This is a genomic window from Pseudomonas sp. PDM31, from assembly GCF_019218965.1.
In the GTDB taxonomy this organism is placed as follows: Bacteria; Pseudomonadota; Gammaproteobacteria; order Pseudomonadales; family Pseudomonadaceae; genus Aquipseudomonas.
This window is the reverse complement of record NZ_JAHUWS010000005.1, coordinates 1-228,385: the sequence shown is the minus strand read 5'-3', so window position 1 is coordinate 228,385 and position 228,385 is coordinate 1. Positions and strand designations below refer to the sequence as shown.

General features: G+C 57.4%; 216 protein-coding genes, 10 tRNA genes and 4 pseudogenes (1 of these 230 cut by a window edge). 143 read left to right on the top strand and 87 right to left on the bottom strand.

The window, feature by feature from the left end:
• Nucleotides 1-609, bottom strand: the 5' portion of a protein-coding gene (locus KW839_RS12100; protein ID WP_060540127.1) for a hypothetical protein. The gene continues 12 nt to the left of window position 1, outside the view; 609 of the gene's 621 nt are visible here — the first part of the coding sequence; it begins with the start codon at nucleotides 607-609; its stop codon lies off the left edge, out of view.
• 198 nt (nucleotides 610-807) lie between these two features.
• Here KW839_RS12100 and KW839_RS12095 point away from each other — a divergent pair, with 198 nt between their 5' ends.
• The 3 genes from KW839_RS12095 to rssC all read left to right on the top strand — a co-directional run bounded on the left by KW839_RS12095 (nucleotide 808) and on the right by rssC (nucleotide 3,541).
• Nucleotides 808-1,497: a VacJ family lipoprotein gene (locus KW839_RS12095; RefSeq protein WP_218424476.1), complete on the top strand. Its 690-nt coding sequence runs from the start codon at nucleotides 808-810 to the stop codon at nucleotides 1,495-1,497.
• A 380-nt stretch (nucleotides 1,498-1,877) separates the two neighbouring features.
• On the top strand, nucleotides 1,878-3,062 hold the full coding sequence (gene rssB, locus KW839_RS12090; RefSeq protein ID WP_060540125.1) for a two-component system response regulator RssB: 1,185 nt from the start codon (nucleotides 1,878-1,880) through the stop codon (nucleotides 3,060-3,062).
• Complete coding sequence (rssC, locus tag KW839_RS12085; protein WP_060540124.1) at nucleotides 3,059-3,541, top strand: anti-sigma factor antagonist RssC; 483 nt, start codon at nucleotides 3,059-3,061, stop codon at nucleotides 3,539-3,541. The genes rssB and rssC overlap by 4 nt, the downstream gene beginning before the upstream one ends.
• A gap of 230 nt (nucleotides 3,542-3,771) precedes the next feature.
• Here the strand turns inward: rssC and tal are convergent, their stop codons facing one another.
• Both tal and KW839_RS12075 read right to left on the bottom strand, forming a co-directional pair.
• The gene (gene tal / locus KW839_RS12080; protein WP_060540123.1) at nucleotides 3,772-4,698 is read right to left on the bottom strand and encodes a transaldolase; all 927 of its coding nucleotides are present in this window, start codon (nucleotides 4,696-4,698) and stop codon (nucleotides 3,772-3,774) included.
• A 253-nt stretch (nucleotides 4,699-4,951) separates the two neighbouring features.
• On the bottom strand, nucleotides 4,952-5,911 hold the full coding sequence (locus KW839_RS12075; protein ID WP_218424575.1) for a cellulase family glycosylhydrolase: 960 nt from the start codon (nucleotides 5,909-5,911) through the stop codon (nucleotides 4,952-4,954).
• Nucleotides 5,912-6,242: 331 nt separating this feature from the next.
• Between KW839_RS12075 and KW839_RS12070 the strand changes: the two genes are divergently transcribed.
• The 8 genes from KW839_RS12070 to KW839_RS12035 all read left to right on the top strand — a co-directional run bounded on the left by KW839_RS12070 (nucleotide 6,243) and on the right by KW839_RS12035 (nucleotide 15,780).
• On the top strand, nucleotides 6,243-6,680 hold the full coding sequence (locus KW839_RS12070) for a low molecular weight protein-tyrosine-phosphatase (RefSeq protein ID WP_218424475.1): 438 nt from the start codon (nucleotides 6,243-6,245) through the stop codon (nucleotides 6,678-6,680).
• Between the two features lie 44 nt (nucleotides 6,681-6,724).
• Nucleotides 6,725-8,953 carry a polysaccharide biosynthesis tyrosine autokinase gene (locus tag KW839_RS12065; protein ID WP_218424474.1) on the top strand — a complete coding sequence of 743 codons (2,229 nt, stop codon included), beginning with the start codon at nucleotides 6,725-6,727 and terminating at the stop codon, nucleotides 8,951-8,953.
• Between the two features lie 86 nt (nucleotides 8,954-9,039).
• Entirely contained in the window at nucleotides 9,040-10,122 is a 1,083-nt protein-coding gene (locus KW839_RS12060) for a glycosyltransferase (protein ID WP_218424574.1), read from the top strand.
• Nucleotides 10,123-10,136: 14 nt separating this feature from the next.
• Nucleotides 10,137-11,249 carry a polysaccharide pyruvyl transferase family protein gene (locus tag KW839_RS12055; protein WP_218424473.1) on the top strand — a complete coding sequence of 371 codons (1,113 nt, stop codon included), beginning with the start codon at nucleotides 10,137-10,139 and terminating at the stop codon, nucleotides 11,247-11,249.
• A complete protein-coding gene (locus KW839_RS12050) occupies nucleotides 11,246-12,466 on the top strand; it encodes a polysaccharide biosynthesis C-terminal domain-containing protein (protein WP_218424472.1) in 1,221 nt (406 codons plus the stop codon). Before KW839_RS12055 ends, KW839_RS12050 begins: the two co-directional genes overlap by 4 nt.
• Nucleotides 12,466-13,569 carry a hypothetical protein gene (locus KW839_RS12045; protein ID WP_218424471.1) on the top strand — a complete coding sequence of 368 codons (1,104 nt, stop codon included), beginning with the start codon at nucleotides 12,466-12,468 and terminating at the stop codon, nucleotides 13,567-13,569. Before KW839_RS12050 ends, KW839_RS12045 begins: the two co-directional genes overlap by 1 nt.
• A 12-nt stretch (nucleotides 13,570-13,581) precedes the next feature.
• Complete coding sequence (locus KW839_RS12040; protein WP_218424470.1) at nucleotides 13,582-14,625, top strand: acyltransferase family protein; 1,044 nt, start codon at nucleotides 13,582-13,584, stop codon at nucleotides 14,623-14,625.
• 3 nt (nucleotides 14,626-14,628) lie between these two features.
• Nucleotides 14,629-15,780, top strand: a complete 1,152-nt coding sequence (locus KW839_RS12035; protein ID WP_218424469.1) for an SGNH/GDSL hydrolase family protein — start codon at nucleotides 14,629-14,631, stop codon at nucleotides 15,778-15,780.
• Nucleotides 15,781-15,784: 4 nt separating this feature from the next.
• On the opposite strand, the gene KW839_RS12030 is transcribed toward KW839_RS12035, so the two are convergent.
• On the bottom strand, nucleotides 15,785-16,207 hold the full coding sequence (locus KW839_RS12030) for a mannose-1-phosphate guanylyltransferase (protein ID WP_218424468.1): 423 nt from the start codon (nucleotides 16,205-16,207) through the stop codon (nucleotides 15,785-15,787).
• A 72-nt stretch (nucleotides 16,208-16,279) separates the two neighbouring features.
• On the bottom strand, nucleotides 16,280-17,113 hold the full coding sequence (galU, locus tag KW839_RS12025) for a UTP--glucose-1-phosphate uridylyltransferase GalU (RefSeq protein ID WP_218424467.1): 834 nt from the start codon (nucleotides 17,111-17,113) through the stop codon (nucleotides 16,280-16,282).
• A gap of 389 nt (nucleotides 17,114-17,502) precedes the next feature.
• Here galU and galE point away from each other — a divergent pair, with 389 nt between their 5' ends.
• From galE to KW839_RS11995, 6 genes are all read left to right on the top strand, one after another.
• Nucleotides 17,503-18,519, top strand: a complete 1,017-nt coding sequence (gene galE / locus KW839_RS12020; RefSeq protein WP_218424466.1) for a UDP-glucose 4-epimerase GalE — start codon at nucleotides 17,503-17,505, stop codon at nucleotides 18,517-18,519.
• A gap of 250 nt (nucleotides 18,520-18,769) precedes the next feature.
• On the top strand, nucleotides 18,770-19,015 hold the full coding sequence (locus KW839_RS12015; RefSeq protein ID WP_218424465.1) for a hypothetical protein: 246 nt from the start codon (nucleotides 18,770-18,772) through the stop codon (nucleotides 19,013-19,015).
• Between the two features lie 136 nt (nucleotides 19,016-19,151).
• Entirely contained in the window at nucleotides 19,152-20,207 is a 1,056-nt protein-coding gene (locus tag KW839_RS12010) for a polysaccharide biosynthesis/export family protein (protein WP_060540172.1), read from the top strand.
• 14 nt (nucleotides 20,208-20,221) lie between these two features.
• Nucleotides 20,222-20,887, top strand: a complete 666-nt coding sequence (locus tag KW839_RS12005) for a YjbF family lipoprotein (protein ID WP_218424573.1) — start codon at nucleotides 20,222-20,224, stop codon at nucleotides 20,885-20,887.
• Complete coding sequence (locus KW839_RS12000; protein WP_218424464.1) at nucleotides 20,884-21,648, top strand: capsule biosynthesis GfcC family protein; 765 nt, start codon at nucleotides 20,884-20,886, stop codon at nucleotides 21,646-21,648. The genes KW839_RS12005 and KW839_RS12000 overlap by 4 nt, the downstream gene beginning before the upstream one ends.
• Complete coding sequence (locus KW839_RS11995; RefSeq protein ID WP_218424463.1) at nucleotides 21,645-23,723, top strand: YjbH domain-containing protein; 2,079 nt, start codon at nucleotides 21,645-21,647, stop codon at nucleotides 23,721-23,723. The genes KW839_RS12000 and KW839_RS11995 overlap by 4 nt, the downstream gene beginning before the upstream one ends.
• A gap of 364 nt (nucleotides 23,724-24,087) precedes the next feature.
• On the opposite strand, the gene KW839_RS11990 is transcribed toward KW839_RS11995, so the two are convergent.
• The 6 genes from KW839_RS11990 to dusA form a co-directional block, all read right to left on the bottom strand.
• Nucleotides 24,088-25,482: an undecaprenyl-phosphate glucose phosphotransferase gene (locus KW839_RS11990; protein WP_218424462.1), complete on the bottom strand. Its 1,395-nt coding sequence runs from the start codon at nucleotides 25,480-25,482 to the stop codon at nucleotides 24,088-24,090.
• Between the two features lie 338 nt (nucleotides 25,483-25,820).
• Nucleotides 25,821-26,507, bottom strand: a complete 687-nt coding sequence (locus tag KW839_RS11985) for a helix-turn-helix domain-containing protein (protein WP_218424461.1) — start codon at nucleotides 26,505-26,507, stop codon at nucleotides 25,821-25,823.
• 35 nt (nucleotides 26,508-26,542) lie between these two features.
• Complete coding sequence (locus KW839_RS11980; RefSeq protein WP_218424460.1) at nucleotides 26,543-27,298, bottom strand: EAL domain-containing protein; 756 nt, start codon at nucleotides 27,296-27,298, stop codon at nucleotides 26,543-26,545.
• A gap of 29 nt (nucleotides 27,299-27,327) precedes the next feature.
• Entirely contained in the window at nucleotides 27,328-28,065 is a 738-nt protein-coding gene (locus KW839_RS11975) for a winged helix-turn-helix domain-containing protein (RefSeq protein ID WP_218424459.1), read from the bottom strand.
• A 496-nt stretch (nucleotides 28,066-28,561) separates the two neighbouring features.
• Nucleotides 28,562-28,684 (bottom strand): hypothetical protein, encoded by a 123-nt coding sequence (locus KW839_RS27660; RefSeq protein ID WP_256352629.1) that lies wholly within the window; start codon nucleotides 28,682-28,684, stop codon nucleotides 28,562-28,564.
• Nucleotides 28,685-28,706: 22 nt separating this feature from the next.
• Entirely contained in the window at nucleotides 28,707-29,702 is a 996-nt protein-coding gene (dusA, locus tag KW839_RS11970; RefSeq protein WP_218424458.1) for a tRNA dihydrouridine(20/20a) synthase DusA, read from the bottom strand.
• Between the two features lie 573 nt (nucleotides 29,703-30,275).
• Here dusA and KW839_RS11965 point away from each other — a divergent pair.
• Complete coding sequence (locus tag KW839_RS11965; protein ID WP_218424457.1) at nucleotides 30,276-33,398, top strand: calcium-binding protein; 3,123 nt, start codon at nucleotides 30,276-30,278, stop codon at nucleotides 33,396-33,398.
• Between the two features lie 112 nt (nucleotides 33,399-33,510).
• On the opposite strand, the gene KW839_RS11960 is transcribed toward KW839_RS11965, so the two are convergent.
• The 9 genes from KW839_RS11960 to KW839_RS11920 all read right to left on the bottom strand — a co-directional run bounded on the left by KW839_RS11960 (nucleotide 33,511) and on the right by KW839_RS11920 (nucleotide 40,755).
• On the bottom strand, nucleotides 33,511-33,957 hold the full coding sequence (locus KW839_RS11960) for a hypothetical protein (protein WP_218424456.1): 447 nt from the start codon (nucleotides 33,955-33,957) through the stop codon (nucleotides 33,511-33,513).
• A 59-nt stretch (nucleotides 33,958-34,016) separates the two neighbouring features.
• A complete protein-coding gene (locus KW839_RS11955) occupies nucleotides 34,017-34,928 on the bottom strand; it encodes a hypothetical protein (protein WP_218424455.1) in 912 nt (303 codons plus the stop codon).
• Between the two features lie 171 nt (nucleotides 34,929-35,099).
• Nucleotides 35,100-35,435, bottom strand: coding sequence for a helix-turn-helix domain-containing protein (locus KW839_RS11950; RefSeq protein ID WP_162237378.1), 336 nt, complete (start codon nucleotides 35,433-35,435; stop codon nucleotides 35,100-35,102).
• Nucleotides 35,436-35,508: 73 nt separating this feature from the next.
• Nucleotides 35,509-35,760, bottom strand: a complete 252-nt coding sequence (locus tag KW839_RS11945) for a hypothetical protein (protein WP_218424454.1) — start codon at nucleotides 35,758-35,760, stop codon at nucleotides 35,509-35,511.
• A gap of 172 nt (nucleotides 35,761-35,932) precedes the next feature.
• Nucleotides 35,933-36,298: a hypothetical protein gene (locus KW839_RS11940; protein ID WP_218424453.1), complete on the bottom strand. Its 366-nt coding sequence runs from the start codon at nucleotides 36,296-36,298 to the stop codon at nucleotides 35,933-35,935.
• Nucleotides 36,295-37,266, bottom strand: coding sequence for a hypothetical protein (locus KW839_RS11935; RefSeq protein ID WP_218424452.1), 972 nt, complete (start codon nucleotides 37,264-37,266; stop codon nucleotides 36,295-36,297). Before KW839_RS11935 ends, KW839_RS11940 begins: the two co-directional genes overlap by 4 nt.
• A gap of 11 nt (nucleotides 37,267-37,277) precedes the next feature.
• On the bottom strand, nucleotides 37,278-37,766 hold the full coding sequence (locus tag KW839_RS11930) for a type VI secretion system tube protein Hcp (protein ID WP_218424451.1): 489 nt from the start codon (nucleotides 37,764-37,766) through the stop codon (nucleotides 37,278-37,280).
• Nucleotides 37,767-38,266: 500 nt separating this feature from the next.
• Nucleotides 38,267-39,163, bottom strand: coding sequence for a DUF2950 domain-containing protein (locus KW839_RS11925; protein ID WP_060540101.1), 897 nt, complete (start codon nucleotides 39,161-39,163; stop codon nucleotides 38,267-38,269).
• 26 nt (nucleotides 39,164-39,189) lie between these two features.
• Entirely contained in the window at nucleotides 39,190-40,755 is a 1,566-nt protein-coding gene (locus KW839_RS11920) for a DUF3300 domain-containing protein (RefSeq protein WP_218424450.1), read from the bottom strand.
• 341 nt (nucleotides 40,756-41,096) lie between these two features.
• Here KW839_RS11920 and KW839_RS11915 point away from each other — a divergent pair, with 341 nt between their 5' ends.
• On the top strand, nucleotides 41,097-52,151 hold the full coding sequence (locus tag KW839_RS11915) for an autotransporter-associated beta strand repeat-containing protein (protein ID WP_218424449.1): 11,055 nt from the start codon (nucleotides 41,097-41,099) through the stop codon (nucleotides 52,149-52,151).
• Between the two features lie 133 nt (nucleotides 52,152-52,284).
• Here KW839_RS11915 and KW839_RS11910 read toward each other — a convergent pair whose 3' ends face one another.
• From KW839_RS11910 to KW839_RS11900, 3 genes are all read right to left on the bottom strand, one after another.
• Nucleotides 52,285-52,710: a PaaI family thioesterase gene (locus KW839_RS11910; RefSeq protein ID WP_060540099.1), complete on the bottom strand. Its 426-nt coding sequence runs from the start codon at nucleotides 52,708-52,710 to the stop codon at nucleotides 52,285-52,287.
• Between the two features lie 35 nt (nucleotides 52,711-52,745).
• Complete coding sequence (locus KW839_RS11905; RefSeq protein WP_218424448.1) at nucleotides 52,746-53,189, bottom strand: hypothetical protein; 444 nt, start codon at nucleotides 53,187-53,189, stop codon at nucleotides 52,746-52,748.
• Between the two features lie 237 nt (nucleotides 53,190-53,426).
• Nucleotides 53,427-54,128 (bottom strand): murein L,D-transpeptidase catalytic domain family protein, encoded by a 702-nt coding sequence (locus KW839_RS11900; protein WP_218424447.1) that lies wholly within the window; start codon nucleotides 54,126-54,128, stop codon nucleotides 53,427-53,429.
• A gap of 81 nt (nucleotides 54,129-54,209) precedes the next feature.
• Here KW839_RS11900 and KW839_RS11895 point away from each other — a divergent pair, with 81 nt between their 5' ends.
• From KW839_RS11895 to KW839_RS11885, 4 genes are all read left to right on the top strand, one after another.
• Nucleotides 54,210-55,964: a murein L,D-transpeptidase gene (locus KW839_RS11895; protein WP_218424446.1), complete on the top strand. Its 1,755-nt coding sequence runs from the start codon at nucleotides 54,210-54,212 to the stop codon at nucleotides 55,962-55,964.
• Between the two features lie 176 nt (nucleotides 55,965-56,140).
• Nucleotides 56,141-56,263 (top strand): hypothetical protein, encoded by a 123-nt coding sequence (locus KW839_RS27655; RefSeq protein ID WP_256352651.1) that lies wholly within the window; start codon nucleotides 56,141-56,143, stop codon nucleotides 56,261-56,263.
• 136 nt (nucleotides 56,264-56,399) lie between these two features.
• Nucleotides 56,400-57,194, top strand: a complete 795-nt coding sequence (locus KW839_RS11890; RefSeq protein ID WP_218424445.1) for an exodeoxyribonuclease III — start codon at nucleotides 56,400-56,402, stop codon at nucleotides 57,192-57,194.
• A 112-nt stretch (nucleotides 57,195-57,306) separates the two neighbouring features.
• Nucleotides 57,307-58,140, top strand: coding sequence for an arylamine N-acetyltransferase (locus KW839_RS11885; protein ID WP_218424444.1), 834 nt, complete (start codon nucleotides 57,307-57,309; stop codon nucleotides 58,138-58,140).
• A gap of 53 nt (nucleotides 58,141-58,193) precedes the next feature.
• Here KW839_RS11885 and KW839_RS11880 read toward each other — a convergent pair whose 3' ends face one another.
• Both KW839_RS11880 and KW839_RS11875 read right to left on the bottom strand, forming a co-directional pair.
• The gene (locus KW839_RS11880; protein WP_218424443.1) at nucleotides 58,194-58,499 is read right to left on the bottom strand and encodes a BrnA antitoxin family protein; all 306 of its coding nucleotides are present in this window, start codon (nucleotides 58,497-58,499) and stop codon (nucleotides 58,194-58,196) included.
• A 3-nt stretch (nucleotides 58,500-58,502) separates the two neighbouring features.
• Nucleotides 58,503-58,784: a BrnT family toxin gene (locus KW839_RS11875; RefSeq protein WP_060540092.1), complete on the bottom strand. Its 282-nt coding sequence runs from the start codon at nucleotides 58,782-58,784 to the stop codon at nucleotides 58,503-58,505.
• 256 nt (nucleotides 58,785-59,040) lie between these two features.
• Between KW839_RS11875 and KW839_RS11870 the strand changes: the two genes are divergently transcribed.
• The 3 genes from KW839_RS11870 to KW839_RS11860 all read left to right on the top strand — a co-directional run bounded on the left by KW839_RS11870 (nucleotide 59,041) and on the right by KW839_RS11860 (nucleotide 62,728).
• Complete coding sequence (locus KW839_RS11870) at nucleotides 59,041-60,558, top strand: nucleobase:cation symporter-2 family protein (protein ID WP_218424442.1); 1,518 nt, start codon at nucleotides 59,041-59,043, stop codon at nucleotides 60,556-60,558.
• Between the two features lie 252 nt (nucleotides 60,559-60,810).
• Nucleotides 60,811-62,070, top strand: coding sequence for a molybdopterin-dependent oxidoreductase (locus KW839_RS11865; RefSeq protein ID WP_218424441.1), 1,260 nt, complete (start codon nucleotides 60,811-60,813; stop codon nucleotides 62,068-62,070).
• A 10-nt stretch (nucleotides 62,071-62,080) separates the two neighbouring features.
• Nucleotides 62,081-62,728 (top strand): c-type cytochrome, encoded by a 648-nt coding sequence (locus KW839_RS11860; protein WP_218424440.1) that lies wholly within the window; start codon nucleotides 62,081-62,083, stop codon nucleotides 62,726-62,728.
• Between the two features lie 210 nt (nucleotides 62,729-62,938).
• On the opposite strand, the gene KW839_RS11855 is transcribed toward KW839_RS11860, so the two are convergent.
• A tRNA-Asn gene (locus KW839_RS11855) sits at nucleotides 62,939-63,014 on the bottom strand.
• A gap of 226 nt (nucleotides 63,015-63,240) precedes the next feature.
• On the opposite strand from KW839_RS11855, the gene KW839_RS11850 reads away from it, so the two are divergent.
• Nucleotides 63,241-63,471: a hypothetical protein gene (locus KW839_RS11850; RefSeq protein ID WP_218424439.1), complete on the top strand. Its 231-nt coding sequence runs from the start codon at nucleotides 63,241-63,243 to the stop codon at nucleotides 63,469-63,471.
• On the opposite strand, the gene KW839_RS11845 is transcribed toward KW839_RS11850, so the two are convergent.
• Together KW839_RS11845 and KW839_RS11840 are read right to left on the bottom strand one after the other, a co-directional pair.
• The gene (locus KW839_RS11845; RefSeq protein WP_060540087.1) at nucleotides 63,468-63,677 is read right to left on the bottom strand and encodes a hypothetical protein; all 210 of its coding nucleotides are present in this window, start codon (nucleotides 63,675-63,677) and stop codon (nucleotides 63,468-63,470) included. The genes KW839_RS11850 and KW839_RS11845 overlap by 4 nt on opposite strands.
• A gap of 304 nt (nucleotides 63,678-63,981) precedes the next feature.
• Nucleotides 63,982-65,178, bottom strand: coding sequence for an amino acid aminotransferase (locus tag KW839_RS11840; protein ID WP_218424438.1), 1,197 nt, complete (start codon nucleotides 65,176-65,178; stop codon nucleotides 63,982-63,984).
• Nucleotides 65,179-65,513: 335 nt separating this feature from the next.
• On the opposite strand from KW839_RS11840, the gene uvrB reads away from it, so the two are divergent.
• Complete coding sequence (gene uvrB / locus KW839_RS11835) at nucleotides 65,514-67,529, top strand: excinuclease ABC subunit UvrB (protein ID WP_060540085.1); 2,016 nt, start codon at nucleotides 65,514-65,516, stop codon at nucleotides 67,527-67,529.
• Between the two features lie 133 nt (nucleotides 67,530-67,662).
• Here the strand turns inward: uvrB and KW839_RS11830 are convergent, their stop codons facing one another.
• The gene (locus tag KW839_RS11830; protein WP_177336946.1) at nucleotides 67,663-69,153 is read right to left on the bottom strand and encodes an MDR family MFS transporter; all 1,491 of its coding nucleotides are present in this window, start codon (nucleotides 69,151-69,153) and stop codon (nucleotides 67,663-67,665) included.
• A gap of 49 nt (nucleotides 69,154-69,202) precedes the next feature.
• Entirely contained in the window at nucleotides 69,203-70,252 is a 1,050-nt protein-coding gene (locus KW839_RS11825; protein ID WP_060540083.1) for an HlyD family secretion protein, read from the bottom strand.
• Between the two features lie 230 nt (nucleotides 70,253-70,482).
• On the opposite strand from KW839_RS11825, the gene gltX reads away from it, so the two are divergent.
• From gltX to KW839_RS11775, 10 genes are all read left to right on the top strand, one after another.
• Nucleotides 70,483-71,964: a glutamate--tRNA ligase gene (gene gltX, locus KW839_RS11820; RefSeq protein ID WP_060540082.1), complete on the top strand. Its 1,482-nt coding sequence runs from the start codon at nucleotides 70,483-70,485 to the stop codon at nucleotides 71,962-71,964.
• A gap of 203 nt (nucleotides 71,965-72,167) precedes the next feature.
• Nucleotides 72,168-72,243, top strand: a tRNA-Ala gene (locus KW839_RS11815).
• A gap of 79 nt (nucleotides 72,244-72,322) precedes the next feature.
• Nucleotides 72,323-72,398 (top strand) — tRNA-Glu (locus KW839_RS11810).
• 53 nt (nucleotides 72,399-72,451) lie between these two features.
• Nucleotides 72,452-72,527, top strand: a tRNA-Ala gene (locus tag KW839_RS11805).
• Between the two features lie 81 nt (nucleotides 72,528-72,608).
• Nucleotides 72,609-72,684, top strand: a tRNA-Glu gene (locus KW839_RS11800).
• Between the two features lie 184 nt (nucleotides 72,685-72,868).
• Nucleotides 72,869-73,408, top strand: coding sequence for a TetR/AcrR family transcriptional regulator (locus tag KW839_RS11795; RefSeq protein ID WP_060540081.1), 540 nt, complete (start codon nucleotides 72,869-72,871; stop codon nucleotides 73,406-73,408).
• A 29-nt stretch (nucleotides 73,409-73,437) separates the two neighbouring features.
• Nucleotides 73,438-74,271 (top strand): alpha/beta fold hydrolase, encoded by an 834-nt coding sequence (locus tag KW839_RS11790; protein ID WP_218424437.1) that lies wholly within the window; start codon nucleotides 73,438-73,440, stop codon nucleotides 74,269-74,271.
• 48 nt (nucleotides 74,272-74,319) lie between these two features.
• Nucleotides 74,320-74,763 (top strand): thioesterase family protein, encoded by a 444-nt coding sequence (locus KW839_RS11785; RefSeq protein ID WP_060540079.1) that lies wholly within the window; start codon nucleotides 74,320-74,322, stop codon nucleotides 74,761-74,763.
• A 173-nt stretch (nucleotides 74,764-74,936) separates the two neighbouring features.
• Nucleotides 74,937-75,896: a tRNA-dihydrouridine synthase gene (locus KW839_RS11780; RefSeq protein WP_060540078.1), complete on the top strand. Its 960-nt coding sequence runs from the start codon at nucleotides 74,937-74,939 to the stop codon at nucleotides 75,894-75,896.
• A gap of 121 nt (nucleotides 75,897-76,017) precedes the next feature.
• Nucleotides 76,018-76,464: an Hsp20 family protein gene (locus KW839_RS11775; RefSeq protein ID WP_218424436.1), complete on the top strand. Its 447-nt coding sequence runs from the start codon at nucleotides 76,018-76,020 to the stop codon at nucleotides 76,462-76,464.
• A 198-nt stretch (nucleotides 76,465-76,662) separates the two neighbouring features.
• On the opposite strand, the gene KW839_RS11770 is transcribed toward KW839_RS11775, so the two are convergent.
• The 8 genes from KW839_RS11770 to KW839_RS11735 all read right to left on the bottom strand — a co-directional run bounded on the left by KW839_RS11770 (nucleotide 76,663) and on the right by KW839_RS11735 (nucleotide 85,388).
• Entirely contained in the window at nucleotides 76,663-77,274 is a 612-nt protein-coding gene (locus tag KW839_RS11770; protein WP_218424435.1) for a hypothetical protein, read from the bottom strand.
• Nucleotides 77,271-77,882: a hypothetical protein gene (locus KW839_RS11765; RefSeq protein WP_218424434.1), complete on the bottom strand. Its 612-nt coding sequence runs from the start codon at nucleotides 77,880-77,882 to the stop codon at nucleotides 77,271-77,273. The genes KW839_RS11770 and KW839_RS11765 overlap by 4 nt, the downstream gene beginning before the upstream one ends.
• A complete protein-coding gene (locus KW839_RS11760; protein ID WP_256352628.1) occupies nucleotides 77,879-78,292 on the bottom strand; it encodes a DUF2515 family protein in 414 nt (137 codons plus the stop codon). The genes KW839_RS11765 and KW839_RS11760 overlap by 4 nt, the downstream gene beginning before the upstream one ends.
• A complete protein-coding gene (locus KW839_RS11755) occupies nucleotides 78,289-78,903 on the bottom strand; it encodes a hypothetical protein (protein ID WP_218424433.1) in 615 nt (204 codons plus the stop codon). Before KW839_RS11755 ends, KW839_RS11760 begins: the two co-directional genes overlap by 4 nt.
• A complete protein-coding gene (locus tag KW839_RS11750; protein WP_218424432.1) occupies nucleotides 78,900-79,514 on the bottom strand; it encodes a hypothetical protein in 615 nt (204 codons plus the stop codon). Before KW839_RS11750 ends, KW839_RS11755 begins: the two co-directional genes overlap by 4 nt.
• Nucleotides 79,511-80,992 (bottom strand): PAAR domain-containing protein, encoded by a 1,482-nt coding sequence (locus KW839_RS11745; protein WP_218424431.1) that lies wholly within the window; start codon nucleotides 80,990-80,992, stop codon nucleotides 79,511-79,513. The genes KW839_RS11750 and KW839_RS11745 overlap by 4 nt, the downstream gene beginning before the upstream one ends.
• Nucleotides 80,993-81,153: 161 nt before the next feature.
• Nucleotides 81,154-84,432: a PAS domain S-box protein gene (locus tag KW839_RS11740; protein ID WP_218424430.1), complete on the bottom strand. Its 3,279-nt coding sequence runs from the start codon at nucleotides 84,430-84,432 to the stop codon at nucleotides 81,154-81,156.
• Between the two features lie 65 nt (nucleotides 84,433-84,497).
• Nucleotides 84,498-85,388, bottom strand: coding sequence for a LysR family transcriptional regulator (locus KW839_RS11735; protein ID WP_218424429.1), 891 nt, complete (start codon nucleotides 85,386-85,388; stop codon nucleotides 84,498-84,500).
• 147 nt (nucleotides 85,389-85,535) lie between these two features.
• Here KW839_RS11735 and leuC point away from each other — a divergent pair, with 147 nt between their 5' ends.
• From leuC to KW839_RS11620, 23 genes are all read left to right on the top strand, one after another.
• Nucleotides 85,536-86,954: a 3-isopropylmalate dehydratase large subunit gene (leuC, locus tag KW839_RS11730; RefSeq protein ID WP_060540059.1), complete on the top strand. Its 1,419-nt coding sequence runs from the start codon at nucleotides 85,536-85,538 to the stop codon at nucleotides 86,952-86,954.
• A gap of 10 nt (nucleotides 86,955-86,964) precedes the next feature.
• Entirely contained in the window at nucleotides 86,965-87,609 is a 645-nt protein-coding gene (leuD, locus tag KW839_RS11725; RefSeq protein ID WP_218424428.1) for a 3-isopropylmalate dehydratase small subunit, read from the top strand.
• 156 nt (nucleotides 87,610-87,765) lie between these two features.
• Nucleotides 87,766-88,533, top strand: coding sequence for a class I SAM-dependent methyltransferase (locus KW839_RS11720; protein ID WP_218424427.1), 768 nt, complete (start codon nucleotides 87,766-87,768; stop codon nucleotides 88,531-88,533).
• A gap of 66 nt (nucleotides 88,534-88,599) precedes the next feature.
• Nucleotides 88,600-89,682 carry a 3-isopropylmalate dehydrogenase gene (gene leuB / locus KW839_RS11715; RefSeq protein WP_218424426.1) on the top strand — a complete coding sequence of 361 codons (1,083 nt, stop codon included), beginning with the start codon at nucleotides 88,600-88,602 and terminating at the stop codon, nucleotides 89,680-89,682.
• 68 nt (nucleotides 89,683-89,750) lie between these two features.
• Complete coding sequence (asd, locus tag KW839_RS11710) at nucleotides 89,751-90,863, top strand: aspartate-semialdehyde dehydrogenase (RefSeq protein WP_046026895.1); 1,113 nt, start codon at nucleotides 89,751-89,753, stop codon at nucleotides 90,861-90,863.
• A gap of 250 nt (nucleotides 90,864-91,113) precedes the next feature.
• On the top strand, nucleotides 91,114-92,124 hold the full coding sequence (locus KW839_RS11705; RefSeq protein ID WP_060540055.1) for an aspartate-semialdehyde dehydrogenase: 1,011 nt from the start codon (nucleotides 91,114-91,116) through the stop codon (nucleotides 92,122-92,124).
• Between the two features lie 205 nt (nucleotides 92,125-92,329).
• Complete coding sequence (locus KW839_RS11700; protein ID WP_060540054.1) at nucleotides 92,330-94,954, top strand: FimV/HubP family polar landmark protein; 2,625 nt, start codon at nucleotides 92,330-92,332, stop codon at nucleotides 94,952-94,954.
• A gap of 307 nt (nucleotides 94,955-95,261) precedes the next feature.
• On the top strand, nucleotides 95,262-96,086 hold the full coding sequence (truA, locus tag KW839_RS11695; protein WP_060540053.1) for a tRNA pseudouridine(38-40) synthase TruA: 825 nt from the start codon (nucleotides 95,262-95,264) through the stop codon (nucleotides 96,084-96,086).
• 63 nt (nucleotides 96,087-96,149) lie between these two features.
• Nucleotides 96,150-96,764: a phosphoribosylanthranilate isomerase gene (locus tag KW839_RS11690; RefSeq protein WP_218424425.1), complete on the top strand. Its 615-nt coding sequence runs from the start codon at nucleotides 96,150-96,152 to the stop codon at nucleotides 96,762-96,764.
• 190 nt (nucleotides 96,765-96,954) lie between these two features.
• Nucleotides 96,955-97,875: an acetyl-CoA carboxylase, carboxyltransferase subunit beta gene (accD, locus tag KW839_RS11685; RefSeq protein ID WP_060540051.1), complete on the top strand. Its 921-nt coding sequence runs from the start codon at nucleotides 96,955-96,957 to the stop codon at nucleotides 97,873-97,875.
• Nucleotides 97,872-99,179 carry a bifunctional tetrahydrofolate synthase/dihydrofolate synthase gene (gene folC / locus KW839_RS11680; RefSeq protein ID WP_218424424.1) on the top strand — a complete coding sequence of 436 codons (1,308 nt, stop codon included), beginning with the start codon at nucleotides 97,872-97,874 and terminating at the stop codon, nucleotides 99,177-99,179. The genes accD and folC overlap by 4 nt, the downstream gene beginning before the upstream one ends.
• Nucleotides 99,163-99,825: an SPOR domain-containing protein gene (locus tag KW839_RS11675; RefSeq protein WP_218424423.1), complete on the top strand. Its 663-nt coding sequence runs from the start codon at nucleotides 99,163-99,165 to the stop codon at nucleotides 99,823-99,825. The genes folC and KW839_RS11675 overlap by 17 nt, the downstream gene beginning before the upstream one ends.
• 98 nt (nucleotides 99,826-99,923) lie before the next feature.
• Complete coding sequence (locus KW839_RS11670; RefSeq protein ID WP_060540048.1) at nucleotides 99,924-100,484, top strand: CvpA family protein; 561 nt, start codon at nucleotides 99,924-99,926, stop codon at nucleotides 100,482-100,484.
• 41 nt (nucleotides 100,485-100,525) lie between these two features.
• A complete protein-coding gene (gene purF, locus KW839_RS11665; protein WP_060540047.1) occupies nucleotides 100,526-102,031 on the top strand; it encodes an amidophosphoribosyltransferase in 1,506 nt (501 codons plus the stop codon).
• 79 nt (nucleotides 102,032-102,110) lie between these two features.
• The gene (locus KW839_RS11660) at nucleotides 102,111-103,322 is read left to right on the top strand and encodes an O-succinylhomoserine sulfhydrylase (protein ID WP_060540046.1); all 1,212 of its coding nucleotides are present in this window, start codon (nucleotides 102,111-102,113) and stop codon (nucleotides 103,320-103,322) included.
• Nucleotides 103,319-104,095, top strand: coding sequence for an SDR family oxidoreductase (locus KW839_RS11655; protein ID WP_218424422.1), 777 nt, complete (start codon nucleotides 103,319-103,321; stop codon nucleotides 104,093-104,095). The genes KW839_RS11660 and KW839_RS11655 overlap by 4 nt, the downstream gene beginning before the upstream one ends.
• 218 nt (nucleotides 104,096-104,313) lie before the next feature.
• Nucleotides 104,314-104,389: transfer RNA gene (locus tag KW839_RS11650), tRNA-Val, on the top strand.
• Nucleotides 104,390-104,442: 53 nt separating this feature from the next.
• A tRNA-Asp gene (locus tag KW839_RS11645) sits at nucleotides 104,443-104,519 on the top strand.
• 93 nt (nucleotides 104,520-104,612) lie between these two features.
• Nucleotides 104,613-104,689: transfer RNA gene (locus KW839_RS11640), tRNA-Asp, on the top strand.
• Between the two features lie 463 nt (nucleotides 104,690-105,152).
• Nucleotides 105,153-107,984, top strand: a complete 2,832-nt coding sequence (locus KW839_RS11635) for a xanthine dehydrogenase family protein molybdopterin-binding subunit (protein WP_060540044.1) — start codon at nucleotides 105,153-105,155, stop codon at nucleotides 107,982-107,984.
• Entirely contained in the window at nucleotides 107,977-108,516 is a 540-nt protein-coding gene (locus tag KW839_RS11630) for a (2Fe-2S)-binding protein (protein WP_060540043.1), read from the top strand. Before KW839_RS11635 ends, KW839_RS11630 begins: the two co-directional genes overlap by 8 nt.
• 2 nt (nucleotides 108,517-108,518) lie before the next feature.
• Nucleotides 108,519-109,754: a cytochrome c gene (locus KW839_RS11625; RefSeq protein WP_218424421.1), complete on the top strand. Its 1,236-nt coding sequence runs from the start codon at nucleotides 108,519-108,521 to the stop codon at nucleotides 109,752-109,754.
• A gap of 1 nt (nucleotide 109,755) precedes the next feature.
• Nucleotides 109,756-110,727, top strand: coding sequence for an XdhC family protein (locus KW839_RS11620; RefSeq protein ID WP_218424420.1), 972 nt, complete (start codon nucleotides 109,756-109,758; stop codon nucleotides 110,725-110,727).
• A 57-nt stretch (nucleotides 110,728-110,784) separates the two neighbouring features.
• On the opposite strand, the gene KW839_RS11615 is transcribed toward KW839_RS11620, so the two are convergent.
• Nucleotides 110,785-112,068 (bottom strand): FAD-binding oxidoreductase, encoded by a 1,284-nt coding sequence (locus tag KW839_RS11615; RefSeq protein WP_218424419.1) that lies wholly within the window; start codon nucleotides 112,066-112,068, stop codon nucleotides 110,785-110,787.
• 184 nt (nucleotides 112,069-112,252) lie between these two features.
• Here KW839_RS11615 and KW839_RS11610 point away from each other — a divergent pair.
• Nucleotides 112,253-112,329 (top strand) — tRNA-Val (locus KW839_RS11610).
• A gap of 112 nt (nucleotides 112,330-112,441) precedes the next feature.
• Here the strand turns inward: KW839_RS11610 and KW839_RS11605 are convergent.
• The 3 genes from KW839_RS11605 to KW839_RS11595 are packed head-to-tail and all read right to left on the bottom strand — an operon-like array spanning nucleotide 112,442 to nucleotide 114,290.
• Nucleotides 112,442-113,581: a tyrosine-type recombinase/integrase gene (locus KW839_RS11605; RefSeq protein WP_218424418.1), complete on the bottom strand. Its 1,140-nt coding sequence runs from the start codon at nucleotides 113,579-113,581 to the stop codon at nucleotides 112,442-112,444.
• A complete protein-coding gene (locus tag KW839_RS11600) occupies nucleotides 113,581-113,814 on the bottom strand; it encodes a hypothetical protein (protein WP_212625116.1) in 234 nt (77 codons plus the stop codon). The genes KW839_RS11605 and KW839_RS11600 overlap by 1 nt, the downstream gene beginning before the upstream one ends.
• Before the next feature lie 44 nt (nucleotides 113,815-113,858).
• On the bottom strand, nucleotides 113,859-114,290 hold the full coding sequence (locus KW839_RS11595; RefSeq protein WP_218424417.1) for a hypothetical protein: 432 nt from the start codon (nucleotides 114,288-114,290) through the stop codon (nucleotides 113,859-113,861).
• 128 nt (nucleotides 114,291-114,418) lie between these two features.
• Here KW839_RS11595 and KW839_RS11590 point away from each other — a divergent pair, with 128 nt between their 5' ends.
• Together KW839_RS11590 and KW839_RS11585 are read left to right on the top strand one after the other, a co-directional pair.
• On the top strand, nucleotides 114,419-114,766 hold the full coding sequence (locus KW839_RS11590) for a DUF6864 domain-containing function (protein ID WP_218424416.1): 348 nt from the start codon (nucleotides 114,419-114,421) through the stop codon (nucleotides 114,764-114,766).
• On the top strand, nucleotides 114,766-115,131 hold the full coding sequence (locus KW839_RS11585; RefSeq protein ID WP_218424415.1) for a hypothetical protein: 366 nt from the start codon (nucleotides 114,766-114,768) through the stop codon (nucleotides 115,129-115,131). The genes KW839_RS11590 and KW839_RS11585 overlap by 1 nt, the downstream gene beginning before the upstream one ends.
• A gap of 111 nt (nucleotides 115,132-115,242) precedes the next feature.
• Here the strand turns inward: KW839_RS11585 and KW839_RS11580 are convergent, their stop codons facing one another.
• Both KW839_RS11580 and KW839_RS11575 read right to left on the bottom strand, forming a co-directional pair.
• A complete protein-coding gene (locus KW839_RS11580; protein ID WP_218424414.1) occupies nucleotides 115,243-115,539 on the bottom strand; it encodes a hypothetical protein in 297 nt (98 codons plus the stop codon).
• A complete protein-coding gene (locus tag KW839_RS11575; protein ID WP_218424413.1) occupies nucleotides 115,536-115,847 on the bottom strand; it encodes a phage scaffolding protein in 312 nt (103 codons plus the stop codon). The genes KW839_RS11580 and KW839_RS11575 overlap by 4 nt, the downstream gene beginning before the upstream one ends.
• A gap of 99 nt (nucleotides 115,848-115,946) precedes the next feature.
• Between KW839_RS11575 and KW839_RS11570 the strand changes: the two genes are divergently transcribed.
• Nucleotides 115,947-116,198: a hypothetical protein gene (locus tag KW839_RS11570; protein ID WP_218424412.1), complete on the top strand. Its 252-nt coding sequence runs from the start codon at nucleotides 115,947-115,949 to the stop codon at nucleotides 116,196-116,198.
• A 39-nt stretch (nucleotides 116,199-116,237) separates the two neighbouring features.
• On the opposite strand, the gene KW839_RS11565 is transcribed toward KW839_RS11570, so the two are convergent.
• Nucleotides 116,238-116,516 carry a hypothetical protein gene (locus tag KW839_RS11565; protein ID WP_218424411.1) on the bottom strand — a complete coding sequence of 93 codons (279 nt, stop codon included), beginning with the start codon at nucleotides 116,514-116,516 and terminating at the stop codon, nucleotides 116,238-116,240.
• A gap of 418 nt (nucleotides 116,517-116,934) precedes the next feature.
• Between KW839_RS11565 and KW839_RS11560 the strand changes: the two genes are divergently transcribed.
• Both KW839_RS11560 and KW839_RS11555 read left to right on the top strand, forming a co-directional pair.
• Complete coding sequence (locus KW839_RS11560; RefSeq protein WP_218424410.1) at nucleotides 116,935-118,095, top strand: HNH endonuclease; 1,161 nt, start codon at nucleotides 116,935-116,937, stop codon at nucleotides 118,093-118,095.
• A 147-nt stretch (nucleotides 118,096-118,242) separates the two neighbouring features.
• A complete protein-coding gene (locus KW839_RS11555) occupies nucleotides 118,243-118,920 on the top strand; it encodes a DUF4145 domain-containing protein (protein ID WP_256352627.1) in 678 nt (225 codons plus the stop codon).
• 3 nt (nucleotides 118,921-118,923) lie between these two features.
• Here KW839_RS11555 and KW839_RS11550 read toward each other — a convergent pair whose 3' ends face one another.
• The 10 genes from KW839_RS11550 to KW839_RS11510 all read right to left on the bottom strand — a co-directional run bounded on the left by KW839_RS11550 (nucleotide 118,924) and on the right by KW839_RS11510 (nucleotide 124,667).
• On the bottom strand, nucleotides 118,924-119,280 hold the full coding sequence (locus KW839_RS11550; protein WP_218424409.1) for a hypothetical protein: 357 nt from the start codon (nucleotides 119,278-119,280) through the stop codon (nucleotides 118,924-118,926).
• Between the two features lie 81 nt (nucleotides 119,281-119,361).
• A complete protein-coding gene (locus KW839_RS11545; protein WP_218424408.1) occupies nucleotides 119,362-119,823 on the bottom strand; it encodes a hypothetical protein in 462 nt (153 codons plus the stop codon).
• Nucleotides 119,820-120,062: a hypothetical protein gene (locus KW839_RS11540; RefSeq protein ID WP_218424407.1), complete on the bottom strand. Its 243-nt coding sequence runs from the start codon at nucleotides 120,060-120,062 to the stop codon at nucleotides 119,820-119,822. The genes KW839_RS11545 and KW839_RS11540 overlap by 4 nt, the downstream gene beginning before the upstream one ends.
• Nucleotides 120,063-120,082: 20 nt before the next feature.
• Nucleotides 120,083-120,745 carry a lambda exonuclease family protein gene (locus tag KW839_RS11535; protein ID WP_218424406.1) on the bottom strand — a complete coding sequence of 221 codons (663 nt, stop codon included), beginning with the start codon at nucleotides 120,743-120,745 and terminating at the stop codon, nucleotides 120,083-120,085.
• On the bottom strand, nucleotides 120,745-121,734 hold the full coding sequence (locus KW839_RS11530; protein WP_218424405.1) for a RecT family recombinase: 990 nt from the start codon (nucleotides 121,732-121,734) through the stop codon (nucleotides 120,745-120,747). Before KW839_RS11530 ends, KW839_RS11535 begins: the two co-directional genes overlap by 1 nt.
• 53 nt (nucleotides 121,735-121,787) lie before the next feature.
• Nucleotides 121,788-122,945 carry a hypothetical protein gene (locus KW839_RS11525; protein ID WP_218424404.1) on the bottom strand — a complete coding sequence of 386 codons (1,158 nt, stop codon included), beginning with the start codon at nucleotides 122,943-122,945 and terminating at the stop codon, nucleotides 121,788-121,790.
• A 155-nt stretch (nucleotides 122,946-123,100) separates the two neighbouring features.
• Nucleotides 123,101-123,235: a hypothetical protein gene (locus KW839_RS27650; RefSeq protein ID WP_256352626.1), complete on the bottom strand. Its 135-nt coding sequence runs from the start codon at nucleotides 123,233-123,235 to the stop codon at nucleotides 123,101-123,103.
• Nucleotides 123,232-123,465: a hypothetical protein gene (locus KW839_RS11520; protein ID WP_218424403.1), complete on the bottom strand. Its 234-nt coding sequence runs from the start codon at nucleotides 123,463-123,465 to the stop codon at nucleotides 123,232-123,234. Before KW839_RS11520 ends, KW839_RS27650 begins: the two co-directional genes overlap by 4 nt.
• Nucleotides 123,455-123,709, bottom strand: coding sequence for a hypothetical protein (locus tag KW839_RS11515; RefSeq protein ID WP_218424402.1), 255 nt, complete (start codon nucleotides 123,707-123,709; stop codon nucleotides 123,455-123,457). Before KW839_RS11515 ends, KW839_RS11520 begins: the two co-directional genes overlap by 11 nt.
• A 193-nt stretch (nucleotides 123,710-123,902) precedes the next feature.
• A complete protein-coding gene (locus KW839_RS11510) occupies nucleotides 123,903-124,667 on the bottom strand; it encodes a hypothetical protein (RefSeq protein ID WP_218424401.1) in 765 nt (254 codons plus the stop codon).
• 398 nt (nucleotides 124,668-125,065) lie between these two features.
• Here KW839_RS11510 and KW839_RS11505 point away from each other — a divergent pair, with 398 nt between their 5' ends.
• The gene (locus KW839_RS11505) at nucleotides 125,066-125,380 is read left to right on the top strand and encodes a DUF1654 domain-containing protein (protein WP_218424400.1); all 315 of its coding nucleotides are present in this window, start codon (nucleotides 125,066-125,068) and stop codon (nucleotides 125,378-125,380) included.
• Nucleotides 125,381-125,603: 223 nt separating this feature from the next.
• Here the strand turns inward: KW839_RS11505 and KW839_RS11500 are convergent, their stop codons facing one another.
• From KW839_RS11500 to KW839_RS11485, 4 genes are all read right to left on the bottom strand, one after another.
• A complete protein-coding gene (locus KW839_RS11500; RefSeq protein WP_218424399.1) occupies nucleotides 125,604-126,125 on the bottom strand; it encodes a hypothetical protein in 522 nt (173 codons plus the stop codon).
• Between the two features lie 90 nt (nucleotides 126,126-126,215).
• Nucleotides 126,216-127,130, bottom strand: a complete 915-nt coding sequence (locus tag KW839_RS11495; protein ID WP_218424398.1) for a hypothetical protein — start codon at nucleotides 127,128-127,130, stop codon at nucleotides 126,216-126,218.
• Nucleotides 127,127-127,588, bottom strand: a complete 462-nt coding sequence (locus KW839_RS11490; protein WP_218424397.1) for a hypothetical protein — start codon at nucleotides 127,586-127,588, stop codon at nucleotides 127,127-127,129. The genes KW839_RS11495 and KW839_RS11490 overlap by 4 nt, the downstream gene beginning before the upstream one ends.
• Nucleotides 127,589-127,709: 121 nt before the next feature.
• Complete coding sequence (locus tag KW839_RS11485) at nucleotides 127,710-128,597, bottom strand: LexA family transcriptional regulator (protein WP_218424396.1); 888 nt, start codon at nucleotides 128,595-128,597, stop codon at nucleotides 127,710-127,712.
• 65 nt (nucleotides 128,598-128,662) lie between these two features.
• Here KW839_RS11485 and KW839_RS11480 point away from each other — a divergent pair, with 65 nt between their 5' ends.
• Complete coding sequence (locus tag KW839_RS11480; RefSeq protein ID WP_371318070.1) at nucleotides 128,663-128,896, top strand: Cro/CI family transcriptional regulator; 234 nt, start codon at nucleotides 128,663-128,665, stop codon at nucleotides 128,894-128,896.
• Here the strand turns inward: KW839_RS11480 and KW839_RS11475 are convergent.
• The gene (locus tag KW839_RS11475; RefSeq protein WP_218424394.1) at nucleotides 128,893-129,108 is read right to left on the bottom strand and encodes a hypothetical protein; all 216 of its coding nucleotides are present in this window, start codon (nucleotides 129,106-129,108) and stop codon (nucleotides 128,893-128,895) included. The genes KW839_RS11480 and KW839_RS11475 overlap by 4 nt on opposite strands.
• Nucleotides 129,109-129,191: 83 nt before the next feature.
• Between KW839_RS11475 and KW839_RS11470 the strand changes: the two genes are divergently transcribed.
• The 8 genes from KW839_RS11470 (at nucleotide 129,192) to KW839_RS11435 (ending at nucleotide 134,263) form a co-directional block, all read left to right on the top strand.
• Nucleotides 129,192-129,614: a phage regulatory CII family protein gene (locus KW839_RS11470; protein WP_218424393.1), complete on the top strand. Its 423-nt coding sequence runs from the start codon at nucleotides 129,192-129,194 to the stop codon at nucleotides 129,612-129,614.
• A 66-nt stretch (nucleotides 129,615-129,680) separates the two neighbouring features.
• Nucleotides 129,681-130,541: a BRO family protein gene (locus tag KW839_RS11465; protein WP_218424392.1), complete on the top strand. Its 861-nt coding sequence runs from the start codon at nucleotides 129,681-129,683 to the stop codon at nucleotides 130,539-130,541.
• A 1-nt stretch (nucleotide 130,542) separates the two neighbouring features.
• Nucleotides 130,543-131,514, top strand: coding sequence for a phage replication protein (locus KW839_RS11460; protein WP_218424391.1), 972 nt, complete (start codon nucleotides 130,543-130,545; stop codon nucleotides 131,512-131,514).
• Nucleotides 131,501-132,298: a hypothetical protein gene (locus KW839_RS11455; RefSeq protein WP_218424390.1), complete on the top strand. Its 798-nt coding sequence runs from the start codon at nucleotides 131,501-131,503 to the stop codon at nucleotides 132,296-132,298. The genes KW839_RS11460 and KW839_RS11455 overlap by 14 nt, the downstream gene beginning before the upstream one ends.
• Nucleotides 132,295-132,765 (top strand): hypothetical protein, encoded by a 471-nt coding sequence (locus KW839_RS11450; protein WP_218424389.1) that lies wholly within the window; start codon nucleotides 132,295-132,297, stop codon nucleotides 132,763-132,765. The genes KW839_RS11455 and KW839_RS11450 overlap by 4 nt, the downstream gene beginning before the upstream one ends.
• Nucleotides 132,762-133,346: a recombination protein NinG gene (locus KW839_RS11445; RefSeq protein WP_218424388.1), complete on the top strand. Its 585-nt coding sequence runs from the start codon at nucleotides 132,762-132,764 to the stop codon at nucleotides 133,344-133,346. Before KW839_RS11450 ends, KW839_RS11445 begins: the two co-directional genes overlap by 4 nt.
• Nucleotides 133,343-133,888, top strand: a complete 546-nt coding sequence (locus KW839_RS11440; RefSeq protein ID WP_218424387.1) for a hypothetical protein — start codon at nucleotides 133,343-133,345, stop codon at nucleotides 133,886-133,888. The genes KW839_RS11445 and KW839_RS11440 overlap by 4 nt, the downstream gene beginning before the upstream one ends.
• Before the next feature lie 111 nt (nucleotides 133,889-133,999).
• Nucleotides 134,000-134,263 (top strand): hypothetical protein, encoded by a 264-nt coding sequence (locus KW839_RS11435; RefSeq protein ID WP_218424386.1) that lies wholly within the window; start codon nucleotides 134,000-134,002, stop codon nucleotides 134,261-134,263.
• A gap of 108 nt (nucleotides 134,264-134,371) precedes the next feature.
• Here KW839_RS11435 and KW839_RS11430 read toward each other — a convergent pair whose 3' ends face one another.
• Nucleotides 134,372-134,797 (bottom strand): type II toxin-antitoxin system HicB family antitoxin, encoded by a 426-nt coding sequence (locus KW839_RS11430; RefSeq protein ID WP_218424385.1) that lies wholly within the window; start codon nucleotides 134,795-134,797, stop codon nucleotides 134,372-134,374.
• A gap of 51 nt (nucleotides 134,798-134,848) precedes the next feature.
• Complete coding sequence (locus KW839_RS11425; protein ID WP_218424384.1) at nucleotides 134,849-135,028, bottom strand: type II toxin-antitoxin system HicA family toxin; 180 nt, start codon at nucleotides 135,026-135,028, stop codon at nucleotides 134,849-134,851.
• A 101-nt stretch (nucleotides 135,029-135,129) separates the two neighbouring features.
• Between KW839_RS11425 and KW839_RS11420 the strand changes: the two genes are divergently transcribed.
• The 24 genes from KW839_RS11420 (at nucleotide 135,130) to KW839_RS11310 (ending at nucleotide 152,936) form a co-directional block, all read left to right on the top strand.
• The gene (locus KW839_RS11420) at nucleotides 135,130-135,459 is read left to right on the top strand and encodes an MFS transporter (RefSeq protein WP_218424383.1); all 330 of its coding nucleotides are present in this window, start codon (nucleotides 135,130-135,132) and stop codon (nucleotides 135,457-135,459) included.
• The gene (locus KW839_RS11415; RefSeq protein WP_218424382.1) at nucleotides 135,456-135,800 is read left to right on the top strand and encodes a hypothetical protein; all 345 of its coding nucleotides are present in this window, start codon (nucleotides 135,456-135,458) and stop codon (nucleotides 135,798-135,800) included. Before KW839_RS11420 ends, KW839_RS11415 begins: the two co-directional genes overlap by 4 nt.
• A gap of 356 nt (nucleotides 135,801-136,156) precedes the next feature.
• Complete coding sequence (locus KW839_RS27645) at nucleotides 136,157-136,285, top strand: hypothetical protein (protein ID WP_256352625.1); 129 nt, start codon at nucleotides 136,157-136,159, stop codon at nucleotides 136,283-136,285.
• A 62-nt stretch (nucleotides 136,286-136,347) separates the two neighbouring features.
• Entirely contained in the window at nucleotides 136,348-136,971 is a 624-nt protein-coding gene (locus tag KW839_RS11410; RefSeq protein WP_218424381.1) for a putative metallopeptidase, read from the top strand.
• A 31-nt stretch (nucleotides 136,972-137,002) separates the two neighbouring features.
• A complete protein-coding gene (locus KW839_RS11405; protein WP_218424380.1) occupies nucleotides 137,003-137,464 on the top strand; it encodes a DUF2280 domain-containing protein in 462 nt (153 codons plus the stop codon).
• Nucleotides 137,451-138,752: a terminase large subunit domain-containing protein gene (locus KW839_RS11400; protein WP_218424379.1), complete on the top strand. Its 1,302-nt coding sequence runs from the start codon at nucleotides 137,451-137,453 to the stop codon at nucleotides 138,750-138,752. The genes KW839_RS11405 and KW839_RS11400 overlap by 14 nt, the downstream gene beginning before the upstream one ends.
• Nucleotides 138,749-140,209, top strand: coding sequence for a DUF4055 domain-containing protein (locus KW839_RS11395; protein ID WP_218424378.1), 1,461 nt, complete (start codon nucleotides 138,749-138,751; stop codon nucleotides 140,207-140,209). The genes KW839_RS11400 and KW839_RS11395 overlap by 4 nt, the downstream gene beginning before the upstream one ends.
• Entirely contained in the window at nucleotides 140,184-141,269 is a 1,086-nt protein-coding gene (locus tag KW839_RS11390; protein WP_218424377.1) for a minor capsid protein, read from the top strand. Before KW839_RS11395 ends, KW839_RS11390 begins: the two co-directional genes overlap by 26 nt.
• Before the next feature lie 37 nt (nucleotides 141,270-141,306).
• On the top strand, nucleotides 141,307-141,771 hold the full coding sequence (locus KW839_RS11385) for a hypothetical protein (protein ID WP_218424376.1): 465 nt from the start codon (nucleotides 141,307-141,309) through the stop codon (nucleotides 141,769-141,771).
• 77 nt (nucleotides 141,772-141,848) lie between these two features.
• On the top strand, nucleotides 141,849-142,559 hold the full coding sequence (locus KW839_RS11380) for a hypothetical protein (protein ID WP_218424375.1): 711 nt from the start codon (nucleotides 141,849-141,851) through the stop codon (nucleotides 142,557-142,559).
• An 11-nt stretch (nucleotides 142,560-142,570) separates the two neighbouring features.
• Complete coding sequence (locus KW839_RS11375; RefSeq protein ID WP_218424374.1) at nucleotides 142,571-143,539, top strand: major capsid protein; 969 nt, start codon at nucleotides 142,571-142,573, stop codon at nucleotides 143,537-143,539.
• 50 nt (nucleotides 143,540-143,589) lie between these two features.
• A complete protein-coding gene (locus KW839_RS11370) occupies nucleotides 143,590-144,174 on the top strand; it encodes a hypothetical protein (protein ID WP_218424373.1) in 585 nt (194 codons plus the stop codon).
• Nucleotides 144,175-144,231: 57 nt separating this feature from the next.
• Complete coding sequence (locus KW839_RS11365) at nucleotides 144,232-144,735, top strand: DnaT-like ssDNA-binding protein (protein WP_218424372.1); 504 nt, start codon at nucleotides 144,232-144,234, stop codon at nucleotides 144,733-144,735.
• Between the two features lie 114 nt (nucleotides 144,736-144,849).
• Nucleotides 144,850-145,098 (top strand): hypothetical protein, encoded by a 249-nt coding sequence (locus KW839_RS11360; protein WP_218424371.1) that lies wholly within the window; start codon nucleotides 144,850-144,852, stop codon nucleotides 145,096-145,098.
• Nucleotides 145,099-145,155: 57 nt separating this feature from the next.
• Nucleotides 145,156-145,524, top strand: coding sequence for a hypothetical protein (locus tag KW839_RS11355; protein WP_218424370.1), 369 nt, complete (start codon nucleotides 145,156-145,158; stop codon nucleotides 145,522-145,524).
• Nucleotides 145,521-146,177: a hypothetical protein gene (locus KW839_RS11350; protein ID WP_218424369.1), complete on the top strand. Its 657-nt coding sequence runs from the start codon at nucleotides 145,521-145,523 to the stop codon at nucleotides 146,175-146,177. Before KW839_RS11355 ends, KW839_RS11350 begins: the two co-directional genes overlap by 4 nt.
• A complete protein-coding gene (locus KW839_RS11345; protein WP_218424368.1) occupies nucleotides 146,174-146,590 on the top strand; it encodes a phage tail terminator-like protein in 417 nt (138 codons plus the stop codon). The genes KW839_RS11350 and KW839_RS11345 overlap by 4 nt, the downstream gene beginning before the upstream one ends.
• A 70-nt stretch (nucleotides 146,591-146,660) precedes the next feature.
• On the top strand, nucleotides 146,661-147,308 hold the full coding sequence (locus tag KW839_RS11340; RefSeq protein ID WP_218424367.1) for a phage tail protein: 648 nt from the start codon (nucleotides 146,661-146,663) through the stop codon (nucleotides 147,306-147,308).
• 9 nt (nucleotides 147,309-147,317) lie between these two features.
• The gene (locus tag KW839_RS11335; RefSeq protein WP_218424366.1) at nucleotides 147,318-147,701 is read left to right on the top strand and encodes a phage tail assembly chaperone; all 384 of its coding nucleotides are present in this window, start codon (nucleotides 147,318-147,320) and stop codon (nucleotides 147,699-147,701) included.
• A gap of 47 nt (nucleotides 147,702-147,748) precedes the next feature.
• Nucleotides 147,749-148,021 (top strand): DUF1799 domain-containing protein, encoded by a 273-nt coding sequence (locus KW839_RS11330; RefSeq protein WP_218424365.1) that lies wholly within the window; start codon nucleotides 147,749-147,751, stop codon nucleotides 148,019-148,021.
• A 27-nt stretch (nucleotides 148,022-148,048) separates the two neighbouring features.
• On the top strand, nucleotides 148,049-151,063 hold the full coding sequence (locus KW839_RS11325; protein ID WP_218424364.1) for a phage tail tape measure protein: 3,015 nt from the start codon (nucleotides 148,049-148,051) through the stop codon (nucleotides 151,061-151,063).
• Nucleotides 151,064-151,066: 3 nt separating this feature from the next.
• Entirely contained in the window at nucleotides 151,067-151,405 is a 339-nt protein-coding gene (locus KW839_RS11320) for a phage tail protein (protein ID WP_218424363.1), read from the top strand.
• A gap of 11 nt (nucleotides 151,406-151,416) precedes the next feature.
• Nucleotides 151,417-152,169, top strand: a complete 753-nt coding sequence (locus KW839_RS11315) for a phage minor tail protein L (RefSeq protein WP_218424362.1) — start codon at nucleotides 151,417-151,419, stop codon at nucleotides 152,167-152,169.
• Between the two features lie 2 nt (nucleotides 152,170-152,171).
• Nucleotides 152,172-152,936, top strand: coding sequence for a C40 family peptidase (locus KW839_RS11310; protein WP_218424361.1), 765 nt, complete (start codon nucleotides 152,172-152,174; stop codon nucleotides 152,934-152,936).
• 151 nt (nucleotides 152,937-153,087) lie between these two features.
• On the opposite strand, the gene KW839_RS11305 is transcribed toward KW839_RS11310, so the two are convergent.
• Both KW839_RS11305 and KW839_RS11300 read right to left on the bottom strand, forming a co-directional pair.
• On the bottom strand, nucleotides 153,088-153,675 hold the full coding sequence (locus KW839_RS11305; RefSeq protein WP_218424360.1) for a hypothetical protein: 588 nt from the start codon (nucleotides 153,673-153,675) through the stop codon (nucleotides 153,088-153,090).
• Nucleotides 153,676-153,767: 92 nt separating this feature from the next.
• On the bottom strand, nucleotides 153,768-154,019 hold the full coding sequence (locus tag KW839_RS11300; protein WP_218424359.1) for a protein L: 252 nt from the start codon (nucleotides 154,017-154,019) through the stop codon (nucleotides 153,768-153,770).
• A gap of 138 nt (nucleotides 154,020-154,157) precedes the next feature.
• Between KW839_RS11300 and KW839_RS11295 the strand changes: the two genes are divergently transcribed.
• The 9 genes and pseudogenes from KW839_RS11295 to KW839_RS27640 all read left to right on the top strand — a co-directional run.
• Nucleotides 154,158-154,496, top strand: a complete 339-nt coding sequence (locus KW839_RS11295) for a hypothetical protein (RefSeq protein ID WP_218424358.1) — start codon at nucleotides 154,158-154,160, stop codon at nucleotides 154,494-154,496.
• A 53-nt stretch (nucleotides 154,497-154,549) separates the two neighbouring features.
• Nucleotides 154,550-155,149: a tail assembly protein gene (locus KW839_RS11290; RefSeq protein ID WP_218424357.1), complete on the top strand. Its 600-nt coding sequence runs from the start codon at nucleotides 154,550-154,552 to the stop codon at nucleotides 155,147-155,149.
• A gap of 57 nt (nucleotides 155,150-155,206) precedes the next feature.
• Complete coding sequence (locus tag KW839_RS11285) at nucleotides 155,207-159,064, top strand: phage tail protein (RefSeq protein ID WP_218424356.1); 3,858 nt, start codon at nucleotides 155,207-155,209, stop codon at nucleotides 159,062-159,064.
• Nucleotides 159,065-159,066: 2 nt separating this feature from the next.
• A complete protein-coding gene (locus KW839_RS11280) occupies nucleotides 159,067-159,366 on the top strand; it encodes a hypothetical protein (RefSeq protein ID WP_218424355.1) in 300 nt (99 codons plus the stop codon).
• On the top strand, nucleotides 159,366-160,229 hold the full coding sequence (locus KW839_RS11275) for a hypothetical protein (protein ID WP_218424354.1): 864 nt from the start codon (nucleotides 159,366-159,368) through the stop codon (nucleotides 160,227-160,229). The genes KW839_RS11280 and KW839_RS11275 overlap by 1 nt, the downstream gene beginning before the upstream one ends.
• Before the next feature lie 9 nt (nucleotides 160,230-160,238).
• A complete protein-coding gene (locus KW839_RS11270) occupies nucleotides 160,239-161,018 on the top strand; it encodes a phage tail protein (RefSeq protein WP_218424353.1) in 780 nt (259 codons plus the stop codon).
• Nucleotides 161,018-161,308, top strand: coding sequence for a hypothetical protein (locus tag KW839_RS11265; RefSeq protein ID WP_218424352.1), 291 nt, complete (start codon nucleotides 161,018-161,020; stop codon nucleotides 161,306-161,308). Before KW839_RS11270 ends, KW839_RS11265 begins: the two co-directional genes overlap by 1 nt.
• Nucleotides 161,305-161,568 carry a hypothetical protein gene (locus tag KW839_RS11260; RefSeq protein WP_218424351.1) on the top strand — a complete coding sequence of 88 codons (264 nt, stop codon included), beginning with the start codon at nucleotides 161,305-161,307 and terminating at the stop codon, nucleotides 161,566-161,568. Before KW839_RS11265 ends, KW839_RS11260 begins: the two co-directional genes overlap by 4 nt.
• 59 nt (nucleotides 161,569-161,627) lie before the next feature.
• Nucleotides 161,628-161,735: pseudogene (locus tag KW839_RS27640) on the top strand (cell wall hydrolase); the annotation flags it as partial.
• Between the two features lie 98 nt (nucleotides 161,736-161,833).
• On the opposite strand, the gene KW839_RS11255 reads toward KW839_RS27640, so the two are convergent.
• The gene (locus KW839_RS11255; RefSeq protein WP_218424350.1) at nucleotides 161,834-162,934 is read right to left on the bottom strand and encodes an acyltransferase; all 1,101 of its coding nucleotides are present in this window, start codon (nucleotides 162,932-162,934) and stop codon (nucleotides 161,834-161,836) included.
• Nucleotides 162,935-163,136: 202 nt separating this feature from the next.
• On the opposite strand from KW839_RS11255, the gene KW839_RS11250 reads away from it, so the two are divergent.
• From KW839_RS11250 to KW839_RS11240, 3 genes are all read left to right on the top strand, one after another.
• Nucleotides 163,137-163,562 carry a cell wall hydrolase gene (locus KW839_RS11250; RefSeq protein WP_218424349.1) on the top strand — a complete coding sequence of 142 codons (426 nt, stop codon included), beginning with the start codon at nucleotides 163,137-163,139 and terminating at the stop codon, nucleotides 163,560-163,562.
• Complete coding sequence (locus KW839_RS11245) at nucleotides 163,559-164,053, top strand: lysis system i-spanin subunit Rz (protein ID WP_218424348.1); 495 nt, start codon at nucleotides 163,559-163,561, stop codon at nucleotides 164,051-164,053. The genes KW839_RS11250 and KW839_RS11245 overlap by 4 nt, the downstream gene beginning before the upstream one ends.
• A gap of 463 nt (nucleotides 164,054-164,516) precedes the next feature.
• Nucleotides 164,517-165,761: a PIN-like domain-containing protein gene (locus KW839_RS11240; protein ID WP_218424347.1), complete on the top strand. Its 1,245-nt coding sequence runs from the start codon at nucleotides 164,517-164,519 to the stop codon at nucleotides 165,759-165,761.
• A gap of 263 nt (nucleotides 165,762-166,024) precedes the next feature.
• Here KW839_RS11240 and KW839_RS11235 read toward each other — a convergent pair whose 3' ends face one another.
• From KW839_RS11235 to KW839_RS11230, 3 genes and pseudogenes are all read right to left on the bottom strand, one after another.
• On the bottom strand, nucleotides 166,025-166,234 hold the full coding sequence (locus KW839_RS11235; RefSeq protein WP_095079431.1) for a hypothetical protein: 210 nt from the start codon (nucleotides 166,232-166,234) through the stop codon (nucleotides 166,025-166,027).
• Nucleotides 166,235-167,765: 1,531 nt separating this feature from the next.
• Nucleotides 167,766-168,150 (bottom strand): annotated as a pseudogene (locus KW839_RS27635) (transposase); the annotation flags it as partial.
• A 140-nt stretch (nucleotides 168,151-168,290) separates the two neighbouring features.
• Nucleotides 168,291-170,342 carry an acyltransferase family protein gene (locus KW839_RS11230; RefSeq protein ID WP_218424346.1) on the bottom strand — a complete coding sequence of 684 codons (2,052 nt, stop codon included), beginning with the start codon at nucleotides 170,340-170,342 and terminating at the stop codon, nucleotides 168,291-168,293.
• A 906-nt stretch (nucleotides 170,343-171,248) separates the two neighbouring features.
• Here KW839_RS11230 and KW839_RS11225 point away from each other — a divergent pair.
• Complete coding sequence (locus KW839_RS11225) at nucleotides 171,249-172,313, top strand: hypothetical protein (RefSeq protein WP_218424345.1); 1,065 nt, start codon at nucleotides 171,249-171,251, stop codon at nucleotides 172,311-172,313.
• A gap of 489 nt (nucleotides 172,314-172,802) precedes the next feature.
• Here the strand turns inward: KW839_RS11225 and KW839_RS11220 are convergent, their stop codons facing one another.
• The 3 genes from KW839_RS11220 to KW839_RS11210 all read right to left on the bottom strand — a co-directional run bounded on the left by KW839_RS11220 (nucleotide 172,803) and on the right by KW839_RS11210 (nucleotide 175,979).
• The gene (locus tag KW839_RS11220) at nucleotides 172,803-173,873 is read right to left on the bottom strand and encodes an acyltransferase (protein ID WP_218424344.1); all 1,071 of its coding nucleotides are present in this window, start codon (nucleotides 173,871-173,873) and stop codon (nucleotides 172,803-172,805) included.
• A 1,118-nt stretch (nucleotides 173,874-174,991) separates the two neighbouring features.
• Complete coding sequence (locus KW839_RS11215; protein WP_218424343.1) at nucleotides 174,992-175,573, bottom strand: hypothetical protein; 582 nt, start codon at nucleotides 175,571-175,573, stop codon at nucleotides 174,992-174,994.
• A 202-nt stretch (nucleotides 175,574-175,775) separates the two neighbouring features.
• Nucleotides 175,776-175,979: a hypothetical protein gene (locus KW839_RS11210; RefSeq protein ID WP_218424342.1), complete on the bottom strand. Its 204-nt coding sequence runs from the start codon at nucleotides 175,977-175,979 to the stop codon at nucleotides 175,776-175,778.
• Nucleotides 175,980-176,295: 316 nt separating this feature from the next.
• Here KW839_RS11210 and KW839_RS11205 point away from each other — a divergent pair, with 316 nt between their 5' ends.
• Nucleotides 176,296-176,751, top strand: a complete 456-nt coding sequence (locus KW839_RS11205; protein ID WP_060540028.1) for a DUF2214 family protein — start codon at nucleotides 176,296-176,298, stop codon at nucleotides 176,749-176,751.
• A 91-nt stretch (nucleotides 176,752-176,842) separates the two neighbouring features.
• Here the strand turns inward: KW839_RS11205 and csrA are convergent, their stop codons facing one another.
• Entirely contained in the window at nucleotides 176,843-177,034 is a 192-nt protein-coding gene (gene csrA, locus KW839_RS11200) for a carbon storage regulator CsrA (protein ID WP_008057174.1), read from the bottom strand.
• Between the two features lie 249 nt (nucleotides 177,035-177,283).
• On the opposite strand from csrA, the gene KW839_RS11195 reads away from it, so the two are divergent.
• Entirely contained in the window at nucleotides 177,284-177,649 is a 366-nt protein-coding gene (locus KW839_RS11195; RefSeq protein ID WP_060540027.1) for an SPOR domain-containing protein, read from the top strand.
• Nucleotides 177,650-177,734: 85 nt separating this feature from the next.
• On the opposite strand, the gene KW839_RS11190 is transcribed toward KW839_RS11195, so the two are convergent.
• Nucleotides 177,735-178,424 carry an endonuclease gene (locus tag KW839_RS11190; RefSeq protein ID WP_060540026.1) on the bottom strand — a complete coding sequence of 230 codons (690 nt, stop codon included), beginning with the start codon at nucleotides 178,422-178,424 and terminating at the stop codon, nucleotides 177,735-177,737.
• A 4-nt stretch (nucleotides 178,425-178,428) separates the two neighbouring features.
• Nucleotides 178,429-178,698, bottom strand: a complete 270-nt coding sequence (locus KW839_RS11185; protein ID WP_371318069.1) for a DUF1654 domain-containing protein — start codon at nucleotides 178,696-178,698, stop codon at nucleotides 178,429-178,431.
• A 429-nt stretch (nucleotides 178,699-179,127) separates the two neighbouring features.
• On the opposite strand from KW839_RS11185, the gene KW839_RS11180 reads away from it, so the two are divergent.
• Genes KW839_RS11180 through KW839_RS11150 form a run of 7 tightly spaced genes read left to right on the top strand, consistent with a single transcriptional unit; the run spans nucleotide 179,128 to nucleotide 186,082 of the window.
• Nucleotides 179,128-180,084 (top strand): sugar ABC transporter substrate-binding protein, encoded by a 957-nt coding sequence (locus tag KW839_RS11180; RefSeq protein ID WP_218424340.1) that lies wholly within the window; start codon nucleotides 179,128-179,130, stop codon nucleotides 180,082-180,084.
• Nucleotides 180,085-180,141: 57 nt separating this feature from the next.
• The gene (locus KW839_RS11175; protein ID WP_218424339.1) at nucleotides 180,142-181,695 is read left to right on the top strand and encodes a sugar ABC transporter ATP-binding protein; all 1,554 of its coding nucleotides are present in this window, start codon (nucleotides 180,142-180,144) and stop codon (nucleotides 181,693-181,695) included.
• On the top strand, nucleotides 181,692-182,669 hold the full coding sequence (locus KW839_RS11170; protein ID WP_060540022.1) for an ABC transporter permease: 978 nt from the start codon (nucleotides 181,692-181,694) through the stop codon (nucleotides 182,667-182,669). The genes KW839_RS11175 and KW839_RS11170 overlap by 4 nt, the downstream gene beginning before the upstream one ends.
• A 3-nt stretch (nucleotides 182,670-182,672) precedes the next feature.
• A complete protein-coding gene (locus KW839_RS11165; RefSeq protein ID WP_060540021.1) occupies nucleotides 182,673-183,692 on the top strand; it encodes a LacI family DNA-binding transcriptional regulator in 1,020 nt (339 codons plus the stop codon).
• A gap of 41 nt (nucleotides 183,693-183,733) precedes the next feature.
• Complete coding sequence (rbsK, locus tag KW839_RS11160; RefSeq protein WP_218424338.1) at nucleotides 183,734-184,651, top strand: ribokinase; 918 nt, start codon at nucleotides 183,734-183,736, stop codon at nucleotides 184,649-184,651.
• Complete coding sequence (gene rbsD / locus KW839_RS11155; RefSeq protein WP_218424337.1) at nucleotides 184,648-185,052, top strand: D-ribose pyranase; 405 nt, start codon at nucleotides 184,648-184,650, stop codon at nucleotides 185,050-185,052. Before rbsK ends, rbsD begins: the two co-directional genes overlap by 4 nt.
• A gap of 22 nt (nucleotides 185,053-185,074) precedes the next feature.
• Nucleotides 185,075-186,082 carry a nucleoside hydrolase gene (locus tag KW839_RS11150; protein WP_060540018.1) on the top strand — a complete coding sequence of 336 codons (1,008 nt, stop codon included), beginning with the start codon at nucleotides 185,075-185,077 and terminating at the stop codon, nucleotides 186,080-186,082.
• A gap of 73 nt (nucleotides 186,083-186,155) precedes the next feature.
• Here the strand turns inward: KW839_RS11150 and KW839_RS11145 are convergent, their stop codons facing one another.
• Complete coding sequence (locus tag KW839_RS11145) at nucleotides 186,156-186,368, bottom strand: hypothetical protein (protein WP_060540017.1); 213 nt, start codon at nucleotides 186,366-186,368, stop codon at nucleotides 186,156-186,158.
• A gap of 132 nt (nucleotides 186,369-186,500) precedes the next feature.
• Between KW839_RS11145 and KW839_RS11140 the strand changes: the two genes are divergently transcribed.
• Nucleotides 186,501-186,806: a hypothetical protein gene (locus KW839_RS11140; RefSeq protein ID WP_060540169.1), complete on the top strand. Its 306-nt coding sequence runs from the start codon at nucleotides 186,501-186,503 to the stop codon at nucleotides 186,804-186,806.
• Nucleotides 186,807-186,966: 160 nt separating this feature from the next.
• A complete protein-coding gene (locus KW839_RS11135; protein ID WP_218424336.1) occupies nucleotides 186,967-187,287 on the top strand; it encodes an I78 family peptidase inhibitor in 321 nt (106 codons plus the stop codon).
• 61 nt (nucleotides 187,288-187,348) lie between these two features.
• Here KW839_RS11135 and KW839_RS11130 read toward each other — a convergent pair whose 3' ends face one another.
• Nucleotides 187,349-187,561, bottom strand: a complete 213-nt coding sequence (locus KW839_RS11130; RefSeq protein WP_003179963.1) for a cold-shock protein — start codon at nucleotides 187,559-187,561, stop codon at nucleotides 187,349-187,351.
• 291 nt (nucleotides 187,562-187,852) lie between these two features.
• Nucleotides 187,853-188,155, bottom strand: a complete 303-nt coding sequence (locus tag KW839_RS11125; protein WP_060540015.1) for a hypothetical protein — start codon at nucleotides 188,153-188,155, stop codon at nucleotides 187,853-187,855.
• 374 nt (nucleotides 188,156-188,529) lie between these two features.
• Between KW839_RS11125 and thrS the strand changes: the two genes are divergently transcribed.
• From thrS to KW839_RS11045, 16 genes are all read left to right on the top strand, one after another.
• Nucleotides 188,530-190,452: a threonine--tRNA ligase gene (gene thrS, locus KW839_RS11120; protein ID WP_060540014.1), complete on the top strand. Its 1,923-nt coding sequence runs from the start codon at nucleotides 188,530-188,532 to the stop codon at nucleotides 190,450-190,452.
• Nucleotides 190,452-191,003 carry a translation initiation factor IF-3 gene (infC, locus tag KW839_RS11115; protein WP_170947229.1) on the top strand — a complete coding sequence of 184 codons (552 nt, stop codon included), beginning with the start codon at nucleotides 190,452-190,454 and terminating at the stop codon, nucleotides 191,001-191,003. Before thrS ends, infC begins: the two co-directional genes overlap by 1 nt.
• A 60-nt stretch (nucleotides 191,004-191,063) precedes the next feature.
• Nucleotides 191,064-191,258 (top strand): 50S ribosomal protein L35, encoded by a 195-nt coding sequence (rpmI, locus tag KW839_RS11110; RefSeq protein WP_002553160.1) that lies wholly within the window; start codon nucleotides 191,064-191,066, stop codon nucleotides 191,256-191,258.
• Nucleotides 191,259-191,286: 28 nt separating this feature from the next.
• Complete coding sequence (gene rplT, locus KW839_RS11105; protein WP_007905879.1) at nucleotides 191,287-191,643, top strand: 50S ribosomal protein L20; 357 nt, start codon at nucleotides 191,287-191,289, stop codon at nucleotides 191,641-191,643.
• Nucleotides 191,644-191,752: 109 nt separating this feature from the next.
• Nucleotides 191,753-192,769 carry a phenylalanine--tRNA ligase subunit alpha gene (pheS, locus tag KW839_RS11100; protein ID WP_007905876.1) on the top strand — a complete coding sequence of 339 codons (1,017 nt, stop codon included), beginning with the start codon at nucleotides 191,753-191,755 and terminating at the stop codon, nucleotides 192,767-192,769.
• Nucleotides 192,770-192,795: 26 nt separating this feature from the next.
• Entirely contained in the window at nucleotides 192,796-195,177 is a 2,382-nt protein-coding gene (gene pheT, locus KW839_RS11095) for a phenylalanine--tRNA ligase subunit beta (RefSeq protein WP_218424335.1), read from the top strand.
• Between the two features lie 3 nt (nucleotides 195,178-195,180).
• The gene (ihfA, locus tag KW839_RS11090; RefSeq protein ID WP_002553164.1) at nucleotides 195,181-195,483 is read left to right on the top strand and encodes an integration host factor subunit alpha; all 303 of its coding nucleotides are present in this window, start codon (nucleotides 195,181-195,183) and stop codon (nucleotides 195,481-195,483) included.
• Nucleotides 195,464-195,820, top strand: coding sequence for a MerR family transcriptional regulator (locus tag KW839_RS11085; RefSeq protein WP_003179985.1), 357 nt, complete (start codon nucleotides 195,464-195,466; stop codon nucleotides 195,818-195,820). The genes ihfA and KW839_RS11085 overlap by 20 nt, the downstream gene beginning before the upstream one ends.
• 90 nt (nucleotides 195,821-195,910) lie before the next feature.
• Nucleotides 195,911-195,987, top strand: a tRNA-Pro gene (locus KW839_RS11080).
• Between the two features lie 153 nt (nucleotides 195,988-196,140).
• Nucleotides 196,141-196,623 (top strand): BREX-3 system P-loop-containing protein BrxF, encoded by a 483-nt coding sequence (brxF, locus tag KW839_RS11075; RefSeq protein WP_218424334.1) that lies wholly within the window; start codon nucleotides 196,141-196,143, stop codon nucleotides 196,621-196,623.
• 18 nt (nucleotides 196,624-196,641) lie between these two features.
• Entirely contained in the window at nucleotides 196,642-200,376 is a 3,735-nt protein-coding gene (locus KW839_RS11070) for a DUF6079 family protein (protein ID WP_218424333.1), read from the top strand.
• Nucleotides 200,377-200,433: 57 nt separating this feature from the next.
• Complete coding sequence (locus KW839_RS11065) at nucleotides 200,434-203,277, top strand: DNA methyltransferase (protein WP_218424332.1); 2,844 nt, start codon at nucleotides 200,434-200,436, stop codon at nucleotides 203,275-203,277.
• 25 nt (nucleotides 203,278-203,302) lie between these two features.
• Nucleotides 203,303-205,060 carry a Fic family protein gene (locus KW839_RS11060; protein WP_218424331.1) on the top strand — a complete coding sequence of 586 codons (1,758 nt, stop codon included), beginning with the start codon at nucleotides 203,303-203,305 and terminating at the stop codon, nucleotides 205,058-205,060.
• The gene (locus KW839_RS11055; RefSeq protein WP_218424330.1) at nucleotides 205,057-207,885 is read left to right on the top strand and encodes a DEAD/DEAH box helicase; all 2,829 of its coding nucleotides are present in this window, start codon (nucleotides 205,057-205,059) and stop codon (nucleotides 207,883-207,885) included. The genes KW839_RS11060 and KW839_RS11055 overlap by 4 nt, the downstream gene beginning before the upstream one ends.
• Nucleotides 207,886-207,901: 16 nt before the next feature.
• Nucleotides 207,902-209,893 (top strand): BREX-3 system phosphatase PglZ, encoded by a 1,992-nt coding sequence (gene pglZ / locus KW839_RS11050; RefSeq protein WP_218424329.1) that lies wholly within the window; start codon nucleotides 207,902-207,904, stop codon nucleotides 209,891-209,893.
• 5 nt (nucleotides 209,894-209,898) lie between these two features.
• On the top strand, nucleotides 209,899-210,621 hold the full coding sequence (locus tag KW839_RS11045) for a hypothetical protein (protein ID WP_218424328.1): 723 nt from the start codon (nucleotides 209,899-209,901) through the stop codon (nucleotides 210,619-210,621).
• 9 nt (nucleotides 210,622-210,630) lie between these two features.
• Here the strand turns inward: KW839_RS11045 and KW839_RS11040 are convergent, their stop codons facing one another.
• The 6 genes and pseudogenes from KW839_RS11040 to KW839_RS11015 all read right to left on the bottom strand — a co-directional run bounded on the left by KW839_RS11040 (nucleotide 210,631) and on the right by KW839_RS11015 (nucleotide 214,609).
• Entirely contained in the window at nucleotides 210,631-210,933 is a 303-nt protein-coding gene (locus tag KW839_RS11040) for a hypothetical protein (RefSeq protein WP_218424327.1), read from the bottom strand.
• Between the two features lie 313 nt (nucleotides 210,934-211,246).
• Nucleotides 211,247-211,744, bottom strand: a complete 498-nt coding sequence (radC, locus tag KW839_RS11035) for a DNA repair protein RadC (protein WP_218424326.1) — start codon at nucleotides 211,742-211,744, stop codon at nucleotides 211,247-211,249.
• Nucleotides 211,745-211,796: 52 nt separating this feature from the next.
• Entirely contained in the window at nucleotides 211,797-212,717 is a 921-nt protein-coding gene (locus tag KW839_RS11030; protein ID WP_218424325.1) for a hydrolase or metal-binding protein, read from the bottom strand.
• Nucleotides 212,718-212,824: 107 nt separating this feature from the next.
• Nucleotides 212,825-213,829 (bottom strand): YqaJ viral recombinase family protein, encoded by a 1,005-nt coding sequence (locus tag KW839_RS11025; RefSeq protein WP_218424324.1) that lies wholly within the window; start codon nucleotides 213,827-213,829, stop codon nucleotides 212,825-212,827.
• A gap of 83 nt (nucleotides 213,830-213,912) precedes the next feature.
• Nucleotides 213,913-214,326 (bottom strand): annotated as a pseudogene (locus KW839_RS11020) (DUF932 domain-containing protein); the annotation flags it as partial.
• Nucleotides 214,262-214,609, bottom strand: a complete 348-nt coding sequence (locus KW839_RS11015) for a hypothetical protein (protein ID WP_218424323.1) — start codon at nucleotides 214,607-214,609, stop codon at nucleotides 214,262-214,264. The pseudogene KW839_RS11020 and the gene KW839_RS11015, both read right to left, overlap by 65 nt.
• Before the next feature lie 240 nt (nucleotides 214,610-214,849).
• Between KW839_RS11015 and KW839_RS27630 the strand changes: the two are divergent.
• Nucleotides 214,850-214,982, top strand: a pseudogene (locus KW839_RS27630) (serine recombinase); the annotation flags it as partial.
• A 152-nt stretch (nucleotides 214,983-215,134) separates the two neighbouring features.
• Here the strand turns inward: KW839_RS27630 and KW839_RS11010 are convergent.
• The gene (locus tag KW839_RS11010; RefSeq protein WP_256352623.1) at nucleotides 215,135-218,959 is read right to left on the bottom strand and encodes an AAA family ATPase; all 3,825 of its coding nucleotides are present in this window, start codon (nucleotides 218,957-218,959) and stop codon (nucleotides 215,135-215,137) included.
• Nucleotides 218,960-219,260: 301 nt separating this feature from the next.
• A complete protein-coding gene (locus tag KW839_RS11005) occupies nucleotides 219,261-219,536 on the bottom strand; it encodes a transposase (protein WP_218424322.1) in 276 nt (91 codons plus the stop codon).
• A 438-nt stretch (nucleotides 219,537-219,974) separates the two neighbouring features.
• Between KW839_RS11005 and KW839_RS11000 the strand changes: the two genes are divergently transcribed.
• Nucleotides 219,975-220,631: an inovirus Gp2 family protein gene (locus KW839_RS11000; RefSeq protein WP_218424321.1), complete on the top strand. Its 657-nt coding sequence runs from the start codon at nucleotides 219,975-219,977 to the stop codon at nucleotides 220,629-220,631.
• Nucleotides 220,632-220,864: 233 nt separating this feature from the next.
• Here the strand turns inward: KW839_RS11000 and KW839_RS10995 are convergent, their stop codons facing one another.
• A complete protein-coding gene (locus KW839_RS10995) occupies nucleotides 220,865-223,516 on the bottom strand; it encodes a DEAD/DEAH box helicase (RefSeq protein ID WP_218424320.1) in 2,652 nt (883 codons plus the stop codon).
• A 20-nt stretch (nucleotides 223,517-223,536) separates the two neighbouring features.
• Complete coding sequence (locus KW839_RS10990) at nucleotides 223,537-228,066, bottom strand: hypothetical protein (RefSeq protein WP_256352622.1); 4,530 nt, start codon at nucleotides 228,064-228,066, stop codon at nucleotides 223,537-223,539.
• Nucleotides 228,067-228,385: the final 319 nt, after the last annotated feature.

Here is a 228,385-nt window from a genome sequence, read left to right as displayed (position 1 = left end):
GCCCTTGAGTCGACGCAGGTTGATATCGGCCAGGCAGGTGTCGAGTTCACCAAGGTGATCGATCACCGAGTGCACGCCCAGGCCAAACAGTTGCATGGTCGCCCTGGCGCGTTTGCTGTCGCGCTCCTGCGGGCTCAACGCCTGCCATTGCTCGGGGGGCAGGCCGCAAAGTGAGCCGCAGGATGCCAGGCCGATGGTCCATAGACCGGCATTGAGCGCCGATTGCAGCAATCGCGGCTCGCCACTGACCAGCACGCAGCCGTCCAGCCGTTCGACATTCAACGACATCAACGCTTGCCAGCAGGCGTTCGGTGCGGGCCATGGATTGAGTGATGCTGGATGTTGCGCAGGTTTCACCCATTGCGGCAGAGCGCAGGCCAGGGCATGGCTGACGGCGAGGGGGAGTTCATCGAGCCATGCGCAGGGAACTTGCTGGCGCTGCAGGCTGCTCAGGCTGTCCAGTGCTCCCGGTGTGACTTGCGCGTATTCGGCTAGAGGGTTGTCGTGGCGCTGTGCGCGTGCGCCGAAATCTACCAGGCAGCCACTGAGGCCAAACAATACGGCGGTCAGGCTGGGTGCGGTCTGGGGCAAGGCTTGGGCTTGTGGCATGTCAGCGTCCCTGAAATAGCCTCAACGCTAGCGGGGCACAGTGACAGTTGAGTTACAAAGATGCTAATCGGTCACATTTGGTGCCAATTTGTGCCAGTGTGGTCCGTTCATATGCCCGAAACGCTGTTTCCGTCTTATACTTGCCAGCTTGTTGTCCGGGCCAGGCGCCCGGGCCGGTACAGTCCAAGGAGTTTTTCTATGCGCTGGAGCAATCATCTAGCCAAGATATGTGTGTGTGCCAGCGTGTTGCTGGTTCCGTTCACTGCCCAGGCAGCAACGGAAGACGATCCTTGGGAAAGCGTCAACCGCCCGATCTTCGAGTTCAATGACTTCGTCGATACCTACGGCCTGAAACCGTTGGCGCAAGGCTATGAGTTTGTCACCCCGCAGTTCCTCGAAGACGGCATTCACAACATGTTCCGCAACGTCGGTGATGTCACCAACCTTGCCAACAACCTGCTGCAGGTCAAACCGGCTGCTGCCGGTGTCGATACCGCGCGCCTGCTCTTCAACACCACGTTCGGCCTGCTGGGCTTCTTTGATGTCGGCACGAAGATGGGCCTGCAACGAAATGACGAAGATTTCGGCCAGACCCTTGGTTATTGGGGGCTAGGCAGTGGTCCCTACGTGATGCTGCCGTTGCTCGGTCCTAGCACCTTGCGTGATGCGCCATCGAAGTACGTCGATGGTTATACCGGCCCGTATCGTTATATCAACGACGTGCCGGTGCGAAATTCGGTTTTCGGCCTGAACGTTGTCGACACCCGTGCCAGCCTGTTGTCGAGCGAGAAGCTGATCAGCGGCGACAAGTACACCTTCATCCGCAATGCGTACTTGCAGAACCGTGAGTTCAAGGTCAAGGACGGACAGGTTGAAGACGATTTCTGATTTCGGCCTGTAATACAGGAAAGGCGGCCATATGGCCGCCTTTTTGTTTTGCCGGGGCGAATGAAATCGCGCTTTTCACCGTAGTCCCGACGGGTTTTACCCATGGGTTTGATCCTTCCATTGGGTTACGGTTTTGATGGTTCTTATAACTCCCGGTGATTTGACAAGTGTTGACGTCAAGCGACCATCGGCGTGAGCTTGAAACGCTTCGCGGATGGGAGTACCGTCTGCGCCTTAGAAGGGCACCTCTGGTGTACATGTGAATAGGGCAAATGCTCGAAAGCGGTGCAGCAGAGAGGCTAGAAAGCGAATCCAGTAGTTCGAGCCGGGTAAAATGCCCCTCCTGCTACGCCAACCTAATTCTGGCGCCGTTTGCCCACATGCCAAAAACCAGTGCCACGCTGCTGATAATCGATGATGACGAAGTAGTGCGCGCGAGCCTCGCCGCCTATTTGGAAGACAGTGGTTTCAGCGTCTTGCAGGCCAGCAATGGCCAGCAGGGACTTCAGGTATTCGAGCAAGACAAGCCCGACTTGGTCATCTGCGATCTGCGCATGCCGCAGATGGGCGGACTCGAACTCATCCGTCAGGTCACCGAACGCTCGTCGCAAACGCCGGTGATCGTGGTATCGGGTGCCGGAGTGATGAACGACGCGGTCGAGGCCCTGCGCCTGGGCGCGGCCGACTACCTGATCAAGCCACTCGAAGATCTGGCCGTGCTTGAGCACTCGGTGCGCCGGGCCCTGGATCGTGCGCGCCTGCTGCTGGAGAACCAGCGCTACCGCGAGAAGCTGGAAAAGGCCAACCGCGAGCTCGAAGCCAGCCTCAATCTGCTCCAGGAAGACCAGAACGCCGGTCGCCAGGTGCAGATGAACATGCTGCCGGTCAGCCCCTGGACCATCGACGAGTTCAAGTTTGCTCACCAGATCATCCCGTCGCTGTACCTGTCGGGTGATTTCGTCGACTATTTTCGCGTCGACGAGCGCCGGGTTGCGTTCTACCTGGCGGACGTTTCCGGGCATGGCGCCTCTTCAGCCTTCGTCACCGTGCTGCTGAAGTTCATGACCACGCGCTTGCTGTTCGAATCCAGGCGCAGCGGCACCTTGCCGGAATTCAAGCCTTCAGAGGTTCTGGGTCATATCAACCGGGGCCTGATCAGCTGTAAGCTGGGTAAACACGTCACAATGGTCGGTGGAGTCATCGACGAGGAGACAGGTTTGTTGACCTATAGCATCGGCGGTCATCTGCCGTTGCCAGTGTTGTACACACCAGACAGTGTTCGTTATCTGGAAGGGCGCGGTCTGCCAGTGGGCCTCTTCAACGAAGCCACCTACGAAGATCACGTGCTGGAGCTGCCACCGACGTTCAGCCTGACGCTGATGTCTGATGGCATTCTGGACCTTTTGCCAGAACCGACACTCAAAGAGAAAGAGGCGGCGTTGCCCCAACGGGTCAAGGCTGCGGGCGGCACCCTGGATGGGCTGCGGCAGGTTTTTGGATTGGCCACGCTAGGGGAGATGCCGGATGATATCGCCCTGTTGGTGTTGAGCAGGAATCTTCAATGAGTACCGGTAGAATCCAGTTCGCCGAGCAGGACGGCACCTTCGTCCTGAAGTTCGTCGGTGAAGTTCGCCTGACCCTGTGTTCGGCGTTGGATGCGACTATTGAGCGGATCTTCACCGCGTTGAATTTCAACGCGATCGTGATCGACCTGACCGAAACCCGCAGCATCGACAGCACCACCCTTGGCTTGCTGGCCAAGTTGTCGATCCTGTCGCGGCAGAAGGTCGGCCTGTTGCCGACTGTCGTCACCACCCACGAAGACATCACCCGTCTGCTGCAGTCCATGGGCTTCGAGCAAGTGTTCAACATCGTTGACCAGCCCGTGCCGTGCCCTGAGTGCCTGGACGACCTTCCAGACCAGGATCAGTCGGAAGAAGTGGTGCGGATCAAGGTGCTCGAAGCGCACAAGATCCTCATGGGCCTGAACGACCACAATCGTGAAGCGTTCCATGACCTGGTGAATGCGCTGGAGCGTCACTGATCCTCTGAGAAAATGGGTGCCTGTCCGGACGCCTTCGCGGGCAAGCCCGCTCCCACAGGTTTGGCGTGCCCCACAAAATGTGAGTTCGACACGGACACTGTGGGAGCGGGCTTGCCCGCGAAGGCGGCAGCACAGTCACCGCTCATTTCCGCGAGATCAACCTGTCCTTCCAGACACAAAAAAGGGCGAACCCACCAGGGTTCGCCCTTTTTGCATTACACCAGCTCAGATCACAGCTTGGCCTGCAACAACGCCTCGAGTTTTTCCTGGTCGCGAGCGAACTGACGGATACCCTCAGCCAGTTTCTCGGTCGCCATCGCATCCTCGTTGGACAACCAGCGGAACTGCGCTTCATTGAGGCTCAGGCGGGCTTCACCAGCATGTCCAGGAGCGAGCTTGCGCTCCAGCTTGCCCGTATCCGCCGCCAGCTTGTCGATCAGGTCCGGGCTGATGGTCAGGCGGTCGCAGCCGGCCAGTTGCTCGATCTGGCCGAGGTTGCGGAAGCTCGCGCCCATGACCACGGTCTTGTAGTCATTGGCCTTGTAGTAGTTGTAGATACGGGTCACCGACTGCACGCCCGGGTCATCCGCGCCGGTGTAGTCGTTTCCATTGGCTTTCTTGTACCAGTCGTAGATGCGCCCCACGAACGGCGAAATCAGGAACACCCCGGCATCGGCACAGGCGGCGGCCTGGGCGAAGGAGAACAGCAGGGTCAGGTTGGTCTGGATGCCTTCCTTTTCGAGGATCTCGGCAGCGCGGATGCCTTCCCAGGTCGAAGCGATCTTGATCAGTACGCGGTCACGGCCAATGCCGGCCTGTTCGTACAGCTCGATCAGACGATGCGCACGGGTCAACACGGCGTCAGTGTCGAATGACAGGCGCGCATCCACTTCGGTGGAAATACGCCCCGGAATCACCTTGAGGATCTCTTGGCCCACCGCGACGCCGAAACGGTCGCTGGCCAGGCCGACATCGCCCTTGCAGTCACTGACGCAAGCGTTCAACAGCTCGGCATAAGCGGGAATGGCCGCAGCCTTGAGCAGCAGCGACGGGTTGGTGGTGGCGTCCACGGGTTTGACGCGAGCGATAGCTTCGAAGTCGCCGGTGTCGGCAACCACGGTCGTCATTTGTTTAAGTTGTTCCAGCTTGGAAGTCATGGGCGTGCTCTGTCCTATGGGTCTGGTGACATTACCCGAGCGCTGACAGCCACTCAAGGGCGCTTACGTGTATCGATAGCCCCTGCGGCAACAACTTGAAAACGGCTGCTGGAAAGGAGGGGCCTGGTATTGATCAATAAGATGCCGAATCGCCCGGCAGGTTCAAAGCAACTGACCGTTGACGCTTGGGCAGCCCCTCCCGCCTTGCGCCTGTCTGCCCAGGCGCAGAGTTCATATCCGTCTGAAACGCCGGTTATTTCAACAGCGCTTGTGCAGCAGTTGCCGCTGGCTTGGGCTTGCCATCCGATGTCATCAAACCAAAGTTCTTCTCGCGGTCGTTGCTTCCTGAATCGGTGTTTTTCCATTCGTAAATCGAGGTCAGCGGTACGTTCAGCTTTTTGATGCCTGCAATAAAGTCTGTGATCCTTGATGCCTGGCCGGTAGTTCCGCCGATGCGTGTGAGCGACGGCACGCCCCATTCGGAAATGACACCGGGTACATGGAAAGTATCCAGAATGTACGCCTGGGTCCGGCTGATTTCACTGTGCGACATCCCATAGGGGTGGTACGAGACCGCAGTCAGGCACTGTGGATGATCGTTGACAATCCTGGTCAGCGCGACGCTCGCCTTGGAGTTTGCGGTCGGCGCCTTTGCAAATCCAAAACCGATCATTGGCGTCGAGTAATCGCGCTTGCTCAACGAGTTGCATGCGGCACTCATGAAAGGGACAAACGTCTGCTCAAAATCGCCTGTGGGCCAATATTTCGACAAATCGGGTTCATTCCAGATTTCAATGGCCACAAGTTGACTGTGGTAGGTGTTTTCCAGATTGATGACGGAATGGGCGAACGACTCTCCAGCGCTGGCCAGATCCCGGCTGCCGCTGTTGGTGCTGTTGGTTAGAGCCACCGTAGATCGAACGGTCATCAACACCGGCAGGTCAGCCGACCCGGCGGCAGCAAAGGCTTCCTTGATCCGGGTTTGATACGCAGGGTTTGCCAGGCTGTTGGTCCATACGCCAAAACGCACGAAACCGAAACCGGCCTCTTTGATCTGCCGGGCGTCGGTGGCGGTGAAGTTTTGAATCTTTACTTGAATACCTATTGTGCTGTTTTCTTCTTTCAGCGCCGGAAAAGTGTCACTGGCATAAGCCTGATTGAGTATGCCGGATACGAAAACAAACGAGGCGGTAAACAGTTTGAAATTTGTCATTGTCTTGTTGGACGTTCCTGAGGTAATACTGTAGTCCTGCAATGAATCAGACTGGAGGGGCAAGGCGGAGTTCATTCAATCCATAAGACCGATTTGCCTGTAGGTGAGGGTGAGTGAAGTGAAATGTTATTTTTTGTCTGGTAATTATCAGTAGCGGCGCCGTCGTTATTTTTAGTCCGGCTATTCTGCTTGGGCGTTATTTGTGAGTCGTGGTATCTAATACACTTGCATCAACAACATTGATCCATCTCTGAATGCGGGACCGACCTGTCGGTTCACTCATATCCCCGCGATAGATTGGCCAAATCGACACACTACGGGGAAAGTAGCCTTGTTCAGAAATATTCTTATCGTTTGCGTTGGCAATATTTGTCGAAGCCCCACTGCCGAACTGTTGCTGCGCAACGCACTGGAACCTTCACCTATCGTCGTGACCTCCGCGGGCTTGCACGCGCGGGCAGGCGAGTCCATGGAAAGCAATGCCCGCCAGTTGCTGGAAGAGCAAGGGCTTTGCGCTCAAGCGTTTCGGGCGCGCCAGATTACTTCAGCCATTGTCGATGAATCCGATCTTATCCTTGTCATGGAAAAGGGCCATGTAGCGGATGTACTGAAAGTTGCACCGCACGCGCGGGGCAAAGTGTTTCTTCTGGGCAAGTGGCAGAGTGAGCGAGAAATCAAGGATCCGTATCGTCAAGGAAAAGCTGCTTTTGTCCATGCCCATGCATTGATTAAAGATGCCGTGTGCTCATGGGCACAGCGCCTCGGATGATGGATGAATTCCAGATTAGTGATAATGGTAAAAGAATAGACATTATGCAGTTACCGTCAGTACTCAGTACCCGGGCAAAAGATAGAGACGAGATTGATCTTCTCGGTCTGCTAGGCACGTTGATTGATCATAAATGGTTGATAGGCGCCATCACCGGAGCGTTCATGGTGAGCGGTGTCGCGTATTCGGTATTAGCCCCTCCGGTGTATCTGGCTAATGCGTTAGTGCAGGTCGAACCGAAAAAGAACGACATGCTGGGCTTCTCCGATATCAGCAGCATGCTCGGTGGGCAATCCCCGGCAGCTACCGAGATCGGCATTATCAAGTCCCGGGCGATCATCGGCAAAACAGTCGATGATCTGCACCTGGATATTCAGATAACACCCAATACATTCCCTGTGGTCGGTGGTTTCCTGGCCAGGCGCTACAAGGGAGCTACCGCTGACAGTGTGGCGCCTGCGCGTTTCGGCATGGACAGCTATGCATGGGGCGGCGAGCGTCTTGAAATCGTAAAGCTCAACCTGCCTGACGAACTGCTGGGTAAAAAACTCAAGCTGGTTGCCGCAGAACAGCAACGATTCAAACTGTTCAATGACGACGGTGTCTTGCTGGTGGATGGCGCCGCAGGAGAAGAAATCGCACAAAACGGGGTGACTGTTTGCGTCGCGACCCTGACGGCGAATCCGGGTACTGAATTCGAGGTCGTTCGCAATCCTCGAATCGTCACTATCCAGAATTACCAGGACGTCATTGAAGTCTCCGAGCAGGGTAAGGAGTCGGGCATCATCAACCTGGCCCTGGCCAGCACCGACTCCGCCCTGGCGGTCAAGATCCTGAACAAGGTGTCAGCGCTCTATGTGCAGCAGAACGTGCAACGCACCTCTGCCGAAGCAGCCCAGAGTCTTGATTTCCTGCAGGCGCAACTGCCGCAAGTCAAGCAAGACCTGGCCAAGGCCAGCAATGCGCTGAACAGCTATCAAACCGGCGGCAACACGGTAAATATCTCCCTCGAGACCAAGTCGGTGCTGGAACAGATTGTGGTCCTGGATACCCGTATCTCCGATTTGAAACTGCAGCAGGCGGAGATGGATCGCAAGTTCACCAGGGAGCACCCGACCTATCGTGCCTTGATGGCGCAAATGGCGGATTTGAACAGTCAGCGACGCGGTCTGGAGAAAAAGGTCCAAGGTCTTCCGGCTACCCAACAAGAGCTTTTGAACCTGACTCGGGATGTGGAGGTCGCCACGCAGATCTATACCCAGCTGCTGAATAAATCCCAGGAACTGGACATTGTCCGGGCCGGTGCGGTGGGTAATGCACGGTTGATCGATACCGCGGATGTCGACAGGACAAACCCGGTCAAGCCGCGCAAAGCCTTGATTGTCCTGATTGCGACTTTTCTCGGTGCATTCGTCGGTGTCGCTTTAGTACTGCTGCGCAAATCGCTCAGTAGAGGCATTGAGGGCCCCGAAGCCATTGAACAGCTCGGCCTGCCGGTCTATGCGTCCATTCCGTACAGCTCGCTGCAACAGGAAGAAGACAACAAGAAGCCCCGGGCGAACGATGACAAGAATCGCCAGGCGTTTCTGTTGGCGCAGAGCAACCCGACGGATTTGTCCATCGAGTCGATACGCAGCCTGCGAACCTGTCTGCATTTTGCCGGACTGGATGCAACCAACAACCGCATCATGATTTCCGGCCCGAGCCCGGAGGTCGGCAAAACGTTCGTTTCCTCGAACCTTGCCGCCGTCATTGCGCAAGGCGGGCAGAAAGTCGTGCTGGTCGACGCCGATATGCGTAAAGGTCATCTGCACAAAACCCTGGCAACGCCGGTCAGCAATGGCTTGTCGGATCTGCTGGCCAAGCGCTGCAGTGTCGAGCAGGCGATCCATAAACTCGAAGTCGAAAATCTGCACTTCATCAGTCGTGGGCAGGTGCCGCCCAACCCGTCAGAGCTGTTGATGCATGCCAATTTCAGAGAACTCATGACGCAGTTGAGTCAGATGTACGACGTGGTAATCATCGATACACCGCCGCTACTCGCTGTCACTGACGCCGCGATCGTTGGGCGTGAAGCAGCCATTAACTTGATCGTGACTCGCTTTGGTGTGAACCCTGCCAAGGAGATCGAATTGACTATTCGCCGCTTTGCGCAGAACGGAATCGAGTTGAAGGGCGCCATTTTCAACGGCGTCGAGAAGCGCGCGTCCAGTTATTACGGTAATGGCAGTTACGCCTATTACAACTACGAATACGCCTCTGACAAGTCCTGATGAAAGTGTGGCCGAGAGCGGGTTGGCGCAAGCCGGCCGCTCTCGGCTTCGTCTTGCTTACCGCTAAACATGGAGAAGGGTGGATTGTGAAGAAAATTCTACACGTGGCGGAAACGATAAAGGGTGGTGTTGCGACAGTCATTCGTTCGATATCGACACCTCCAGAGGGTCAAGACCGGCAATATGAACTGGTTTATTTGGTGCCGTTCGACCAGAAGCAAGAGTTGCACGGAATCGATGAACGCAACATCCGTACCTTTTCAAGGAACAACCGGGGTGTGCTGTCGCTCTTGCGATTTGCCTGGCAACTCATCCGCGTCATCTTCAAGGAAAAGCCTGATGTCGTGCACTTGCACAGCACTTTCTCCGGAGTGATAGGCCGATGCGTCTGTGTGCTGATGCGGCCTTGGCGCTCACCCAAAATCGTTTACTGCCCCCATGCCTTTTCGTTTCTGATGGAGAGCTCTCCGGCCAAGCAAAAAGCCTATTCGCTGATTGAGCGGCTTTTGCAGAAAGTCACCGACGTCATTATTTGCGTCAGCCAGTACGAACTGGATCAAGCCGCGGCTTTTGGTATTGATCGTCACCGCATGAAGCTGATTTACAACGGCATTCATTACAAAAAAGATGAGCTCAAGCCTGACACCGATTCGGACATACGTCTTTTGTTCGTAGGGCGACTGGATTATCAGAAGGGCTTTGACGTCTTGCTCAAGGCTTTTTCAACAGTCGAGCGAAATGACTTGCGGCTCACGGTGGTGGGCAGTGCGGTCAATTCGGACCCGGTTGAATGCCCGGCCATCGATTCCGTGGAGTACTTGCCCTGGGTGACTCCGAGTGAAGTGAACGATCTCTATAAAAAGGCCGATGCCTTGATTGTTCCGAGTCGCTGGGAAGGCTTTGCCATGGTTCCCCTGGAAGGCATGGCCATGGGGTTGCCGGTGATTGCCAGCGACTGCACATCACTCCCTGAGCTGGTCAAGCACGACACCACAGGCTACATATTCGGCACTGGTGATCACCAGGCGTTGGCCGGGATATTGAACGGCATCAAGAAACAGAGGTTGCTGGATCTCGGTATCGAAGGTCGCAAGATGGTGCGCGAGCGCTTCAGCGCAATGCTGATGATCCAGCAAACCTATGACGTGTATTCCGCTAAAACTCTTTAAGTGAAATCAAGACGATGAACGTAACTATTTTGCACGGCTACAGTGCGTCCAATTCGGGTGATGGCCTTCTTGTGGATTTGGCGATCGCCCTGGTGCATCGTAACTTTGGCCCGGAAACCACGATCAACGTCGTTGCGTCAGACCCTGAATCATTCAGTTATCTTCCCTATGAACGCTATGACGCGCCGGTTATGGCAGCGAAGGGATTGGGCAGGGTAAAACAAGCGGTTTTCCTCAATCAGTCCTATGCAGGTCTCGCGCAGCTCTTGAGCAAGAGTGATCTGATTGTGGGAGTGGGCGGTGGTTATATGCGTTCCAAAAGCGCGTTCGAGCACATCAAGTTGAAGCTCGGACACGCCAAGCAACTGGAAACGGCGATCCTGAGCAAGGTGCCGTCAGTTTATCTTCCCCAAAGCATCGGCCCTTTCCACGGTGAGAGCAGTGACATCGTCAAGCACTACGCCAGCGCCGATGCGGTGTTTGTCCGCGACAACAGGTCCTCGGCCATTTTCGAGTCCAACGAAAACGTTTATCGCGCGCCGGACCTCGCCGTCCAGGCGCTGGCGAGCAAAATACTGGCCCAGCCCAAGTTCACTCGTTGTGCGTCATCGCCCGCCGTGGTCTGCGTTGTTTTACGCAAGCCGCCGCAGTGGAGCAAAGAGAAGAAAGCCAGCTACGTGGCCAATTTGCAGCTGTTGTTGAGAAGACTGCGGGACAAGTGCAAGGTGGTCTGCGCGGTACAAAGCGCAGTGCGTGGCAACGATGATGGGGCGTTTTACCGGGAACTCGGTATTACCGAAGACCTGCTGCCTTTGAAGGCGACACTTGCCAAGTATCAGCCTGACCTGGTCATTTCCGTAAGGTTGCATGGAGCCATTGAGTCATTGCTGTCCGGCGTGCCTGCTTTCCATATCAGTTACGAGCGTAAAGGCTTCGGTGCTTATCAGGATATGGGCGTGGAAGACTGGGTCATCAATGGTGGCGATATCAATGTCGACGCCATAATCGATACGGTCTTCGCCCCGAATGCGTTATCCCGTTTCGGTAAGAAACTCACGGACACCTGTAAGGAAATCGAAGGCAAAGCCGTGCAGATGGACAATATCATCAAAGGTATTGTTCGATGATATTTCGCCTGTTGCTTCGGGGCGGTGCATTAGGCGCAAAGTTTTTGCTGGTGTTGGCCATCACCCATTATCTGGGTTATGACGCATTGGGTTTTTACGGTGTCGTCGTGGCTGCCTCGCTGATCGCCTCGAAGTTCTACAGCGTCGGCTTCAGTTCTGAAATCAATCGACTGATCAGTGTCGGCGGCAGTTCGCGGCTTGTCGTCGATAAAGTACTGCTCTTGTACCTGGCGGTCGGTGTGCTGCTGTCGACGCTGACGGTCGCGCTGTACTCGCTGGTCAGCCATGTCGAGGCGGGAACTGCGTTGATCGCATGCGTCACGCTGTTACTGCTGACCGAGCATCTGTCCTTCGAAATCAACTCGTTCGTGTTCTCGGCGCAGAAAGCCAACTGGGGCGCGATGCTGTTCTTCGTCAAGACCGGTCTATGGGCGCTGGTTGCCGTAGCCGGACTCATGCTGGGCGTGGTCGCCGACATCGCCAGTGTTCTGTGGTTGTGGGTAGCCACGAACATCCTGGTGATCGTCGCCGGGTACCTGATCGTCATTAACGTAAACAAGGGGCGCCCGGTCAGTACGGTCACCACGGCTTCCGTATGGAAAGCCGGGCTGCCGTTTTATCTGGGCGCAGGACTGATTGCATTAAGTCAGTACGCGGAACGTTTTCTGATTCTGGACCTGGAGCCCTACGCGAGCCTTGGCAAGTATGTGTACTCCTGGTCGGCCGCGAACACTTTGCAGGCGCTGTCATACGCTGTCGTTGCGGTGGTTGGCATTCCTGTCCTGGCCAAGCGTTACAAGGATAATCAACAGGCGCTGACGGTCCGGCAACTCTTCCTCAATCAGTGGGTGCTGCGCTCCCTGGTGGTTTCCTGCGTCGTTGCCGTGTTGATTTACGCCTTCTTCAATATCTTGCTCGACTACGTGGCGGTGGACGTTCCGCGCCCGGATAACAAGATCTTGAGCGTTCTGATTTTCTCCTTCGCCCTGCGCGCCATCGGCGACATCGTCTGGGGCGGGCTGATTGCCTCGAAGAACAGTCGGGTGTCGTTAATCAGTGCGGCGGTTTGCCTGGCGGTTTCACTGCCGGTCAGTTACGTGCTGATTAAACACTATTCAATTTACGGCGCAGCCTGGGGCAATGTCTTCTCGATTGCCGTGCAGTTGGCCGTTATTGCGTTGTTGAGCAGATTTATCCGGGCGAAGGGGCGCGTGTAATGGCTTTATCTTTACCTTCCATTGAGTTTCGCGCAAGCAAGCTGGACTCGTCGCTGTCATTCCTGATTTTGTTCTGTGGCCTTTTCCTGTCCATTGCAATGCCGCTGCTGATGCATCGCGACCCGGGTCCGGATGCAATGACACTGTGGTCATCCTACGCCCGTGCCGACAATTGCAATTTCTGGAATCCGTTTTCGCCAGACCGCTCTTCTTATGAGTGCTCCGCCTACCTGCTACGTCCCACGGGCATTAACCTGACCAATGCATGGGCCTACGGGATGCTGTGCAACCTGTTCCTGACCGCTATCCCGATCTTCATTTTCAGAAGAATACCGATAACGATTTTTTTTACCCTGTGTCTCTGGGGTGTGGTCAGGTCTTTTTTTCTCGATAACCTGACCAAGGAAATCATTGTCTCGGTGGCGGTGATCGCCATTCTGTTTTTTTCATTTTCGAAGCGCTACAGGGCCGGATTTTTTCTCTCCGCGCTGTTCTATGGCGTGCTGATTCGACCTTACTGGATCTTGTTCTCGCTGGTCTGGGTGGGCGTGACCATCATGAAGAAGCATGTTTCGCGTTGGAGCTTTTTCCTGATGCTGTTCATGTTTTACCTGGCCATTGCCACAGCGATTCAGTTGCTCGTCGGTTATTCGGTTTCGTCCATCCGAGCCAGCAACAATGAACAACGCACCTTGGGCGAGGAGGGGTCGAAGTCATTGATTGTGTCGTGGATAAACGGCGGCGACTTCGTTTCACAAGCGATTGACTCAATGAGCATCTTTTTCCGGCTGTCGTTCCCTGTAGAGCTGATCCTTCTGTCCGGCCTGGGTCAGATCATCTTTGTCGTGTTGATGATGATGACGTCATTGTTGATGTTCAAAATGATCACTTCAAGTCACTACAAGGGCTCCGTCATCGAACCGAAAGTCAAAGAGCTGATCGCAATACCCCTTTCGTTTTTGTTGGTGCAGGGCTTGTTCGAACCCGACTTCGGCTCCTTTGCCCGTCATTTTTCCATGGTGGTACCCGTTCTGTTTGTGGGGCTGGGATTGCAGCTGCGCTCAAGAAAACCTGAGTTGGTTGAAAACAGAATTTTGAACTGAGGTTTGTGTTCCATGCAAAGCAAGAAGAAGTCGCTGGAAATAGAAACGTTACGAGGCCTGGCGTGTCTTCTGCTGGTGCTTTATCACGTCATCGGGCCATTTGGCGGCGGGCTGAAAATCGACCTGGGATCGCCTTATCGGGTTATCGCCGACTCTATGGTCTACGTGCGGATGCCGTTGTTCACGTTTATCTCGGGCTACATCTATTCCATCTACAAAATCAGGGGTAATGATTTTTCGGCCTACTTCACTGGCAAAGTGAGACGGCTTATTCTGCCGCTGGCTTTTGTCGGGATTCCGTTTTCGCTGCTGCAGGCGGTCGGGCCGGGGGTCAACAAGGATCTCAGTGTGGTCGACGCCTTGTTGTCGTTCTACGTGCCGGTCAACCATTTCTGGTTCTTGCAGGCTGTATTCATCATTTTCATGTTTGTCGGGTTCCTGCAGTGGCGCGGTTTACTGCGCACGCCTTTGCACCTTTACCTGTTGTTTGCATTTTCGGCGGTCGTGTTTTTGTTGCCGCCTTTTGCGGTCGATGCGTTCGGCATCAACGGTGCCATCTATCTGCTGCCGTTTTTTGTGACCGGGATGATTTGCCAGGAAAACGTCAGTGCCTTGAAGCGTTCGCTCAAAGGTATTGGCCCGGTTGTATTCGTCCTGATTTCGATAGCTTTGCTCTACATAGCCACTGTGGACCGCGAGCTGATCGTCGATCGCCGAAGCCTTGTCGGCCTGCTGGTGGGGTGTATTTCCTGTGTTGCCTTGCTGTCGAGTGACATGCGCTCAAGATTTCTGATCTGGCTTGGAGGGTACTCCTACGCGATATTCCTGTTTCACGTGTTGTTTGCTGCCACGTCACGGTTCGCCCTGGGTCGATTGGGTGTCACGGATCAAAGCGCTCTGGTCTTTGCCGGGTTGTTCAGCGGCCTGTTGGGGCCGGTGCTGTTGGCGAATGTGTTCAGTCGATTCAGCGTGACCTCTGTCCTGTTCCTGGGCGAGCGCGCGCTCAGCAAAAAGCCCCGGGAATCAGGCCTGAAACACATGCCTGAGGCTGGCTGAAACATGGCCTATATCGATGAAATGCGTGAGGTAGCGGTGCCGGCGATCGAAGTGCAAGCCGCGCACCAGCGGCTGGCGCAATGGGGTGGGCACAAGGACAAGGTCCTGGCGATCTCGGTGATCGGCGACAGCTACAGCGCCGGGCAGGATTTTTATCTCAATCAGCTCACTCAACGATTGGCCAGAGAATTCGGTTTCGCCGGGCCTGGTTATGTCGGGTTCAATCACGGTGCCGCCCTTGGCGGTACCAACATCAAGTACACCCGCAGCAGTGAAAAATATTTCGGCGGTGACTGGGATGTTTCATCGCTCGGCCAGGCGAGTCCGGACAGTCGCACCATCACCGGGCACGCGGGTTCCTATCTCGAGGTCGATTCCAACGAAACAGCGGCCATCGATACTTCCATTTCCCAGGCCCGGTTGCTCTACCTTGGAAACGGCAAAGCCAATGAACTGCGTTATCGCTGGGGCTCTTCGGATCCGTGGCGCTCGTTGACGCTTGCCGGCCAGGGTGTCCAGGCAGTGCAGCTGGCCGACGTGCCGGCCGGTGCTGCCTGGGCGCTCAGGCTGGAAGTGGTCGAGGGGGCGCCAACGCTGTTCGGGCTGTGGATGAGCAATGACCGTGGCGGGATCAGGGTCTCCAAGCTCGCCGCCTCCGGTGCTGCGTCCGCCGATTTTTATAAAAGCGACGGTCAGTGGCAGGCCCAGTGGAAAGCAGTCGTTGCGAAGATACCGGCAGACGCTTACCTGATTATGCTGGGCGGCAATGATCAGGGGTTCGGGGTAAAGCCCAAGGACTATCTGGAGCGCATGAAAGGCTTGGCGCGGATGATTCGCGAGGTTCATCCGATGGCGAGCATCAATGTGATCATGCGGCAGGACACCACGCGTTCGAGTGCCTATCCGATGTCGGATTATGCGCAGGTCCTGGAGCCGTGGGCGCGCTCGCAGAACATCGCCTATGCGAGCCTGCAATGCACGTTCGGCCCGGACTTCAAGCGCTACGCCAGCAACGGGCCGACTCCGATGATCGGCCCCGATAACATTCACCCGATACCGGCTTCCGGCGGTCGGCTGATCGCGGATTTTTTCTATCGCTTGATCGTTGATGGGGCTTCCGGCGCCCGGGGTGAATGCGGTGCCGCGTTGAAGTAGTCATTCACCGCTCAAGGCGGGCGTTCTCGAAGTGTTGCAGATGGTTCAGCAGTTCTGCGGTTTTCAGCGGCATCAGCTCGGGATCCCGGCGTGATTCAATGTTGAGGACGATAGCCGGGACGCCACGCAGGGAGCGCACCCGGAAACGCCAATCGTTGAAGATCACTTTGAGGCCGTCGCGCTCGTCGACATCCAGCGCCTTGTGGGCGTAGAGGCTTTTCAAGTGGGCCAGAAGCGGACGCGGGTCTTCGATTTGGCGATGGATGTCGCCCGAAGAAGGGAACACGCCAATGCGCTCTACCAGCAGGGATGTGCCCGCGCCGGGAAGGGTAGAGGAGGGCAACGACGGGTTTTTCGACTGCCACGCCACCACTCCGGAGTTGCCCGCATTCAGTTCGATCTCAACCGAGCTTTGTACTGTGTTCATAGTGTTTTGCCGGAATGATGGAAGTTGACGACGGCTCCGGTGCGGGAGCGTTGAGTGCGCCAGGCCCTTTGGTTAGTGGCCCTTGAGATACAGCTGCTCATAACAGAAGTTGGTCGCGTCGATGTAGCCTTCTGCGCTGCCGCAATCAAAGCGCAGGCCATCGAATTTGTAGGCCAGTACGCAGCCATTTTGCGCCTGCTTCATGAGCGCGTCGGTGATCTGGATTTCGCCGCCCTTGCCAGGCTGGGTATCGGCGATCAGATCAAAGATGTCGGGGGTCAGAATGTACCGGCCAATGATGGCCATATTCGATGGCGCGTCTTCGGGGGCTGGTTTTTCAACCATGCTGTTGACCCGGTAGATGCCCTCGGAAATCTGTTCGCCGGCGATCACCCCGTATTTGTGAGTCTGGTCGCGGGGCACTTCCTGGATGGCCACGATCGAGCAGCGGAATTTTTTATAGAGCTCGATCATTTGCGCCAGCACGCCGTCGCCTTGCAGGTTCAGGCACAAGTCATCGGCCAGTACCACGGCAAAGGGTTCGTCACCGATCAAGGGGCGACCGCTGAGGATGGCGTGGCCCAGGCCTTTCATTTCGACCTGACGGGTGTAGGCGAATGTGCAGGTTTCTATCAGCTCCCGGGTGCTGGCCAGAAACTTTTCTTTCTCGGTACCGCGAATCTGGTGCTCGAGTTCGTAACTGATATCGAAGTGGTCTTCCAATGCGCGTTTGCCCCGACCGGTGACAATCGCCATGTGCTGCAGACCTGCGTCCCGAGCCTCTTCAACGGCGTATTGAATCAATGGCTTGTTGACGATCGGCAGCATTTCCTTGGGCATTGCTTTGGTAGCAGGCAGGAAACGCGTGCCGTAGCCAGCGGCGGGGAACAAGCATTTACGAATCATGGTTATATCCTGGTAAGTCGTTTTCCACAGTCAGCCGCAGACGCTATCAACGTTGGCTGTGAGTTTCGATGTGTTGCTGAACAATATGTCTTAATACATGAGGTGTGTTGTTAATAGCAATTATAAGGCTGTGTAAAACAGGCTCAATGTTATTAGTTGTCTGGTGGGATGGTATTTAGTTAGTTTTGGTCGGGGTGTTGTCGTGGAGTTGGGGTTTTTAAAGTGTTACTAAGTAAGTAGCGCTGACTCGTGCCCGGAAAAGAATATCGGGCTGCATGGGATGTGATTAAACGGCTGGACGCAATTGCATCTGCGGCCTGCGTTTGCGCGTGTTTTATCTGCAGTCACGCGCTATTTGGCACTTCCAATACCCGACTATGGACCGCTCTATGAAAATTCTGGTAACAGGTGGAACCGGTTATATCGGTTCGCACACAACACTTGCACTGCTTGAGGCGGGCTATGAAGTGGTTGTGCTGGACAACCTGTGCAACAGCTCTGAAGCCGCGTTGCATGCAGTGGAAGCCATCTGCGCAAAGTCCGCATTATTGATTCGTGGAGATGTGTGCGACCGGGCATTGCTCGACCGGATATTCCAGGAACATGCCATTGATGCGGTCCTGCATTTTGCCGGGCTCAAGGCGGTGGGCGAGAGCGTGCGCAAGCCCCTTGAATACTACCAGGCCAACGTTTGCGGCAGCATCACCCTGTGTCAGGCGATGGCCGCGGCCGGTGTGTTCCGTCTGGTATTCAGTTCCTCGGCCACGGTTTACGGCGCGCCGGAACACATGCCGATCCGCGAGGATTTTCCTACGGGCACTCCCACCAACCCTTATGGGCAATCCAAGCTGATCATCGAAAACGTATTGCATGATCTGTGCGCTGCTCAACCGCGCTGGAGCGTTGCGCTGTTGCGTTATTTCAATCCGGTCGGCGCTCACGCCAGTGGGCTCATGGGTGAGGATCCCCGGGGCATTCCGAATAACCTGGTGCCCTACATCAGTCAGGTAGCAGTAGGCAGCCTGAATGAGCTGTCGATTTTTGGTGACGATTACCCCACGGTCGATGGCACCGGCGTGCGCGATTACATTCACGTCGTGGACCTGGCGGACGGGCATCTCAAAGCACTGCAGACGATCTCTGGCGGCAGCGGAATCAATGTCTGGAACCTGGGTACGGGTGACGGCTACAGCGTTCGGCAAGTGGTGCACGCGTTCGAGCAGGCATCCGGTCGCCCGGTGCCTTATCGAGTGGAGCCGCGACGCGCGGGCGACATTGCCGAGTGTTGGGCCGATCCCTCCAAGGCTGAGCAGGAACTGGGCTGGACGGCCACTCGAAATCTGCAGGAGATGATGGCCGACACCTGGCGCTGGCAATCCAGTCATCCCAAGGGCTACCTCGAGTAAGGTTTCCTGGCGAGCCGGGGATCATCGATTTTCACTCAACTGTTATCTCTGGCGACGATGTTAAAGAACGTCGGGAAAATTGACTGTTCATGTGTCCGGCAACCCCGTAGATATGAACATTGCCGTTCGACATGTGGCAGTCATGCGGTGTTGGCGACGAATTCGAACACCTTGCGGCTTGATCATGTTCTGCAATTAACTGAACGCCTGGTATCAATCCGAAACGTCGAGCACCAGGGAGGAATTTGATATGAAAAGAATGCTGGTAATAGCCCTTTTGTCCATGACAAGCAGCTGGGCAATCGCCGTAGAAGCACCGCTGACCCTGGAGACGAAAGTCCTGGGTGACGTGACCGCTGCACAAGCCGCAATGGCGAGTACTGCATTGGTTGCGACGGCGGTTGCAGCTTCCAACAGTGGTGGCAGTTCCAACGGCGGAACCACTGGCACTACCGGAACCACTGGCACTACCGGGACCACCGGTACAAGTAACTGAGAACACCTGCAGCTGTAATACAAGATTGCCCGGTTAATGCCGGGTGATCTTGTTTTGCTTTGCCCCTGACTAGCGTGCTGTTATGAATCGTAGTTTTCCTTTTTTAATGCTGGCAAGTATTGCTTTGCAAGGTTGCATGTTTTCTCCGGGTCAACATCTGAGCAGCAGTGATATCACTCGCGAAGGTACCAGCGAAAGCAGTCGGGTCGAGCTTATCCCGATTACCCCCAAGCTCATCGCCATGGAAAGAGCCACCCCCGTACGTGATTCTCTGCCACCGGAGCTGTTGGTGGAGCCCGCCGAATACCTGATCGGGAATAACGATGTCTTGTACATCACGGTATGGGACCACCCCGAACTCACGGCCCCGTCGGGGGCGCAGCAACAAATCGATGCCAACGGCCGCCTGGTTCGCTCCGATGGCACGCTTTACTACCCCTACATCAAAGAAATCCAGGCCGCCGGAAAGACCATCCAGCAACTGCGCTCCGATATCGCCGAGAAGTTGTCGACGTTTATTTCGGACCCGCAAGTGGATGTCGCGGTCCTGCGGTTTGCCAGCCAGAAAATCGTGGTCTCGGGTGCCGTGTTGAAGGCTGGTCCGCAGCCGATATCCACCAACCCGCTCAGCGTCGTCGAGGCCCTGGGTTCGGCCGGCATCGATCCGCTCAATGCCGATCTGTCCGGGCTGCTGTTGACGCGAAACGGGCGGGTTTATCCGCTGAACCTCGATGCGCTCAATCAACAGGATTCGGCGTTGCAGAAGGTCTATCTGCGCGGCGGTGATCAGCTGTACCTGCCCTACAACGACAACAAAAAGATTTATGTGATGGGGGAGGTCAATCAGCCACGTGCGTTGACGTTCAAGACCCGCACCATGAACCTGTCCGACGTCATCGGTTCGGTCGGCGGGTTGAACCAGAACACCTCCAACGGCAACGCGGTGTACGTCATCAGGGGCGTTGAAAACCTCGATGTCGAACCGGCCAGGATCTATCAGCTGCAAGCCGAATCGCCTTCCGCCATGGCCCTGGCCACGCACTTCGATGTGCACCCCAAGGACATCGTTTACGTCGGCCCTGCCAACGTCACTCGCTGGAACCGCTTCATCAGCCAATTGGTGCCATCGGCTTCGATTCTGGGCATAGGCGCTGCCGCGCAAAACAACCTCAGTGAAGCCAACAACCGATAAGGCCCGTGCCGACTGTGAGAACGTTGAAAGTTAGCGTCTGCTTGATGGCGGCGTCGCTGTTGTGTGGCTGTAATCCCCTGATGACCGCCTCGTTGACCAACCTGAAAGCGGCGTTCAGCGGGCCCGATGAGCTGCAGGTGACGCCGGCCCAGGTGGCGGCGGTGCAGTTTCCCCAACTCAAGCTCAGCACGCCCTCCGGCGAGGGGGTGCTGGCGATGGTGCGCCAGCGGGGGGACCTGGAGTACTGGGTCGCGTCCGGCAAGCAGGTGCTGTTGCTGCGCGACGGGCTGGCGGTACGCAGTGTCGGACTCGGTGTCGATGGCGACCTCGACGGGACGCGCTTTGACGCCGTCTCGCCGTTCCGCCAAGGACTGCATCGGCTGCCCGACGGGTACAGCAGTCAACGCTGGATCGATCTTTATCAAGGCTACGAAGTGGGTGTCGAGTTGAGCAGTCGCTTCAATCGCCGGCCCATGGAAACCATCAGGATTCTGGACAAGGAATACGCCGTGCTGCGTGTCGACGAGCATATTGATGCACCGGCTATTGGGCTGCATGCGACCAATCATTATTGGGTCGATCCGGATAACGGTTTGATTCTGCAGAGTGAGCAGCAGCTGACGAAGCAACTGCGGGTGAAGATCGTTCAGTTGACGTCTGAGCGTGGGGTTGTCCGTTGAAGCTCGCCAGGATTTTATCGACGTGCGTACTGCTGACGGCGGGCAGCGTGAGTGTGGCGGCGGTGTCTGTCACTGGCGATGTTCGCCACCCGGGGCAGGTCGACTTGCAACCCGGCGCCCGCGTACTGGACGTGATTCGTTCCGCGCAACCCAACCCTGAAGGTTACTGGCTGGCGGCCGCCTGGTTGCGCCAGTCGCTGCTCGAGGAGCAGACCCGGCTGAAAGCCGGGGTCTTGTTCGATTTGAAGGTGCTGCAACGTACCGCCTTGCTCTTCGAGCAGACCGGGCGGGCGGCATTGGCGTCGCGCCTGTACGAGCAAGTCAGCCGTTTGCCGGTCACTGGCCGGCAGGTTGCCGTCCTCGACCCGGTCGCGGTCGAGGTCGGGTTCGCCCGCAACTTCCGTCTCGATGACGGCGACAGCCTGGTCTATCCGCAACGCCCCAAGGTTGTTGAAGTGCTGGGCGCTGTGGCCGTGCCGTGCCGGCTCGAGCACCGCGCCATGCAGCAGGCCAGTGACTACCTGCAAGGGTGTGCACCGCTTGCCGATGCCGAAACCGATTACCTCTGGCTCATTCAACCCGACGGTGTCACTCGGCGGGTCGGCATTGCGCCGTGGAATCGCGAGGGCGGGCAGGTGCCTGCCGCCGGCAGCAAAATTCTGGTGCCGGTCAGAACCGATGATCTGAATCCGCCCCTACCTGAACTGAATCAGCAGCTGGCTGAATTTTTTGCCACGCAACTGGCTGAGGTGGTTCCTTGAGTTTACGTTTTGCAGCTGTGTTGTTAATACCCTGTGGCCTGGCGTATGCAGAGCCACGCATAACCCAAAATGATTTCGGCGGTGTAGGCCTGTTGCAGACTCCGACGGCCCGCATGGCACCCGCCGGCGAGTTGAGTGTGAATGCCAACCGCACCAGTCCATATAGCCGCTACAGCGTTTCGTTACAGCCCTTTGAGTGGCTTGAAGGTTCATTCCGCTACACCGCGATCACCAACCGCAGATATGGCCCCGAGTCGTTGAGTGGCGATCAGAGTTATAAAGACAAGGCCGTGGACGTCAAGTTGCGGCTGTGGCAGGAAAGCCACTGGGCACCCGAGCTGGCCCTGGGCTTTCGCGACGTTGGTGGTACCGGTCTGTTCTCCAGTGAATACCTGGTTGCCAACAAGCGATACAACGACTTCGATTTCAGCGCCGGCGTTGCCTGGGGCTACCTGGGCAACCGCGGCGATTTCGATAACCCGTTAGGCGGGATCGATGACCGCTTCGATACCCGGCCTGAGGGCGATGGCACCGGTGACGTCAATACCAATGCGTATTTTCGTGGACGCCCCTCGTTGTTTGGTGGTGTGAGCTACCAGACACCTTGGGAGCCCCTCAGCCTGAAACTCGAATACGAAGGCAACGACTACAAGGACGAGCCCAAGGACAACCACATCAAGCAAGACTCGCCGATCAATCTCGGTGCGGTGTTCAAGCTGACCGACTCGGTGGATCTCAGCGCTGCCTGGGAACGCGGCAACACCGCCATGTTCGGCATTACCTTGCACACCAACTTCGTCAGCCGCAAGGCACCGGCCAAAACCTTCGACCCGCCGGCGGAGCGCCTGCCCGCGTACGCGCCGGTCACCGCACCGGACCAGGTCAATTGGGCCGACGTATCCCGACGCTTGCAGAAAAATGCGGGCTACGACGTCGAGCGTGTGGCCCAACGCGGTTCCGAGCTGCTGGTGTACGGCGAGCAGACCAATTACTTCCATTCGGCAAAAGCGGTCGGTCGCGCCAGCCGGATCCTGGATAACAGCGTCAATGACGACATCGACTGGTTTACCCTGGTCAACAAGCGTTACGACATGCCCCTGGAAGAAACCAGCGTGCCTCGTGAGACCTTCCGCGAAGTGGTCAACAATGAGGAACCGCTGCAAAGTCTGCATCGCACCACCGAGGTCAACGCGGCCATGCCGCACAGGGAGACGACGCTCTATACCCAGGCACGTGATCCACTCAAATATGGTGTCGGCCTGGGCTACAAACAGAACGTCGGCGGCCCGGATGGTTTGCTCTATCAGATAAGCGCCGATGCGGATGCCGAGTATCGCTTCACGCGCAACACCTGGTGGAGCGGTTTGCTCAGCGTCAATCTGCTGAACAACTACGATAATTTTACCTACGACGCACCGAGTGGGTTGCCGCGGGTTCGAACGGATCTGCGCCAGTATATGACCACCTCTGACGTCACCATGCCGACGTTCCAGTTCAACCACGCCAGGCAACTGGACCAGGACTGGTATGGCATGGTCTACGGTGGTTACCTGGAGTCGATGTTCGCCGGTGTCGGCGGTGAAGCGCTGTTCCGTCCGCAGGGGCAGCGCTGGTCCGTCGGCGCGGACCTGAACTACGTTCGCCAGCGTGACTTCGACCAGGGCTTTGGCCTGCGCGATTACTCGACTGTCACCGGTCACATCACCGGTTACACCGACTTGCCTTTCGACGCCCAGGCCGCCGTCAGCGTCGGACGCTACCTGGCGAAGGACTGGGGCGCCACGGTCGACCTGTCTCGGGAATTCGCCAACGGCGTGCGCTTCGGTGCCTGGGCCACGATGACCAGCGCCACCAGCGAGGAATACGGCGAGGGCAGTTTCGACAAGGGTATCTACGTGTCCATTCCGTTCGACGAGATGATGAGTGTGTCGACCATGCGTCGCGCCAACATCGTCTGGTCGCCATTGACCCGCGACGGTGGTGCACGACTTGGTCGCAGTTACTCGCTGCACGCCATGACCGATAGCCGCGACAGTGATCTGTTCTACCGTAACTTCGGCAAGATCACTGAGTAAATCTGTAGGCGCGCTTGCAGGCGATGCGGTCTTGAGGTTTGCGTTGGACGTTCGGACGTCATCGCTGGCAAGCCAGTTCCTACAAATTCGGTGTCGTGTGATGGAGCCGGTCTCTGTAGGAGCCGGCTTGCTGGCGATGGACTCAAGCGCGCCGCGTTTAACCAGCTTGCACGCGTTATCGTTAACGACCATCGCCAGCAGGCTGGCTCCTACAGCATCGCGCGCCCCCACCAAAAAAAACGTGCCATCCCTCTGCTGACATGACGGATGGTGGGGCGTTGGTGGTTCTCGGAAATTAATGATCACCCACGAAAAAGGGGACTTGCGTCCCCTTGTCGTGTTGCCGGTATCGCGTGGAAAACCGTCAATAGATGTCTTTTGATAGCAAGGTAAACGGGGTTTTCACGAGGATCTTCAGATCCAGCCACAGTGACCAGTTGTTGATGTACTTAAGGTCGATCTCGACACGCTTCTGCATCTTGTCAATGGTGTCGGTCTCGCCACGGCAACCATTGATTTGAGCCAGGCCGGTAATGCCCGGTTTGATTCGATGGCGAGCCATATAGGCAAGAATCTTCCCGGAGTAGTAGTCATTGTGGGCAACGGCATGGGGACGTGGTCCCACCAGTGCCATGTGGCCTTGCAATACGTTGAACAACTGCGGCAACTCATCGATCGAGGTGCGGCGGATAAAACGCCCGACCGGCGTGATTCGCGAATCGTTGCGGCTGGCCTGCTTCACCTCGAGGTCGTCGTGCACACGCATCGAGCGGAACTTCCAGACCTGAATGACCTTGCCGTTCCAGCCATGTCGGTCCTGCTTGAAGAATACCGGCCCATGGGAAGTCAACTTGACGGCCAGGCCAATCAGCAACAGCAGCGGGCTCAGTACGACAATGGCCATGAGCGCCACGCTTTTATCGAGCAGGCTTTTGCTCAATGCGGCGGTGGGTTGGCTGGTCAACGGGCTTTCGTTCAGATAGATCGCCGGCAGGCCATTCACGTCCCGGACCGAATGATTGAGCAGCGTCAGGCTGTTCAGGTCAGGAACCCAGACCACGTCCACATTGGCATCCAGCAGATCGACGTACATCGCTTCGATCCTGCTCGCTTCATTGAGCGGAAGCGTGATGTACAGGCGGCGGATTTCATGGGTCCTGATCAGCTCCAGGAGTTCATCCTGCGAGCCGACGACAGGTGGCGCGCTCGCTTCCAGCAAAGGTGTGGCGTCGGAACTCACCAGGCCTACCAACGGGAAGTGCTCGAGGGTACGCAGCTTGCCGGCCAATCCCAAGGCCAACTCGCCAGTCCCCACAATAAGGGTTCTGCGCTCACTTTGCAGTGAACGTTGGTAGTACCTGGAAAAACCATGCAACGGGACATACAACAGCGCCTGGCCGATGTAGCCGCAGATTGCCCATACCAGAATGATCTGGCGAGAAAACAGTTCATTGGCCTTGCAGAGGAAGGCGACGATGGCCAGCGCTGCCAGAGTCATTGACCAGCCCATCAGTAGCCTGAGCAAACCTTCCAGATAATTGTCTTTCTTTGCATAGACGCCACACCAGGTATAGGCGGGCACCGATGCAAGTACAGTCAGTGTTGCACACACTCGGTAATAGAACTCTACAGTGCCCGTCTGGTTGTAAACCAATAGGAGTAACAAGGCGACAGCAACGCCTTGACCCAGTACCCACTGCCCCCAGAAGGTCAATCCTTTGAACGAGGTATTTCGATTGATACGAAGATTGTTATCCATGCGTTATCCCCAAAGTACGTCCATTCACGTGCCGCCCACGCTAGAGCCAGGTTGATATTCAACGTTATTGTTTTTGTAGGATGGCAATGCATTGACGATCGAAACGCCAAGGGACGGCGCTATTGTCAGTCAATAGATTAAGTTATTGATGTGCGGGCTGTCTGACGACTTATAACGAGGAGGAGTTTGGTTTGGTGATATATAAGGTGGGGGTGTTAGAAATGGTCGGTAAATGTAACTTTGTTGGTGTGGTTGTATAAGAGGAGGGGCGGGGGCTATAGGCCGGGGTGCGTTATAATTATTGTTGTAGTGCACTACCAGTGAGGCTAATTACTTGCTCAGTTCAAGCTTTTTCCGCGTGTGATCTTCTGTATCAGGCAGTAGCCGCGATTCCTGACGGCGCGGAACAAGCGTTCGCCATTGCTGGCGCTCTTGAACTTCTCCTGTAGTCGGCTCAGGCACATCTCGAGACCCCGATAATGTTCAGGTTCCCGGCCGATGCTGCGGATCAGATCATCTTTGCTGACCACGCGATCATCGTGATGCAGCATGGTCTGCAGCAGTGTCGACTCCAGGCCGGTCAACTCGACCTTGATGTCATGCTTGATCAGCGCGCCGCTGCTTTTGCTCAGCCGCCAGGTTTCGCTCAATGGCGCAGGCGGTGCGGCCGAATAGGAGACGTCATCCCTGATGCTCTCCTTGGCTTTATCTGTGATAGCGGCAGTGTTATTAGGCCTGGCGTCAAACTGTGCCGATTGCCACTCGGTCTTGAACGTCGACACTATGCGCTGTGTGTCATGCTTGACAGCGGGTGGGGCAATTCTGTCCCCATGGGGGAAAATAAACTCCATTAGCTTCTGGGGCGGGGCGGGAGGGGCGGAGTTCTCGACAAACATTTTCGCTTGTGAAGTGCCCAGCGAGTTGTAGCGTTTGCTGGACAGTAATGTCTCCAGCTCCAGTTGTAGTGCGGGGCAATGAGTTACTACGACAAAATATTTTCTGGGGAGGTTCGTGCTGCTATCCATGTCTCTCTCCTGAATTGTGCACCTGGGTTGTGGGTTTAAAGGTTATCGATTGGGGAGTAGTGGCTCCCCTGGAAGTAATCAAAGGGCAGCGCTCGCGCCAGTACATGGCTGGCAGCGTTTTCGACCCGGTCCGCGATAAACGATACTTTGGTGGTGTGAGCCTGCTGGGTCATGCGTTCGTAGAGTCGATTGAAAAGTTCCGGGTTGTCGGTGAGTTTGAGGCTCAAATCCAGCGTTGAAATGGAGATCTTTATGTAGTCGAAGAGATTCAGGGTGGTCAGGATCTCGCTACTTTCATCGTAGATATTGAAGCCGTCGAAAGCGATTTCGATTCCGTGATCCTTCAATTGATACAGATTGCACAGGATTTTCTTTTTATCCGTGAAACTGACTGCCGGCAATGGCAGTTCGTTTAGTGCGATAACCAGAGTCTGCCCGAAGGCCTGCAAGGCTTCGTTGCACTGGATCAACTCTTTTGACAGTGCGCAGTCGATCAGGGCTGACTGTTCCAGACAAATAAACCGACGGCTCGGATACTGGTTTTCACTGACGGTACTGCTGTTTTTCAGCGAGAGGGCCACCCGCCGGGCCTGCATCAGTGCCTGGCTGTAGATGCCGCGCAGCTGAGGTGTTTGCGGGGCGAAAGATGCAAGCGCCGAGAGGACCTGATTGTCGTCGAATTTAATCCTGATTTCGCTGCCAAAAGGGCGGTCGTCGCGTGTGAGAATCAGCTGCCGAGACAGATAATAATTCGCGCGCTCGTATTGGGGCGCGCGCCCGGTTGCGTTCAAAATGCAATAACTCCCTTGCACGTAAATCATCAGGCGGTAAAGATCAGGCCCCTGATTAAGCGATATCCATGTCCACGAATGCTCTGAATGGCGTTGGTGCCATACGTGCCTTTTATTTTGCCGCGAAGACGGCTGATTGACTTTTCCAAGGCTCTTGGGTCATAAAAATTTACATTGAGACCCATGACTCTGGCGATTTCGTCATGGCTCAGTATATGGTTTTTTGTTAGAGCAAAAGCCTCGAGAATGCTCATTTCTGCAAACGATATATCCAGTTTTTTATAGCCCCCGACAAGGCACATGCGAGTGGGGTCTAGCAGCAGATTGTTTTCTTTTAACCATTCCGGGCTGTTGAAAAGCTCGGCCAGCACCTCGGCATTTTCGCCAGGGGTAGCGTTGAGTTTGATGCAGTGATCGGCCCCCGCGAGATAGTACTTCATCTTGTTGTAGGTGCCTGGGCCGGTGAAGACGGCAAATATTTCCAGCGCCAGATCGTCGCTGCGAATACCTTCAATCAAGGCAATGCTTTGATCAAGCGCCTGGGGTCTGTCAATGACAATAAACACCGCACGGTACAATCCGTGAGGCTTGTCTTCATTGATCGAATTGCTGTAGCAGGTGGTATCTATGGGCAAGTCATTGCCCAGGTGGCTGGTAACTAACTCCCTGAAATTCTCGGCTGACAAATGGGTCGGCCCAATGGTGAGAATCCCTGTCTGCTCCTGTGCGTGGTGGTGGCTTGAAGTGTAATTCCCTGTAAGCATCATGCTTTGACTCGGCTGGGTGCTGACGTTTGGATTTTAAAGCACCAATTCTCGTTTGTGACTGACAATTGGTAACATTTCGCTGAGATTTTAAGTCCCAGGCAAGTTTTTTAACATTACCGATAAGTCGGATGTGATCGTTTGCTCTCCTGAGGCAGATGTGCTGAATAATCCAGTTCAATATCGCGCGCAAATCGGCCATGGCGTTGTGCTATCTTTTGTCGCCATGTCCCGATTTTCCGGAGCAATTCGCCGTGTATGAGACTAAGGTGCCGGCTTCGATCAATTTTTGATCCGGCGTCATGTAATTCTGAATGTTACTGCTAGAAATTGGCCCCTGCGCCTGAATGTTCTTCCGTTATTAACTGATATATAACTCGCAAGCGTTAAGGCATAGTGGGCGACATTTGATAACAGGCTGTTTTAATGCGCGGTTCAATGAGTTTTAATTTCTCGTTTGCGTGGCTGATTTCAATAAAACTGCAGAATTCGCGCAATGTCAGGCGATGATCCCGGGCGCATTGCGTTCGGGATCGGCCAATAGCGGTGGGTTGTTCTTAAGATTGATCGGGTAGAGCGGAATGACGCGGCCTGGCAGGGAAAAACCAGCGCCAGGCTGCACGGCGTCGGCCTGGTGTTCAGTCCTACCGCCCCTCGAGCAACTGCGCCGCCTGATCCAGCAAAACCAATGGCTCTTTGGCCTTGTGAATATCCACCGACAATAACTGGCGGAACTTGCGCGCCCCCGGAAACCCGGTGCCCAGCCCCAGTACATGGCGAGTGATATGGTGCATCGAACCGCCCGCATCGATATGCGCGGCGATATAGGGTCGCAGTTGCGCCAGCGCCTCGGCGCGGCTGATCACCGGCGCCGGGCTGCCAAACAGTTGCTGATCGACCTCGGCCATCACATACGGGTTGTGATACGCCTCGCGACCGAGCATCACACCGTCGAAGGTCTGCAGATGTTCGTGGCAAGCCTCCAGCGTCTTGATCCCGCCGTTGAGAATGATCTCCAGCTCCGGAAAATCCGCCTTCAACCGCGCCGCCACGTCATAGCGCAGGGGTGGAATGTCACGGTTTTCCTTCGGCGACAACCCTTCCAGAATCGCAATCCGCGCATGCACGGTAAAACTGGTGCAGCCGGCATCACGCACCGTGCCGACGAAATCGCACAGTTCCTCGTAACTGTCCCGGCCGTTGATACCGATACGGTGCTTGACCGTCACCGGAATCGACACCGCATCACGCATCGCCTTCACGCAATCGGCCACCAACTGCGGATGCCCCATCAGGCACGCGCCGATCATATTGTTCTGCACCCGATCACTCGGGCAGCCGACATTCAGGTTCACCTCGTCGTAACCGTGCTCCTGGGCCATGCGCGCACACGCGGCCAGGTCCAGCGGAACACTGCCACCGAGCTGCAACGCCAGCGGGTGCTCGGCCTCGTTGTGACGCAGGAAACGCTCGTGATCGCCGTTGAGCAAGGCCCCGGTGGTGACCATTTCGGTGTAGAGCAGGGCGTTCTTCGACAGCAGGCGCAGGAAGAAGCGGCAGTGGCGGTCGGTCCAGTCCATCATCGGGGCGACGGAGAAGCGACGGGAAAGCGGGGCAGGTGTAGCGGTGGTTACGGACATGGGGGATCTGGAATCGGTGAGGCTGGGAGGTGGGGGAGTTTATCAGGATTGAGAGGGTGGGGGCGCGAGCCCCGATACGATTGATCGGCGGCGATAATAGATCTGTCTCCTTTGTTCCGGTCCCTTTGTTCCCCTTTGTTCCCTCGCTTGCTTTCTGTGGGTTCGAGTCTGTTTTTATCTAACACGTTGGTCTACGCGTCTTGGCCCATTTCTCGGGCATTTTCAGACGTTTTTCCGAGGTTAGTGCCGCTCATACGATGCCAATGATCCAAAACTCAAGAAAATGTCCATGTAACGGCCAGTTCCACCGGCCAAATCCCCATCAAAAACGAAAGGTGCCCTAATTCACCAAAAGCATCAGTCCTTCGCGCGCAAGCAGTCTGTCCATTCTCCCCATCAGTGCTCCGAAGCCAGTCGTCAGCGACTGTACTGACGACACACACAAACCTGAGTTTATGTCTGTAAATCAGCTACCTATCCGACGGACGTGCTAGCAAGGGTGATGGCACCCGGCTATCCTCTCGCTATCATTTTACCCCCACCCGCCCCGTCAACCTGCCGTTGGAGTCTCCCATGCCAAATCTCGGTGAAACCCGAATCAACACCACCACTGCAGGGGAACAGGAAGATCCCAATGTCTTCGGGTTGATCGACGGCGGTTATGTCATCGCCTGGAGGGGTAATGGTGTGGGCGACACGGTTGGCGTCTTCACCCAGCGCTATAACGCCAGCGGTGCCAAGGTGGGCGGCGAGACGCAGGTCAACACCACGGTTGCGGGCGATCAGACCCAACCCTCGGTGGTCGGGTTGCTTGGCGGCGGCTATGTGGTGACCTGGTACGGCCCCAATGCCGGGGGGGTGGAGAGCATCTTTGTCCAGCAGTACAACGCTAGCGGCGCCAAGGTGGGTGGCGAAATTGTTGTCAATACAACTGCGACCGGCCTGCGCGATTCTCCGGAAATTACCGGGCTGGCTGACGGTGGTTATGTGGTGGCATGGGAAGCCCAAGGCGCCGATGGCAGCTATGACTCCTACCTGCAGCGTTTCAATGCCAGCGGGGCCAAGGTGGGTGGGGAGGTCTTCATTAACACCAGCACCTTGGGGCCTCAGGATTATCCGCAGATTTTCGGTTTTCCCGACGGCGGTTATCTGGCGGTATGGGAGGGGGGTGGCCCGGGAGATGACTATGGCATCTTCGCCCAGCGCTTTAATTCGGCCGGCGTTAAAGTCGGTGGGCAACAACTGATTAATACAGCGTCTGTGGATACCCAGACCGAGCATATGGTGGCTGTCCAGGCGAACGGTAATTACCTGGTCGTCTGGGAGTCTTACCCTGAAACTGTCAACGGTCCGGGCCAGATAGACGTTATGGCCCAACTCTATAATTCCACTGGCGCCAAGGTCGGTGTACAGACCCGGCTCAACACCACGATCACCGGTGATCAGGGCGAGCCTCACGTCTCGGCCATGTTCGATGGCGGCTACCTGGTCACATGGGTGGGTAACGGACCAGGTGATGTCTACGGTGTCTACACCCAGCGTCTTAATGCCAGTGGTGCTCTGGTCGGCGGGGAAACCCTGGTCAACACGACCACAGCAGGCGATCAGGTCATCACGCGGGTGACCACCTTGGCTGATGGCGGTTATGTGGTGGTGTGGGAGTCCATCGGCCAGGACGCGGCCGGTTCCGCCGGAACCTACTTCCAGCGCTACGATGCCAGCGGCAAAAAACTCACCGGCCTGACGGGCGATGCCGCGGCCAACGTGCTGACCTGGGCGGGTGTTGGCAGCGTTGTCATCGATGCCGGTGCGGGGAACGACACGCTCACGGGCGGCAGTGGCAACGATCATCTCAACGGCGATGCCGGCAACGACGTACTCAATGGTGGTGCAGGCGCCGACAGGATGACCGGCGGCGACGGCTCTGATACCTACTTCGTCGATAACCTGCGCGATGTCGTCGTTGAAACCAATGCCGTTGCTGCGACCGGTGGCATCGATACGGTCAACAGTACCCTGACGATCCACGTCCTCGGTGCCAACGTAGAAAATCTGCGTCTGCTGGCCACCACTGCCGCCAACGGTACCGGCAATGCGTTGAACAACACGATCTTTGCCGGTGCCGGCAACAACGTTCTCAACGGTGGCGCGGGCATCGATACGGCGTCCTATGCCTTTGCCTCGGGTGCGGTGACGGCCAACCTGGCCCTGACCGCCGCTCAGGCTACCGGCGGCTCGGGCAGCGATACGCTGCTGGCCTTCGAAAACCTGACCGGCAGTAACTTCAACGACACCCTGACTGGCAATGCCGCCGCCAACGTCCTCAGCGGTGGCGCAGGTAATGATGTCCTCAATGGTGCTGCTGGCGCAGACTTGTTGGTGGGGGGCGACGGCTCGGACAGTTACGTTATCGATAACGTCGGCGATGTGGTCAGCGAAACCAATGCGGTGGTCACCAGCGGTGGAACCGATACGGTCAGTAGTTCTCTGGCGGCCTATACCCTGGGCGCCAACGTGGAAAACCTGCGCCTGCTGGCAACCACTGCCGCCAACGGTACCGGCAATGCATTGAACAACACGCTCTATGCCGGTGCCGGTAACAACATCCTCAACGGCGGCGATGGCATCGATACCGCGTCCTACGCCTTTGCCGCCAGTGCGGTGGTGGCCAGTCTGGCGGTCACCACCGGCCAGGCCACCGGTGGCTCAGGCAGCGATACTTTGTTGGCTTTCGAAAACCTGACCGGCAGCAACTTCAACGACACCCTGACCGGCAATGCCGCCGCCAACACCCTCAGTGGGGGCGTGGGCATTGATGTCCTCAATGGCGGTGCCAGCAATGACATTCTCGATGGTGGCGCCGGTGCAGACAGGTTGGTGGGTGGCGACGGTTCGGACACTTACGTTGTCGAAAACGTCGCTGATGTGGTCAGTGAAACCAATGCGGTCGCCATCACCGGCGGCACCGATACGGTCAATACCACCCTGGCCAGCTATACCCTGGGCGCCAACGTGGAAAACCTGCGCCTGATGGCAACCACTGCCGCCAACGGTACTGGCAATGCATTGGGCAATACACTCTTTGCCGGGGCCGGCAATAACATCCTCAATGGCGGCGACGGCATCGATACCGCGTCCTATGCCTTTGCCACCAGTGCGGTGACGGCCAACCTGGCCCTAACCACCGCCCAGGCCACCGGCGGCTCAGGTAGCGATACGCTGCTGGCCTTCGAAAACCTGACCGGTAGCAATTTCAACGACACCCTGACCGGCAATGCGGCCGCCAACACCCTCAGAGGGGGCATCGGCAACGATGTGCTTTCCGGTGGCGCCGGTAACGACCTGCTGATCGGCGGGGTGGGTGTTGACCGGCTCAACGGCGGTGTTGGAGCCGATCGCTTCGACTTCGATTTCTTGAGCGAAATGGGCCTGGGCATATTGCGCGATGTGGTGGGGGACTTCAAAACCAGCGAGGGTGACAAGATCGACCTGTCGACCCTGGACGCTAATGTCGCCACTGCCGTCAATGATGCTTTCAGCTTCATCGGGGCGAACGCCTTCAGCAGTAATGCGACCGGGCAGGTGCGTTTCGCTGGCGGCATCCTGTTTGGCAGCACCGATGCCGACACGGCTGCGGAGTTCGAGATTTCCCTGATCGGTGTGCCGACACTGGTTAGCGCGGACATTATTGCCTGATAAAGCGCTGCCGGGGCTCTATGGAACCCCGGCGTGTTACTGCACCGCAGAGCAAGGCCAGTCGCGTGAAGCAAGGGCAGCACGCAACCGGAGTTCTATCGCAAGCGCGTTTTCAACGACCTTGATAGATTTGCACCCAGCTCAAATTAGTGGGCGTTGGCGGCGGGACCGGTCCTGCGACCGGAGAATGGTGACCGAAGATCGCCGTGTTGGCCCACACCTTGTTGTTCTCGGCGCAGATACGTACTCCGGCGGCGAAACCTGCAATGTCCTTGCCGCAGGTGGAGATATAAACGGCGCCTGGTGCCTGTCCGGCCTGTATGTTGCCTTGCACGGAGGCCAGGAAGGTTTCCGCGTTGAGGGAAATCGCCGGGCCGGCATCCCCGATAACGTTGTTGTTACCGTGCGCCAGTACGACGATGACTGCACCCCCCGGGATGTTCAGGTTCATGTTCCTGACTGCTGCCCAGTCATGGCGTGCGGTTACCGCAGGCCAGGCGGGGTGGAGCGTGGTGTTTACGATGTCTGCATCGGTACTCATTTCAAAGACAATGGTCATGATCCATTCCTCATCAAGCGAAACTTGAATTTGGCAAAACCGTCACTGCCCGTGGCTGCTCAGAGTCTGGCCGCCAGTGCCGTATCGAAGCGTGCCTTGATACGCGCCACGATCGCACCGCCGTCGAGCGTCTCCGGTAGCGCTGCAAGCGCCGGCTGGGCCTCATTCACCGCTGGCCCTGCCAGCAGGCTGATGACCTGGAGCTTTTTGTCGATGGCTTCAAGACGAGTGTTCAGCGTGTCGCTGATGCCCGTGAACTTGGCCAGCATGGTCAGATAGTTGTCGGTGGAGGGGTCCAGCTTGTCGACCTCCTTGTCGACTTTCAGTAGCTGGTTGCGCATGGATTGCTTCTGGTTCTCGTACGCCTGCAGATCGTTCAACTTGGTCACGGCTTTGCCTTCCTTGATGGAGAAGCGCACGTCGAAGAGGAACAGCGTCTGGACAATCGACTCGTCGCTGAGGAAGTCTTTGCGGTGGTAGGAGTTCTCCATCACGGTAATGAACAAGGTCATGCCGGGCGCCAGCAGTTTTTCATCGGTCTTGACCGTAATGCTGGTTTCGGTTTTCGAGCCGACACTGGTCAACAGTCCTTGTATGGCGTCAAACGCTGCATTGGCGATCAGCAGGTCCAGGTTCGTCATCGCCTGAATGGCAGCGGTGACTTCTGCCGTCGGAGTGTCCTTTTTCGCGCCATCGGGCAACTTCCCTCCGAAGATGGCCTTGCGGCACGAGTCGATCATCACGTTAACCGAGGCCAGCGACCATTCGCTCACCGTGGTCAGGTGCTGGTAGCTGCTCGAAATCATTGAGGCGTCGTCGTTGTATTTACTGTAATGCGCCTTGATCTTGTCGTTCAAAGCAGCCGTTTGCGTGGTCAGGCTCTTGTCGAGGTCCGTACGCATCTGATCAACATAGGCCTGGAATTTGGCGTTCTGTTTTTGCTGTTCTTCGATCGTGTTTGACTGTCCCATGTCTGGCTCCAAGTGTTAGGTGGTATCGACCTTTCTTGTGCGCAATCACTATTTCCGTTTCCTTGGCGCATTGAAAAAGGCGACAACCAGAACATGAGCCTCGACGGCGCGTGACTCAACGCATTCAAATTGCGCGGCAGGCAAAATTTCCGGAATCTGCTTGCGCAGCGTTCAAGTGTCAGGAGAGTCGATGGCGGCCAGGAAGTTTTCCAGGTGTATGAGCGCCGCATCAGGGAGAGTGGACAGATGTTTTCGCACGTTTTGACGCAGTGGGGGCTGGACATTGCGGTGCATGTCCATTGTGCCGCGACCCAGCAGCAGCCAATCGGTGGAGACGTCCAGGAGTTCGCAGAGCGCGATTATGTTTTCCACCGTTATCCTGCCGTTCTTTCTCCAACGGCATACGGCACTTTCCGTGACGTCCAGTGCAACGGCGACGGCGTACAGTTTTGACAGGTTTCGTTGTTCCATCGCCTCACAGATTCGTACTCCGAGTGTCGATTGCATAATGTCATCCATTGAACGGGAAACTGGAAACCTGACTTTATGCATTGGAGCGTTTGACGCTGTGATCGCCCGCTCAATTGTGGGGGTGGGCATCAACAACAGGGGAGGGCACGATTAAAAATCGACGGGTTGCAAGTGGCTGGAAAGCAAGCAAAGCGTCAGATTGAGGGAGACAAGGCTGATCACCGTCTGATTTGAATTGTTCGAGTGCGCTTTCAGCCGTCCCCATCGCCTCATCCAAAATAACGACTGCGCCAACCGAGCTCCAAGCGTTGTGATTGTCTGTATAGGCGAACGATCCTGACTCGTCGATAAAAATGCGCATACTTTCTCTATGCTACGACAAGCACGCCAACGTGTGACGTGCATTAAATTTGGCGGGGTGATCCTGCTCATGATGATGAAGCATGGCGAAAAGGTCTTTGCTCCAGTGAGATGCTGGAGCTAGGCATTACGAAACATCCCATCTGGTTACCAATATAAACAACCGAAAAAAACTAGGCGACCAGAAGCCAATAGATAAATGCCACAGATAACGAGACACCACTAATGATCCAAGGCATCATTAACTTTCGTTTTAGGTGAGTCGGCAGATTCATCAACTCATCCTTTTCTATTAGTCCACGTTTTTCACAGAGTCGAGGAATCAAAAACATTAGTGCCATTGCACAATTCCTGATGAGCAGACCCATCAAGCCTGCATGGGAAAGCACCTTGCGATTACTCGCCACAAACTTACTTTTATCTAGATGGCTTTCTATCAGCTCAGTAAAACGATATGAAGACAAAATAACCCAACACGCTGATACGACTCCAAGAAAAAGAATCGATACAACGCTGATCGCCAGCGCAAAATCACTCATAATGGCAAAAATTCATAAATAATTTCTCCACCCGACTCTCCTATTTTTCCACCTATCTCACCTCCATAGTAGCCACCAACGCCACCCCCAATGACTGCGCAAGCTAACGCACCTGGCCCGCCGGTGACGGTGCCTAAGGCGACAGCGCATCCTAGCATTGCCACACCAGCTCCGACGGATCCCCCAATAGTTCCGAGGGCAAGACTTCCAGTCAATTTTCCACCTTCAACATATTTAGCTTTTCTGCACTGTATTTCGCGCCCAGTGGTACACGCGGCGTAGATAGAAGTTCCTGTTGCAGCCACATTCAGAGCAATCCCCAAGTAAGTGCCTTTTTTCATCAGATTCGAGGCTTTCGCCACGCCGTTGATAGTTGCGGCATAGCCTGCTATCACCCCTGAGTGCAAATAGCTTTTCGTGGATATTCCAAGCATGTTTTTAATAGAGCCTTGGTTGCGCAGGCCAGATCCATACTTGGCAATGCCTTTCAGTTGATCATTGAGTGTTTTAAATAGTACCTCGCGTTTTGCTAAAAAATCTTTCCTAGCCTGAGTCGTCCCATTTTTGAGATGATTGCGATGAGCCGCTTCAATGTCTTTCAGGGTTTGCTTGATACCATCAAGGTGTTTACTCCAGGCACCGCCAACGCTACCTACACCTATAGATGAATACCCAAGAACATTTGTTATGAGCGCATGATTCTCAACTAAAAACCCATCACTCTGCATTCCATTTGCCATCAGTGCTAAATGGACTTCAAAAGCCTTCTTCATGTAGAACGCCTCTTCGGCCGTACAGGACGGCGTCGAGCCATCACCTACAATTACAAGCTCGCCCGGCAGCACTACAGAATTCATAATGTGTGCATTTAACACATCGAATTTTGACATTGAGTTTTTACCAAGCTGCAATGTCGACTTCAGATATGAATAGGGCTGCATTCTTGGATTTACAAAGGTCGTTGACATTGATGACGACCTCAGGAGTATTTTTTATTGGTGATGCGATCCCAACCGCCCGCTACGTTGCCGCCGCCGGCACCATCCGTTCGTTTTTGCTGGGTGTAGATTGTTTTAATACGACCGTAGTTCAAGGTGAGACTTTCAGTAGGCACGCCATCATTTGCATTTTGTGCGTAGCTTGAAACGATGACCTCTTCCAGGACGATCTCAAAATACTTCTGTTTCTCGCCTCCGGCGCGGTGCAGTGTCAATACGACCTCCTTCAGATGATCACCTGCACAGCTGATTTCTATGAGCTTACAGCTGGATTTGTCCAGGTTCTTGGTGAACGTGAAGTCGCTAACGGTCGTGCGGCCTGATGAGGCGCCACCTGCCGAGCTGGCTGTAGCGGAAGTGCCTTGGTGAGTACCGAAGCTGTATCCGGTAATTTCTATCCAATCCTTATGTTGCTCATCAAGCGCTTCGCCTGGAATACCTTCGATTTTGATAAAAGCGTCGAACGCCATAAGACCACTCCTTGTCAGTAGTTGGTTTTTCTACGGGAGCAGAAAATCTACGCCGTTCGGGATCAGCGATGGCTCATTCAGCTATCGCCAAAAACCAGAATCAGATGCTTCCGACTCTGTTTCGGCATTTGGATGTAGGACGTTTCCACGCACCAGACATTGGAGTGGGTTTTGGGGGACTGTTTCAGTATTTGTGGCGGTTGGGCTGGTGCTATCGCCAGGAGGCTGGCTCCTACAGGGGGGTGTGGGGGGCTGGGATTTGGGGTTGGCCTCGGGGTTTTCGGGGCGTTCCAGTATTCGGGGTGGGGAATGGCTTTTGCTGTGAAGCGCAATTGATCAGCGCATCTGCTCCGTAGAATTGACAACCTGTCTAATAGCTACACCTATGACACACCTATCGCGAACGCGAGTTGATAGCCAAGGTCAGTTTGCCTGTCGAGGTGCTCTGTCGCTATCCGCGGTTTTTATCGAGCCCCGCTTGTGCGGGGCTGGTGCCTGAATTACTTGATCTCATCCTGATCCACGGTCACCTCTTTCCAACTGTCATCCGGATCAAAGCTCTTCATCGACAGCGCCAACTTCTCACTCTCGGGCCCCAGGTCCTTCTCGAACACCTGCCCTTCATGACTGATCATGAAGCTCATCACTCCCGTATCGTCGTACTTTGCTGGCCAGGCAATCAAGGCAAAGCCCCGGATCATCTTGTCGCCAACGAGATAGCTGTAGGCACCACCAGGTGCCGAAGGCCCCTGGCTTTCAAGGATGCGGAAGTAGTAGCCATGCCAGGCTTCGCCGGCGATGGTTTCGCCGAACAAGGGACCCAGGGGGCTGATCTGACCGCTATCGTCGTCCGGCCAATACAGCCCGTCGTGCTTGCCGGGGGCGCTGTAGATGTTCTGCGCATACTCCAGTGCGCCGTCACCGTCACGATCCATGGATGCATATTCCATTTGCGCGTCGTGATAACTCAGCGCCGATTGCACGGCGTCGATTTCGTTGCGGCCGATTCGACGAGCACGGACTTCGGCACTGCCGGACTTCATGTCGAAGCGCCAACCGGTGGCGGTTTTTACCATGGGTATGGGCAGTGTCCAATTGTCGTTGCCGACCGCCAGCATTGCCTTGCCGTCGCTGGTTTTTTCAATTTGGTGTCGCTCCTGGTATTGCTTGAGAAACGCCTCCACATCTTTGCGCTCGGTGCCTTCGCGAGGGATGAAACTGCGCCATTCCTTGCCCAGCAACTGAGTCAGGCGTTCGTGATCGGCGTGGTCGGTGCCCAGTGCTTCGACGAAGGCTTCAGCGGCCTTTTCTGGTGTTGGAAATTCCTGCTGTGCCATGGCGATGCACGACCAGGCCAGACCGGCAGTTATCGCCAGGGCACTGAGGCGCAAGCCCATGCGTGCCTTTACTCGAGGATTGTTATTCAACGACGGCCCCCTCTTGAACCTGAACGCGCTGGCGGATTGGATGGCCGACTGACCTGATGGCCAGCTGATCGCGAAGCGCTGGGGCGCTGAGCGGATGCCTGGCTGGCCCGGCCACGACTGGCTTGTGCGTTGACTTGAGAAGGTTTGCGTGCCCCGGCGAATGCGTTGTTGCGCGTACCGCTCTTGTTGGCGGCCGTCGCAGTTGGGCGTTTTTGCGTAGTCTGGCGCGCCTGTGCCTTGCCCTGTGCGCGTTGATTGGTCTGAGCGGTCTGCCGGCGGGGTTGCTGGGCTTCCCGGGTGTTTCTGGCTGTGCCCTGGCTTCTGTCGGTCGCGTTCGGTCTGTTGGTGCCTGCTTGCTGGCGATTGTTTGCCGCCGTTCTGGTCTGGGCTTCGCGCGCCCGATCACGGGCTTGTTGGTTGCTGGTGGCAGGGCGTTCGATGCCGGCCCTGTCCATCGAGGTGCGGGCATTTTCCCTGGCCTGGTTGCGCTGAGCACTCTCGCGCGCCTGGGCTCGTTGAGCGTTGTCGCCTCTATAGGCCTGGCGCTGATTGGCCCCGTCCAGTTGCCGGCCGTACTGCTCGCGGCTGCGATTGTCGCGATAGGGTACGCCGTTGCGGTGGGTGGAGTTGTGCTGCCACTTGTTCGAATTGTTGGTGATGCGGTTGTTGCCGTTGATGTTGTTGTAGCGGTCGACGTCGATTTCGACGTCGTTGTCGCCCCAGTCACACTCACCCCACAACGCACCGACGATTGCCACGCCGGTACCAAACGCCAGTCCGGCCATCAATGCCTGACCGGGGTAGTACGCAGGCGGCGGTGGATAGTACGCAGGCGGCGACGCCGGATAAGGCCAGGTGCCGTAGGTGGTGGTTGGATTATAAGTAGGGACGTATACGACCTGCGGATCAGCGGGCTCAATGATGATGGTGGAGCTGCTGCTGGCTGGCGCTGCGGGTGCGGATTCCTGCGCCGGTGCTGGCTCCGGTGTCGGGGGTGCGATGTTCTGGATCGTCACGTTCTGATACTGGTTGCTCTGCAGGTTGCCTGCTGCCTGCGCCTGATGACGCAAGCGTTGCACAGCGCCCATGACATCGTCGGGCTGGGCCAGGAAGGCATCACCTACCCGTTGTACCCAGACGGGATCCTGCCCCAGGGTAGCCAGAACCTGCGGGAAGGCGACCAGCGCCTGCACACTGGGGTCCCAGGGTTTGGTCGCTACCTGCCTGACGGCATCATCACCCTTGGCGTCGGGATTTCCCCTGGACCAGAACACCGCCTCGGCGACTTCCCCGGGATAAGTGCTGGCCATCAGCACCTGGGCCAGCAGCGGGTCCGGGTAAAGTGCAATGGGAGCCAGCATCTGATCCAGCTGTTCCTGGGTAAATACGGGATCTTTTGCCGGGACAGGTGCCGATGCCGACGCGGGTAGGGGGGCCGGGGCCGGTGTGGTACCGGGAGTGACTGCGGGTGGGGTTGCGGCCGCAACCACTGGCTGTGCCAGGCAGTTGGATCCGCTCAAAAAAAGGACAGCTGACAACACGTAATTAAATGGAATGCGCATTGCAGCTCCATGTGGTCAGGCACGTTTGAAATGAGTGGATCAGTGCCAGGGAAGTTAAAGCAGCCCTGGGCTTCGATGCCGTTCACTAATAGTAGCAAACAATTTTTTTTTGCCAGTTTTAAACGCGCAATCAAACCGCGCGGGTAACACGGGACCCGGTGGAATAAATCTCGCTCGCTTTAAAGAAGTGCCTGAATGCGGCCGATAATGGAAGAATGGAATCGTTTTGATATCATTTGAGGCGCGGGCCTCAGTCAGGACCAGGTATCAAAACTGCTCCGAAGCCCATTGAGCCGGCTCTCTAATAATAAAATTTCTTCATTCACCAAGGGATGGACTGTATGAATCACGTTTTTACGTTGGTGTGGAATGCAGCAATGGGTTGCTGGAACGTTACCCATGAACACAGTAAACGCCGTCGTAAAAACACCCGCCGAGTTCGCAAACTGGCGCTTTCATCCCTGTTGTTACCTTTGCTGTTCAGCTCTACCGCCCAGGCTACCTGCAGTACCGCCGGCTCGACCGTGACCTGTACCGGGGTGCCGTCGTTGCCGTTGTTTCTCAACAACTTTTCCAGCGCCACCACCGGCCTGACGGTCAACATCAACAGCGGAGCGCAGATGAATGCGACGCTCGGCGGCCACGTGCTGGACCTGACCGGGGTCAACATCTCCCTCAATAACTCCGGCACGATCGACCCGGCGCTGCTTGGCCTGGTGTCGGTGTTGAGTGGCGGCGCGTTCATTGGCACCGGGGCGACCAGTACGGTTAGCGTGCTCAACAATGCCAGCGGGATTATCCGCGGCACCGGCATGCTGCTCGGGCTTAATCTGACCAGCATCGATGGCCTGGGCATTGCGGTGAACAACGCCGCTGCCGGTACCACCAGCCTGACCAACAATGGCACCATCACCTCGACCGGGCTGTCGATAGGTGGCATCACCCTGGCCGACACTCCGGTGGTCGGCGTCTACGGCGGCTCGCAGGTCAACATGACTAACAGCAGCACCGGCGTCATCAATGGCCGGATTGCTTTCGAGACGTCAGCGGCAGGCAACACCTTTACCAACGCCGGGGCCATTACCGGCGGCGTGTCATTGGGGGCGGGCAGCACCAACACCTTCACCGCCATGACCGGTTCCACAGTCAACGTCGGCGATGGTGTCCAGGTCAGCGTCGGCCTCGGTGGCCTGATCGGCCTCAACCTGACCTTCGCCCCGACCGGGACTGTCGACGGTGGTGCTGGCGGCGTCAACAGTCTGATCCTGCAAAACCCTATCGGCGTCGGCGGCGGCACCACAGGTACCGGCACGGCATCGAGCGCCACCTACGTCAACTTCAGCAACCTGACCATCAACAGCGGCACCTGGACCTTGCAGGGGCCCTTGGTCAGCGGCGCGACCACGCTCAATGGCGGTGTCGCCCAATTCAACAACAACGCCACCTTCGGTTCCGGTGTACTGACCTCCAACGGCGGGATCCTTCAGGCGAGCAACGCCGGGTTGAACGTCAGCAACCTGATTGCGCTCGGCGCCGGTGGCGTGACCGTGCAAGGTAGCAACGCTACGACCTTGAGCGGCGTGATATCGGGCAGCGGTGGCCTGACCAAGATCGGCGCCGGCCAGTTGAACCTCAGCGCCGCCAACACCTATCTGGGCAATACCAACTTTAGCGGCGGCACCGTGCAGCTGGGTAACAACCAGGCGCTGAGCACCGGTACCATTTACGTATTCGGCGCGACCAGTCTGTTGGCGCCGGGCATCATCACCTTGAACAACGCCATCAACCTCAACGCCAACCTCACCGCCGGTGGCGCCAATGCACTGACCCTGGGCGGTGTGCTCAGCGGCGGCAACGGTTTGATCAAGACCGGCGCTTCGAGCCTGACCCTCAATGGCGCCAATACCTACACAGGCACCACGGCGCTCAATGCCGGCACGCTGATCGTCGGTTCCGATTCCGCGCTGGGTACCGGCTCGTTGAACGCATCGAACGGCACCACGCTGGATGCCAACACGGCGGTTGACCTGGCCAACAACGTCAACCTCGGTGGCAACCTGACCCTGGGCGGCACTAACGCGCTGACCCTCGACGGCATGGTTGCGGGCATCGGCGGCTTGATAAAGAACGGCGCCGCCGACTTGGCCCTCAATGGTGCCAACGTTTACCTGGGCAACACCACGCTCAATACCGGAAAATTAACGGTCGGCAGCAACACTGCGCTGGGTTCCGGCACGCTGAACGCAGCGGACAACACCACGCTGGATGCCAACAAGGCTGTAAGCCTGAATAACGCGGTGGCCCTGAACGGCGCGTTGAACGTCGGCGGAACTGCCGACCTTATCTTGACCGGCCTGGTCAGCGGTGCCGGCAGCCTGGTGAAAAACGGCGCCGCCAATCTGATTCTCAACGGGGCCAACAATTACCTCGACGGCACCACACTGAACGCGGGTACGCTGACCGTAGTCAACAGTTTGGCATTGGGCAGTGGTGCATTGACCGTCGGCGGCGCCGCGACCGTGGACAGCGAATCGCCGTCGGTCGCGCTGAACAACGCCATCGCCCTCAACGCTGCGCTCACTGTCGGCGGCACCCAGAACCTGACTCTCACCGGGGCCACCAGCGGCACCGGGCCGTTGATCAAGAACGGCGCAGCCAAGCTGACGCTCAACGGCAACAACACCTTCAGCGGCGGCACCACCCTCAACGCTGGCACCCTGACCCTGGGCAATGCCAACAGCATGGGCAGTGGTGCGTTGATCGTCGGGGGCGCCGCGACGCTGGACAACGGCGCCGCGTTCGGTAACGGCAACGCGATCACCCTCAACGCCGGATTATCCGTCGCGGGCAACAACGACCTGAGCCTCAATGGCGTGATCGATGGTGCCGGCAGCCTGACCAAGAACGGTCTGGCGGACCTGACCCTGGCCGGCAACAATAGCTTCACCGGCGCACTGAACATCGTCTCCGGCAGCGTCACCACGCTTAATACCCAGGCATTGGGCAACACCGCCGGGGTAAACATCAGTGCCGGTGCCGGGCTCAACCTTGGCAGCGATGCCAGTGCGGCAGCGTTGGCCGGCAGCGGCAGTGTGCAGCTTACCGGCAGCAACACCCTGACGGTGGGCGGCGTGAGCAGCACCAGCACCTTCGATGGCGATCTCGGCGGCAGCGGTGGCGTGACCAAGGTCGGCACCGGCACCCTGTATCTGACCGGGATCAACGGCGTCACTGGGAACACCACGATCAACGGTGGCACCCTCGATCTCAGCGGGTCGTTGGGCAGTGCGCAGATCAACGTCAATACCGGCGCATCCTTCACCGGTACCGGCGCGGCGCTCGGCACATTGAATATCAACAACGGCGGGCACCTGGCGCTGTCATCGGGCAATACTATGTCCGCTGGCGAGTTGGTACTGGGGGCTGGCAGCAACGTTGATATGTCGCTCGCTTCACCTTCCACCACTTCGTTGATGAACGTCGGTGGCAACCTCACTCTCAACGGTAACCTCAACGTCACCGATGCCGGCGGCTTTGGCGTCGGTGTGTACCGTATGTTCAACTACACCGGTGCCCTGACCAATCTGGGCCTCGATGTCGCCAGCGTGCCGGTTGGTTACGGGCTCGGCGATCTGGTGGTGCAGACCTCGATTGCCAACCAGGTCAACCTGCAAGTCTCGGCACCGAACGTCACCATCCGCTACTGGGACGGCAGCCAGACCATTCCCAACGGTACCGTGGATGGCGGCAGCGGTACCTGGAGCGCGGGCGGCACCAATTGGACCAATGCCAACGGTCTACTCAACCAGACCTGGGCCAGCGACTTCGCGGTGTTCCAGGGCAGCGCTGGCACGGTAGCGGTGAACGGCACGCAAGTGTTCACCGGCCTGCAATTCATCACCGACGGCTACAACCTGGTCAATGGCACGGCGGGGCAACTGACGGCTATCAACGGCACTGGCGGCACCACGGCAGTACGGGTCGACCCTGGCGTGACCGGCACGGTCGGCGTGAATATCGATGGCAGCGGCATTCTCCACAAACTCGACAGCGGTACCCTGGTGCTCAACGGTGCCAACACCTACACCGGCGGTACGCAACTGGATGGCGGCAAGATTGTCGTCGGCAGCAACACGGCGCTGGGCAGCGGTGTGCTGACGGCCAATGCCGGTACGCAACTGGATAGCAACAGCGCGGTGACCCTTGGCAATGCCGCGACGCTCAACGGTTACCTCACCGTGCTCGGCAGCAATGCACTGACCCTCAATGGCGGAATTGGCGGCACTGGTGGTTTGATCAAAAACGGCGCGGCGAACCTGACCCTCGGCGGCAACAATACCTTCCTCGGAGACGTGGCGTTGAATGCCGGTGGACTGACTTTGGCGTCGGACGCTGCGCTGGGCGCGGCCTCGCTGAACGCGGCGGGCGGCACCAACCTCGACGCCGCTACGGCGGTGGCCGTGAGCAACGCGGTCAATCTGGCCGGCAACCTGAGCGTGGGCGGCACGGCCGACCTGACCTTGAACGGTGCAGTCAACGGTGCCGGCAGCCTGACGAAAAACGGTGCGGGCGACCTGGCCATGAACGGTAGCAACAATTTCCTCGGCGGCGTTGCCCTGAATGCGGGCACCCTGACCGTCGGCAGCAACAGCGCCATCGGTCTGGGCAACCTCACTGTGGCCGGCGCGTCGACGCTGGACAGCAACAGTGCGCTGAATCTGGGCAACAACCTGTTGCTCAATGCCAGCCTCAGCAACGGTGGCAGCAATGACCTGACCCTGGGCGGGGTGCTCAGTGGCGCCGGCGCGCTGGTCAAAGACGGCGGGGCCAATCTGACCCTCAATGGTATCAACACCTATCAAGGCGGCACTGCCTTGAATGCCGGTACCCTGACCCTGGGTTCTGGTGCCGCGCTGGGCTCAGGAACATTGACCGCCGCTGGTAATGCAACGCTCGATACCGTTGCGCCTATGGTGCTGGCCAATAACATCAGCATCGACGCCAACCTGAATCTCGCCGGTGCTCACGACCTGACGCTGGGCGGCGTTATTGATGGGGCTGGTACGTTGAGCAAAAACGGTCTGGCCGACCTGACACTGGCTGGCAACAATACGTTCAGCGGCACCGTCGATGTGTTGAGCGGCAGTCTCATCACCCTTGGCAGCACCGCACTGGGCAACAATGCCAGCGTCCAGCTTGCCAGCGGCGCGGTGCTGAATCTCGGCGCCTCGACAAGTCTGGCCAGCCTGACCGGCAGCGGCGCAGCAAGCATTGGTACCGGCGACTCGCTGAGCATCGGTGGCAGCAACCTGGGCAGTACTTTTGATGGCGCCATTGTCGGCACTGGCGAACTGAACAAACTCGGTACAGGTACGCTGACGCTGTCCGGTAGCAACAGCCTGACCGGTGACACCACCGTCGAGGCGGGCACGTTGCGGGTCAACGGATCGCTTGGCAGCAGCCATTTGCAGGTCAACAGCGGCGCTACCCTGAGCGGTAACGGCAGTCTCGGTGGTGCAGTGACGGTGGCAGACGGCGGGCATCTCGCTCTGGCCACGGGCAACACGTTGTCGGCAGGCTCATTGGCGTTGGGCGCCGACAGTCAGCTGGATGTCGCTTTGGGTGCGCCATCGAACACCTCGTTGCTCAACGTCGGCGGCAACCTGACCCTCGACGGCAAGCTCAATATCAGTGACGCAGGCGGTTTCGGTACCGGCGTGTACCGTTTGATCAACTACACCGGCAACCTTACGGATCAGGGGCTCGACGTCGCCAGTGCGCCGCTCGGTTCCAGCCTCGGCGACCTGGTGCTGCAGACCGGAGTTGCCAATCAGATCAACCTGGTGTCGGCGCCGAACGACAGCATTCGTTTCTGGGACGGCAGCCAGACCGCGGGCAACGGCTCGGTGGATGGCGGCACAGGCACCTGGACGGCCGCGGGCACCAACTGGACCAGCCTCAATGGCACGATCAATCGCACCTGGGCCGGTGACTTCGCGGTGTTCCAGGGTAGCGCCGGCACGGTGACGGTGGACGGCACGCAGCTGTTCAGCGGTCTGCAATTTGTCACCGACGGCTACAATCTGGTCCATGGCGCGGCGGGGCAACTGACGGCCGTCAACGGCAGCAGTGGCACCACGGCAGTGCGGGTCGATCCGGGCGTAACCGCCACGGTCGGTGTGGATATCAATGGCAGCGGCACCCTCGACAAACTCGACAGCGGCACCCTGGTGCTCACCGGTGCCAACACCTACACCGGTGGCACGCAACTGCATGGCGGCAAGATTGTCGTCGGCAGCAACACGGCGCTGGGCAGCGGTGTGCTGACGGCCAGTGCCAGTACGCAACTGGACAGCAACAGCGCGCTTGCCCTGGGCAACGGGATCAGCCTCGATGGCGACCTGACCGTCGGTGGCAGCAATGCGCTGACCCTCAACGGTGCGATTGGTGGAACCGGCGGCCTGATCAAAACCGGTGCGACGGACTTGACCCTTGGCGGCAACAACGCCTTCCTCGGGGATGTGGCACTGAATGCCGGTGGGCTGATTCTGGCGTCGAACCCGGCGCTGGGCGCCGGCACACTGAACGCGGCGGGCGGCACCCGTCTCGACGCCAGTACGGCAGTGACCGTGAACAACGCGGTCAACCTGGCTGGCAACCTCGGCGTGGGCGGCACGGCCGACCTGACCTTGAACGGTGTAGTCAACGGTGCCGGCAGCCTGACGAAAAACGGCGCGGCCAATCTGACCCTCGATGGCCTCAACACCTATCAAGGCGGCACGGCCCTGAATGCCGGCACCCTGACCCTGGGTTCTGACGGTGCACTGGGCTCAGGTGCATTGACTGTCGCGGGTAACGCAACGCTCGATTCCGTTGCGCCGCTGGTGGTGGCCAATAACGTCAGCGTCGACGCCAACCTGAACCTCGCTGGTACTCACGACCTGACGCTGGCTGGCGTGATGAGTGGGGCCGGCGAACTGAACAAGCTCGGTACAGGTACGCTGACGCTGAACGGTAGCAACAGCCTGACCGGTGACACCACCGTCGAGGCAGGCACGTTGCGGGTCAACGGATCGCTTGGCAGCAGCCATTTGCAGGTGAACAGCGGCGCTACCCTGAGCGGTAACGGCAGTCTCGGTGGTGCAGTGACGGTGGCAGACGGCGGGCATCTCGCCCTGGCAACGGGCAACACGTTGTCGGCAGGCTCATTGGCGTTGGGCGCCGACAGTCAGCTGGATGTCGCTCTGGCCGCGCCATCGAACACCTCGTTGCTCAACGTCGGCGGCAACCTGACCCTCGACGGCAAGCTCAATATCAGTGACGCCGGCGGTTTCGGTACCGGCGTGTACCGTTTGATCAATTACACCGGCAATTTGACGGATCAGGGGCTCGACGTCGCCAGTGCGCCGCTCGGTTCCAGCCTCGGCGACCTGGCGGTGCAGACCGGGGTTGCCAATCAGATCAACCTGGTGTCGGCGCCGAACGACAGCATTCGTTTCTGGGACGGCAGCCAGACCGCGGGCAACGGTTCGGTGGATGGCGGCACAGGCACCTGGACGGCCGCGGGCACCAACTGGACCAGCCTCAATGGCACGATCAATCGCACCTGGGCCGGTGACTTCGCTGTGTTCCAGGGCAGCGCCGGCACGGTGACGGTGGACGGCACGCAGCTGTTCAGCGGTCTGCAATTCGTCACCGACGGCTACAACCTGATCGATGGCGCGGCGGGGCAACTGACGGCCGTCAACGGCAGCAGTGGCACCACGGCAGTGCGGGTCGATCCGGGCGTAACCGCCACGGTCGGTGTGGATATCAATGGCAGCGGCACTCTCGACAAACTCGACAGCGGCACCCTGGTGCTCACCGGTGCCAACACCTACAGCGGCGGCACGCAACTGCATGGCGGCCAGATCGTCGTCGGCAGCAATACGGCGCTGGGCAACGGTGTGCTGACAGCCAGTGCCGGTACGCAACTGGACAGCAACAGCGCGATCGCCCTGGGCAACGCAATCAGCCTCGATGGCGACCTGACCGTGGGTGGCAGCCATGCGCTGACCCTCAACGGTGCGATTGGCGGCAGCGGCGGCTTGATCAAAACCGGCGCGGCGGACCTGACGCTCGGCGGTACCAATACCTTGACGGGTGACATCGAGGTGCGGGGCGGTAGCCTGAGCGCGACAAGTTCCACGGCGCTGGGCAACAGCGCCGCGGTGAACATTGGCGGCGGGACCCGACTCAACCTCGGCGCGTCCATCAGTGTCGCCAGCCTCACAGGCAACGGCACGGCGCTGATCGGGGCCGGAAACACCCTGAGCGTCGGCGGCAGTAACCAGACCAGCACATTCGCCGGTGTCTTCGATGGCTTGGGTCATCTGAATAAACAGGGCTCGGGTAATTTAACCCTCAGCGGCGCCAATTCCCTGCGCGGCGACAGCAGCATCAATGGCGGCACACTGAAGGTCATCGGCTCGCTCGATAGCGCCAATATCGCGGTCAACAATGGCGGTACGCTCACAGGTAGTGGCAGCCTCACCGGTGCGGTCGCTGTCGCCGATGGTGGTCACCTGGTCGGCACCACGGGCAACACCTTGACGATGGACTCACTGGTGATGTCGGGTAACTCCAGCGTCGATGCCGGTCTTGGTAACCAGGGGTCTGCTGGCGCGAACCCGCTGTTCAGTGTCGGCACTGACCTGACCCTGGATGGCAAACTGAACATCACTGATGCCGGCGGCTTCGGTAGCGGCGTATATCGCCTCTTCAACTACGGTGGCAGCCTGACCGATAACGGCCTGCAGATCGGCAGCACGCCGATCGGGTTGACGCAGCAATTGCGTGTACAGACTGCGGTCGGCCATCAGATCAATCTGCTGGTCAGCGCTGCGGACACCCATGTGCAGTTCTGGAACGGCAGCCACCTGGCCGGCAACGGTACCATCAATGGCGGCGACGGCTCCTGGAGCCGTGGCACGAGCAACTGGACCGATGTCGACGGTATCGCCAATAACGCCTGGGCTGACAGCTTCGCTGTGTTCCAGGGGGCGGCGGGCACCGTCACGGTCAATGGTTCACAAAGCGCCACTGGCATGCAGTTTGTCACCGATGGCTACAGCCTGGTCAATGGCACCGCAGGATCGCTCACGGCCGTCAACGGTGCCACGGGCAACATGGCGGTTCGGGTCGATCCGAATGCCACTGCAACCATCGGCGTCGCCATCAACGGTAGCGGCGCGCTGGGCAAATATGACCAGGGCACGCTGGTACTCAATGCTGCGAACAGTTACACCGGGGGCACTCAACTGCACGGCGGTACCCTGGTGCTGGGCAATGGCAGCGCCTTGGGCACGGGCACTCTGACCGCGGCCGATGGCACTACCCTGGACAACAGCACCGAGATCGCCTTGAACAACGCCGTGGAACTGAACGGCAGCCTGACCCTCGCCGGTAGTCATGATCTCGCGCTTGCTGGTGTCATCAGCGGCGACGGTGACCTGATCAAGCAGGGCAGCAGCGACCTGGTCCTGAGCGCTGATAACGTGTTCAGTGGCGCGTTGAATATTCTCGGCGGCAACCTGGCACTGGAGGGCGCCAACGCGTTGGGCAGGGCGACCCTGAACATTGCTGACGCGGCCTCGGTCAGCCTGGGCGGGCAAACCACCCTCAGTGCCTTGAGCGGCACGGGTGATTTGAGCCTCGCCGCTGGCAGTCAACTCACTGTCGGTAGCAATAACGCCCCCAGCACCTATGACGGCAACCTGTCCGGCCCGGGCAGCCTGATCAAGACCGGGCTTGGAAAACTGGTACTCAATGGTCGTTCAATTGTCGGCGGTGGCACCTTCGTCGAAGCCGGCAGCCTGATCATCGGCGGTGCTGCCGGCAGTACTGCAAGCCTGGCCAGTAATGTCCAGGTCGACAGCGGCGCCATGCTCGGTGGGCATGGCAACATCTTCGGCAACGTCAACCTTGCCAATGGCGCGATACTCAATCCGGGTAACTCGATCGGTACGCTGCGTGTCAACGGCGACCTGAATCTGAATGCCGGCTCGACCCTGGTGATCGAAGCCAACCCTGACGGCAGTTCCGACAAAGTGCTCTCTACCGGGACCGTCAGCCTCAACGGCGCCCACCTCAGCGTGCTCGCCGGTGCGGGCACCTGGGCGCCAAGCAGCCGCTACGGGATCATTCAGGCCGCCGCGCTCAATGGCACCTTTGCCGATGTCACCAGCAACCTGGCGTTCCTGACGCCGCAAGTGGCGTATTCCACCACCGGGGCGGAGCTGGTATTGCAGCGTAACGACGTCAGCTTCGCTTCCTTGGGCGAAACCGGTAACCAACGCGCCGCCGCCGCGGCGGTCGAAGCCACCGGGGGCACTCTGGGCAATGCTGTTGCGGGTTTGAGTGCAGCACAGGCCAGGGCCGCCTACGACAGTCTGTCGGGCGAAATACATGCCAGCACCCACGGCGCGATGTTCGACGATAGCCGTTACGTGCGTGAAACTATCAGCCAGCGTCTGCGAGCGGCGCAGGACAAGTCGTCCGCCGAGGGCGTGCTGCACCGCGATGCCGAGTCGGACATCACGTTCTGGGTTCAGGGTTACGGTGGCTGGGGCGACAACAGTGGCAACAGCAATGCCGCCAGCATTGACCACAACAGCACTGGGACTTTGCTCGGCGTCGATTTGCCAGTAGGCGATGCCTGGCGGGTCGGTGTGGCTGCAGGCTACGGCTCCAACGATCTGGATGTTAATGCGCGCAACGCCTCAAGCGACATCGACAGCACCTCGCTGCAGCTGTACGCCGCCGGCCAGTGGGACGCTATCAATCTGCGCGTTGGAGCCTCGCACGTGTGGAACGATATCGACAGCCGCCGGCATGTCAACTTTGACGGGGTGGCCGATTACGATAAGGCCAGCTATGAGGCCAAGACCACGCAGGTCTTCGGTGAACTGGGGTACGACGTCAAGGTTTCTGACTTCATCCTGGAACCCTTCGTCGGGTTGGCCCGTGTGAACGTCGACAGCGACAGCTTCGGCGAGCATGGCGGAGTCAGTGCGCTGCAGGGCGCCAGTCAGGACGACAGCGTGACCTACAGTACCCTGGGCATGCATGCCTCGACACCTTTGGCGACGGTTGCCGGGGTGCCGCTGGCCCTGCAAGGCACCGTTGGCTGGCAGCATGCATTCGACGATCTCGATCCCTCGCGCCAGATGGCATTTGCCGGTGGCCAAGGCTTTACCGTCCAGGGTGCGCCGTTGGCACAGGACACTGGCGTCGCCCAACTCGGGCTGCAGGCGCTGGTCGCCCCAAGTACCACGGTAAGCCTGGGCTACTCCGGGCAGTTTGGCGATGGCTACAAGGACAGTGGAGTCCGCCTGGGCCTGAACGTCAGTTTCTGACGCCAACGCCGCTGCGCACGAATTGCGCAGCGGCGTCGATGGCATGGGCCATGTGCAGGGTTGGTAGTGGGCCAAAAGAGAAGGCACTCCTCGTGGAGTGCCTTTTCTTTTGATGCACAAAAAGCCATGTGCGCTATTTCAGGTTCTGAATCTTGAAAATGGCGGTCGCTCGTGCAAGCACCTCATTGGCGCCATTGCTGAGTTGGCCTGTCGTGAAGCACAGGTCTTTTGTCGCATGATCCACTCGCCCCCAACCGAAAATGCGTCCCGGTAATGCCGGGCGGAAAAATTGGGTCTTTGCTTCAATCGTCACAGCCACCTGATTGGTGGACAAGTCGGCGTAGACCGCTGGCCCCATAGAGTCATCCAGCATTGCCTTGAGCATGCCACCGGAAATGTTGCCCATCAGGTTAGTCAACTCGATGCCGGCCTGGAATTCGATGTAGGCTTTGCGTTCCTGTTTATCGTAGGAAATGAATGTCCAGCCCAGCAGATTTGAGGCATTGGGTAGTGGAAGTTCACCATTGGCGACTTTCCAGAAGACGGAATCGGGGTTCATGTTGATTTACCTCCCTGTGTGCGGGGTTATGCGTACTAAAGGGACAACAGTGCAAAGGTGAAGCCCAATAGCATCAGAAGCACAACCAGGGAACCGCTGCGAATCGGAGTAGGGGCCCGGGTTTTTCTTCGTACATCAATAGCAACGGCTATCGGTGGAATGGCCGCGACCAGGCAGAACAGCTGAAACACGAATAGCTGTTCAAGTTCCAGTCGTTCAAGTTGGCCGTTATGGGAAAACATCAAGTACAGCAGTAGAAAACCGGCAATGGTCAAGGCCAGCCATGCCCATCCAGTGACTTTGATCAATGCCAGAAGCAGTAACTGCATGCGCGGCTCTACCTCACTCCAGGGGCGGGCCACGGCGACACTGTGGTAGGGCATGAAATCGGAACGCCGCAGGTAAGCGAGTGAAAAGGCGGCGACAATCAGAAAAGCCACGGCATAGCTTGCGAGTGCAAGCCAAGAGAAGATGTTCATCTCCAGGATTCCATTCTGTATGGCAGGGCACTGCGTGGCTTGAACCGTCCTGGCCAAGGTTAATGAATATCAACAAAGCAGGCAGCACGCATACCGTTCAGTCTTTGAAAAGACTGTCGGGTATGCGTGGGATTTAAACTAGTTGTTTAAGTTGGCGGCTGTCTACTGTCAGAACTAACAGAGTGGCTATCCATACAGCGCTGTAATGGCTTGAGCCGGTTTGCCAGAATGGGTGCCTTACTGGCGCGAAGTGGACTTTTCTCTTGAGGCTACTGTATCGCTGCCACAGTTGATGTATGAAGAAGACTTCAACCAGCGTTGATCCGGGTAATAGGAAAACAGCAACTGTCCGTCTTTCATCGAGTCGATCAGCTTGTGCGCGATCGCGGGGCGCACTGCCGGGCAGCCCAGGCTTCTGCCGATTCTGCCGTTGGCGCGGGCCAGCACCGGGCTGACATAGGGGGCGCCATGTATGACGATGGCACGGTCGAAGGCGTTATCGTTGAAGCCTGGCTCCAGGCCTTCCATGCGCAGCGAGTAGCCGTTCTGCCCGCGATAGCTTTGTTGTGTGCGGAACAGGCCGAGGCTGGTGGCGAAACTTTCATTCTGGTTGGAGAACTGGGTCGCCATGTTTTCGCCGCTGTTGCGACCATGGGCAACCAGTTCGTGAAACAGTAACTTGCGCTTTTTAAGATCGAACACCCACAGGCGTTGTTCGGTCGACGGCATGGAATAATCGATGACTGCCAGTCTTTGTGCCGGGGCCGCACCTTGAGCGCGACTGCATTGGGTTGCACGAACGGCAAGGGCGATCACTCGGGAATTGGCGCCTGGGGCTGCTTTGGCTAGAGCAGCTTCCAGTGAATCGGCGTAGGCTGACGGTACTGACAGCCACGTCAGTATCAGGGCAAATAAAAGGCCAGAGCGGATTAGCGCCATAGTCGGGTCTCATCATGATAATTTCGAGTCTAGCAGCGAGCGCAATGCTAGCCGTTTAAAACGGGGGATTAAGGATTATCCATGGTGCAATTAACAAGGTTATTCGTCATAAGCCGCATATTTTTTATGGGCTTTCTGATCAGCGGTACAGCGTTTGGGCAAGATTCGCCGATTGAGCCGGTATCTGCAGCGAACAGCCCAATCTACGCCGCAGCGCCCGATGATGCGGTCGGCCAAGCGATTCAGGCGACGCTGGAGCCGCTGCGCTCGGCATTTCCTCCGGTGCTCACGTCCCGGCGTCATCAGCGCCTGGATGTCAGTCGCGTGGTGCTGGATTTTTACATGCACCGCAATTATCGCGCAGCCTGGACAGACGATGGTGACGTGGCGCAATTACTGCGAAGTCTTGATGACACCCGCATCGATGGCCTGAGCCCGGCGGACTTTCGCGTGACCGAGTTGGCCCAGGCCCACGAGTCACTGGTGGCTGCAATGCCATCGACGGCGCAGCGAGCAATGTTCGATATGGCGGCGACCCGGACGTTCATCACCGCGTTGCTGCAACTGCGCCGGGGCAAAGTCGATCCGTCGCGTCTGGACATTCACTGGAACTACGACCCTGCCGGTATTGATCCGCGCGAGGACATGAACAACCTGTTCGCCGCCCTCGATGCCCATGACGTGGCGCGGGCGTTCGCGGATGCGTCGCCGCAACAGGCGATCTACAAAAATTTGCGCGATGGCCTGGCGCAACTGCGCAAGGTTCGTGACGCTGGTGGTTGGCCGAAGGTCAGTGAAGGGCAGTCGCTCAAGCCTGGTATGGACGGGGTGGCGGTCGCGCAACTGCGCGCGCGCCTGGTGGCGGGCGGCTACCTGGCCCCGAACCAGGTGAAAAAAGCCGGCTACGACGACAAGGTCATCGCGGCGGTGAAGAGGTATCAGACCGAACAATACCTGGGGGCCGATGGCGTGGCCGGCGCGACGACATTGGCGGCGCTGAACGTGCCTGTCGAGGCGCGGATCGATCAGGTGCGGGTCAATATGGAGCGCGCTCGCTGGTTGCTATACAAGCTCCAGGGCACCTTCGTCATCGTTGATATCGCCGGCTACAAGGTCGCGATGTACCGGGATGGACTGCCAATCTGGCGTTCGCGGGTGCAGGTAGGCAAACCGGTGCGCAGCACGCCGGTATTCCAGGCCGAGATCACTTACATCACCTTCAACCCGACCTGGACCGTGCCGCCGACGATCCTCAAGCAGGACGTGATACCCAAGATCCAGAATGATCCGGGCTACCTGGCCGCCAACCGGATTCGCGTCATTGACCGCGAAGGCAATGTGCTCAATCCGTCGAGCGTCGACTGGAGCAATCCCCGGGGCATCAGCCTGCGCCAGGACGCCGGTCCCGACAGTTCGCTGGGTCAGGTGGTGATCCGCTTCCCTAATGATTATGCGATTTACTTGCACGACACACCCCATCGCGAATTGTTTTCCAAAACAGTCCGGGCAACCAGTTCGGGCTGCATCCGGGTCGAAAACCCGTTGCAATTGGTGGAGCTGTTGTTCAACGATCCGGTGCGCTGGAACAGTGAAGGCATTCAAAAGCAATTGGCCAACGGCCGGACGGAGAACATTCGACTGCCGGTGAAAGTGCCGGTGCTGTTGGCCTATTGGACAGTGGATTTGAGCAACGAGGGGCGAGTGACATTCAAACCGGATATCTACGACTACGATGCCCGCGTGCTCAAAGGGTTGAATGTGCCTGTGAAGTTGCCCCCGCTGGATCTGCGTCAGGCGCAAGCCGCCATGGCGGTGACGGGGCAGAACCCGCAGTAAGGTCAATCGGTGCGGAGGTGATTGCGGCGATCGAGGAGGGGCGACCACCCGGCAAGCGGTCGCCAATTATCCCGGATAACCCCATAAACTGCGCCCACCGAATTTGTGGGTTTGGGTCGTTGCCCGGGCCTTGTCCTCACAGGAAAAATGCCTTTGTGCCGACCGGGCGCGACAGCATGGATTTGTTCATCGAACGGGCGGATGCGGCTCTGTATCAGGCCAAGCACTTGGGGCGAAACCGTGCGGCAAACTTGTTGATGGACGGTGGCGTCGAGACGCTGATGCGTTCCGATCGTTGAAAGCTTCGAGCACCGCGTGTTTCATCGGTGTACAGCGTGTGTCGCCAGTCGTCCGTCGTCCCGGGGGCACCAACGCAACCACCCAAAGGCGCAGGTGTCACACCAGAAGACATTCGGCCCTCTGGAGCGCCCGCCCATGAAGAATCTGCGAATCGCGACGTTCAACGTCAACGGCATGCGCGCCCGATTGCCAAACCTGTTGGCCTGGCTTGAACACGAGAAACCGGACATCGCCTGTCTGCAGGGGCTCAAGTCGGTCGACAGTGCATTTCCCGCCACCGAACTTGAAGCTGCCGGCTACGGCGCCATCTGGCACGGTCAAGCGTCGTGGAATGGTGTGGCAATTCTGGCGCGGGATGCGCAACCGCTGGAGAGTCGCCGCGGTCTGCCGGGCGGTGCCGACGATACCCACAGCCGCTATCTGGAGGCTGCCGTGCACGGCATCCTGGTGGGCTGCCTGTACTTGCCCAACGGTAATCCGCAACCGGGGCCGAAGTTCGATTACAAGCTGGCGTGGTTCGAGCGCCTGATCAGTTATGCGCAAACCCTTCAGGGCAGCGAGCATCCGGTGGTGCTAGCCGGTGACTACAACGTGGTGCCAACCGACCTCGACATCTACAACCCGCGCTCCTGGCTCAAGGATGCGTTACTGCAACCGCAGAGTCGCGCGTGTTATCAGCGTATGCTGGACCAGGGCTGGACCGATTCCCTGCGTCATCTGTACCCCGAGGACCGGCTGTACACGTTCTGGGATTATTTCCGCCAGCACTGGCAGAAAAATTCCGGCTTGCGCATCGATCATCTGCTGCTCAATCCGGCCTTGAGTCCGTATCTGCAAGATGCCGGCGTGGATGCCTGGGTGCGCAACGAACCCCACGCGAGCGATCATGCGCCGACCTGGATTCAACTGGCTTCACGCAAGCGGCGTTGAAGTTTGCGGGCGGGCGATTGGCTAAATCAATTGTCGGCAATGCCGGCTCATCCTTTATACATAGCGCCCATTGGCGCAGTGATCCGCAGCTGCCGTGCAAAAGGATTGAGCAATGAGCGAGCCACGCCTGACAAACACCGCTTTGTATCTGCAACGTCTGGGCTTCGATGCCCCGCCGGCACCGACCCTGGAAAACCTGAGCCGTCTGCAACTGCGCCACACCGGCGCGTTCCCCTTTGAAAACCTCACCACACTGTCCGGCGAACCGGTACTGATCGACCTGCCGGCCATCGAGCAAAAGGTCCTGCACGACGGCCGCGGTGGTTATTGCTATGAACTCAACAAGCTGTTTTTGGCCTTGCTACAGGAGCTGGGTTTCGACGCCCATGCCATCAGCGGCCGGGTGGTCATGGGCCAGCCGGAAGGGGCGTGGACAGCTCGCACCCATCGCCTGAGTCTGGTCACCATCGATGATGTGCGCTACATCACCGACGTCGGTTTCGGTGGCATGGTGCCTACCGCTCCATTGTTGCTGGATTCTCGTGGCGAACAACTGACCCCGCACGAGCCCTATCGCATTGAACAGCACGTCGACGGCTATACCCTGCGCGCCAATGTCGACGGCGAGTGGCGAGCGATGTACATCTTCGACCTGCAACGCCAGGAAGACATCGATTTCACGGTCGGCAACTGGTACGTCTCGACGCACCCGGGGTCATCATTCGCCCAACGGCTGATGGTGGCGCGCACAGGGGAGGGGTGGCGGCGCACGCTCAATAACGGCAGCTTCGCGATTCATCGTATCGGCGAGGACAGTGAGCGCCGGCAGGTGGCGGATGTATCGGAGTTAATTGAGCTGCTGGAGCGCGAATTCGGCATTCGCGTGCCGGAGCATGCGCAGTTGAAGTGCACGCTAGAGCGGTTGATCGACTTAACAGACGGTTAATAGTGCGTGCGCCACCCCTCATCGGCTTTTCAGCACGCTAAGGGTTCTGCCAATCAAGGGCGAACTTCTGGCTCCATCACCCGCTGAATTTCGCGCAAGGCCTCGGACAGTTTCTGCTCCAGGCCCTTCAATTCTGCCGTGGTGATGCTTTTTCTCAGCTGCCCGGCCTTGCCGTCACCGAGCAGCGCCCGGCGCAGCGTGTGGTTTATAACAGTCTGATAGCCATGGCCCTCGCTTTCCGCGAGCGCCCGGGCCGCCTCAATAACGACGTCATCGAGCATGATGGTAATTCGGGTCTTGCCTTTGCTTGAGGCCACTGGCCCGCGCTTTGCATTGTTGAAATCGTATTGGTCTTTCATCGGTCATGCCTCCAGATACTGACGGCGCTCGCTTTTGGTGGCGATGCGCGCGGAAATAATTCGAACGAAATTCGGATCCCTGTAGGTGTACGCGACAACCAGCAACCGACCTTTTGCATCCAGTCCCATGGTGATCCACCGCTGTTCTTCGTGGTGATTGTCTTGAACCGTCAGGGCGCGTTCGTCATGGAACACTGGTTCGGTTTCGGCGAGGCTGATGCCCTGATGCTTAAGTTTGTTGGCCGCGTTCTTTGCCTTGTGATACTGAATTTCGAATGGCTTCATTATGCATACTTTATATGTATAAGAAAGGGGGGCGACGCAACCGATGGTCGCCAGGAACTGAAAAGACTAGTGGGCATGGACGAACGAGCGCGCGGGGATATATTTCAAGGTTTTTGGAAGGGGCCTAAGCCGTTGCAAAGGAGCGAAATGGCCGATCATCCATTTCGTGACTGGTAAGTTGTATACAACTCTATAGACATTTGTCCTATGTCTTGCATACAGTGTGCGCATAACAAAAACCAGGGAACCCCCTACCATGAAAACGCCCCATGTTTCACACCAACGGCCCGAAGACGAAAATCTTGGGATCGGCGCGAATATGGCTTACGGCCTGCAACATGTTCTGACCATGTACGGTGGCATCGTTGCGGTGCCGTTGATCATTGGTCAGGCTGCCGGGCTGTCGCCGGCGGACATCGGCTTGTTGATTGCTGCTTCACTGTTTGCAGGGGGGTTGGCGACGCTGTTGCAAACCCTTGGTTTACCGTTTTTTGGCTGTCAATTGCCGCTGGTACAGGGCGTTTCCTTCTCTGGCGTCGCGACCATGGTGGCGATTGTCAGCAGTGGCGGGGAGGGCGGATTTCAGTCGATTCTGGGGGCGGTGATTGCGGCGTCCCTGATCGGGTTGCTGATCACGCCGGTATTCTCGCGTATCACCAAGTTCTTTCCGCCCCTGGTCACCGGTATCGTCATCACCACCATCGGCTTGACGCTGATGCCGGTGGCGGCACGCTGGGCCATGGGCGGCAACAGTCATTCCCCGGAATTCGGCAGCGTGGCGAACATCGGCCTGGCAGCAGTCACCCTGGTGCTGGTGCTGTTTCTCAGCAAAATCGGCAGTGCGACTGTCTCGCGTCTGTCGATCCTGCTGGCCATGGTCATCGGTACGATCATTGCGGTGTTCCTGGGCATGGCCGATTTCTCGTCGGTCAGCGAAGGTCCGATGTTTGGCTTTCCGACACCGTTCCACTTCGGCATGCCGACCTTCCACTTTGCGGCGATCCTGTCGATGTGCATCGTGGTAATGGTGACGCTGGTGGAAACGTCCGCAGACATCCTGGCGGTTGGTGAGATCATCGACACCAAGGTCGACTCCAAACGCCTGGGTAATGGCCTGCGCGCCGACATGCTGTCGAGCATGATCGCGCCGATTTTCGGCTCCTTCACCCAGAGCGCCTTTGCCCAGAACGTCGGACTGGTGGCGGTCACCGGCATCAAAAGTCGTTATGTGGTAGCCACTGGCGGTCTGTTCCTGGTGATCCTCGGCCTGCTGCCCTTCATGGGTCGGGTCATTGCCGCCGTGCCGACGTCGGTGCTGGGTGGTGCTGGCATCGTGCTGTTTGGTACCGTGGCGGCCAGTGGCATTCGTACGCTGTCCAAGGTCGACTACCGCAACAACGTCAACCTGATCATCGTTGCGACTTCTATCGGTTTTGGCATGATCCCGATCGCCGCGCCGAGCTTCTATGACCACTTCCCAAGCTGGTTCTCGACGATTTTCCATTCCGGCATCAGCTCGTCGGCGATCATGGCCATTGTGCTGAACCTGACCTTCAACCACCTCACCGCCGGCAATTCGGATCAGCAGTCGGTGTTCGCGGCAGGTACCGAGCGGGTTCTGCGTTATCAGGACCTGGCGGCGTTGCGTGAAGGTGATTACTTCAGCGACGGCAAACTGCATGACTGCGACGGCAAGGAGATTCCGGTGGTGGAACTGGAGCATGGATCTGTGGAGCCTCGTTCGTTACATGCAAAAAGTAGCGAGCATGTCTGAAAAGAGGTTGCGGCCAGGTTTCTAGCGAGTTGAAAAGGCGTCCTTCGGGGCGCCTTTTTTGTTGCCAGTCGCTGTCATCAAATGTGAACTCATTGACGCCATATGAAAAGCGCTCTCCCGGTGCGTGGCGATACTGGTTTGCTCGTCGAAGGCGAGCCTTGAAACGAACCTGTTTCGCCAGTTGGCCGATGTCTCCGTGCCTTGCGGAAGGGCTTTGTTGCATCTCAGTAAAAAAATTATAGAGAGCGCAGAATGAAGTTCAGTTTTATAGATGACAGCAAACGCAGCCGCCGGCGTGTGCTGCGTGATGCCTTTACCCTGGCTTTGGCGGCCTCGCCATTGGCAAGCCTTGCCAAAGCCGCCGACACACCCCGCACTGCTGATGACACCGCCGAAGACGTGACCTTCGCGGCGGGCCCGCGGCCGCTGGTGCAATACCCGCAAAAACGTCCTTTGACGCTGGTGACCACGCGTCCGCCCCACCTTGAGACGCCATTCGCTGTTTTCAACGAAGGGCCAATCACGCCCAATGATGCGTTTTTCGTGCGTTATCACCTTGCCGATTTCCCCACCAGCATTGATCCGGACAGCTACCGTCTGACAATCAAGGGCTCGGTCGACACGCCGCTGTCGCTTTCCCTTGCAGAGCTCAAGGCCCTCGCCGAGCCGGTGGAAGTCGTGGCCGTCAATCAGTGTTCAGGCAACAGCCGGGGTTTCTCGATGCCGCGGGTATTCGGCGCTCAGTTGGGTAATGGCTCAATGGGCAATGCCCGCTGGGTGGGCGTGCCGCTCAAGGCAGTCCTGGAAAAGGCCGGCGTGAAAGCCGACGCCAGACAAGTGACCTTCCGTGGCCTCGACAAGCCAGTGCTGCCCAGCACGCCTGAGTTCATCAAAGCGCTGGACATCAGCCATGCCATGGACGGTGAGCCGATGATCGCCTGGTCCATGAACGGAACTGATCTGCCATTCCTCAACGGTTACCCGATCCGTCTGGTGGTACCCGGTTATTTCGGTACTTACTGGGTCAAGCACTTGAGTGAGATCGAAGTCGTCGACCATACCTTCGACGGTTTCTTCATGGCTAAAGGTTACCGCCTTCCAGACAACGAGTGTTTCTGCATCGCCCCCGGTACTACGGCGGCGCAAACCCGGCCGATTTCCAAATTGCCGGTGCGCAGTTTCATCACCAGCGTTAAACATGGCGACGTGTTGCCGCTAAAAAAAAGCGTGCTGCTCAAGGGCATTGCGTTCGATGGTGGTGCTGGCGTCAACAAGGTGGAGGTTTCGATCGACGGGGGCAAAAGCTGGCGCGAAGCCACGCTGGGGCAGGACCTTGGCCGTTTCTCCTTCCGCGAGTGGACATTACCGGTCACCTTCACCAGCAAGGGCGCCACACAGCTGATGGTGCGAGCCGCTAACAGTGCGGGCGAGATGCAACCTGTGAAAGCTGACTGGAACCCCAGTGGCTACCGTCGCCATGTCGTAGAAACCAGCCACGTGACCGTTGCCTGAGGGGGCCAGCATGAAAAGCATGAAACCCATGATGACCTTGCTGTGCGCGGCGCAGTTTTGTCTGGCTACCATGGCGAGCGCAGCGCCATTGTCGATCACCTTGCCGCCGGAAACCGCAGCGTTCAAGCCCAGCGCACTGCCTGGTTATCAATTGGCGCAGCAAAAATGTTCCATCTGCCATTCTGCCGATTACATCGCCTTCCAGCCTCCCGGCTTGAGCCTGGCGCAGTGGACGGCAGAGGCTGGCAAGATGCAGCACGTGTATGGCGCTCCGATCAGCGATCAGGACGTGAGCATGATTGGCGCCTACCTCGCGGTGACCTACGGTAGTGCCAAGGCGAGCGATGCCGAGGTGCAGGCGGCTTCGAACCCGGTGGCGGCCCAGCCCCCGGCGGTGCCTGCCGCGAAAGCCGATCCCATGGCCCTGCTGCAGAACAATGCCTGTTTGTCCTGTCATGCGATCGATCACAAGGTTGTAGGCCCGGCCTATCACGATGTGGCGGCCAGGTATGTCAATGATCCGCAGGCGTTGACCAAGGTTACGTCGAGCATTCAGCACGGGGGGAGCGGCAAATGGGGGGACATCCCGATGCCGCCTTTTGCACAGCTGAGCGCGGAGGATCTGCAAACCCTGACAACATTCATTCTCAGCCGGTAAGCCGTCCGGGCATGGCCTGCGGGCCGAGTCGGGGAGTGCGGTAGCGTTGTGACATGGAGGGGAGCTGCGTTTCAGCGGGCTCCCTTTTATTGAATCGACCTTCACTTGGAAGGCCGTTGAATTGGCAGGAGCCAGGCGGTACGCCTGAAACGAAAAAACCCGCCAGAAGGCGGGTTTTTTTATTTCAGAGAATCATCTCTGAACTGTGTCTGGCTCCACGACCTGGACTCGAACCAGGGACCCAGTGATTAACAGTCACTTGCTCTACCAACTGAGCTATCGCGGAATGGCGCCTATGTTACTGATTCAAAAAGAGAAGTCAAGCATCGGATAGCAAATTGACGGATTCGTCGGGACGGACGGTGGATTTGCAGCGATGGCGGTTACCAGAATCGGCTCAGGGGTCTACCATGACCGCCCGGAAGTGGTGACACGCGCTGCCGGCCATTCGCCGAAAAGGTACGCGCCATGAATCAATCCGTTCTCACGCCTCAACACAACGAGGTGTGCTTATGAGCATCGCTCAGATCAGCCTGCCCAAAGGCGTCGGCCCTCACGCCGAGAAATTGTTCGACGCAATCACCCAGGCCGGCTCGGCTGAGGAATTGAATCGCGCCGGTGGCAAGGCCGAAGGTTTTGTCCTGGGGCTGGAAAGCACCAAGGCGATCAAGAGTCAGATCGCCGAATCGCTCTATGTCGCCTATGACGATGCCGCCAGTCAGCGTGCCACCGAGTTGGCCTAACCGCCGAAGGTGAGGGTGCCGACCATCAGTTTGGCATACAGCATCGTAGCGCCCAGTTGCACCAGCCACAGGGCCAGGCCGCCGAGGAACACCCCGGTGGCTACTTGCATCACCAGGTTGTTGCCGCGCCTGGCCGGGGTGCGAGGGACGAAATGGTCCAGATCATCCAGGTCATCGCGGTCAGCGCGCAGGTCATCGTTTTTCATGTGGGTTCTCGTGAAATATCTCGGTGTATAAAAATCTGTGGGAGAGAGCCCTGTGGCGAGGGGACTTGCCTGTGGAGAGGGGGCTTGCCCCCGTTGGGCTGCGAAGCAGCCCCCCAAATATCTGTTAGCACCAAAGATATTGTGAGTGCTGCGCACTCAAACGGGGCCAAGCCCCCTCGCCACAGGGTTCTCTGACACATTCGATAGGTGCAGTTTAGAGTTCTCGGGCTCGCCATTGAGAATTATCTGAGCCAAATAAAAACGGGAAGCACCTTCGCTTCCCGTTTTTCGTTTCAGGGCGAAATCAGATCACCTGAACAATCGCATCCGTCACAACTTTGATGTTGCTCTGGTTCAGCGCGGCCACGCAGATGCGGCCGGTGTCCAGGGCGTAGATGCCGAACTCACTGCGCAGCCGGGTCACTTGCTCAACCGTCAGGCCGGAGTAGGAGAACATGCCGCGCTGGCGACCCACGAAGCTGAAGTCGCGCTGCGGAGCATTTTGCGCCAGCAGATCGACCATCTGCGTGCGCATGCCGCGAATGCGCAGGCGCATTTCGGCCAGTTCGGCTTCCCACTGGGCGCGCAGTTCCGGGCTGTTCAACACAGCGGCGACGATGCTTGCGCCGTGGGTCGGCGGGTTGGAGTAGTTGGTGCGGATCACGCGCTTGACTTGCGACAGCACGCGCGCGCTTTCTTCTTTCGATTCGCTGACGATCGACAGGGCGCCAACGCGCTCGCCGTACAACGAGAACGACTTGGAGAACGAGCTGGAAACGAAGAAGGTCAGGCCCGATTCAGCGAACAGGCGTACAGCGGCGGCGTCTTCGTCGATGCCATCGCCAAAGCCCTGGTAGGCCATGTCGAGGAACGGCACGTGACCTTTGGCTTTAACCACGTCCAGCACGTTGTTCCAGTCCGCCGGGCTCAAGTCCACGCCGGTCGGGTTGTGGCAGCAAGCGTGCAGCACAACGATCGAGCCGTTTGGCAATGCGTTCAGGTCTTCCAGCAGGCCGGCACGGTTCACGTCGTGGGTCGCGGCGTCGTAGTAGCGGTAGTTCTGCACCGGGAAGCCGGCGGTTTCGAACAGTGCGCGGTGGTTTTCCCAGCTTGGGTCGCTGATTGCCACGACGGCGTTCGGCAGCAGCTGCTTGAGGAAGTCGGCACCGATTTTCAGCGCGCCAGTGCCACCAACGGCTTGGGTGGTGATCACACGGCCTGCTGCGATCAGCGGCGAATCATTGCCGAACAGCAGTTTTTGCACGGCCTGGTCATAGGCGGCAATACCGTCGATGGGCAGGTAGCCGCGGGAAGCGTGTTGAGCGACGCGAATCGTTTCGGCTTCGACAACGGCGCGCAGGAGTGGAATTTTCCCCTCCTCGTTGCAATAAACACCGACTCCCAGATTGACCTTGTTGGTACGGGTATCGGCGTTGAATGCTTCGTTGAGGCCCAGGATTGGATCGCGTGGTGCCATTTCGACAGCGGAGAACAGGCTCATTATTGCGGCGGCTCTGAATGGAGAGTGGAGGGACGTGTCGCGCTCCAGCCGAATGCACTAGAGCGGTGCACAAACGGGGAGCTAGTATAGAGGCCATCAGTGTTCAATGGCGACAGGCGAATCAGGTTTTCCGGTATGTTTTTTCCATTATTTTTCGACCGCCAGTCGCTTGGTCGAGGCCAAGGCTTCACGGGATGTAAGACGTTTGCCTTGAAAGCGCCGGCAATCGGCTCCACATTGAGCATAATCCAGTTTTTTCCTCGGGCGACAGCGGTCGTTTGCGGTCTTTCTCGTTCGTGTCGGCGTCACCGGCAAGAGTGATCCAGAGGTACTTCATGTCTGAATTCCAGCTTGTCACCCGTTTCGAGCCCGCCGGCGATCAACCGGAGGCCATCCGCCTGATGGTCGAGGGTATCGATGCCGGGCTGTCGCACCAGACGCTGCTTGGGGTGACCGGGTCGGGCAAGACCTTCAGTATCGCCAACGTGATCGCCCAGGTGCAGCGCCCGACCCTGGTGCTGGCGCCGAACAAGACCCTGGCGGCGCAGCTGTACGGTGAGTTCAAGGCGTTCTTCCCGAACAATGCGGTGGAATACTTCGTCTCCTACTACGACTACTACCAGCCCGAAGCCTATGTGCCGTCCTCGGACACCTTCATCGAGAAGGACGCCTCGATCAACGATCACATCGAGCAGATGCGGTTGTCGGCGACCAAGGCGCTGCTGGAGCGCAAGGACGCGATCATCGTCACCACGGTGTCGTGCATCTACGGCCTGGGCAGCCCGGAAACCTATCTGAAGATGGTGCTGCACGTGGATCGCGGCGACAAACTCGATCAGCGTGAATTGCTGCGCCGTCTCGCCGACCTGCAATACACCCGCAATGACATGGATTTCGCCCGTGCGACTTTCCGCGTGCGTGGCGATGTGATTGATATCCACCCGGCGGAATCGGATTTCGAAGCGATCCGCATCGAACTGTTCGACGATGAAGTGGAGAGCCTGTCGGCGTTCGATCCGCTGACCGGCGAAGTCATCCGCAAATTACCGCGCTTTACCTTCTACCCGAAAAGCCACTACGTGACGCCCCGGGAAACCCTGATGGGCGCCGTAGAGGGGATCAAGGTCGAGTTGCAGGAGCGCCTGGAATACTTGCGTTCCAACAACAAACTGGTGGAGGCGCAACGCCTGGAGCAGCGCACCCGTTTCGACCTGGAGATGATCCTCGAGCTGGGTTACTGCAACGGCATCGAAAACTACTCGCGCTACCTGTCCGGCCGCGAAGCCGGTGCGCCGCCGCCGACGCTCTTCGACTATTTGCCGGCGGACGCCTTGCTGGTGATCGACGAGTCCCACGTCAGCGTGCCGCAGGTCGGCGCGATGTACAAAGGCGACCGCTCCCGTAAAGAAACGCTGGTGGAATATGGCTTCCGCTTGCCGTCGGCGCTGGACAACCGGCCGATGCGGTTCGACGAGTGGGAAAGCATCAGTCCGCAGACGATTTTTGTCTCGGCGACGCCGGGCAACTACGAAGCCGAACACGCCGGGCGCGTCATTGACATGGTGGTGCGTCCGACCGGGCTGGTGGACCCGCAAATCGAAATCCGCCCGGCACTGACCCAGGTCGACGACTTGCTGTCGGAAATCACCAAGCGCGTCGCCCTGGAAGAGCGAGTACTGGTCACTACGCTGACCAAGCGCATGGCCGAGGACTTGACCGACTACCTGGCCGACCACGGCGTGCGGGTGCGCTACCTGCACTCGGATATCGACACTGTGGAACGTGTAGAAATCATCCGCGATTTGCGCCTCGGTACCTTCGATGTGCTGGTGGGGATCAACCTGCTGCGTGAAGGCCTGGACATGCCGGAAGTGTCTCTGGTGGCGATCCTCGATGCCGACAAGGAAGGCTTCCTGCGTTCCGAGCGTTCGTTGATCCAGACCATCGGCCGGGCGGCCCGCAACCTCAACGGCCGGGCGATTCTGTATGCGGACCGCATCACCGGTTCCATGGAGCGCGCGATCGGCGAAACCGAGCGCCGTCGCGACAAGCAGATAGCGTTCAACCTGGCCAACGGCATCACGCCCAAAGGTGTATTCAAGGACGTGGCCGACATCATGGAAGGCGCCACCGTGCCGGGTTCGCGCAGCAAGAAGCGCAAAGGCATGGCCAAGGCCGCCGAGGAAAACGCCCGTTACGAAGCCGAACTGCGTTCACCGGGCGAGATCGCCAAGCGCATCAAGGCGCTGGAAGAGAAGATGTACCAACTGGCACGCGACCTGGAATTCGAAGCGGCGGCGCAGATGCGCGACGAGATTGCCAAGTTGCGTGAGCGGCTGATTGCCGTTTGATTGGTAGCGTCTGAACTGGCCTCATCGCGAGCAGGCTCGCTCCCACAGTTGATTGGGTCGTCTCGACGGACGCGGTCCAATGTGGGAGCGAGCCTGCTCGCGATGGGATCAGTAGTCTCAGTGCAGCAGTTGGTCAGTGCGCCTCACCAACCTTGATACCGACCGGCAACTTCCTGGTCAACAACACCGCCAGCATGCTGATCCCCAGCGCTATCCCGAGAAAATGAAACGCATCGTTGTAGGCCATGATCGCTGCCTGCTGGTGGGCGATTTCGCTGAGCTTGCCCAGCGCCGCCGTTTCACTGCCCAACCGGTCCGCCAACGACGCTATCCGCTCGGCCACCTGCGGATTGCTCGGCACGATGGACTCGCGCAAATAGTCAAAGTAGGTCTTGGTGCGCGCATCCAGCAACGTGGCGAGGAGGGCGATGCCGATGGCGCCGCCAAGATTGCGCAGAATGTTGAACAGACTCGATGCCGAACCCGCATCCTGAGGCAGGATGTACGCCGTGGCGATCAACGAGATGGTGACCATGATCAGCGGCTGGCCGAGTGCGCGCAGGAGCTGGATCTGATTGAACTGTGGCCCGGCGAAGTCCGGGTTCAGCACCCCGGAGTAGAAGCTCGCCATGCCGAACAGCCCGAAACCCAGGGTGCAAAGCCATTTCGGTGAAATGATCTTCATCAGCTTGGGCACCAGCGGAATCAGAAACAGCTGCGGCACACCCATCCACATGATCACTTCGCCGATCTGCAGGGCGTTGTAGTTCTGGATCTGCGCCAGATACAGCGGCAGCAGATAGATCGAGCCGTACAAACCGACCCCCATGCCGATACTGGAGATGCTCGATAAACCGAAGTTGCGATTGCCGAGGATGCCGAGGTTGATCAGCGGGTTGGGTCTGGAAAACTGCACGATCACAAAGGTAATCAGGCTGATCAGCGCAATGCTGCCCAGCGCCACGATCAGATTCGATTCCAGCCAGTCCTTGCGGTGGCCTTCTTCCAGGAACACCTGCAGGCAGCCGAGCCCGACGCCGAGGGTGACGATGCCGGCGTAATCGGTGCTTTTGAGCAGTTCCCAGTGGGCTTCTTTCTTCTCCAGGCCATACATCAGGCCGGCGATCATGATCAGTCCGGGCGGAATGTTGATGTAGAAGATGTATTCCCAGCCCCAGTTTTCCGTCAGCCAGCCGCCGAGCGTCGGGCCGATGGAAGGGGCGAAGGTCGCAGTCATGGCGAACATCGCCATGCCCTTGGCCCGGTGGTGTTCCGGCAGTTTGATCAGGGTCAGGGTGAAGGCCAGCGGGATCAGCGCGCCGCCGGTAAAACCCTGCAAGGCGCGGAACACGATCATGCTCTCCAGGCTCCAGGCCATGGAACACAGCAGCGAGGCGACCAGAAACCCGAGGGAAACCCATACCGCCAGGCGGCGGGCCGACAGCAGCTGGACCAGCCAGGCGGTGAGCGGGATCATGATGATTTCCGCCACCAGGTACGAGGTGGAAATCCACGAGCCTTCTTCCAGGGTGGCCGACAGTGCGCCCTGGATATCCTTGAGCGATGAGTTGGTGATCTGGATGTCCAGCACCGCCATGAAGGCGCCGAGCATCACGCTCATCACCGCGATCCAGTCCCGCCGGGTCGGTTCGCCGACCGGGCGGATCAGTTGATCACCGGCCATCTTCTGGGGCGTCTTTGATATTCACAGTAGCGGTGACCGACATGCCCGGACGAATCTTGCCGCGCAGCGGGTTGTCCGCGGCGAAGGTCAGTTTGACCGGGATCCGTTGTACGACCTTGGTGAAGTTGCCGGTGGCATTGTCCGGCGGTAACAGGCTGAACTGCGCGCCCGAGGCGGCGAACAGGCTGTCGACCCGCGCGTCGATTGGCGTGTCGCTGTAGGCATCGAAGGTCAGTTCGGCCTTCTGCCCGGGCTGCATGTGCCCGATCTGGGTTTCCTTGAAGTTGGCCTGAATCCAGATGTCTTCATCCGGGACGATCGACATCAGGTAGGCGCCGGCTTGCACCACTTGACCGTTGCGCGCGGCGCGCTGGCCGATCAGGCCGCTGATAGGCGCGTGGATTTCACTGCGGGTCAGGTTCAGTTCGGCCTGGGCCAGATCGGTACTGGCGTTGGCGATCTGCGCATCGAGGCGTTTAATTTCGGCGCTTAAAGCGTTGATCTGCTGGCGCTGACTCTGCGCATCGGCCTGGGCCTTGGCCACTTGCGAGCGGGCGATGTGGTTGTCGGCGGAGAGGGTGGTCACCCGCTCTTCGGAGACGTAACCGGGTTTGCGCAGGGTCTCGGCGCGAATCAGATCGATCTGCGAACGGCCCAGGCTCGCCTGGCTGGAGGCGACCTGTGCTTCGCTGGCGGCAATCAGGCTGGCCTGTTGGGTCAGTTTGCTCTGGGCTTGCAGGCGCTCGGCCTGACGGGTGGCGAGGGCAGCGTTGGCGCGATCGACGGCGAGACGGAAGTCATCGCCTTCGAGTTTGATCAACAGCTGGCCTTTCTCGACGTGCTGGTTGTCGTGCACCAGAACCTGGTCGATGCGGGCGGACAACTGGCTCGATACGCGGGTGATTTCGCCCTGGACATAGGCGTTGTCGGTGCTTTCGTAAAAGCGCCCCTTCAAGAACCAGTGGGCGAACAGACCGCCGGCAATCAGCAGGACAATCAGGAGGAAGGTGTACAGGCGACGCTTGAGTTGGGCAGGCATGGGGCAAACTGTAGTCATTAAAATGTAAGGGAATATATCAGCAGGCCAATCTGGCATACAGCCGATCAGCGGTAAATGCCGGTGGCTGATATTTGCTCATTCACTGCGTAATACGCATGTAACACCCGCAACCTTGGCTTAAATGCCCTGTTCACTGGAGCCGGGCGGGTGTCGCCTGTTACCATTCGCCTCTTGTTGGATATTCGCTTTTATTCTTTTTGAGACATGCCATGACCACCGTCCGCACTCGCATCGCGCCATCGCCTACCGGGGATCCCCACGTAGGTACCGCTTACATCGCATTGTTCAACTACTGCTTTGCCAAGCAGCATGGCGGTGAGTTCATCCTGCGGATCGAAGACACCGACCAAGTGCGTTCGACTCGCGAGTCCGAACAGCAGATTTTCGACGCCTTGCGCTGGCTGGGCATCGACTGGAGCGAAGGCCCGGATGTGGGCGGTCCGCACGGTCCCTATCGCCAGAGCGAACGCGGCGATATCTACCAGAAGTACTGCCAGCAACTGGTCGACATGGGCCACGCTTTCCCGTGCTTCTGCACCGCTGAAGAGCTGGACCAGATGCGTGCCGAGCAGCAGGCACGCGGCGAAACTCCGCGATACGACGGCCGCGCGCTGCTGTTGTCCAAGGAGGAAGTGGCCCGTCGCCTGGCGGCCGGCGAGCCCCACGTGATCCGTATGAAAGTGCCGAGCGAAGGTGTCTGCGTGGTGCCGGACATGTTGCGTGGCGACGTTGAAATCCCGTGGGATCGCATGGACATGCAGGTCCTGATGAAGACCGACGGCCTGCCGACCTACTTCCTGGCCAACGTGGTCGATGACCACCTGATGGGCATCACTCACGTGTTGCGTGGCGAGGAATGGCTGCCGTCGGCGCCTAAATTGATCCTGCTTTACGAGTACTTCGGCTGGGAACAACCGGAGCTGTGCTACATGCCGCTGCTGCGTAACCCGGACAAGAGCAAGCTGTCCAAGCGCAAGAACCCGACCTCGGTGACCTTCTACGAGCGCATGGGCTTCATGCCGGAAGCGATGCTCAACTACCTGGGGCGCATGGGCTGGTCGATGCCGGACGAGCGTGAAAAGTTCTCCCTGCAGGAAATGGTCGACAACTTCGACCTCAAGCGCGTGTCCCTCGGCGGGCCGATTTTCGACATCGAAAAGCTGTCGTGGCTCAATGGCCAATGGCTGCGTGACCTGCCGGTGGAAGAATTCGCCGCGCGGGTGCAGAAGTGGGCGCTCAACTCCGAGTACATGATGAAGATCGCGCCGCACGTGCAAGGCCGGGTTGAAACCTTCAGCCAGGTTGCACCGCTGGCCGGGTTCTTCTTTGCCGGTGGCGTGAATCCGGATGCGAAGCTGTTCGAATCGAAGAAGCTCTCGGGCGATCAGGTCCGTCAGTTGATGCAGTTGATCCTCTGGAAGCTGGAAAGCCTGCGCCAGTGGGAGAAGGACAGCATTACCGCAACCATCCAGACGGTGGTCGAATCCCTGGAGCTGAAGCTGCGTGATGCCATGCCGCTGATGTTCGCCGCGATCACGGGGCAGGCCAGCTCGGTATCGGTGCTGGACGCGATGGAGATCCTCGGTCCGGACCTGACCCGTTTCCGCTTGCGTCAGGCGCTCGACCTGCTGGGCGGCGTGTCGAAGAAAGAAAACAAAGAGTGGGAAAAGCTGTTGGGCGCTATTGCCTGACGCGCTTGGTGAAGGGCTGATGGCCATTGTGTGCCCCCGTCGTGGTGCGCGCGGTGGCCCTCAGACCCCCGAATTTTCGGGGGGAGGGCGGTAAGTGGTTGTTATGTCGGCAAAAAATTTTAAATTTTTTGCAAAATAAGTTTGACAGGCCTTCGATACGCCCTTAAGATTCGCCCCGTCCTCAGCGATGACATCAACGATGAGGGGCTATAGCTCAGCTGGGAGAGCGCTTGCATGGCATGCAAGAGGTCGACGGTTCGATCCCGTCTAGCTCCACCAATTTACACTTCAAGGTCTGGCCACACCGGCCTTGAAGCGATCAACACTCAGCGTTGATCAGTTGTATAGAAGGGTTTGCGTCCCCTTCGTCTAGTGGCCTAGGACACCGCCCTTTCACGGCGGTAACAGGGGTTCGAGTCCCCTAGGGGACGCCAGTTTTACAGAAGCGATGTTTCAAGATGTCGCTCCGCCGCGAGGCGAAAAATCCGGGGCTATAGCTCAGCTGGGAGAGCGCCTGCATGGCATGCAGGAGGTCAGCGGTTCGATCCCGCTTAGCTCCACCAATTTTACAAGTTCAAGGTCTGGCCACACCGGCCTTGAATCGATCAGCTCTCAGCACTGATCAGTTGTATAGAAGGGTTTGTGTCCCCTTCGTCTAGTGGCCTAGGACACCGCCCTTTCACGGCGGTAACAGGGGTTCGAGTCCCCTAGGGGACGCCACGATTACCCGCTCTGCGGGATTTTATAAGGGTCATTCAATTATTGAATGGCCCTTTTGTTTGTCTGGCGTTTGGCCAAATCCCCCATTTCTTATCAAACTGTTCTTCAGACCAGCGGTCACATCTACGGCTTGCAGAAAATTATTATGAGAATAATATTCTAGTCGTAATATTCGGAGGCATCGATGAACGATAAAAAAGCTCAAACCCGCGAACGTATCCTCAAGGCGGCCAGCTCGGCGCTAATTCAGCGTGGGCCGGCTGAGCCAAGCGTGGGTGAAGTGATGGGCGCGGCGGGCCTGACGGTCGGCGGCTTCTACGCGCACTTTGAAAGCAAGGACGCGATGATGCTGGAAGCGTTCAAGCAGCTGCTCGGTCACCGTCGCGACCTGATTGCCGACATGGACGCCCAATTGACCGGCGAAGAGCGCCGGGCGCTGGTGGCGGCGTTCTATCTGTCACGCAAGCACCGCGACTCCTCCGAATCGGCGTGCCCGATCCCGGCTTCGGTCGGCGAACTGGGGCGCCTGCCGGACGAATTTCGGGCGGCCCTGAATGAACACCTGGAGCTGATGATCGCGCAGTTGGCGGCCAGCCCCGAAGAAACCGACAAAGCTCTGGCCGATATGGCCTTGATGGTCGGCGGCCTGTCCCTGGCGCGCGCGCTGGGGCCGGGTGAGTTGTCCGATCGTTTACTGCGCGCCGCCAAGTCGGCTGTGCGTTGACCTGAAGGCTTCGGCCTGGGGAGAATGCGATGAGCACGTTGAAGTGGGTTCGTGGCGTTAATGGTACCTTGGGCTGGTTCGCACCGAAGCTGGTTGCAAGAAAAATGCGCCTGGCCTTCATGACCCCGCGGGACCTGCCACCCCGGGACTGGGAGCTGCCGCTGCTGGCGAAGTCCGAGCGCATCACCTTGCGTTTCGGCCTCTCGGTGTTGCGCTGGGGGCAAGGCCCGGCAGTACTGCTGATGCATGGCTGGGAAGGGCGGCCAACCCAGTTCGCCAGCCTGATCACGGCGCTGGTCGATGCCGGTTACTCGGTGGTGGCCCTGGACGGCCCCGCACACGGTCGTTCACCCGGTAGTGAAGCCAATGTCATGCTGTTCGCCCGCGCCATGCTCGAGGCCGCCGCCGAATTGCCACCGCTGCAAGCGGTGATCGGCCATTCCATGGGGGGTGCCAGTGCAATGCTCGCGGTGCAGTTGGGCTTGCGTACCGAAACCCTGGTGACCATTGCCGCCCCGGCACGCATCCTTGGCGTATTGCGCGGCTTTGCACGCTACGTGCGGCTGCCGCCCAAGGCCCGTTCGGCGTTCATTCGCCAGGTCGAGCAAGACGTCGGCATGCGCGCTGCGATGCTGGATGTCGCGCATTATCAACTCGACATGCCCGGCCTGATCGTCCATGCCGAAGATGACTGCCTTGTACCGGTCAAGGAGTCGCAACTAATCCACGAAGCCTGGTTCGACAGCCGTTTACTGCGCCTGCAAGAGGGTGGTCATCAGCGCGTACTGGCCGACCCTCGGGTAATTGATGGCGTGATATCACTGCTGGCCGGACGCAGCCTGCAATCACGCCAATCGGCCTGAGCATCCGTTACACTGCGCCGGTGGAAATTATCTGACCGGGAGTGGGGCATGGGCTGGGATCGGGAAACACCATTTGTCATTGATCTGCAGGTGGGCGCCGAGGACATCGACGGGCTTGGCCACGCAAACAACGCGGTGTACGTGACCTGGCTCGAACGCTGCGCCTGGCGTCACTCTCAGCGTCTGGGCCTGGATCTGGTCGAATATCGGCGCCTGGATCGGGCGATGGCAGTGGTGCGGCACGAGATCGATTACCTGGCGGCCGCCTATGAAGGCGATGAGTTGCAGTTGGCGACCTGGATCGTCGATTGGGATCAGCGCCTGAAAATGACCCGGCACTTCCAGTTGATTCGCCCCAGCGACAATTCGACGTTGCTGCGTGCGCAGACCACTTTCGTCTGCATCGAGCTGTCCAGCGGCAAGCCCAAGCGTATGCCGGCTGAGTTCATTGAAGGCTACGGCCCGGCGGTTCAGCAGCAGGCGTTGGTGTAACTAATGTGGGAGCGGGCATGCTCGGCAAAGCGGTGGGTCAGCCTGTATCACTGCTCAATGACACACCGCCTTCGCGAGCAAGCCCGCTCCCACATTGATGAATCTGCGATGTTCTGCAGATTTTTCGCGTAATCCAGTAAACTGCCGCACGTTTTTCGTTGAGTGTGTTTTTCATGCAAATTGCTTTGGCGCCCATGGAGGGGTTGGTCGACGACATCCTGCGCGACGTGCTGACCCGGGTGGGCGGCATTGACTGGTGTGTGACCGAGTTCATCCGGGTCAACGATCAGTTGCTCACGCCGGCCTATTTCCACAAGTTCGGCCCCGAACTGCTCAACGGCGCCCGCACCGCGTCCGGCGTGCCGCTGCGCGTGCAGCTATTGGGTTCGGATCCTGTGTGCCTGGCGGAAAACGCCGCGCTCGCCTGCGAGCTGGGTTCCGAGGTGATCGACCTGAACTTCGGCTGCCCGGCCAAGACCGTGAACAAATCCCGTGGTGGCGCAGTACTGCTCAAAGAGCCGGAACTGCTGAACCAGATCGTCGAGCACGTCCGTCGCGCCGTGCCTGCGCACATTCCGGTCACCGCCAAGATGCGCCTGGGTTTCGACAGCCCGGACGGTTCGCTGGTGTGCGCCACGGCTTTGGCCGAGGGCGGGGCGGAGCACATCGTAGTGCATGCGCGGACCAAGGTGGACGGCTACAAGCCGCCGGCCCACTGGGAATGGATTCCGCGGGTGCAGGATGTGGTCAAGGTGCCGGTGTTCGCCAACGGTGATATCTGGAGCGTCGACGACTGGCGCCGTTGCCGCGAGATCAGTGGCGTGGAGGACATCATGCTCGGTCGCGGCCTGGTTTCTCGTCCCGACCTGGCCCGGCAAATCGCCGCGGCACGGGCCGGCGAAGAAGTGGTCGAGATGACCTGGGCCGAGCTGCTGCCGCTGATCCAGGATTTCTGGCTGCAAGCCAAGGCGCAGATGACCGCTCGGCAATCGCCGGGTCGCCTGAAGCAGTGGCTGGCCATGCTGACCCGCAATTACCCTGAGGCGGTGGAGCTGTTTTCCCTCCTGCGTCGCGAGACTGAACTCGATCAGGTCTCACGTTTATTGGGTCTTCCGGTCGCTGAAGCAGCCTGAAAAAAATCTGCAAAAAAACTCTTGAAATGCAATCAGCGGTCCCTATCTAAGGGGTACGCGATGCCGAATTCGGGTCGCGGAGACAAAAAACCTTGCTGATTGTTTTCAGGAGATTTGATTCATGACTACTGCATTTTCCCTGGCACCACTGTTCCGTTCCTCGGTTGGTTTCGACCGTTTCAACGACCTGTTCGAAACCGCCCTGCGCAATGAGCCAGGCAGCACCTACCCGCCTTACAACGTGGAAAAACACGGCGACGACCAATACCGCATCGTCGTAGCGGCCGCCGGCTTCCAGGAAGAAGACCTGGAGCTGCAAGTCGAGAAGGGCGTGTTGACCATCAGTGGTGGCAAGCGCGACGCCAACGAAGACGTGACCTTCCTGCACCAGGGCATCGCCCAGCGTGCATTCAAACTGTCCTTCCGTTTGGCGGACCACATCGAAATCAAGGCTGCCGGTTTGAGCAACGGTCTGCTGAGCATCGACCTGCTGCGGGTGATTCCGGAAGAGGCGAAGGCCAAGCGCATCCCGATCAATGGGGCGCAGAAGCCGGCTTTGCAGCATTGAGTCGATGTAGAAAAATGCCGTTACAGGCTGTGTGAAAACCCGTCCTGTTACGGAAAAAACAAATGCCCCGACGTGTCGGGGCATTTGCTTTTCTGTGTGCTGAGAAGATTTTCGGCGCTATCGTGACGTCAGCGCAGGCTGATTTACAGTTGAGCATCGCAACTCTGGTACCGATGCGTCTATCGTCAGCGGGCCAAGTCAAGGATTGGTCCAAGGCGTGGCCAGTGACAGCGTGATCAGGTAGCGTTCTTCTGTGGGACGCTTTTTATCCTTGAAACGGCCGACTACCAGCATCACTTGATAGCGGTTACCGGCATGCCAATAGGAGGTGCCGCCCTTGTTCACGTCGCGCAATTGGGCCCGCCATTGGGGCGTATCGGCGAATGGTGGGTCTTCCTCAACCCGGATCGGAGTCCAGCCGGCTGAGCGCAATTGCTCCTGCAGATCCAGCACGACCTTGAGGGTCTCATCGAGCAGTAGTGGCTCGATTTGTGGGGACATACGGACACCATGGATCCGTTCATCATCGAACATCACCGTCAGAAAACGGGCAAGTGGGGTTACAAAACCGTACTGAGGATCAATAAAGCGCAGGCGCGCGTCGGATTCTGGAATTCTGAACCATGAGCGATCAGCTATAGCTGAGCCAATACTTGCGCTGGAGCGCTGACGCATATCCTCCCAAGGTTCGCCAATCATAAGCGCAATTTCTTTTTCAGATTTCGCCTCAATTCCCACGTATGCAACCAGTGTGGCGATTGCTAGTGCTAACCCGCAGCGTCGCCAGGCGAGGGGCGCCATTTGACTCATCGAGGACCTCTGGACTTGCTGATTCCCAGTGTTATCAAGTAACGTTCTTCGGTTGGGCGCTTCTCGTCTCTGAATCGGCTCACCACCAACATCGTTTGGTACTTCTCACCCGCAAGCCAGTAGGCGGTCCCGCCTCTGTTTACATCCTTCAACCGATCCCGCCATTCAGGAGAGTCGGCGAATGAAGGAAAGTCCTTGACCCGATTTGGCGTCCAACCGCCTTTGCGCCATTGCTCCTGCAAATCCAGAACTATCTTGAGCGTATCGTCGAGTAGTAACGGCTCGGTTTGTGGGGACATGCGGACACTGTTGATATGCTCATTTCGATAAATGACAGCGAAGAAACGGGCTAATGGAGTCACAAAACCGTATTGAGGATCTACGAAACGTAGCCGGGCATCTGACGTTGGGATGTTGAACGATACCTCCCCCGCAATGGTGGGTGCGATTGATGCAGTGGAGCGTTGACGCATAGCTTCGTACGGCTCTCCAATGACCAAAGCGATTTCCGGATCATCCGAAAGTGCCCGTATCGCCGCCAGCGTCAAGAGAATCGCTACGGCTAACGTCAGTGTGCGACGGCGCAATCCAACGGAACGCAAGTTCATCTGACTCCGCCGCCCAAAGCGATATCTCGAGTCGACCGCTCGATGTGCTTGCGCTGATCGCTGTGCAGCAAATCGTCAAACTGGGCCGCGGCTTTAAGCACGAAGGCCATACGGCTCTTGACGTCAGCCAGGTCGGCGAAGGGAAAGTTGCTAAATCCAATGGTGCGCTCGTCCTCGACAGGACGGCACTGACTGGCCCGGGTCAGCTCAACGGCCTGCGCAGCCCCGCAAGGAAAGTTGGTGACGTAGGAGAAATAGTTCCCGCGGAGCATACATTTCAGTCCAGTGTCATCGTACATAGCTGGCTGCAAGATGTTGATCTGTTCGTGCCTGGCGTAGCCGAAGTGGACAATCCACCCGTTATCCTCAGCCGGTGCGCCAATGAGCTCCAGCGTCAAAGGCTGGATCAAGGGTTAGTCCAGGGCGTGGCCAGTGACAGCTTGATGAGGTAGCGCTCCTCGGTGGGGTGCCTGTAATCCTTGAATCGATTGACCACCAGCATCACTTGATACTGGGTGCCCGCATGCCAGTATGCTTTGCCGCCCCTATTCACATCCCGCAATTGTGCTCGCCATTGCGGGGTGTCCGCGAACGGTGGGAAGTCCTTGACCCGGAGGGGAACCCACCCAGCTTTGCGCCATTGCTCTTGCAGGTCCAGCACGACCTTGAGGGTGTCGTCGAGCAATAGCGGCTCGATTTGCGGGGACATGCGGACACCTTGGATCAGTTCATCATCAAACATCACCGTAAAAAAACGTGCAACTGGCGTTACAAAACCGTACTGCGGATCAATGAAACGCAGGCGCGCATCTGATTTCGGAACGCTGAACCAAGAGCGCCCCGGAATGGCTGGATCGATTCTTGCGCTGGAGCGCTGGCGCATGGCCTCGTGCGGCTCGCCAATCACCAAGGCGATTTCCGGTTCATCGTATAGCAACTCAATTGCTGAAAGCGCCAGGAGCGATGCGATCGCCAGTACCAAAACGCCATGCTGCCAGTTCAGGCGGCGCACCAAACTCATTGCACGCCCCGAGATCGGTGGATTCCCAGTGTGATGAGGTAGCGTTCCTCGGTGGGACGTCTGTTGTCCTTGAAGCGGTGAGCCAGCAGCATCAGTTGATATTTATCGCCGGCTCGCCAATAGGCTGCACCGACTTTATTGACATCGCGAAGTTGGGCTCGCCATTGCGGCGTGTCGGCGAACGATGGGTAGTCGTTGAGCCGAATGGGTACCCAGCCGGCTTTACGCCACTGATCTTGCAGATCCAGTATGACCTTGAGGGTGTCGTCGAGTAGCAGTGGCTCGATTTGCGGGGACATGCGGACACTCCTCACCTTCTCATCCGTAAAACTCACGGTAAAGAATCGGGCCAAAGGCGTCACAAAGCCGAATTGGGGATCTGCGAAGCGAAGTCGGGCATCAGACTTGGGAATGTTGAACCAGGAGTGGTCCGGTATGGCTGAATCGATACTTGCGCTGGAACGCTGGCGCATTGCCTCGTATGGCTCGCCAATTACCAAGGCAATTTCCGGGTCGTCCGATAGCAACACAATTGCTGACAGCGTCAGGAGGCATGCGACCACCACTACCAAAATGCCACGCCGACAACGCAGATGGTGCATCAAACTCATCGCACGCCCCCACCCAAGGCGATTTCCCGAATCGACTGCGCAATCCGATCGCGCTGGTCGCTTTGCAGCAAATCGTCAAACTGGGCCGCGGCTTTAAGCACGAAGGCCATACGGCTCTTGGCGTCAGCCAGGTCGGCGAAGGGAAAGTTACTAAATCCAATGGTGCGCTCGTCCTCGACAGGACGGCACTGACTGGCCAGGGTCAGTTCAATGGCCTGAGCCGCCCCGGAAGGAACGTCGGTGACGTAGGATAAATGGTTACCGCGCATCATCCATTTCATTCCACTGTGATCGTACATCGCCGGTTGCAGGATGTTGACCTGCTCGTGCTCGGCAAGAAGTGCGACGCTTTCCGCGATATTGCCAGCGTCAATCGCCTCAAACGCCAAAAGGATTTCATCGTGGTCAATCCCAAACCTCAGCGTTTCCTGCCCCACTGGCCATAACACCGGATATTCGCCGGTGCCGTAGATGTTCTTCCGTGAGTCCAGACACGCCTTCAACGCCTCCAACCCCCGCTCCGCATAAAACACATGCAACGGATATACATCGAGAAACAGCGTGGTATTACCCATCGCCAGCATCTCATGCACAAACCGGTACATCTGTTGCGCAAGGGGCAGCGCGCTGTCGACACCCCAATGGGTAAACCCCCACACCGGGTTGTCACGGTTGGCCTGTTCGTAGTCCCGTTGGCGCTGTTCGAACTCCCTTATTGCTGCGCGCTTTTCGCGTTCACTGGGGCTGATCAAACCGGCCAGCCCTTTTCGTGAGCTGTCCCGCAACTGCTGCATAGCCTCTGATTCAGCCTGCATTTTCTCGACCGACTCCGCCGCATGCAGCAATCCGCAGCCAACCTGTTTCGAAGCAAAGGCTGCAAGGCCCGCCCACTGGAAACGTTGATCGTGTCGCCAAAGCTGGGCGTAGGCGGCATTGATCGCCTTGTTGCGCGCCTTGGGATCGGTAATCAACTTGCCACCCGGTGCCACGACGTTTTCCACCCGTTGTTGATAACCACGCCAGAGGTTCTCGCAGGCGTGCCCGGGCAGTTCGCTGTAGGACGACACCGGTCGGCTCGGCGTTGGGGTGAAATTGGCAGGACGCGCTTCGACGGCGGGCGGGTGCTGTGCAGCCGGCGTAGCGGGTGGTGCGGGTGGTGCGGCGGTGCGTTGAGGCGGGGCGACTTTTGGCGTCTCGATCTCCTGGCACACCAGGGTCTGGACGGCAATCAACCGGGGCGACGGGTCGCATTTGCAGTGGCACAGGTCGCCTTCCAGGGCGGCCCGGCGATCGTCCATATATTCCGAAAGGCGCGGGCCGTCGCAGAAGATGGTGCCGGTGCTGTCGCACTCCGGGCAATAGACGTCATCGCCCTCGCGGGCCATGAGCTGGCCGTTGATGTCGCGGTACGGGTAGCCGGTTTTCACGGTGCCGTCGACCGTGGTGGTGGCGCCGACGGTGATGTGATAACGCCTCATGGCAGGGTTGTCCTTGGTCTATTGGCAGGGACGAACACGCTAGTGAGGCGGTGCAGGGAGATAAATCAGAGGTTGCGTTGTTTTGTGTAGGACGGTTCTTGATGTTCTGTAGGATCTGCCGAAGGCTCGGGCCGCGTTCGGCAGTTCCTGCGGGGGTTGTGTTATTTCAGGAGTTTCTGGAATTCTGCGATCGGCAGTGGCGGGCTGTACAAATACCCCTGATAAAAATGGCACTCCAGCCCCTGCAGAAACTCCAGCTGTTCCGCTGTCTCCACGCCTTCGGCAATCACCTTAAGATCCAGGCTGTGGGCCATGGCGACGATTGCGCGGATGATCTCGGCGTCGTTCGGGTCACTGGTGGCGTCGCGGATGAACGACTGGTCGATTTTCAGGGTGTCGACGGGCAGGCGCTTGAGGTGGGTCAATGAGGAATAACCGGTGCCGAAGTCGTCCATGGCAAAACTGACGCCGAGCTTCTTCAGGCGGCGCATTTTGTTGATGGTGTCTTCCAGGTTCTGGATCACGATGCCTTCGGTGATTTCGAGTTTCAGTAGCGAGCAGGGCAGGCCACAGCTGGTCAGGCTGTTTTCGACGCGCTCGACAAAGTCGTTCTGGCGGAACTGGCGCGGGCTTATGTTCACGCAAAGGCTGAACCTGTGCGGGTCCACCAGGCCACTGGCGACCAGGTGCTTAAAGGCTTTACAGGCTTCGTCGAGGATCCAGTTGCCGACCTCCAGAATCAGTCCGCTGTCTTCCAGGACCTTGATGAACTCGCTGGGCGATTGCGCGCCGAGCGCCGGGTGGTTCCAGCGTACCAGCGCTTCGGCGCCGACGATGCGGTCGCCGCGGGCGTCGACCTGGGGTTGGTAGTGCACGTGAAATTCGCCCCGGGACAAGGCCTGGCGCAGGTCGGTTTCCATGCGCAGGCGCTCGCTCGCGGCCTTCTGCATGGTGTTGTGATACATCTGCGCGGTATTGCGCCCCGAATCCTTGGCGCGATAAAGCGCGATGTCGGCGCGCTTGAGCAGGTCGGTGGGCGTCGAGCCGTGGTCGGGAATCAGGGCGATGCCGATGCTCGGTGTCACTTGCAGGCGCTGGCCATCGAGGAACATCGGCTCCGACAGCAGTTCGCGAATGGTGTCGGCCAGCTCCAGTACCTGATCGTTGACCTCGTTGCGCGAACCTTCGAGGCCGCTGAGCAGCACCACGAATTCGTCACCACCGAGGCGGGCCACGGTGTCTTCCATGCGGACGCTGGCTTCAAGGCGGGCGGTGATGATCTTCAGCACGGTATCGCCGACCGGGTGGCCGAGAGAGTCGTTGATGTGCTTGAAGTGATCGAGGTCGAGGAACATCAGCGCACCGCGCAGGTTGTGGCGCTTGAGCAGGGCGATCTGCTGGCTCAGGCGGTCCATCAGCAGGGCGCGGTTGGGCAGGTTGGTCAGCGGATCGTGATAGGCCAGATGGCGGATCTGCGCTTCGGCATTTTTCAGCAGGCTGACGTCCCGCGCGGTGAGCAGCAGGCACGCGGTTTCATTGAGGGTGATGGGTTCCACCGAGACTTCGACGGTCAGCAGCTCGCCGCGCTTGTTACGCCCGAGCATCTCCTGGTGGTGAACCCGGCCCTTGAGTTGCAGCTCGGCCAGCAGCGCTGAGCGCTGCTTGTCTTCAGCCCAGATTCCGACCTGATACACCGTGCGGCCGATCACTTCGTCGGCCCGGTAGCCGGTCAGGCGGCAAAAACCATCGTTGACCTCCAGATAACGGCCGGTGTCGCGCTCGGTGATGGTGATGGCGTCGGGGCTGGAGTGGAACGCCTTGGCGAACTTCTCTTCGCTGGACTTGAGAGCGGCTTCCGAGCGCTGCTGCTGGCTGATGTCGCGCAAGGTGGTGACGATGCACGGCTGCTCCCCGACACTGATCTGGCGGCTGGATATCACACAGGTCAGGGATTGTCCGTCCTTGTGCCGGACGAGGATGGCCACATTGTCCAGGCCTTGTTCGCGGATGACTCGTTCGATCCGTTGCAGGCTTTTTGCCGAAGCGTCCCACAGGCCGATTTCGTCGGCGCTGCGGCCGATCACATCGGCGGCGCTCCAGCCGAAGATCTGGCTGAAGCTGGAGTTGATCTCGATGAACTGACCGGTGTCCTGGCGAGTCACGCAGATCGGGTCCGGGCTGACCTGGAACAGGGTGGCGAATTTCTCTTCGGAGGCCACCAGCCGTTGTTCGCGCTCGACCTGATCGGTGATGTCGAGCAGGGTGCCGGCCATGCGCAGGGGCACACCGTTTTCATCTCGGTAGAGGCGGGCGCGGCTTTCCAGGTAGCGTGAGCTGCCGTCGGGCAACTGTACGCGATAGGTCAGCTGATAATTGCCGGCCGGACCTTCGCGCAAGCTGCGATAGGCGTCGCGCATGGTGTCGCGTTCATCGCCGGGCACTCCTTCAAAAAACGCTTCGAAGGCTTCGTGGAAGGGTTTGGGCTCCAGCCCGTGCAGTTGGGCGGCGCGCGCCGAGCCATACAGCATGCCGCTGGGAATGTGCCAGTCCCAGGTGCCGAGCTGCGCCGAGTCCAGGGCCAGGTCGAGGCGTTCCTGACTGTCCTTGAGGGCCTGTTCGGCGACTTTGCGTTCGGTGGTGTCGAGGAAGGTGCTCAGCAGATAGGGTTGGCCTTCGAGTTCGACTTTCTGAGCGCTGAGAATTCCGTCGAGGATCCGCCCGTTACTGGCGCGAAATTGCACCTCCATGCTCACCAGGTCACCCTTGGCCTTGGTGGCCGCGACCAGTTCCGCTCGCTGTTGCGGATGCACCCACAGCCCAAGCTCCAGGGTGGTACGACCGATCGCGTGTTGCACCGGCCAGCCGAACAGGCTTTCGAAATGCTGGTTGGCTTCAGTGATCAGGCCGTCTTCCTGGCGGGTCAGCAGGACCATGTTCGGGCACAGGTGAAACAGTGTGGCAAAGCGCTTTTCCGAGCTGCTCAGCGCCTGCTCGCGCTGGCGCTGCTGGGTGATTTCGCGGATCACGCCAATCATTCGCGGGCGGCCTTTTTTATCTGGTACCAGGCTGCCGCTGATTTCCAGCCAGTGCAGGCTGCCGTCGGGCCAGCGGATGCGGTGGCGCATCACCTGTTCCAGCGGCGCGCCGGCAACGACTGCGTGGAAGGCGCGCACGGTTTTCGCCCGATCCTCCGGGGCCAGCAAGTCGAGGTATTCCAGATCGGCCGGCAGCGGTTGCCGGGGGTCGAAGCCGAACAGCGCCTGAGTGCCCCGGGACCAACTGATCTGCCCGCGTTCGATGTCCCAATACCAGGCACCCAGGCGCGCGCCATTGAGTGCGGCCAGCAATTGAGAGGCGCTTTCCCAGCTCTGTTCGGAGTTTTTGGGATCAAGCGCCTGAATACGTGGCATCGGTGGAATACGGTCAACAGATTTCGGCATTGGCAGGCCTTGAGCTGAATAGGCGTTTGTTGCAGGAATTCGCGGCCCTATAGGAGTAGCACAAGTCAGCCTTGAGTCCCTGGCAGTTCGATTTGAGCATCCAGCAAGGCCATGAAGGCCCGCGCAGCATTCGACAGCGTCCTTTCCGTGTGCAGGATATAGCCTAGCTGGCGAGTGAGCTGTATGCCCGGCAAAGGTATGCGCGCGACCTGTTCATCGAGCATCGTGCGCGGCAACACGCTCCAGGCCAGGCCGATCGAGACCATCATCTTGATGGTTTCCAGGTAGTTGGTGCTCATGGCGATGTTCGGCGTCAGGCCCTGGGCTTCAAAGAGGTGCTGGACGATGTGGTGGGTAAAGGTGTTGCCGCCGGGGAATACCGCCGGATGCCGGGCAATGTCGGCCAGGCTGACCTTGCCGTTGTTGATCAGCGAGTGCTCGGGGGCGACCACGAAGTCCAGCGGGTCGTCCCACACCGGTGTGGCTTTGACCAGTGTGTGGGGTTCCGGGGCCAGGGTGATGACCGCCAGCTCGGCGCGGCCGTGGAGGATCTCTTCATAGGCCACTTCCGAGTCGAGGAACTGAATATCCAGTGCTACTTGGGGATAGCGTCGGGTGAACTCCCTTAACAAAGGCGGCAGCCGATGCAGGCCGATGTGGTGGCTGGTGGCGAGGGTCAGGCGGCCGCTCACTTCGCCGGTGAGGTTGGTCAGGGCGCGGCGGGTATCATCGAGCACGTTCAGAATCTGATAGGCCCGCGGCAGCAGGGCGCGCCCGGCTTCGGTCAGGCTGACTTCGCGACCCAGGCGATCGAACAGGCGCACCTTCAATTGCTGCTCCAGCCCGGCGATGCGCTTGCTGATGGCCGGCTGGGTCAGGTGCAGGCGTTCACCGGCGCCGGAGAAGCTGCCGGTCTCGGCGATGGCAATAAAAGCATTGAGGTTGGCCAGGTCCATGGTTGTATTCCAGATGGTTATCCAAAGCATAAAAAATATGAATTTGAGTTATTTAATGTAACGCCATAGGATCAGCCTCACAAGCCAAGGGGTTATTGAATCGCTCAGACCCAAGGCATAGAAACAAGCTGATGAGGAAACCGTCTGATGGCCGGCAAAACGCTCTACGACAAGCTCTGGGATTCGCATTTGGTCAAGCAGCGCGACGATGGCTCTGCGTTGATCTACATCGATCGTCACATCATTCACGAAGTGACCTCGCCGCAAGCCTTCGAAGGCCTGCGTCTGGCCGGGCGCAAGCCTTGGCGCATCGATGCCAACATTGCGACCCCGGACCACAACGTACCGACCACGCCTGAGCGTAAGGGCGGCGTCGAGGCCATCGTTGACCAGGTCTCGCGTCTGCAGGTCCAGACCCTCGACGACAACTGCGACGAATACGGCATCGTCGAATTCAAGATGAACGACGTGCGCCAGGGCATCGTCCACGTCATCGGCCCGGAGCAGGGTGCGACCTTGCCGGGCATGACCGTGGTCTGCGGCGACTCCCACACCTCGACCCACGGCGCGTTTGGTGCCCTGGCTCACGGTATCGGCACTTCCGAGGTCGAGCACGTGCTCGCCACCCAGTGCCTGGTCGCCAAGAAAATGAAGAACATGCTGGTGTCTGTCGAAGGCAAGTTGCCGTTCGGTGTGACTGCCAAGGACATCGTTCTGGCCGTGATCGGCAAGATCGGCACCGCCGGCGGTAACGGTCACGCCATCGAGTTCGCCGGCAGCGCGATTCGTGACCTGTCCGTCGAAGGCCGCATGACCATCTGCAACATGTCCATCGAGGCCGGCGCTCGCGTAGGCCTGGTGGCGGCGGACGAGAAGACCGTGGCTTACGTCAAGGGCCGTCCATTCGCCCCGAAAGGCGCTGAGTGGGACTTGGCCGTCGAAGCCTGGAAGGACCTGGTGTCCGACGCCGATGCGGTATTCGACACTGTCGTCGAACTCGACGCGACCCAGATCAAGCCGCAAGTCAGCTGGGGCACTTCGCCCGAGATGGTGTTGGCCGTGGATCAGAACGTGCCGGACCCTGCGAAGGAAATGGACCTGGTCAAACGCGATTCGATCGTGCGTGCCTTGAAGTACATGGGTTTGACCGCCAATCAGGCGATCACTGACATTCAACTGGACCGCGTGTTCATCGGCTCCTGCACCAACTCGCGGATCGAAGATTTGCGCGCTGCGGCCGTGATCGCCAAGGGTCGTAAAGTGGCTTCGACCATCAAGCAGGCCATCGTGGTGCCGGGCTCGGGCCTGGTGAAAGCCCAGGCCGAATCGGAAGGCCTGGACAAGATCTTCCTCGAAGCCGGTTTCGAATGGCGTGAGCCGGGGTGCTCGATGTGCCTGGCGATGAATCCGGACCGTTTGGAGTCCGGCGAGCATTGCGCCTCGACCTCCAACCGCAACTTCGAAGGCCGTCAGGGCGCCGGTGGGCGCACCCACCTCGTCAGCCCGGCCATGGCCGCGGCCGCCGCTGTGAACGGTCGTTTCGTCGACGTCCGTGAATTGATCTAAGGAGCGCAGCATGAAAGCTTTTACCCAGCACACTGGACTTGTCGCGCCTTTGGACCGTGCCAACGTCGACACCGACCAGATCATCCCCAAGCAATTCTTGAAATCGATCAAGCGCACCGGCTTTGGCCCGAACCTGTTCGATGAATGGCGCTACCTGGATGTGGGGCAGCCGTATCAGGACAACTCCAAGCGCCCGCTGAACAAGGACTTCGTCCTCAATGCCGAGCGTTATCAGGGCGCCAGCGTGTTGCTGACCCGCGAAAACTTCGGTTGCGGCTCCAGCCGTGAGCACGCGCCATGGGCACTGGAAGAATACGGTTTTCGCAGCATCATCGCGCCGAGCTATGCCGACATCTTCTTCAACAACAGCTTCAAGAATGGCTTGCTGCCGATCATCTTGAGCGATGCCGAAGTCGACGAACTGTTCCAGCAGGTTGAAGCGAACCCTGGTTACCAGTTGCAGGTTGACCTGCAAGCCCAGACGGTGACCCGTCCGGATGGCAAGGTGTTGAACTTTGAAATCGACGCCTTCCGCAAGCATTGCCTGTTGAATGGCCTGGACGATATCGGCTTGACGTTGCAGGACCATGAGGCGATTGCGGCGTTTGAAGGCAAGCATCGGGCGAGCCAGCCTTGGTTGTTTCGTGATGCTTGATTGATTTGAAATTGATGTAAGCAGGGCCGGCCCCTTCGCGAGCAAGCCCGCTCCCACATTGGATTTGCGGCGTAAACAAAACCTCTGTGGGAGCGGGCTTGCTCGCGAAGACGGCAGCTCAGACGACACAAGACTCACGCCAAAAGGAAGCCCCTCATGACCAGCACCGCCCAGCACAGTCAGGTAGTCCAGAAGCAATTCGGTGAACAGGCCTCGGCCTACCTGAGCAGCGCCGTACACGCTCAAGGCACTGAATTCGCGCTGCTGCAGGCCGAGCTGGCGGGGCAGGGCGATGCCAGGGTTCTGGATCTGGGTTGCGGTGCCGGTCATGTGAGTTTTCACGTAGCCTCATTGGCGAAAGAAGTGGTGGCCTACGACCTGTCGCAGCAGATGCTCGATGTGGTCGCTGCCGCTGCTAAAGACCGTGGCTTGAGCAACGTGTCCACGGTCAACGGTGCCGCCGAGCGCCTGCCGTTCGCCGATGGCGAGTTCGATTTCGTCTTCAGCCGTTACTCTGCGCACCACTGGAGCGATCTCGGCCTGGCCCTGCGGGAAGTGCGTAGGGTGCTCAAGCCTGGTGGCGTGGCAGCGTTCATCGATGTGTTGTCACCGGGTAGCCCATTGTTCGACACTTACCTGCAAAGCGTCGAAGTGCTGCGCGACACCAGCCATGTGCGCGATTACTCTGCGGGCGAGTGGTTGCGCCAGGTGAGCGAAGCGGGGTTGCACACCCGCAGCACCACACGGCAGCGTCTGCGTCTGGAATACACCTCCTGGGTCGAGCGCATGCGCACACCCGAGGTGATGCGCGCCGCGATCCGCAAGTTGCAGCAGTCGATGGGCAACGAAGTGCGCGAATATTTCGAGATTGAGGCCGATGGTTCGTTCAGTACCGATGTGCTGGTGCTGTTTGTAGAAAGATAGCCACCGATCGATAGAATTTTTCCGGGTGTGCCCCTGGGGCGCACCGACTGATGACATGAGGAAAGCATGAGCAAGCAGATTCTGATTCTTCCAGGTGACGGTATTGGCCCGGAAATCATGGCCGAAGCGGTCAAGGTGCTGGAGTTGGCGAGCGACAGGTTCGGCCTCGGCTTCGAGCTGAGCCACGACGTGATCGGCGGCGCAGCCATCGACAAGCACGGCGTGCCCCTGGCCGATGAGACCCTGGAACGTGCCCGCGCTGCCGATGCCGTGCTGCTGGGCGCTGTTGGCGGCCCGAAATGGGACACCATCGAGCGTGACATCCGCCCTGAGCGCGGCCTGCTGAAAATCCGTGCGCAACTGGGCCTGTTCGGCAACCTGCGTCCGGCGATCCTGTACCCGCAACTCGCCGAAGCTTCGAGCCTGAAGCCGGAAGTCGTCGCCGGCCTGGACATCCTCATCGTTCGCGAACTGACCGGCGGCATCTACTTCGGCGCGCCACGCGGCACCCGTACCCTGGAAAATGGCGAGCGTCAGTCCTACGACACCCTGCCGTACAGCGAAAGCGAAATCCGCCGCATCGCCCGTGTCGGCTTCGACATGGCCATGGTCCGCGGCAAGAAGCTGTGCTCGGTGGACAAGGCCAACGTATTGGCATCCAGCCAGCTGTGGCGTGAAATCGTCGAGGAAGTGGCCAAGGATTACCCGCAAGTCGAGCTGAGCCACATGTACGTCGACAACGCTGCCATGCAACTGGTGCGTGCGCCTAAGCAGTTTGACGTGATCGTTACCGACAACATGTTCGGTGACATCCTGTCCGACCAGGCGTCGATGCTCACCGGCTCCATCGGCATGCTGCCATCGGCGTCCCTGGATACCAACAACAAGGGCATGTATGAGCCTTGCCACGGTTCCGCGCCGGACATCGCAGGCAAGGGCATCGCCAACCCGTTGGCGACCATTTTGTCGGTATCGATGATGCTGCGTTACAGCTTCAACCAGCAGGCCGCGGCCGATGCCATCGAACAAGCCGTCAGCCTGGTGCTGGATCAGGGCTTGCGCACAGGCGACATCTGGTCGGCAGGTTGCACTAAAGTCGGTACCCAGGAAATGGGCGACGCAGTAGTCGCCGCGCTCCGGAATCTGTAATCTCTCGGGCCCGCTGCCACTTTCAACTTCGAAAGCAGCGGCCCACTTTTTAAGAAGGTGTAGTTGCGATGAAACGTGTAGGTCTGATCGGTTGGCGCGGTATGGTCGGTTCCGTGCTCATGCAGCGGATGCTGGAAGAGCAGGATTTCGATCTCATCGAGCCGGTGTTTTTCACCACTTCGAATGTCGGTGGCCAAGGCCCGTCCGTGGGCAAGGATATTGCTCCGCTCAAGGACGCTTACAGCATTGAAGAGCTGAAAACCCTCGACGTGATTCTGACCTGCCAGGGTGGCGACTACACCAGTGAAGTCTTCCCGAAACTGCGCGAAGCCGGCTGGCAGGGTTACTGGATCGACGCCGCTTCCAGCCTGCGCATGCAGGATGACGCGGTCATCGTCCTGGACCCGGTCAACCGCAAGGTCATCGACCAGCAACTGGACGCGGGCACCAAGAACTACATCGGCGGCAACTGCACCGTCAGTCTGATGCTGATGGGCCTGGGTGGTCTGTTTGAAGCCGGCCTGGTGGAGTGGATGAGCGCAATGACCTATCAGGCGGCTAGCGGCGCCGGCGCGCAGAACATGCGTGAACTGATCAAGCAGATGGGTGCGACCCACGCCGCTGTCGCCGATCAACTGGCCGATCCGGCCAGCGCGATCCTCGACATCGACCGTCGTGTGGCCGAAGCCATGCGCAGTGACGCGTACCCGACCGAAAACTTCGGCGTGCCGCTGGCCGGCAGCCTGATCCCGTGGATCGACAAGGAACTGCCGAACGGTCAGAGCCGCGAAGAGTGGAAGGCCCAGGCCGAGACCAACAAGATCCTCGGTCGTTTCAAGAGCCCGATCCCGGTCGATGGCATCTGCGTGCGCATCGGTGCCATGCGTTGCCACAGCCAGGCGCTGACCATCAAGCTGAACAAAGACGTGCCGATCGCCGATATCGAAGGGCTGATCAGCCAGCACAACCCTTGGGTCAAGCTGGTACCGAACAACCGCGATATCAGCATGCAGGAGCTGAGCCCGACGAAGGTCACTGGCACCCTGAATGTTCCGGTTGGCCGTCTGCGCAAGCTGAACATGGGTTCTCAGTTCGTTGGCGCATTCACCGTCGGCGACCAGCTGCTGTGGGGCGCCGCCGAGCCGCTGCGTCGCATGCTGCGGATCCTGCTCGAGCGTTGATCGACTGACGTTATGAAAGAACCCGCGCCTTGCAAGAGGCGCGGGTTTTTTAATACCTGGCAGTGGGGGCGGTTGCCTGATAAGCCGCCTTCGCGAGCAAGCCCGCTCCCACAATGGAATATGTACCCCTGTGGGAGCGGGCTTGCTCGCGAAGGGGCCTTTACAGGCACTACAAATCCCCGTCAGAAATTGCCTGCATGCCAGTCACCCGGTAAAGTGCCGCTCCTCCCGTTTCGCCAGAGGTCAAACCATGAGCCAGCCCATAGATATCGCCGTGATCGGCGCCACCGGTACTGTCGGCGAAACCCTCGTGCAGATCCTCGAGGAACGCGATTTTCCGGTCGGCAACCTGCACCTGCTGGCCAGTAGCGAATCGGCTGGCCATTCGGTGCCGTTTCGTGGCAAGAACGTGCGGGTGCGTGAAGTCGACGAGTTCGACTTCAGCAAAGTGCAGCTGGTGTTCTTCGCCGCCGGCCCGGCAGTGACCCTGAGTTTCGCCTCGCGCGCCACGGCGGCCGGCTGCTCGCTGATCGATTTGTCTGGCGCCTTGCCAGCCGATCAGGCGCCGCAGGTCGTGCCGGAAGCCAACGCAGAACGGTTGGCCGGTTTGAAAAAACCTTTCCAGGTCAGCAGCCCGAGCCCTTCGGCCACGACATTGGCCGTGGTGTTGGCGCCATTGCTCGGTTTGCTCGACTTGCAGCGCGTCAGCCTGACCGCCAGCCTGGCCGTTTCGGCGCAAGGCCGCGAAGCCGTGACCGAACTGGCGCGACAGACCGCCGAGTTGTTGAATGTCCGCCCGCTGGAGCCAAGCTTCTTCGACCGGCAGATGGCGTTTAACCTGCTGGCACAGGTTGGCAAGCCGGATGAGCACGGTCATACACTGCTGGAAAAACGCCTGGTACGCGAACTGCGCCAGGTCATCGCGATGCCTTTGTTGAAAATTTCCGTCACTTGCATTCAAGCCCCGGTGTTTTTTGGCGATAGCTTTAACGTGACCCTTCAGTCGGCGAGCGATATTGACCTGGCAAAAGTCAACGCGGCCCTGGACGATGCGCCCGGTATCGAACTGGTGGAAGCCGGCGATTATCCGACCCCGGTGGGTGATGCGGTAGGGCAGGATGTGGTCTACGTTGGTCGGGTGCGCGGCGGTATAGATGACCCGGCGGAACTTAATCTGTGGATGACGTCAGATAACGTACGCAAAGGCGCCGCGCTCAATGCTGTGCAACTGGCTGAATTGTTGATAAAAGACCTGCTGTAAAAGATACTTGGCAACTATTTGTCTAATGATTCCGGGCAGGCCTATGCTTGCCGGAATGCCGAAGGCGAGCCGCTCTTCGGGGCTTTGCGTGGCATCAATGAAACGATCGCGCGCGACGCCCCCTCGCCGTCGTGCGCAATGCCTTGCGGCAGCGGCTATCAATACCTTCTCGCTGGCCGAGGAATGTTCAAACTAAGGATGAACCATGGTTCAAGTTCGCAAACTGGTGTTAGCAATAGCGGCCGCCTCGGCGCTGTCCTCCGGTATGGCGCATGCCCTCGGGCTCGGGGAGCTGACCCTGAAATCGACGCTCAACCAGCCATTGGTTGCGGAAATCGAGCTGCTCGATGTCAAGGAACTCACCGCTGCGGAAGTGGTGCCGAGCCTGGCTTCACCTGAAGATTTCGCCAAGGCCGGTGTCGACCGCCAGGCGTTTCTCAACGACTTGACCTTCACCCCGGTTCTCAATGCCGGCGGCAAAAGCATCCTGCGTGTGACCTCCAGCAAGCCACTTTCCGAACCAATGGTTAAATTCCTGGTTCAGGTGATGTGGCCGAACGGCCGTTTGTTGCGCGATTACAGCCTGCTGCTCGATCCCTCCAAGTTTTCGCCGCAAACCGCCGAGGCGGCTGCGCAGCCTGCAACGACGCCAGCCGTCGCCGCGCCGGTTACCGGTGCAAGCAAGCCGACCCAGCACATCACCACGCCGCGCGATACCCTCTGGGAAATCGCCGCCAAGGCGCGTAACGGCGGGTCGATCCAGCAAACCATGCTGGCTATTCAGGCGCTGAACCCGGATGCCTTCATCGATGGCAACATCAACCGCTTGAAAACCGGTCAGGTGCTGCGTTTGCCTGATCAGGTACAAAGCACCAACCTGGCGCAACCCAAGGCTATCGCTGAAGTGGCCGCGCAAAACACCGCGTGGCGCCAGGGTCGACGTTACGTGGCCAGGCCGGCGGCAGGGCAGCAGCAGCTCGACGCGACCAATCGTCCTGGCACCCAGGCTGCGCCCGCACAAAGCGCGGCGGACAAGTTGAGCCTGGTGTCTGCCGAATCCGGCAGCAGTCGGGGCAAAGGCGCCGCTGGCGATGCCAAGGCGCTGAACGACAAGCTGGCGCTGACGCAGGAAAGCCTCGACACCAGTCGTCGGGACAACGCCGAACTGAAAAGCCGAATGGCCGATCTGCAAAGCCAGATGGACAAGCTACAGCGGCTGATCGAACTGAAGAATAATCAACTGGCCAAGTTGCAGGTTGAAGGGGCGGCGGGGGCTGCTGCTCAGCCTTCGAAGACGATGCCTGCCGAACTGGTGGCCAATCCGGCGCCTGGTGCGGCTGCAACTGCGCCGGCGGCAACCGAGGCGACTCCAGCGCCGGCCGAGAAGCCTGTTGAGCCAGCGCCAGTGGCGACCGGCGATCAGAAGTTCAATGAGCTGCTGACCAATCCTGCGCTGCTCGGGCTGGTGGGTGGTGGCGCAGTGGTGCTGCTGCTCCTGTTGCTGTTGCTGGCCCGTCGCCGCAAAGCCCAGCAGGAAGCCGAAAAGCATATGCGCATGGCCCGGGCGCTCGCCGAAGAACAGCAGTTCCCGGCCGATCTCGACTTGCCGCACAGCAGCTTTGAGGGGCTCGATGTTCCACCTCCGAGTGTGAAGCTGGCAGCCACGCCGACGCCGACGCCACAACCTGCTCCGGTACCAACCCCGGCTCCGGTGGTCGCTTCTGCCGTAATGACCACGCCAATCGCCGCACCGCTGGTGTCTCCGGCGGCCGATCGCTCCGATGATGTATTGGGGCAGGCGCAGTCCCATATCAATGCCGGGCGCCTGAACCAGGCGGCGGCGTTGCTCGAAGACGGCGTCAAACGCGAGCCTCAGCGCAGCGCCTTGCGCCTGAAGCTGATGGAGGTCTACGCCCAGCAAGGCGATCGTGATGCGTTCGTCGCCCAGGAGCGTCAGCTGGTGGCCAACGGCGATAACTTCGCCCAGGTCGAGCAGCTGAAAAGCCGCTTCCCGGCCATGGCGCTGGTGGCTGCCGGCGGTATCGCCGCGGCGGCCGTCGCTGCCGAGCTGGATGCACAATACGTGAAGGAGCTGCTGCTGGATGAGCCGCAGGTACCTGAAGTTGCCGAGGACGATCTCGACAGTGCATTCGACCTGAGCCTGGATGATCTGGACACTGTTACGCCTGTTACGCCTGTTACGCCAGCGGCGCCGGAACGAGAAGTCACTACCCTGGCTGATCTGGACGACTTCCCGCTGGACGACGACCTGAGCTTTGGCTCGGTGTTGCAGCAGCAGACCGAGATCAAGGAAAACCTCGACGACCTGTCGGATTTCGATCTGGACCTGGATCTGGGTGCCGAGCCATCGCCGGCGATGCTCGCCGAAGATGACTTCCTGCTGGATCTGGACCTTGATGAAGGCGTGAAGGACTTGCCGCCCGTCGAAGCGCCGTCCGCTCCCGAGGTTGCGCTGGACGACCTGGAGTTGCCGGCGGATTTCGACCTGTCACTGGCCGATGAAATGGACGCGCAAGAGGCTCCGGATGCGTTCGCGGCAGAACTGGAGGACGTCAACGCCGAGCTGGAAAACCTGTCCCACAGCATCGGCGAGCCGACCTTCACCGAAGCCGATGCGGCCTTGGGTGATGATGAGGACTTCGACTTCCTCTCAGGAACCGACGAAGCCGCCACCAAGCTCGATCTGGCCCAGGCCTATATCGACATGGGTGATAGCGACGGCGCCCGTGACATCCTCAACGAGGTGGTGACCGAAGGCAGTGATGAGCAGAAGAGCGAAGCGAAGGAGATGCTGTCGCGTTTGGCTTGAGTGGAGTTTTGGGTGTAAACGAAGCGGCAGCCTGGTGAGGCTGCCGTTTTTGTTTTATCGGAAAATGATGTGGCAATACTGGCCCCATCCCGGGCAAGCCCGCTCCCACAGTGATCGGCATCGCGCATAAATTTTGTGCACACAGCTGAAACCTGTGGGAGCGGGCTTGCCCGCGAAGGGGCCCGCACATTCACCGCAGCTGCGACGGTTGTACTGGCATCCCCTACAGTCAGCCTTATAATGCCCGCCTTTGCGCACATCAGCAGGCTGTCACTCCTTGGCAAATATAGATAACCCGGCCGCCGAAATGGCAGCCGACGGCTTTTTCCGCATCGCCTTGGGCGTTGAATACAAAGGCTCGCGCTATCGCGGCTGGCAGCGCCAGGCATCGGGCGTACTCACCGTGCAGGAAACCCTGGAAAACGCCTTGTCGAAAGTGGCTGACTCACCCGTGTCGCTGCTCTGCGCCGGGCGCACCGACGCCGGGGTCCACGCATGTGGCCAAGTGGTGCATTTCGACACCCAGGTCGAGCGCTCGATGAAGGCCTGGGTCATGGGCGCCAACATCAACTTGCCCCATGACGTCAGTGTCAGCTGGGCCAAGGTCATGCCGGCGCATTTCCATGCGCGGTTCAAGGCCATTGCCCGACGCTACCGCTACGTGATCTACAACGATCAGATCCGCCCGGCGCACCTGAACGAAGAAATCACCTGGAATCACCGTCCGCTGGACGTCGAGCGCATGGCCGAGGCTGCCCGCTACCTGCTCGGCACTCACGACTTCAGCGCTTTCCGCGCCGGACAGTGCCAGGCCAAATCGCCGATCAAGGAGCTGCACCACCTGCGCGTCACCCGTCATGGCAAGATGATCGTGCTGGATATTCGCGCCAGTGCTTTCCTGCACCATATGGTGCGCAACATCGCCGGCGTGCTGATGACCATCGGTGCCGGTGAGCGTCCGGTTGAATGGATGAAGGAAGTGCTGGAGAGTCGCGTGCGCCGTACCGGCGGAGTCACCGCGCATCCGTTCGGCCTGTACCTGGTGCAGGTCGAGTACCGTGACGAGTTCCAATTACCGGAGCGTTACATCGGCCCACACTTCCTCACCGGCTTCTCGGAACTTGACGGCTGACGCCCTCGAACGCTTTTGTTACCATCCGGGACTTTCCCGGATTTGTCTTGGAGTTGTGTCGACATGTCAGCCGTTCGCAGCAAGATTTGTGGGATTACCCGCATAGAAGATGCGTTGGCAGCGGTCGAGGCCGGGGCTGATGCCATCGGGTTCGTGTTCTACGCCAAAAGCCCCCGGGCGGTGACGTTCCAGCAGGCGCGCGCAATCATCCAGGCGCTGCCGCCGTTCGTGACCACCGTGGGGCTGTTCGTCAACGCCAGTCGTTGCGAGCTGGGGGAAATCCTCGATGCGGTGCCGCTGGACCTGTTGCAGTTCCATGGCGATGAAGGCGTCGCCGATTGCGAAGGCTGGCACCGTCCCTACATCAAGGCGCTGCGGGTCAAGGCCGGTGATGACATCGCCGCCGCCTGCGATGCTTACCCAAGCGCCAGCGGCATACTGCTCGACGCCTATGTCGAAGGCATTCCCGGCGGAACCGGCGAAGCATTCGACTGGTCTTTGATACCGCAAGGCCTGAGCAAGCCGATCATCCTGGCCGGCGGCCTGACCCCGGATAATGTCGCCGGCGCGGTGGCGCGGGTCCGGCCCTATGCCGTGGATGTCAGTGGCGGGGTCGAAGCGAGCAAGGGCATCAAGGATCACGCGAAGATTCAAGCGTTCATCAAGGCTCTACGTTGATGTGACGGCTGGCAGACTGCCGCCGTCCACTGCACTGTACAAAACGGCTGAGGATTGATGGGTGGTACGCAGGTCACGCTTGACTGACCCGGCCCCCACCAGACATCGCCGCACACATGAATTTAGCTCAAGGGCATACGCGGGGCTGCGAACCAGAGCGTTCGGGCCGCCGGTACTGGAGAAAGAAAGCATGAGCAACTGGTTAGTAGACAAACTGATCCCTTCGATCATGCGTTCCGAGGTCAAGAAGAGCTCGGTGCCTGAAGGTCTTTGGCACAAATGCCCGTCTTGCGAGGCGGTGCTGTATCGTCCGGAGCTGGAAAAGACCCTGGACGTTTGCCCCAAGTGCAATCACCACATGCGTATTGGCGCGCGCGCGCGCATCGACATTTTCCTCGACGCTGAAGGGCGTACCGAGCTGGGCGCTGACCTGGAGCCGGTTGACCGTCTGAAATTCCGCGACGGCAAGAAGTACAAAGACCGCCTGACCGCTGCACAGAAGCAGACCGGCGAAAAAGACGCACTGGTGTCCATGAGCGGTACCCTGCTGGGTATGCCGGTTGTGGTCTCGGCGTTCGAGTTTTCCTTCATGGGTGGTTCGATGGGTGCCATCGTCGGCGAGCGTTTCGTTCGTGCCGCCAACTACGCCCTGGAAAAACGCTGCCCTATGATCTGCTTCGCCGCTTCCGGCGGTGCGCGGATGCAGGAAGCGCTGATCTCCCTGATGCAAATGGCCAAGACCTCCGCGGTGCTGGCGCGTCTGCGTGAAGAGGGTATCCCGTTCATCTCCGTGCTGACCGACCCGGTCTACGGCGGTGTTTCCGCCAGTCTGGCAATGCTGGGCGACGTGATCGTCGGCGAGCCGAAAGCCTTGATCGGTTTTGCCGGTCCGCGCGTTATCGAGCAGACCGTACGCGAAAAGCTGCCCGAAGGTTTCCAGCGCAGCGAGTTCCTGCTGGAACACGGCGCCATCGACATGATTGTTCACCGTCAGGAACTGCGTCCGCGCCTGGGTAACCTGCTGGCACAAATGATGGGCCTGCCGACGCCGAAGTTCGTCGCTGCACCAATCGAGCCGATCGTGGTTCCACCGGCACCTGCCAACATATGACCCAACGTACCCTTGGCGAATGGCTCGCCTACCTTGAACAGTTGCACCCTTCGGCCATCGACATGGGCCTGGAGCGTTCGCAGCAGGTAGCGTCCCGCATGGGGCTGGGCAAGCCGGCGCCTCGGGTGATCACGGTCACCGGCACCAACGGCAAGGGTTCCACCTGTGCGTTCGTGGCTTCGTTGCTGCGCGCCCAGGGCTTGAAAGTCGGCGTCTACAATTCTCCGCACCTGCTGCGTTACAACGAGCGGGTGCAGGTCAATGGCGTCGAAGCCAGTGATGCCGAGCTGTGTGAGGCCTTTGCTGCGGTAGAGGCGGGGCGTGGTGACACGTCCCTGACCTATTTCGAGATGGGTACGCTGGCTGCGTTCTGGCTGTTTCAGCGTTCGGCTCTTGATGCCGTGGTGCTGGAAGTAGGACTGGGCGGTCGTCTGGACACGGTCAACGTGGTGGACGCCGACATGGCGCTGGTCACCAGCATTGGCGTCGATCACGCGGATTACCTGGGCGATACCCGCGAGTCCGTGGCCTTCGAAAAGGCCGGCATCTTCCGCCCGGGCGCACCCGCGCTGTGCGGCGACCTGAATCCTCCGCAACCCCTGCTGGACAAGGCGCGCGAGCTCGATTGCCCGTTTTTCCTGCGCGGGCGCGATTTTGACCTCGGTGTCACTGATCACAACTGGCAATGGCGCGGCCTTGACGCACAAGGGCGAGCGGTCGAACTGCGTGACCTGCCGTTGCTCGATCTGCCGATGGAAAACGCCGCGCTGGCCTTGCAGGCGTACCTGCTGCTGGGCTTGCCCTGGGCAGAGGCGCAGATTGTTCAGGCGCTGCAGGCGACGCGAGTTGTAGGCCGTCTGGATCGCCGTCAGTTCGACTGGCAAGGCAAGCGCTTGAATCTGTTGCTGGATGTGGGGCATAACCCCCACGCGGCGGAGTATCTGGCCCGTCGCCTGGCGAGCCGACCGCTGGCTGGCAAGCGCCTGGCGGTGTTCGGGTTGCTCGTGGACAAGGATCTTGATGGTGTTGTCGGCGAATTGAATGCTAGTGTCCAGCATTGGGCCGTCGCCCCCCTGGATTCGCCACGGGCACGACCGGTTGCCGATTTGCACCAGGCATTGCAGAACCTTGGCGCTTCGGTAGCGTCTTATGACAGTGTGGCTGCAGCCCTGGAAGGGCAGTGCGCCAACGCTTCGAGCAACGACGAAATCCTGTTGTTCGGATCATTTTATTGTGTTGCCGAGGCCCTGGAATGGTTGGCCCGGCGCTCCACGGAGGAAGCGGCAAATGGCATTGCTGGATAAGGCCTACAAACAGCGCATGGTCGGCGCCCTGGTGCTGGTCGCACTGGCGGTTATTTTTCTGCCGATGCTGTTTTCCCGTCAGGATGAGCAGCGCCAGGTGATCGTCGAGGCCCCGGCTGCACCGCAGGCGCCGGCCTTGCCTCAGGTGCAGGTCGAGCCGGTGGTGGTTCCCGAACCTCAAGCCTTGCCGCAGGAGCCGGTGCCGAGCGATGAAGAAATTGCACAGCAGGAAGCGCCGGTGGTTCCCGCCACTCCTGTCGCTCCAGCGCCGACGGCCAAGGCAGTGACCCCGCCGCCTGCTCCTGCGCCGGCATTGGCAGCCAAGCCGGCAACAGCGCCGGTACAGCCAATCACCGCTGCGCCGGGCAAGCCCGATACCACTCAGAGCCGCGTCGACGCCAATGGGCTGTCGGTCAGCTGGTCGGTGCAACTGGCCAGTCTGGCGAGTCGTGACAGTGCCGAAAAACTGCAGAAATCCCTGCGCAGCCAGGGTTACAACGCCTATATCCGTACCGCCGACGGCAAGAATCGCGTGTTTGTCGGGCCGTTGATCGAACGCGCCGAAGCCGATCGCTTGCGTGACTTGCTCAGCCGCCAGCAGAACCTCAAGGGTTTTGTCGTGCGCTTTCAGCCAGAGCGCGGTTAAAACTATCGCCCCGATTTGAAATGCACAGGCAATCGCAGCTTACCGACAGGCACGGGCTCTGCTAAAATGCGCCGCCTTATCCGTCTGTAGGCTGCACTGTGCCATTTACCTGGGTTGACTGGGCGATCGTTGCAATCGTCGCCATCTCCGCATTGATCAGTCTGAGCCGCGGCTTCGTCAAAGAAGCACTGTCGCTGCTGACCTGGATCATCGCAGGAGTCGTTGCCTGGATGTTCGGTGGTTCATTGTCCGAGTACCTCGCCGGATACATCGAAACGCCATCGGCTCGCGTGATCGCGGGTTGTGCCATCATGTTTGTCGCCACTTTAATCGTAGGCGCAATGATCAATTATCTTATCGGCGAGTTGGTTCGTGTCACCGGGTTGTCCGGGACCGACCGATTCCTCGGCATGGCCTTCGGCGCCGCCCGTGGCGGGTTGCTGGTGGTCATTGCCGTCGGGCTGTTGAGCCTGGGGCCGGTACAGCAGGACGGGTGGTGGAAAGAATCACAGCTCGTACCAAGATTTCTATTGGTCGCAGACTGGTCCAAAAACCTGATTCTCGGGTGGAGCAGTCAGTGGCTTGCCAGCGGAATCAGCGTACCCGCTGATATACCGTTCAAGGAGCAACTCTTGCCGACGGCCAAAACGCCTCAGTAAGTAGTGCTCAGTTCAGATCCATTAAGTAGGGGTTGCGTCGCATGTGTGGCATCGTCGGTATCGTCGGTAAGTCGAACGTCAATCAGGCGCTGTATGACGCGCTAACCGTCCTCCAGCACCGCGGCCAGGACGCTGCCGGTATCGTGACCAGCCATGATGGCCGGTTGTTCCTGCGCAAGGACAATGGCCTGGTGCGTGACGTGTTCCAGCAGCGTCACATGCAGCGTCTGGTCGGCCACATGGGTATCGGCCACGTCCGTTACCCGACCGCGGGCAGCTCGACTTCGGCCGAGGCCCAACCGTTTTACGTCAACTCGCCTTACGGCATCACCCTGGCGCATAACGGTAACCTGACCAACGTTGAACAACTGGCCAAGGAGATTTACGAATCTGACCTGCGCCATGTCAACACCAGTTCCGATTCGGAAGTGCTGCTCAACGTGTTTGCTCACGAGCTGGCCCAGCGCGGCAAGCTGCAGCCGACCGAAGAAGACGTGTTCGCCGCCGTTACTGACGTGCACAACCGTTGCGTCGGTGGTTACGCGGTGGTGGCGATGATCACCGGCTACGGCATCGTCGGTTTCCGCGATCCGCACGGTATCCGCCCGATCGTCTTCGGTCAGCGTCACACCGACGAGGGCGTGGAGTACATGATCGCTTCCGAAAGCGTGTCCCTGGACGTGCTCGGCTTCACCCTGATCCGCGATCTGGCGCCGGGCGAAGCGGTCTACATCACCGAAGAGGGCAAGCTGCACACCCGTCAGTGCGCGACCAACCCGTCCCTGACCCCGTGCATCTTCGAACACGTGTACCTGGCGCGTCCGGACTCGATCATCGACGGCGTGTCGGTGTACAAGGCCCGTCTGCGCATGGGTGAGAAGCTCGCCGAGAAGATCCTGCGCGAGCGTCCCGAGCACGATATCGACGTGGTCATCCCGATCCCGGACACCAGCCGCACTGCGGCCCTGGAGCTGGCCAACCACCTGGGCGTGAAATTCCGCGAAGGCTTCGTGAAGAACCGCTACATCGGCCGGACCTTCATCATGCCGGGCCAGGCCGCGCGGAAAAAATCCGTACGCCAGAAACTCAACGCCATCGAACTGGAGTTCCGCGGCAAGAACGTGATGCTGGTGGACGACTCCATCGTTCGCGGTACCACCTGCAAGCAGATCATTCAGATGGCCCGTGAAGCCGGCGCCAAGAACGTCTACTTCTGCTCCGCGGCCCCGGCCGTTCGTTATCCGAACGTCTACGGTATCGACATGCCGAGCGCCCACGAACTGATCGCCCACAACCGTTCGACCCAGGACGTGGCCGAGCTGATCGGCGCCGACTGGCTGATCTATCAGGATTTGCCTGACTTGATCGAAGCGGTCGGTGGCGGCAAGATCAAGATCGACAAGTTCGATTGTGCGGTGTTCGACGGCCAGTACGTCACCGGTGACGTCGACGAGGCTTACCTGAACAAGATCGAGCAGGCACGTAACGATGCCTCCAAGGTCAAGACGCAGGCAGTCAGTGCGATCATCGATCTGTACAACAACTGAGTTTCTACCGGCCCCTAGGGGCCGGTTCTGTATCTACTGAAAAATTTTATTTATCGAGAGCAGGGCAAGGAGTGACAGCATGAGTCAGGAATGGGATGCCGGTCGGCTGGACAGCGACCTCGAAGGTGTAGCGTTCGATACCCTGGCCGTACGCGCCGGTCAGCACCGTACGCCGGAAGGCGAACACGGTGACCCGATGTTCTTCACCTCCAGCTATGTGTTCCGTACCGCCGCCGATGCGGCTGCACGCTTCGCCGGGGAAGTGCCGGGCAACGTCTATTCGCGCTACACCAACCCGACCGTTCGCGCCTTCGAGGAGCGCATCGCCGCACTGGAAAGCGCCGAGCAGGCTGTGGCAACGGCAACCGGCATGGCCGCGATCATGGCGGTGGTGATGAGCCTGTGCAGCGCCGGCGATCACGTGCTGGTGTCGCAAAGCGTCTTTGGTTCGACCATCAGCCTGTTCGAGAAGTACTTCAAGCGCTTTGGCATCGAAGTCGATTACGTGCCCCTGGCCAACTTGTCCGGTTGGGATGCAGCGATCAAGGCCAACACCAAGCTGCTCTTCGTCGAGTCGCCATCCAACCCGCTGGCGGAGCTGGTGGACATCGCTGAGCTGGCGAAAATCGCTCACGCCAAAGGTGCGATGCTGGTAGTCGACAACTGTTTCTGCACCCCGGCCTTGCAGCAGCCGCTGAAAATGGGCGCAGACATCGTCGTGCACTCGGCGACCAAGTTCATCGACGGCCAGGGCCGTTGCATGGGTGGTGTCGTGGCCGGTCGCGGCGAGCAGATGAAAGAGGTGGTGGGTTTCCTGCGTACCGCCGGGCCAACCCTGAGCCCGTTCAACGCCTGGATCTTCCTCAAGGGCCTGGAAACCCTGAACCTGCGGATGAAGGCGCATTGCGCCAACGCCCAGCAACTGGCTGAATGGCTGGAGCAGCAGGACGGCATCGAGAAAGTCCATTACGCCGGCCTCAAGAGCCATCCGCAGCATGAACTGGCCCTGCGTCAGCAGAAGGGTTTCGGCGCGGTTGTCAGTTTCGAGGTCAAGGGCGGCAAAGAGGGCGCCTGGCGCTTTATCGATGCGACGCGCCTGATTTCGATCACTGCCAACCTGGGCGACAGCAAAACCACCATTACGCACCCGAGCACCACCTCCCACGGCCGTCTGGCGCCGCAGGAGCGTGAAGCGGCAGGTATTCGCGACAGTCTGATCCGCGTTGCGGTCGGCCTGGAAGACGTGGCAGACCTGCAAGCCGATCTGGCGCGCGGCCTGGCTGCGCTGTGATCGAGTTGTCCACGCCGTCCACCGGCTCCCATGGCCGCGTAGCGCTGGTGACCGGTGCTGCGCGCGGCATCGGGCTGGGGATCGCCGCCTGGCTGATCAGCGAGGGTTGGCAAGTGGTGCTGACGGACCTGGATCGGGAGCGCGGTTCGAAAGTGGCGAAGGTGCTGGGCGACAATGCCTGGTTCATTGCCATGGATGTGTCCAATGAAGGGCAGGTCGCGCTGGGCGTTGCCGAGGTGCTGGGGCAGTTCGGCCGCCTCGATGCACTGGTGTGCAACGCCGCGGTGGCCGACCCGCACAACATCACTCTGGAAAGCCTCGATCTGGCGTACTGGAATCGTGTGCTGGCGGTGAATCTCAGCGGGCCGATGCTGCTGGCCAAGCATTGTGCGCCTTATCTGCGCGCGCACAGCGGGGCCATCGTCAATCTGGCCTCGACCCGCGCCGGGCAATCGGAACCCGACACCGAGGCTTATGCGGCGAGCAAGGGCGGCCTGTTGGCCCTGACGCATGCCCTGGCCATCAGTCTGGGACCGGAGATCCGGGTCAATGCCGTCAGTCCTGGCTGGATCGATACCCGGGATCCTTCGGTGCGGCGTGCCGAGCCGTTGACCGAGGCCGACCATGCGCAGCATCCGGCGGGCAGGGTGGGGACGGTCGAGGATGTGGCGGCGATGGTGGCCTGGCTGTTGTCGAAGAATGCCGGTTTCGTCACGGGGCAGGAATTTGTGGTCGATGGCGGGATGACCAAGAAGATGATCTATAGCGAATAAACCACATCGATCAGTTCAGATTGATGTTGAATTGGCTGGCCTCTTCGCGAGCAAGCCCGCTCCCACATTTGGAATGCATTTCCCCTGTGGGAGCGGGCTTGCTCGCGAAAGCAGTCTCACTGCACATACATAATTTTGTCTTTTTTAGAAAAACTTCAATCCTGCTATTGACTTAGGTTCGCTACCTGCGTAAATTTCGCGGCCTCGGAGATGCAAACGGGTGATTAGCTCAGCTGGGAGAGCGTCTGCCTTACAAGCAGAATGTCGGCGGTTCGATCCCGTCATCACCCACCACTTCCGAGATACTTGCGAAAGCAAGAGGTAGGCTGAAATGCCTCCACCGACGCGCAGCGGTAGTTCAGTCGGTTAGAATACCGGCCTGTCACGCCGGGGGTCGCGGGTTCGAGTCCCGTCCGCTGCGCCATATTTTCCGAGTCAGGCACGTCCTGGTTCGAGATTGAAAAGCTACTGAGTTTTCAATCAGACAAGTTACTTGAGCATCTGCTCAAAGCGATACGCAGCGGTAGTTCAGTCGGTTAGAATACCGGCCTGTCACGCCGGGGGTCGCGGGTTCGAGTCCCGTCCGCTGCGCCATATCTGCCCCGAGGCCTGCTGAACGCCTTGGAGCTACGAAGAAAGCCGTTGGCTGACTTCGAGTCGATAGCAAAGACCCTGGTCGAAAGACCGGGGTTTTTTGTTTCTGAAATCTGGATGTCCTTCGCGTCTCTCCTATTCTTCCTCTTAATCCTTTCTGAATGCCTTGGTGTCGGATAAAGCCTGTCAGGCTTTTGATCGTCGACTGGCTATCTGTTGGCGCTGGCCACGGTTTCCCGATGCCCACAGCCCTGCGTCAGGCCGTCGCAGTTTTTTTGATTCTTTGGTCAGTTTTTTGTGCCGGGATGTTTGCTGCGAGCGCATAAGCCTATAAACTTAACCTGTCAGTCAGCTTTGCACTTCATTACAGTCCTCCGCGTCGTCAGGTGGGGCTTCTGCAAGACTCGTGATTTCCAGTACATAACCAGAAGGGCGGACCCCATAACCGTCCAGAGGATGATCCATGTCCAACCGTGATATATCCCGGCGCTCGTTCCTTCAGGGCGGGCTGGTAGCGGGTGTGAGCGTGACGCTCACGCCATTGAGCAGCCAGGCGCTGGCCGCCTTGATGGAAAACAGCGTGACCGTGCCGTCCGAGCAGTGGCTTGGCAATAACGGCAAGGCGCGTGCCCGTAACGATGCCTTGTCCAAAGTCTGCGGCAGCAAAGTCTTTGCCCGCGACATCCGCGCCAAGGACATGCCGGGCTGGCCGCAGCAGCAAGGCCACGCCATGCTGCTCAAAACCATCAAGGCCGATCGCATCTACGATGGCTATGACCTGTCGTGGCTGGGTGCCGAGCTGCAGCCTGACCGCATCGTCACCGCCGACGACCTGATCAAGGACGGTATCGTCTTCCCTGAGGAGCACGCCCCGGATCCGCTGTTGCCGGTCGGCAAGGTGCCGATGTTCATCGGTCACCCGGTGGCAATCCTGATCTGGAACGACTTCGAGCGCTTCCGCAAGGCCAAGGCCCAGCTCAAGTTCAATGACAAGGCAATCCGCTACGGCGAGAAAGTACCGTTCTACGAAGGCGACCCGTACGGCAGCTTCCGCTACGTGCGAGTCGGCGGGCCGACTTCGGCAGACGAAGATGAGTTCGCCAGCCTCAAGGACTCGATCCTGTTCCCGATGCTGAAAAACCGTCGGCCGGTGTGGAACTCCCAGCCCAACCTGCACGGCAACCTGACCGAGCGCGGGCTGTTCTATGCTGACCGCATGAAGCAGCAGATCGACACTCCGCCGGACAACTGGCTGGTGTTCGACGAGCGCTACAAGACCCCATCGATCGAGCCTGCGGCGATGGAGCCGGACAACGGTAACGGCTGGTACGATCCGGCGACCAAGACCCTGCATTTTGTGGTGGCGACCCAGTGCCCACTGGAGGCAGCGACCGAGACGGCGAAGATGATTGCGCCGTCGCGTTTCGGCCTGGCCAACCTGAACATGCACCCGGGCTACACCGTCGGCTACGGTTCCAAGGACCACAACATCTTCGTCTACTACGCAGCCCTGGCGGCGCTGTACGGTGCGGGTGTGCCAGTGCGTCTGGCCAACGACCGCTACGAGCAGTTCCAGAGCGGGATCAAGCGTCACCCGTTCGACATCCGCTACCAGTTGGCGGTGGACAAGACCGACCACAGCTTCAAGATCTTCCGCGCCGATATGAGCGTCGACGGTGGCGGTCGCATCAACTACAGCGCGTCGGTGGCAGCAGTGGGTGCCACGGCGGCGCAGTCGATCTACTACATGCCGCAGAACGATTTGCAGGTCACCGCCTACCATTCGCGCGGCGTTGAAGCCGGTTCGATGCGCGGCTACGGCACCCTGCAGTCCATGGCGTCCACCGAGATGATGGTCGACGAAATCGCCGATCGTCTCGGTGTCGATGCTATCGACCTGCGCCGCAAGAACGCCTTGCGTTCGGGCATGAAAAACACCCAGGGCGCGATCCCGGCGGGTGCCTTGCGCCTGCACGAGATTCTCGACAAGGCGGCGGTCCACGACACCTGGAAAAACCGCGCCGCGATCAAGAAGCAGCGCGAAGCAGCCGATCCCGACAACTGGTACGGCATTGGTTTCGCCATTTGCCAGAAAGACTTCGGCACCGGTTCCGAAGCGCCGATGGCCAGCATCGAATTCACTGCCGAGGGTCGCATCAACCTGCGCCACATCGGCATTGAAATCGGCACCGGCATGTCCACTTCCCAAGCGATGGTAGTGGCCGACTTCCTCGGCAGCCCGGCGCACGAAGTGAAAACCGGCGAAACCGAATGGAAAGAGATGCAGCTGATTACCAGCGGCAACCCTTACATCATGAGTCAGGCCGAGCAGGACAACTTCCTGCGCAACCCGCGCTGGGTCGGCAAAGTGGCCTCAGCCTCCTCGGCGACCAACTCCGCGTACTACTTCAGCCACGCCACCCGTGAAGCGGCGCGCGTGCTGTTCAACCACGGCCTGTGGCCGGCGGCGCTGGAAATCTGGCGACAGGGCCCGTTCGGCGGCCAGGCCAACCCTTACGTGGTGCGTCGCGAAGATGCCCATTGGGTCGACGGCAAGCTCACTGCCAACGGCATGGAGCCCCTGGCTTTTGAAGTACTGGCCAAGCGCGCCCACGAACGTGGCCTGGTGACTGGTGCCACCGTGCACGGCTTCAACCGCTGGAGCTGGGCCGAGGCCGAGTTCAGCATCGATGGCGTGCGCGAGCGTTTGCCGCTCGACGGTCTTGCCGTCAAGTACGGCGACGGTGCACCGAAGGCGAAAAAGGCGCAGATGACCAGCGCCGGTTTCCATCTGCTCGATCGGCAGAACATCGCCTATCCGGCGACCCAGTTGAACAACGCGGCGGTGACTTACTACAGCCCGGTTGCGACGCTGGTGGAAGTGAAGGTCAACAAGGGCTCGAACGAGGTGTCGGTGCTCAACCACCATTCGTGGGTCGAGTGCGGTCGGGTGCTGGTGGAAGAACTGGTCAAGGGCCAGCTCGAAGGCGGCATCGCCATGGGCATCGGTCATGCGCTGATGGAGGAAATGCCGTTGTACGAAGGCGGGCCAGGGGAGGGTGACTGGAACTTCAACCGTTACCGTCTGCCAATGGCGCGGCACGTGGCTGTCTGGAAACAGACCGCAGAAATCCTGCCGCCACTGTCGCCAAGCGATCCGTCCAAGGGCATCGCCGAGGTGGTGATGATCCCGGTGGTCGGTGCCATTGGTAACGCCGTGGCGCATGCCATCGGTAAACGTGTTCGCGACCTGCCTATCACTTCTGCACGCATCAAGGAGGCCCTCAATGGCTAACCGTCCGCTTCAACTGACCCTCAATGGTCAAACCGTCGGCCCGGTGGACATCCCTGATGACCTGCCGATGATCGACTATCTGCACGAATACAAGAACCTCACCGGTTCGCGCCTGGGCTGCGGCCAGGGCATCTGCCACGCTTGTGTGGTGATCGTCGATAACCCGGACGGCACCAGCGAAGAAGTGCGTACCTGCATCACCGGTGCGCATTATTTCGAAGGCAAGAAGGTGCGGACCATCGAAGGTCATGCGACCCGCGATGAGCAGGGCAAGGTCACTGAGCTGAACCCGATCCAGCAGCGCTTCGTCGATGAGTTCGCCTTCCAGTGCAGCTACTGCGCACCGGGCTTCGTCAACGCCGCGACCGTGTTGGTGGAAAAGCTGCAGCGTCAGCCGATCGTCAAAAGCCAGCTGGAAAAAGTCATCGAGGACAGCCTCGGCCATCACATCTGCCGTTGCACCGGGTATGTGCGCTACTACAGCGCGACCCGCAACGTGTTGACCGATCTCGGCCTGGTCAAGGAGGGTTGAGCATGAAGCATCTACTTACCCGCCTTGCGCTGGCGGTCGGCCTGGCTGCGCCGGTTTTTCTGGCTCACGCCGAAGATCAGGTCAAGCGCGGCGAATATCTTGCCCGCGCCGCTGACTGCATGGCCTGCCACACCGCGCCGGGTGGCGCTCCGTACGCAGGCGGCCTGCCGATCGTCTCGCCGTTCGGCACCATCTATGGCACCAACATCACGCCAAGCAAAGAGCACGGCATCGGCCTGTACAGCGATGAAGAGTTCTTTGCCGCGTTGACCGAAGGCAAGCGTCGCGACGGCGCGAACCTGTACCCGGCGATGCCCTACACCTCGTATCACCTGATGCCCCGTGAAGACTCTGACGCCATTCATGCCTACCTGAAAACCGTCGAGCCGATCGAGCGCGCCGCGCCGGTCACCAGCCTGAGCTTTCCGTTCAACGTGCGTCTGGGCCTGATGGGCTGGAACATGATGTACGGCAAGGACGTGAAGCTGGAGCCGGCCGAAGGCAAGAGCGAAGCCTGGAAGCGCGGCCAGTACATGGTCGACGTGCTCGGTCACTGTGGTGAGTGCCACACCCCGCGCGGCCTGCCTGGTGCAATGCAACAGGACAAGCGCATGACCGGCGGTATCCTCAATGGCTACCTGGCCCCGAGCCTGCTGGCCACTGACCTGGCTGCCCGCGGCTGGAACCATGAGGACCTGAGCTCGTTCCTCAAGCACGGCATGAGCGCCCAGGGCACGATGTTCAACGAGATGTTCCCGGTGTTCCACAACAGCACCCAGGGCCTCAGTGATCCGGATCTGGCCGCCATGGCCACCTTCCTGCTCGGCGACCAGCCACCGGCGGCGAAAGTGCTCACCGAGGTGCCATTGGACAAGTTGAGCGCAAGTGCCCGGCGCGGCCGTCAGGAATATTTGAACGTCTGCGCCGGCTGTCACGCCGAGGGTGGCGAAGGCAAACCGCACATCGCCGTGGCCATGCGTGGCAACACCACGTTGCGCCTGGAAGATCCGCGTAACCTGGTGCGGGTGATCGAAGACGGTATCGGCGAGCAGAAATTCTCCGGTTTCGAGCACATGCAGCCGATGCCTGGGTTCGCCGACAAGCTCAGTGCCGAACAACTGACTGATCTGCTCAATTACCTGCGTCAGGGGTGGGGTGGTCAGCCGGGTGATCTGGCGGTCAACGACGTGCAGAAGTTGCAGGCCGAAGCGCCGGCGACCGAGCACAAGGCACACTGACATGCAGCATCTCGATCTGCAGGTGGTGCGTCGGGCACTGGAGTGGTCGACGGCCGACCAGCGCATCTGGCTCTGTACGGTGCTTGCCACCTACGGCTCGGCGCCGCGCGCGCCGGGCTCGTTGCTGGCGGTGAACGTTGCTGGCCAGTGGATCGGCTCGCTGTCCGGCGGCTGCGTGGAGGAAGACTTTCTCGGGCGGGTCGCCGAAGGTGCATTTGAGGATGCTGTCAGCGTCGTTCGTTATGGCGAAGGCGAAGATCCGCGCTCCCGGGTCAGTCTGCCCTGTGGCGGCGTGCTCGATGTGCTGGTGGAGAAGCTTGAGGCTGATTGCGAGGCGCAGGCGCATCTGCGGGAGCTGGAGTCGGCTTTGTTGGGCCGGCGCCGGCTGATTCGTGAAGTCGATCTGGCCAGCGGTGCGCGCAGTCTGTTCGATGATCGCGAGCAGGGTGTGCGCATCGAGCGTGAAATCGACCGGGTTCGAGTGCGTGTCGGGGCTGCCCAGCGCTTGCTGCTGGCCGGGTACTCCAGCGTCGCTCAGGCTTGCGCCGAGTTTGCCGTGGGCCTGGGCTTCGAAGTGATTCTGTGCGATCCACGGGACGAGGTGCTCGAAGGTGTCGTGCTGGAGAGCGTAGAGATTCGACGTCAGTTACCGTCGGTGTTCATCGCCGATGGTGGCTGCCACAGCGACACGGCGGTCGTGGCGCTGACCCATGACCCGCGTATCGATGACCTGGCGATGATGGAAGCAGTGCGCACTGATGCGTTCTACATCGGTGTGATGGGGTCCATCCAGACGTCGCACAAACGCTTCGAACGGCTGCGGCGCATTGGCGGTTTGGGGGATGCGGAGCTGGCGCGGATTCATGCGCCGATCGGGCTGAACCTGGGCAGCAAGACCCCGGCGGAGATTGCGCTGGCGGTGCTGGCGGACATCCTGCGGATTCGTAGCGGTATCCCTCGGGATCGGCTGTAAGATCAAAAGCTCCAAAACAAAAGGCCTGCATCGTTGCAGGCCTTTTGTTTTTTCGGCTCAGTACCCGAACTTGTCCCGCAACCCGTAATACCAGGCACCCAATGCCGCAAACGGCGTGCGCAGCAATTGTCCGCCGGGGAACGGGTAGTGGGGCAGGTCGGCAAAGGCGTCAAAACGCTCGGCCTGGCCGCGCAGTGCTTCGGCCAGCACCTTGCCTGCCAGATGCGTGTAGGTCACGCCATGGCCGCTGCAGCCCTGGGAGTAGTAGATGTTGTCGCCCAGGCGACCGACCTGAGGCAGGCGCGACAGCGTCAGCAGGAAGTTGCCGGTCCAGGCGTAATCGATCTTCACGTCCTTGAGCTGCGGGAAGGCCTTGAGCATCTTCGGCCGGATAATCTCCTCGATGTTCGCCGGATCCCGCGCGCCGTACACCACGCCACCCCCGAAGATCAGGCGCTTGTCCCCGCTCAGGCGGTAGTAGTCGAGCAGGTAGTTACAGTCCTCGACGCAGTAGTCCTGGGGCAGCAGGTTCCTGGCCAACTCCTCGCCCAAAGGCTCAGTGGTGATCACCTGAGTGCCACAGGGCATCGACTTGGCGGCCAGCTCCGGCACCAGATTGCCCAGATAAGCGTTGCCCGCGACGATGATGAACTTCGCTCTGACCTTGCCCTGTGGCGTATGCACCACCGGGCTCGCACCGCGCTCGATGCGCACCGCAGGCGATTGCTCATAGATGGTGCCACCCAGGGACTCCACCGCCGCAGCTTCACCCAGAGCCAGGTTGAGCGGATGAATATGCCCGCCGCTCATGTCGAGCATCCCGCCGACGTACTGATCGCAGGCCACCACCTCGCGGATGCGGCGTTGATCCATCAACTCCAGTTGGGTGTGGCCGTAGCGCTCCCACAGGCGCTTCTGGGACTCCAGATGGCCCATCTGCTTGCTGGTCATCGCGGCGAACACGCCACCGTCCTTCAGATCGCACTGAATGTTGTATCGGGCGACCCGCTCACGAATGATCTGCCCACCCTCGAACGCCATCTGCCCCAGCAACTGGGCCTGCTTGGGGCCGACACTGCGCTCGATCACATCGATATCGCGGCTGTAGCTGTTGACGATCTGCCCGCCATTGCGCCCCGACGCCCCGAAACCAACCCTGGCGGCCTCGAGCACGGTTACCTTGAAACCGTTTTCCAGCAGGAACAGGGCAGAGGACAACCCCGTGTAACCGGCACCGATCACACAGACATCAGTCTCGACATCATCCTGCAGCGCCGGGCGCGGGGGGACAGCATTGGCCGATGCGGCGTAGTAGGACTCTGGGTAGGGGGTGTTCGCCATCCTGCAGCCTCTGTTTAATATATTTTACGAGTGTGATGATCCTACCCGAGTTAAAAATTGCCCGCCAGCCACCCGTAAAATCTTCGTTGCAAGCGAAAAATTAAATATTTTGCATATTCATAGGGTTAGCGCGAAAAAAGGTGTTGACACCCCTCCGGAATTCCGTAGAATGCCGCCTCACAGCAGGCACGTAGCTCAGTTGGTTAGAGCACCACCTTGACATGGTGGGGGTCGTTGGTTCGAGTCCAATCGCGCCTACCAAACAAAATCCGCTCTGCTGGGCGGTCTAGAGGGGTTACCGGAAACGGTAACCCCTTTTTGCTTTCTGCCTTTGGGCAAACTTTGGGAATATTTTGGGCAAACGACCACCGCGTTACACCTTCAGGTCGGCTTTAACCTTCATATAAACCACCGCGTCATCACCGTGCCCTGCTTGGTAGTGCTCGGTCATCTTCACGTCAGCGTGCCCCATCAAGCCTTGGATATATTCCTGCTCGAAACCCTGCTGCTCGTACAGCCAGGCGCCGAGAGCGCGTATCTCGTGAAAGGTGGGGCGCTCGCCGGCTGGGACGTCGTCGTAGGCGTGTGAATCGTCTCGCGCCTGGGCAAATGACTTGGTCAGATAATCTGCTGTCACCGCATTCCAGTGTAGCTTGGCGTCGAGTTGGCTCCGCTTGCGCGCCTTCGGCGAGTAATGGATCAGGTACGGGCAGACGACCGGCGACTTCATGCACTCCAGCACCACCTCCCTCAGCGCCTGACCCATGACGATCTCCAAGTGCACAGGCTTCCCGTAGTTCTGCGTTTTCCCGGGCGATACCTTGATGGTGTTCTGCTCGAGGTCCACGGCCGATTTCGGCCACACCACGATGTCCTCTCGCCGCTGAAGACTCAGCAACCCCAGCCGAATGGCACGTTTCAGCCAGATCGGCGTCCCCACGTATTCCAGAATCGTGTTCAGCCCCTCAACGGTATGGCGCTGGCGCTTCTTCTCGGCCTCCTTCTTGACCAGGGTCAGCTCAGCGGAGTTGCGCTCGCACAGACCCTTGGCCACCGCGAACGCGAACACCTGGACCAGCAGCCCACGATGCTTCGTGTAGGCGTTGTTCTCGAAGCCATCCAGATACTCCGCGACAGTCAGCACATCCAGTTGCCCCATCATCAAATCACCCAGGTCCTCGCGGTACCGGGCCAACTTGAATTTGATTTCCTTCAGCGTGCTCGCGGCGTAGGTCTTGGTGGTCAGCCATTCCTTTTCGAAGCGCTCCAGGCAACCACTGAACTTTGGCGCAGCGTCGCCGGTGATCATTGCCAGCAACGCCCCGTCGTCGGCCAGCAACGGCAGCAGCTTAGCGTTAGCGGCTTTGGCCAGCTTGATGGCCTCGGCCATCGGCTTGTTGATGCTGGTCTTCTTGCCAGTGATTGGGTTCTTGTATTGCCAGTACTTCCCGTTCGGGTAGAGGTTCGCTGGCAGGTCCCGATTTTTCACTGTCCTGGCGCGTGGGGGAGCCATCAGCCCACCTCCAACATCTTGGCGAGCAACGGATCATTCGATCCAATCACGGCCGCCTGCAGGTCCACGAAGTACATCCCGCCCTTTACCTCTCCAATCACTTCGCCTTCCTCAATCCATTTTTTCAATTGCTGCACACTCGGCTTGCCGCCGGCGTAACGCAACTTCCTGTACTCGCTCACCTCCATCAGGCGAGGGAGCCTTACCGTAATCTGGGCAATGACTTTTGCCATGATGATGCTCCATGCCGCGCGTGGCGGCAGAAGGTGGGGAGGGGTTATTCGTCGTCGAAATCGGAGTCGTCTTCACCGTCATGGCTGATGCTGATGGGGAGCTTGCCCAGACGCTCCAGGGCCAGAACGAGTCCGATGCGCAGCCCCTTGGCCATGTCTTTTGTGAGAACGATCTCGATAGGGTCATCGGTACCGAGCTGAAGGGTCACGCCTTCCTTGGCGTTTTCGCTGACTATCTGCAACTGGTCGGCCTGGCGCTTGTGCCAGCCCAGCAGCGCTTCGATCATTTCACCCACTTCCTGCGGAGCGTCGACCGAACCTTCGAGTGCACCGGTGACCAATTTTTTCAGCTCTAATTTTTCACCTTCGGCCCGCTCGAGCTGGTCGTCGGCGGCGAACGGCCCGCCAACCATTGACCAGCTGCTGGCGAATACCTGGGCTTGTTCCATGATGGCTTTAACAGTTTTCTCAGACATAGGAATTCCTCGCCCGCTGTTCACCGGCAGGCTAGTGGGTATTAAGTAGTAAATGACGCTTAACTCATGTGGATAAAATAGTGCACATGTATTAAATTGCAGGTTATTGTTAATGGTGAGGGCGGTTTGTGTCCATTTTGAATGTGAAAACCAAAGTTGGTAATTTAGAGGTTGTGCACACAGGGATTGCCCATTTGCAGGGGGCTCAAAGTTTTGAGATTGATATAAATACTTATGTGTGTACGGTGAAGTTTGTCAGCGATACCGGCGGACCACGATACGTGGGGAGTGTTCAAGACTCTTCATATCTGGTTACTTGTTACAATCATGTCAATAGTTTTGGTGAGGGGATTTTTACACCATTTGCTATAGGGCAGCTCAACGGTAAAACTATTTATATTACCTATTATACAACCTTGGTCGCTCCAGAAAATGGAGTTAGAAGATTCGAGTATTCATTGTGGATGGAATCATAATGACAGATCAAGTAATACTGCCTGAGCCATTGGAGGGCCCAGTCAACACTATATCTGAAGGTTCATTAAAACCTGGAAAGGTATCGCCGGTAAATTCTACACCCGTTGAGGGGAAACCAACGGAGGGAAAGATTGCTCGGGAAATCGGAACGGGTGATGCGGCCAAAGACTCGTTTGTGTACTTAACAATTAAGTGGAGTTTTTTGGTTGGTTCTGTGACAACTGCTTGTTTGTTTGTTAAAGGTTTTTTTGATTTGGGAGGTAGTAATGGTGCTCAAAGCCTTGAGGTTATAAAAGGAGTTTGGAGTGTGTTCCTGCCAATTATTACACTGGCTCTTGGTTATGCATTTGGTAAAGGTAGGTAAGTAATTGAGTGATGGTTTCCAGCAAACCCATGCACTTTTTGCCGCTATGCGGCTGACTTTGAAGGGGGTGGGGTAATTTATGGGTGGAGTACAGATGTACTCCTGTCGGAATCACACGCCAGGGCGGCCTTTGAAGGCGAGCCAGATGTAGTGGCGCCCTTTGGCGGTAACCTTGATCTTGCCGGTCTGCTTGTTCCAGCTGATCAGGCGAAGCTCATCGAGGATGGTGGTCAACGTGTGACCCTGATGCCAGGCGGCCAGCGCCTTGATGCAGCCTTGGGCGAGCAGGCCCCGATAATCGGTGTGGCCGAAGTTGGTGCCTTGGAAGACGCTTTGCATTTGCTCGTCGGTTACGAGGTCGGTGACAGCGTTTACGGCCGGATCTCGCCGGTAGCATTTGTGGGTCATGGTAGTTCGTCCCCGACGATCATCTTGCAGGGGCCTTGCCGCACTTTTGCAATTTCTGCCACAAGCTCATCAATCCGCCGGTTGCGTCGAGCGATTGCGGCCTGAAGGTCGTCGATGGTCTGGTCTGCCGTGGTCAGGCTCAGCTGCAGGCCGTCGCGCTCGGCGGTGATGCGGTCGAAATCATCGGCCAGAACCACGACCGGCCTGAATACAGCCTTGCTCTCGCCTTCAACGCCAGGGATGAAGCCTTTTAATTGCCAGCGCTTCACTTCAGGAAACGGCTCGGCCGGTTTGTTTTCTGTGGGCATGGGGCGTCCTATGCCGGGGCATGCCCGGGCGGTGGCGATAGGTGGATTTGTGGACTATCAATTTATGGTTCGGCTTGTAGCAAGGATCAAGGAGAAGCTATGAACGCGCATCGTCCGTGGACCAAAATTCTTACCGTCGAAAACGGCCAAGGAGCAGGCAAGAAGGTTATGGCCCAACCGATATGGGGCGAGGACCACGACCCTATTCCAATGGCGATTCACGTAACGGTGAATTCCGGTTTCGGTGAAAAAGTTATCGGAAAATTCGATGGCCCCTTCAAAAGCATCGAAGAGACTGAAGAGCTGGCGCTCAAGTACGCTGCAGAATGGTACGACCGAGGTAATGCGTAGCCCGCAGCGGCTTATAGGAGAGGTGTTAGGCAGTGGCTTTCAGAGCTTCGATCTTTCTCCGTCCGGCCCTGCGTTCAGGCGAAGCTGCAGGGAGTCACGCTCGGCGCGGAGTTGGTTGATCTCATCCTGAGCCTGGTCCACGACCTTCTGCGCTTCGTGCACGTCTATCCAGTTGCCGGTGCGGTCCTCCAGCTTTTGAACGCCGACGTCTGAAGGCTTCAGCAGGAACATGTAGCGCGGCAGGGCATTCAGCTTGTCCCAGAACTCTTTGCCCGGGCGCGGCATGGGGACTGCGATGGATTGGTTTTCTGTGGGCATGGGGTGTCCTATGCCGGGGCATGCCCGGGCGGTGGAGGTGGAAGGGGGGGGAGGTGGAAAAAGCCCAAGAGGATTGAGCGGGCAGTTTTTGAATTAATTGGGCACCTACAGACTACGAAGCCATCCTCCTTGGCCTCGAGTCTTCCGAGGAGTGCGTATGAAACAATTGATTCAATCAGTGCTGGGCCAGATGCTCAGTGACCAAGTGATGAAGCAGATCTACCAACTGATCGAATGGCTCAACACGATGCCTTGGCAGGTGTGGTTTGCGTGAGTCAGTTAGCTTGTGCCCGCCATCGGCGGAGGGCCGGCCGCTGGGTAGCGTAAGACCGGAGTGACGTTAGCCTCGTCAGACGCAGAAACAAGTGCGATATTTAGCAAGATTCCGCCATGCACTGAACCTTTTATGGAGTAGAAAATGGAGAAAAAGGATGTAGTAGCGGCCGTAGCCCGCTTTCGTGATGGCGCACGTCCGTTTAGTTTTCGTAGGCCGAACTGGTTTTTTATCACTGATGACGGCGGCAGATATCCACTTAAATACATTTATGCAATGGCTCTAGGGATTGACCCGCTCGACACACATACTGATGAAGCAAAAAAATGTATACAGGGCTTAGGATATCAAATTGTAAATGACGCGGAAGTACTCACCCCTGCCAGTTTTTGGTGGGTGAATCATAAACAAACCCACCTAGATGAATATGCCGGCGGGTACATTTGGTCACCCAAGACGAAAAAAAATGGTGATGCTAACGAGGGCTACTTAAATCTAACCAGAGTAAAAGTAGGCGATAGAATCATTTCCTACGCAGAAGGTGTCATCAAGTCTATTGGGGTAGTGACTCACTCCCATGTTGAAGCTCCAATACCCCAGACCCACCAAAAAACAGCTGAATATTGGGCGAAATCCGGATGGCAGGTTTCCATAGAATGGGTTCCCCTGACGGTTTGGCTATGTCCGAAAAACTTTCTTGATCGAATAGTGCCATTGCTACCCTCTATGCATTCACCTATCCAAAAAAATGGCGATGGAAACCTCTGTTATTTATCAAGTATCTCGTCCGAACTTGGGCGATTAATTCTAAGCCTTGCCATCGAAGTGGATCCTACAGCTACTCAGGCTGTTCATGAGATCGAGATTGAGGGGGAGGAAGCGCTGGAAGAACTGTGTATCCAAGCATCTGACCTTCCGGATACTGAAAAACAGCAGTTGGTCCGCTCGAGAATCGGGCAGGGAATCTTTAGGATGCGGGTAGCTAACCAAGAAAGGAAATGCCGACTTACTGGAGTCGACAACCTTGCGTTCCTAATTGCGAGCCATATAAAGCCATGGCGACATTCAGATAACGATGAACGCCTGAATGGCAGTAATGGGCTATTGCTGTCACCCCATGTTGATAAGTTGTTCGACAGGGGTTGGATTTCCTTCTCTGATGATGGTCATTTGCTGATCGCAGAGCAGGCAAGGTCCGTTGCTGAAGCTTGGGGGTTAGCCGGTGCTCTAAATGTAGGCGCATTCAATTCAAAGCAGCGACCTTTCCTAAAGTACCACCGTGAAAAGATTTTCAAAGGGGCGTAAGATCCTCGCCGGCTGGCGTGATTCGTTGATAACATGGGAAAGATACTGCTGCGGCCATCGGTGAACAGATGCAGCGTGGTGGGAATTAGGAGCGGAATCGGTTATTTGTTTACCGCAGTGATTCGACTAACGGAATGGAACTAAATAATGGCTGGTATGAATTGGCAATGCCCCTACTGTCGGCACAATGCAACAATAAGTAATGAAAATCGAAGCTCTAATGTGCACATCTTTGGTCATGAAAATGTTACTGGCGATTATCTGGGGTTCGCGGTAGTTGTTATTGTCTGCCCAAATGATGATTGCAAGCAAATCACGTTAGATGCCAGTCTTTATAAGACAGAGAGAAGTCCAAATGGCCGCAAACTTAGTGGCCCCCCTGTAGAGTCGTGGAAGTTAAAGCCTTCAAGTCATGCAATTCCATTTCCAGAATATGTACCACTGGCCATACGGCAGGACTATGAAGAGGCCTGTAAAATTAGGGATCTTAGTCCTAAGGCGTCTGCGACTCTTTCTCGGAGATGCCTCCAAGGGGTTATTAGAGATTTTAAAGGTATAGTTAAAGGTCGTCTAATAGATGAGATAAATGCATTGCAGGACGATGTGGATGCAGATACATGGGCAGCAATTGATGCGGTCCGAAAAATTGGAAATATTGGCGCGCATATGGAGAAGGATATCAATGAAATTATTGATGTTGATCCCGAAGAGGCGCAGCTACTGATTGAATTGATAGAGACGCTAATTAAAGATTGGTACATTGCACGTTTCAAGCGGCAAGAGCATCTAGCAAAAATTATAGCAGCCGCAGATAGCAAGAAGTGATTGCTAATTCGGAGATATGATTTCGTCTCCAGGGTCATATGCAAGTTCGGACATGCTCTGCACATAAAATGCTCGCGACACCTTTTCGCTTGGTAGGTAAGGTGTCGTGACACTCCGAAGCATCCGCGCCGCTGTCTCGAAGTCTGCGGCAATCACGTTCCGCAACAGGTTTTGATACACCTCCTGCTGATGGTTGAAACCGTGCTCTTTCATCAGTCGCTTGATGTCAGGCTTGAACACGCTAGCCACCTCTACCGTGAACTTCTCGATGCCCAACGCTGCGTTCTTGGCTGCTTCCTTCTCGCGCTTCTTGCGCTGCTTGATGGCTTCCGCCGTCAACTCCTGCTGTTCTTCGGCCATGGCCTGCCTCTTCAATTCCGTGGGCCGGTATATCCAGCCATGTCTGTCGTCGGCGCTGGCGCACCTGGTTGTTGATGCGCCTCATGCCGCGACCTTGATTTGATGCCAAGCGCCGGCGGCGTAGAACAGCTTCGCGGCCTGGGCTTCTTCGAGCGTTACCTCGGCGGGAACTGCGATCCATCCAGAAGCAACCAGGTGGTTCGGGTTGCAGCTGTTCCGCAGCTCCAGGTAGTAATGCTCGATGGCATCCGTGAGTCGCTCGACCTTGTAGATACCCTCCGGTGATATCTCCACCGACTTGACGTACTCGACGCCGCGTTCGTCTCGACACATGGTGCTGAGGTAGATCGTCCAGTGGTAGGCGAAGTCGAAGAGGGCGTTGGCGATGGCCAGGCTCCGGATTTGCCGGCAGCTTTTCCAGTTCGCCATGATCTGCGAGCCGCTTGGATCGATGTTCACCACCGCGACGTGGTTGGTCCGGAGCAGTGCCCGGCAGCTGCGTTCGGCGCGGGCAAAACCGTTGTTTGCTTTGCGCTTGCTCATAGCGCCTCCGACATCCGCCGAAGGGCGATGCGTTCTGCCTGGGTTGGGGAAGGGCGGCGGCGCTTCAGGACGGTGTCGGGATCGATCTTGTCGGATCGTTCGGCAGGTGGTGGATTGAGCTGAGCAGGTTCCGCTCTGGTGAAGCGCCCTCCGGCCGCTAGGTGCTGTTCGACCTGGCTGGAAAGCTCCCGCGCTTTATCGCGCCGGAACTCGATGTCGTATTTCAGGTTGCTGATCATGCTGACCACCTCATTAGTTATCAGGCACTTAAACGGTAGGCTTGGGCGCGAGCTCGGTCAGCGACCTCATCAACCATGCGATTCAGTTCCAGGTTGAACTGGACGAGCTCTTTGTGCAGGTTGGCGATGTAGTCTTCGTCGCGGTAAATCGTCTCGATATAGAGCTGGCACTCTTCATCTTGGCGAGAATCGAACGACAGGAAGTCCCACCATTTCCGGCCAGTAACGAACATGCAGCCCTGCACTTGAGGCATATGTTCCTCGGGCATGCCTTCGAGCCATGTCCTGACGTGAATCGCCTCATTGAAAGGGCACTTCGACTCGGTGCCTCCGTCATCGCTGATCAGCCCGTCAGGCGAGCAGCCGAGCCAGTCGTACTTCGGGTGAACAATGAATTCCGACGGCATCACGATGTTGCCGGTAAGCATCTCGTAGGCGTCCTGAGCCTTCTGTTCTTCGGTGTGACCCCACTTCAGGGAGGCGCTGCTGACGTTGTGCTTGGACTTCTTCGCCAGTCGCTCGAAGCACAGCTCGCGCATGTATGAGGTACGGGCCCCCATAGGTTCGCGCTTCCCGTTTTTGTCAGCCTTCCCCCATGCCATCACGTCTTTAAACCGGCTGGCTGTCACTCGGCCTGATCGGTCGGCATGCCATTTATCTGTACCCTGAAGTTCCGCCCTCACTACGCTGCCTCCTCGGCCTGCGCCAGGTCGTCGTGGTTGCCTGTTATTTCGGTGAAGTCGCCATCAACAGTTGCCGCCATGGCCTTGAGCGCTTCATGGCACTCCAGGCCGATTGCGGCGCGCTGCTTGGGCTTGAGACCTGCCCAAGCAGTCGCATAGGCTTCGATATCCTGCTGTTTCGCGACAGCTAAAAGGTCTGCGAATACTCCGTCGATTTCCGGTGACGGGGATTTCGGGCCGAACGAAACGCTAGAGGCAGCAGCAGTGTTCGCAGCCTGCTTCACAGGCGTGATGTCGATTTCTCCACCGTATGAGTCTTCGAACTCATCAGGTGTATAAACGCCGAGGATGACGTCAGGGCAGAAGAGGCGCGCCCATTTTTTGGTCACGAGGTAAGCGATCTGCTGCTTGGGATCTTCAGCCCAAAGCGTAGAGTTCCTCGTACGGACCTGAGTTAGCAGAAGCTCCAGGATGCGGGGTTCGTCTTCGCCTTTGAAGGTTGCCCAGACCCTGATCCCGAGGCCTTTCTCGTCGTCAAAACTCCAGGCAGGAACGCGGTACTTCTTGAACTCGCCAGTGTCCTCGTCCTTCTTGGTCTTGCTGGTGACTTCGCGCATCTTCCCGATGACGTTTTCCCAGGCACCGAACCATTCGAAGTTCAAGCGACCCTTCACCGGTGCCTTGGATGTGATCACTGCGTTGACGAGCTGCGCCTCATAGCTCAATGCACCGCCGTTGACGATGAACGTCTTCTGCGCAACCGCAAAGGGGTTCATCTGCCACTGCATTGCTTGTAGCACTACCGCCATGCAGTCAGCTTGATTGCCCTTCAGGTGCTTGGGGACTGTTGTCACGCCCTTTGACATCATCAGTGCGAGGTCGCTCATCGACTTCATGGTGCCTGGATCGAGGATGAGCGCTGCCGCGTTGTGCGACGGATCGTGGTACGTGGCAAGGCCGGTTGGTGCTTGGGTGTCTGAATCGGTCATAGCGCTCTCCGTGGCCGACAAGGATTGGGTCAGCCTTTAGATGGAAAGGGTGGTTAGAAGCGGATGGCACGAAGCCAGGCGCGAGCCGTTTCGAGGTCGACGTCGAAGCCCAGGGCTACAACCTCGACAATGTCGTTGACCGAAGGCGCGGTCGTAGTTACGTCGTCGGATTCAGCAGCGATGGCAGATGCGCTGATAGGAGCGACTTCGACCTTCTCTGCGACCACGGGCTCAGCCGCAGTAGTGATTGGGGCCGGCGCGGCAGCCTGGGCGCGCAGGCGGGCCAGCTCCTCCTGGTCACGCTGATACTGGGCATCGCGTTCGCGCTGCTGGCGATGTAGCTCTTCCTGCTGCTCACGCTGTTGGCGTTGCTGTGCCTCCATGTCGCGGCGCTGCTGGTCCAGCTCGTCCTGTTGCTGCTTCAAGCGCTTGCGGTCTTCTTCGGCGCGTTGCTTGCGCAGCTCCTCTGCTTCCGCGTCGGCGATGCGCTGCTTCTCACGAAGCTCGTCGAGTTCTTTCTGCTGAGCCAGCAGTTTGGCGGCGGCCTCTTCTCGTTCAACGGCAGACCTGTGTAGCGTTTCAAGCTGCTCAATAGCGTTGTCGCGAGCGATGGTGCCTTCAGCTTCGAACTCGGCATATTCTTCGGGAAGGATCACCGACTCCTTCACGCCTTGCAGAATGTTTGCGACATCAGCAGCGCTGCGGCTTGCATATGCGGCGGCGACAGAGCTGAAGCGGGTAATCTTTGCCCGGATGGCTTCGACGCGCTCAGCTTCGAGGCGCTCACGCTCGGCTTTGGCGTCAGCGGCGCGCTTTTCTTCGGCCTTGATCGCTTCGTCGACAGGCGCTTCGATTGCCAGCACACGATCCTTCAGCGCCTCGCCGAATTCCTTCACTTGGTTGACGCGAGCCTGGGCGTCTTTAACCGCCTGCTGATAAGGCACCAGCGCCGTTTTGGTGGTGTTGGCCAGGGCATAACGGACATCGCGAATATCAACGCGAACTTCCTTGGCATTGGCCAACCCCTCACTGGTCGAGCAGTCGACAACCAGGTTCGCGTAAGTCGTTTCGAGACGAACGATCTGCTCTTCGTGTGGCCGATATTCGGCGATGTCGGTGACCGCTGCTGCAGGCGATACACTCTTGGATTCTTGTGCCTCGTTGGTTTCGAGCGATTCGTGTACGAGCGCTTGTGCATTATTTTTCGACATGACTATTCCTTGCCGCGTGTGTGCGGCTTTCAAATGCTTGGTTTAAGAAGTGACGCGGTCAGCGAGAGCGCTGAGCAGCATCAGAAAGGAGAGGGTGGTGATGGCCGAGAAGGACCCGCGCCAGATCAGCAGGCGCCGTGCCCGCTGCCGCTGAGTCACGACAACCGCGCGATGAGCATTCCGCGCCGCGACTGGATCTTGATGCGGGTTGGCAGATCAGCGACCAGAAAAAAGCCCTGTCGGTGCAGGGCTTCGGCCATTGCTTTGGCGTTGCGGGCGATGATGGTCATGCGGCGACTCCCTGCTTGATCGATTCGTTGTAGGTGGCGTAGATCTGGTCGATGCGCGCCCTATAGTGCCGGTGCTCATCGTCGTTGATGACGCGCAGCATGAAGGCCAGGGTGATAGACGAGGTCGCCGCAGAGCTGGCGTTGGGTTTGCCGAGGTCGCGGATCATGTTGGTGATCTCGCCCTCGATCCAGGTGACCGCTGTCTGGTGGTCGCGCTGTTCATCGTTCATGTGCGCCTCCGCTGGGTGGGCAGACCATTTCCATTTTCGCCATGGCCAGGCCAATGCGCCGCTTGAGGCTCTTGCGCTCTTCCAGCCGCCTCGCTTCCCGATCGGCCAGCGCGTGGGTCCGGATCTGCTCGGCAGCCTCATAGTCGTGAAACTCTTCGGGCTGCGATTTCTTCTCGCGGCCCCAAGCGTCGTAGCGCCGGTCCCATTCCCGGGCCTGGGCGCTGTCTGCATAGCTGGTGGACATGGTCGCCTCCAGAGTGGCGGTGTTGATCCAACAAAACCCGGCTGCACTCATCCATTCCGCTGGTTGCCGTTGGGCGCGGAGGGGAGTGCATGCGGGTGGTGTTGGAATTGGTAGGTGATGCAGGGGGCCGCGTTGCGCGGTGCAGAGTCGTCCGCATCCGTCTGCCCACTCACTGAATGGACAGAGGTGATGCTCAGTCGTCGAAGCCGTAACTGAAATCGGATTCATCGCAGTCGATAACCAGCTGCGCGCCACCGAAGTACAGGGCCGCCGTTAGTTTTTCCCACTTTTTGTGAATCATGAAGTTGCGGCCAATCGGATTGCCTTCAAGCTTCGCGCTGTACACCTCGCCGTATGCGTATTTCTCGGCGTTCTCGCCCTTGATGCTGACGCTGATCCGATTGTCGCAATCCCACTCGCTGCTCTTGCGGTCGCTGCTGTAGCGCGAACTGCGATCCTCTGGGGCCGGATCAAAGCAGATGTGCAGGTGCTTTATGCTGGAGTAACTGGTGTCGTGCTCCCGGATGCTGATACGAGGGCTCTCCCAGTGATTGTCTGCGGCACGCTCTTTGTGCGCCTCAACGAACTCTTCCAGCAGTTCACGCAGGCTGACGAACTCCGGCACGATGTCGTCTTTCAGCGCCTCGTCGATAGCCGCTTGGGAGCGGCGCAGTATTTCCCCAGTCACGCCGGAAGATTCCCACTGAGTTTTCAGCGCGGTCGCGATCAGATCGTTGTATCGGGTCAGTTCAAACAGGTCGCTGACGTTGGATGGCAGCGCGTCTTTGATCGCCTGACTGACCAGCTTGCCCATATCGCTGTAGCTGCGAAAGTTGTCCTTGATGATGTCGGTAAACATGCTTTCCACATGCTTATCGATGATTTCTGCTGGCTTGCTGCTTTCGGTGAAACGGGTAACGCCATCCATCAACATGGATTGAAGTGTTGGCTCGCTCATTTGGTGCTCCGTGCTTATTCGGTTGTCTTCCCAATGCACCCGGGTAACCAGGTGCATCAGTGAAATGTTCCGTTCCTGCTGGCTCTGCTTATTGGGTCATTCACACAGTTCGAGCCTTTCGCTCTAGTCAGCCGTCGAGGTGGTCCTCGCGTTGGTAGCCTTTCGGGGCTATCTGATCTCCGGTCGCCGTAGAGGCAGTGCCGTCTTTGTTCGTATTGCGCCGATTGTTAAAGAGCAGCGGGTCTCTTGAGGCCCTTCGCAGCGGCTGTGTGTCGCTGCGATGGGTGCAGTTAACCATCGGTATATTTTGTCGTCAATACCGATGGTTAATTTATTTTTGGTATGGATGAGATATCCTTCGGTTAGCTGGATGGATATACAGTATTGGAGCGTTTGGAATGGCGACGTCGAAGCAGCAGTCAAAACCGGCAGGACGACAAGAAATCCATGGGATAGAGAGGCTGGGGCTTCGCGTCTCGTCGATGATCAACCACCCAGTCGCGCAGATTCAGCGTTGGGTGACGATCCATCGGCTGGACACGGACGGCGATCGGGAGTGGGGGGAGGTGATGGGCGTGCTATCCGAGACGGACGGCATAGACATGACGTTCAACGACGATGAGTCGGTGACATTGAGGTGGGAGGCAAGCGCTGAGGAAGATCGGGGGCGTGAGCTGGGGGAAGTCGATGCCGTAGAGGAGGCACCTTTCTAGCAGACAACAAAAAGCCCGCACTGGCGGGCTCTCTGTCTGGGGTCAAATCCTTTTGTAGGTTCAATCTGCGCCCGATCGTGTGAACGCTGCGTGAAAAGGAGTTTGCAGAAATGAAAAAGCTCGGCGCAGTGGCCGGGCTCTTGATGCGCGTAGCCAAATCCCTTTGGCTGACTGCATTGTGCTTTGCAGGTGTGACGAAGGCGTGACAGGGCAGAGGATTCCGCTATTCTAAGTCGGTTGATAGTGTCCAGCCGGCTACGTATAAAACATGAGATGAGGGTGATTTCTCGGGCGATTGTGTGTGGCTATCGATCCTGACCTCTTCGCGCCGGGTTCGTTGAGGTGGAGGGAGAATACTTTCCACCCCTAAGCCTATTTTTGGAGTTGAGTTTCTCTTTCGTGCAGTCTCCTGAGGAGAGTCAGAGAATGATGCATTTCCTTTAAATTGACCGCGACGATTTGCTTTACGCCGCTTTTTCTTGGACAGGGCAATCGATACGAAGGCCTCACCCTCGACCTCAATGATTTTCTGATAGTAGCTGATATGCGCAATCAGCCTTTTTGCCAAGGCATCAAAGCCATCACCCTGTTTCACTTCCCTCATCACCTTGTACAGCTGGCAGAGCTGCTGCCATTCCTTGCTGTCAACATGCGCAGGCCTGTGAAGGCCCACGGCACTAAGAAATGCAGGAAATTTCTTAGGTAGCGCCATTCGCTGTAAATCTGCTGGAACTAGCAATGTCATGATCGTCTCTTCCTAGCCCCACCCAATCAGATAACGATGAGCTTATCAAGAAACGAAAAGCCCGGCGCTGGGCCGGGCTTGAATATTCATTCAGTCAACTGAGATCAAATGTCTTTTATAAACGTCTTTCTTTTCCACGGAATCCCAGTACTTGGAAGTTTCCACGGTGAGCCTGGCGTGTGAGGCAATTTTGAGCTTTTGCACCTGCTCAGTGATTTTCAGAGGGAAGCGGATTAGGATCTTCCCCTCAACTGTTCTTAGCGCCAGTCGCCCCGTATCAGTGATACCCGCCACGTTACCTTCGATGACCTCAGTGTATTTTTCAGGCTCATTCACGGTATCAAGCAACGCTCTTACCCGCGTTATCTCATCTGGACGACCTTTCCAGCATCGTAATCCGTCTGCAGATTTCCATGAAAACTCAACAGCTAGTCCCGCCTTATCGAGACCCCGCATGAACTCACCAAGCTGATGCGCAGATTTTCCACCAATAGCATCCACTGCATCGTAAAACTCACCTTGTTCTGAGTTTAGTAACCGGAACGTTTGATTAAGTGTCGCCTGAAGAAGGCTGTCGCCCGTCAAGTCAGCGGCTGCATTTCCGGTGATGAAAACGTGTGTAGATCCCGGAGCTAGTCCGGCAAGCTTGAAATTCAAAGCACTGACGACATCTGAAGCGGCGCCACGTACTGCATCGCGTCCATAGCGCAGACGGTGGGCGGCGAATTTCCATGATTTAGCAAGAGGGCCGATGGTCTCCAAAAACGAATCGAGCGGAATGCTGCCATTCGCTTTTGGGCCAATCAGTCGCACATCCAGCAATTCACCCATTTCATTTGCTTCTGCGAGGGCAACTCGCTGACCCATAGAACGAGCGGCTGCCGTTTGGTTTTTTGCGGCCAATTGCAGGAAAAAATCGTCTGGATTGTTTTTGGCGCGGTCTTGAGTTTCGTCAGCGAAACTTTTCAGAGCCTTGGCGTGATCACGCAGAAAGGTGCTGCTCATAATGTGATCTCCGCAAATCCTTTGGCCGTTGTCCGATCATGACAAAATCCAAGGATACCCCGCCAGTACGCCTCGCGATGAAATATCTGATCAGCCGCAGGCGTTTCTAGATAGAAGTCTAGGCCATACATGGCTTCTGCATGCGCATGGTCAAATAGCCGACTGAGAAGCGCGTGAGTTTCTGGAGTATTTAAAGTGGCATCCACCCAGCGCGGGTTCCAGAGTATGCAATCAATGTCCCCTGGATCAGCCTTTTCAGTGAGGAACGAACCGTCAAGCCAAAGTTGTCCGCCAATTCCCGCCGCTTGAACGGCTTCAGCCCATACCTGTAACTTTTGAAAAAGCTCCGCGCGCTTTACGTCTCCAGCGAATGGGCCAACAGCGAGATCATGCAGTTCCTGCAAAGTAAGCGGATGCATACCTGGTGGTAGCAAAGGGGGGAAGTCAGGTTTCGCCATTTTTGATTCCATTCGGTTTTGAGTACTTTTTGGCGCGGCGGTGCTCGGTCAGTTCTGTATCTCTCTGCAGGCAGTGAGCCTATTTCCTGCGGACTTTCACTCTGATGATCTGAATACCAACTCAAACCAAATGAGCATTCCACACTAGAAGCACGCGAGCCTGGATGTAGGTCTCGTCAGCCCTGATTGTTTGCGGTGGGTGCATCGTATTATCAGAAATCATTTTGATCTGATCATCGCCAACCCATTGGAGTCGCTTGATGTAGAGGTGGCCTTCCCAAGAGAACATGTAAATCCCATCCCCCACGAATTCCCGAATACTGATGTCGACGAGCAGCGGGTCGCGGTGCTTGATCGTGGGCGCCATTGATTGACCCCAACCCGTCACCATCTTGAGGTGAAAGTGCTCTTTGAACTCGACACCCATTTCGCGCAGATGCTGAGGGCTGACACGGACGTCTTGAAGCATTTCTGGATAGTCGTGCGGAATCTGGCCGCCACCCATAGCGGCGCGGACGTCGTAGTGCGCAATCCACACTTCGTCACCGGCCACGCCGGGACGGTAGTAGTCGACCTCAATGGCGCCGCCGCCATCAGCAGCCTCTGCGACCGCAAGCAGTCGTCTACGGGCATCCTCCGAAAGATTTTTTCCGCTACGACCTAGCATCTCTCTGACGATTTCGGCCGCCGACGCCCCCGGCTTCGCATTGGGCTCATCCGCCTCTGTTTTAGTGGATGGAACCCCAACGAGGTTGCGTATCTCTTCTGCCAGGCGAGGGCTGAAGGCCTCAACCGGCTCTTGAATCATGCGAGCCAGAACTGCAGCGAATTGAGCATTTAACGGATTAATGCCCTTGAAGTAGAGATTCACCGCTGCTGGCGTCATGCCGGCGGCATCAGCGATTTTCTTCTGACTGAGCTTCAGCTCGTTCTTTTTGGCGAGGAACAAAGCATGTGCCGCTTCGCATTCAGCCATTCGGTCAGGAGGGAGTATTCGTTTTTTAGTCATCGCGCGAATGTAAACCAATGGTTAAAAAATAGAAGAAACCATCGGTATTGATTAAAAATTAACAGATGGTTAATATCGGCCTCGTCAACAGCAGAGGCACGACCATGAATGAGACTCCCCTCGACAAGTTCGTGGCTGACAAAGGGCAGTCCGAAGCCGCGCGGCTACTCCGGGTTACCGCGCCAGCCATTCACAAAGCCCTAATTGCGAAACGAGACATTCGAGTGCTTGAACTTCCCGATGGGAGCTTTCAGGCAAAAGAGCAACGTCCGTTCCCGTCGCAGAAATCTGCCGCCTAGCCGATCACTTTCCGCTTCGAGGTGAGCGAGACGGTTGCGCGCTCAAACCTGCGCAGTTCATCACCGCCAAGTCGATCACGCAATGGGCCGGCAATCCGCTCAAACGCAGGCCAAAGCCGGAGCTGAGATGACAAGGGGAGGGTGGAAGCCAAGGCGACCACCAAGCAGCAAAGGGCGGCTATCTCGCCTTGTAATTCGGATTGATTGGTCATGAGCAAGTCCCTGATCAGTTGGTGAACAGATCATCGCCTTGTTGGCGTAATGCCACCACGGAAACAGTTGTGAGGTTTTACGAATGGAAGATTTTCTGCGGGCCTGCCAAAGCGCTGTTCTGGACAACGAGGCCAAAGCCTTGGCGGCAAAGATGGGGGTTGCGCATGTAGGACTGCTACAGCGAGCCAACCCGGACAACGAAGCTCACCACCTGACTGTGGAGCATCTGTTCGGGATCCTGCTGCACACCGGTGATATGCGCCCATTGCTGGCGCTTGCGAATGAGTTCGGGTTTGACCTGGTATCCAAGTCGCCGCCGGAGCCGCAAGCGCTCACGAGGTCCCTGATCAATGTCGGAAAGGAAGTGGCGGACCTGACCATCGCTGTTCACCAAGCACTCGATGACAACCACGTCAGTACTTTCGAGAAATCCCTGATCCGTCAAGAGATCAATCACGTTCGCCAGAGCCTGGATGTGATGGATGCGTCCGTGAAGGTCGCCTGAATTTCAGGCACAAAAAAAGCCGGGATTGCGCCCCGGCTAATTCGATACCACTCAATGAGGCGGATTATGCAGAGCCAACCCAATTCAAGCAATACCCCGAACCATGTCGTGACACGTTTTGTAAATCCTGAAAACGTGTCGCGTACCCAGTCCGCAACTCCATTCAGCTTTCACGGCCTTCTGGTCCGCGTCATCGACGATGGCACCGGTGAGCCGTGGTTCATCGCCAAGGACGTCGCCGAAGCGCTTGGCTACGCCAACACTTCCAAAGCCATCAACGCCCACTGCAAAGCTGTGAATACCTGCCATACCGAAATGGGAGGGCAGGTGAGGGCGGTGCAGATCATCCCTGAGCGCGACCTTTACCGGCTGGTGATGAAGTCGAAGCTTCCGGCGGCCGAGCAGTTCGAAGAGTGGGTGGTGGGCCAGGTGCTGCCGACGATCCGCAAGACTGGTCACTTTCCCACTCAAGCACCGAACAATTCAAAGATCGTCGGTGAGTTGGCGATTCTGGAATGCTTCGACCGCCTGCTCAAACCCGCGCCGTCGAGCAAGATGCTGATGCTGACGAAGATCGCCCAGAACAACGGCCTGGACCCGAAGTTTCTCCCAGGCTACGCCGTCGACGCTGCACCAGATGCCACCGGTGGCAGTTCCATGCCGACCAAGGCCATTACCGCACTGATAAAAGACCACGGCATCGCCAGCACGGCGGCTGCCTTCAATCGCGCACTCGCCGCCAAGGGCTTCCTCAAGCAGCTGCAGCGCAAGAACTCCAAGCAGGTGATGGTCGACTTCTGGTGCGTGACCGACAAGGGGATGACCTACGGCAAGAACCTCACCAACCCTCAATCCCCCCGCGAGACGCAGCCTCACTGGTACGTCGATCGCTTCCTTGAACTGGCCAAACTGGTCGGGAAGGCCTGATATGCAATTCACCGTCACGATCAATCAGGTGAAGGCGCTGGAGTGGGGGCTGAACTCTCAGCAAGCCCTGTTGTTCGCCTTCGTCTACGGCTGCCCGAGTTGGACCAAGCCAATCAAGACTGATGACGGGATCTTCTTCGCGCTGAGCAAGGCCAAGATCATTGAGGAGCTGCCGCTACTCACCGATAAGCCAGACACCGCTTACCGCATGCTGAAGGCCCTGGAAGAGGCCGGTTTGATTGAGCTTTCCAGCACTTCGAACATCACTCTGTTTCGCCTGACTGAGAAAGCGGTCGGGTGGAACCAGAAGCTTGATGGGTCGGAAAAATATCCGACCCCGCCACAGAACAAAGGTCGGAAAAAAATCCGATCTACCTCGGAAAAAAATCCGAGCAAGGTCGGAGAAAAATCCGAGCTAGGGTCGGAAAAATCTCCGACAAATCAGGATACCAATCATCAGGGTACCAATCAGGATACCAGTCAGGACTTGCAGGACGGTCCGGACAAGCCGGCCCGCAACTTGGTGCTGGTGGTTGATCGCACCGATGCTCCACGGGTTGAGATTCCCGCCGACATGCCAGGCCCCAAAGACCAGTCCTGCAAAACCTTCAAGGTCTGGGCGAACTACGCCATGGCCTACCGCAAGCGCTACAACACCTGGCCGGTGTGGAACGCCAAGGTCGGTGGCCAGCTCGGTCAACTTGTCGACCGCCTCGGCGCCGATATCGCCCACCACGTCGCCGCCCACTTCCTGAAAACCAGCGATGCGGCTGTCCTTCGCAAGTGCCACAGCCTCAACGAGCTGCTGGCCAACGCCGAGAGCTACCACACCCAGTGGGTGACCGGTCAGCGTATCAACGGGACAACGGCCCGACAGATGGAGCGCACCGAGGCGAACGTCTCCGCAGCGGAGCAAGCAGCGCAAATGGTTCTGGCCAAGCGCCAGTCGGGGGCACGCAATGAATACCTTTGAGATGAATGACCAACAGGTGGCCGGGCTGGCAGCAGCTATCTGCGCTACTGCTGAGGCCATGGGCCAAGAGATGAGCCCAGGCACTGCGGCGATGATGGCTGAAGACCTCTGCGCTTACTCCGTGGCTGTCGTCAAGGCCGCACTGAAAGCCTGCCGTTTTGAAGTGAAAGGCAAGCTGGCCATGGCTGACATCCTGCAGCGTGTTCAGGCCGCCGACGGCCGTCCGGGCAAGGACGAGGCTTGGGCGATTGCCATGGCCACGAATGACGAGTTCGAAACTGTTGTGCTGACCGACGAGATCCAGCTTGCGTTGGCTGCTGCAAAGCCAGTCCTCGATGCGGGCGACAAAATCGGCGCGCGCATGGCGTTCATCGATGCGTACCAAAGGTTTGTGGGGCAAGCCCGAGAAGACGAGAAGCCCGTGAACTGGCACGTCTCTGTGGGGTTCGACGCCAACCGACGTATTCAGGCCGTCACCCGGGCGGTGCAGATGCAGCGCATCCCCCAAGAACGCGGCCAGAAGTACCTAGCGGACTTGAGCGTTGAGCCGATCACCGAGGATGGTCGAGCCCTGGCTGGTCTGATCACCGGAGTAGTAACCCGGCCGGCTCCGAGGCTGCGGGAAAAACTCGCCCTGGTGAAGGAGTCGATGCTGGAAATGCGGACTGCAGCTGCCGAAAGGAAGGACGAAATGCGGATTGAAGCGGCCAATGAGTTGGCGGAGCGCCGCGCGATGCTGGTCCAGCAGGCTCAGGAGCTGGAAGCGAAGAGGGCGGCGCAATGACTGACAAGATCAGCGTCAACTGCCACGCCAAGCTTTCCGAGGCCATTACCAAACTCAGCGCCATGTACCGCGACAAGAAGTTCGTCGTCGTGTCGCTGCGCCCGGGCAAGGACCGTACGCTTGACCAGAACGCGCTGTGGTTTGCCATGTACAAGCGCATATCCGAGATGACCCAGATCGGCGATGAGGCCGACGCCCGACGCTACTGCAAGCTCCACTTCGGCGTGCAGATCCTGCTCAACGAGGATTCGGGGTTTCAGGCTGCGTGGTACCGAGTCATGCGCCATCTGCCCTACGAGGAGAAGCTTGCCATGATGGGTGGCTGCAAGTTGTTCGGCCCCGATGGCTTCCCTGTTACCAGCCTGTTCAACCGCGCCCAGGGCATCCAGTACACCGACCGCATCGCCGCCTATTTCACCGGGCAGGGCGTTGTGTTCACTGATCTATTGAGCGAGGTGGCTGCATGAGAGTAGCCCTCAAGGAAGCGAAGGCGAAGACGTGCAAGAACCCGGCGTGCGGGGTTAGCTTCAAGCCGTCATTTTCCTCGGCGCAGAAGGTTTGCAGTTGGGCGTGTGGCCTGGCCATCGCTCCCGAGAATCGAGAAAAAGCCCGCAAGGCAATCGCGGAGGTTGGTCGCAAGGAGATTCGCGCAGCAAAGGACCGTATCAAGCCGCGTGCCCAGTACATGCGTGAGGCGCAACAGGCGTTCAACGAATGGATCCGGCTGCGTGATGCCGCACTGCCTTGCGTGAGCTGTGGCCGACACCACGAAGGCCAATATCACGCCGGGCACTACCGCACTGTAGGAGCGAACCCCGAACTGCGCTTCGAGCCGCTGAACGTGCACAAGCAGTGCGCGCCCTGCAACAACCATAAATCTGGCGACATCGTGAACTACCGAATCTCGCTCCTACAGAGAATCGGCGCCGCAAACGTCGAATGGCTTGAAGGGCCTCATGAGCCCAAGAAGTACACCGTCGAAGAGCTGAAGGCGATGACCGCCGATTACCGAGCAAAGACAAGACAGCTGAAGGGGAGAGCAGCATGACCTATCGCAACGTGGTATCCGCAGTAGTTCGGGCGCTGGCCGCCGAAACCATCAACTCTGCCGGTGGGTGCGACTTCGAGCCCAAGGTGCAGTGCGCCAAGCAGAAGGGGGAGATCGTGGGCAAGGAGGCTGCATTCCTTACGGACTGCTGGGTGTTTGGTCGCCTGCACAAAGCCCTCTCGGCAGCGCATTGGCGCGTGCTGGTGGCGAAGTTCTCGACTCACACTGAACGCAAGCATGCCGCCATCGCTGAGTTGACGAGGCTCATGCGCTCGCCGGCGCCTGAGCGGTTCCTGCATTGCGCCGTGGTGACTTGGGCATTGCCGAAGTTGCCGGGCGTGGACGGTAAGCGCTCGACTAGCGTGTTGCCGGCGGGCTGGTACGAAATGGATAACTGGTCGAATGAGCCGCATCCAATCAAGACGCAAGAGCGGTGGCGGCGTGACATCCGCAAGGCGCTGGAGCGCGAGGTTGACGAGGCTTTGGTGTCTGCTCAAACGATACTGGATGCAGAAGAACTGATTGAGACAAAAGCCGCTTGACGACCACTGATCCAGTGAGCCATTATCTCCTCATCCTGTCATTTCTGCGTGTGTAGGAGTGACAACAAAAGCCCGGCAAGAAGTTGGGCTTCTTTTTGTGAGGCAGGGAAGATGCGAGCTTTCGTCCTGTTTGGAATTTTGCTCTCGCCATTTGCACTTGCGGATTCTTACCCGCCGTCCCACAACTGCACCAAGCCTGATATTCCTTACGAATTTGAAGATCAGTTTGAGCGAGATCAATTCGAATCTGACGTTGAAGAATACAAAGACTGCATAACTGATTTTGTTGATGAGCAGCAGCAGGCGATGCGTAAGCATAAGTCGGCGGCAGACGATGCTATTGAGGAATGGAATTCATTCGCTCGATCCATGTAAATGCACATTACGAATACTTGAAGCCCAGCCACCGCGCTGGGCTTTTTCGTTTCTGGTCCCCTCACTGCTCCATGCAGTACATGGCCGCCACCTGACGGACTTTTTTATTCAGGCTGCCTCGACAGACACCACCAGGCGTTTACCCAGGGCGGCCAAAGCCTTCTCGATGGCTTCCATCTTCGAGGTATGCAGGAAGTCGACTAGGCGATCCCCTTGGGTCTGCGCCAGTCCGAGAAGCCGGCACAGATCGGCTTTGCGCATATCGCGGGCCATCATCTCGTTCCACAGAACGATCTTGGCCACAGTCACCGCAGGTAGGTGAATGACTTCCTCTCCGGCCTCTGGTGCAGATGCCGCGGGAATAGCCAGGCGCTGATCGACGAAGATAGACAGGGTTGTTTCGATGGCATCCACGGCTTCGCTGATTGCGTGCTCTCGGTCATCGCCATAGCTATTCAGCAAAGGGAGATCCCGGCAGTACACGGCCAGCCCTGGACACGTATCTTGCTCAAAACGGATTGCATAGTCGTACATGGTCACTCCTCGGAGGTGATGGTCCAGCATTCAGATGTGGTGAAGGGGCTCTCAGAGCCCCAGTTGTTTAATGATCGCCTTGCGGGTCGGTTCTGGCATTTCCTTGCTACCGTGATCCGCGAAGGTTGTCCTGTTGCCGTTTGGGGCGGTGACTTTGAAGTGGCTTCCCTTGCCGGCTTCGAAGCTCACCCCTTGGGCCTTCAACCATCGTCTGAATTCGCTGAACTTCATCACCTCGCCTCGTTGTTTGGATGAGTCCATTCTACAACACTTTTGTTTTAATACAACATTTTTGTGTTATTTGTTTGTCATGCCACTACGGAGTCGAGCGCATGGAGTTTCTACAGCGCCTGTTCGATAAGCTCGACTGGGCATTGGCCGGACTGTTGGGCGCTATCGCCGCCAGCTTCTGGCACCGCGATGACCTGGTCGACCGTAAGGCCTGGGCCATCTTCATTTTCTCGGGAGCTGTCTGTGCCCACTACCTCACCGGCCTGATCAGTTCCTACTTCGGTGTGGTCGAGCCGCGCAGCGTGGCGGGTGTCGGCTTCCTGCTCGGCACGTTCGGCGGGTCACTCATTGCCGCTATCACCCGCGCCATCAAAGCCGCTGACCTCTGGGCGCTCATCCGCCAGCGGTTCGGGGGAGGCAACCCGCCATGAACTACGAAACGTTGAACGCATTCGCTTGTGGGCTGATCGGGTTGTGGGCGACCTGGTGCGTGCTGAGCGGGAAGGTTCGTGATGGGGTGGTGGGTAAGATCATCTACGCCGCGATCGCCATCAGCGGCTACGCGATCCTGGCTCGCAACGATCATTTCATCCTGCCACCCACGGCTGCAGGTGTGACGCTGCATGCTTGCCTGGCTCTCGCCGGCATTCGCCACATCTTCATGGTCACCTGGTGGCAGCGGGTGAAAGCCTGGCTCTGCCGCACGCTGAATTGTGAGCATTGCTTGGGTGGTGACAAAGCATCTGGCGATATCGAGCGCCGGAACAGGTAGTTCACGCCACGTTTTCGGATGCGCCAAATCGTGGCGCGCAATCCAGCCTTGGATACCCAAAACTTAGTGTGTCGCATTTGGTTGCTACGCAATTTATCTTTTGACGAAAAAAAGCGACCAATGTTTATCCTAGATAGGTGATGGTGTAGAATTGCCACTACAGAAATCATAGGAGTGAGCGAGCCTGGCATAACACGACCTGCACAACGGCACCTGTTACAACGGTTATTGGGAATAACGCCCCCGTAACCATCAATCAGGCCAATGTCAGCGAATGTAAAAACCAGGCCGGGGATTCGATTTCCCCTAACGAAACCAAACAAACATCACCTACTAAAACCCCGGGAGGGACGAAGATGAAAAAACGCACCCAAGGAATCAAATCGGTAGCTCAAGTAGCTCGAAATGTGACTGCAGGCGTTGTGATGCTGGGCTCGTTGCTGGATGTGGTTGGCGGACATTCCGCTCAATCCTATGATTTTTGATTTAGAACCTCTCCTGCCTCGCTAACCGCTATCGAGGCCCTTCAGAAATATGGGGTATGACCATGAAAAGGCCATACCCTCCAGCGCAACTGCTGGAACTATCCCATCTATCCGACGTTGGTATCCGCCTGACTCCAGCCCCAGAGGTATGGGAGTGGCTCACCACTGAGTTTCTCGCCGACACCGGTAGCATTCACAACGAAGACCATTCCCATCTACTGGATGCGGACATCCGAGTTATGTGGGCTTCATCGAGTTTCGAAAAGCAGGGGCGCACGGTCTTGGGCCAGGCCGAGCAGGTAGCGCTCCGCGCTGGTGGTTGGCAGAAGGCCCGGATGGAGCAGCAGATGCGTGATTGGTTCGGCCAAGTGCCGGCTTTCATCATCACACTGGCAGCAGATTACTGCGCTCAATGCAGCGACCTTGAGTTCTGCGCACTGGTCGAACACGAGCTCTACCACATCGCCCAGGCGACAGATAAGTACGGCGCTCCAGCATTCACCGAAGAAGGCATGCCCAAACTGAAGCTGCGCGGACACGACGTTGAAGAGTTCGTCGGTGTCGTCCGACGCTACGGTACGAGTGCTGATGTCCAGGCGCTGGTGGATGCTGCAAACAATCCTGCCGAGGTGGGGAAATTGAACATTGCGAGGGCCTGCGGAACCTGTCTGCTCAAGTCGGCCTGATGTAAGACAGGCATGAGACGGAATCCAATCTATGGCAGTCCTGAAAAGCGATGTGAAAGCTTTCATCGTTCAGGCTTTGGCGTGCTTCGACACACCGACGCAAGTCTCGCAAGCGGTGAAGCAAGAATTCGATATTGAAGTGACACGGCAACAGGTGGAACAGCACGACCCCACCAAACGCGCTGGCGTGAACCTGGCTGCGAAGTGGGTGACCCTATTCAACGACACCCGTAAGCGTTTTCGTGAAGAGACTGCCGAGATCCCAATCGCCAACCGTGCGTTCAGGCTTCGAGCACTTGGCCGGTTTGTCGAGAGGGCCGAGACGATGAAGAACATCGGCTTGGCCATGCAGATTCTGGAGCAGGCCGCGAAGGAAGTCGGCGACATCTACGTCAACCGCAACCGGAAGGACGAGCCCGACGACGAACCGGCGATCCCGAGCCGTATCCAGGTGGATGTGGTGGATGCGAGGAAGCCGAATGCCGAGCCTTAACGTTCCGCAGTCGCAGTTCCTTTTGTTGACCCACAAGTTCCGCGCTTTCGTTGCTGGCTTCGGCTCTGGGAAGACCTGGGTCGGATGCTCGGCACTGAGCAAGCACTTCATGGAGTGGCCCGGCGTCAACGCTGGCTACTTCGCGCCGACTTACCCGCAGATCCGTGACATCTTCTACCCCACGATGGAAGAAGTGGCCTACGACTGGGGGCTGAAGACCAAGATCAATCAGGCGAACCATGAGGTTCACATCTACAGCGGCCGGCAATATCGCGGCACTGTGATTTGCCGGTCGATGGAAAAGCCGCAGACCATCGTCGGTTTCAAGATCGGTCACGCACTGGTGGACGAGCTGGACGTGCTGACGTCGCTGAAGGCTCAACAGGCATGGCGCAAGATCATTGCTCGAATGCGCTACAACCTGCCCGGGCTGAAGAACGGCGTAGATGTGACCACTACGCCTGAAGGATTCAAGTTCGTCTTCCTGCAGTTCGTGAAGCAGCTGCGTGACAAGCCGGCGCTGAAGATTATGTACGGCCTAATTCAGGCCAGCACCTTCGACAATGAACTGAACCTGCCGGACGACTACATCCCATCGCTGATGGAGTCCTACCCCGAGCAACTGATCCGCGCCTACCTCAATGGGCAGTTCGTCAACTTGACGTCCGGCTCGATCTACCACGCGTACGATCGCAAGCTGAACGGCTGCTTCGACACCGTGCAGCCGGGCGAGCCGCTGTTCATCGGCATGGACTTCAACGTCGGCAAGATGGCTGCGATCACCCACGTTAAACGTGACCAGGGTCTGCCGCGCGCCGTGGATGAGCTTATGGATGGCTACGACACGCCGGACATGATCCGCCGCATCAAGGAGCGCTACTGGCGACACAACGGCAACGACTTCGAGAAGACCTGCGAGATCCGGATCTACCCGGACGCCTCTGGCGATTCACGGAAGTCGGTCAACGCAAGCGTCACTGATCTGGCCATGCTCAAACAGGCTGGTTTCGCCGTCATCGCGCCGGCGGCCAACCCACCGGTGAAGGATCGGATCAACGCTATGAACGCCATGTTCTGCAACGCGCAGGGAGAGCGGCGTTACCTGGTCAATCCGTTCACCTGTCCGACTTATGCAGACGGGCTTGAGCAACAGATCTGGGCGCCAAACGGCGAGCCAGATAAGAGCCAAGGCAACGACCACGCCAACGACGGCGGTGGTTACTTCATCCACCGCGAGTACCCGATCGTGAAGCCGGTCACCTCAATGAAAATGGGAGTCGCCCGATGAAGGACGTCACTTTTACCCGTCCCGAGTACGACGCGGCACAGTACCGCTGGCGCTTGGTGCGCGACGTCTCCAAAGGTTCGGAAACTATCAAAGCTGCTGGCGACCGATATTTGCCGAGGCCGAATGCATCGGACGCCAGCCAAGACAATAGGGACCGCTACGACGCATACAAGAAGCGGGCGGTGTTCTATAACGCCACCGGCAGGACGAAACACAGTTTGGTGGGCGCAGTGTTCCGCACCTGGCCAACGCTGACTGTTCCGGGTGCTATCGAATACGTGTCAAAGGACATCGACGGGCAGGGTGTGAGCATCTACCAACAGTCGCAATCGGTCATTGGGCATCTGCTCGAAGTCGGTCGTCACGGTCTGTTGGTTGATTACGCCGCCGTGAAGTCCGGCACTGTGAGTAAGGCGGATGAACAAGCGGGCCGAGCTCGGGCGAGTGCTGCAAGCTACCCGGCGGAAGCCATCATCAACTGGAAGACGCGCAAGGTCGGCGGTCAGCATCTGCTGAGTCTTGTCGTGCTGCGAGAAACGGTCGACGTCGATACCGATGACGGTTTTGGCAGTGAGCAGGTCGTGCAGTACCGAGTGTTACGTCTCGATGGTGCTGGTATCTATACGCAGGAAGTGTGGGAAGAGGGCAGTAGCACCACAACAATGGTCACTGCGCCTTTCTCTCCGCTGAATGGTGCCGGCCAGCAATGGAAGGTGATCCCGTTCCAGTTCCTTGGTAGCGAGAACAACGACACCAGCATTGACGATTCGCCGCTATACGACATGGCTGAAGTGAACATCGGCCATTACCGCAACAGCGCGGACTACGAAGAGGCGGCCTACCTGGTGGGCCAGCCGCAACCGTGGATGGCAGGGCTCGATGAGCAGTGGCGCGACCACATGGAGAAGAACGGCATCTTCCTCGGCTCCCGTGCGCCCTGGCTACTGCCGGTCAGTGGCACATGCGGCGTATGGCAGGCTCAGCCGAACACGGTGGCCAAAGAGGCCATGGACGCCAAGAAGGAGGACATGGTGTCGCTGGGCGCCCGGCTGATCGAGCGCGGTAGCGCAGTGAAGACCGCAACCCAGGCCGACAACGACAGTGCAGCTGAACACAGCGTCCTTTCATTGGTGGTGAGCAACGTCAGCGAGGCTTACAGCCAGTGTCTGGCGTGGATGGCAGAGTTCGTGAATGCCACTGGCGAAACGCTCTACAAGCTCAATCAGGACTTCAGTCAGATAACCCTGGACGCGACGATCCTCTCAGCCCTGTTCAACGCGGTGCAGGGCGGCAAGCTGCCGGCAGGTGACTTCTGGCAGTACCTGCGTGATCGCGGGGTTATCGATCCCGAAAAGACCGACGACCAGATTCGCGACGAATTGGAAACCGAGAACCCCGGGCCTGACCTGGATGACGACGAGGTAATCCCGGATGGCCGCAAACCAAGCGATCCTTGATGCCACGATTCGCCACGCTGTTTTCCTTGAGCAACTGAAGTCGGGGGAGGTCGCCAAGTTCGGGCCTTTCCTCAAGGAGATTGATCGGTCGATCCGCGAGCGGCTGAATCGCGCTGACCTGACGGATTACACCGTCGCACGGCTGGAGCGATTGCTGAGTGAGGTGGACAGCCTGCTGCTGGGCATCTTCGACCGATACAGCGAGAAGCTGAGCCTCGATCTGATCGACATCGCCAACTACGAGGCCGAATTCGAGGCAACCAGCCTGACCCGCGCGGCACCGGTGGGCGTCTCGTTCGATGCGGCGGTGCCTGGTGCTGCTGCAATCAGGGCGGCCATCCTCAGCAACCCGCTCAGCGTGCGCGGCGCCGATGGCGGCAAGCTGCTCAAGTCGTTTATTGATGGCTTCACCACTACCGAGCGGCAACGCCTCACAGGTGCGATCCGGCAGGGCTTCTTCGAAGGTCAAACCAACTTCCAGATCATCAAGAACATCCGCGGTACCAAGGCGCTTCAGTACAACGACGGCATCCTGGCCACAACCAACCGGAATGCCGGCGCCGTGGTGCGGACCGCAGTGCAGCACGTCGCCACCCAGGCACGCATGGAGACGCTAAAAGAGAACTCCGACGTCGTGCAGTCGGTGGAGTGGGTCAGCACCCTGGATACGAAGACGACCAGCCAGTGCCGGACGCTCGACAAGCGCCGGTTCAAGCTGACTGAGGGGCCGCGGCCGCCGATCCACATCAACTGTCGCTCGACGGTAGTGGCGGTGACTCGCTTTAGCGCGCTGTTCGCCAAGGACACCACACGGGCATCCATCGGCGATGCAGGCGCCCAGCAGGTGAGGGCAGACCTCAGCTATTACGACTGGCTCAAGCAGCAGCCAGCGGCGTTTCAGGATAAGGCTATCGGCCCGGTACGCGCCAAGCTGTTCCGCGAAGGCGGCCTGAGCATCGAACGATTCTCCGAGCTGCAGCTTGATCGCAATTTCAAGCCGCTTACCCTTGCCGAAATGAAAGTGCTGGAACCTTTGGCGTTCGAGCGGGCAGGAATTTGAGATAACCTCCTGATTCCCTGCGAGCGGATGCAAAAAAATGAAACACGAAACGCAAGAGCAGATAGCCAACGCGTTGGGGCAGTTATTCGATGCTGTCTCGAAGCTTCAAACCGCGTACCCGGGAAAGCCCTTTACTCCAGACGGAAGATTGGTGGGCGATATCGGGGAGGTCGTCGCAAGCCTGCATTACCAAATCACTCTGAATGAAGGGTTGACGAAGCATCACGACGCGGTTGCCGATGATGGTCGTATGGTTCAAATCAAAACGACATTCAGCGATCACCTCACCTTTCCTGTGCACCACGTCCCTGACTACTATTTAGGCATCCGGCTCCGATTTGATGGGTCGTTCGAAGAAATATACAACGGCCCCGGTCAATTAATTTTCGATCAATTGGCGAACCGAAAACCCACAAAAACAGGGTTGCACGGCGGTCTAATGAGTATGTTGAAGAGAATCAATAAAGATGTCCCCGACGCGGAAAGAATTCCGCAGCGATAGATTTATCCAGACCCGCTTCGGCGGGTTTTTTTATGTCCGCAGGCAGGGCCTGCAACTCGTCTCTGGGAGACAAACAAATGGGTTTGAAATATCTGCTGGACACTCTGGAAGGGGTGGATGACACCGTGCGCGCTCTTTACACCGAGAAGGACGGCAAGTTCGTACTCGGCATTGAAGGCCTGCCACAACCCGAAGACGTTTCCGGCCTGAAGTCGAAGGTTCAGGAGCTTCTCGACGAGAAGAAGGCGGCCGACAAGGCGCGCAAGGATGCTGAAGAGCAAGCCCGCCTGGACCGCGAAGAGGCTGCCCGCAAATCGGGCAACGTCGAAGAGCTCGAAAAGTCCTGGTCTGAAAAGTACAACCGCCGTGAAGCCGAGCTGAACGGCATGTTGGAGCAGGAGCGTGGAACGCTGAGCACTCAGATCCGGGATCTGACTGTCGGCCGTACCGCTACTGACATCGCATCTGCCCTAGCAATTGCGGGAAGTGCAAAAGCCCTGTTGCCGCACATCGAGCGCCGGCTAAGCGTCGAGCAGCGAGACGGGAAGCCTGTTGTGGTCGTGCTCGACCAGCAGGGCAAACTCTCGGCGGCAACGCTGGATGAGTTGAAAGCAGAGTTCGCAAACGACGTGGCCTTCGCGCCACTGATCGCGGGCAGTAAAGCATCTGGCGGCGGGGCCGGCGGTGCAGGTGGTGGGGGCGGGGCCCCGAAAGGAAAAATCGGCGGTACCAAAGAGGAACGCACGGCTGCAATCGCAAGCCGGTTCCCAGATCTCCCTCAATCGTAAGGAAATAACTCATGTCCCTGTCGCAAATGCAGGTTTTCAACGAATACATCATGCCGGCGACTCTTGAGACGCTGGATCAGTATCTCGCCGCGTTCAACGCTGCGAGCCGCGGCGCTATCGTGCTTTCCCCGGACGGCTTCACTGGCGACTTCCTCCAAGAGTCGTTCTTCCAGACCCTGGCTGCTGCCCAGCGCCGCGTGGATCGCTACAGCGCCAACGCCGCCGTTGCTGCCACCGATCTGACCGAGCTGAAGAACACTTCGGTGAAGGTCGCCGGCGGTTTCGGCCCGATCCGCTATGAGCCATCGCAGATGACCTGGCTGGAACGCCCAACTGCGCAAGGCATCGAGGTGGCGAGCCGCGCGTTCGCTGAAATCCTGCTGAAGGACCAATTGAACACTGCGATCGCGGCACTGGTTGCAGCGATCACCGCTCAAGCCACCGCAGTCAACGATGTGTCGGCTACCGCAGGCATCACTTACGCCGGCTTGAACAACGCGCATGCGAAGTTCGGCGACGCAAGCCAGAACCTGGTCACCCAAGTGATGCAAGGCACCAGCTACCACAAGTTGGTGGGCCAGAACCTTGCGAACCAGCAGCAATTGTTCCAAGCGGGCAATGTTCGAGTGGTGGACATCCTCGGAAAGATCTCGGTTGTGACGGATGCCCCGGCGCTGATGCAGGCAGGCACCCCGAACAAGGAAATCATCCTGTCCCTGGTTCAGGGCGCAGCGCTGGTGCACGACGGTCGCGACATCATCAGCAACGTCCAGACCACTAACGGCAAGGAGCGTATCGAAACCACTCTGCAAACCGACTACACCTTCGGACTGGGCCTGAAGGGTTACACCTGGGACACCACCACTGGCGGCAAGTCCCCAACCGACGCCGAGCTGGCGACCGGCACCAACTGGGACAAGACTGCTACCAGCATCAAGCACACCGCTGGTGTGGCATTGATCGGTGACGCCTCCAAGTAACCCCTGAATGTTGAGCCGGGCGACGTGCCCGGCTCGGCGAGGTAATGATCATGAGTCACAAAAATATTTGGTACTTGGCCGGCCCATTCCACCAGTATCAGGAGGATGTGAAGGCGCTGGCCAAGGAAAACGGCCTGCGCATTGTTGACGCGAACGCCACTGGCAATCGCGACGACGAGGCCGAAGATGTTCCTGAAGTGACGTTGCGACATGTTGATCCGGCGCCGGTGCTGCTGATCGCCGGCTATGATGGTGTTGATGGCACCGAGCTGCAGGAATTGATCGCCAAGATGAATGCAGAGCGTGACGGCATTGTCCTGCTGATCGAGGCCGCCGAAGGCCTTTCCGAGCTTGAACACCCGGGCGCCGGCGAACTTCCGATCCGCCTGTTTGATGCACTGAAGGCCATTCACGAAGGTGTCGTTGCCATCGAGGGCGAACGCGATAGTCTGGCGGGCGAGGTTGAATTGCTCCGTGCTGAGGTCGAACGGCTCAAGGTAGCAGCGGAGGCGGTCGACAATGCCGAGAAGATCGCCGGCCTCAAAGCGCAGCTCGACGCCGCCAACGTGACGTATCGGGCAAATGCTTCGGTAGAATCGCTGGAAAAGGCAGTTGCTGATCTTCAGCAGGCGTAACAATCCGGGCGCCCGTCAACGCAGCGTCCGATCCAGAACACCACAGCGAGCTGATTCATGACTCTCATCATTGAGGATGGTACCGGCAAGCCTGACGCCGAAAGCTACGCATCCGCCGAGGATCTCGCCATGTACGCCGTGAAGTTCGGCGTGACCATTCCTGCTGACGAGCCCACGCAAGAAGCGCTGCTGCGCCGCTCCGCCTTGGCGATGGATGGCATGGTCTGGAAGGGGCGCAAGATGGACAGCGATCAGGCGTTGGCCTGGCCGCGCCGGGGGGTTGAGCTGGACTGTGAGTACAAGCCAGACAACTACCTGCCTGCGCGCATCCAGTACGGTCAGATGGCCCTGGCTGCTGAGATTTATCAGGACGATATCGACCCGATCGAGAAGCGCAAAGGAGCGGTGACTCTGGAGCGTGTCGAAGGCGCGGTAACTCGCGAATACGCCACGATCCCGAACACCAGCGGAAAACTGCTGCCGGCGGCGCCGGATCGGCCGAGCGCGACGCAGTTCGCGGATTACTTGCTGAAGCGGGGCTTGTTTGCGGTACGGGCTTAATTCGAGAGTTGACGAAGTACGGTGATGATGGCACTTTGATTGCGTCTGACGCTATAGATCCGCAAACCGGTGGATTGATGCCCAGACCATCCAAGTAACTAAGGGTTATCGGAAATGATCAAAAGCACGACAAAATTCAAAGTTGACTCAATTCTTTTCAATGATGGCTCGTTCGCTATCGCGAAGGGCTACTGGGAAGGTAAAGCAGAGCCAAGTGTTGCATGCCGCTGGCATGAAGAAGATGGTATTGGTTACCCACAGACATTTGGCAAACCTCAGTGGATGGTATTGCCTTCTGTTGGGGTTGACATCCTGAGCGCGCTGAATCCTCAACAGACGAAAGTCGTTTTGACATTCGGATAAGCTGAGAACAATAAAGAGCCCAGCCGTCGAGCTGGGCTTTTTGCATCTGGAGCCACCATGGCCTTCTACGACGAAATGGCCGTGATGGCTCTGGAGATGATCACAGAGTTCGGCCAGCCCGTGATCATTCGGGCCACCACCGTCGGCGAGTACGACCCGGATACCGGGACCGCGCCGCCCGACACCACCACCGAGCAGACCGCCCAAGGCATTCTGCTCGACTTCACCGGTCAAGAATTTCAGAGCAACAGCCTCATCAAGCAGGGCGACAAGAAGCTCAAGATCGCCGCGCAGGGGCTTGAGTGGGCACCTGATCTGTTGAACAAGGTCATCATTCAAGGCCGCACCTGGTCAATCGTCCCACCGCTGAAAGAGATCAACCCCGCCGGAATTCCGATCCTGTATGAATTGCAGGTGCGGTCGTGAGCCGGGCCGGTGCCGGACAATCCGGCAGCTTCGTCTTGAGCCTCGCCGAGTTCGCAGCGCAGGCCACGGAAGCCATCGACGCCAGCCTGCGCGAGATCATTATCGAGGTTGGCAGCAGCGTCATCCGCATGTCGCCGGTGGGAAATCCCGAGATTTGGGCCGCAAACGTCGCTCACCGGGCGGCCAACAACCGTGCGGCCGATGACTATGACTTCAAGGTGGCGGTCCGCAACACGGTCATCAACCTGACCGACAGCAACTTCACCAAGTCCGGCAAGCTGAAGGCCGGATTGAAGCATGCCAAGCCCCTGACCAAGACCGAGCGCGACCAGAACTTCAACGTGAACGGTCTGGTTGCCGGTAAGGATTACGTCGGTGGTCGGTTCAGAGCCAACTGGCACCTTTCGATTGATGTCATCGAAAACGTCACCTTCGACGAGGTTGATCCGGGTGGCCAAGAGACGATCGCCGCGCTGGTTTCAGCGGTCAGCGACTTCACTGCCGGCCAGACTGCTTACCTCATCAATAACTTACCGTACGCGATCCCGCTGGAGTTCGGGCATTCGACTCAGGCACCCGCCGGCATGGTCCGCATCACCGTGGCCCGCTTCCAGCAGATCGTGCTGGAGGCCATTAGGAACAACCAGGTATGAGTCACAACATCATCGCGTCGATCTACGAGGCCAAGCTTATCGCCTGGGCGAAAGTGTTACCTGTGCCGCTAAAAGTGGTCGTCGAGAACGAGGCTTACACTCCCGTCGACGGCACCACCTACCTGAAGGCTTTCACGCTGCCCGCTGACACCGCGAGCAACACGCTGGGCGGTGACCACAAGCTGTACACCGGTGTATTTCAGGTCAGCATCGTGACGCCTTCGGGCAAGTACCGTGGTGCTGCTGGCGCACTGGCTGATCAGATCGCCGCGCTGTTCCCGCTGTATGAGCGCAACACGAAGGGTGCGCTAACGGTGGTGACGATGACGCCAGTCGATCCCGGTCCGGGCATTCCGGACGACACCACCTACACGGTGCCGGTCTCATTCCTTTATCGAGCTGACACCAACTAGATCCGCCCGTTGGGCAAACCCGGAACCCGCCATTGAGCGGGTTTTGTCATTTCTGCAAAGAGGAAAACCCATGAGCGTCAAGATTCCCAACGGTACCACCTTCGAGATTGCGGCCACGTTGAGCCTTGCGAAACCGTTCACCGCAATCAGCAACGCCAAGCCGGCGGTACTCACGGCGGCCGCGCATGGTCTGACCGATGGCGACGTGATTGTCATCGAATCCGCTTGGGCGAAACTGAACGGCCGCCCGGCGCGCGTCATCGACTCCGAAACCGGCGAGTTCGCGGCTGAGGGCATCGATACCAGCAGCGTGAAAAATTACCCAGCCGGTTCCGGCGCCGGTAAGGTTCGCGAGGCTTCTGGCTGGACTCAGATCGCACAGATCACTGAGCCCGCAGCTAACGGCGGTGAACAGCAATTCCTCACCTATGGCTTCCTCGAGGATGACGATGATCGTCAGCTGCCCACCACCAAATCGGCCAGCAGTATGACCCTGCCGGTGGCGGATGATCCGGCTCAGGCCTATGTCGCACTCGTAGAAGCTGCCGACGAAGACAAGGAACCGCGGCTGATCCGCGCAAACCTCCCAGGCGGTGCAACGATCTACTACTACGCCTATGTGTCGATCACCGCGACCCCGACGCTGAGCCGAAACAACATCATGACGCGGACCATCACTCTGTCGTTCGCCTCCCGCCCAACCCGATACAACGCTTAAGGGGCTCACATGCCGAAGTTTTCCATCGCGCCAAAGCCGACGTTCACCGTCGAAGTGGCCATCCCGCAGGTCGGCGGCAAACCTGCCGTGGTGCCCTTCACGTTCAAGTACCGTGACCGCACTGCGCTCGCGGAACTGTTCGATTCCTGGAAGGAGAAGGCAGAGGCCATTGGCGAGCGCTTCAAGGGCATTGAGCCGACGTTGTCTGAGGTTACCGCCGCAGAAGTCGAGCAGGGCGTTGAGCAGATCAAGGACCTGGTTGTTTCTTGGGGCTTCACCGACAAGCTCAGCGACGAATCCATCACCGCATTGGTGAAGAGCTGCATCGGCGTCTCGGATGCCGTGGTGAAGGCCTATAGCGAAGCATTCGGCAAGGCCCGCCTGGGAAACTGACCGCCGCTGCCCGTGCGCTATATGAGTCCGAAGGATCGGCCGAGCAAATGGCCTTATTTGGCTTCTCGCCGGAGGACTATGACGAGGTCGTTGAGGTCTGGCCGGACAACTGGCTGTCCTTCCTCGTCATGGATGCGATGGGAACCCAGTGGCGCACCGGCACGTGCGGCGCAACCGGTCTCGATTACGGCGTTCTGCCCAATGTGATGAAGCTCGTCGGCATCCTGGCGAAGGATCGCCCCGGCGTGTTTCAGGATGTCCGCGTTATGGAGTCGGAAGCCATCGCGGTTATGGCTGAAGCCCGCTACAACAGCCCGTGAGAGCGGGCAATTATTCAAGGTGAGTCGATGAACATTGCAGAACTCGGCATCAAGGTCGATTCGGCTGATGCCGCCAACGCTGCGACCGATCTCGACAAGCTGACCAAGGCTGGCGATCGCGCTGAACAGTCTGCCGTCGGCCTGATGAACGAAATGCAGGCACTGGAGAAGTCGCTGTCGAAAGGCGCGACCACTACGCAGGAGCTGGCGAAACAGCGCGAGAACCTGGCGAAGCTGACCCAAACCGGCGCGTACGGCGAGGCTGAGTTCACCAAGATCACCGCGCAACTGGACAAGCAGCAGGCCGCGCTGGCCAAGTCGACGCTGGATGAACAGAAAGCCCTCAACAGCCTGCTGGGTGCGATCGACCCCGCCCGGGCGGCCATGACCAAGCTGGACACCCAAGTTGAGCAACTTGGGAAACACCTCGACGCCGGGCGCATCAGCCAGGACCAGTACAATTCGGCCCTGAGCAAGATCGATAAGGATTACGCCAAGCTCGAAAAGACCGCCACCGGTTTCGACAAACTTCGCCTCGGCACCCGTCAGGCGCAAGAGAACGTCGTGCAGTTGGGGAATGCCTTGTCCTCGGGTGACTGGGGTAGCGGTGTTCGTGCGGTCGCTCAGTTGGGCGCTGGTGCGGGCGAGGGGGCTGCGGGGCTACTCGCGATGCTTGCGCCGCTAGCGCTGGCAACCGCCGCTGTTGGCGTGCTTGCGTACGCCTATTACAAGGGCAGCGAAGAGCAGAACAGCTACAACAAGTCCCTGATCCTGACCGGCAACTACGCCGGTGTAAGTGCTGGGCAACTGGGGGAGATGGCGCGGCAAGTGAGCGCCACTGTCGGCACGACCGGGCAGGCCGCTGAGGTTCTGGCCCTTCTGGCTGGCAATGGCAAGATCGCGGGCGAGAGTTTCACCGGCATCACCCAGGCTGCCGTGTCGATGCAGGAAGCGACCGGAAAGGCAGTGAGCGAAACCGTCGCTGAGTTCTCGAAGCTGGCAGATGACCCGGTCAAGGCTTCCGCTGCACTGAACGAGCAGTACCACTACCTGACTGCATCGGTTTACTCGCAGATCGCCGCCCTTGAAGAGCAGGGCGATCATGCAGGCGCGGTGAAGCTGGCGACAGAACAATATGCCGATGCCATCAATGAGCGCACACCGAAGATTCTCGAAAACCTGAGTTTCTGGGAAAAGGGTTACAACGCTGTCGCGCGCGCCGCGGACAATCTGAAGAACATCGGCCGGCCAGATATTGGTGCAGACATCGAGCAGGCGCGCCGCAATTTGGCGTCGGCCCAAGCCGGCAACGTCGGCTTGTTCCAGAACAAGCAGGAGATGATCGACCTCTATACCAATCAGCTCAACATGCTGGAGGATCAGAGGGACGCCGAGGCCGATATCGCCAAATGGCAAGGTGAGCAGACGAAAGCCCAAGGCGCTGCGGTTATTGCGATGGGTAAAGTCGACGCTCTCACCAAGTCTTCGTGGACGAATGAACAAAAGCGCACCGAGGCTCTGAAGGAATACAAGCAGCAGCTCGACGACATTCGGAAGGTCAACCCGAACGACTCCCGACTTGATCCTGCAGTAGTCGCCAAGAACATGGGGAACCTCAACGATAAGTTCAAGGATCCGAAGGCTGCCGCTGGCAGTGTCGAGCTGGCGGGCTTCAACAACGCGAAGAACGTGCTGGCCGAAACCCTGGCCTATTACAAAAACGCGGACAAGGAGCTGGAAGCCTCCCAGCGCGCCGGCGTGATCAGCCAGGCCAGCTACACCGAGCAGCGGGTCAGCCTGTTGAAGCAGCAGGCCGACGAAGTTGCCCATGGCTATCAGGCGGAAATCGATGCGCTTGAAGCAGCCAAGGCCAAGAAGGGCACAACCGCTGCGCAGGTCATCCAGATTGATCAAAAGATCTCGGATGCCCGATCGGCCATGCTCAAAGCCCAGCAGGACAGCGACAGCGAACTGGCTCTCATCGCTACCAACGAGGAAGGACGCCTGCGCAAGCAGACCCTCGCAGTCAACACGTACACCAGCGCCCTGCAGCAACAGGTCGACACGCTTCGGCAGCAGGGATTGCGGGCGGCATCTGGCCTTGGTCAGGGTGACCGGCAGCGCGCACTGACGGATCAGAAGAACGGAATCGATGACCGCTTCAACCAGCAGCGCCTGGAGTTGGCCAACCAGTACGGTGACGGCTCGCGCGGCATGAGCCTGGACGAGTACAACGCCAAATTGAAGGCGTTGAAAGCGACTCAGCAGGATCTGCACGACACAGTGCAGGCCAATTACGACGATATGACCGCCGCCCAGGGCGACTGGAGTGCTGGCGCATCGTCGGCATGGCAGAACTATCTGGAGTCGGCGCGTGACGTTGCCGGGCAGACCAAAAGCCTGTTCAGCAATGCCTTCAGCTCGATGGAAGACGCCATCGTCAATTTCGCGATGACCGGCAAGTTGTCGTTTGCCGACTTCACCAAGTCGATTCTGGCTGACATGGCGCGGATCGCCACGCGGCAAGCCAGTTCGGCATTGCTCAGCAGTCTGGTCGGTGCAGCTACCAATTATTTTGTTGGCAGTGGCTCCGGCAATGGGCTGTCTGCTGACTCTGCCGGCGCGACCTCGTCGAATCTTGGTGCCTCGCAGGCTGGCTACACCAATGTTGATTTCTCAGGTTACCGAGCCTCTGGTGGTCCGGTCGCGGCCAATTCGTTGTATGAGGTCAACGAGCTGGGGCCTGAACTGTACAGCGAGGGCGGCAGGTCCTTCCTCATGACCGGGGCGAATGGCGGCAGTGTCACACCACTGACCTCTGGCGGAGGGGCTGGCATCCAAGCCATGAGCGGTGGCGGCGCCACGCAAATCAGCGTGCAAGTGAATGTCGCCAGCGATGGAAGCAGCAGCGCAACGTCCAGCGATCCGTCGTATCAGCAGTTCGGCAAAGAGCTTGGCGACTTCGTCGAGCAGAAATATCGACAGCTGCTGCGCAAGGATCTCGGCCAAGGCGGCAGCATTACCAGAGCAATCAAAGGGTGATCTATGGCAATTGAGCGATTCACCTGGCAGATCGAAAAAGGTGCCGAGGGGGACATCAGTCAGCGGGTGCGCTCCAAGCAGTTTGCCGACGGCTACAGCCAGACGGTATCGGACGGCATCAACAACAAGGCGCAGTCTTGGCCGTTCAGCTACACCGGCAAGGCCGCCACGATCAAAGAGATTATCGCCTTCCTCGACCGCCACGCGGGGGCGAAAGCCTTCCTGTGGACGCCACCTCTCGGCGAGCTCGGCCTCTACAAATGCAACGGTTACAAGCCAGCGCATAAAGGCGGGGACGTATACACACTGACGTTGACCCTAGAACAAACCTTTCATCCATAAGGAACTGCCGCATGGCATTGATAACGGACATCCAGAAACTGGAGCCCGGCGGGGAAGTGCGGCTGTTTGAAATTGATGGCACGGAATACGGCGCTGACGTGCTGCGCTTTCATGGGCACGCAATCCCTCACACGCCCGAAGAGCTGCTGGCCTACGAGGGCTCAGTCGACGAACTGCCGGCCAAGTCGATCTGGTGGCAGGGTAACGAGTACGCGGCCTGGCCGGTTCAGATTGAGGGCATCGGCGCGGACAGTAATGGCACCGCAACGCGGCCAGTGTTCAGTGCTGGCAACGTCAACGGGCGTATCACGGCGCTGTGCCTGGCCTTCGACGATTTGCTGAAGTTTCAGCTGACCGTGCGCGAGACCATGGCTCAATACCTTGATGCAGTGAACTTCCCAGAAGGCAACCCGACCGCTGACCCGACACAGGAGGCGCTGGAGATCTGGTTCGTTGACCAGAAAACCGGTGAGGACGGCGAGTTCGTGCAGTGGGAGCTTTCATCGCCCGGGGAGATCGACAACCACGGACTGCCTGGCCGCCAGATGACGACCTTCTGCCATTGGGCTATGACCGGAGGCTACCGCGGGCCGAACTGCGGCTACACCGGCGGCGCGATGTTCGATGACGACGACAACCCCACCGACGACCCCGGCGAGGACCAGTGCAAAGGCGGGATCAAGTCCTGCAAGTTGCGCTTCGGCGACAACAACCAACTTCCCCACGGGGGGTTCCCTGCTGTATCACTGATCGCCCGGAGCTGATCATGCACAAGCGAATCCTGAGCGCGATCGAGGCGCACGCGGTTGCCGAGTACCCGAAAGAATGCTGCGGGCTGCTGCTGGCGATCGGACGCAAACAGCAGTACTACCCATGTCGCAATATTGCTTCCGAGCCGAACGAAGAGTTCCGGATCGATCCGGAGGACTACGCTGCGGCCGAGGATATCGGCGAAGTGATCGGTGTGGTTCATTCCCATCCGGACGCGACCAGCAGACCTTCGCCGCGCGACCTCGCCATGTGCGAAGCGACCGCGCTGTCGTGGCACATCCTTAGCTGGCCCGAGGGCGATCTGCGCACAATCATGCCGAGCGGCGAGGTGCCGTTACTGAAGCGGCCATTCGTGCACGGCGCGTGGGACTGTTGGCAGGTCTGCGCCGACTGGTATAGGCGTGAATGGGGCCTTAAGTTTGAGGCCTTCAAACGGGCCGATGGCTGGTGGGAGAGCAAGGACAACACCAGTCTGTACGAAGCGAACTATGAGGCTGCCGGCTTCTACAAGGTCGACCAGCCGCAGCGTGGCGACATGATCGTCATGGAAGTGGGCCGCACGGTTTACCCGAATCATGCTGGCATTTTCCTTGGCAGCGATCCGGCACTACCTGGCGAGGATGCGGCGACCTTCGGCCCTGGCCCTTTCCTGTTGCACCACCTGTACGGCAGGCCGTCGGAGGTCATTGTGTTCGGCGGACCCTGGCTCGACCGGACTCGTCTGATTCTCAGGCACAAGGATGCCCTATCAATCACATAATGCGGCAGTGCCGCGGAGGTGTTTATGGATGTTCGTGCTGTGAGCGCCGATCAGAAAGCGATGAACGCTGAGGACATTCCAGTCTCCAGGGCGATGGTTGAAGTTGGATTGGCTGTTCTGGAAGAGACTGGACAATGGCCGATATCAAGGTCTACGGTCGAAAGAGCTTTTCAGGAGATGTACCTTTGCGGATTTCTAGAATCTGAGCGCGCGTTTTCACGCCCCTGATGATTTCTCCGTTTAGCGATATTGCCTGCAGAATTTTCATGAGCTTTAGGCACTGTTCTCTAAGCTCACTGATGTTGAGTGTTGCATTCGATTTTTTTGAGTTCTTGGGCTTAATCAGGTCGGTTAACGATGCTGTCGGACCTTCATTCAGCCCCCATTGCCAATGAACAATTTTATGCCTCAGCGCACTGATTGCATCGAACGATTTGAGCGTGTGCAAAAGATCGTCTACGGTCTGTTGATCGCTGATTTTCGAATGGGCTATTTGTCCTTGAACGTACCTGATCATCCCAGCCATCGAGATGTTGGCTTCGACTGAAAGCCTTTGGGCTTCCGAAACTGGCATTTTGAGAAAGAAGGCAAAGAGCTCGGAAAGCTGCCATTCGACTGCCGAGTAATTGACGATGAACTGCCCCATCGCGTGAAGGTGTTCGTCTGAGGGGCCAACATTGTATTGGCGTGGCCAATCGATAGAAAAAGGCTCTCTAGGCTTAAAGTCTTCGTTGCTCACATGACCTCCAGGTCATAAACGCGCCGAAACTGGCGCAATCCCAGTCCTTGGGCTTGCAGGCAAAGGACTGGGATACGTATCAGTCGATTCACTCAAGCTTTCGTTTGAGTTCGTACGACCAGTTCCCATTGGACAGATTTTCCTTGGCATTGATGTTGAGTTTTGTTTTGTGGCGGGAATGGATCACCTTGGTTGGAGGTGATTTCGTCGCCGCAGGCAACGCAGCGGTAGATACCCGAAACAGGTACTTTCTGCCCGATGCCATAGACATGCGTCCAATGGTCATTTTGGGGCTTATCAGTGGTCACCACGTATTTTTTTGTTTCTTCTGTAACAAAAGCCATACTCGCCTCCCATGCGGTAGTTGTTGGCGGCACAACGCTACTACGAGTGTCGCCACCTCGGTTACTGGCCTTTTGTCCACACTGGATGCGCGGACAGTACCGAGATAAAGTGCAGCCTTTCCCACAGGAGTGACCTGCATGAAATTGATCGTAGGGGCGTTGGCTGTTGCGTTGCTGGCGGGGTGTTCGTCGGTTTCATCCCTTGAGGGTGGAGAGCCAGAACTTGCCGCTTCAACAACGAAAGCGCCTGCAAAATATGCCAAGTGCCTGATGCCAAAGTGGCAAGAAATCAATGCCGCCACCACCTCTACCGAAACCGAAACTGGGTATCGACTGTTGTTGAGCGTGGATTTTGTTGGCGCCGCAGCGCTGGCTAATATCGACAAGGCTGGTACCGGGTCGCAGGTTCAGATTTACAAGTCCAGCGGGATCGTGGGAAGTGGAAAATGGGCAGAAGCTGCTCGATCTTGCCTTTAACGAATGATACGAAGACCGCCTACGGGCGGTTTTTTATTGTCTGGAGAAAAGCTATGCCTGCCATCGCAATCGATTATCAACCTTTAACCACTGTGAAGCTGTACGGGGCTTTAAGGCAATTTGGGCGTGAGTTCAGGTTGTCGGTTAGAACTCCAGCAGAAGCGGTAAAAGCACTTTGCGTGCAGATTCCCGGCCTCGAGAGATTCATCTCAAACGCAAAGAGCCAAGGACTAGAGTTCGCGGTTTTCCGCGGGTCGAACAATTTGCAAGAGAAGGAGCTTGGGTTCGGTGGTGATGGAGATATCCGCATTGCCCCAATTGTGACCGGCCGCAAGCGATCCGGGATCATCCAGACGGTGGTAGGGGCTGTACTGATTGCTGCTGGCTATCTCTTGTCTGCGCCAACCGGCGGCGCAAGCCTTGCACTTGTAGGGCCAGGCATTGCACTTGCAGCCGGAGGCGTCATCCAAATGCTAAGCCCGCAACCAAAGGGTCTGAAGACCAGCGCCGCCCCCGAGAACACGCCTGGCTACGCCTTCGGCAGCGCCAAAAATACCACGGCATCCGGCAACCCGGTCCCGCTCTGTTACGGCAAGCGTCGGGTTGGCGGAGCAATCATCAGCGCTGCGATTTACGCTGAAGACCAGATGTAGCCAAACCGTCGAACACACGGCCGCCCTAGAGGCGGTTTTTTTTGCCTGGAGAAAAGCATGGGCGCAGCACAGCAGCTTGATATTCACGGCGCCAAGGGCGGATCGGATAAACCGAAGACACCGACAGAAGCGCCCGATAGCCTGCGCTCGGTGGCCATGGCCAAGATCCTGATCGCCATGGGCGAGGGCGAGTTCGCCGGCAATCCAACCGCGCAGGATATCTACCTCGACAATACGCCGCTGCAAGATCCCCAGGGCAACATGAACTTCCCGAATGTGAAGTGGGAGTACCGCAACGGCTCAATTGAGCAGGAGTACATCCAAGGTATTCCGTCGATCGAGAACGAAACTACCCTCGGCATCGAGCTGCGCAGCGGTACGCCTTATGTGCGGGCTATCAGCAATACTGAGCTGTCGGCCGTGCGCCTGCGTTTCGCCTGGCCTGCGCTGCAATCAGTCGATGCCAGCGGCAACGTGAATGGTTATCGGATTGAATACAAAGTCGAGCTGGCCACCGATGGAGGCGCTTATCAGCAAGTGCTGAGCGAGGCTGTAGACGGCAAGACCACCAGCACCTATGAGCGCACGCGCCGCATCGATTTGCCCGCAGCTACCAGTGGTTGGTTGATGCGTGTCACTCGTATCACGGCCAACCAGAACAACAACAAAATCGCCGACACCATGCAGATTGCGGGCTTCACTGAAGTCATCGACGCCAAACTTCGGTACCCAAACACCGCGCTGCTCTACATCGAATTCTCGGCCGAGCAGTTCCGCAACATTCCCGCGGCGACCGTTGAAACCAAGCTGAAGAAGATGTCGGTACCGAGCAATTACAACCCGGACACCCGGTCTTACACCGGCATCTGGGACGGCACCTTCAAGCAGGCGTGGACTGATAATGCGGCCTGGATGACCTACGACATCACGACTTCGGACCGTTTTGGATTGGGCCGCCGCATCAAGCCATGGATGGTCGACAAGTGGGAACTGTACCGGATTGCCCAGTATTGCGATCAGTTGGTGCCGGACGGAAAGGGCGGGCAAGAGCCCCGGTTTATCTGCAACCTCAATCTGCAGGGCAAAGCCGATGCCTGGTCGCTGCTGCGTGATATCTCGGCCATTTACCGGGGCATGACCTACTGGGCGCAGGGCCAGCTGTTCAGCCTGTCCGACATGCCTCGGGCGACTGACTTCGACTTCGCCTACACCCGGGCGAACGTCATCGATGGCAAGTTCACCTATACGAGCGCATCGGAGCGTACCCGCTTCAGTCGAGCCCTGATCAGCTACGACAACCCGGCCAACAACTACGACACTGACGTCACCTCGGTGACCGATCCAAAGCTGCAGCGGCGTTACGGCGACAACCCTCTGGAAATCAGCGCGATCGGTTGCACCCGGGAGTCGGAGGCGCAGCGCCGCGGCAAGTGGGCACTGCTGACCAACGCCAAGGACCGGGCTGTCAGCTTCAAGGTGGGGCTCGATGGGCGCATCCCGCTGCCTGGCTACGTCATTCCGGTGGCCGACGAGCTGCTGGCGGGCCGTGCAATCGGCGGGCGAATCTCCGCAGTTTCTGGTCGCGCCATTACGCTGGATCGCGACACCCAGGCCAAGGCTGGCGACCGACTGATCCTGAACCTGCCCAACGGCAAATGCGAAGGGCGTACGGTGCAATCCGTGGCGGGCCGTGTGGTGACAGTAACTGTTGCCTATTCGGCGGTACCGGAGCGCGAACTTGTCTGGGCGCTCGACGCTGACGATCTGGCTGTGCCGCTGTACCGGGTGACCAGCGTATCCCGTCCCGAGCCGGGTGTGTTCGAGATCTCGGCCGTTCAGTACGACCCGAGCAAGTTCGCGCACATCGACACCGGTGCCCGCTTGGAAGATCGGCCGATCAGCGTCATTCCGATCGCCGTGGTACCGGCGCCGGCCAGCGTCACCCTGACCGCAAGCTCGGTCGTCTCCCAGGGCATCGCCGTCGCCACCATGACGATCAGTTGGCCGGCGGTGAACGGCGCGGTCAGCTATGACGTGGAGTGGCGCAAGGACAGCGGCAACTGGATCCGGCTCCCGCGCACTGGCGCTGCCAGCGTCGACGTGGTCGGCATCTACGCGGGCGCCTATGTGGCCCGTGTTCGCGCTGTGAGCGCCTTCGATATCTCGTCGGTCTGGCGCAACTCGATGTTGACCGACCTCAAGGGCAAAGAAGGTCTGCCGCCGGCGGTGTCGTTCCTGACCACCACCAGCGAATTGTTCGGGATCGGCATCAAGTGGGGATTCCCGGCTGGTGCCGAGGACACCCAGCGAACTGAAATCTGGTATGGCCCAACAATCAATCTCGGTGATGCGACCAAGCTGGCCGACCTGGCCTACCCGCAGGCGGACTACCGGATGCAGAGCCTACTGGCCGGCACGCGGTTTTTCTTCTGGGCGCGCCTGGTAGACCGGACCGGCAACATCGGCCCGTACTATCCAGTGGCAAATGGCGTGATGGGGCAGGCCAGTTCGGAGGCTGGCCCGATCCTGGACATGCTCGCTGGTCAGATTGGCGAGTCCGAGCTTGGCCAGTATCTTTTCGACGAGATCGAGAAGATATCCAGTGACGGACCGGAGTCTGTGAATAGTCGAATTCAAGCTGCCAAGGAGGAGCTTGAAGGGCGGATCGACGAAGTCATAGATGCACTGGAATACGATCCGACGAAAAGCTACCTGAAAAACGACAACGTGCGCAGCGGCCAGCGCCTGTACACCGCCATTCAGGCTGTTCCCGCCAATGCCGGCGGTGGCAATGCGCCGCCTAATTCGACCTACTGGCTGGACATTGGCGGCATCGTATCGACGGTCAACGCCCAAGCTGTGCAGATCGATAAAAACACGACCGATATCACCACGGTGGATGGAAAGCTCACGGCTCAGGCGAATTCCCTGCAATCGCTCCAGGCGTCGTACCGGGATGAGGATGGGGAGGGGGTCTTGGCTGGCGCCCTGAATGAGTGGGACAGCCTCGCGAAGTTTGCTGTGGAGGTGCGGACCCGCGCTACGCAGAACGAGGCAACGGTCATTCGCCTGACCACGCTTGATGCCCAGGTAGCAGACAACAAGGCCGGGATCAGCAGCTTGGAGACGGTGGTTGCCACCGACCGCGCGGCAACAGCAAGCCGTCTGGATCTGTTGAACGCATCAGTCGGCAGCAACACGGCGAATATCCAAGCCGCGCAGGAAGCCCAGGTGGATACCGACGCGGCGGTGGCGTCGATGCGGACAACGTTAGAAGCCGTTTACACGTCCGGGCGGGAAGATGACGGCGAGGGCGCTCTGGCTGGAGCGCTGGAGGCTTGGGGATCCACAGCGAAGTTTGCTCAGGAAACCCGCGTCAGGGCTGATGGTGATACGGCCCAGGCACGGCGCTCCGAACAGCTGGAAGTGGCTATTGTCGGTACGAGCGCAGCCGTACAGACAGTCAGCCAGGCGGTGGTGGCGCTCGATGGCAAGGCCAGCACGATGTGGTCGGTAAAGATGCAGCTGAACAGCCAGGGTCAATACGTGGCGGCGGGCATCGGGCTGGGCATTGAGAACGGCCCGGCTGGATTGCAAAGCAAGTTCCTGGTGAGCGCGGATCTTTTTGCTGTGGTAAACGGCGTCAACGGTACGTTGTCTTCTCCGTTTGCTATTACCGGCGGGCAAGTGTTCATGCGGTCGGCATTCATTGAGGACGGCTCCATCAGTAACGCCAAAATTGGTAACTACATTCAGTCCAGCAACTATGTGTTCAACACAAGTGGTTGGATCATCAACAAGGATGGTGGTTTTGAAATGAACGGCACCTATGGCGGGGGGAGGATGCAGCTCACAAGTAACGCCTTGAAGTTCTACCATTCGAATGGTGTCCTAGGGATTGATTTGAGCCTATAGCCATGACGGGGATCACAATCAAAAATTCGGCTGGTAAAGTAATGGTCGATATGACCATGTTTATCAGTCAAACCCAAGGGTCGGTTGATACAGGGGGGGCGGCTGGTAGCATTACCATTCAGGCCCCTCCGGCCGGTAAAACTCAGTACTACATTATTGTGCCGCTGGTGACGACGGGAGTTACCGGAAAGCTGCCCGGTGTAACGCTTTCAGGTAGCACGTTGTCATGGGCGTATTCCTATGCAACTAACGGGTGGGGGTTCTTTTCAGCTAACGCAAGAATTTATTATGGGTACTATTAATGCCGCAGTTAATAGTTAAGAAGTCAGACGGTAGCTTATTGTTTGACACAAGCAAAATCACCTATGGCTTGGTCAAGAGTGGATACCTTGCTTACAGCTCGTCTTGGACCCGCCGAACGCTCAAGTCTGCCCAGTTGGACCCAACAGACGGGGCGAACTGGACAGCTTCAACATCAGTCAATGCGCCAACAAATTATGATCAGGTGTGGAGTTTCACCGTCACCAATGCTAAGTCACCGATCGTATTCTTGGTCGGGTCAGGTTGTCTGAATGGCTCTACAACGTCAGGAACCAGCATTACCTATCATTTCTCCAATGCTAGTACGAACACGAAGTTCTACTGCTTCGACCTGATGGCCGACAATATTGCGGGATCACCGTACTTGAAGACTTACGATTCAAGTGGCGTTCTTACGTTCAACTCACTACAAGCGCCACTGAATATTGCCGGTTCATACCAGCCCCCGGGTCCAACGGCCCCGTCGGGTGCTTATGGGGTGCAAACGGCCTACACGGGTGGAGTCTTCGCCGGCCGTCAAGATGACGATAACGTTAACAGCAGTAAGCAGGATTGTCGTTTCGATGTCGCTTTAACAGCGGGTGTTGAGTACGCAGCCTATCTCCCTTGGTCAAGGGCAGCATCAACAGTTGATACCCAAGGGCCGACCCCCATTGCATACGCTGTTATTGAAGGCGCGTATGGACGAGTTGGCGGTATTAGTTTTTTGTTTGGTGCGTCAGCCGGTACAACTTTAACAACTGGCGTGGCACCGAGGCCGAGTGGTTGGTACAGCGTGCCGACTGATCGCTACCCAGTTGCTCTTTACATCAAAACCGCAGATCTACCATTCCCCTTCGGATAAGGAAAAACTATGCCCTGGTACAGATCAGGAACAGTGGCCGTTACAAACGGCGGAACCACCGTGACCGGCACCAGCACGGCCTTCGCCGCCAACGCTCGCGTGGGAGATGCTTTTCAAGGTCCGGATGGGCGCTGGTACGAAGTCACGAACATTGCCAGCACTACGGTGCTTTCGATTCTCCCCGCCTATCAAGGTACAACTGCCTCGGGTGGGGTGTATGCCCTGGCACCCATGCAGGGTTACGTGAAAGAGTCCGCCGACCGCATGCGGCAAGTGGTCGATCAATGGGGCGCTACCTTGGCCGGGCTCGGCTCGGTTTCCGTCGAGGACATCGTGCCCGTGGCAAAGGGTGGGACGGGCGGCAACACTCAGGCGTTGGCCCGTTCTGGTTTGGGCCTTGGCGCCGCTGCAGTCGCTGCCATTGTTGGCGCTGTCTCGCAATCGGGCGGCGTACCTACCGGCGCCATTGTTGAAAAGGTCGTGAACGCGAACGGTGAGGCCACGAAATTTGCAGACGGCCGGATGATTTGTATTGGCTCGATTGCCGACTTCTCAGTTGCCGCCGGCGCCGTCGCGACCGTTTCGCCGCTGGGCACGTTCCCGGTTCTGTTTATCGATACCGCGTACGTTTTTCAGGCCTTTGGCAGCCCTAATACAAGTAATGATGTTTATGGCTACATCAGGACTAACTCAAAGCTGAACTGGTCTGCCACGGCGCTCTTCCGCAACGGTCCGGTCGCACAAACAATTGGCAGTGGCCAGTATGTAGCAATAGGAAGGTGGTTCTGATGATCATCAAGCTTTCACCGCAGGGCGGCCGTGCGCCGCTGTCAGTTCAAAAGTCCGGCGATGTGCTGATCATCAACGGGGAGTCTTTCGACTTTCGGGAGTTGCCAGAGGGCGCTGTTCTGCCTTGGTCGGCAGTTCAATGTCCGCACCTGGTGGGGGATGTGACTCGCCGCGATGGTGATCTCATTATCGCCTTGGGGATTCCTTGCGATGCGGATTCCAGTGTGGCGGTCCGCTTCCCCAGCGACATTTACAATCCGCCCGATGGTGAAGTGAGGCTTCCAGAATGAAAAACATCGATTTCAGCCAGATGGTCACCGCCGAGCAGCAACTGGAAGAGCGCAAGAATGCGGAGCTGCAAGCAGCGCTTAGTGCGCGCCGGGCCGCCTACCTTGCCGAGTCAGACCCATTGCGGTTGGAGGCTGACTACGACGCACTCTCCCAAGGCCTGGAGCCCGACTACACCAATTGGCTTGCGTCAGTAGCCGCCATCAAGGCCCGTTACCCGTTGCCGGCGAATGCCGAAGCATCTGGGATCAACGACGCCTAAGCACTTAGCGCAAACACAGGCCCGCCATCGAGCGGGATTTTTTTTGCCTGGAGAAAAGCATGACCGTGACCGAAAGAGACCGCGACATCCTCGCTCGCACGTTTTGGGGAGAGGCCCGCGGCGAATCCCTGGCCGGCCAGATCGCCGTGGCTTGGACCATCTGTAACGGGAGAACGACGGTAAGATCCGGGGTTCGCTCGCCAATACGTTGGTAAGGTATTTGTCGTGCAGAAATAAGGCCCGCTGATTAGACGGGCCTTATTTATTACGCCAGAGCTTTGTGCTCTTTCTGTGGTTCCGGCTCTGTTGCCGGCAGCGCGTGACTGTCAGTGAAGTTTTTCTGTGGACGCTCGCGGCTACCACCTTCGGCCACCAACCGGATAACCTTCCGCGCCGGCTCTTCAATGCAGTGATACAGGAACATGGAGAAGGCTAAGATGATTGGAATCTCATACTTCAGATCCATCATGCCAAACAGCTTGCGCTCCACAAACAGCACCATGATGTGGCACATGTACAAACTGAAGCTGATTTTTCCCAGATAGACCGATACAGGGTTGGAGTAGCCCCAAATCGGCCCAGCCCGGAACAGGCTCGCAATCATCACGATTACCAGGAACGGGAAGGCCAGATCGAAGTAATACTGAATGCTGGTCATCCAGAACATCAGCAAGATCAGCGGGGCAATCGCCATTGCAGTGATTCGCCAGAGTTTGGAGTCCGGCAGATCGTGGCACACCTGGTAGGCGCAGTACCCAGCAACAAAGTAGGTGATGCACTTGATGGTCCAGACGCCATTGGTCAGCATATTCGGCTGCAGGTAGGGCGCGTACAGCGCCAGACCAATCAGCAGTAGAGCGAAAGGAATCTTTCCCCACTTCCGCGTGAAATAGGCGACGAAAGGAAAGGTCAGGTATGCGGCCCACTCGCAGCTGATCGACCACGAAGGTTGATTAAACGTCAGGTCGGACGTTACTCCCCACGCATGAAAAAGGAACAGATTCGCGTAAAACGTTAACGCAGTGTCAACAGGCGACCATTCATACAATTTATGCATTGGCAGGATGAATGCTGTGAGAACCAGCATAAAGAGGTGCACCGGGTAGATGCGCGCCAGCCTGGCCACCCAGAAGTTGATAGCTTCTTTTGGTCTCAGGCTGTTTCCAAAGTCTTTCCCGTGGACATAGGCCAGGATGAAGCCCGACAAAATGAAGAACACGTCGACCCCAAGGCCTCGGGTATGAAACAGAAAAGCGAAAGGGCCGTATGGGGTGGCAAGGTCGCCGTATCGGATGTGAAGAAGCAGGACTGACAAGGCAGCGAATCCCCGCAGTCCTGTCAGATTTTGTATGTGTGCGGCGCGCATTTCAGCACTCCAATGCTAGGGATTACAGGGCTGGCCTGCCGGAAAGGCGGCGATTACATCACAGCCCGGATACAAAGGAAACGCAGGACCTTCGACGGATAGCCTCAATGCAGGCACTGCGCCACTTTCTTCGATGTAAGTTGTAAGATTTAAGACACAAAGCCCGCCACTGAGCGGGTATTTTTTTGCCTGGAGAAAAGTGATGACCGCTTCTGAGAAAGACAGCGACATCCTCGCCCGCACGTTGTGGGGCGAGGCCCGCGGCGAATCCCTGGCCGGCCAAATCGCCGTGGCCTGGACCATCTGTAACAGGGTGAACGACGGCAAGACCAAATCGTGGTGGGGGGAGGGCTATGCCGGTGTGTGCCAGAAGCCCTACCAGTTCAGTTGCTGGAACAAGAACGACCCGAACTTCGCCTACCTGAATGGCGCCAAGCAGATCCCATTCCGCGAGCTAGCGCAGGCACGGATCGCCGCTGACCAGGTGATTGACGGCAAGGTGCCGGATCCTACGGGAGGCGCCACGCACTATTACGCGACCACCATGCCAAAGCCGCCGGCTTGGGTGAAAGGTGCCAAGGAGACGTTGAGGCTCGGCCATCACATCTTCTTTAAGGATGTGCCTTGAGCCCGGCCTCGCTGAAGCTGGCGCTGGTTGGAGTGCTGGCGCTGGTGCTCGTCACAGCCGGTGGCGTGTGGAAGGTGCAGGACTGGCGCTACGGCAAGCAACTGGCCGAGCAGGCCGGCCTGCATCAGGCCGATCTCACCGCCATTAGCAACGCGGCCGCTGCCCAGGTTCGCGCCGATCAGGACAAGCGCCTGTCGACCAGCGACCAAACCCATCATGAGGTTTTGACCAATGCACAAAAAGATCAGGCTCGCCTGCGTGATCGCCTTGCCACTGCTGATCTGCGGCTGTCAGTCCTCCTCGATGCGAGTTCAGCCAGTGGCTGTGCAGTGCCTGCCACCTCCGGCACCGGCGGCATGGTTCATGAAGGAACGCGAGCCCGACTTGACCCAGCGCATGCTCAACGAATTATCGGAATCACCGACGCCGGTGACCAGGGATTGATTGCGCTGGCTGCGTGCCAGGCGTATGTGCGGGAGCTGCAAAAGTAGGGATTGGTGTTCGGTCGGCAGGACGCCAATGGCAGGGGTGTTCTGCGGGGAGTTCTTCCCCAAAACGCAACTGTTTGGACCAATGTTTATTGGGTTCTAAAGATTCGCAAAAGGTACTGGTTTTTTGGGGTTTTTTTTAGCTCAAGGCCTTGATTATAAAGGCCTTTGGCGATTCCTATGCGGCATCCCAGGCTTTGACACCGCAATTGGCCTGCCACAAAGGCGCGAATGGGGTCGGGGAGAGCCAAAAAGCTGTCTAAAACTACCTCGACCTTGCTCGGTTTCATTGGTGCGAAAGGCGCTTATGTCGGGTTAGGGTTTAAGACAATCGTCAATGCACACCTAAACGGCAATGCGTATGACGTAACCGAGAGTAGCATTGTGGGGCTGGTGAAGGACGCTGCCTCGGGTTATTTTGAAAGGCGTATCTCACATTGGTATCACCACGCTGCTGGAGCAGATCATGAAGAAGGAATTCCCTGGTTATTTCTCAGGAGCAGAAGCAGACGTCGAGAAAATGTGGGATGAGTGCGTTTTTGTGCTCGATGCCAATGTCCTTCTCAATCTATACAGATACTCAGACTTCACTTGTTCAAAATTACTGGAAGTGTTTAAAGCCCTAGGTGATCGGTTATGGGTACCGCATCAGGTGGTTTACGAATATCTGAACAACAGATTGACAGTGATTGGTGAGGTTGGAAAGATTTATGATGATGCGGTGAAGAAGGTTGATTCCCTAAAAAAGAGTTTGGAGAGTCACAATCAGCATCCTTTTGTTGCTGCTGAAACTCTGACTGAAAGTTTGAGTGTTTTTGATCGGGTGGTTGCAGAGTTAAATCAAAACAAACTTGTTCATGAAAAACGAATTACTCTTGATGAGATCAAGGATCAGTTAGAGCAATTGCTTGAGGGTAAGGTTGGAGAGGGTTTTACTCGTGATCGATTAGATAGTGTGATTGTTGATGGTAAGTTGCGTTATGAGCAAAAAACTCCACCTGGTTTCTGCGATGCGAAAAAGGGTGGGGATTCAGTGGTTTTCTCTGAAATTTGTAGGCCTTACGGTGACTATATCGTTTGGCTTCAAATAATCGATTATGCCAAATCATCCAACAAGCCGATTATTTTCATCACGGGTGACACCAAAGATGACTGGTGGGCTTCCTTCCAAGGAAAGACGCTCGGCCCACACCCTCAATTGGTACAAGAGTTTTTGTCATTGGTGGAACAAGACTTTTATATGTATCCGCCTGATCGTTTTTTGGAGAGAGCGAATGTATATTTAAAGCAAGATGCTTCAGATCAAGCGGTGAACGAGATAAGGGATATACGCGAAGAAGCTACGGAGAGTGGGTTGCTTGATAAAGGTATAGACATCAAATTTGATTTTGGTAGGCCTTTCCCATTTGATGCTAATGAGGCTCGCTGGTACGCAAACCAGCGTTCAGTGTTCCTTCAACGAGCGCTTCAAACTCAAGAACGGTTATCCGCGATGCGGACCGAGCGGGATAATCTTATCGAGTTAGAACACCAGCTTGCTCTCTCGGGGACGAATGAATCCAGTCGCGCAGGCGTTAGCAATAAGATCGGATTGTTAAATTCAATGATTGCAGCGCTTGAGTCAGAGTTTTCCACGTTACAAGAACAAATGAGCTTGTATACGACGCAGCAGAAAACTCTTCTCGAAGAAAAAATTCGTGGCAAGAGTTAAAGCTTAGGGCGTTTTTTTACTGCTGAGTTCTAACCAGGTTTTCTCGAATTCTGCAGGAGACTCATCATTCATCCATTTTGCGTAAACTTGTACGAGCATAGTGAAGTCCATGTAACCCATTTGTTTGGCGATGAAAACAAGGTTGCCGCGCGCGGTTAGGGACCAGCACGCATAGGTATGCCGAGTCTGCTACGGCCGGCGCGGGCGAATTCTCGAATGTTTTGAATGGCTGCTCACTCGGCATCCCAGGCATTGACACTACTTCATTCCGGCGTCATCAACACTGCGAGCGTCATCTTGATGAATTCTTCGTTCTTGTCGATGGCTTCCAGAGCCCCGCGCACGTTGCCACCGACCTCGGTCGCACCGCGTTGCTCTACCCAAAGCGTCAGCTCCATGATGGCAGCCTCCAAGGCAAGCTGGTTTTCGTTGATCTTGAAGAGCAGGGAAGGGAGCAAGTCTGAGTTTGGCATCGCGAATCCTCCATGGAATTTTAAGCGTAGCAGTCGTCAGTCGTTGGGGGAATGGTGGTGTAGTCGGCAGAGCGCCGTAGGCAGGGTTTACGCGCCAAAAAAAAAGGCAATGCTCAATTCCTGTGAAGGTCCCCCTGATTACTATTCAGGGCGTCCACAAGAAGAAGTCATTGCCTCAGAGAGCCAATGTTCCCCTGATCACAATTCAGGGCATTGGCTCAATCCTAGTGTAAAACAAGAAGCGCAAAGTGTCATGCTTGATGCAGTGGCACAGATGGTTCTGAGTCTGCTCATGGGCCGTAGCGGTGGTATAGAAGTCGGTCGACAGAATGCCGGGGAAGGGTGGAACTACTGTAGGAATATACAACGCTAAGTTGTTGATTCTTATAGGGGTATATGGCTGTTTTTTACGTCGGATAAAACGCCTGTTTATCCTTGTAAATCAGTTGGTTACGTAGGTTTCGGGGTCACCTTGACATGGTGGGGGTCGTTGGTTCGAGTCCAATCGCGCCTACCAAACAAAATCCGCTCTGCTGGGCGGTCTGGAAGGGCTCACCGAAAGGTGGGCCCTTTTTTGTTGTCTTGGATTTCATCAAAACGTTCACAAAATCTAAGGGCCGTTCACACTCGGCAATGTGAACGCCGTAAACGGCCGTTTTTCTGTTGTGAATCCTCTTCCGTAAACCTCCACTTTCTCCACCCGTCTTCTCTCACTTGAGCGTTTGCTTTTCGATTTATGCTGTGCGTATGTACGGTGTTTCGGAGTGCGTGATGAAAGGCGATTTGATCGATGGCACAAGTTGAGAATTGGGGATGCCCGCTCGCGTGGAAATGCTAAAACACTAATGCATCCAGCTTTGTGCGGAATTGGAAACGACTCGCCAGGACTTGCGGAAGGCCCACCAGAACAACGCCAAACTTATCGTTATGAACCGGGATAGCTCGATCGAACTGGCAGCCCTGAAGATTGAACATGAACGGCTGAAGTGGACACTGAGTGACGAGTATCGGCGTGAGAGTGAACGGGACGCGGCAACGATGGGATACGCTTATGCCAACCACACCATGGGCAAGCCCTAGCGGTGACGATTGACAGCCGGGTCGAACGAGGTGCAGCCAGCCCTTGACGTCTGCCAGCAATGGCATGTTGAACTAAGTGTCGAGCAGCGTTGTGACTACCCGGGCCACAAGGATTCCTGCTGCCAGGCAGGCCATAACCTTGAAAGTGAGTCGGAGTCGCTTGCCTTCGGCTGCCATGCTGCGCATCTCTGGTTTGGGAAGCAGCTGTTACCAGCATAGCAGTGGAAAAGTGTCTCTCTGGGGCATTGGCATTGGCATTGGCATTGGCACGGTTGGGTAGGGTGTTACAGGCTTGGAGGGCGCCGCCTTGGCCTGAAGGGGAAGCTTTGTCCGCTTAGGCGCCGGCTGAGACTTTCTTTCCTGGCCTGACCATTGCCTCCAGTGGCGCTTGTCAAGCATCGTGGGGTGGTGACGCCTGCGACTGGTGCGCACGATGTCGTCTGAGGTGTTCATCGCAGAGCATATGAATCTTGGTGGTGAGTCTGCCACGACTGCCGCCCGGCGCATGGTCTAGCGGTTCTTCAGGCCCCTTTATTCCGGCGCCCACACAGGCTCGGGTTGCACGTACCGCTGTGGAGTCGATCATCGAAGTGTCTGGATCGATCAGCCCTTGCTCCTTGAGCCTGATATGCAGCGTTTGAGCAGTTGGTCTAACCCGCCTCGATTTCGCCAGTCTCCAAAGCTCTGATAAGCCGTCGACCAAGAGCCAATCGTTCAGATATGTCCCGCCAGGCGGCGCCGGAACACAGCGCCCATAGGAAGTCGTTGGGTAGCAGTTGGTCGTCGATTGGTGGGTGTCCAGCTTTCTGAATCTGGGTTATTAGATCCTCGATCATTTCCCAGGATGAATCGCTGGGCTAATATCGCTTTGCCATCAAGGGCTTCTGCCGTTGATGGCGGCGATTTTACCCATTTCGGTGTTTCGGGGTTCTCGTATGGGGGCTAGTGAACCTCGGAAAAAATACTGGTTCTCAATTCACTTGATCGGATATTTTCGTAGCAAATCTTCAATAACCAGATCAGCGCCTGATATAGTCAGGTGATCGGAGTTGTAATAACGCGGTTTTCCGTCAGTGTTGGTTGCCCTGCATAGCTGGTTGTCGCAAAATAAATCAATGGGGCTATAAACTTTTATGGAGGGTGTGCGGGCTATTAATGTTGATAGCATATCAGCATAAACTTTGTATCTGTCACTGTATTCGCTGCGGCTTATGCCGCATGTTTCGCGGACTTCCTTTTGTTTGATAGTCAGTGGGCGCGAATCAAAGCAGCTTCTAATATTAAAATTTAAGTCGGGCGTGTCATTAATGAATATGATTTCTTTTCCTGACTTGGTGATTTCCGAAAGGAATTTCTTGCCAGCTTCAATAAAAGTTCTAGCATCGTTGTCGGTTAAAGGGCGAGGTTGTCTAAAGTTTTCATTTTCGATGGCGAACCCCCCGGAGGCGAGAGCCCCCCAATATCCAGCAAGGTAAATAGTTTTAATGCTGGGGGTTTCTATTGCAAATTTCAGTGCGGCGGCGACTTTCGGTTCGCAATTGTTTGCAGATGCGTATGTGGCTGAAGAGAAGGGAAGGCAGCGCAGGGTGCCTAAATTCATGACAGACATGTTGGGTAACTTGTGGGCAAGGCTTTTATAATATTGATTGCTGTGCGAATCTCCCAGAATCACGACTTCTGGTGGTGATTCTTTTGAGATTAGGCAAAAAAATAACGTTTTCAGTTCAGGGTATAAGCTATCGCAAGCTTCATTTCGATAGGGCATGTGTGGATATTCTTTTGTTAGCTCCACAAAGCCGGCGGTCTTACGCAAGCTGACTCTTGATTCAAATCCACCAGCTGCATAAGTTATATATCCAGTAGTTCCGCATGCCACCATCAGAAGGGCTAAGCCGTAAAGCTTCTTCCTGTCATTTCCACCCAAACGAATCGGTCGCTCAGCAAACCTGTAAGTGAGCCAAGCCAGGGCAATAGAAAGTAGGACTGCTGCAATGCGAGTCATTCGACTAGGTTCTTCGCTTTCTATGATGCGAAGAAATGATAAAATTGGCCAGTGCCACAAGTAAAGGGGGAAACTGATCAAACCAAACCAAACAAATATCTTGTTTGATAAAATCAACCGGTTAAACCAGGCGTTGGAACCTGCAGCTATTATGAAAACAGCCCCTAATACTGGTGCTGAAGCCCAAGTCCCCGGGAATGCTGTCTCACTATTAATATGCCAGAATCCGACCGAAAGCAATAGAACTCCTAGTAACGATAATATATTGGAGAACAGCCTCTCGTTGTTTTCAGGTGTTTTTCGACCGGCAATAACAGAAAGTCGGGTGCTGACCTTGAATTTAAGTTTGGTGAAGGTTTCTTTTTTGTATAGGGTGAGCCAGGCTAGCAGGCTTCCGCAGAGCAACTCCCAAAAGCGGGTTTGAGGTGAGTAGAATGTAGCTATAGGATCTTTTTTTATACCACTCAGGTTAAGGTAGAAAGACACTGCGCTCACGAGTACCGCAACTAATAGAAAGTTTATTTTTCGTTTCCAGGCAAGCCAAAGCAAAAATGGCCAGATGATGTAGAATTGCTCCTCAATACCTAAGCTCCACAGATGAAGTAGTGGTTTGACCTCTGCAGCATTATCGAAATAGCCTGCCTCACTCCATAGTGCGAAGTTAGACATGAAGCTCGCGCCCGCAGCGATATGTTTTCCTAGTTGTTTGTACTCGGTAGCAAGTAGCGCGTACCAGCCAAATGTAAAGCATGCGATTAGCACAAGTAATAGTGCTGGAAAAATACGCTTGATACGACGAGCGTAAAACTCACTAAAGCTGAATACCCCCCGATCTAAACTTTCAAAAACTATCGTGGAAATCAGGAATCCAGAGATGACAAAAAAAACATCGACGCCAACGAATCCGCCGCGAATCAAGCTTGGAAATGCATGAAATCCTACAACTGCCAGTACGGCTACTGCTCTGAGGCCGTCAATGTCTGCACGGTACTTGGGGTGTGTCAGGTGAGGATGTGAAGCTGACATTTAAGATAGAGCTCTCTGGTGTAATACTGTTTGTCTTGTGTTCAGTGCGCTGAATAGGGTGTGCGGGGGATGCCAACCTAAAAAACTCGAGATCTTAGCTCAAAACCAGAAAATCGACAATCGAGTAGTCGGAAAGAAATTCGACATCTAACGCAGTTTTTTATTGCCGGGCTCTGGAGGGGCCTGGCACTAATCAACATATTAACTGCGCTTCGTACAAAACTACGATTTGATGGTTGTGCTGTGCTTCCGATCTCTGCCAGAAGCAAGCTGCCGAGGTATGTGCCGACGCCAAAGTTGAAAAAGTGCACCTCTACCCTATATCCGTAGACGTTCGAAAATCCATCGGCAGCCTAACCGTAAGCTATGCATGAGATCGAAAAAGCCAAGGCGCATGTCAGGGTACGGAGCGAGCCCCCCGGGTGATGAGCTCCAGTCTGAAACAAGAAAATTTGCCCTGTGCCTTGGTCAAGAAACCGGCACAGCTGTTTGCGCTGTCGAATCTGTGGGTGCGCAATGCAGGAGGTGAGTCTGTGATGTGGAGGATAGACGCATCGAGATGCTCGTAGCGGCGAAGAAGGCAGCTATGAGTGGAAGGGCTTCGTGTTTTGGGTCGGCTCGCCACTTTCCCCGGTGCTGCTTTGGTGCTATCAGAAGAGTCAGGTTAGCGCTTGGGCGTAAGTGCAGGGAAATCTCTTTATCACAAGTAGGAAAATAAAAGAGCTTCAACGGATGGGCGAGTTTTTCGTGCTAGTAGCAATTGATAGCGAAGATACTGTTCAGAGAGCAAAATACAAGCTTTATTTTTTCCTTGGGGAAGCTCGGTGGTGTAGAATGTTTTGGGTGTGAACGGACGCTGCTTAAAATTTAAAAAATCAAACTGAAGATGGTAAGATAATTATAACTATGGGTATTAAAAGATCAGCTAAGGTATTCGTATTAATCGCTGCGCTGGCATTTATTGTGTTGGCTTGTTTCTCAGTGGGGTTGTTAAATCTCAATAACACACCTAGGTTAAAGGCATTCAATAAAGTGCCCTTCAGTAGCAGCTTGAAGTATCTTTACAGTGATATAGATTTTTCCGGTCCTAAAGAGGAGTCCAGCTTAAACTGTGAGGCTTTAAATAATGACTTTATTAAAAAGTTTTCGGGGTACGAAAAAAAGTGCCTGGCAATTAACTATGAAGTTACCGATTACACAACGCGCGCTGTACTAATCAAAAGTGTCGTGAAAAACAAATCAAAAAAACCGCGCCTCCTTGTATATAATCATGGGCATGGAGGCCTCCCAGTTGAAAGCGAAGTTTTTGCATATGAGTTGATATCCGGCGCGTTGGAAACAGAGAATGACGTGTTGTTGGTTAGCATGCCATTCATCGGAATTGATAAGCAGTCTCGGCCTATAAAAGTTAAAACTTGGGACGGTGAGGCTACTTATAATCCAGCGGATCTTGAGACCTCTTTTGCTGCATGGCATGGCGTTTTTGAGATGTTTGATACCGGCCGGTCTCATTATATGAGGTTTTTTATAGATAATGCCGTTTTGAATGTTTTAAGTCTGGATGAGCAATACCGTGCGATTAATTTTGTAGGGTTGTCTGGCGGGGCGACAACTGGGCTTTACACTTGTAACGTTTTAAAAGATCTATTGGATCATTGTATTTTGGTGGCGGGGGTTATGCCATTAAAGTACAGATTTGCAAAAAATACTTTTGGCGATGCCGAACAAATTAGCTCAAGTTTCTTTAAAAGACATGGCACGATTGATCTTATTAAGGAGATTGCTCAGTCAACTGAAAAGCTTCAGCTGGTATATAATGATAAGGATGCTTGCTGCTTTACTGAAGATTCCTCCAGACCATTCAAGAGCGATCTGGAAGCCGGCAATATAAATGTTGGATTTTTGATAAGAAATTCAACTGCTCACGAGTACGATCCTAGTCTGATACTTAGTACTATAAATACGAACTGAGCAAGTTGTTTGTTTGGGCTTGATGACGTCGATCATTGCGGGCAGGGTAACTAATCATCAAGATAACCATCGGAAGCTGTCCGGCCGGGAAAAAACAGTTGAGACTGAACCACCGTGCTTGATCAGCCATTATCGGCGGGTGAGTTGCTGGACCAGGCGCTAGGTTGCTGCCAAGGCAGTGTCTTGGCAAGAGTCGCAGACGTGCAGGTGAGGCCGCTCCACTAACTGATTTACCGCAAAAGCAGTGGGCAGCATCCCGATAATGACTCAATTGTTTAGTGATGCAAGCAATCCAGCCCCGACCTTGGGTCGGGCTTTTTTGGTTTCGGCTACAGCACACCCATTACTTCGAGGCGAGAGGGTTGCTGGAGCTTTGGGGAGCCGATGCATTGCCACCCGTAAGGATCAGACGTCCGCAGCGCTGCTGTGGTTGGTGCAGCAGTTTGAAGACGTAAGCTTGATCACGTCGTCTGTTGAGCCATCCGCTACTTAATCAGTGCTCGCCCGCTCAGGGCTTTGAGATCTTGGCTGCAGAATCTGGCGCATGGAAGTAGATAGAGGGATCTCAACTACCCTGTGCACGGCATACGCCAGGATCAGCATGCTTGCCATGACCCCCCAAAAGAGAAGATGCACGTTCACTTTTTCATAGAGAAGGTTGAACGTCATGTAGCCAATAAATTGATGAAGCAGGTATAGGGGATAGGTAAGAGCACCGATGACGGTCCAGTTCATCCGGCCTATGACTCCAGTTTTGCGCGTGACCGACAATAATAACAGTAGGAAGAACGAAGAAATAATAGCAATAATAATGATCGTGTTTACTTCTTGTTTGAATACTGGCGCTAATATTGCTGCTTGTTTCAATGATTGATATATTGCCAGTGTAAAGGATAGGCTGATTGTTACTATCCGGATTATGGAAGGTCCTTTTTTCCAAACCATGAAAAATGATGCCCCAGCAATAAAGAAGGCTGCGTATTCCGATATCAAATATATCGACAGTAGATCTGTGCCATAAAGCGCGACCTTCGCAGTGTACAGCAACCATGCGATCATGAAGTATTCTGCGTGGCGCATTAGTTTGAAGGCTAGCAGCACAGCGATCAAAATGTAAAATCGAATTTCAACGAAGATCGACCAATAGGCGCCATCAATAGAAGGCACATTCATGAACTCGCTCAGCATGGTCATGTTTGCAAGATACTGAACGATGCTGGCTGAGAAGCGATTCTCTCCCATAAACAGGATTGCAATAAACGTGATTGTGCAGCACGCCCAGAAAGCTGGGTATAGCCTCACGATCCTGGAGGTGGCGAATGACCTGAGATTTGCATTCGCAGCGGTCATAAATATGACAAAGCCACTGATCATAAAAAATAGCTGGACGCCAAGGTATCCGTATTTTGCAACCGGCGTAATCCACGGATAAGACATGACCGACAAGTCGTTATAGGCGTGGCCACGAAACGCATAGTGAAAGACAAGCACTGCAATGGCGGCGATGAAGCGCAGCAGGTCGATTTCGTTTATCCGGTCTTTTTTAGTTTTGGAAGTCAATTGGATGACCTTGATTCATGGGGAGGTAAGTGTCGACAGGCGCGCATCGTACCGACAGATCAAGAGAAAGCGAACCCATCGACTGGCCCCGCATGTCGCTAAACAGGAATTTTTTGCCTGGAGAAAGCCGGCCAATCACTCAGTTGCTGCTGACGACCCTGTCAAATGCGGGTGTAAAAGCTGGTTTTTCGTTCCTGTCCACAATGCCGGATGGCGTGGCAGCTAATCGATGGTGCGAAAACATATTGCGCGGTTATTGCTCAAATCGGTCATCAGTCAGACCAACAGATGTATGTGGGGCAACCGCTCAAGCTCGCTTGCACGGATCACTTCATCGGAAGACCGATCAGGCTTTGGTAGTGCGATATCACTCACAGGGTTGTGAATGTCGATCAGCAATCCGCGTTTTGCGAATCGGTAGAACCGCGACATGAATGCGAGCTGCTTCCTGCACGTGGACGGCTTCACCTTCTTCAATCGCATGATCTTGAAGTCATTAATCTTTTGCGGCGTGACTTCGTGAATTGGCTGGGTGAAGTGCCTGCCCAGATGTTCCACAATCTCAGGGCATGGTCGTAGCTGCCCTTACCCTTGAGCATCATCTCGTAGTAGGTCCTGCCCAACGTATATAGTGTGATGCTCGCGATACACCGTAACGGATTTGATTTGTTTCGCCCATGACTCTGCTTCTGCTTTGGTGCTGAAGGTTTTCGATTGGGGAGATTTACCCTTTACCCGACCAGAGCGTTCCAGTTGCCGGACGGAAGTAAGCGGAAATTGGCCATTTTTAACGCCTCATAATGTGAATGGGCGTTCTGTGAAACCCTTGAACACCAAGGCTTGCAGCTTGCTCAAGCAGACTTTGACATGGTGGGGGTCGTTGGTTCGAGTCCAGTCGCGCCTACCAAACAAAATCCGCTCTGCTGGGCGGTCTGGAAGGGCTCACCGAAAGGTGGGCCCTTTTTTGTTGTCTTGGATTTCTTGTAGAGCCTTCACACAAATAGGGTTCGTTCATCCTGGGCAATGTGAATGCCTATAGGAGCTATCCTGGTCGGGATTCTTTCTGTCGCAGGGAAGTCGTGTTTCGAGAGCCCAGTGCCGCGTCCCTTGAGTCTCTACTAAGTAAGCTCAAATCGCTCCAGAGCATAATCCTTACCCGCCACGGTAAGTGAAAATGTGGTGGCGCCGAACGTCCCCCGTGTCGCACTTCGCTTCACTAGGCGTTTAGCTTCAAGTTGCTTTAGACCGACTTCAACTTCCAGTGTGCTGATTGAGACAAGTTTGCAGACTGAGTCCAGACTTGCAATTTTCCGGTAGTTCGCATGGTAGGCCAGAACTTCCATCAGTAGCGTTTGGTTCTCTGTCAGTTGCGGAAACTGCGGGTTGTTCTTTTTGTAAACCTTGCGCTCTATCTCATGCAGCTCACCGCCAGCCCCGTCAGGGCTGCGGGTGTAGTAAATCGCAACAGACAGAGTGCCGATCAAAGTCGCGATAATCAGCATCAGCGACCAATTGGGCATTGGCGTTTCCAGCAAAAGCCAATCCCCGGCACGTAGCAGCCAGCCCTTGGTGTCTGCCAGCAATGGCATGTTGAAGTAAGTGTCGAGCAGCGTTGTGACTACCCAGGTCACAAGGATGCCTGCGGCCAGGCAGGCCAAAACCTTGAAAGTGAGAGGGAGTCGCTTGCCTTCTGCTGCCATGCTGCTTTTCTCTGGTTTGGGAAACAGCTGTTACCAGCATAGCAGTGGAAAAGTGACGCTCTGCAAGTGGCGTCGGGCAAAGGCTTATGTGCTGAAAGAGGGCAGCCGGTGACCGTGTCTGAAGGGCGCCTTTGAGATGCCATCCCTACACGGTCAGCGGTTATCTGACGTGCCGATCAGTTCGTGGCTCGCTGTGTAAAAGTCAGACCGAGTAACCGGCCACCTGGCTGTTGTGGGCGTCCTGCACTCCAGCGATGAGGTGCAGTGGAATATTGGGTTGCGTTTCCATTGCCGGTACTTCGAAGCCGACAATCTGGATGTGTCGCTCGCTCGGTACCGTCGACTCTGCAGCCTTTTCCATGGCCATTCTCGCGTGATTCATTGCGATTTCATTGAGCGTTGACACGTTACATCTCCTGGTGACTGGCCGAGCGTATCGCTGGAAGTCCTTAAGCGTTGATTGAATGATTGCCGCGTCAGAATTATGTCGTTCCGGGCAGCTACAGGCCACAAGTGCAATCCGTACGCCATGATGCAGGCCTGTTGAGTGCTGCGCTGCCCCAGGCGACGAGTGGTGTGTGCCGGGCTCTTCAAGCGCCGTTGGTGCGTGGCGGTTTTCTGGCTCCGTCGAAAAAGGTCGACCAAAGGCGCCGATGCAGCCCGTCACTTCATGGGCTACTACTGACAGGTTGATTCAACTTCGTCCTGAAAGGAGTTTCTCGATGCTGACTCACTGGATGCTTGCGGCGGGCCATCTTCTGGCGCTGGTGGTGGGGTTCTGGGCGGTGCTGGCGCGAGGCACGGCTTTTCGACGATTGGCCGATGGGGTCGGGGAGGCACGCAGCGTATTGATCGCGGACAACCTGTGGGGGATCTGCGCCGTCGTCCTGTTACTGAGTGGCGGGATGCGGGCCTTCGGCGGGTATGAAAAAGGCGCGGACTATTACCTGCATCAGCCTTTGTTCCATCTCAAGATGACGTTTTTCGTGCTGATCCTGTTGCTCGAGATTGCACCGATGGTGACGTTGATCAAGTGGCGGATCGCGCTTGGGCGCAAAACGGCTATCGACACCGCACGCGCGAAGCTGTTCGCGCGCATAAGTCATGTCGAAGCGCTGCTGGTGCTGCTGATGGTGGTTGCGGCCACAGGGATGGCGCGGGGAGTGGCTTTTGGGTAGCGCCGAGCGGGCAAGTTGGGCGGGATGCGGGATTTGAATCTTTAGCCAGCCGTGGTCCGGGGAGGAACGGGCTGGCTACTGACTGCAAGAATCAGGTTTGCGGCTTTTCCGGGGCGGTCAGACCGGCCTGGATGCGCTGGTAGATTTCTTCGCGATGCACTGCAACGTCTTTCGGTGCGTTGATGCCGATCCTGACTTGCTGGCCGCTTACGCCCAGAATGGTGATTGTAATGTCATCACCGATATTTATGCTTTCACCGACTTTGCGGGTGAGTATCAGCATGGTCTTCTCCTTGATTGCTTGGTGGGGCACCTGATTCGGACAGTGCAGAGGTCGGTGGTACGTATAGATTAGTGCGAAGTCTCACTTTTTGGGTGTCTCTTTCTGACGTTCAGTAGCGACATTAATTCCCAGGACGTAACTATACAGAGGCCGCAACCATCATTCTCGCTGTTTTGTGCCCATTTTGCGGGTCTCGTGAAGTATTCATGAGTGATAAAATCATCGTTTTGGCATTCTGAGGGATACGCTGTGCGCAAAATGTTCTGGGTAATCGCGATATTGGCGCTGGCAGGATGTGGTGAGGGCAAGAGCGTGGACACGCCGAAGCCACGGCCGCCGGTGGAACCAGCAACTGCACAGGTGTCTGGGCCGCAATGGGATCTTGAAGTTCGAGGTGAAACACCTCAGGCGGTCAGCGATCTGAGCGGATGGCTGATCGAGCACAGCTTCATGTCCAGTGTAGTCAAGGAAAATGGCCAGACACGTATTCTGATGGGGCCATACAACTCACGGGCCGAGGCCCAGGCCAAGCAGGATGAGGTCCGCGCATCGCTCACCCGGGCGAAGAAACAGAACATCGAGTTGCTGGTGCTTGAGCGTCCGGCGGTTCAGTAACCTTGCGCGTGATAGAGCACTGATCACAAAAAGGCCCCGGGTACTTCGTCCCGGGGCCCTTGGTGTTTTTTAAGGGCGTGCGGGCTTAGCCGCAGGCTTTCAAGTTTACCGGGCCGACAAATTCATTGCCGCGCCCCATAACGCACGCCACGCTCTGGTTGCGCTGACGCTCCCAGGACTGGACCGGGTAGGTTTTGTCCCAGGCTTCGTACAGTTGTCGATCCTGCCTGGACAGACGTACGCCATATTCCTTGCTCATGTAGAAATAAGTCCGGGCGATCATGCCGCGAATGGAAGGGCGGGGCATGACTTTCCTGGCCTTGAAGTCGATCTGGGTCAGGCAGGAGCCGTATTGACCCGACTGCTCCGGCAACCAGCCAAAACTGAAGTTGCTGCGATCGCCATTGACCTCGCCAATGCTGGGTACCAGGTTATGCAGGTCGGCTTCAGCCTTCTGGTAGGCGGCATCGTAGCGTGTGCAGTTTTTGCGTCCGCCTTCTTGCCAGCATTGGCGTTGATGGCCGATCTGCCAGGCCGGAACGATGTGCTCCCATTCGATACGGGACGCGCGCTTGGCATTTTTGCGTGGCACATAACCGCATGCGGCGAGGTTCACCCGGTTGCCCGTGTATTTGCAGCCGCAGTAAAACTCCGTTGATTGAGGGGCATACAGCTCCCACGCGATTTTCTTGGCCTCATCGAACGTGCGCGGTGCGTCCGCCTGGACGCCCGTGGCGAACAGCAGAAACAGTAAAGCGAAACAGCGGGCAGTCATCGACTCAATCTTCCTTCGGCACAACCCAGAAAATCTGCACGCCACCATCATCGCGATAGGCGAGGGTGACGTTGTCGTTCTCGTCGATTTCTTCGAGCAGGCGCTCCCATTCATCCACCGGCTCTTCAGGCAGGCGAAAGATCAGCGCTGCCCTGGCTTTCTGCGCAGTGGGGGAGTTGATGATTTTCTGTACGCGCATGCCCATGCGTACGTAGGCATCAGGAATGACAGGGTTGGTGTCCATGGGATTATCCTTATTAAGCTGTACGTGCATACAGTATTTAACTGTACTGCTTTTCGCAACTGCTTAAAATTCAAGAAGATCGTCTGACAGCGATTTGTTCCGTTTGGTGTAAGGCGGGGCGAGGATTTTTGTCACGGGCTAACTCAACCATCTCACCAGGTGGCATCTCCAGGTGGCATCGATATTAAAGAAAACCGCAGGGGGTCGATGTTGCCTCAAGGGATCTTTTTTCAAGAATTTGAAATGTCGTTATCCGTGGATGTTTCCAAAGCGTGCCGGCATTTGTCCTCTCTTCCCGTCAGCCCTTGTGCAGCCGTTGACAAATCCCGGCAGGGTTCGCATAGTTCGGTCAACGCAAACGTTTGCGCGGCGCCCGGGATGAGCATAGTCATCCAGCGGGCCTGTAACATACGTCAGCGCAAGCGTTGCTCACAATAATCATAAGATCGGAGTGAACCCATGAAGCTGCCATTTGCTGGACGTCTTCTCGCTATCGCTGTGCTGGCTGCCGCCTCCGCTGCACTGCCTGTCTCTTCGGCCTTCGCCGAATCGCCCGAAAAACCCAAAGTCGCGCTGGTGATGAAATCCCTGGCCAACGAGTTCTTCCTGACCATGGAGGACGGTGCCAAGGCCTATCAGAAGGAGCACTCCGGCGAATTCGACCTGATCTCCAACGGCATCAAGGACGAGACCGACACCGCAGGCCAGACGCGCATCGTCGAGCAGATGATTTTGGCCAAGGTCAATGCGCTGGTGATTGCGCCCGCGGATTCGAAAGCCATGGTCCCGGTCATCAAGAAAGCCGTGGACGCCGGTATCACTGTGGTCAACATCGACAATCAGCTTGACCCGGCCGTGGTCAAAAGCAAAAACATCAGCGTGCCATTCGTAGGCCCTGACAACCGCAAAGGCGCGCGTCTGGTGGGTGATTATCTGGCGAAACAGCTGAAGGCCGGTGACGAAGTCGGCATCATCGAAGGCGTGTCCACCACCACCAATGCCCAGCAGCGCACCGCCGGTTTCAAGGATGCGATGGAAGCGGCGCAGATCAAGGTGGTGTCCCTGCAGTCTGGCGACTGGGAGATCGATAAAGGCAACAAAGTGGCCGCCTCGATTCTCAGTGAATACCCGCAAACCAAGGCCCTGTTGGCCGGCAACGACAGCATGGCGGTCGGTGCGGTGTCTGCCGTGCGGGCAGCGGGCAAGGCCGGCAAGGTGCAAGTGGTCGGCTATGACAACATCAATGCCATCAAGCCGATGCTCGCCGATGGCCGCGTGCTGGCGACCGCTGACCAGTTTGCGGCCAGACAGGCTGTATTCGGCATCGAGACTGCGCTGAAGATTCTCAAGGGCGAGAAGGTCGAGGGCGGCGCCAATGGCGTCATCGAAACTCCGGTAGAGCTGGTGACCAAGTAGTCCTCTGGCGCCTCAACAGTGCTCGCCCGTTCGGGGCGGGCGCATGGAGATTTCCCTATGTCCGTTTGCGCCCCGAACGCTGTCCTTGCGGTCAGCGGCATCGGCAAGACCTACGCTCAACCGGTCCTGGCCGGCATCGACCTGACGCTCATGCGCGGCGAAGTGCTGGCGCTGACCGGTGAAAACGGCGCGGGCAAAAGTACCCTGTCGAAGATCATCGGCGGGCTGGTCACGCCGACTACCGGCCAGATGCAGTTTCAAGGGCGTGACTACCGCCCGGGTAGCAGGGCTCAGGCTGAAGGCCTGGGCATCCGCATGGTCATGCAGGAACTCAATCTGCTGCCCACTTTGTCGGTGGCGGAAAACCTGTTTCTCGACAATTTGCCCAACAAGGGCGGATGGATCAGCCGCAAGCAATTGCGCCATGCGGCAATAGCAGCCATGGCCCAGGTCGGGCTCGACGCGATCGACCCGGACACCCTGGTCGGTGAGCTGGGCATCGGCCATCAGCAGATGGTGGAGATCGCCCGCAACCTGATCGGTGATTGCCATGTGCTGATCCTCGACGAGCCCACCGCGATGTTGACGGCGCGGGAAGTGGAGATGCTGTTCGAGCAGATCACCCGTCTGCAGGCGCGCGGTGTCTCGATCATCTATATCTCCCATCGTCTGGAAGAGCTGGCGCGGGTCGCGCAGCGCATTGCGGTACTGCGCGACGGCCAGTTGGTCTGCGTCGAGCCGATGGCTAACTACAACAGTGAGCAACTGGTCACCTTGATGGTCGGTCGCGAATTGGGTGAACACATCGATATGGGCCCGCGCAAGATCGGCGCGCCGGCGTTGACGGTCAAGGGCCTGAGTCACTCGGACAAGGTTCGTGATGTGTCCTTCGAAGTCCGCGCTGGTGAGATCTTCGGCATTTCGGGCCTGATCGGGGCAGGGCGCACCGAGTTGCTGCGGCTGATCTTCGGTGCCGATCTCCCGGACAGCGGCAGCGTTGCCCTGGGATCGCCCGCGCAGGTGGTCAGCATCCGCTCCCCGGTGGACGCGGTTGGTCACGGCATCGCGCTGATTACCGAGGATCGCAAGGGCGAAGGCCTGCTGCTGACGCAATCGATCGGTGCCAACATCGCATTGGGCAACATGCCGGGGATTTCCAGCGCCGGCTTCGTCAATCACGCAGACGAGAGCGCGCTGGCGCAGCGTCAGATCGACGCCATGCGTATCCGCAGTTCCGGCCCGGGGCAGTCGGTGTCCGAACTGTCCGGTGGCAATCAGCAGAAGGTCGTGATCGGTCGCTGGCTGGAGCGCGATTGCTCGGTGCTGCTGTTCGACGAGCCGACCCGTGGCATCGATGTCGGCGCCAAGTTCGACATCTACAACCTGCTCGGCGAGCTGACCCGTCAGGGCAAGGCGCTGGTGGTGGTCTCCAGTGACTTGCGGGAGCTGATGTTGATTTGCGACCGCATTGGTGTCCTGTCGGCGGGGCGTCTGATCGAAACCTTCGAGCGTGACAGCTGGACCCAGGATGATTTGCTTGCCGCCGCTTTCGCCGGCTACCAAAAACGTGACGCGCTGCTCAATGAAGCCGCGCCTAGGGATCTTCCATGAAAACCGCCTCTTCCGTTGGCAAGCGCAATGGCAATTTTTACGGGCTCGGCACCTACCTTGGGCTGGCCGGGGCCTTGCTGGCGATGGTCGTACTGTTCTCAATGCTGAGCAGTCACTTTCTGTCTTACGATACGTTCAGCACGCTGGCCAACCAGATTCCTGATCTGATGGTGCTGGCGGTCGGCATGACGTTTGTATTGATCATCGGCGGTATCGATCTGTCGGTGGGCTCGGTGCTGGCGCTGGCGGCGTCGGCGGTCAGCGTGGCGATTCTCGGCTGGGGCTGGAGCGTTCTGCCCGCCGCATTACTCGGCATGGCCATTGCGGCGCTCGCTGGCACAATCACCGGCTCGATTACCGTGGCCTGGCGGATTCCTTCGTTCATCGTGTCCCTGGGCGTGCTGGAGATGGCCCGGGGCGTGGCGTACCAGATGACCGGTTCACGCACGGCCTACATCGGCGATGCCTTCGCCTGGCTGTCCAACCCGATTGCCTTCGGCATCTCGCCGTCGTTCATCATCGCCTTGCTGATCATCTTCGTCGCCCAGGCCGTGTTGACCCGTACTGTGTTCGGTCGTTACCTGATTGGCATCGGCACCAACGAAGAGGCGGTGCGCCTGGCGGGAATCAATCCGAAGCCGTACAAGATTCTGGTGTTCAGTCTGATGGGGCTGTTGGCCGGCATCGCTGCGTTGTTCCAGATTTCGCGACTGGAGGCGGCGGACCCGAATGCCGGCTCCGGCCTGGAGCTGCAGGTGATCGCCGCCGTGGTGATCGGCGGGACCAGCCTGATGGGTGGTCGCGGTTCGGTCATCAGCACATTCTTTGGTGTCCTGATCATTTCCGTGCTGGCCGCGGGGCTGGCGCAGATCGGTGCGACCGAGCCGACCAAGCGCATCATTACCGGCGCGGTTATCGTGGTGGCGGTGGTGCTGGATACTTATCGCAGTCAGCGCGCAAGCCGGCGGACCTGAGTCATGGCAACGATCAAGGATGTAGCAGCGCTCGCCGGAATTTCCTACACCACGGTTTCCCACGTGGTGAACAAGACCCGGCCGGTCAGCGAAGAAGTTCGCATCAAGGTCGAGGCGGCGATCCAGACCCTCGACTATGTACCCAGTGCCGTGGCGCGATCCCTGAAGGCCAAGACCACCGCAACCATCGGACTTTTGGTGCCTAACAGCCTCAATCCGTACTTTGCCGAGCTGGCCCGGGGAATCGAGGATTACTGCGAGCGCAACGGCTACTGCGTGATCCTGTGCAACTCCGACGACAACCCGGACAAGCAGCGCAGTTACCTGCGGGTGTTGCTGGAAAAACGCATCGACGGGCTGATCGTCGCCTCGGCCGGTGGCGATAGCGGTCTGGCCCAGGGCCTGGCAAGCGTGCGTACGCCAATGGTGATCGTTGACCGTGGTCTGGAAGGCGTCGATGTGGATCTGGTGCGTATCGATCATGAATACGGCGCCTATCTTGCGACCCGGCACCTGCTGGAGTTGGGGCATCGGGATGTCGCCACGATCATCGGGCCGCAAACCACCAGTGTCGCGCAGATGCGTCTGGCCGGTTACTGCCGTGCGCTGGAGGAGGCTGGCATTGAAGTGGTGCCCGAGCGCATTGTGCAAAGCGATTTCACCAGTACCGGCGGTTACGCCGCCGCCACCGTTCTGCTGCAGCACAATCGCCCCACGGCGATTTTCGCCGCCAACGACTTGATGGGCATCGGCGTGCTGCGGGCTGCCGCCGAGCTCAATATTCGGGTGCCTGGCGAGCTGTCGGTGATCGGCTTCGACGATATCCAGATGAGCCGTTATGTCTATCCTTCGTTGACCACCGTGGGGCAGTCGATTCTGCAACTCGGAGAGATGGCGGCCGAAGTGCTGTTGCGACGGATCGCTACGCCGCAGCGCAGCACCGAACAACGCATCGTCACGCCCAGTATTGTCATGCGTGAATCAACTGCGCCGCTGGCCGGCGTATTTGCCCAGTTTCGCTGAGTCAGAAATAACGCTGAAACAGAATCGATGAGTAGCAATGTATGCCAGCAAAAGTAGTGGTAGTAGGCAGTCTGAACATGGACCTGGTGACCCGGGCATCACGTCTGCCCAAGGGTGGTGAGACGTTGATCGGCGAGTCGTTTTCCGTCGTTTCCGGCGGCAAGGGCGCTAACCAGGCCGTGGCCGCCGCGCGCCTGGGTGCGCAGGTTTCGATGATTGGTTGCGTGGGGCGTGACGCCTATGGCGACGCGTTGCGCGCAGCGCTGCTGGCCGAGCAAATCGACTGCCAGGCGGTCAGCACCGTTGACGGTTCCAGTGGCGTGGCGCTGATTGTGGTGGACGACAACAGCCAGAACTCGATCGTGATTGTCCCCGGTGCCAACGGTGCGCTGACGGCAGATCAACTCAAGCGTTTCGATCCGGTGTTGCAGGCGGCGGATCTGCTCATCTGTCAGCTCGAGGTGCCGGATGCCACCGTGGGTCATGCGCTCAAGCGCGGCCGCGAACTGGGCAAGATTGTCATCCTCAATCCGGCACCAGCCAGTCGTGCGCTGCCAGCGCATTGGTATGGGTCGATCGATTACCTGATTCCCAACGAAAGCGAGGCGGCGGCCCTGAGCGGCGTTGCGGTGGATTCGCTGGACACTGCGCAAGCCGCGGCGACAAAGCTGATCGCCATGGGCGCCGGCAAGGTGATCATTACCCTCGGCGCCCAAGGGTCGTTATTCGCCGACGGCAACAGCTTCCAGCACTTCCCGGCGCCGAGCGTGAAGGCGGTCGACACCACTGCGGCCGGCGATACCTTCGTCGGCGGTTTCGCGGCGGCCCTTGCTGCCGGCAAAGGTGAAGCTGAAGCGATCCGTTTCGGCCAGGTGGCTGCGGCGCTATCGGTCACCCGGGCCGGCGCGCAGCCCTCGATTCCGGCTTTGTCCGACGTACAGGCATTTCAAGCACCATGAAAAAGACACCTCTGCTCAACATCGCGTTATCACGGCTGATCGCCTCATTGGGCCATGGCGACAAAGTGGTGATCGGCGATGCAGGATTGCCGGTTCCGCCGGGCGTCGAATTGATCGACCTGGCGCTGACCCATGGCATTCCGGATTTCGTCAGCACCTTGAGCGTCGTACTGAGCGAAATGCAGGTTGAAAGCCATGTTCTGGCTCACGAGATCCTCGAAAAAAAACCGTCGGCACTGGCTGTGCTGGATGAACTGGACGCCGCAGGTTCACTGGGCCGGCGCGAACTGCTCAGCCATGAAGAGTTCAAGGTTCTGAGCCGGCAGGCGAGGGCGATCGTGCGCACTGGTGAATGTCAGCCGTACTGCAACATCGTGTTGATCGCCGGGGTAACGTTCTGAGTCTTGTCGCTCGGTTGAAACACTGCACCATCCGCTATGGAGTCTGCTGCCTTTGTCCCTGAATACTGCAACCGGCGCCCGGGCGGCGGAAAAGATCGAGCTGATCATCGACACCGACCCGGGTGCCGACGACGTCGTGGCCTTGCTCTTCGCCCTGGCGTCACCCGATGAGCTGAACATTCGTGCGCTGACCACCGTTGCCGGCAACGTTCGCCTGGACAAGACCTCACGCAATGCCCGGCTGGCACGGGAGTGGGCGGGGCGAGAGGATGTGCCTGTCTACGCCGGGGCGCCGAAGCCACTGATGCGCACGCCGATCTACGCCGAAGACATTCATGGCAAGGAGGGCTTGTCGGGGATCACCGTGCATGAGCCCCGGCCAGGTCTGGCCGACGGCAGTGCCGTGACTTACCTGATTGACACCTTGATGACGGCCGAGCCCCACAGCATTACCGTGGCAATGCTTGGCCCGCAGACCAACCTGGCCCTGGCGCTGATCCAGCAGCCGAAAATCGTGCAGGGCATCAAGCAAGTGGTGGTCATGGGTGGCGCGCATTTCAACGGTGGCAACATCACACCGGTGGCCGAATTCAACCTGTTCGCCGACCCGCATGCGGCTGAAGTGGTACTCAAGAGCGGGGTGAGGCTGACCTACCTGCCGCTGGACGTGACTCACAAGATCCTCACCAGTGAGTCGCGGCTGAGGCAGATTGCGGCACTGGACAACACGGCCAGCAAGCTGGTTTGCGCCATTCTCAATGAGTACATCAAAGGTGATATGGAGCACTACGGCATCGCGGGCGGTCCGGTGCATGACGCCACGGTCATCGCCTACTTGCTCAAGCCCGGGCTGTTCAGCGGGCGCACGGTGAACGTTGTGGTCGACAGTCGCGAAGGCCCGACCTTCGGCCAGACCATTGTCGATTGGTACGACACGCTCAAGGCGCCAAAAAACGCCTTTTGGGTTGAAAGCGGCGATGCCCAGGGCTTTTTCGATCTGCTGACCGAACGACTGGCTCGCCTCAAATAGCCTCTTCCCTGTGCAGGTGCAGGTGCAGGTGCAGGTGCAGGTGCAGGTGCAGGTGCAGGTGCCGGCGGGCGGATTACTCCCGGCCGCTATCTGTCGCGGCTCTCTGGTCGGCCAGGTGCTTCTCGAAAACCTGCTCGATGAATGACTGAGCGGCTTCGGCCCCGATGTCCCGGACCAGCAGGTCAATACCGATAATGGCCAGCTCTTCGGTGCTGCCTGGGCTGTATGAGCTGTGGCCGTCTGGCCACTTGGCCTTGATGTCGGCGTCGATGCTTACGGTGGTCATGGTGGCACTCGTTAAGTGGGGAAGGGTCCGAGCGTCGAGTTAAGCATTTTGTACGGCGTTTTACACCCCGACTTAGGCATCAAGGGCGGGCTATGCGACACTTGGTCATTGATATTCTTCAAGGGCTACGCTGTGCAGATCGATTTGAATTCCCCTGACGGTTTGACGCTTGAGTCCGTGCGTCAGTTGCTGGCCGCCGCCAGTGACGATGAACACACCCAGTTGCGGGTCACCCGGCAAGGCATTGCCTATATTTCTTCGGGGATCGTCGGCGGTACCGAGATCGACGGGTTGTTGTTTCGCCTCGAAACCTGGGCCAAGGGTTCCGGCTACGTCGGACGTGTCGCCGCCAGCGATGAGGTGTGGGTCATGCAGATCTTCAATGCGTTGAAAGAGAACTGGCCGAATCCGCCGTACGACTATATCGACGTCTATTGAGTCCTGTTCACATTCAGTCACGTTTGGAGAGTGAAGGCTGGCCGGTGCTCGGGCAGAATTGCCGTTCGTGCGGATCGAGGGTGAAGTGCCGTCCCGTGAGACCAGGCGGCAGTCGGGTTGTCGCACGAATTCAGCTTAATTTTTTGAAATAGGAGGCTTCATGCCTTGGAAGCTCGCGTCATTGGGTACTGTGCTGGCCGCTGCCTTGTTGGCCGGTTGCAGCACTACCGCCACGGAGCCGGCAACGGATGCTGTTGCGACTTCAGATACCGGCCATAGTCGCTGCGAGGCAAAGGCTGCCGATTTCGCCATTGGCAAACAGGCTTCCCCGCAATTGCTGGAGCAGGCGCGTACCCGCGCCGGCGCGCAGAATGCCCGCTTCCTCCTGCCAACCGATATGGTGACGCTGGAGTATCGCTCTGACCGCCTGAACCTGAACACCGATGCCAGTCACGTAGTCATCCGCGTCAACTGCGGCTGATTTTGTTTGTGCCATAAAAAACCCCGTCACATGGACGGGGTTTTTTTAGTGCGCCTGGAAATTACTCTGGGCGAACTTGAGCAGCTTGCATACCCTTTTGGCCTTTCTCAGCCACGAAGGAAACGGTCTGGCCTTCTTTCAGGCTTTTGAAACCGTCGCTTTCGATAGCTTTGAAGTGTACGAACAGGTCGTCACCGCCACCTTGAGGAGTGATGAAGCCGAAGCCTTTTTCATCGTTGAACCATTTAACGGTGCCGGTTTGGCGATTAGACATGGTGTATCTCCAAGAAACATATATTTTCAGTAGTACTGTGCTGCTCAGGCCAACTGGGCACACCCGAGTATCATAGTCGAAATGTTCGCTTTGGGAGCCCCCCGCAGGCGCTGTTTGCGAACCAGTCGTGTCTTGCCGATTCCCTGAATCGGCTGAAAGCCCCGGTTTATAAGGCTTCTAGCCGAAAATAAAGGTGATAAAAAAAGCTGTAAAACCTTAATAAATTGTACGAAAGGGGCCGTTTCAGCGGCTTTTTACCGGTAATTCATGGCTCGAAACGCCGAAACCGGATCATTTTTGCTCTTTGCTGGTGGCTTTGCAGGCTGCAATTTTGCCCAGGGCCTTCTGCTTCAATTCAGCACTGGCGGTGTTGTTCATCAAGGCCTGGATATCAGCGGCAGGGTATGACTTGATGGCGTCGGCGCCGCAAGCACAGTGGGATTTGGCTGCTGGCGTACCAATCTTCTCTGCAGCGGCAGGAACGCACTGCGCCATGTATTTCTCCCGCTCGCCCTTTGGCCATTCTGCATGGGCGGCCAGGGGCAGCAGTAGAACGACAGGGGCGACGAAGGCGAACAAACGATTCAGACGCATGCTGAGATGCTCCTTTTGGGTCAATGACTTGTTATCTGAGGGCTGATGCGGGGTTCAAGTTCAGCACTCTGGCATAAATTTGCCCGATTTGCCCTCGCAGCAAAGCTGCGTGCATCGACGACCGTTCATCTGTGCTAGCATGCTCGGCTCGGGTATTTGCAGGCCCCGGATGACCTTCAGTCCCGGTGGCGGCACATGTTCGAATAACCCTGATTTGAATCCCAGTCACTCTGGTTCGGTTTTCCGGTTGGCCGCAAGGCTCCTGCCGCTGTAAGGCAGGCGTTCGTCATTGAATGGCCTGGACCGGATCTTGTACTGGCTCATCCCAACCCACGTGACCTTTGGTAGGGGTCACCACTAGGAGAGGAGGCGCCATGCCAACTATTACTCTTCCCGACGGCAGTCAACGTACATTCGATCACCCGGTTTCCGTAGCCGAGGTCGCCGCATCCATTGGTGCTGGCCTGGCCAAGGCCACCGTGGCCGGCAAGGTCAATGGCAAGCTGGTCGACGCCTGCGACGTCATCGACAGCGACGCGTCGCTGCAAATCATCACGCCAAAGGATGAAGAGGGGCTGGAGATCATTCGCCACTCTTGCGCCCACCTGGTTGGCCATGCGGTCAAGCAGCTGTACCCGACGGCCAAAATGGTCATCGGTCCGGTCATCGACGAAGGCTTCTATTACGACATCGCCTTCGAACGTCCTTTCACCCCGGACGACCTGGCCGCCATCGAGCAGCGCATGCAGCAGCTGATCGAGAAAGATTACGACGTCATCAAGAAAGTCACTGCGCGCGCCGAAGTGATCGAAGTGTTCAAGGCCCGTGGCGAAGACTACAAGCTGCGCTTGGTCGAGGACATGCCGAACGAGCAGGCCATGGGCCTGTACTATCACGAAGAATACGTCGACATGTGCCGCGGTCCGCACGTGCCGAACACGCGCTTCCTGAAATCCTTCAAGCTGACCAAGCTGTCCGGCGCCTACTGGCGTGGCGATGCCAAGAACGAGCAGTTGCAGCGCGTCTACGGCACCGCATGGGCCGACAAGAAGCAGTTGGCCGCTTACATCCAGCGCATCGAAGAAGCTGAAAAGCGCGATCACCGCAAGATCGGCAAGCGCCTGGGCCTGTTCCACACCCAGGAAGAATCGCCGGGCATGGTGTTCTGGCACCCGAACGGCTGGACGCTGTACCAGGTGCTCGAGCAGTACATGCGCAAGGTTCAGCGCGACAACGGCTACCTCGAGATCAAGACCCCTCAGGTCGTTGACCGCAGCCTGTGGGAGAAATCCGGGCACTGGGCCAACTACGCCGACAACATGTTCACCACCCAGTCGGAAAACCGCGACTACGCCATCAAGCCGATGAACTGCCCTTGCCACGTGCAGGTGTTCAACCAGGGCCTGAAAAGCTACCGCGAGTTGCCGATGCGCCTGGCCGAGTTCGGTGCCTGCCACCGTAACGAGCCATCGGGTGCGCTGCACGGCATCATGCGTGTGCGCGCATTCACTCAGGACGACGCCCACATCTTCTGTACTGAAGAGCAGATGCAGGCCGAATCCGCTGCATTCATCAAGCTGACCATGGACGTTTACGCCGACTTCGGCTTTAAAGACGTCGAGATGAAGCTGTCCACTCGTCCGGAAAAACGCGTCGGTTCCGACGAGTTGTGGGATCGCGCCGAAGCTGCATTGGCTGCAGCCCTTGATAGCGCGGGCCTGCCGTACGATCTGCAGCCGGGCGAGGGCGCCTTCTACGGTCCGAAGATCGAATTCTCGCTGAAAGATTGTCTCGGTCGCGTGTGGCAGTGTGGTACCCTGCAGCTCGATTTTAACCTGCCAGTGCGTCTGGGAGCCGAATTCGTCTCCGAAGACAACAGTCGCAAGCACCCGGTGATGTTGCACCGGGCGATCCTGGGGTCCTTCGAACGTTTCGTCGGAATCCTGATCGAGCATTACGAGGGTGCATTCCCGGCGTGGCTTGCTCCGACCCAGGCAGTGGTGATGAATATCACCGACAAACAAGCAGATTTCGCCGCCGAAGTGGAAAAAACCCTCAACGAAAGCGGTTTTCGTGCCAAGTCTGACTTGAGAAATGAAAAAATCGGCTTTAAAATCCGCGAGCATACTTTGCTCAAGGTTCCTTATCTCTTGGTTATCGGAGATCGGGAAGTCGAGATGCAGACTGTCGCTGTGCGTACTCGTGAAGGTGCTGACCTGGGCTCGATGCCCGTCGCCCAGTTCGCTGAGTTCCTCGCGCAAGCGGTTTCCCGGCGTGGTCGCCCAGATTCGGAGTAATTATTATTAAGCGTGAAATGAGACAAGATAAACGAGCTGCACCGAAGGCCCCGATCAACGAGAATATCTCGGCACGCGAGGTTCGGTTAATTGGGGCTGAAGGTGAACAGCTTGGGATTGTGTCAATTGAAGACGCGCTTCTTAAGGCTGAAGAGGCCAAACTGGATCTGGTGGAAATTTCCGCCGATGCAGTACCCCCTGTTTGCAAACTGATGGACTACGGCAAATCGATCTTCGAAAAGAAGAAGCAGGTTGCCGCGGCCAAGAAAAACCAGAAGCAGATTCAGGTTAAAGAAATCAAGTTTCGTCCAGGGACGGAGGAAGGGGATTACCAGGTAAAACTGCGCAACCTGGTACGTTTCCTGAGTGATGGGGACAGGGCCAAGGTATCCTTGCGATTCCGCGGCCGTGAGATGGCCCACCAGGAGCTGGGGATGGAACTCCTCAAGCGGGTTGAAGCTGACCTGCTCGAGTACGGTTCGGTCGAACAGCATCCGAAGATGGAAGGACGCCAACTGATCATGGTCATCGCCCCGAAAAAGAAGAAGTAATCAACAGGGCACGGCAGGCCTTCTGATTATGTTTATCAACTGAATGCGGAGTATCCGAACATGCCAAAAATGAAGACCAAAAGTGGTGCTGCTAAGCGGTTTCTGAAAACTGCTAACGGTATCAAGCACAAGCACGCTTTCAAGAGCCACATCCTGACCAAAATGTCGACCAAGCGTAAGCGTCAACTGCGCGGTAGCAGCTTGCTGCATCCGTCTGACGTGGCAAAAGTCGAGCGCATGCTGCGCCTTCGTTAATTTTAGTCAAGAATAGAGGAAGTAACTCATGGCTCGTGTTAAGCGTGGCGTCATTGCCCGTAAGCGTCACAAAAAAATTCTGAAACTTGCTAAAGGCTACTACGGTGCACGTTCGCGCGTATTCCGTGTTGCCAAGCAAGCGGTAATCAAGGCAGGCCAATACGCCTACCGTGACCGTCGTCAGAAAAAACGTCAGTTCCGCGCTCTGTGGATCGCTCGTATCAACGCTGGTGCTCGTATCAACGGTCTGTCCTACAGCCGTTTCATCGCCGGCCTGAAAAAAGCGTCCATCGAGATCGACCGTAAGGTTCTGGCTGATCTGGCAGTGAACGAAAAAGCGGCGTTTGCTGCGATTGTCGAGAAAGCTAAAGCCACCTTGGCTTAAGTACCCCCGACAGTCACCCGGCCTCACCTCTGTGGGGCCAGGTGTTAAACGTCATAAATAGGGGAAGAGCCTTCAAGCTCTTCCCCTATTTTGTATCTGGAGTCTGTACATGGAAAACCTGGACGCGCTCGTTTCGCAAGCACTCGAGGCTGTGCAAAGCGCTGAAGATATCAATGCCCTGGAGCAAATCCGGGTTCACTACCTTGGCAAAAAGGGTGAATTGACTCAGGTGATGAAGACCCTGGGGAATTTGCCGGCAGAAGAGCGCCCGCAGGTCGGCGCGCTGATCAACGTTGCCAAGGAGCGTGTCACAGAGGTTCTCAATGCGCGCAAGGCACTGTTTGAAGAGGCCGACCTGGCCGCCAAACTGTCCGCCGAGTCCATTGACGTGACCCTGCCTGGCCGTGGCCAGACCTCCGGTGGTCTGCATCCGGTCACTCGCACTCTGGAACGTATCGAGCAGTTCTTCACCCACATCGGCTACGGCATCGCCGAAGGCCCTGAGGTCGAAGACGACTATCACAACTTCGAGGCGCTCAACATCCCAGGCCATCACCCGGCCCGGTCGATGCATGACACCTTCTATTTCAACGCCAACATGTTGCTGCGCACCCATACCTCGCCGGTACAGGTCCGCACCATGGAGTCGAAACAGCCGCCGATCCGCATCGTCTGCCCAGGCCGTGTGTACCGTAGCGACTCGGATATCACCCACTCCCCGATGTTCCACCAGGTCGAAGGCCTGCTGGTCGACCGCGATATCAACTTCGCTGACCTCAAGGGCACCATCGAAGAGTTCCTGCGCGTGTTCTTCGAAAAAGAACTGGCAGTGCGTTTCCGTCCTTCGTACTTCCCGTTCACCGAGCCGTCCGCAGAAGTCGACATGGAATGCGTGATGTGCAGCGGTAAAGGCTGCCGCGTCTGCAAGCAGACTGGCTGGCTGGAAGTCATGGGCTGCGGCATGGTTCACCCGAACGTGCTGCGCATGTCCGGGATCGACCCGGAAGAGTTCTCGGGCTTTGCCTTCGGCATGGGCGTTGAGCGTCTGGCCATGCTGCGTTACGGCGTGAACGACTTGCGTCTGTTCTTCGACAACGACTTGCGGTTCCTCGCGCAATTTCGCTAGTCGTAACGAATTCTTAGGAGAGCAGGATGAAATTCAGTGAACAATGGCTGCGCGGCTGGGTAAGCCCGCAGGTAAGTCGTGACGAGCTGGTTGCTCGTCTGTCGATGGCCGGTCTTGAGGTTGACAGCGTTACGCTGGCCGCCGGCGAATTCACCGGTGTGGTGGTGGGCGAGGTGCTGAGCACCGAGCAGCACCCGGACGCCGACAAGTTGCGTGTTTGCCAGGTCAGCAATGGTTCGGAGACCTTTCAGGTTGTTTGCGGTGCGCCCAACGTGCGCCCGGGCCTGAAGATCCCGTTCGCCATGATTGGTGCTGAACTGCCGGGCGACTTCAAGATCAAGAAAGCCAAGCTGCGTGGCGTAGAGTCCAACGGCATGCTGTGCTCGCAAGCCGAGCTGCAAGTGGGCGAGGGCAACGATGGCCTGATGGAATTGCCGGCCGATGCGCCGGTCGGTCAGGACATTCGTGAATACCTGAGCCTGGACGATGCCAGCATCGAAGTCGACCTGACGCCGAACCGTGGTGACTGCCTGTCCCTGGCCGGCCTGGCCCGTGAAGTTGGCGCGCTGTACGACGCCAAAGTCACCCGTCCGGTGGTTGCTGTCGTGCCGGCCGTGCACGATGAAGTGCGTTCGGTCGAAGTGCTGGCGCCTGCCGCTTGCCCGCGTTACCTGGGTCGTGTGGTCCGTAACGTCGACCTGTCCAGGCCAACACCGCTGTGGATGGTCGAGCGTCTGCGTCGTGCCGACGTGCGCAGCATCGATGCTGCCGTCGACATCACCAACTACGTGATGCTGGAACTGGGTCAACCGCTGCACGCGTTCGACCTCGCCGAAATCAATGGCGGCATTCGTGTGCGCATGGCCGAAGAAGGCGAGAAGCTGGTACTGCTCGACGGTCAGGAAGTCAGCCTGCGTAGCGATACGCTGGTGATCGCCGACCACACCCGCGCCCTGGCTATCGCCGGCGTCATGGGTGGCGAGCACAGCGGCGTCAACACTGCGACCACTCGCGATATCTTCCTGGAAAGCGCGTTCTTCGACCAGATCGCCGTCGCTGGCAAGGCCCGTTCCTACGGTCTGCACACCGATGCATCGCACCGCTACGAGCGTGGCGTCGACTGGCAGCTCGCCCGTGAAGCCATGGAGCGCGCCACTGGCCTGCTGCTGGAAATCACCGGTGGTGAAGCCGGCCCGATCATCGAAACCGTCAGCGAACAGCACCTGCCATCGATCGCCCCGGTGACCTTGCGCGCCCAGCGCATCACCCAGATGCTGGGCATGGAAATGGCGTCGGCCGAAGTCGAGCGTCTGCTCGGCGGTTTGGGCTTGACCATTACTGCTGATGGGGAAGGGCAGTGGCGCGTCGAAGTGCCAAGCCATCGCTTCGATATCAGCCTGGAAGTCGACCTGATCGAAGAACTGGCGCGTCTGTATGGCTACAACCGCCTGCCGGTTCGTTACCCGCAAGCGCGTCTGGCGCCGCAAGCCAAGGCCGAAGCCCGTAGCGACCTGCCTGAGCTGCGTCGTCTGTTGGTAGCTCGCGGCTATCAGGAAGCGATCACCTACAGCTTCATCGATCCGAAACAGTTCGAACTGTTTAATCCGGGTGTTGAACCGTTGCTGCTGGCCAATCCGATTTCCAACGACATGGCAGCCATGCGCTCGTCCTTGTGGCCTGGCCTGGTCAAGGCGCTTCAGCACAACCTGAACCGCCAACAGGATCGCGTCCGCCTGTTCGAAAGCGGCCTGCGTTTCGTCGGTCAGCTCGAAGGCTTGAAGCAGGAGCCGATGCTCGCTGGTGTCGTTTGCGGTAGCCGTCTGCCGGAAGGCTGGGCGCAAGGTCGCGATACCGTCGACTTCTTCGACGTCAAGGCTGACGTGGAAGCAGTACTGGGCTTCGCCGGTGCACTGGACTCGTTCACTTTCGTACCGGGCAAACACCCGGCGCTGCACCCGGGTCAAACCGCGCGCATCGAACGTGAAGGTCGTCTGGTCGGCTTCGTGGGTGCAATCCACCCTGAATTGTCGAAAACCCTCGGCCTCGACCGTCCGGTTTTCGTATTCGAGCTGGTTCTGGCCGAAGTGGCGTCGGGCAAAATGCCTAAATTCCACGAGTTATCACGTTTTCCTGAAGTGCGTCGTGACCTTGCACTGATCGCGGACAAAGCTGTCGCGGCCACGGCCGTGCTGGACGTAATCCGTGAAAATGCAGGCGAATGGCTGACAGACCTCAGGCTATTTGACGTGTATCAGGGTAAAGGCATTGATCCTGATAGAAAAAGCCTCGCAGTCGGCTTGACCTGGCAGCATCCATCGCGCACTCTTAATGACGATGAGGTGAATACCGCAACGCAAAACATCCTCACCTCGCTCGAACAAAGGTTGAACGCCACGTTAAGGAAGTGACGTATGGGGGCTCTGACGAAAGCTGAAATGGCGGAACGTCTGTATGAAGAGCTGGGCCTGAACAAACGGGAGGCCAAGGAATTGGTCGAACTGTTTTTTGAAGAAATCAGGCACGCTCTTGAAGACAACGAACAAGTCAAATTGTCCGGTTTCGGCAATTTCGACCTTCGGGACAAACGCCAGCGGCCTGGCCGCAATCCGAAAACGGGTGAAGAAATCCCGATCACGGCTCGCCGTGTGGTCACCTTTCGTCCAGGGCAGAAGTTGAAGGCCCGAGTTGAGGCTTATGCTGGAACCAAGTCATAACGACGAGCTACCCGTCATCCCAGGCAAACGCTACTTCACCATCGGTGAAGTCAGCGAGCTGTGTGCAGTAAAACCGCACGTGCTGCGCTACTGGGAGCAGGAGTTTCCTCAACTCAACCCCGTCAAACGCCGCGGAAACCGCCGGTATTATCAGCGCCAGGACGTGCTGATGATCCGGCAGATCCGCGCGCTCCTTTACGATCAGGGGTTCACCATCGGCGGCGCGCGCCTGCGCTTGTCCGGTGACGAAGCCAAAGATGACACCACCCAGTACAAGCAGATGATTCGGCAGATGATTGCTGAATTGGAAGATGTGCTGGTTGTCCTCAAGAAATAATTTTCTGCTTTTAAATACTTCCAGTTTTCAAAAGCTTGCGATATATTCTTGAGCGTTCCTCGAGGTTGAGGAATGAGTTTCACGCCTAGTCGGGGCGTAGCGCAGTCCGGTAGCGCACTAGCATGGGGTGCTAGGGGTCGAGTGTTCGAATCACTCCGTCCCGACCATATTATTCAATGACTTAGCCCGGTTCCGAAAGGACCGGATTTTGTTGTTTCTGGGTTTTTGGTGTTCTGGTTGCCAATTGGTTGCCAATTGAGATTTGCTTGCTCACACTCACTGCTATCCAGCAGCAAGTCGGCCGCGAAGGGTCCTGGCGAATGGAAGTAGTTGAAGAGCTCGAAAAACTGCTCGCAGACGTACCCGCTCTGCACAATCAGCTGATTTTGTTGATTGGCCCTCCTGGCAGCGGAAAGACTGCGGCATTACTCGGTCTGGCTAAAAAGCTCGGCGGGTCGAGTAGCGGCGTCATGCTATTAAATGTCGGCTCCGCTCTCGGGGCGCGTTTGGCCACCGTGCCCGGTAAGGCTCGATCACTCGAAGCTGCACACCTGCTGCGCGAAATGGCCGATGAGCACAGTCGCAACAGTGTGCTCCTGCTCGATAACATTGAGCTGCTGTTTGATCACCACCTACGGCTTGACCCTCTTGACCTGCTCAAGCGACAGGCCCAATCCCGTCCCGTAGTAGCCGCCTGGCCCGGCGCGTTGCATGATGACCGCCTGACCTACGCCCATATGGGCCACCCCGAAATTCAGGACTATGCCGCGAGCGGCCTGGTTCACCTTCAGATTGATGCCTAGGAATAACGCGAGGAACGCATGTCGACAGCTATGAGGTACGGCGATCTCATCCAGTTTGAGCCAATTGAGTCAGTCATCCAGCTGCTGGACGCCAACCGTCCTGATGAGGCGCAGAAACTGGTTTCCACCTACGTCATCTCGGATGACATGGCTGAGCGCATTGCCTCGCTGATGATTCCCCAGCTGTCGTTCGATGAGTCGGTCGACCACAAGGGCTTGCTGGTGGTCGGCAACTACGGTACTGGTAAGTCGCACTTGATGTCGGTGATTTCACTGGTGGCGGAAAACGCCGATTACGCCTCGAAGATTCGCCACCCCAAGGTCGCCGAGGCTGCCGCTGCGATCGCCGGGAAGTTCAAAGTGCACCGGATCGAAGTCTCTAGCCAGATGTCCCTGCGCGACATCATCACCCATGAGCTTGAGCGCTTCCTCGCCAAGCATGATGTGAACTACGCTTTCCCACCGGCCGATCAGGTGGTCAACAACAAGGCCTCCTTTGAAGAGATGATGGCAGCCTTTGATGAGGTCCATCCGGGCAAGGGCGTGCTGCTGGTTGTCGACGAATTCCTCGACTACCTGCGTTCGCGCAAGGACCATGACTTGGTTCTGGATCTGTCCTTCCTGCGTGAAATCGGCGAGGTCAGCAAACACCTGCGCTTTCGTTTCGTTGCTGGTGTGCAGGAGGCGATTTTTGACAGCAGCCGCTTCCAGCACGTTGCCGACAGTCTGCGTCGCGTAAAAGATCGCTTTACCCAGGTACAACTGGCGCGCCAGGATGTCAGCTTCGTAGTCGCCGAGCGACTACTAAAGAAGTCTGTCGATCAGCAGGAAAAGATCCGAGCGTATCTGACCCCCTTCGCCAAGTTCTACAGCTCGATGAACGAGCGCATGGATGAGTACGTGCGCCTGTTCCCGGTACACCCGGATTACCTGAAAACCTTCGAGCAGCTGGTATTCACAGAGAAACGTGGCGCCCTGGTAACCCTGCGCGACCAGATTCAGGCCATCCTCCATGATGTGGTGCCCAGCGATCGGCCCGGCTTGGTGGCCTACGATGCTTTCTGGCAAACCGTTAAATCCAACTCGGTTTTTAAGGCCGACCCAAGTGTCGGGCCGGTGATTAACGTCTCTGATGTTCTGGAATCTCGCATCCAACAAGGCTTTACCCGTCCGGCCTACAAGGCCATGGCGTTGCGTATTATTCACGCCCTGTCGGTGCATCGTTTGACCACTGGCGGTGACATTTATGTCCCTGTCGGCCCACGCGCCCAAGAGCTGCGCGATGCGCTGTGTCTCTACCAACCAGGCTTGGAAGATATGCCCGAGCCGGCTGAGGATCTGCTCAGCTTTGTAGTAACCGCCCTGCGTGAAATTCTGAAAACCGTTAACGGTCAGTTCATTTCCAAGGCCGCGGATACCGAGCAGTATTACCTCGACCTGAAGAAAGACATCGACTACGACGCTCAGATCGAAAAGCGCGCCGATGCGCTGTCCGATGACAGTCTGGATCGTGCCTATTTTGGCGCCATCAAGCAGTTGATGGAGCAGGCAGATGATTTCTGCTACGTGACCGGCCATCAGATCTGGCAATACCAGATCGAGTGGCAGGAGCGCCGTGTAGAGCGCGATGGTTATCTATTCTTCGGTGCCCCTAACGATCGCCCAACGGCCCAACCAGAGCGTGACTTCTACATCTATTTCGTCCAGCCGTTCGAGCCGCCGCGCTTCCGTGACGAGAGCAAGGCTGATGAAGTGTTCTTCCGCCTTAAGGGACTGGATGACGAGATCCGCAAACACCTCGCTTTTTATGCTGCTGCTTTGGAACTGGCTAATTCAACCAGTGGTGCGGCCAAAAGCATCTATCAGAGTCGATCGCAGGACTTCCTCAAGGCCATGAACAAATGGCTGCAAGAGAAGCAGATGAGCGCCTACGAGATTACTTACCAGGGCAAGAAATCGACCTTGCAGGACTGGGTCAAAGGCATCTCTCTGCGTGACAAGGCGCGACTAGGCGGCGATGAGCGTATTAACTTCCGCGATATAGTCAACGTGGTTTCCGGCCTCGCGATGAACCAGCAATTCGCTGAGACAGCGCCGGAATATCCAACCTTCCCGCTGCTGGTAACCAAGGCCAACCTCAAGCAAATGGTCAGTAGCGCACTGAAGGCTCTGGCCGGTGGTGGGCGCAGCAAGGACGCCAATGCAATGCTCGACGCCCTGGAAATGCTCGATGGTGACCGTATCGAGCCAGGCGTCTCGCGCTATGCCCAGGAAGTGCTCAAGCGTCTCAAGCACAAGGGACATGGTCAGGTGTTGAACCGTAGCGAATTGCTGGTAGGCGGTGGTGAGGTTGAATTCTTCCACCCGATCCGCTTCCGTCTTGAGCCCGAACTGCTGGTTATTGTGCTGGCCGGGCTTGTGTATTCCGGCGACATTGTTCTGGCTATTACTGGCGACAAGATCGACTCCAGCAAACTCAACCTGCTGGCCGAGCGCTCACAGGACGAGCTCAAGCAGTTCAAGCACCTTGAGGCACCGAAGGAGATCAACGTCACGGTACTGCGCAGCCTGTTCGAGTTGCTCGGTCTCACCCCCGGCCTGGCGCAGATGGCGGTGCAGGGCTCCGAGGAACCGGTCAAGCAACTGCAAGGCAAAGTGACCGAGCTGGTAGGGCGACTGCTTTTTGCTGGCACCGATATGCAAAATCGCCTCAGCTTTTGGGGGCAGTCGCTGCTGACTAGCGCCGAAGTCAGTGACTGGCGTGCACGCTTGGAGTCCCTGAAAGTCTTTGCTGAAAGGCTTGCGCCGTTCAATACGGTAGGCAAGTTGAAAAACCTGCTTATCGGCTCCGACGACATCAGCGCCCAGCAACAGAATCTGCTGGTGCTGGAATCTGTCGAGCGTCTGCTCGATTTAGTCAAGGAACTGGGGGCTATCGCCGCTTACCTGTCCCAGGCAGAATTGGTCCTGCCGAACGAGCATCCTTGGGTCAAACAGGCACAGGCGGCCCGTACCATTATCCTTGGCAAGCTCAGCCAGGATAGGGCAGCGCAGCATGCCGGCGAATACCGTCAGGCCCTAAATGCCCTGAAAAAGGACTACCTAAGTGCCTACATTGGTCTGCATAGCAAAGCGCGCCTAGGCGTGGCAGAAGATAAGACCAAGGCTGCACTTCGTAAGGATCCGCGACTGGGCAATCTGCGCACACTTGCCGGCATCGCGCTGATGCCTACCAGTCAACTGAGTGCATTTGACCAGCGCCTTGACGGTCTGAAGAGCTGCCGCCAGTTGACTGAGTCCGAGCTCAATGCCAGCCCTTATTGCCCACATTGCAGCTTCAAACCGGCTAACGAGCAGCTGCAATTGGGTGTGGCGGCCAGTGTGCTCGCCCAGCTGGATGATGAGCTGGATCAGCTGCTGGCCAACTGGCAACAGACGCTGTTGGATAACCTCGAAGACCCCACCATTCAGACCAACCTGGAGTTGCTTAAAGCCAGTGCTCGTGAGTTGATCGAGAGCTTCATTACCAGCCGTACGCTGGCGGATCCAGTTACCCCAGCCTTTGTCAGCTCAGTGCAGGAAGCCCTGTCCGGGCTCGAGAAGGTCACTGTCAGCAGCACGGATATCAGGCAAGCCCTGCTCAGCGGTGGTTCGCCGGCCACACCGGATGATCTGCGCAAGCGCTTTGAGACTCTGCTCAGCGAGCGCTGCAAAGGCAAGGATGCTAGCAAGCTTCGGTTTGTGGTGGACTGATGAATATCTCGACGGGCAAGACGTTGCTTATCAAACGGAAATAAAGGGCAGAGAGTAATGAACGATCTTTTCCAGGGGCTAGTCACTGAAAGCGGCCCAGTCGAGTGCTTAGGGCAGACATTCCCTAACGATGCTGCGCGTCGTGAGCATTACCTCAAGCTGTTGGCCGAGAAGTTGAAGGATCCTGAGTTTCGCAAGATTGAGGGGTTTTCGATTGGTACGGATGAAGCAATTCTAGAGTTGTCCGACCCCCCATACTACACGGCGTGTCCTAATCCATTTCTAGGTGAATTCATTCAGTGCTATGCAAAGCCTTATGACTCGTTAGATTTATATAATAAGGAGCCCTTTGCTGCAGATGTCAGCGAGGGAAAGAATGATCAGGTTTATCTAGCTCACAGCTATCATACCAAGGTACCGCATAAAGCGATTATGCGGTACATCCTCCATTACACTCAGCCTGGAGATGTAGTTTTTGATGCTTTCTGCGGGACAGGAATGACAGGGATTGCTGCCCAGCTTTGTGGTGACCGCTCTGAAGTGGAATCTCTCGGCTATCGAGTAGGTAAAGATGGAACCATTTTTTCGCCAGAGCAGGAAGACGGCAAGGCGATATGGAGAGAGTTTTCTAGGTTAGGGGCACGCAAAACTGTGCTCAACGACCTTTCCCCAGCAGCAACGTTTATTGCACAGAACTACAATGCGAAGGTAGATGTCTCTGTATTTGAGCAAGAGGCAAAGAATGCCTTGATGGCTGTAGAGGATGAGTGTGCTTGGATGTTTCAGACATTACACCATCCTAATGATAAGCAACTTCAGGCTGCTTTAAGTGGGCTGGCTGCTGGAGATCGAGTTGTAGCTCCGGTAGATTGTGCGGTTGGCAGGATTAACTACACCGTTTGGTCAGATGTTTTTTTGTGTAAAGAATGCTCTGGAGAGATTGTTTTTTGGGATGTGGCAGTTGATAGGGTGACGGGGAAGGTTGCTGATTCTTTCAATTGCCCGCGCTGTAATTCAGACGTAACCAAACGCTCTCTTGACCGCGTCATGGAAACAAAATTCGATCGTGATTTGAACGAGCTTGTTAGGCAGGCTAAGCAGGTTCCTGTTTTTATTAGCTATAGGGTTGGAACATCTAAATTCGATAAAGCGCCTGATAAATTTGACATTGAGGTTATTAAGAGGGCTGACGACCTGATGGCGCGATTTTGGGTGCCAGTAGATCGTATTCCAGATGGTGATGAGGCCCGTCGAAATGACGAGGCTGGTATAACGCATTCGCATCATTTTTTTTCTAGGCGCAATCTTCTTGGTCTTGCTGCGTTCAGGGAACTGCATCCGAACTTATACCGTGCCGCAAATCTAACCTCCACCGCACTAGTGGCATCAAAGCTTTACCGATTCCGTTCTCAGAATGGGAGCTTGGGTGCTGGTGGTGGTCCGATGAGTGGGACGTTGTATATTCCATCGCTTATAAAAGAAATTCCAATTCTGAAGCTTTTAAAAGAACACATAGATAAAACTGTTCGGGTTAAGCAGTCGTTTAAGTGGGAGCGAAGTGTTATTGTCACGACCGGCTCTGCTACCTTTACGCAGATGCCGGATAACAGTTTGGATTATTTGTTTGTTGATCCTCCGTTTGGGTCTAATATTCAATACTCGGATTTGAACTGTCTTTGGGAGTCGTGGCTGAAGGTTTATACGGCTACGCGCCTTGAGGCGATTGAGAGCAAGACCCAGAATAAGTCTATTAATCAATACCGTCAGCTTATGTCGAGCTCGTTTCGCGAAGCCTATCGTGTCTTGAAGCCAGGTAGGTGGATGACCGTAGAGTTTTCCAATACACAAGCTGTGGTTTGGAATTCGATTCAAACGGCTTTGCAAGAGGCCGGCTTTGTGGTGGCAAATGTTTCTGCCCTCGACAAGAAGCAGGGAAGTTTTAAAGCTGTCACAACAACAACGGCGGTCAAGCAAGATTTAGTTATTTCTGCATATAAGCCAAATGGGGGGCTAGAGGGCCGCTTTGCTACGATGGGCGGAGGAGAGGATTCTGTTTGGGACTTTGTTCGTACGCATCTTAACTATCTGCCGGTACTCAAATTTAAGAGTGGGGAGTTGGAATTTGTCGCTGAACGGGATCCGAGAATTATTTTCGATCGCATGGTGGCATGGTTTTTCCGCCATAACGTTCCTGTACCGATGTCTACGCAAGAGTTTCAGAAAGGCCTTGCCCAGCGTTTTGCTGAGCGTGATGGTATGGTGTTCCTGCCTGGTCAAGTTGCCGAATATGACAAGAAGCGCATGCAGATTGCTGCCGCGCCTCAGATGGAAATGTTTGTTTCCGATGAGCGTAGTGCCATTGACTGGCTGACTGATGCTTTGAAGCGCCGCCCTTCGACTTACCAAGAGATAAACTCTGACTTTATGAGCCAACTAGGTGCTGGCTGGAAAAAACATGAAGCGAGGCCCGAGTTGGCAGCTTTGCTGGAGGATAACTTCATTCAGTATGACGGTAAGAGTGAAGTTTCCAGTCAAATCCACAGCTATCTTTCGACCAATTTCAAGGATCTGCGCGGTCTGGAAAAAGATGATCCACGGCTTGTTGCTAAAGCTACCGGCCGCTGGTACGTACCTGATCCGAACAAAGCCCAGGACCTGGAGAAAAAGCGCGAGAAGGCGCTCCTCAAAGAGTTCGAGACCTATCGTGGTTTTACCGGGCGTAAGCTCAAGGAGTTTCGCCTGGAGGCACTTCGTGTAGGTTTCCGCAATGCGTGGACCAACAAAGACTACCAGTCAATCATCGCCATTGCAGCCAAGCTGCCAGATGCTGCTCTGCAAGAAGACGAAAAATTACTGACCCTCTACGACATGGCGCTGACCCGTACCGAGGATGCTCTGTGATGCGCGCGTGTGTGGGAGTCTGTGAATGACTCAGGATGAGCTGCTCGCACGGCTGAATGGCATTGAGTGGAATGATTTTGAGTGCAAACGTGCACAGCGAGGTGTTCCGGAAGACTCTTATAAAACGGTTTCTGCTTTTGCCAATACGGCGGGTGGTTGGCTGGTATTCGGTGTTAGTGAACAGAACGGTCAGCTGGTGGTGACTGGTGTAGAGGAGCCCGACAAAGTTCAGAACGATTTTCTGGCCGCATTGCGTGGAGGGCAGAAGCTAAGTCGTGCCATAGCGGTGGATGCACATCGTTTTGAGATCAATGGAAATTATGTTTTTGCTTTCCATGTTCCTGAACTTACGCGGTGGGAGAAGCCGGCATACCTTAAGGGCGATCCACGCCAGAGCTATATCCGACGCGGTGCTGGCGACGAGCAGTGCACCCAAAGCGAGCTAGAGCGCTTTCTGCGGGACGCAGCACAGGATCGTTACGACGGTACGGTGTTGCCTGACATTCCGGTTGATCGTTGCTTTGATGAGGCGACGGTCAAGTGGTACCAAGCCCAATTTGTAAGGCGTAATCCCGAGCATGTCGAGATCGTTGACCCGATCGAGTTCTTGCTCAACTGGAACTTCGTTATTGAGAAGGGCAGCGATCAGCTGCCAACCCGAGCCGCTGTGCTGTTGTTTGGCAAGGGGCGCTATGTACGGCAGGTATTGCCGCGGCCAGTACTGGACTATCAGCGCACCGATGCCCCGTTTGACCAATGGTCAGCGGAAGAGCGTTGGCATGATCGCTATGTTTTCGAGGAGAACATTTTCCAGACTTGGCAGGGGCTTGTTACCCGCTACATGCGCATTGCCGAGCATCCGTTTTCACTTGATCCGTCGACGCTCCGTCGCAACGATGACCCGCCCGATTACGTAGCTTTTCGCGAGGCGGCGATCAACCTGCTGATTCACCAGGATTATGGCGATCACGGGCGCAAAGCATCGATCAAGCTGTTTACCGACCGAACGGTGTTCTGGAACCCGGGAGATGCATTCGCGACAGACGCAGAACTGTTGGAGCCGACTGAGAAAGAGGTTCGTAACCCGGCGATTGTGAAAGCTTTCCGTCGGATTGGCTTGTCTGATCAGGCTGGTACAGGTATCCGAGCCATCTACCGCAACTGGCATGAGCTGGGGCGTGTCCCCCCGCAGATCAGAAATGACAAGGCGCGTAAGGAGTTTGGGTTGGTCTTGATTAACACGCCTCTCGTGACTGAGGCTATGCAGCGCTTTCGCCAAACTATTGGTGCGAGCCTGACGCCTGAACAGGCGAATGTGCTTGCTTTCGCTTTAGAGCAGGCCGAGGGCCAGCCTATCAGCCTGACCGACATTCGTGGGCTTGGCATCGCTACCACACAGCAGGCCAAGCAGGCGGCCGATCACTTGGTGCGTCAGCAATTGCTTGATCCGGTCAGCGAGACCCTGTTTCAAGTGCGTGAGATGCTGCGGCAGCGCTTTCTTCAGACTACGGAACGTCTTACCCCTCAAGTTACCCCTCAAGTTACCCCCCAAGTGCTGACAATGTTGGCGCAGGTGTCCGGGGCGGTGACGCGGCAAGAGCTGATGGACGCTCTGGGGCTGAAAGATCGCAAGCATTTTGCTTACGCTTATCTGATACCCGCCCTGGATGCTAGCTTGCTAGAGATGACCGTCCCGAATAAACCACAAAGTAGTAAACAGCGCTATCGTTTGACTGAGCAGGGCCTCGCGGTGGTTGAGGGTGTCGATAAGGGAATTGGATGACCGAAGTGTTTATGCTCAGTATTGGCGACTGGTGTTGGCATATCAGACAGGCTTCACCTTGCCGGGTGGTGGATTATCAGCAGATGTGGGGCGAAACCAGCTACCGGGTCTGGCTGCCAGCTCGAGATGCGGTGGTGCGCGCCCGTGCGGAAGACCTGAGCCCATTGGCTGATCAGTCGCCGTCGCTGGCGCAAATTCAGCACACTGCCGCGTCGTCCAAGCTGCTCGATGCGCTGGAAGACAACCTGCTGCTGGCTCCGATCCAATCCAGCGTGGTTCCGTTGCCGCATCAGCTATATGCGCTCAATCGGGCGGTCAGTCGCGATCGTATCCGTTACCTGCTGGCCGACGAAGTAGGGCTGGGCAAGACTATTGAAGCGGGGCTTGTTCTGCGCGAGCTAAAACTGCGCGGCCGCATCAAGCGGATTCTAGTGGTCGCGCCCAAGGGCCTGATTCGCCAATGGCAAGCGGAAATGCGCTTGCACTTTGGCGAACCCTTCAAGTTCATCGAGCCCGCCGAGCTGGCAGCCTTCCGCCAGTGGTGTGATGGCGATGACAATCTCTGGCGACAGCACGATCAGGTGATCTGCTCGCTGGATTCGGTCAAACCGTTGGAGGCACGCAAGGGGTGGAGCCTTGAGCAGCTGCGCAACTACAACCGCGAGCGTTTCGAGGATCTGATCTCGGCCAACTGGGATCTGGTGATTATCGACGAAGCGCACCGCATGGGCGGTAGTACGGAGCAGGTCGCCCGTTACAAACTGGGTGCGGCGCTGGCTGAAGCTTCGCCCTATCTGTTGTTGCTCTCCGCTACTCCGCACCAGGGCAAGACCGATCAGTTTATGCGTCTGATGCAGTTGCTCGACCGGGAAGCCTTTCCTCACGAAGGCAGCGTTACCCGTGAGCGCGTGCATCCCTTTGTGATTCGCACGGAAAAGCGTCTGTCGATCAATGCCGAAGGCCAGCCGCTATTCAAACCACGGATGACCCGTCTGCAGGCCGTGGCCTGGGAACCGCGCCACAATGCGCAGTACCGGCTATATGTAGCGGTAACTGACTATGTGCGCCATGGCTATAACCAGGCTATGGCGGCCCAACAGCGGCATATTGGCTTTTTGATGATCCTCATGCAGCGTCTGGTGACGTCCAGTACTGCAGCTATTCGCACCACTCTGGAGCGCCGTCTATTGGCATTGGACACGCCGCAACCCCAGCAATCGCTGTTCGAGGCGATGGATGAGGAGGACTGGTCTGATCTTGATGGTCAGGCTCAGGTCGACCTGGCGGTACAAGCCGAAGCGGATACCCGCGAAGCCTTAGAGCGCGAACGCTCGGAAGTCGAGGCGCTGCTGGAACTGGCCAAGGCGACCGAGGCGGCAGGCAGTGATGCCAAGGCCGAAGCGCTGTTGGAGTTAATCTACAAGCTGCAACAAGAAGAAAATGACCTGCAGTTGAAGGTGCTGATCTTCACCGAGTTTGTGCCGACCCAGGCAATGCTCAGCGCGTTTCTCGAACGCCGTGGTTTCAGCGTGGCTCAGCTCAACGGCGGCATGGATCTGGAAGCTCGTACTCGCGCTCAGCAGGCCTTTGCTGGTGAAATTCGCGTGTTGGTTTCCACCGATGCGGGTGGTGAGGGGCTCAACCTTCAGTTCTGCCATGTCATCGTCAACTTTGACATGCCATGGAACCCCATGCGCATCGAGCAGCGTATCGGCCGGGTGGATCGTATCGGCCAGCCTTACGTGGTGCGGGCAATCAACTTTGTTCTGGAAGATACCGTCGAGCATCGGGTGCGTGAGGTTCTGGAAGAGAAGCTGGCAAAAATCGCTGAGGAGTTTGGCGTGGACAAGGCCGCCGATGTGATGGATTCGGCGGAAGTCGAACCACTGTTCGACGAGCTGTTCATCCAGGGTTTGCAGGATCCCAGCCGCATCGAGCAAGAGTGCGATGCGGTGGTACTGCAGGTGCGCGAGAAGATTGCCGAAAGCCGCCAGAGTACCGAGCTGCTGAACGTTGATCACACACTGGATGCCGACGAGGCGCGCAAGTGGCGCGATCACCCAGCGCAGTACTGGTTGGAGCAGGCGATCATCAAGGGCTTGCCGGCGCGTGGTGGCAGCGTCGAGAAGAACGGTGATGCCTGGCGTATTCGCTGGGTCGATGGTAGTGAGTCGGCGCGGGTGTGTTTCGATGCGCGTAGCGCTGAGGCCAACCCAGACTGGGAGTGGATTACCCTGGAAGACCCGCGTGCCCGGGCGCTGATCAGCGAGCTGCCGCGCTGTGTGTCAGGGCAGCCTCTGCCGGTGCTGCGCATCAATGGCCTGCCTGATAGCGTGAAAGGTGTCTGGTCTCTATGGGAAATCGGCCTGGCGACGCTGGGAGGGGCTGCGGCTCTGAACAGTCTGCAACGCCGTAGGTTTCTACCGGTATTTGTCACCGATGACGGGCGCAGCTTTGTTCCGACGGCCAAGCGCATTTGGGATCTGCTGTTGACGGAGACACTGGAGTTGCTACCCGCCAGGGTGAGCGTCGACGCAACAGACAGCTTTAGCCAGGTTGAAACCGCCGCCTATCAACAAGGCCAGAGTCTGTTCAGTGAACTGAAAGAGGATTACCTCACGCGTCTGCAGGAAGAGACTGAGCGTGTGTTGTATGCCTATAACGCACGTCTGCAGGCGATCGGTCGTATTGGCCTGGCTGCCGTGCGTGAGCACCGGCGCAAGCGCTTGGAGCAAGAGCATCAAGCGCGCATAGCGCAGTTGGATGAAGTCCGAGCCTGTGTGCCGGAGCTGAATGCGGTGATGTTGTTGCGGGTAAATGGTTGAGATAAGGAGTCCAACGTTGAACCCATGGATTGAGCGGATTCTCAAAGAGTTTCCTGCAGATATGGTGCGCCTTTGGGTTGCTGCTGACCCGGATGATGTCCTGCTCGATGAGCAGGTGCTGGCTGAGTTGCGTGAGCGTGGCTTCGATCTGCTGCCGTTCGAGGATTCGGTGGTCTTCCGTGCCGAGTTCGAAGCGCGTTACCGCGAGGCTTGGGGTCGCGGCGAGCAAGGCCCGGCCAAAGCGTTGATCTTGCATCTGGCGCGCGGTGACAGCAGCGAGCTGCCCTGGGACTACCTGAATCAGGCTAGGGTTGTACGCTTGAGCCTGGCGGAGCTGTTTCCACTGCTCAGCTACAGCGTAGTGCGTCAGTTGGCTCCCGAGCATCGCCAAACCTTGTTTGCTGCCCAGGACAAGTTTGCCAAGCAGATGCATGGGGAGAGTTTGACCAAGGAATTTCTGCTGACCCATATCTACAAGATCAATCCCCATTTGCTGTCAAAAACTGAGGATCTGTGGGGAAATCTTCTGCGCTTGCACTATGACGAAACCGAGCTTCCGCAAGATCTGGTTCGGCATATGGTGCACATTTTGGCTGAAGAGCAGACGTTTCGGCACTTGCCACTCGCGGAGCTGTTCAGTTCGCGCAGTTATTTTCTACGGGTATTGCAGGATGCTTGGTATTGCTACCTGCATGGTCTGGGGGTAATTGGCCAGGGTGTGGCTGAGCCGCACGCGCAATATGAGCGAATTATCGATGTTCCTTTTGACCGCCCACAGATACGGGCAGTGATCGACTCGCTGTTTTTGGATGGTGCACTGCATCCATTGGAGATCAGTGGTGGCGCTAGCGGAATCCCTGCGTGGGCCCGAGTTGGGGTGGTGGAAGATCCTTTTGCCATGCGTAACCTGATTGTTGAGGGCATGAAAAGCCTGGAAGCAACCCTACCGGCGCTGGATGCGAGCTACAGAGATTGGAGCCAGTTTACGCGGCGCTTCGGCGAGCTACTGGCTCGTTTCCATCGACTGGAAACTGAGCGGGCCAATGGCATACACAATCAGATCGTGGCGCTCCAGCAGCTGATCGACGAGAGGTTACTGGCTTGGGTAAAACAGCACTACGCTGACTTACCGTCTTTGCCTGCGGTGAAAGGACCGGTGATGGTTCACCATGTTCCACATTACCTGGCCAGGTGCCGCAATAATGGCGAAGTACGTGTGGCGTTGTTGGTATTCGATGGTTTGTCTGTCGATCAGTGGGTGCATATTCGTGAGCACCTAACCAAGTACGCGCCCGCATTGAGCTATGACGAGAGCACCACCTTTGCCTGGCTTCCGACGCTGACTTCAGTGTCGCGTCAGGCGCTGTTCTCCGGATTGCGCCCTCGTGAATTTGAAGGGTCGATTGAGCATACTAGTAAAGAGCCGGTGCTCTGGTCTGCTTTCTGGCAAGGGGAAAACCTGCGCGCCAACGAGGTGCTGTATCGCAAGAGCATCAAGCGTGTGGACGACTTACCGGGGCTGGCTGACAAGCTCTCAAACTCTGCAATCAAGGTGGCAGGGTTGGTGATCGATACCGTGGATGAGATCGTGCATGGTGCAGTGCTGGGCAAGCGCGGTATCGCCAGTCTGATCACCAGCTGGTGTGAGACTGGCTTTGTTGAGCAGCTGTTCGAGCTGTTGTTGAGCCATGGCTACCATGTCTACCTGACAGCGGATCACGGTAATGTCGAAGCGGTGGGTGCCGGTCGCATCAATGAAGGTGCCTTGCCTGACCTGCGTGGCGAACGGGCGCGTGCTTATCGTAATGAAATTCTTCGTGACCAGGCATTAGTCACCTGTCCGACTGCAGTTGAGCTTAAAATACCTGGCCTGCCAGAAAGCTTCCTGCCTGTGTTTGCTGCTGAGCGCACCGCATTTGTTACTAAGGGGGAGCAGTTGGTTGTTCACGGCGGCATTTCGGTGGAGGAGTTGATCGTGCCCTTTGTAAAAATATCTCGCGCAAGTTGAGCTCCATGACCACATCTTTACCTCACATTGGTTTTGATCGCTATATCAAGCTCGAATGGGCGGCGACCGCCTTAAAGGCCCGTGCTGGCTTGACCAGCCTTGATGAGTTAAATGCTCTCCTAGCCAGTGAGAACCTGGGAAAAGAAGCTCTGGGTAAAACCCAAACCAAGCTGAACGGCTTGTGGCTTGCCCCTAGGGCGGAACTGCGCGATTTTGCCGATCGTGGTGCTGCGATTCTCAATGCAGCTCCAGCTACATCAGCAGTTGCCCTGACCTGGGGAATGGCGCTGGCCAGCTATCCATTCTTTGCCAAACTCGCCGAACAGGTGGGCCGGCTGACAGCTTTGCAGGATGACTGCTCAGCTGCGGAGGTTCACCGCCGAATGAATGAAGTTTACGGCGAGCGCGAAATCACCCGGCGTGCTGGGCAAGCGGTGCTGCAAACTCACGAGAATTGGGGCGTCATTGAACGTATTGAGAAAGGGCGGCGTCTGCGGCGTCGACCGGCAATCCGTGTTGATGATCCACAACTGGTTACCTGGTTGATCGAGGCTGCCTTGCGTTGCCTTGGCAAACCGCTTGCACTGAGCTCTGTACAAACCTCGCCTGTGCTGTTCCCGTTCAGCCTCGAAGGCTCGCTAGCCTTTCTGGCATCCGGCAGCTCTCACATCGAGCTGCGCACCGAAGGTCCGCATAACCAATTTATTGTCTTGCGTGAAGGCGCTTGAGGCACCTACTTACAGCCAGTGGCCAGGCACCTCGATCGCGAAATTCTTTGCCACTATCTGTAGCGTAGCGATGATCTCGGCATGTCGCGTCTGTTCAGCAGCCTGCCAAGTGGTGCGACCATGCAGTAGAGACTTCAACTCACCTAGGTTGTACATGCCCAAGCGATGAAAATTGCCCCAGTTGGGGATGCCGAACAGGTTGTAAATGACGACGGTAGCATCGCGTTCGCTGGCCAGACGCTTGTCTCCGGTCAGCTTCTCGGCGGCTTCTTCGGCGTCGTCCTTGTCGTCGTAGGTGTTGAGAAGTTTCATGAGGTGTCTTTGGTATGAATTTGGCGAAATTATACCTTACGCTGAGCCATAGTCGGTTTCGTGGTATCGAACGTCTCAACCTGTTTCCGGCATAGCCGTTCTGACCAGCATCGAGGAAGGCAATATCACGCAGTCTAACTACCTCTGCAAGTCGGCTACCAAGGTCTTTGTGGATGGCAGCCATCGTTTTGGCTACGGCCGAGGCTAAGTAAAACTGCTGGATCACGACAAAAAAATAAGTGTTCACTCACCGTGCCGATAACCGCCCTGGCATCAGACAAGAGCAGTCTATCGGACGGTGTGACCATAAGGACTACAGGTAACCTCGTTCAGCCAACGACACGCAGCCTTCATGGCCCACCACGACATGATCCAATATCCGGGTACCGACCATGTTCAGGGCGTTCTTGAGGGTGGCGGTGAGCGTGCGATCGGCTTGGCTGGGTTCCGGGTCACCGGAGGGATGATTGTGAACCATAATTACGGCCGCGGCGTTGTGCTCTAGAGCGATCTTGACCACTTCCCGCGGGTACACGCTGGCCCCATCCAGCGTGCCTCGGAACAACTCCCTAAAGCCAATGACCCGGTGCTTGGTGTCGAGTAGTAGCAAAGCAAAGACTTCGTGCTCGTGGTACTGAAGCAGTGTTTGCAGGTGGCTAAAGACCTGCTTCGGCTCAGTCAGTGCCCGGCCTTTAGACAGACGACTCATCGCCAGTTGTTGAGCCATCTGCAGGATGTCGGCCTCTGTGACGGGGGATTCCATGACATAGGTGCCGGTCGTTTCACCGGCTTTGAGTTTGTGATACTTCATGACGGTATTCCTGTACGAATGAGGGAGCACGCTGGATAGGTTGAGAAGGGCATTACTGGGCCGAGGGCCTGCTGTTGTGCCGCGTGGCTTGCGACTCCAGCTTTTGGCCGAGTGAGGATTTGGCAGGCGGTGCCAGTTGGGCCTGGGGCTCTACAGGGCAGGGCTGATCTTCACTGGCGGGGAAGAACTCCTCGACGATGGCCCCGGTGTCCTCCTCACTGTCTTCAAAGGCCCCATTGTTAAAGCCCTGCCGGGCTGCGTGATCCAAGGCGCTCTGGTCAAAACCCGAGACTTGTCGGGATTCATCCAACTGCTTGGCTTCCAGCAAGGCGTCTTCCATGTTCAAGCCACTGCGCACCGTGATGTCCACGTAGAAGATCGGCGTGCCATGGCTCTGCCGGGTGGATTTACCGCGTAGACGCAACTCCAGTGGCAGACAGGCCAGGCGATCGCCGGAGATGGCTTGCAGGTAATGCAGACGCGCTGCCAGGGTGCGAATGCTGTTGAACCCAGTGGTACGAAAGACAAAACTGCCCAGTGGATCGTCCTCGCCAATCACCACGTTCAGCCGGCCGTAAGGCTTGCAGGCATTGCCTTGGGCCAGGGAGCAGCCATCCGGTGAAGGGCAGGGCAACGACTGGATGCCATCCTTGGTCAAGCGCTTGCAGGTCTCACCATTGCCGACGCAGAGTGGTCGTCCGGTAGCGCGGTCGAACAGGCTGTAGTCAGCCCGAAAGTTGAGATCGGGCTCGTTGAATAGCAGCCGGATCGGAATGCTGCGCAACTTGCCGTCCTGGCCATTGCGCAGCTCTTCATTGAGTGGATGCAGTAACCAGCCGTCACGGCTCTGTACCTGCGAAGTAATGGTGAACTGATCGTCCTTTTCTGGCAGACGTTTTCCGTTCTTTTCGACGACTTTGCCGATGGAGATTCGGCCCAAAATCGGTGGAGTGATGGCTAAACCTTTGAGCATGGGAGTTCTCCTGTATCTGAAATAAAAACGCCACCGAGACCGCGCAAACGGCCAGGGTGGCGATGGAGAGAAAGGGCATGGAAATAAGGGGGAGAGCGAACGAGCGTTCAGGCCAGCAGAAAACGCCGACTGCCGATTTTGGTGGTCGAGTAGCGCACTTGCAGATAGGGCTTTTCTTTCAGTAGACGGGGGATATCCAGGGCCACGCTGTCTTTGGCTTTCTTCCAAGTGATGCTGCCGGTTGCGAAGGTCGCCCGACTGGCATCGCCCATGGCCTGTTGCAACGTTTGCTTGAGCTGAGCCTCCTGCTTCTCCTGCAGAGCAATCGACTCGCGCACGTTCTGGAGTTCGGTAAAGGTCGTGCAGAGCGGTATGTCCTGGCTGAAGTCCACGTTCTGCCCACTGTCCTGTGGATACAGACAGCGCAATGCCTGTTCCGCCGAGGCAGATCCGTCTGCCGGTGGTGGGGTGTCACTGACCACGTAATCCCAAAACAGCCGCTCCAAGTCGATCAGCCGAGCAATCAGTGATTCGTCGCGTTCGATACGATGGATCTCCATGTGCTGACCACCGAGCAGTACCGCCACATCAGCGGCCTGCTTGCCGGTGACGGCGAGCTGGTGCATGACTTGCAACTGCACATACTCGGGCACACCCTCCTTCCAGAGGCGTGCGCCATTTATGCCGGCGGTTTTGCATTCGAGAATCTGCACTTCTGACGCGCCGATCACCTCACGGTCGATGTTGGCCAGCATCCAGGTCAGCTTGGGATCAGGATGCTGCAGCACCGCATTGACCCGCCGCACACGGTGACCACTGCGCCGGCTGTAATGCGCCGCCACGATAGGCTCCAGAATGTTGCCCCAGTAAGCCGGGCTTTCTTCATCTTGTGGATCGAGCTTGGGTAGCGAAATGTCACGCCCGGTTTTCTCTAGCCACAGCTCTAGCTGGGATTTGTAAGGGTTCAGGCCCACGGCCGCGGCGGCATCCGAGCTGCCGATGCCTTGTTTACGCACGGCCAGCCAGTCCTCGCGCGGCAGTTGTTTAGTCCCCACCAGACGTAAGGCAGGGCGGGGTTTGCTGCTGGGTTGCTGCAGAGTTTGTGTGCTCATGATGTTTTCCTGTGCGGCATAAAAACGCCCGGCCAGCAGAAGCTAACCAGGCGCTTTAATAGTTGAGAAAGTGAGTGGAGCTGTGCGGCGAGTTGCATTGCTGCCTGCAGGGCGCGTTGTTTGATGACAGCCCCTTGGCCAAACCAGGCCGAGTCGATGCGGTATTCAGTGCTTCGGGCACGCCGCTCGTGATCAACGTATTCGGTCACAGAGTTGAGCAAGCCCCAGGCGGTTCCTTGAGCCGATACCAGTGTTGATCCGCGCCCCTGACGTTCATACAGGCCTTGCACTTTGCGCAGCGCCCGCTCGTTAGGAAGTATTGCTGGTAGTGGACTGTTGGGGCTGGCATCACACAATACGTTCATGAAAAAACCCAAGGCTTCATGCCATTGAACCTTGCGTTCAGACAGCATTCGCATTCGATTCATGAAGTCATCCCATTGCGAGACGGCGATGCCCAGTTGCTTCTTTACAGCCTGCGGATCGAAGCGGGTAGTTATTCATCACCTTGTCATCCATTTGTTCGCCCAGCGTCGACCCGGCTATCCCGCCAGCCACTCCGCCAAACAGCCCCCCGAGAAGAGCACCAGCATTACGGCCAATAGCGATGCCTATTGGCCCGCCGACCACTCCAAGCACCGCACCAACTTCAGCGCCCGACAGGGCTCCGGCGGCACCACTGGCCGCACTGCCTGCGGCACCAATCAAACCACCTGTTTGCTTACCGATTTTTTTCGTGACGACGCGTCCAGAGTTACAGCTTGGGCAAGGGCTATACATACGCAGATCCTCTCAAGTGATGAGTGTGCTGAGCCAAAAGCAGGCACGCGAAATACCTACCGCAGTTGGTGCGGTGAGCGTTCACAGAGGTGATATAGGTCTGAAATTTTTTTGAATGGGATTCTAAATGGCAATAAGTTGAAATCAGGCGGAAAATCGATGTCTTCCAGGTGTTAGCCGTGGACCAGGAGCTGGAAATTGAGAGAGCATCGCTGACGTGTCAGCTCAATGAGTCCACCAATACACAAGCGCGTTTTGAATTTGCTCTCTGCATGTCTCGGTATTCCGTGCGACTGCTCGGCACGCTATCTGCTCCACCACCACAGTGCTGCGCATCAGGGATCAGAGCCCACCTGCCTCTTCGTGGCCATGACCGGCAGACAACAATCCTTTGCTGCCTTCAGTACGGTGTTCCCGACGGCCGCTCTGCAGCAAGAGCGACCTCAGAGGTCAGGTGTCCTCACCGTTTGACTTTTGTCATGACCCAACGACATCTAGGATGGAAACCTCGTCGCGGGAGGTCAATCAGTCCCGCCCTAGTATGAGTTGGATGTTGGCGTGAATCGCTTTCAGGTCCAGTCCCACACCTTCGTGTTCCTCGGTTACCAGTAGAGTCCCAATCCTTCCATCGTCATTTTCAGGCAGAGGCAAAGGAAGAATTTGCGCCTTGCGGTAGGCAGCTTCCTTGCGCTCCCAACGCTTCTTGTAATCGTCATCCGAAAGCATTCCGTTGTGCTCCCAATACCAGACAGTACCGGCGTCTTCGTCTCGAATCGTGAAGTCAGGGAGGCGTTCAACGCCATCCAGAATGAGTGGCTGTTCATACTGGTATTCGATGCCAGCAGCCTTTAGCTTGTCGGCAATGATCCATTCAGACTTTGAGCGGACCAGGTCACCGTTCTCCGTGAGGTAGATCAGCCTCTCATCTAGGAAAACCGACTTGTTTCGTACCTTGATTTCTACTGGCGCAGACGGAGAGAAGAGGTTCGTCATCCGCCTGTTGATTTCCGATGCAGCCTCTTGGCTGAAGTGCATTAAGTCTCTGAAGTCGCCTTGATGCAGGATTATGATCTTGTCCCTCTGGCGCGTCAGAGCGGTGTAGAGCATCTCGCGTGTTAGGTTGCGGCAGGGGTTGGGAATCACCACGAAGGTCTTGCCGAACTCGCTTCCCTGCGTCTTATGCACGGTCAGGGCATAGGCTAGTTCAAGAGGCGGAGCACTTTCCTGCGAGTCGAACTCCCAAGGCTTGTATTTGTAGGAAATTCCGGGCTGTGAAGCCAACTCAACTTCGACTTCGTAGGGCGACCAGCTTTTTGCCTTGGTCTTGCGGTGGCCGGTCACGATGCCTATGTCTCCGTTCGCAACGTAGGCGTCATCCTTATCGGGGTAGGTCTCACGCCCGCTCTTGTTGATGACATTGATGACCTTGTCGCCATAGATGATTCCCTCTGGGCCCGCAGGGCTTGGGATCTTCTTCGTCCAGCCCGTTTGCGCAGCCATCTTAAGGAAGGACTTCCTGAACTGCTGCTGCAGGGCGCGGTTGATGGCAGTGACACCAGCTTGATGCTGCTTGATCGGCGAAAGGATTTGCCACGCCTCAGCCTTCTTGGACGCTCCTGAGCGATCCTTGTACTGGGTATTGAAGAACATGGTTGAGCCACCGTCGTACTCGGAATATACGCCGCCCAGGGACTTCTCGAAGGTCACTTCATCAGTGATAGACTGCAACTTCAACTCAGTTTTCAACTCATCGAGCAGCAGCTGGTGGAGCTGATCTGGCCTGTTCCATCGGACCAGCTTAACGAAGTTCGACTTCCCAGACGCCACGGTCTGCCAGATCTCGTCGGCCCCCGCATCTAGTGGCCGGCCGCTGAAGGCATGAGCAAGTAGCACATCGTCGCGAACAACGCTTTCCTCAGCACCTTGGCGCATCGTAACGGTCAGTTCCGCGAAGCAGCCCGCAACGCGGGTTCGCAGGCTGTCGATGTTAGCTGGCATCAATAAATTGACGATGTCTACGTAGGGCCGGCCTGCACCGATCGGCGGTAGTTGCTTCGGGTCACCCACCAAAATCAGCCTATCCACGCTCTCGATCGCATCAAGCAGTGCCGCAAGCTGCTCCTCGGTTAGCATGGAGCATTCATCAATGATGACTGTGGCATGCATGGCCGAGCGGTCGGCATCCTTATTGACGAAGTATCGTCCTGTCTTTCCGTCGTATCGGTCCAATCCATTCAAGAACTGTGCGACCGTCTTTCCTTGGCCGGTCATGCCGCTCGTCTGTTCCAGTCTCACGCGAGCCTTACCTGTGGGTGCGAGCAGCAGGATCCCATTGTTCTTCACACTTTCAATACTGCACAGTGCCTTGAGCAAAGTGCTTTTTCCTGTGCCAGCGGCGCCCATGAGCACCGAGACACCGGCCTTGTAGAGTACCTCCAGGGCTGCCGACTTTTCCTTGCGGGCTGCGAGGTCGCGCTTGCTCGGTTTCGACTTGGGGGCACCCTTGTCCTCCGTCGAATCAATAGCCGTGTCGACCAGTGCTGCCCAGTTGTGCTCCCCAATGTTGGCTCTGCGGGACTTGCGCTTGCTGATCTTGGACCTGATCAGTGTTGAGGTCTCGACGTAGCGATCCAACTGGAATGCCTGGAGGTCGTCTTTGGCCGGGATGTTTTCAATCTTGGGTGCCAGACAGTCTTCCATGATCGAAAGCGTGTCCATGTCCAGCGGACAGTCGGGCTGCAGCGTACGATCGCGAATCCGTTGAACCACCCACGTTGCCATGAGATAGGTATGACCCTCGGTTCGAGCGGCCTCTTCCAGCGTCAGGAGCATCAACGCGCGTACCCGTCGCTCATCGATGGCTTCGCGCACGAGACTTGGTGCTGGAAGTGGGGATACCGTACGTATCGACTCGGGGGGGAAGATGCCACGATCTGCGATCTCAAAGGCCACCGGATCGGCCTGTAACCGGTCTTCCTCGTAGATCAAGTAGGGATTAGCCAGGATTGCTGCATCGCTCAGATTGATCCCGGCCTTCGTACGTTCCGTCGGCTGATACCAGCGCAAGGCTTGAGCATCGGCCAGATTGAACCGCGCGAGCAGCATCAATAGCGCGCGCCGCTCGGGCGGCAGCTTCTCCCACTTCTTTCGGAGGGTGTCGCCGATGCCATCGCGCAGGTAAGCGGGCAGCCCCTCTGGTTTCTTGAGCGCAGCTGCCAGGGCAAACCAAGGGTCAAACTTCTCATCGCCCTGAATCGCCAGGTACCAAGCTAGCAAGTTGCCATGTGGAAATCCGAATGCGTTCAGGGCTGCACCCAACCCTGGGAAGGCACCACGTACTTCCCAGAGCCGGTTCAGCTCCGCATCGATCCACGCCAGATGCTTGTCCCATGGCTCGTCTGCCAAGTGCAGGCGCATCGTCTTGATGGCTTTCTCGATGGCCAGCAGCGATGAAATGGCACCGTCGTGTGCCAGATGTTCGGTGCCGTAGGAGTAGCTACTAAAGTACTCATCCGGCGCGAATGCAGTGCACGCTGTAAGGTCTATGGTGTCGTCTATCTCCGCAGCCTCCAGAATCTGCTGGTATGGCAGCAAAAAGCCGTCCGAGTCCTTCGGGCGGATCGAATGCTCGATGTTCCGCTCCCAGAGGTAACCACTGATGTTGTCTTTTGGCTTCTGGCCGTCTGAGTAGTGATACTCAATGGGAGCACTCACTGACTTGACGCGCCCCACTCCAATGATCACGCGGCGAGTATCCTCGACCAATGGCGTGCGCTTGGCATAGAAGAACACCAGCGACTCATTTGGCTTGGCCACGCTGAAAAAAGTGTCGAGGATGATGCGCTGGTTCGTGCCCTCCTGAACCCAGGTTTTCTTGTCCTTTCCCCAGCCTTCATTTGCAGTGAGATCCGGTTCACGTTCCGCCTGGTAGCCGAGCTGTAGGTTCTCCTTCAGGCTGGGAACGCCCCACTTTTTGTTCCCTTCCACCTGCTCGCGCAACATCCAACGAAACGGGATTCCTGCGGCCGAGAACGGGCGGATCGTGTATGGGGTGTCGGCGAAGTGCCCGTGCGTGGTCTTAGCACTTTCCGCGTAGGGATGCTTCTTTTGCATCGATAGCGGGAACTTCGCCATGAAGGCGCCATGCTCATCAGCGCATGGCGGATGCTGGGAACGATCTAGCGACTCAAAGCTTTCGCCAGCATGCAGCATTTCAAATGCGTCGTCGCGACTGGTCGCGATACGCGGAAGCACTGTACAACTGGTGTTAGCGGTGCAACCTTGGCAGAAAGTCCCCTTCCAGCCGGAGTCGTGCCAAGGCACCCGAATAGTTAAATGCTGAACAGGCATTACACGTGCGCCTTGAATCACTTCGTATCCCTCGCTGAATGTCTCAATGATGCCGTTTTTTAGCCTCGTCAATGCCTTGGGTTTATCGCCACCAGCACCCGATTTTTGCTTGAGTCAACCGTTCGAACGACTTCGCTTCGAATGATTGAGCTTAGTCCAAGCTGGTCGATCGGTGGACCATTTCGGCGGTCCGCTATTGGCAAAAGCGGTAGTTGAAAAAACGCCATGGCCGCGTCAGCGATAACATAACGACGAGGCATCCAAATGAGGGTAAGCGTCTGCCGAAGTCACCTTGCGTAAGCTAGGCTGGCACCCATTTCACCGTGATTGATTGCTCACCAACGGACAGTTCAATGATCGCCAACGCCTCAGCCGGCCGTTTAGGCGAAGCCCTCAAAGGAACAAGCGCCGGCAGCGCCGCTGCTGACTGATCCCGGTAAAGCGGCAGCCACTTGCGAATGACGTTGGCGTTGATGCCGTGAGTGATGGCAACGCTGGAGATGGTCGCACCAGGTTGCAGGCACTCCTGAACAACTTGGGCTTTGAACGGTTTGAGGTAAGAGCTTCGTTGGCGCATGGAAATCCTGACATTAAGGGCGATCGCGTCAGCTTAAAAATACGCGGACACCATCGCCCTTAATGCTGGAGTTCGGAATTTGTATTGGTTGGACGCTTACTGAACGAGGTTATGGGGGACGCTGTATTGATTGAATGAATTAAAAAGCGACGATCTCTTTTGATCAAGATGATATTTTCCCAGAGTAATAAATTCCTTGATTCTAACTACTTTAAGTAGCTATCTGCGGGTATTTATCTCTGTGAAGCAGTAGATTAATTTTCGGTATTGGTATTATGCCTCTAAGTACCTCATCTACCAAAGATCAAAGATCCATCCAGTGAGTCTAGATAATGAATTAGGCCCATTGAGGCCTGATTGCAAAGAAGCAGCGCAGGACCGTCGGTAAATAAGTACTACCCATGCTGAAGGTATGAACCTAAGCACTGGAGTACCTACATGATCCGTCACCCTGACAACACCAACCTGATCCTTCACAGCGACAGCAGCTTTCAGAACTGGCCTGTTCAAGAGGACAAAGGTCCGTTCATTCAGCAGTACCTGAATCGCCTCCAACAGACGATGCAGTGTGCGTTTGCTCAATATCCGCGAGTGTTTGCCTTCCGAGTCGATCTACGACTGCCTGTGGGGGTTCAGCTACCTGAGTACGCATACACGAATCAGGTCATTGAGCGTTTCATCGAATCCTTTAAAGCTAAGATCCGACATAACCGCAACATTGCTCGCCAATCCAATCCCTATGCCCACGACAGCAAGGTCCGATACGTCTGGGCGCGAGAGCAAGGCCAGCACGGCAAGCCGCACCACCATCTAGCCATTTTATTGAACTACGATGCCTTCAACGCGCTGGGCAAGTTTGAGCCCGGAAGGGACAATATGTTCAACCGTCTGGTGGAGGCCTGGGCCAGCTCCTTGGGTCTATCTGTAGAGACTGTCAGCGGCTTGGTCGAAATCCCGAGTAATCCTTACTACCACTTACATCGTGACGACTTGGTTGGGCAGGCTGTGTTCTTCCACCGAACAAGTTATCTCTGCAAGTCGGCTACCAAGGTCTTTGTGGATGGCAGCCATGGCTTTGGCTGCAGCCGAAGCTAAGTACAAACGCTGGATCACTACAAAAAATAATTGATTGTGTAAGGTAACCGTCTGGCCAACACACCTCACCCCGACGCCAAAGGCGATGGAATCAGGAAGGTGTGCTGGCCGCATACAGAGAAACATCACCCCAAAACAGAAGTTGGCACTCGCTGTCTGAGCTCTACTTCTGGCAAACACTAAAAATGGTGGGATTACCCCTCCTCAGTTCTTTTTCTATCGGCCATTACGTTCTACAACTCGCATGCCACAGGCCATAGCAGGATCAGGTCGGTGAGTAATGGCTTGCGAAATGGCAGGTTAAGTGTTTCGGCGGCAGCGATGGCATGTTGCCGAGCCTGATTCAACCATAGCTCTATTGTTTCAGGCGCAATGGCGATCGAATCGAGTTGTAGTTCGCCTGACGACGATTTCAATCCATTCAATATCTCCAGCACCTCCTCATCCCGCACCAAGCGCAGGATTCCGTTGCTGTTGGCCGTGACGCCCGCTACGACCTGACGCACCTGCCCGGTCTGGCTAGTGACCGCATCCTGAAACCGGAAGAGTGCTAGCGGCGCGCGTCCCTCATCAATTAAGGCCAAAGCAGCTTCCCACTCTATAGCCTGAGCGAGGGCTTGATCGAAGGCTTGATGCCCGACGCCGACAATCTTTTTCGCTTCGTCACCATCACGGGGATTCCGGTGAAAGATCAGTCCTTCATAGCGGGAGCGGACACCTGGCGATGTCTGCCACGCATCGGGGGTGATAAAGCTGAATACCCCATCTTCCCGATCGGGTCGCCGACGATTGCGCACCAGCATTCCATGAAAGAAGGGGATCAGATCCGGAAGATCCTTTTTGGGTACATCATCGAGCTGAGAGAGATCGAAACTTTGGCAGTGCCCTACCAGGTCCGTGACGGTGGAGATCGCCGAACGTCCTCCAAGGCTGCGAGTCTTCTCATCAAACCAGTCCGCGAACCTATCGGCATTGACTTGTTGTCCCTCCGAGAACAGTTCATTGAAGAAACGCGGTCCCGCCATACCTAGAACCATCTGCATCAAATCCTCCGGCTCGTCCATAGCGTGCCCCAGGGCTTCCATTATGTGCGTGAGCTTTTGCTCCAGTTTGCCCCAGATCCGCGCCTCCACTGTTCCTGGATTACGGATTGTCACGACTTCCACAGGATGGTGCTGGCCATAGCGGTTGAGCCTGCCCGCCCGCTGGTGCAGTCTCATCGGATTCCAGGGTAAGTCGATATGGATCAGCGTGTGGCACTGCATCTGAAGGTCAATGCCTTCTCCCGCGGCTTCAGTGGAAACCAGGAAGCGGATGCGCCCATCGTTGAAGGATTCAGCGGTTTCCTCACGGCTGGCCGTCCGGGTCACTTCTTGTCCCGACGGCAGGCGTACTCCCTCCAGCCGATCATCACCATTGATGAAACCCACGGAACTCTCTCCAAAGCGTGCCATCAGGGTGGAGACCATCAGGGCTTGAGTGGCTTTATATTCGCTAAACAAAAGGATTGATCGCCCCGGAAATTTCTCCTCGATGATCGCTCCGATTCGCAGGATTTTGCTCTCATCAACGATGGCGGTTGCTGCTTCAAGCAGTTTCTCTAGGTGGGGAATCTCGTCCTCCATGAGTTTGAACTTGGCCTGGCTCATCCACTCATCGAAGGCCTTCAACAGGTCCGCGTCCTCCTCCTCGTCTACCCGCGTGAAGCCGACTTGCTCGGCACGCATTTTCGCAATGTCCTTCCGAATACGTACCAACCGTGTGCGCAGGGCAGCGCGGATCGCCGCCACCGAGCTGGAGGCTATTTTCTGCATTGCTATCAGTACCAGTGTGACCTGATTGCGGCCGGCCTTGTCCAGCCCTGAAGCATAAGCATTGCCGGCTAAGATGAATCGGGTCAGAAGCTGATAGAACGCTTCCTCTTTCTCGCAATAGCTATAAGTTTCGGGGTGTTGTGTCACTGGCTGAAACAGGCGCTTGCCCGCCATGTCTGTAACCTTTTGCTTTAGGTTGCGTATGAGTACTTGGCGCAGCAGCGGCAATTGTTCCTTCTCTTGCCGCAGAGGGCTGAATGCATCAGGGCGTAGCAGCGCCATAAGTGACCAGAAGCCATAAGGCTTGCCCCTATGGGGCGTGCCACTGAAGAACAGGCAGGACTCGACCTTGTCTTCCGCGACCAGTTTTTCCACCAGTTGGTAGCCCAGTGTCTTGCCGGTCTGTTCGTCGGCATTGAGGTGATGAGCTTCGTCGACGATCAACATGTCCCAGCGTGGCGCATCTAGCAGCCGCTCGTGGCGGCCCTTACGGTCGCTGCGCAGGGTAGGCAGTGAAGCGACAATCTGGTTGTGGGTGCTCCAGAAGTCGGCTCTGGGGGTGTCGACCTCCGGGCGGTACATGCCCAACCGGATATCGAACATGGTGCGTAGTCGGTATTGCCATTGCTCTACCAAGGAAGCCGGCGTCAGGATTAGTAGGCGCCTCACTTGGCCGCTGGCGAGCAAGGGCCAGAGTATTAGTCCTGCCTCAATCGTTTTGCCCAAGCCCACATCGTCGGCAATCAGCAGGCGGATTGGCCATTGCCGCAGCGCCCGGTGGCAGACCCAAAGCTGATGGGGCAGCAGGTCTATGCGCGAGCGGGAGAACACCCCCCAAGAGTCATTCAACGATCGGATGGCTGCAGCCTGGGCCCTGAGCACGACGTCGAGCGAAGGAGACCACTGCCCCATGCGGACTGCCTCAACCAGTCCGATGCGGCGTGTGAGGAGCGCAGCCTCACAAGACTCAATGCGGTCGCCGAAACGGACGATGACCGTCTCGCCCAGGTCCAAAATTACGCTGCCTGTGCCGAAGCGAGGATGATGAACCTGCTGGTCTTTCGAGAACATAGTGGGCTTCGTGCTCCGTCTTAACCGAACAGCTGGGATTGCAGATCACCGTCCCCGGCGACTATGCGCAGAGGGATGTCATAGGAGTTGTCGAAAGTGGCCTTCTCGACTCCAAGGTGCTCTCGCAGGAGTTTGTAGATTTCTTCCGATGAAACGATCTGATGTCCGAAAGACTCGAATAGATTCCTGGTGCGCTCAATCGGCGCGTAAGCATGAGGGATAGCAACGGGGTTGCGAATGACCTTATGGTGGAGCAGCTCACGCACCACCAAGTGAGCACCGAGATTCAAGGTGCGATTGATAGGCGGGGCGTCGATGCCGCCGCCTTGATGTATGGAATTCGTCCTCGGTGTCCGTAGTTGCTCTAGCGAGAAGGGCTTGGCGTACTTGTCTACTGATTTGAATAATTCAATATAATCGTCCAGCCAACGAGCGAGTCGATATAGCTTCGGGAATTGACCGATCCAAAGGAGCCACTTCTCATCGTCATGCTGGCTCTCAACGTATTCCGCGATGATCTGCATCCAGTCGTCTGGCTTCTCTTTCGGGTTCTTCTCCACAATAACTTTCCACCAACCGCGTCGCTGGCAGTGTTCAATAAACCCGCGATTCTGATTTTCAGTAGTTTGGCCGATGCTCTGAAAAGCCCCGATAGCAAAAAGCGTCATCCAAGAGGAACGGTCGAATTGCCCAGTTTCTGGATCTTCTCGAAGATCAACGGTGCCACGGGGATATAGGCTCTCACGATATTCTTTTCCGTAGGCCGCCCCTTCTGGGGAGGACCACCATTCGTGTATCCGGGCCAAAGCAGTAGGCAGTCCCATGGGAGAGCGAAACGTTCTCCCGTACTCATTTCTATCGATTATGAAGGCATGATCGATCTGTTTATCAGTGGCAAGGAGTCGCTTCAGCTCGCTGAGCTCGTCCTGCTGCAAAGCTCCCACCAGTGTCTCGTCATTTAGCACTTCGGCCAACCAGCCCTGGCCGCGTACTTTCCAACTAACGTCGAGTCGAAGACTGCCTTTGCAGAGGTAGCACACTGCGGCTTTTCTTGCCTCCTCATTTTCAGATGACAGAATCCACTTCGCCACTTCCTCAACTGGCGCCTCCATGCGCACGCGGCAAAGTAAGAAGAACTCTACCGCGTGGGCATCGTCATCGCCTGAGTAGTAGTCTTCATGCAGGCGTAGTTGCAATGGCGCGAGACTGTGGCGCAGTGACTCCTCATTTTCGATGAAGTTGTCATCGTTGGCGAGCAGGCGCCCAATTTCTGCCCAACTGCCGGCCTGGGTGCGGAACTGAAGTTTTTGCAGTTGCTCCCTCAACTTTCTGTTGTCTGACTGGGATGCGATCGAATCCCGCGAAATGATGCGCCCCAGCACTCGAGCATCCTCTGGCTCAACGCGAGGCGGATCAAACAGGTCGAGAAGCGCCATTATCCCTAAAGTCGCCGGCTTGGCCATCGCCCCGTGCTTGAGGATGGCGCCGACTTCCCGTGATACCAATCCGACGGAGAGATAACTTTGGTTGAAACGATTCCAGCTGAACAAGACTGTCAGCGCTTCGGATGTGGCCAGATCGTCCGCCAACTCATATTGGATATCCTGGGCCGAAACAAGCCTTTGGGCTGGAATGGGAAGCCCGGTTGGGATTGCCTCTGGCATATCACTGAGGCGTTTCAGCAACCCTAAGGCGGCGGCGCGGGCCAACTCGCCCGCCGCATCGTGGGCCCGATTTAGCCAGCCTCGAGTTAGCAGTCCCCAGAGGCTGAGCCAAAAATCATGTTCGGTGAGATCCGCCGTCAGGCGCAACCGCTCGCGCATCGCCGGCCAATTCGCCCTCGTTTCGACAAAGAGCCTGCTCAGGGCCTCCCCCGCTTGAAGCCCGATGTTTGTCGCGAGGCTCAGGTTGCTGTCGCTGTTGCCGGCGAGCCGCCCCCGACCGGCGTCTAGGGAAAAGGCGCCATTGACCGCGAATCCCAGGTGGGCTTGCTCGTGCGTGGGGGCCGTTACCCAGAGAGCTGGAAGATCCTCGGGCAGCGGCCTGCAGCCGTCGGGACCGAGGGCCAGTAACATGCTGCCGTATGTACTACGCAGGCAAAGGGCGTCCGTATCCAAGCCCCATGCTTTGTCAGTCACTGCAAGCCGACCGCACTCCAACCCAGGGACAACCTCATCCGGGGTCCAATCGAACTCTTCCCTTTCTGCTCTATTAAGAGAGATAAACCGGATGGCACGGCCGAACACGCAAAGGAGGCCGGCAAGCCGGCTGAAGCGTTGCAGGATTTTGTCTGGCTGCGTATTTGGAACCAGCGGCAGCTCAATTAGGGTACCAGGCAACCGTCGCTCGAGGCTGTGCCGGTCCAGGAATTCGCGGGCGGAACTGGAAGCCTTCCAAGACTGAGGGAGGATACCAGCAACTACTTCTAACGAGATTCTGCCGCTGACAATGCGCGGCCGGTCGCAGGCCAGTAGTACGCTCTTGAAGCCCAGCCCGAACTTGCCGGTAACGTTTTGGGATTCTTGCTTATCCGAGGCCGACAGGATCAGCATCTTCTCCAAGTCATGGCCATAGCCGCGAGCCTCGCCATCGAAATCCACAGGGCCCCGAGCATTAACGAGGCGCCCCCAGTGAAGGAAACGGAGCGAGTCGCCCTCTGCTTCAACTACCAGTCGTCGGGAGGCGTCTCGGACCTCAATGCCTTCGTCGGGAAATGCCTCGATTTGCCCGAGCTCTACGACTGCGGCATCGGCATTTTGGAACAATTCGAAGGGAATGCTCGTCGGATCGTACTGATAATCCATGAGCTTGCTCCGAACCCCACGCAAAACTGTGGTCTGTATCTCCCTATCCTGGTCGATGAGTTCCGCCAGCGACTCCAGTGCCTTACGCAGAGCCGCACGGGTTTCGGGTGCATCCCTCTGATCCGCTTCCGCTTCGGCCACCTTCCTGCGTTCATTATCACAGGCGCGTAGTGCCTTTTTGAGCGCTTCGTTGTCTACCGGCAACTGCCTCAAATAGAAGGGTGCGGAGTCTAAAATCAGCCGGCGTGCGACTCCAATTTCGAGTTGGTCTGTGCGATTCAACTCTGTCCACAGCGGGTCCAGACTCGCTGGGCGTTGATTATAGAGGTCGCTATAAAGGCACTCTGTTGTTCCGCGAAGGAGGTCCTCGAGCTCCTCGGGAGTGTGACGGGCTGGATCAATGCGACGAAGGGGAATCTCGACGCCGAATCCCCCACACCAATTCAGGGGACCTGCCAGCAGATTGAGCGGCTGCGTGTTCAACGGTACACGTTGAGGCTCACCCAGCAGATTGAGAACGTGGACATGCGTATCGTTGACCACCCGAACTGCCGCCTTGATGAGCTCCAGGGCCTGGTCAATCGTTCGGCCCCCCATCCATTCCAGTCGGCCTGTATCGTCGGCCCCCGGATCTCGCCAAGGCAGTTGCTGCTTTAACCAGTCAAAGCTATGGGGGTGTAGCCAGGATTCCGCCAACTCACGTGTACTTCCGCCTAGTAGACTTACCAGGGCGCCGAGCATGGGGATGGTCACCAAACAGCTGTCCCAGGGCTGAAAGAAGCTCTTCAGCACATTTGGAGTTGCGTTTCGTGCCAGCTTGAACCTGGCACTAGCACCTCCGGGGGGGGCGGACTCGCTGGTGGGGCGGGTTGCCTGAAGCACGATGGCGCTGAGAATTTGCGCTTGTTGCTTGTCCAACAGAAATGCTGCGTCCACTCCGTGAGCACCGGTGCACAAGTCATTTGCCTGACGCCACTCTTTGTTCTGGTTAGCTAGGTGCAGCCCTTTAAGAATGCTGGAGGCGTTGTCGGGAGGGGTGATGTATTGGCATAAGTATTGGTCGTACGTGGCCTTTAGGACATCCCAATGATCGGATTGGGTCGTGAACCAGTTTAACACCGTAAACAGCCGCTCAGGAGTCAAAGGGTGGGCGATGCCCTGCCGCAAGTGCTTCCACGCCGCCGGCGCATTAAGTGGTAGCTGAGCAGCCTGGTGTAACAGTCGCCAGCCCGGAAGCAGCTCGCATTTGCGGAGCAGTGCGACCATCTCCTTGCCAGGTTCTCCAGACCATGTGCCGATGTGATACTCAGGCAAGTCCTCAAGTAGTAACGCCAATCGCGCGAGCCCGTCTTCATCATTGGCGATAGCAAGATCCCTCAGCCGATCAAAGCCAGGCTGCTCAAGTAGTTCTGGTAAAAGGTCGGCTTCTGCTGCGAAACACTGTCCATATTGGGCCCTGTGCGCGACAACTAGCCGCTGCACCTCTTCCTGGATGTGCGGGATGTCAATCACGTCCTCTGGCTTGACCGGAGTTCCCTGCCGGGTTGGCAACCAAGCTACGCAGTAAAGCTCGTTAGGAACTGGATTACCTACAAGATGCACCAAGGCGTCTAAGATCACCCGCCAGTGCTTGAAAGGCTCAGCAGTGGAGAGGGCAATCTCGATCCGGGCGCTGTAGTTGAAAGGTTTGAGCCATTTTTTCTGCTGGTCTGCGACCACTGGATGGCGACTGAGTGCTATGAGCATTGCCTCGCGGCTCAGTGCGTCTCCAGGAGATTCTCCGTCAGGGGTGTAGTAGGTTCGTTCCCCGGTAGCCGATACCAGCTTGCCGTCGCATCTCATGTGTAACGGTAGATTCTTCCAGAGGTTCTCATCCTTGATATGGGCGAGAATCTCGTCTCGTTCGTCGCTACTGAAATCGCCGGGATCGCCGATGCTTGTTGCCGCTGACCGAAAACTGACCCAGTAAAGGCTGTTCTGCCGACTGAAAACTGACCCAGGTGTTCAACTGCTTCTGCTCAATTTTTGAGCAGGAGAACACAGGGTGATCAGCATGGAAATGATG

Coding starts and splice junctions, on each gene's coding strand:
- KW839_RS12095 (WP_218424476.1), top strand. CDS start 808: ATGCGCTGGAGCAATCATCTAGCCAAGATATGTGTGTGTGCCAGCGTG.
- rssB (WP_060540125.1), top strand. CDS start 1,878: ATGCCAAAAACCAGTGCCACGCTGCTGATAATCGATGATGACGAAGTA.
- rssC (WP_060540124.1), top strand. CDS start 3,059: ATGAGTACCGGTAGAATCCAGTTCGCCGAGCAGGACGGCACCTTCGTC.
- tal (WP_060540123.1), bottom strand. CDS start 4,698: ATGACTTCCAAGCTGGAACAACTTAAACAAATGACGACCGTGGTTGCC.
- KW839_RS12075 (WP_218424575.1), bottom strand. CDS start 5,911: ATGACAAATTTCAAACTGTTTACCGCCTCGTTTGTTTTCGTATCCGGC.
- KW839_RS12065 (WP_218424474.1), top strand. CDS start 6,725: ATGCAGTTACCGTCAGTACTCAGTACCCGGGCAAAAGATAGAGACGAG.
- KW839_RS12055 (WP_218424473.1), top strand. CDS start 10,137: ATGAACGTAACTATTTTGCACGGCTACAGTGCGTCCAATTCGGGTGAT.
- KW839_RS12050 (WP_218424472.1), top strand. CDS start 11,246: ATGATATTTCGCCTGTTGCTTCGGGGCGGTGCATTAGGCGCAAAGTTT.
- KW839_RS12045 (WP_218424471.1), top strand. CDS start 12,466: ATGGCTTTATCTTTACCTTCCATTGAGTTTCGCGCAAGCAAGCTGGAC.
- KW839_RS12040 (WP_218424470.1), top strand. CDS start 13,582: ATGCAAAGCAAGAAGAAGTCGCTGGAAATAGAAACGTTACGAGGCCTG.
- KW839_RS12035 (WP_218424469.1), top strand. CDS start 14,629: ATGGCCTATATCGATGAAATGCGTGAGGTAGCGGTGCCGGCGATCGAA.
- KW839_RS12030 (WP_218424468.1), bottom strand. CDS start 16,207: ATGAACACAGTACAAAGCTCGGTTGAGATCGAACTGAATGCGGGCAAC.
- galU (WP_218424467.1), bottom strand. CDS start 17,113: ATGATTCGTAAATGCTTGTTCCCCGCCGCTGGCTACGGCACGCGTTTC.
- galE (WP_218424466.1), top strand. CDS start 17,503: ATGAAAATTCTGGTAACAGGTGGAACCGGTTATATCGGTTCGCACACA.
- KW839_RS12015 (WP_218424465.1), top strand. CDS start 18,770: ATGAAAAGAATGCTGGTAATAGCCCTTTTGTCCATGACAAGCAGCTGG.
- KW839_RS12010 (WP_060540172.1), top strand. CDS start 19,152: ATGTTTTCTCCGGGTCAACATCTGAGCAGCAGTGATATCACTCGCGAA.
- KW839_RS11990 (WP_218424462.1), bottom strand. CDS start 25,482: ATGGATAACAATCTTCGTATCAATCGAAATACCTCGTTCAAAGGATTG.
- KW839_RS11985 (WP_218424461.1), bottom strand. CDS start 26,507: ATGGATAGCAGCACGAACCTCCCCAGAAAATATTTTGTCGTAGTAACT.
- KW839_RS11975 (WP_218424459.1), bottom strand. CDS start 28,065: ATGATGCTTACAGGGAATTACACTTCAAGCCACCACCACGCACAGGAG.
- dusA (WP_218424458.1), bottom strand. CDS start 29,702: ATGTCCGTAACCACCGCTACACCTGCCCCGCTTTCCCGTCGCTTCTCC.
- KW839_RS11965 (WP_218424457.1), top strand. CDS start 30,276: ATGCCAAATCTCGGTGAAACCCGAATCAACACCACCACTGCAGGGGAA.
- KW839_RS11960 (WP_218424456.1), bottom strand. CDS start 33,957: ATGACCATTGTCTTTGAAATGAGTACCGATGCAGACATCGTAAACACC.
- KW839_RS11955 (WP_218424455.1), bottom strand. CDS start 34,928: ATGGGACAGTCAAACACGATCGAAGAACAGCAAAAACAGAACGCCAAA.
- KW839_RS11950 (WP_162237378.1), bottom strand. CDS start 35,435: ATGCAATCGACACTCGGAGTACGAATCTGTGAGGCGATGGAACAACGA.
- KW839_RS11945 (WP_218424454.1), bottom strand. CDS start 35,760: ATGCGCATTTTTATCGACGAGTCAGGATCGTTCGCCTATACAGACAAT.
- KW839_RS11940 (WP_218424453.1), bottom strand. CDS start 36,298: ATGAGTGATTTTGCGCTGGCGATCAGCGTTGTATCGATTCTTTTTCTT.
- KW839_RS11935 (WP_218424452.1), bottom strand. CDS start 37,266: ATGTCAACGACCTTTGTAAATCCAAGAATGCAGCCCTATTCATATCTG.
- KW839_RS11930 (WP_218424451.1), bottom strand. CDS start 37,766: ATGGCGTTCGACGCTTTTATCAAAATCGAAGGTATTCCAGGCGAAGCG.
- KW839_RS11925 (WP_060540101.1), bottom strand. CDS start 39,163: ATGGGCTTGCGCCTCAGTGCCCTGGCGATAACTGCCGGTCTGGCCTGG.
- KW839_RS11920 (WP_218424450.1), bottom strand. CDS start 40,755: ATGCGCATTCCATTTAATTACGTGTTGTCAGCTGTCCTTTTTTTGAGC.
- KW839_RS11915 (WP_218424449.1), top strand. CDS start 41,097: ATGAATCACGTTTTTACGTTGGTGTGGAATGCAGCAATGGGTTGCTGG.
- KW839_RS11910 (WP_060540099.1), bottom strand. CDS start 52,710: ATGAACCCCGATTCCGTCTTCTGGAAAGTCGCCAATGGTGAACTTCCA.
- KW839_RS11905 (WP_218424448.1), bottom strand. CDS start 53,189: ATGAACATCTTCTCTTGGCTTGCACTCGCAAGCTATGCCGTGGCTTTT.
- KW839_RS11900 (WP_218424447.1), bottom strand. CDS start 54,128: ATGGCGCTAATCCGCTCTGGCCTTTTATTTGCCCTGATACTGACGTGG.
- KW839_RS11895 (WP_218424446.1), top strand. CDS start 54,210: ATGGTGCAATTAACAAGGTTATTCGTCATAAGCCGCATATTTTTTATG.
- KW839_RS27655 (WP_256352651.1), top strand. CDS start 56,141: ATGGATTTGTTCATCGAACGGGCGGATGCGGCTCTGTATCAGGCCAAG.
- KW839_RS11890 (WP_218424445.1), top strand. CDS start 56,400: ATGAAGAATCTGCGAATCGCGACGTTCAACGTCAACGGCATGCGCGCC.
- KW839_RS11885 (WP_218424444.1), top strand. CDS start 57,307: ATGAGCGAGCCACGCCTGACAAACACCGCTTTGTATCTGCAACGTCTG.
- KW839_RS11880 (WP_218424443.1), bottom strand. CDS start 58,499: ATGAAAGACCAATACGATTTCAACAATGCAAAGCGCGGGCCAGTGGCC.
- KW839_RS11875 (WP_060540092.1), bottom strand. CDS start 58,784: ATGAAGCCATTCGAAATTCAGTATCACAAGGCAAAGAACGCGGCCAAC.
- KW839_RS11870 (WP_218424442.1), top strand. CDS start 59,041: ATGAAAACGCCCCATGTTTCACACCAACGGCCCGAAGACGAAAATCTT.
- KW839_RS11865 (WP_218424441.1), top strand. CDS start 60,811: ATGAAGTTCAGTTTTATAGATGACAGCAAACGCAGCCGCCGGCGTGTG.
- KW839_RS11860 (WP_218424440.1), top strand. CDS start 62,081: ATGAAAAGCATGAAACCCATGATGACCTTGCTGTGCGCGGCGCAGTTT.
- KW839_RS11850 (WP_218424439.1), top strand. CDS start 63,241: ATGAGCATCGCTCAGATCAGCCTGCCCAAAGGCGTCGGCCCTCACGCC.
- KW839_RS11845 (WP_060540087.1), bottom strand. CDS start 63,677: ATGAAAAACGATGACCTGCGCGCTGACCGCGATGACCTGGATGATCTG.
- KW839_RS11840 (WP_218424438.1), bottom strand. CDS start 65,178: ATGAGCCTGTTCTCCGCTGTCGAAATGGCACCACGCGATCCAATCCTG.
- uvrB (WP_060540085.1), top strand. CDS start 65,514: ATGTCTGAATTCCAGCTTGTCACCCGTTTCGAGCCCGCCGGCGATCAA.
- KW839_RS11825 (WP_060540083.1), bottom strand. CDS start 70,252: ATGCCTGCCCAACTCAAGCGTCGCCTGTACACCTTCCTCCTGATTGTC.
- gltX (WP_060540082.1), top strand. CDS start 70,483: ATGACCACCGTCCGCACTCGCATCGCGCCATCGCCTACCGGGGATCCC.
- KW839_RS11795 (WP_060540081.1), top strand. CDS start 72,869: ATGAACGATAAAAAAGCTCAAACCCGCGAACGTATCCTCAAGGCGGCC.
- KW839_RS11790 (WP_218424437.1), top strand. CDS start 73,438: ATGAGCACGTTGAAGTGGGTTCGTGGCGTTAATGGTACCTTGGGCTGG.
- KW839_RS11785 (WP_060540079.1), top strand. CDS start 74,320: ATGGGCTGGGATCGGGAAACACCATTTGTCATTGATCTGCAGGTGGGC.
- KW839_RS11780 (WP_060540078.1), top strand. CDS start 74,937: ATGCAAATTGCTTTGGCGCCCATGGAGGGGTTGGTCGACGACATCCTG.
- KW839_RS11775 (WP_218424436.1), top strand. CDS start 76,018: ATGACTACTGCATTTTCCCTGGCACCACTGTTCCGTTCCTCGGTTGGT.
- KW839_RS11770 (WP_218424435.1), bottom strand. CDS start 77,274: ATGAGTCAAATGGCGCCCCTCGCCTGGCGACGCTGCGGGTTAGCACTA.
- KW839_RS11765 (WP_218424434.1), bottom strand. CDS start 77,882: ATGAACTTGCGTTCCGTTGGATTGCGCCGTCGCACACTGACGTTAGCC.
- KW839_RS11755 (WP_218424433.1), bottom strand. CDS start 78,903: ATGAGTTTGGTGCGCCGCCTGAACTGGCAGCATGGCGTTTTGGTACTG.
- KW839_RS11750 (WP_218424432.1), bottom strand. CDS start 79,514: ATGAGTTTGATGCACCATCTGCGTTGTCGGCGTGGCATTTTGGTAGTG.
- KW839_RS11745 (WP_218424431.1), bottom strand. CDS start 80,992: ATGAGGCGTTATCACATCACCGTCGGCGCCACCACCACGGTCGACGGC.
- KW839_RS11740 (WP_218424430.1), bottom strand. CDS start 84,432: ATGCCGAAATCTGTTGACCGTATTCCACCGATGCCACGTATTCAGGCG.
- KW839_RS11735 (WP_218424429.1), bottom strand. CDS start 85,388: ATGGACCTGGCCAACCTCAATGCTTTTATTGCCATCGCCGAGACCGGC.
- leuC (WP_060540059.1), top strand. CDS start 85,536: ATGGCCGGCAAAACGCTCTACGACAAGCTCTGGGATTCGCATTTGGTC.
- leuD (WP_218424428.1), top strand. CDS start 86,965: ATGAAAGCTTTTACCCAGCACACTGGACTTGTCGCGCCTTTGGACCGT.
- KW839_RS11720 (WP_218424427.1), top strand. CDS start 87,766: ATGACCAGCACCGCCCAGCACAGTCAGGTAGTCCAGAAGCAATTCGGT.
- leuB (WP_218424426.1), top strand. CDS start 88,600: ATGAGCAAGCAGATTCTGATTCTTCCAGGTGACGGTATTGGCCCGGAA.
- asd (WP_046026895.1), top strand. CDS start 89,751: ATGAAACGTGTAGGTCTGATCGGTTGGCGCGGTATGGTCGGTTCCGTG.
- KW839_RS11705 (WP_060540055.1), top strand. CDS start 91,114: ATGAGCCAGCCCATAGATATCGCCGTGATCGGCGCCACCGGTACTGTC.
- KW839_RS11700 (WP_060540054.1), top strand. CDS start 92,330: ATGGTTCAAGTTCGCAAACTGGTGTTAGCAATAGCGGCCGCCTCGGCG.
- truA (WP_060540053.1), top strand. CDS start 95,262: ATGGCAGCCGACGGCTTTTTCCGCATCGCCTTGGGCGTTGAATACAAA.
- KW839_RS11690 (WP_218424425.1), top strand. CDS start 96,150: ATGTCAGCCGTTCGCAGCAAGATTTGTGGGATTACCCGCATAGAAGAT.
- accD (WP_060540051.1), top strand. CDS start 96,955: ATGAGCAACTGGTTAGTAGACAAACTGATCCCTTCGATCATGCGTTCC.
- folC (WP_218424424.1), top strand. CDS start 97,872: ATGACCCAACGTACCCTTGGCGAATGGCTCGCCTACCTTGAACAGTTG.
- KW839_RS11675 (WP_218424423.1), top strand. CDS start 99,163: ATGGCATTGCTGGATAAGGCCTACAAACAGCGCATGGTCGGCGCCCTG.
- purF (WP_060540047.1), top strand. CDS start 100,526: ATGTGTGGCATCGTCGGTATCGTCGGTAAGTCGAACGTCAATCAGGCG.
- KW839_RS11660 (WP_060540046.1), top strand. CDS start 102,111: ATGAGTCAGGAATGGGATGCCGGTCGGCTGGACAGCGACCTCGAAGGT.
- KW839_RS11635 (WP_060540044.1), top strand. CDS start 105,153: ATGTCCAACCGTGATATATCCCGGCGCTCGTTCCTTCAGGGCGGGCTG.
- KW839_RS11630 (WP_060540043.1), top strand. CDS start 107,977: ATGGCTAACCGTCCGCTTCAACTGACCCTCAATGGTCAAACCGTCGGC.
- KW839_RS11625 (WP_218424421.1), top strand. CDS start 108,519: ATGAAGCATCTACTTACCCGCCTTGCGCTGGCGGTCGGCCTGGCTGCG.
- KW839_RS11620 (WP_218424420.1), top strand. CDS start 109,756: ATGCAGCATCTCGATCTGCAGGTGGTGCGTCGGGCACTGGAGTGGTCG.
- KW839_RS11615 (WP_218424419.1), bottom strand. CDS start 112,068: ATGGCGAACACCCCCTACCCAGAGTCCTACTACGCCGCATCGGCCAAT.
- KW839_RS11605 (WP_218424418.1), bottom strand. CDS start 113,581: ATGGCTCCCCCACGCGCCAGGACAGTGAAAAATCGGGACCTGCCAGCG.
- KW839_RS11600 (WP_212625116.1), bottom strand. CDS start 113,814: ATGGCAAAAGTCATTGCCCAGATTACGGTAAGGCTCCCTCGCCTGATG.
- KW839_RS11595 (WP_218424417.1), bottom strand. CDS start 114,290: ATGTCTGAGAAAACTGTTAAAGCCATCATGGAACAAGCCCAGGTATTC.
- KW839_RS11585 (WP_218424415.1), top strand. CDS start 114,766: ATGACAGATCAAGTAATACTGCCTGAGCCATTGGAGGGCCCAGTCAAC.
- KW839_RS11580 (WP_218424414.1), bottom strand. CDS start 115,539: ATGACCCACAAATGCTACCGGCGAGATCCGGCCGTAAACGCTGTCACC.
- KW839_RS11575 (WP_218424413.1), bottom strand. CDS start 115,847: ATGCCCACAGAAAACAAACCGGCCGAGCCGTTTCCTGAAGTGAAGCGC.
- KW839_RS11570 (WP_218424412.1), top strand. CDS start 115,947: ATGAACGCGCATCGTCCGTGGACCAAAATTCTTACCGTCGAAAACGGC.
- KW839_RS11565 (WP_218424411.1), bottom strand. CDS start 116,516: ATGCCCACAGAAAACCAATCCATCGCAGTCCCCATGCCGCGCCCGGGC.
- KW839_RS11560 (WP_218424410.1), top strand. CDS start 116,935: ATGGAGAAAAAGGATGTAGTAGCGGCCGTAGCCCGCTTTCGTGATGGC.
- KW839_RS11555 (WP_256352627.1), top strand. CDS start 118,243: ATGGCTGGTATGAATTGGCAATGCCCCTACTGTCGGCACAATGCAACA.
- KW839_RS11550 (WP_218424409.1), bottom strand. CDS start 119,280: ATGGCCGAAGAACAGCAGGAGTTGACGGCGGAAGCCATCAAGCAGCGC.
- KW839_RS11545 (WP_218424408.1), bottom strand. CDS start 119,823: ATGAGCAAGCGCAAAGCAAACAACGGTTTTGCCCGCGCCGAACGCAGC.
- KW839_RS11540 (WP_218424407.1), bottom strand. CDS start 120,062: ATGATCAGCAACCTGAAATACGACATCGAGTTCCGGCGCGATAAAGCG.
- KW839_RS11530 (WP_218424405.1), bottom strand. CDS start 121,734: ATGACCGATTCAGACACCCAAGCACCAACCGGCCTTGCCACGTACCAC.
- KW839_RS11525 (WP_218424404.1), bottom strand. CDS start 122,945: ATGTCGAAAAATAATGCACAAGCGCTCGTACACGAATCGCTCGAAACC.
- KW839_RS27650 (WP_256352626.1), bottom strand. CDS start 123,235: ATGACCATCATCGCCCGCAACGCCAAAGCAATGGCCGAAGCCCTGCAC.
- KW839_RS11520 (WP_218424403.1), bottom strand. CDS start 123,465: ATGAACGATGAACAGCGCGACCACCAGACAGCGGTCACCTGGATCGAG.
- KW839_RS11515 (WP_218424402.1), bottom strand. CDS start 123,709: ATGTCCACCAGCTATGCAGACAGCGCCCAGGCCCGGGAATGGGACCGG.
- KW839_RS11510 (WP_218424401.1), bottom strand. CDS start 124,667: ATGAGCGAGCCAACACTTCAATCCATGTTGATGGATGGCGTTACCCGT.
- KW839_RS11505 (WP_218424400.1), top strand. CDS start 125,066: ATGGCGACGTCGAAGCAGCAGTCAAAACCGGCAGGACGACAAGAAATC.
- KW839_RS11500 (WP_218424399.1), bottom strand. CDS start 126,125: ATGACATTGCTAGTTCCAGCAGATTTACAGCGAATGGCGCTACCTAAG.
- KW839_RS11495 (WP_218424398.1), bottom strand. CDS start 127,130: ATGAGCAGCACCTTTCTGCGTGATCACGCCAAGGCTCTGAAAAGTTTC.
- KW839_RS11490 (WP_218424397.1), bottom strand. CDS start 127,588: ATGGCGAAACCTGACTTCCCCCCTTTGCTACCACCAGGTATGCATCCG.
- KW839_RS11485 (WP_218424396.1), bottom strand. CDS start 128,597: ATGACTAAAAAACGAATACTCCCTCCTGACCGAATGGCTGAATGCGAA.
- KW839_RS11480 (WP_371318070.1), top strand. CDS start 128,663: ATGGTTAATATCGGCCTCGTCAACAGCAGAGGCACGACCATGAATGAG.
- KW839_RS11475 (WP_218424394.1), bottom strand. CDS start 129,108: ATGACCAATCAATCCGAATTACAAGGCGAGATAGCCGCCCTTTGCTGC.
- KW839_RS11470 (WP_218424393.1), top strand. CDS start 129,192: ATGGAAGATTTTCTGCGGGCCTGCCAAAGCGCTGTTCTGGACAACGAG.
- KW839_RS11465 (WP_218424392.1), top strand. CDS start 129,681: ATGCAGAGCCAACCCAATTCAAGCAATACCCCGAACCATGTCGTGACA.
- KW839_RS11460 (WP_218424391.1), top strand. CDS start 130,543: ATGCAATTCACCGTCACGATCAATCAGGTGAAGGCGCTGGAGTGGGGG.
- KW839_RS11455 (WP_218424390.1), top strand. CDS start 131,501: ATGAATACCTTTGAGATGAATGACCAACAGGTGGCCGGGCTGGCAGCA.
- KW839_RS11450 (WP_218424389.1), top strand. CDS start 132,295: ATGACTGACAAGATCAGCGTCAACTGCCACGCCAAGCTTTCCGAGGCC.
- KW839_RS11445 (WP_218424388.1), top strand. CDS start 132,762: ATGAGAGTAGCCCTCAAGGAAGCGAAGGCGAAGACGTGCAAGAACCCG.
- KW839_RS11440 (WP_218424387.1), top strand. CDS start 133,343: ATGACCTATCGCAACGTGGTATCCGCAGTAGTTCGGGCGCTGGCCGCC.
- KW839_RS11435 (WP_218424386.1), top strand. CDS start 134,000: ATGCGAGCTTTCGTCCTGTTTGGAATTTTGCTCTCGCCATTTGCACTT.
- KW839_RS11430 (WP_218424385.1), bottom strand. CDS start 134,797: ATGTACGACTATGCAATCCGTTTTGAGCAAGATACGTGTCCAGGGCTG.
- KW839_RS11425 (WP_218424384.1), bottom strand. CDS start 135,028: ATGAAGTTCAGCGAATTCAGACGATGGTTGAAGGCCCAAGGGGTGAGC.
- KW839_RS11420 (WP_218424383.1), top strand. CDS start 135,130: ATGGAGTTTCTACAGCGCCTGTTCGATAAGCTCGACTGGGCATTGGCC.
- KW839_RS11415 (WP_218424382.1), top strand. CDS start 135,456: ATGAACTACGAAACGTTGAACGCATTCGCTTGTGGGCTGATCGGGTTG.
- KW839_RS27645 (WP_256352625.1), top strand. CDS start 136,157: ATGAAAAAACGCACCCAAGGAATCAAATCGGTAGCTCAAGTAGCTCGA.
- KW839_RS11410 (WP_218424381.1), top strand. CDS start 136,348: ATGAAAAGGCCATACCCTCCAGCGCAACTGCTGGAACTATCCCATCTA.
- KW839_RS11405 (WP_218424380.1), top strand. CDS start 137,003: ATGGCAGTCCTGAAAAGCGATGTGAAAGCTTTCATCGTTCAGGCTTTG.
- KW839_RS11400 (WP_218424379.1), top strand. CDS start 137,451: ATGCCGAGCCTTAACGTTCCGCAGTCGCAGTTCCTTTTGTTGACCCAC.
- KW839_RS11395 (WP_218424378.1), top strand. CDS start 138,749: ATGAAGGACGTCACTTTTACCCGTCCCGAGTACGACGCGGCACAGTAC.
- KW839_RS11390 (WP_218424377.1), top strand. CDS start 140,184: ATGGCCGCAAACCAAGCGATCCTTGATGCCACGATTCGCCACGCTGTT.
- KW839_RS11385 (WP_218424376.1), top strand. CDS start 141,307: ATGAAACACGAAACGCAAGAGCAGATAGCCAACGCGTTGGGGCAGTTA.
- KW839_RS11380 (WP_218424375.1), top strand. CDS start 141,849: ATGGGTTTGAAATATCTGCTGGACACTCTGGAAGGGGTGGATGACACC.
- KW839_RS11375 (WP_218424374.1), top strand. CDS start 142,571: ATGTCCCTGTCGCAAATGCAGGTTTTCAACGAATACATCATGCCGGCG.
- KW839_RS11370 (WP_218424373.1), top strand. CDS start 143,590: ATGAGTCACAAAAATATTTGGTACTTGGCCGGCCCATTCCACCAGTAT.
- KW839_RS11365 (WP_218424372.1), top strand. CDS start 144,232: ATGACTCTCATCATTGAGGATGGTACCGGCAAGCCTGACGCCGAAAGC.
- KW839_RS11360 (WP_218424371.1), top strand. CDS start 144,850: ATGATCAAAAGCACGACAAAATTCAAAGTTGACTCAATTCTTTTCAAT.
- KW839_RS11355 (WP_218424370.1), top strand. CDS start 145,156: ATGGCCTTCTACGACGAAATGGCCGTGATGGCTCTGGAGATGATCACA.
- KW839_RS11345 (WP_218424368.1), top strand. CDS start 146,174: ATGAGTCACAACATCATCGCGTCGATCTACGAGGCCAAGCTTATCGCC.
- KW839_RS11340 (WP_218424367.1), top strand. CDS start 146,661: ATGAGCGTCAAGATTCCCAACGGTACCACCTTCGAGATTGCGGCCACG.
- KW839_RS11335 (WP_218424366.1), top strand. CDS start 147,318: ATGCCGAAGTTTTCCATCGCGCCAAAGCCGACGTTCACCGTCGAAGTG.
- KW839_RS11330 (WP_218424365.1), top strand. CDS start 147,749: ATGGCCTTATTTGGCTTCTCGCCGGAGGACTATGACGAGGTCGTTGAG.
- KW839_RS11325 (WP_218424364.1), top strand. CDS start 148,049: ATGAACATTGCAGAACTCGGCATCAAGGTCGATTCGGCTGATGCCGCC.
- KW839_RS11320 (WP_218424363.1), top strand. CDS start 151,067: ATGGCAATTGAGCGATTCACCTGGCAGATCGAAAAAGGTGCCGAGGGG.
- KW839_RS11315 (WP_218424362.1), top strand. CDS start 151,417: ATGGCATTGATAACGGACATCCAGAAACTGGAGCCCGGCGGGGAAGTG.
- KW839_RS11310 (WP_218424361.1), top strand. CDS start 152,172: ATGCACAAGCGAATCCTGAGCGCGATCGAGGCGCACGCGGTTGCCGAG.
- KW839_RS11300 (WP_218424359.1), bottom strand. CDS start 154,019: ATGGCTTTTGTTACAGAAGAAACAAAAAAATACGTGGTGACCACTGAT.
- KW839_RS11295 (WP_218424358.1), top strand. CDS start 154,158: ATGAAATTGATCGTAGGGGCGTTGGCTGTTGCGTTGCTGGCGGGGTGT.
- KW839_RS11290 (WP_218424357.1), top strand. CDS start 154,550: ATGCCTGCCATCGCAATCGATTATCAACCTTTAACCACTGTGAAGCTG.
- KW839_RS11285 (WP_218424356.1), top strand. CDS start 155,207: ATGGGCGCAGCACAGCAGCTTGATATTCACGGCGCCAAGGGCGGATCG.
- KW839_RS11280 (WP_218424355.1), top strand. CDS start 159,067: ATGACGGGGATCACAATCAAAAATTCGGCTGGTAAAGTAATGGTCGAT.
- KW839_RS11275 (WP_218424354.1), top strand. CDS start 159,366: ATGCCGCAGTTAATAGTTAAGAAGTCAGACGGTAGCTTATTGTTTGAC.
- KW839_RS11270 (WP_218424353.1), top strand. CDS start 160,239: ATGCCCTGGTACAGATCAGGAACAGTGGCCGTTACAAACGGCGGAACC.
- KW839_RS11265 (WP_218424352.1), top strand. CDS start 161,018: ATGATCATCAAGCTTTCACCGCAGGGCGGCCGTGCGCCGCTGTCAGTT.
- KW839_RS11260 (WP_218424351.1), top strand. CDS start 161,305: ATGAAAAACATCGATTTCAGCCAGATGGTCACCGCCGAGCAGCAACTG.
- KW839_RS11255 (WP_218424350.1), bottom strand. CDS start 162,934: ATGCGCGCCGCACACATACAAAATCTGACAGGACTGCGGGGATTCGCT.
- KW839_RS11250 (WP_218424349.1), top strand. CDS start 163,137: ATGACCGCTTCTGAGAAAGACAGCGACATCCTCGCCCGCACGTTGTGG.
- KW839_RS11240 (WP_218424347.1), top strand. CDS start 164,517: ATGAAGAAGGAATTCCCTGGTTATTTCTCAGGAGCAGAAGCAGACGTC.
- KW839_RS11235 (WP_095079431.1), bottom strand. CDS start 166,234: ATGCCAAACTCAGACTTGCTCCCTTCCCTGCTCTTCAAGATCAACGAA.
- KW839_RS11230 (WP_218424346.1), bottom strand. CDS start 170,342: ATGTCAGCTTCACATCCTCACCTGACACACCCCAAGTACCGTGCAGAC.
- KW839_RS11225 (WP_218424345.1), top strand. CDS start 171,249: ATGGGTATTAAAAGATCAGCTAAGGTATTCGTATTAATCGCTGCGCTG.
- KW839_RS11215 (WP_218424343.1), bottom strand. CDS start 175,573: ATGGCAGCAGAAGGCAAGCGACTCCCTCTCACTTTCAAGGTTTTGGCC.
- KW839_RS11205 (WP_060540028.1), top strand. CDS start 176,296: ATGCTGACTCACTGGATGCTTGCGGCGGGCCATCTTCTGGCGCTGGTG.
- csrA (WP_008057174.1), bottom strand. CDS start 177,034: ATGCTGATACTCACCCGCAAAGTCGGTGAAAGCATAAATATCGGTGAT.
- KW839_RS11190 (WP_060540026.1), bottom strand. CDS start 178,424: ATGACTGCCCGCTGTTTCGCTTTACTGTTTCTGCTGTTCGCCACGGGC.
- KW839_RS11185 (WP_371318069.1), bottom strand. CDS start 178,698: ATGCACGTACAGCTTAATAAGGATAATCCCATGGACACCAACCCTGTC.
- KW839_RS11180 (WP_218424340.1), top strand. CDS start 179,128: ATGAAGCTGCCATTTGCTGGACGTCTTCTCGCTATCGCTGTGCTGGCT.
- KW839_RS11175 (WP_218424339.1), top strand. CDS start 180,142: ATGTCCGTTTGCGCCCCGAACGCTGTCCTTGCGGTCAGCGGCATCGGC.
- KW839_RS11170 (WP_060540022.1), top strand. CDS start 181,692: ATGAAAACCGCCTCTTCCGTTGGCAAGCGCAATGGCAATTTTTACGGG.
- KW839_RS11165 (WP_060540021.1), top strand. CDS start 182,673: ATGGCAACGATCAAGGATGTAGCAGCGCTCGCCGGAATTTCCTACACC.
- rbsK (WP_218424338.1), top strand. CDS start 183,734: ATGCCAGCAAAAGTAGTGGTAGTAGGCAGTCTGAACATGGACCTGGTG.
- rbsD (WP_218424337.1), top strand. CDS start 184,648: ATGAAAAAGACACCTCTGCTCAACATCGCGTTATCACGGCTGATCGCC.
- KW839_RS11145 (WP_060540017.1), bottom strand. CDS start 186,368: ATGACCACCGTAAGCATCGACGCCGACATCAAGGCCAAGTGGCCAGAC.
- KW839_RS11135 (WP_218424336.1), top strand. CDS start 186,967: ATGCCTTGGAAGCTCGCGTCATTGGGTACTGTGCTGGCCGCTGCCTTG.
- KW839_RS11130 (WP_003179963.1), bottom strand. CDS start 187,561: ATGTCTAATCGCCAAACCGGCACCGTTAAATGGTTCAACGATGAAAAA.
- KW839_RS11125 (WP_060540015.1), bottom strand. CDS start 188,155: ATGCGTCTGAATCGTTTGTTCGCCTTCGTCGCCCCTGTCGTTCTACTG.
- thrS (WP_060540014.1), top strand. CDS start 188,530: ATGCCAACTATTACTCTTCCCGACGGCAGTCAACGTACATTCGATCAC.
- rpmI (WP_002553160.1), top strand. CDS start 191,064: ATGCCAAAAATGAAGACCAAAAGTGGTGCTGCTAAGCGGTTTCTGAAA.
- rplT (WP_007905879.1), top strand. CDS start 191,287: ATGGCTCGTGTTAAGCGTGGCGTCATTGCCCGTAAGCGTCACAAAAAA.
- pheS (WP_007905876.1), top strand. CDS start 191,753: ATGGAAAACCTGGACGCGCTCGTTTCGCAAGCACTCGAGGCTGTGCAA.
- pheT (WP_218424335.1), top strand. CDS start 192,796: ATGAAATTCAGTGAACAATGGCTGCGCGGCTGGGTAAGCCCGCAGGTA.
- ihfA (WP_002553164.1), top strand. CDS start 195,181: ATGGGGGCTCTGACGAAAGCTGAAATGGCGGAACGTCTGTATGAAGAG.
- KW839_RS11085 (WP_003179985.1), top strand. CDS start 195,464: ATGCTGGAACCAAGTCATAACGACGAGCTACCCGTCATCCCAGGCAAA.
- brxF (WP_218424334.1), top strand. CDS start 196,141: ATGGAAGTAGTTGAAGAGCTCGAAAAACTGCTCGCAGACGTACCCGCT.
- KW839_RS11070 (WP_218424333.1), top strand. CDS start 196,642: ATGTCGACAGCTATGAGGTACGGCGATCTCATCCAGTTTGAGCCAATT.
- KW839_RS11065 (WP_218424332.1), top strand. CDS start 200,434: ATGAACGATCTTTTCCAGGGGCTAGTCACTGAAAGCGGCCCAGTCGAG.
- KW839_RS11060 (WP_218424331.1), top strand. CDS start 203,303: ATGACTCAGGATGAGCTGCTCGCACGGCTGAATGGCATTGAGTGGAAT.
- KW839_RS11055 (WP_218424330.1), top strand. CDS start 205,057: ATGACCGAAGTGTTTATGCTCAGTATTGGCGACTGGTGTTGGCATATC.
- KW839_RS11045 (WP_218424328.1), top strand. CDS start 209,899: ATGACCACATCTTTACCTCACATTGGTTTTGATCGCTATATCAAGCTC.
- KW839_RS11040 (WP_218424327.1), bottom strand. CDS start 210,933: ATGAAACTTCTCAACACCTACGACGACAAGGACGACGCCGAAGAAGCC.
- radC (WP_218424326.1), bottom strand. CDS start 211,744: ATGAAGTATCACAAACTCAAAGCCGGTGAAACGACCGGCACCTATGTC.
- KW839_RS11030 (WP_218424325.1), bottom strand. CDS start 212,717: ATGCTCAAAGGTTTAGCCATCACTCCACCGATTTTGGGCCGAATCTCC.
- KW839_RS11025 (WP_218424324.1), bottom strand. CDS start 213,829: ATGAGCACACAAACTCTGCAGCAACCCAGCAGCAAACCCCGCCCTGCC.
- KW839_RS11015 (WP_218424323.1), bottom strand. CDS start 214,609: ATGTATAGCCCTTGCCCAAGCTGTAACTCTGGACGCGTCGTCACGAAA.
- KW839_RS11010 (WP_256352623.1), bottom strand. CDS start 218,959: ATGCCTGTTCAGCATTTAACTATTCGGGTGCCTTGGCACGACTCCGGC.
- KW839_RS11005 (WP_218424322.1), bottom strand. CDS start 219,536: ATGCGCCAACGAAGCTCTTACCTCAAACCGTTCAAAGCCCAAGTTGTT.
- KW839_RS11000 (WP_218424321.1), top strand. CDS start 219,975: ATGATCCGTCACCCTGACAACACCAACCTGATCCTTCACAGCGACAGC.
- KW839_RS10995 (WP_218424320.1), bottom strand. CDS start 223,516: ATGTTCTCGAAAGACCAGCAGGTTCATCATCCTCGCTTCGGCACAGGC.
- KW839_RS10990 (WP_256352622.1), bottom strand. CDS start 228,066: ATGCTCATAGCACTCAGTCGCCATCCAGTGGTCGCAGACCAGCAGAAA.